Consider the following 230,686-nt stretch of genomic DNA (forward strand, 5'->3'; position numbering starts at 1 on the left):
TGGCCATCATACCGGGTTCACCCGTATGGCTGGCCGCCGCCGCGCGTCACCATCGCGGATCGCGATGGTGGTTTTCCCAAAAACCACGCCAAGGCCTTGATGCAGCATGCATCATTACTCGCCGCGATGCCTGGCATCGACGAGCAAATAAAAACAGAAAGGAGACATCCATGAAGAGCCTCTTGGCAGTGGCGCTGTGCGCCGCCGCGATCGCCTGCGGCACGGCCGCCGCCCAAACGAAGACGCCCCCGGAAAAGAAGGAAATCAAGATAGGCGCGGCATCCACGGGCATCACCTATCTGCCCGTCATCATCGCCAGGCAGCTGGGCTACTTCCGCGATGAAGGACTGGACGTGACCATCGCCGCGTTTTCGGGAGGATCCAAGGCGCTGGAATCCATGCTGGGCGGCAGCACGGACATGACGGCGGGCGCCTACTCCAACACGCTGACCATGGCGGCCAAGGGCCAGAAACTGGTGACCATCGCGGCACAGGTGGTGTGCCCCGGCTGGGTCTTCGGCACATCGAAGAAGAACTTCGGCAAAGTGAAGACGCCTGCCGACCTGAAAGGGATGCGGGTGGGCGTGAGCGCCCCGGGTTCCAGCACGCACATGGTCGTCAACTACATCCTGAACAAGGCCGGCCTGAAGCCCGACGACGTATCCATCATCGGCGTGGGCCAGGCCGCGGGCGCGGTCGCCGCCGTCCGCGCGGGGCAGATCGACGCACTCATCGTCAACGATCCCGTCGCCACGGTGCTGGTGGACGGCGGCGATCTCAAGCCCCTGGCGGAGTTGCGCACCGCCGACGGCAACAAGCAGGTCTTCGGCGCGGACTATCCGGAATCCAGCATCTACGCGACCAGATCCTTCGTCGACAAGAACCCGCGCACCGTACAGGCCGTCGCCAACGCCATCGTGCGCGCCGAGCACTGGATGGCCAAGGCCACGCCGCAACAGGTGGTGGAGACGGTGCCGGCCGAGTACGTCGTCGGCGACAAGGAACTGTATGCCAGATCCTTCCAGAACAGCCGCCGCTGCCTGTCGACGGATGGCGTCATCACGGATGAAGGCGCGCGCACCGTGCGCGACGTACTGGCGGCCTTCGATCCGTCCATCGGCGCCGCGCATATCGACCTGGCGGCCACCTACGACAACCGCTACGTGAAGAAGGCCGGGGAAACACAGCAATGAGAGGAGCCATGCTGCGCAGTATCGACACTCCCACGCATGCGACGTCCAGGCAGGCGGCTCCCGAGCGCCAGGCGCTGCATTTCGATGGCGTGACCTGCACCTTCGCCAGCAACGAGGGCCGCGGCCAGACGTACACCGCGGTACGCGACGTCGACCTGGCGATACGCGACGGCGAATTCGTGTCCGTCGTCGGACCCACCGGCTGCGGCAAATCCACGTTGCTGAACGTGGCCGCGGGGCTGATGCGCCCGTCCTCGGGCACCCTGAGCATCTTCGGCGAGCCCTTGACGCAGGGGCTGAACAAGGACGCATCCTACCTGTTCCAGGTGGATGCCCTGATGCCCTGGAAAACCGCGGAAGACAATATCGCCGCGGGCCTGGTCTTTCACGGCACGCCGAAGGCGCAGGCCCTGCAGTCGGCGCGCGAATGGCTGGAACGCGTCGGGCTCGCGGGCCATGGCAGGAAATATCCCCACCAGATGTCCGGCGGCATGCGCAAGCGCGCCGGCCTGGCGCAGGCCTTGATACTGAACCCGCGCATCCTGCTGATGGACGAACCCTTCAGCGCCCTGGATATCCAGACCCGCCACCTGATGGAAGACGAGCTGCTGCGCCTGTGGTCGGCCGACCGCAAGTCCGTGGTGTTCGTCACGCATGACCTGGAAGAAGCGATTTCGCTGTCCGACCGGGTCGTCGTGCTGTCGGCCGGCCCCGGCACGCGCCCCATCGCGGAATTCGAGATCGACCTGGAGCGTCCGCGCGAAGTCGCCGAAATCCGCATGACGCAGCGCTTCCTGCAGCTGCACACCGAAATATGGGAAGTACTCAGAGGGGAGGTCCTGAAAAGCTATGCCAGCGCTCGCTCTTGATCCGAACAACCGCGTCCTGGTGCTCGCCACGCGCCTGCTGCTGCTGGCGGGCGCGGTATTCCTGTGGTGGCTGGGGACCAGCCGGGAATGGCTCTCGCCCTTCTTCTTCGGCGATCCGGTGGGGGTGGCGCAACGCATCGTGACCTGGTTCGCCAGCGGCTCGATTTTCATCCACCTGTACACCACGCTGATCGAAACGCTGCTGGCCTTCGCCATCGGGACCATACTCGGCCTGGGATGCGGATTGTGGCTGGCGCTGAACCCTTTTCTGGCGGTGGTGACGGACCCGTTCATCAAGGCCTTCAATTCCATGCCCCGGCTGATCTTCGCGCCCATATTCGCGCTGTGGTTCGGCCTGGGCATCTGGTCCAAGATCGCGCTGGGGGTCACGCTGGTGTTCTTCGTGGTGTTCTTCAATGTGTTCCAGGGCGTGCGCGAAGTCAGTCCCGCGGTGCTGTCGAACACCCGCATGCTTGGCGCCAGTTCGCGGCAACTGATGCGGCACGTCTACATGCCGTCGGCGATGAGCTGGGTGTTTTCCAGCCTGCACAACGCCGTGGGTATCGCCTTCGTCGGCAGCGTCGTCGGCGAATACCTGGGATCGGAGAAAGGCGTCGGCTACCTGATCCTGCTGGCCGAAGGTGTCTTCGACATCAACTCCGTGATCGCCGGCATCCTGCTGCTGACCGTGTTCGCGCTGGTGCTGGATACCACGGTCTCGCTGTTCGAAGACCACTTCATGCGCTGGCGCCCCGTCGCCGGCCAGACCGTGGCCGCCAGCGCCTGACAGCCGCGCCAGGACCGCCTGCCTCCGTATTGGACGTCCGTGGCGTGGCCCGCCCGGAATACTGTGAAACACGATAAAGGAAACGTATCTTGCAAACGAACTCGATCGCTTTGACCGGCCGCGTGGCCGTGGTGACCGGCGGCGCGCAGGGCATAGGGTTGACGGTGGTACGCCGCTTCCTGGAGTCCGGCGCGCGCGTCGCCATCTGGGACGTCAACGCCGACGCGCTGGCCAAGGTAAAGCAGGAACTGCGCGGCGCCGGCCACGAGGTGCACACCGAGCACGTGGACATCGCCGACTACGCCAGCGTGGAAGCCGGCGTGGCCGGCACGCTGCGCGCCCTGGGCAAGCTGGAAATCCTGATCAACAACGCCGCCATCGTCGGGCCCAACACGACGCTGGCGGAGTATCCGCTGGACCAGTGGCGCAAGGTCATCGACATCGACGTCAACGGTACCTTCTATTGCTGCCGTGCCGTGACGCCCATCATGATCGCGCAGAAATACGGCCGCATCGTCAACGTGGCGTCGATCGCCGGCAAGGAAGGCAATCCGAACGCGGCGGCCTACAGCTCGGCCAAGGCCGCGGTCATCGCCATGACCAAGTCGCTGGGCAAGGAACTGGCCGCGCACGACATCGCCGTCAACTGCGTGACGCCGGCCGTGGCGCGCACGCCGGGCGCCATGGAGCAGCAGTCGCCCGAGCATATCGCCTACATGCTGAGCCGCATCCCGCGCGGGCGCTTCCTGGAGCTGAACGAAGCCGCGGCGATGATCGCCTGGCTCGCCAGCGAGGAAAACTCCTTCACCACCGGCGCGGTCTTCGACCTGTCCGGAGGCCGGGCCACCTATTGAACGGCCGCGCCGTCGCGTTTTCCGCCGGCGGCACGCGGCCGCCAGGCGTTTTCCATGCACACAGGAGTTGAAGATGAAGTTGCTACGCTACGGCGCCAAGGGACAGGAAAAGCCGGGCCTGCTGGATCGGCAGGGCCGCATACGCGATCTGTCCGGGCACATCGCCGACATCGGCGCCGCCGCGCTGTTGCCCGAATCCCTGGATCGTTTGAAGAAGATCGACGCCGAGTCCCTGCCCCTGGTGCCGGGCAAGCCGCGGCTCGGGCCCTGCGTCAGCGGCACGGGCAAGTTCATCTGCATCGGCCTGAACTACTCCGACCACGCGGCCGAGACCGGCGCCACGGTGCCGCCCGAGCCCATCATTTTCATGAAGGCGACCAGCGCCATCACCGGGCCCGACGATCCCATCGAGATTCCCCGCAACTCGGAAAAGACCGATTGGGAAGTGGAGCTGGGCGTGGTCATCGGCAAGGCGGCCAAATACGTGCCGGAAAGCGAGGCCATGGCGCACGTGGCCGGGTATTGCCTGATCAACGACGTATCGGAACGCGCCTTCCAGGCCGAACGCCAGGGGCAATGGACCAAGGGCAAGTCGGCCGACACCTTCGGCCCCATCGGTCCCTGGCTGGTCACGCCCGACGAAATCGCCGATCCGCAGGCGTTGGCGATGTGGCTCGAAGTGAACGGCCATCGCTACCAGAACGGCAGCACGGCGACCATGGTCTACGGGGTGCGCTATCTGGTGTCCTACCTTTCGCAGTTCATGTCGCTGCAGCCGGGCGACATCATCTCCACCGGTACGCCGCCGGGCGTCGGCCTGGGCCAGAACCCGCAGGTGTACCTGAAGGCCGGGGATGTCGTGACGCTGGGGATCGAAGGGTTGGGCACGCAGCGGCAGGACGTGATTCAAGGATAGGGAGAACGACATGATGATGCGCTACGCCGCGGCCGCGGTTTCGCTTGCCTTGCTGGCCGGTACGTCACTGGCTGCCCAGGCCCAGAACGCGCCGGAGAAAACCAGGCTGCACCTGGCCGCGGCCGGCGTGGGCTTTCCCTATCTGCCTTTCGTCATCGCCAGCAGTCGGGGCTACTTCAAACAGGCGGGGCTCGATGTCGATATCGGCGTGTACAGCGGCGGCGCCAAGGCGCTGCAGGCGCTGATGGGCGGCAGCGCGGACTTCGTCGCGGGGGCGTACTCGAACACCATCACGATGGCCGTCAAGGGCCAGAAGCTGGTGTCCTTCGCCATCCAGGCGAATTGCCCGGGCTTCGTTTTCGGCGTCACCAAGGCCAGCCGCGACAAGATCAAGTCGTATGCCGACCTGAAGGGCAAGCGCATCGGCGTCAGCTCGCCGGGATCCAGCTTTCACATGGGCGTGAACTACCTGCTGAGCCGCGCGGGTGTGAAGCCTGAAGAGGTCTCCATCATCGGCGTCGGCTCGTCTTCCGGCGCGGTGGCCGCGGCCCGCGGCGGACAGGTGGACGCCATGATGTCCAACGACCCGGTCGCCACCATCCTGCAGGACAGCGGCGACCTGTTCCCCCTGGCGGCGATGCGCAGCCCGGAGGCCACGCAAAAGACCCTGGGCGGCAACTATCCGGAAGCCGCGGTCTACGCGACCAAGGACTTCGTCGACAAGTATCCCAACACGGTGCAAGCCATCACCACCGCCATCGTGCGCGCCGAACGATGGCTGGCGCAGGCCACGCCCGAACAGGTGGCCGCCGCCGTGCCGCCGGAATATGCCCTGGCGGACAAGGAGGTCTTCGCGCAGGCTTACACCAATATGCGCGCCTGCCTGTCGCATGACGGAGTCATGACCGACGAAGCCGCGCGCACGGTGCGCAATGTATTGGCCGCCTTCGATCCCGCCATCGCGGCAGCCAAAATCGATCTCGGCGCGACCTACACCAATCGTTTCGTGCAGCAGGTGCCCAAGCAATGAGCCCGGCGACCGACGACTTCACGGTGATGGCGAGCGGGCTGATGTTTCCCGAAGGCCCGGTGGCACGCGACGACGGTTCCGTGGTGCTGGTGGAAATCCAGCGCGAAACGATCAGCCGCGTCACACCCGACGGCAATGTCGAAGTGCTGATCGAGACGGGCGGCGGCCCCAACGGCTTGGCCGCGGGCCCGGACGGAGCCTACTACATCGCCAACAACGGCGGCTTCCTGTTCCAGACCATCGCCGGCTACAACCGCACGCGGGCGGGCGTGCATCCCGGCTATACCAGCGGTCGCATCGAACGCTACGACCCGAATACGGGCGAGTTGCGCACGCTGTACGACCGCTGCGGCGATGCGCCGTTGTGCGGACCGAACGACCTGGTGTTCGACAGCCAGGGCGGCTTCTATTTCACCGACTTCGGCAAGAACCGCAAGCGCGACCGCGACCATGCCGGCCTTTACTACGCACTGGCCGACGGCTCGATGATCGTCGAAGTCGCGTATCCGCTGACCACCGCCAACGGCGTCGGCCTGTCGCCGGACGAACAGGTGGTGTACGTATCGGAGACCGAGACCGGGCGCGTCTGGGCATTCGACCTGGACGGACCGGGCCGGCCGCGCAGGCATTCCTACCCTTCTCCCAACGGCGGGCGCCTGCTGTGCGCCCTGCCCGGCTATCAGCGCCTGGACAGCATGGCCGTGGACGCCCATGGCAACATCTGCGTGGGTACGCTGGTGACCGGCTGCATCACGGTGATCGCGCCGTCCGGCGAGATCCTGCGCCAGGTCATGCTGCCGGATCCCATGGTGACCAATATCTGCTTCGGCGGGCCGGATCACCGGACGGCCTACATTACCTTGTCGGGCACGGGCCAGTTGATCAGCATGGCGTGGCCCGACCCCGGGCTGCGCCTGCCTTACGGCTAGCGCGGCACGGGCATCGCGCGGCGCCCGCGGCTAAGAGCGCGGTCTTTCGCTGTGTTCGCTCAGATGCTTGATCAGCGACTGCACGGGCGCCGGCAGCGTTTCCGCGTCGCGCACGCAGATCTTCCAGTGGCGCATGGCCCAATCCTCGTCCAGCGGCACGGCGACCAGCGGGCCGGACGATACATAGCGGGCGGCATGGTGCTCGGATACCAGGGCGATGCCCAGCCGCGCTTCCACCATGCTGCGGGCAGGCTCGAAACCGTTCACGCGGATGCGGAAGCGCAAGGGGAAATCCAGGTCCGCCGCGGCCCGCAGGACCAGCGAGTTCAGATAGCTGCCGGGTTGCGGCCCGACCAGCTCATGCTCGGCGACCTGACGGAAGGTCAGCTTGCGTGCCTTGGCCAGCACATGGTCGGCCGTCATGATGACGACGAGCCGGTCGCTGTGATACGGGTAGACGCGCAGGCCGGGCACCAGGGCGTTGCCGCCGAAGATACCGATATCGGCAGCGTTCTCCGCCACGGCCCGGACGACTTCCGGACTCAGGCTTTCCTGCAGGTCGATGCGCAGCGCGGGATGCAGCGCCAGGAAGTCGCGGATGTCGTTCGCCAGGTACTGCACGATGGTCGAGAGGCTGGCGTGCAGGCGTATCTGCCCGCGCAGGCCTTCGGCGTGATCGAACAGCTCGCTTTCCATCTGCGACAGATCGCGCAGGATCACGCGCGCATGGTTCAGCAGCGAATGCGCGGCCGGCGTCAGCTCCAACCCTTTGTTGCTGCGGAGAAACAGCGGCGTCTTGAGCATGTCCTCCATCTGCGAGATGCGCTTGCTGACCGCGGACGGCGCAATGTTTTCGGCCTCCGCGGCGCGCGAGATGTTCAGGTGTTCGCAGACCGCCACGAACAGCTTGAGCGACAACAGGTCGAAACGCATCCGCCTCCTCCGACGACATGGTCTCTACGGCCGGATGCCGCCGGGCAGAGCGCGGTCCTGCCGCCGCGCGCGCCCGCTGTCCGACCTGGAGCTTAAAGCGCGCTGACTCGGGGTGTGCCGCCAGGCGCGTCAGCACTATACAACGCGGATTGGCGGCGGCACCGCGACGCGCGCGCCGCGCGTCCGACAGCGGCGGGGATTCTCCTCCTACCGCCAAAAGCGCCATCCCTGCGGACTCCACCCGCGCCGGGCGGCGCTTCCTGGCGTACTGTTTGCGCTGCGCACGCGGATATGTTGCCCACAGGGAGCCGGCCAATGAACGATCCACACGAGCTGTACATCGATTTGCGCAAGACCGATAGGCTTATCGCCGAATGGCGGCATCAGCTGGATTGCCAGTACCGCATGATCGCGACGCTGCGGCGCCAGCGCGCGCTGGCGTGGCGCGAGAAGCTGCGCGCCCGCGAAATGGAAAACCGGATCGCGGCGCTATCCGCGCATCGCGATGCCTTGATCAGGACGGCGGCGGCGCGATCGCTCGCCGCGCCGCATGCGGACGTCGGCGATGCGGCCGCCGTGACGCACGGTGCGGCGCTGGAAACCTCCGCCGAGCCTAAGTCTGCCGGGCCGGCAGGCTCGAAATAGCCGCGGCGCGGCGGCGCTGCAACGTCACGGACCACAGCCACAGCGGCATGGCGCCTATCGCCAGCAGGCTGCCCACCCAGCCGGTGGAGGTCCACCCATACCCCGCCGCGATCGCCAGTCCACCCAGGAAAGGTCCCAGCGCATTGGCTGTGTTGAAGGCGGAATGATTCAGCGCGGCGGCCAGTCCCTGTGCGTGTTCCGCCACGTCCATCAGCCGGGTCTGCAGGACCGTCGCCAGCGCCCCGCCCAGGCCGATCAGGAAGACGCTCAACATCACCAGCCAGAGATTGCCGGCCATCAAGGGAAACAGCGCCAGCACCACGGCGGTCCACACCAGCAGCAGACCCGCGGTGCGCATGATGGCCCGGTCCGCATAGAGCGGCACCACCATATTGCCGACAGTCAGTCCAACGCCGAACACGCTCATCACCAGGGGCGCCATGGCCGGCGACACGTGGGTGACGGCGGTCAGCGTGTCCGCCAAGTAGGTATAAACGGCGAACAGGCCGCCGAAACCGATGGCGCCTATCCCCAGCGTCAGCCACACCTGGCCGCGACGCAGGGCCGTCAGCTCACGCAGCGGACTGGCCGTGGGATCGGCCGGCGTGTGCGGCGCGAACAGGCGCACGCTGGTCATGGTCGCCACCGCCAGCAACGAGACCAGCGCGAAGCTCCAGCGCCAGCCCACCGCCTGCCCCAGCCAATTGGCCAGCGGCACGCCGACGATGGTGGCGAAGGTCAGGCCAAGGAACACCCGCCCCACCGCGACGGTGCGGCGGTTGGCCGGCACCAGCGAGCTGGCCAGCAGCGACGCGATGCCGAAGTAGGCGCCGTGCGGCAGACCGCTCAGGAAACGTGCCGCGAGCATCGCGTGATAGTTGGGCGCCACGGCGCTCAAGCCATTGCCGATGGCGAACAACCCCATCAACAGGATCAGCAGCGTCCGCCTGGGCAACCTCGCGCCCAGCACCGCCAGCACCGGCGCGCCCACCACGACGCCCAACGCGTAGGCACTGATCACATGGCCGGCGGTCGGCGCATCGATACCCAGGCTGGCCGCGAAATACGGCAGCAGGCTCATGGTGGCGAATTCGGTGGTGCCGATGGCGAAACTGCCAACGGCGAGCGCGACGAGAACAAGGCCTAGCCGATGCGGCACGGCGGGCTGAGCGGTCATTTGAAACGGTCCGGGTTGATAGTGCAGGCGACCGCAGGAAGAGACGGGGGCGCCCGTGGCAGCACGGAAGCAAGAATTGCTGCGATGCAACGAGTATTTTACGCGGGCTTTGCGCGATGCGAAGAACCCGATGTTGGCAAGGCGGTGTTGGTTGTATGCAAGCGAGTTTGGCAAAGGATCGCCTCTTGGCTAAACCAAAGGCGTCTGGTGTGGATAAACAGGTTTCTACTCATCCCTCATCGCTATCGCCGCCCATGCACGAGTTTCGGTCTATCCCCACGATCCGCTTGCGACTGGCCTTGCCATTGGTACTGCTGGCACTCGCGGGATGCGCTGCAAACGTGCTGAGTTCGCCCGCCTCGCTCAGTCCGGCGCCAGAGCTGTCGTCGTCGCCGGTGCTGGTGGCCCGTGAGGAGGCCGACATCACCTTGCCGACCCAGTACACGCGACGCATACCAATGCACTCGCGATGGCGGCTGGTCGGTCACCTGCCCGAAGGCGACGTCTACCGACCGGTCGACACAGTCTTCACCATCGAAGGCCGCCAGGTGCATGAAGCCTATCTGGTGGTGTCGGGTGGGAATCTCGTTGGGTTTTACCTACCTGGGGAGAAGCGCTATTCGGCGCTGAATTCCCGCATTCCTCTCAACTTAGGAGAAGCGCAGTGAAGCGCATGTTGAAGCTTACGGCAGTCCTGGGAGCCGTCGCCCTGATGGCCGGTTGTGCCGCCACCGGCGCCAAGTACGCGGAAATGTCATCCGCGATCCCGCGGATCCCTTCCGGCGAAGGCCGTGTGTACTTCCTGCGCTCGTCGTCGTTTGTGGGCGCGGGGGTACAACCTGAGATCCGCTTGAACGGTCAGGTCGTCGGCAAATCCCAGCCGGGTGGATTCTTCTACGTCGACCGCCCGCAGGGCAACTACCAGGCAGCGGCGTCGACCGAGACGGAAAAAACCTTGAGTTTTGCACTTGATGCCGGCGAAACGAAATACGTGCGGGAAGAAGTCTCGATGGGCCTGATGGTCGGCCGCATCGTGCTGACGCTGGACCCGGCTGAAAAGGCGCAGGCGGATTTGCCGTCATTACGCTTTACCGGTGCCGGCACGGGTGTGGCAAAGCAATAACCAGGAAGGCCAGTCCTCGGTCGCGGCGTTTCAGGCCGACGCCGCGTCGAACCGCCCTGCGTGAGAATGGATGTAGGCTTATTCGATCTGCTTTATCGCGCCGTGCGAAGATAACGGCGAAATTTCAGATTGGAGCGACATCATGAAAATCCATCCCCGTTGTTTCAGCAGCCATCTGTACGCCTTGGCATTTGCTGGAATCACGCTGATGACAATGACGACGGCAGCCCAGGCGGAACCGCACGTCTGTCCTGGCGGCGCGGGAAATGGTGAAGTTTTTCTCGGTATGGATCCAGGTGGACCGGGGGTTGCCCCTGCACCTCTTTGTGATTGGGCCAGCCAAGGACCGGCTGCGACACCCAAACCGCGGCGCGATCCCGAATACTGGGGAGACCCCAATCGCAAAACGGATCTGCCAAAAGGTTGGACCGCCTCCGTGGAAGGGATCGATAAACCTGTGCTTGGTGTTGCCAAGGGCAAGGCGAGCCGCGCTGAGGCGATCAAGGCCGCGATGGAAGACTGTCGACGACAAGGAGCCACTCGTTGTGAGCTTCTGGCCGCAACCAACCCCGACGAGTAGGCGCATGAATAGGCACAGGGATTGACCACGCCCATCCGCCCAAAAGAAAAAACCGCCGGCAAGGGCGGTTTTAACTACTGGATTCTCTAACTAGATTTGGCTCCCCGAGCTGGGCTCGAACCAGCGACCTGCGGATTAACAGTCCGTCGCTCTACCGACTGAGCTATCGGGGATCTGTTAGAGAAGCGAGACTATAGCACGATTTTTTTTGGGTGTGCAAATCGCGCTTCACTACTGAAGAAGCGGAGCCATCGGTCGCCGGCTCCACTTCGTTCGCCGTCACGCGCGCGGTGTGTCGCGCTTGACTTTGATGAACAGCAGCACGAGGATCGCGGCGCACAGCTCCATCAACCCGACGCTATACAGGCCGGACGCCAGGCTGCCGGTCCTGTCCTTCAGCCAACCCATCAGGTAAGGCGCGGCAAAGCCCGCCAGGTTGCCGACGGAGTTGATGAGGGCGATGCCGCCCGCCGCGGCGGTGCCGGTCAGGAAGGCCGCGGGCAAGGACCAGAAGACCGGGAAGGCCGCCAGGATGCCGATGGCGGCGAACGACAGCGCATACAGCGCGGTCACCGGGCTGCCCAGGAAGTAGCCGGTCGCGGCCAGGCCCGCCGCCGCCACGACGCTGGCCACCACGCTGTGCATGCGGCGCTCGCCGGTGCGATCGGAATGGATGCCGTTCAGGACCATGGCGATGGTGCCCAGGATGAACGGAATCGCCGACACCAGGCCGATCTGGAAGTTGCCCTGCACGCCCAGTTCCTTGATGATGGACGGCGTCCAGAATGCGATGGTCGCGTTGCCGCTGACGATGCAGAAGTAGATCAGCGCGCACAACCACACGCGGCCATTGAAGGCGTCGCGCAGCGACGAATGCTTGGCGGGATCGCGGCTTTCCTGCTCGAGTTCGCGCGTCACGAGGGTACGCTCCCTGTCGTTCAGCCACTTGGCGTTGACAGGCTTTTCCGGCAACCACGCGAGCACGGCGAAACCGGCCAGCACCGAGGGGATGCCCTCGATCACGAACAGCCATTGCCAGTTCGCCAGGCCTTCGACGCCCGACATCACGCTCATCACGAAGCCGGCGATCGGGCCGCCCACCACGCCGGCGATGGCGAAGGACGTCATGAAGTAGCCATTGATGCGCGCGCGCCGATCGGCGGGAAACCAGTAGGTCAGGTACAGCACGACGCCGGGGAAGAAACCGGCTTCGAATACGCCCAGCAGGAAGCGCAGCACGTAGAACTGCGTCGGGGTCTTGACGAAGATCATCGCCATGGAGGCCAGGCCCCACAGGATGGTGATGCGCGCCAGCGTGCGGCGTGCGCCGATCTTTTCCAGCAGCAGGTTGCTGGGCACTTCGAACAGGAAGTAGCCGATGAAGAAGATGCCCGCGCCCAGTCCGTAGACGGTTTCGCTGAATTGCAGGTCCTGCAGCATCTGCAGCTTGGCGAAGCCGATATTGACGCGATCGATCCACGCCAGCACGAACAGGAATACCAGGAAAGGAATCAGGCGTACGGCGATCTTGCGATAGGCAAGCGCGCGTTCGGCCGGGAATGGCGCGCTGGCTGCTCCACCCGGCGCCGGGGTAACGGTGGACGACATGGGTATGCTCCGTAGATAAAGGAGATAAAAGCCCCGCCCCGCGGCGGGGGGTTTTGAATCAAATCAGATTGGCCGGCCAGGTGTGGCCAACCAGGCGCGGACGGCCGAGCGCGCCCCCAAGGGACGAACTAGGCGGCCAACGCCGGCTCGATCGCGCCCGCCACTTGCAGCACCCGCGCATCCGCGCCGCGCAGGCCGCAGACCGCCAGGCCGATGCCGGGCTGCCCGGTCGGCAGCGACACCCCGCAGCCGTCCAGGAAATTGATCACGCTGGTATTGCGCAACACGAGGCCATTGACGGAAAAGAAAGCCTCGTCGGCCTGCAGATCGTCGACGCGCGGGGGCAGCACCGCGACCGTCGGCATCAGCCACGCATCGGCGTCGCGCAGGCGGTCGGCCGCCGCCGCCATCACCCGCGCGCGCTCGTCGATCAGCGTGATGTAATCCGCCGCCGACTGCTTTTCTCCACGACGGATGCGCATGGCGACGCGCTGGTCATACACCTCGCCCCGGGTGGACAGCAATTCACGATGCCAATGCCAGGCCTCGGCCGCCGTGAAGCCGCCACCGCCGTTGATCGACGGGATATCCTTCAACTCCGGAAAATCGAAGGGCACGATCTGCGCGCCCAGGCCGGCCAACCTGGCCACCGCTGCGTCGAACGCCGAGGCCACGGCGGCATCGACGCCGTCGAAAACGAAATCGCGCGTGACGTACAGGCGCAGCCCCTTGATCGAGGCCGGCCGGGCGTCCAAGGCCTCGCCGCTCAGGATGCGGTCCATGATGGCGCAGCAATCGACCGTGCGCGCCAGCGGCCCCGCCGAATCCAGCGTGCGCGAGAGCGGCACCCCGCCCTGCAACGACACGCGATGCGACGTCGGCTTGAAACCGGTGAGACCGCAGAATGCCGCCGGGATGCGAATGGAGCCGCCGGTGTCCGTACCCAAGGTGGCCACCGCCATGCCCTTGGCGACGCTCACGGCGCCGCCGGACGTGGAGCCGCCAGCCACGCGCGCTTCATCGTGCGGTGCGCGCGGGGTACCGTAGTGCGGATTCAGGCCGAGCCCGGAAAAGGCGAACTCGCTCATATTGGTGCGGCCCAGCAGCACCGCGCCCGCGGCCCGCAGGCGCGCGACGGCGGCGGCATCCTGCGTGGCGGGCGCGGCCCCCGCCAGCGCGCGCGAGCCCGCCGACGTCACCTGGCCCCGCACATCGAACAAGTCCTTGATCGAGACGGGCAGGCCCGCGATGGGCGACGGCACGTTGCCGGCGCGGCGCGCGGCATCGCTGGCGCGCGCCGCCTGCAGCGCTGATTCCGCATCCACGTGCAGATAGGCCGCCCCGCCCGCCTGACGGTATGACTCGATAAGCGCCAGCGACTGCTCGACGAGCTTTTCGCTGGTGATGCGGCCGGCCTGGAGATCGGCCTGCAACTGCCTGATGGGCTTGATGGTCTGCATCATGGAGTCCTTTCCGGCACGGCCGGCTCAGTCGGTGACGGGCAGCACGCGCACGCGATACGCGTGGCGCAGCGTACGGTTCAACACGGGATCGTGCAGTTCCATCTCGAACTGTTCGCCATAGCCCAGCTGGCCTATCACCGTCTGCGTGCCGCAGTACATGGCGGTGCCGACCGGCAGGCCCTGCTCGCCGGCATATTTCTCGGCCAGCTCGCGCGGATCGCGCAGGCTGGTCATCGGGCCTTCCTGGTACAGGGCGCGCTGGCCGTCGCGCACGCGCCAGGTGCGGGAAACCAGCTGGTCCCAATGGCCGGCGACTTCATCGAAGCGCCACAGCTCGCGGCTGACCGGTTTCGCGCACATCTGCTTGGACACCGTGACGTCGTAGGCCTCGACCTTGCGGTCGGTGTGATCCGATCCGATGCCGACCAGCAGGCCGTCCTCGGTGGAGAACAGCACCGCTTCGACTTCGCCCGACGAATCCGCGCGCGGCACTTCGATTTCCTCGTCGGTGGTCAGCAGCGCGGCGGCCAAGGGGTAATAGCAAGGGACGGTGGAAGGCGGCTTGACGCCGATTTCCTGCAGTTCGCGGATATGGTGCTGCACCGCCGCCTCGTCGCGGCCTGCCCAGCCCGCGATCACCAGGCGGTCGATCAGGACGGTGCGGTCGCCCAATCCGGCGACCTGGAAATTCAATTGCGGCATGGCGTTAAACCTCTAGTGATACTGCGGCCATCACGTCATGGCGGCCGGCTCAAATGGAACGGATGATGTTCTTGCGGAATTCGTCGATGTGGTCGCGGATGGCTTCGCGGGCGGCGGGGATGTCGCGACGCTCCAGCGCATCCAGCACGGCCATGTGCTCCTGGTAGACATTGGCCAGGTGCACGGGATCCTGCAAGGAAAGAAACCAGAAGCGCGCCTGCTTTTCGTGCAGCCCGCGAAGCAGTTCGGCCAGCACGCGATTGCGCGAGGCGGCCGAGATGGCGTTGTGGAACTTCAGGTCCAATTGCATCAGGCCATTGATATCGCGGTGCTCCAGCAAGGCTGCCGAGCGTTCGACGATGTCGCGCATGGCCTGGATGTCGCTGCCGTGCGCGCGCTCCGCGGCCAGGGTGACGCACAGCAGTTCATTGGTCAGGCGGACTTCGATCATGTCCAGCACTTCGTTCAAGGACAGCGGCGCCACCAGGACACCCTTGCGCGGCAGGATGGATACCAGCCCGTCGCTCTCCAGGCGATGCAAGGCCTGGTGCACGGGGGTGCGTCCCAGGCCCAGCAGCGCGCCGACCTGGGATTCGTTGATCGCCTCCCCCGGCCGGAATTCGCAGGAAATGATGCGCCGCTTGATCTCGGCATAGGCGAGCTCGCGTAGGGCCGCGCCGGACGATGGGCGGCTCCCATCGGAACCGTGCGTCGCACCGTCCTGGGCTGAGATCGAAGGGGTCGTGCTGGCCATAGTGATATCGAAGTAAAGCGCAAGTGATAATACTCTGATATATCACAGCGACCCTATCAGGGATTACCCGACAACGCCCCATCCCCGCTCACGCCGGCTCATGCCGCTGGCTGGCCCTGATGCTTCCCTTGTATCCAGAATTTCTGATATGATCTTGGTCTTTTCCGGGACAGCCAGCCCCGGGAGCGCAAGACAAAAGGCCGGCATAGCTCAGTTGGTAGAGCAGCGCATTCGTAATGCGAAGGTCGTAGGTTCGACTCCTATTGCCGGCACCAGAATAAAAAAGGCCAACCCCACGGGTTGGCCTTTTTGCTTGGTGCGCCAGGTCGTTCGGCCGATCCTGCCACCGCCCGGATCACGGTTCACGCCCCCTTCTTCCTGATCACGCTGATCGAGCCGTCCGGCTCGAGATAAGCCAGCTTCACCTGCGCCACGTCTTCGACGCCCTTCTGCCGCAGTTCGCTTTCCAGATCCTCGACCGTGATGCTTTCGCGCCGCATGGTGCGCATCTGCACCTGGCCGTCGCGGACCAGGCATAACTTGCCGGGCTGCAGGAAGGGACGCGTGGCAGGCCATGTATATGCGACCCGATCGATAAAGACGCTCCAGAACACGATGGTGGCGACCAGCAGCATCCCGTCCGGCACCGACTTGTATTCGCCCGCCATGGCGTTCTGGGCGGCGTCGGCGATCAGGACGACGACGAGCAGATCCGCGATGCCCAGCGATCCGACGTCGCGGCGGCCGGCGATGCGCAGCAGCGTGAAGATGAACCAGTACGTCATGGTGCCGCGGATGACGATCTCCACCGGCGACATGCTGAACTTGATGATGTTGTCCCACTGTACGTCCATGGGCGGCCTCCTTCCACGATGCGGAAACAGCCCATCCGTAAGCAACCGGCGCGCCCGGGTCGACCCGCTCTTCTTGGGTCCGCCAGTTGCTTTGCCCGCACCGGGAGGACGACATCATGAACGCCATCGAGCGCGTCGCCATCTTCATGCGCGACAACCATCTGACGCTGGTGACGGCGGAATCGTGCACCGCCGGCCTGATTGCCAGCACGCTTGCCGACATCCCCGGCGCGGGAGCCCTGCTGGATTGCGCCTTCGTCGTGTATTCGCCCGACGCCAAGCGGCGCTGTGTGGGGGTCTCGCAGCACACCCTGGATACGCACAATTTGACCAGCGAGGCCGTGGCCCGGGAGATGGCGCTGGGCGCCGCCGCGCGCAGCCCCGCCAATGTGGCGATCGCCAACACCGGCCTGGCCGATGGCAGCGATGGCGACGTACCGGCGGGAACGCAGTGCTACGCCTGGATATTCAAGGCCAGCCCGGCGGACGCCAATCCGGCCGTCATCACGGAGACGCATCGCTTCGAAGGCGGCCGTCACCAGATCCGCAAGGCCGCGGCAGTTTTCGCGCTGGAAAGAATGGCGGCGCTGTACCGGGAATGGCGCCGCGACGGCAGATAGGCACAGCGCGCCCAACGTACTCATCTGTCTCTTTCGAAGCGGCCCGCATCGCCGGCGGCCTCCCGGCGGGCATAACAGTTGCAGCCGCGCAGCCCGTTTCCACGGAGATCGCATGAACCCCAACCCCGTCGATCCGGCGTCGCGCCGGCAGGTCTTGAAGGCGATCACGGTAGGACTGCCGGCCGCCGCGCTGACAGGCCGGATACAGCCAGCCCAGGCCCAGGATCAAGCCCAGGCCGCCAGCACTGCCGCGCATGCCGCCAGCAATCCTACATGGCGCTTCTTCAACACGGACGAGGCTGCCTTGATGGACGCCATCGTGGCGCGCCTGATCCCCGCGGATGAACTCGGGCCCGGCGCGCGTGAAGCGGGCGTGACAGTGTTCATGGACCAGCAACTCGCGGGCGCCTGGGGCGCCGGCGAACAGTTCTACCAGTCCGGCCCCTTCGCCGCCGGCACGCCACAGCAGGGCTACCAACTCTCGTATACGCCCGCCCAGATGTTTCGCACCGGGCTCGCCCGCTTCGCCCAGGCGGTCGCGCAGCGCCAGGGCGGCAAGGCCTTCGCCGACCTGGAACCGGCCGCGCAGGACGAGATGCTCAGGAACATGGAAACCGGCAAGCTCGATTTCTCGCCGCTGCCGTCCGCGGTCTTCTTCGCCGCATTGATGGACGCGACCGTCGAAGGTTTCTTCGGCGATCCCATACACGGCGGCAATCGCGACATGGTGGGATGGAAGCTGGTCCAGTTTCCCGGCGCCTACGCCAGCTATGCGAACGACATCGAGCGGCACGGCGTCGCCTTCGTACGCGAACCGGTGTCCATCGCCAACAGCCCGATGCACGACATGCGGGTGGAAGGCAGGCCTGCCGGGGAGGCCGCATGACACGCACACTACCCGCGGTCGATGTCGCCATCGTCGGCGGCGGCTGGACCGGATCCATCATCGGCAAGGAGCTGGCGGCCAACGGCCAGAAGGTCGTCGTGCTGGAGCGCGGCCAGCCGCGCTGGCCTTCGCCCGATTTCCAGGGCCCCATGGTGCACGACGAAATCAAATACGTGCGGCGCCATGCCCTGCACCAGAACGCCGCCACCGAAACCTACACCTTCCGCAACAACATCAACCAGACCGCGCTGCCCATGCGCCGCTGGGCCTTCGCCTACCCCGGCACGCACCTGGGCGGCGCGGGCAATCACTGGTCCGGCGCCTATTATCGTTTCGACGAGGTCGAATTCAAGCTGCGGTCGCACTACACGCAGAAGTACGGCGCCAGGATCTTCGACGAAGACATTACCGCGCAGGATTGGCCGGTCACGTACGAAGAACTCGAACCCTATTACGATCGTTTCGACCGGCTGATCGGCGCCTCCGGCTTCGCCGGCAACCTGAAGGGGCAGAAGCAGGAAGGGGGCAATCCTTTCGAACCCTGGCGATCCAACCCCTACCCCAACCCGCCGATGAAAGTGCCTTACGCCCCCGCCCTGTTCGGCGAGGCGGCGCGCAAGCTGGGATACCACCCCTACGTGCAGCCATCGGCGCTCTGCACGCGGCCTTACGTGAATACCGAAGGCCTGCACATGAATGCCTGCGTGTACTGCGGCTTCTGCTCGAACTACGGCTGCGAACATTTCGCCAAGGCCTCGCCACAGGTCTGCGTGCTGCCGGTGGCGATGAAGCTGGACACGTTCGAGATACGCACGGGAACGCATGTGCTGCGCGTGGAGCTGGACAAGGACAGGAAACGCGCGACCGGGGTGACCTATGTCGACGAAGCGGGCGAGGAAGTCTTCCAGCCGGCCGAACTGGTGTTCCTGTGCGCGTTCAGCATCAACAACGTGCGCCTGCTGCTGCTGTCCAATATCGGCAAGCCTTATGACCCGCAGGCCAACGAAGGCGTGGTGGGACGCAACTATACGCACCAGACCACCTCGGGCGTGGGCCTGTTCTTCGATGAGCGGACGCCCATCAATCCCTTCATGGGCGCCGGCGCCGTGGCGGTGACCATGGACGACTTCTGTACCGACAACTTCGACCACGGGCCGCAGGGATTCGTGGGCGGGGCCTACATCCAGATCCAGGTGGTCAGCGGCACGCCGATCAGCAACCACCCGGTGCCATCGGGGACGCCGACCTGGGGCAGCGAATGGAAGAAGACGGTCAAGCGCTACTACAACCATGCGATCCCCATCACCATCACGGGATCGGCGCAACCGACGCGCGGCAGCTATCTGGACCTGGACCCCACATACAAGGACGCCTGGGGACAACCGCTGCTGCGCATCACCTACGATTTTCCGGACAACGATATCCGCATGTCGCGCTTCGTGACGGCAAAAGGCGACGAGATCGGCAAGGCCATGCGCGGGGTGATCCATACCGAACCAGCGCCGCGCACGCGCCCGTACTCTTCCGCCAGCTATCAGTCCACCCACCTGACCGGCGGCGCGGCGATAGGCGACGACCCGCGGACCAGCGTGGTGAATCGCTACGGCCAATGCTGGGATGTTCCCAACGTCTTCGTCACGGGGGCCGCCCTGTTCCCGCAGAACTCCTGCTACAACCCGACGGGCACGGTGGGCGCCACGGCGTACTGGATGGTTGACGCCATCAAGCGTGATTACCTCAAATTTCCCGGCCCGCTGGTGAAGATATGAATCGCAACCTGGCGGCTCTCCTGAAAGGCGCCACGACGGTGGGCGGCTCGTTCGTCGGGCTCGTCGCGATCGTATCGGGACTTTTTCATCTTCCCGAGCATCGCGGAAAACCGCCGGCGCCACCCGCGGGCGGGGTGGCTGGGTCATCGGCGCCCGCACCTGTGACGCCGCCGCAAGCCTCGGCGCCCGGCGCGCCCGGACAGCAGGCCGCCGCGCCCGGGACCGCGGGCGGTACGGCGCAGGCGCCGCGTACGCCGCCGCGCACGGCGACCGAGTTCTCGTTTCCGCAGGCCCGCTGGGAACAACTGCTCGCGCAGAATGCCGACACGCCCATCGATGCCTCGCTGGCCAATTCTGGCAAGCCGTCGGCCGGCGTGGCGGCCTGCGCTTCATGCCACGGCGCGCAGGGCGTGCCCGCGGCCGGGACGCCTTTTCCCACCCTGGCCGGCGCCCCGCCCGCCTACGTTGCCAAGCAACTGCTCGACTATAGGGACGGGACCCGCCAGCATCCCATCATGACGGGCATTGCCAAAGGCCTGGACGACAAGGACATCGCGGCCGTGGCGCACTACTACGGCAGCCTGCCGCCGCCGGCGATCAAGGCGCCGGCGGCGAATCCACAGGACCGCGGGCAGCGGCTGCACGGCTTCGGCGACAACGGCCTGGCATTGGCGGCGTGCGCGAACTGCCACGGCGCCAACGGCGAAGGCGAAGCGCCCATGCTGCCGCGCCTGGCCGGGCAGCCCGAAGCCTATGTCACCGGGCAGCTCGACGCTTTCCGCAACGGGCAGCGCGCGAACGATGACTTGGGGACGATGCGCGACATCGCCAAACGCCTGAGCGCGGAGGACTCGGCCGCGCTCGCCAGGTATTACGCGGGCATGCGGGCGCAGTAGGATTTCGGGTCAATGGCCGGGCCGGGTATCGGCGCCGCGATGGCCCGGCCCCTTGTCGCTGTTCGCCGCGCTGCCTTTGGCGCTCTGGCTGTCGCCGACGGCCCCCTTGACCGAGGAGTCCTGCGCACCGCCGCTGCTGTTGCCGCTCCGAGGCTGGGTATCGTTGCCGTGATGCCCCTGCATGTCGTTGGCGTCGCCGCGTGACTGGCCCGTGCCGGCACGCGATTTTGACGTGGAGGCCGAGTCACGGCCTTGGCCCTGGCCGTCGCCCGGCCCCGCCGCGCTCGAGCCCGCGGGATTGGTGGCGCCGGATTCGGGGTGCTTGAACTGCCCGCCCGCCGCCCCCCCCGTCTGCGCGCCGGAGCCCTGCGTGGCTTGTGCGACCCATCGAGGCGTTTCATGCGCCTGCGCGGCGCACAGCGCCACGCCCACCAGCACCAGGCCGGAGACCCAGCCCGCGGCATGGCACCGCCGCTTGCGCGCACCGCCGTGCGCGCCGTCCATCATGATGCGTATCGTCATCTCGCTCTCCTTCATGCGCCCTGCTCGGATTTCACGCCACCGGCGCCAGTTCGACCTTCATCCAGCCCGGCTGCCGCGTATCGAAAGCCTTGTAGGCGTCCAGCACGGACGACAGCGGCTCACGCTTGGTCAGGATCGCCGAGGGATCGATGCGGCCCGAGCGCACCAGCTCGATCAGGATGGGAACGTATTTGCGATGGTTGCAGTTGCCCATCCGGATCGTCAGGTTCTTGTTCATCGCCATACCGATGGGAAAGATGTTGTCGTTCGGCGGATAGACCCCGATGATGGCCAGGGTGCCAGCCTTGGCCAGCGCCTGGACCGCCCAGTTCAGGGCCTGGGCCGGCGCGTCGCCGGGTACCCAGTTGCCGTCGTGCGGATGCGCATGTGGCGCGATCTCGCGCGACTGGGCTTCCATCGCCGCGTTCTGTTCGGGCTGCGACGCCGGTCCTTCGTGCGCATGCACCGCATCCACGCCAACGGCATCGATGGCCCGATCGACGCCGATGCCGCCGGTCAGGCGCTTGATGGTCTCGACCGGATCTTCCGCATTGAAATCGATGGTCTCGGCGCCCTGCGCCCGCGCCATGGCCAGCCGGTCCGGCACGGCATCGATGGCGAATATGCGGCCCGCGTGCATCAGCTTGGCCGACGCGATGGCGAACTGCCCGACCGGACCGCAGCCGAAGACCGCGACGGTGCGCCCGGGCTCGATGTCGGCCAGGTCGGCGCCGAAGTATCCCGTGGGGAAGATGTCGGAGATCATGATCGCCTGGTCGTTATCGATCTCGTCCGGCAGCTTGACCAGGTTCACATGCGCATAGGGAATACGGGCCTTCTCGGCCTGCAGGCCATTGAAGCCGCCGGCCTGGTCGGGACCGCCATAGAACGCCGTGCCCGCCGACTTGCCATGCGGATTCGCGTTGTCGCACTGGGCGTAATAGCCGGCCCGGCAGTATGAACAGTAGCCGCATGCGATGGTGGACGGAATGACGACGCGCTCGCCGACCTGCAGATTGCGCACGCCAGGGCCGAGTTGCTCGACCACGCCCACGCCCTCGTGCCCGAGGATCGTCCCGGGCTTCACGCCTTCCATCGTGCCGCGGATGAAATGCAGGTCGGTGCCGCAGATCGCGCTGGCCACGATACGCACGATGGCGTCGGTCTCTTCGCGCAGTTGGGGATCGGGTACGTCTTCCAGGCGGATGTCGCCTATGGCATGGAACACGACGGCTTTCATGTGAAGCTCCTTCGAAGGGGATGGCCACCGGGCCGAGGATCGGCACCTGGCGTCGGGCACGTGGCATCCGTGCGATGCGCGCACGCCGCGCGCCACCGCGCGTTGCTGAGCAACCGGAAATGGACTTGCAGGGGTGCAGCAAGCGGCATGCGCGGCATACGACGTGCTGAAGCACACCAGCGTCGGCGCCGAGGCCCCGCCGCCCCGCGCCAACCCTTGCACGCTTGGGCATCGAACACCAACCGCCACCGGGATTGCCATGGACACGAATATGCACGACCCCGCGGATGCGGCGCTGCGCATCCTCATGTACTTCATCATGCCGCTATGGATCGCGGCGGGCACCGCCGACTACCTCTGCCATCGGCGGACCCACATCGCGCGCACGGCCGGCCCGAAGGAGTCGCTGCTGCACCTGCTGATGTTCGCCGAAATCGGCATCCCCCTGCTGGCCTGCCTGTTCCTGGAAATCAATGCGCTGGTATTCCTGGTGATGATCGTGGCATTCATCGCGCACGAGGCGACCGCGCTATGGGACGTAAGCTATGCCTCCAGCCGGCGCCGCGTCGGCCCGTTCGAACAGCATGTGCATAGCTTCCTGGAACTGCTGCCCCTGGCCGCGGGTATGCTGGTCGCCGTCCTGCACTGGCCGCAGTTCCTGGCGCTGTTCGGGATGGGGCAGGAACCGGCACGCTGGGACCTGCGCCTGAAAGCGCGCGCGCTGCCCACGGCATACGTGGCCTTCGTCCTGCTGGCCGCCGTCGTGCTGGAATTGCTGCCCTATGCGGAAGAACTGCTGCGCGGGCTGAGAGCGCGCAGGGCCGGCCTGGGTTCGCCTTCCAACGCGTGGCCGCGCGGCAACGGATGACCCGTCCAGGCGACGCGCGGGAATGTATTCATATAAATCATATATATAATATGGCGCAGAGGGCAGGCAGCCCCCTGCGCGGGCGCCTACAATTCCGCGCGATCATCCTGGAAGCACTATGAATCATCAGCCGTCGTCGGCCGTACCGTTGGGCAGTCCGCTTTACGAGCAGATCAAGCAGGCCATCCTTGGCGCCCTGGCCCATGGGGAATGGAAGCAGGGCGAAGCCATACCGCCCGAAAAAGTGCTGGCCGAGCGGTTCGGCGTGTCCATAGGCACGTTGCGCAAGGCGGTCGACGAACTGGCGGCCGAGAACATCCTGATCCGCCATCAGGGCCGCGGCACCTACGTCGCCGTGCACACGCGCAATTCGCACTTCTTCAAGTTCTTCCGCATCGTGCGGCAGGATGGCGACAAATCCTATCCCACGACCGAGCTGATGCGCTTCCGCCGCACGCGGGCGTCCGCCCTGGCCCGCGAAAAGCTGGGCCTGCCGTCGGGCAGCCACGTGTTCGAGTTCAACAACGTGCTGTCGCTGCACGGCGACGTGGTGATGGTGGATGAAGTCAGCCTGCCGGAAAACCTTTTCCCCGGCATGACCGAACGCCACCTGCGCGAACGCCCGAGCACCTTGTATAGTCTGTACCAGGACATGTTCGGCGTGAACGTCATCGCAACCGACGAACGCCTGCGCACCTGCCGCGCCAGCGCCACCCACGCGCCCTGGCTGGGCGTGCCGGAAGGCGAACCCCTGCTGCAGATCCGCCGCGTGGCCTATTCCTATCACCGCCAGCCGGTGGAATGGCGTGTTTCCCATGTGAATACCGAAGCCTACGAATACCTGGGGCAGGAGTACACGGGCGGCGCCTGACCGGCGGCACGCCAGCCTGGGACGTCGTCATGGATATCGGATTTATCGGTTTGGGCAATATGGGCCGCGCGATCGCGGCCAACCTGATCAAGGGCGGCCACGCCCTGACCGTGTGGAACAGATCGCCGCAGGCCGCGGCGCCGCTGCGCGAACTGGGCGCGCGCATTGCCGACGATCCGTCGCAGGCCTGCGATGCCGATGTCGTCTTCAGCATGCTGGCCGACGACCAGGCGGTCGCCCAGGTGTTCCTGGACGGCGGCGCGCTATCGCGCATGCGCAAGGGATCGGTGCACGTCAACATGGCGACCATCTCGATTCCCGCTGCCCGGCGGCTGGCCGATGCCCATGCCGCGCAGGGTGTCGGCTACGTCGCCGCGCCGGTAATGGGCCGCCCCGACGCCGCGGCCGCCGCCAAGCTGACCCTGCTGGTGGCCGGCGCGCCGGATGCGGTACGCATCGCCGAACCCCTGTTCGGCCTGGTCGGGCACAAGACGGTCATGCTGGGCGACGCGCCTGACAAGGCCAACGCCATGAAGCTGACGGTGAACTTCATCCTGACCAGCGCGGTGGAAGCGCTGGCGGAAGGCACCGCGCTCGCCAAGGCATACGGCATCGAGACCGGCACGGTGGTGGATCTGCTGACCAGCACCATCCTGCCCGGGCCGCTGCATACCGGTTATGGCGCGCTGATGACCAAGGGCAGCTATGAACCCGCCAGTTTCCGCGCCCGCCTGGGGCTGAAGGACGTGCTGCTGGCCCAGGAGGCGGCGCGCGAAGCGGGGGCCGCCCTGCCGCTGTCGGAAGTCGTGGCCGCGAGCATGCGCGAGGCCGTCGACCAGGGCCTGGGCGACCATGACCTGGCGGTACTGGGACAAGTGGCGCTGAACCGCATCAAGCGGTGAGCGCGCGCGTTGTCGCGCGCGTCATTGTGGGCGTCGTTGTGGGCGTTCCCGTGGGCCTTGCTGCGTGCCTTGTTGGGCGCCTTACTGCGCGCCCAGCTTCCTGATCAGGACGTCCAGCGCGGCGCTTTCCTCGTCGTTCAGGTCGGTCAGCGGCGCGCGCACGGGACCGGCATCCCGGCCGACCAGGCGGGCGCCCGCCTTGACGATGCTGACCGCATAGCCCGCGCGGCGGTTGCGGATTTCCAGATACGGCAGGAAGAACTCGTCCAGCAGCTTGCCCACGGTGGCCTCGTCGTCGCTGGCGATGGCGCGATAGAACTGCATCGCCGTCTTGGGAATGAAGTTGAAGACGGCCGACGAATACACCGGCACGCCCAGGGCCTTGTAGGCCGCGGCATAGACCTCGGCGGTCGGCAGGCCGCCCAGATAGGCGAAACGGTCGCCCATGGCGCGGCGCACGCGCACCATGTTCTCGATATCGCCTACGCCGTCCTTGAAGCCGATCAGGTTGGGGCAGCGGTCGGCGACGCGGCGCAGGTGGTCCGGCCCCAGCCGTGAGTTCGCGCGGTTGTAGACGATCACGCCTATCTTCAAGGACTTGCAAACCTGCTCCACGTGTGCGGCGATACCGTCGGCGCTGGCTTCGGTCAGGTAATGGGGCATCAGCAGGATGCCCTTGGCCCCCAGGCGTTCGGCTTCCTGTGCATAGGCGATCGCGGTGCGCGTGGGGCCGCCAGCCCCGGCCAGGATGGGCACCTTGCCCGCGCAGGTGTCGACCGCGGTTCGGATGACGTCGGCGTACTCCGCCGGCGCCAGCGAGAAGTATTCGCCCGTGCCACCCGCCGCGAACAGCGCGCTGGCGCCGTAAGGCGCCAGCCATTCCAGGCGTTCGATATAGGTCTTGGGACGGAAATCGCCCTGCTCGTCGAAATCCGTGATGGGAAACGACAGCAGGCCCTGCGAAATGATTTGCTTGAGTTCTAGCGGCGTGGTCATGGATGCGCGTACCGGGACAGTTGGCGGGCAAGGAGTGGTTATACGTTATCGTACAACACCGACACCGTAGCGGTAAACCCGTTTATGTCGCGGCACTTGTTCCCGGCAAACGTGTACTTGGCTGACAAGTTAGGCGGGCTCGTTGTACGATGACAAACATGCGCCATGCATGACCGCCCTCATTCGAACCGCCATGTCCGAGCCTCGCGTTTCCCCAGATCCCCTTGCGCCTCTCTATATCCGTATCCATGACGACGACAACGTCGCCATCGTGGTCAACGACGGCGGCCTGCAGGCGGGCAGCGCCTTCGACGATGGACTCGTCCTGCGCGAGGCGGTGCCGCAGGGCCACAAGGTCGCGCTGCGCGACCTGGCCGAAGGTGACGCCATCGTCCGCTATGGCGTGATCATCGGCTACGCGGCGCGCGCCCTGCCCCGCGGCAGCTGGGTGAACGAACGCGTCACCACCCTGCCCGCCCCGCCCGCGCTGGACGCACTGCCCGTCTCCACGCGCGTGCCGCCCGCGGCCGAGCCGCTGGAAGGCTATACCTTCATGGGATATCGCAATGCGGACGGCTCCGTCGGCACCCGCAATATCCTGGCCATCACCACCACCGTGCAGTGCGTCTCCGGCGTGGTCGAGCATGCCGTCAGGCGCATACGCGCCGAACTGCTGCCGCGCTATCCGAACGTGGATGACGTGGTCGGGCTGGAGCACACCTATGGCTGCGGCGTGGCCATCGACGCGCCCGATGCCATCATTCCGATCCGCACGCTGCGCAATATCGCCCTCAACCCGAATTTCGGCGGCACCGCGATGATGGTCAGCCTGGGTTGTGAAAAGCTGCAGCCCGACCGGCTGATGCCGCCGGGCAGCATTCCGATCGCGGGCGGCGGCAATCGCGTCGATACCGTCACGCTGCAGGATGACGCCCACGTCGGCTTCGAATCCATGGTGGCGTCCATCATGAGCACCGCCGAGCGGCATCTGGCGATACTGGATGCGCGGCGGCGGGTCGAATGCCCGGTGTCGGACCTGGTCGTGGGTGTGCAATGCGGCGGCAGCGATGCGTTTTCCGGCATCACCGCGAATCCGGCCGTGGGCTATGCGAGCGATCTGCTGATACGTGCCGGCGCCACCGTCATGTTCTCGGAAAATACCGAGGTGCGCGACGGCATCGCGCAGTTGACGGCGCGCGCCGCCACGCCGGAAGTCGCGCAGGCCTTGATCCGCGAAATGGCCTGGTACGACGCCTACCTGGCGCGCGGCAATGCGGATCGCAGCGCCAATACCTCCCCCGGCAACAAGAAAGGCGGGCTGTCGAACATCGTGGAGAAAGCCATGGGATCGATCGCCAAGTCCGGACGCTCGGCGATTTCCGGCGTGCTGGCGCCGGGCGAAAAGCTGGCGACCCGCGGCCTGGTTTACACGGCCACGCCCGCCAGCGACTTCATCTGCGGCACGCTGCAACTGGCGGCGGGCATGAACCTGCACGTGTTCACGACGGGACGCGGCACGCCTTACGGCTTGGCCGAGGTTCCGGTCATCAAGGTGGCCACGCGCAACGACCTGGCGCGGCGCTGGCATGACCTGATGGACGTGAACGCCGGCCGCATCGCGACCGGCGAAGCGACGATCGCCGACATCGGCTGGGAACTCTTCAACACGATGCTGGACGTGGCCAGCGGCCGCAGGAAAAGCCGCGCGGAAGCGCTGCGGCTGCACAATGCGCTGGCCTTGTTCAATCCGGCGCCAGTGACCTGACGCGGGCGGGCCGCCCCTGGCGTCCGCGGCCTGCCCGTGGCTTGGTGCCGGCCAGCCTAGGCGGCGTCGGGTTGCGCGTCCGGCGCGGCTTGCGTGAAAGCCGGCAGCGCCAGGCAGGCGGCATCGATGCGCACGATGGTAGGCATGGCGGAAAGGTCGCAATCCAGCCGGCGCGCATTGAAGACCTGCGGCACCAGGCAGGCATCGGCCAGCGTGGGCGTATCGCCGTGGCAGAAGGCGCCGGTGTCGGGCGAGTCCGCCAGCATGCGCTCCAGCGCCAGCAGGCCGCTTTCCACCCAGTGCCGATACCAGGCGTCGCGCGCTTCGTCCGGCAGGTCGAGGTCGCGCTTGAGATAGCGCAGCACGCGCAGATTGTTCAGCGGATGGATGTCGCAGGCGATGCCCTGGGCCAGCGCGCGCACCCGCGCGCGGGCGACGGGCGTGTCCGGCAGCAGCGCCGGCTGGGGATGGGTTTCATCCAGGTATTCGATGATGGCCATCGACTGCGTCAGCACCGCGTCGCCATCGACCAGCGTCGGCACCAGCGCCTGCGGATTCAGCCGCGTGTATTCCGGCTTGAGCTGCTGCCCGCCATCCTTGATCAGATGCACCGGGATGTATTCATACGGCAATCCCTTCAGGTTCAGCGCGATGCGCACGCGATAGGCGGCCGAACTGCGGAAGTAGCTGTATAGCTGCATGCGGTCTCCTGGTGTCGATGTGCTTCAACCCGCCGGCGGCGACGGCGGGGCCGCGTCGGCGGTCTTGCGGGACAAACCCTTGGGCAACGGGAAGGCGACGTTCTCTTCCAGCCCCGGCATGGTCCTGACCGACACCGCGCCCAATTCCCTGACGCGGTCGATCACCTGGCGCACCAGCACTTCCGGCGCCGACGCCCCGGCGGTGATGCCGATGCGCTCGCGCCCGCGCAGCCAGGCCGGATCGATGCCGTCGGCGCCGTCGACCAGATAGGCCGTGACGCCCTTGCGCTCCGCGACTTCACGCAGCCGGTTGGAATTCGAGCTGTTGGGGCTGCCCACCACCAGCACCAGATCGCACTCGGGCGCCAGCACCTTGACGGCATCCTGGCGATTCTGCGTCGCGTAGCAGATATCGCTCTTGCGCGGCTCGACGATGGAGGGAAAGCGCGCCTTGAGCGCGGCGGCCACGGCCGCCGCGTCGTCCACCGACAGGGTGGTCTGCGTGACGAAGGCCAGCTGTTCGGGATCGGTCACGCGCAGGGCCTGCACGTCCTCGACCGTTTCGACCAGGTACATGCCGTCGCCCGACTGGCCCAGCGTGCCTTCGACTTCGGGATGGCCCTTGTGGCCGATCATGATGATCTCGCGTCCCGCGGCCCGCATGCGGGCGACCTCGACGTGCACCTTGGTGACCAGCGGGCACGTCGCATCGAAAACCTGCAGGCCGCGCCGCTCGGCTTCGGCCCGCACGGCCTTGGACACGCCATGCGCGGAAAACACCACGATGGCGCCGGGCGGCGCGTCGTCGAGCTCGTCGATGAAGACGGCGCCCTTGCGCCGCAGGTCTTCGACCACGTAGCGGTTATGGACGATTTCGTGCCGCACATGGATTGGCGCGCCATGCAGTTCCAGCGCCCGTTCGACGATGTCGATGGCGCGATCGACGCCGGCACAGAAGCCGCGCGGCTGCGCCAGCAGGACTTCGGCCCGCGGCGCGGTGACGGGATCGACGGTGCCGCTCATCACAGGACTCCCAGGATCTGGACATCCAGCCGCAGGGCCGTGCCTGCCAACGGATGATTGAAATCGAACAGCGCGCCGTCGTCGTCCAGCGACTTCAGCACGCCTGAGTAGCGGCCGCCATTGGGCGCCTGGAACTCGACCAGGTCGCCCGGCTCGAAGGTGGTGTCGGCGCCGGCGTGTTCGGCCAGCATGGCGCGGCTGACGCGCTGGATCAGTTCGGGGTTGCGATCGCCGTAGGCCTGCGCGGGCGGCAGCGTCACGCTGAACTCGCTGCCTTCGGGCTGGTCCAGCAGCGCGGCTTCCATGCCGGGCGCCCACTGGCCCATGCCCAGCTGCAGCGTGGCCGGGCGGCCGGTGAAGGTATCCGCGAAGACCGAGCCTTCGCCCGGCCCGGAGGCAAGGACGATGCGGTAATGCAGGGTCAGGTAGGAATCCGGGCGGACAAAAACGTTCGTGCTGGGCGTAGCGGTGCTCAAGATATGCCACCGTAATGGGGTGAATCCGCCATTTTAGTCTTAGCGCGCCAGCCCGCCGCGCCAGGAGCCCATCCATGCCTGCTTCCAAGCCTTCCGTTCCCGACGCCGAACGCCCCCGTGAACGCCTGCTGCGCCACGGCGCCGCCGTGCTGACCGACGCCGAACTGCTGGCGATCGTGCTGCGCACCGGCACGCCGGGCCAGCCGGTGGTCGCGCTGGCGCACGAAATCCTCACCCATTTCGACGGGCTGCGCGGCCTGTTCGGGGCCAGCGCCGACGCGCTGGTACGGATCCGCGGACTGGGTCTGGCCAAGACCTGCCAATTGCAGAGCGTGCTGGAGCTGGCGCGCCGGGCCATGCGCGAAGAACTCACGGAAGGCTGCGCGCTGGACCAGCCCGGGCGCGTCAAGCAATACTGCGTGGCGATGCTCGGACACCACGAAGTCGAGCATTGCATCGCCCTCTACCTGGACAACCGCCTGCGCCTGATCGCGACCGGCGAGGTGGCGCGCGGCACCCTGGCGCAGGCTTCGGTGTATCCGCGCGAGGTCGTACGCGACGCGCTGCGGCACCATGCCGCAGCGCTGATCCTGGCGCACAACCATCCTTCCGGACTGGCGGTTCCCAGCGATGCCGACGAACGTCTGACGCGCCATCTCCGGCAGGCGCTGGCGCTGGTCGACGTCCGGCTGCTGGATCACCTGATCGTCGCCGGCGGCGCCGCGCTGTCGATGGCCGAACAGGGACGGATGTAGCCGCCAGGGCGAGGCGGCGCCGGCTTCTTGCGGATTTGCCGGAATCCGGGCTAGAATGCCGAGTTCTCTCTGGATACGTGGTGGATGCTCGGGCTGGATCCCGACAAAGACCGATCGCTGATCCCGGATCTTGGTATGGCCGATCATCCTGGACGACCGATCCGACTACACCCACCGGCGACCCGCACTCTCAGGAAATAGCCATGAAACAGAATACCCATCCCGAATACCGCGAAGTGGTATTCATGGACGTCCAGACCGGCGACAAGTTCGTCATCGGCTCGACCGTCACGACCCGCGAAACCATCGACGTGGACGGCAAGACCTACCCGCTGTTCAAGTGCGACGTGTCGTCCAAGTCGCACCCCTTCTATACCGGCGCGCAGACCCGCATCGTCGAAACCGGCCGCGTTGAAAAATTCCGCGCCCGTTTCGCCCGCACCACCGGCGCCGCCAAGACCGCCGGCTGATCCGTTCGGACCCTTCGGACCGTCCGGCGCGTCCGGCGCATTCGGCGCATTCGGCGCGTACGAAAAAGCAGCCTGCGGGCTGCTTTTTTTTGCCGCCGCTTTTCGACTCGCCATACATCCCGAGACAGAATCACGGCCCTCTATCCGGTACATTACGCTCCGTGTCCCCCTTATCCCGCACCACACCTGCCCGGCTGACCGCGCCGGCGACCGTCAAACTGCCCCGGCTGGTACTGCTGGGGCTGGCGATCGCCTACATCGTATTCGGCCTGTTCATGCGGGATCCGTGGAAGACCGACGACGTGGTGGGCCTGGCGACGATGCTGACGGCGCTGCGCGACGGCGGCATTACCTGGCTGGTGCCGCAGGTCGGCCACCTGGCCCATGCGGAAGAAGGCCCGCTCATCACCTGGGTGGGCGCCGGGTCGATGTGGCTGTTCGGTCCGCTCATCGGCGATATCTCGGCGGGCCGCCTGCCCAACCTGCTGTGGTTTTTCGTCACCACCGCGTCGCTGTGGTACGGCACCTATCTTCTGGGACGGCGTCCCGAAGCGCAACCGCTGGCCCTGCCCTTCGGCGGAGAACCCACCGTCCGCGACTACGGCCGGATGCTGGCGGACGCCGCCCTGCTGCTGCTGCTGGCCACGGTCGGCATCCTGCAACGCGTCCATGAGACCTCGGCCATCCCCGCGATCATGGCGGCGCAGGCGTTCGCCTTCTATTCCCTGGCGCGCATGCTCGATCGGCCGCGCCTGGGCGCGGTCAGCCTGGGCGTGGCGCTGGCCGCCAGTTTCCTGGTGCGTGGCTGGGTGGGCGCGCTGCCCATCATGCTGGGCGCGCTGGTGGCCTTCCATCCCAAAAGCATCCTGTGGGCCCGGCGCCGCTGGCTGCTGCTGAGCGCCGCCGTGTGCGCGGCGATCATGCTGGCGTGGTGGATACCCGCCACCCTGGTCAGCGAATACTGGATCCGCAACTGGAAGCTCTGGAACATCGACAACTACGCGTTGCCGGAACTGGGCGACCTGCTGCGCACGCTGCGCGACCTGCCCTGGTACCTGTGGCCGACCTGGCCGCTGGCGCTGCTGGCCCTGTGGCGCTGGCGCGCATGGCGCTATGCGCCGCACGTCTGGCTGCCGCTGGCCCTGCTGGTGTGCCCGCTGATCATGATCGTCTTCACCGACGAACCCTCCGAAGCCGAGTTCACCTTGCTGGTCATCCCCTGCGCGGTGCTGGCGGCGTTCTCGCTGCCGACGCTGCGCCGCGCCGTGATCAATACCCTGGACTGGTTCGCGGTGATGTGCTTTTCCCTGACCGCGGCCACGGTGTGGCTGGGATGGGTGGCCTTGAACTTCGGCTTTCCGGCCAAGATCGCCCGCAACATCCAGCGCCAGACCACCGGCTACGTGCCCGAAATCTCCTGGATCGCGGTCGCGCTGGCGCTGGCGGTGAGCGTGGGCTGGATCGTGCTGGTGGCGTGGCGCCTGCGCGTGCGGCCGACCGCCTTGTGGCGCGGCACCGTCATGTCGGCTGCCGGCCTGGCCGCCACCTGGATCCTGCTGGTGCTGCTGTGGCAGCCGCCCGTCGACTACGCGCGCAGTTACCGCAAGGTGTCCGGCGAGCTGGCCGAAGCATTGGCGCGCAATATGCGGCCCGGCGAATGCGTACGCGGCCTGGGCCTGGGCAATGGCCAGCGGGCATCCTTCCTGGTCTTCGACGACCTGAATTTCCCCTACGACAACCGCTGCACGCTGGTGCTGCAGCAGACATCGCGCAGCAGCCTGCGCGACGGCACCGCCGCCTACAGCGACGGGGCCGACGTGCTGTGGCAAGGCGGACGCCTGTCCGACCGCACCGAAGTATTCCGCCTGCTGCGCGTCCCGCCCACCCAGCGATGACCGCGACGCTGCCCACCGAAGCGCCTTTCGGCGCCGCCGTGCGCGCCATCGCGCGCCAGGCCTGGCCGGTACTGATCAGCCAATGGGCCGGCATCGCCTTCGGCGTGCTGGATACCGCCATGACGGGCCACGCCAGCCCGGACGACCTGGCGGCCATGTCGCTGTCGGCCTCGGTCTACATCACCGTCTTCGTCGGGCTGATGGGCGTCATCCATGCCTTGATTCCCATTCTGGCGCAGGAATACGGCGCGGGACGCATGCGGGAAGTCGGCGTCATGTGGGGCCAGGGCGTGTGGCTGGCCATCGGCCTGTCCGTGGTAGGCGGCGCGCTGATGCTGTTTCCCGACGTCTGGCTGTCGATGTCGGGCGACGTCGCGCCCGACGTGCGCGCGCGCGTGGCCAGCTATCTGCAGGCGCTGACCCTGGCGCTGCCGGCATCGCTGGTGTTCCGCACCATCTACGCCCTGGGCACCGCGGTGTCGCGGCCCAAATTGGTCATGGGCATCAACCTGGCCGCCATCGTGTTCAAGGCCTTGTTCAACTGGGTGTTCATCTACGGCAAGCTGGGCCTGCCGGCAATGGGCGCCACCGGCGCCGGCCTGGCATCCGCGGTCGTCTCATGGATGAGCCTGGGCGCGGGCCTGTGGACCGTCAGCCGCGACCGCTTCTACAAGCGTTTCAAGCTGCGCATCGGCCGGCCCGCCTGGACGGCGCAAAAGGAATTGCTGCGACTGGGGCTGCCCATGGGCGGTTCGTACCTGGTGGAGGTCTGCGCCTTTACCTTCATGGCCCTGCTGGTGGCGCGCGAAGGCACCTTCGTGATCGGCGGTCACCAGATCATGTCCAACCTGGCGGCGCTGTGCTACATGATGCCCATGGCCATCGGCGTGGCCAGCGCGTCGCTGACGGCCCAGGCCATCGGCGCCGGGCAGCCCCGCCTGGCGCATCGGACCGGCATGGCCGGACTGGCGCTGGGACTGGCGGGCGCCGCCTTGACGGCCGTCATCCTGTGGACCGGCAAGCCGCTGATCCTGCGCGCCTACACCGACAACCTGGAGGTCGCGGCCGTGGCGGCCACGCTGCTGCAGGTGATCCCGCTATTCCATCTCTGCGATGCCATGCAGTGCATCAACTCGTACCTGCTGCGCGCCTACAAGGTCGCGGTGGTGCCGCTGGTGCTGCAGATCGCGGCGCTCGGGCTGTTCGGGCTGGGCGGCGGCTGGCTGTTCGGCTTCGGGCCGGCGCGCGGCCATCTGGACGGACTGCGCAACCTGCTGTTGCCAGGCTCGCCGGTCGGCGCCGGCACCATGTGGCTGATGGCGATTTTCGGGCTGGGCCTGTCCGCCATCCTGCTGCATGTGTGGTACCGGCGCATCGTGCGCGGCACCCTGGGCTGACGAGCTTCCGCTACCTGGGACGCTTGTCGATCACGCGGCGCGCCTTGCCGGTCAAGGTCCGTTCCACTTGTCCGCACTCCAGCACGCGCACCGCGGCGCTGACGCCGATATGCGCTTTCACGGCATGCGCGAGCTGGCGGGCCAGCTCGGCCCTTTCACCGTCCGCCATGCCTTCCAGCTCGGGCCGGGGCTCGGCCAGGATTTCCAGTTCGTCCATGGCGCCGCTGCGCGTCAGCACCAACTGGTAATGCGATGCCAGCCTGCCGGTCTTCAGGACCAGCTCTTCGACCTGCGTGGGGAACAGGTTGACGCCGCGCACGATCAGCATATCGTCGCTGCGGCCGGTGATCTTGCCCATGCGCCGCATGCTGCGCGCCGTCGGCGGCAGCAGGCGCGTCAGGTCGCGCGTGCGGTAGCGGATGACGGGCATGGCCTGCTTGGTCAGCGACGTGAACACAAGTTCGCCCGATTCGCCATCGGCCACGGGCAGGCCGGTATCGGGGTCGACGATTTCGGGATAGAAGTGATCTTCCCAGATCACCGGGCCATCCTTGGTTTCCACGCACTCGTTCGCCACGCCGGGCCCCATGACTTCGGACAGGCCATAGATATCCACGGCGTCGATGCCGGCGCGCGCTTCGATCTCTTCGCGCAGCCGCCCTGTCCATGGCTCGGCGCCGAAAATGCCGATGCGCAGCGAAGACGCCCGCGGATCCAGGCCCTGCCGCTCCATTTCTTCCAGGACGCAGCAGAAATAGGAAGGCGTGACCATGATGATGTCCGGCTTGAAGTCCTGGATCAGCTGCACCTGCTTTTCCGTCTGGCCGCCGGACATGGGGATGACGGTGCAGCCCAGGCGCTCGGCGCCGTAGTGGGCGCCCAGGCCGCCGGTAAACAGGCCATAGCCGTACGCCACGTGCACCACGTCGCCAGGCCGGCCGCCGGACGCGCGGATGGAGCGCGCCACCAGGTTGGCCCAGTTGTCCAGGTCTTCGCGCGTGTATCCCACCACGGTCGGCTTGCCCGTCGTGCCGCTGGACGCATGCACCCGCGCGATCTGGTCGCGCGGCACCGCGAACATGCCGAAAGGATAGTTGTCGCGCAGATGCTGCTTGGTCGTGAAGGGAAACCTGGCCAGGTCGGCCAGCTCTTTCATGTCGTCGGGATGCACTCCCGCCGCGTCGAAGGCCTGGCGGTAATGCGGCACGTTGGCGTAGGCGTGCGCCAGCGTCCACCGCAGGCGCCGCAGCTGCAGGGCCTGGATCTCGTCGCGGCTGGCGTGTTCGATGGGATCGAGTCCCGGCTTGCTGAGCGTGGCCATGATGTTGTCTCCGTTATCTGTTTTATATGCCTGACGGATCGTCGACGATCTGCCCCTTGATGCGGTAGGAGCGGCCGCGAAACAGCGCGACCGCCTGGCCATCCTGGTTGCTGACGGCAACGTCGTAAACGCCCGTGCGGCCCGCCAGCGACCGTTCCTGGGCATGGGCGGTCAGCACGTCGCCTTCGCGCGCGGGCGCCAGGAAATCGATGGTGCAGCCGGACGCCACCGTGCTCACGTTGCGCGAATTGCAGGCGAAGGCGAACGCGCTATCGGCCAGGGAAAAGATGAAGCCGCCATGGCAGGTGCGATGGCCGTTCAGCATGTCGCCGCGCACGGGCATGGTGAGCGTGGCGTGGCCGGCGCCGACCGCATCCAGGCGCATGCCCAACGCCCGCGTCGCCGCATCGGCGGCGTACATGGCGTCGGCGACGGCGCGCGCCAGGGCCTGTGGATCGGTGGCGGCCGCGGGCGGCTCGGGATGCGTGTCCTTCATCATCGTCCCTTGAAGCGCGGCTCGCGCTTGTCGAGAAAGGCCGCGACGCCTTCGGCGTAGTCCTCGCTGCGCCCCAGCTCGCGCATCATCCGCACTTCCAGCGCCAGCTGTTCGTCCAGGGTATTGTCCAGGCTGGCATGCAGCGCCTGCTTGGTAAAGGCCAGCCCCTTGGTCGGCGCGCTGGCGAAATGACGGACCAGGCGCTCCAGGGTCTCATGGAAGGCGTCGTCGGCGACGCATTGCCAGATCAAGCCCCATTGCTCGGCCTGGCGCGCGCTGATGCGGTCACCCAGCAACGCCATGCCCAGGGCGCGCGCGCGTCCCACCAGCCGAGGCAGTACATAGGTACCGCCGGTATCCGGGATCAGCCCCAGCCGGCAGAAGGCTTCGATGAAGCTGGCGGACTCCCTGGCGATGACGATATCGCCGGCGAGCGCCAGATTGGCGCCCGCCCCCGCCGCCACGCCGTTGACGCCGACGACCACCGGCAGCGGCATGGCGTGCAGGCGCCGGACCAGCGGCGCGTAGTAGGTTTCGACGGTCTCGCCCAGGTCGACTGGCGCCGCGTCCGGCGCGGTGCGACGTTCGCTCAGGTCCTGGCCGGCGCAGAAGCCGCGACCCGCGCCGGTGATCAGCAGGACCCGGGCGCCGCCGCGTTCCACCTGGTCCAGCGCGTGCGCGACTTCGCCATGCATGCGGGCGGTGAAGCTGTTGAGCTTGTCCGGACGGTTCAGGGTCAGGCGCGCGATGCCGTCCTGCAACGAGAATTGGATGTCTTCGTACGAGGTCATGGTGTTCCTTGGCGGGTGTGTCCGCGGCTGTGTCCGTCCATTGTCGCGCGACGCGTGACGTGTGATCGCGCGCGGGTTCACACATGCCAGCGCGCCTGCACCACGCGGAAGCGGTTGGCCACATAGGCGCTATCGCACAGCGCCGCATTGGCCGCCGGATTCGCCCCGGTGCCATGGAAATCGCTGAAGCTCGCCGACTGGTTGACGAAAACACCGCCGGTCAGGTTCAGCGACAAGGCCACGCCGCCCTCTTCCGAAGCATCGCGTATCGCCCTGGCCGTCTCCGCGTCCGTCGTGTACGCCGACATGGTCAGCGCGCCGTGCTCGATGGCGCTGTCGCGCGCCAGCGCGATGCTTTGCCGGGTGTCGTCGGTTTCGATCACGAAGGCGACCGGGCCGAACCATTCATGCTGGATGGCCGGCTGATGCACGTCGGCGCGCAGCAGCAAGGGCGTGCGGATGCGCGCCCCGGCAAACTGCGGATGATCGACGGCGCGGCTGGGCGCCAGCACGGGCAGGCCCAGGCCGAGCGCTTCTTCGATGCGCGCCATCGTGGCATCGCTCTGGATACCGCCCAGCAGGTCGGCGGCCTTGGCGTCGTCGGCCGTCAGGGCCTGCAGGGCGGCGGCGATGGCGCCGGCGACCTCGTCGAAGGTGGCGCGGCCCTGCGCCGTGCGGATACCGTCGCGCGGCACGTAGATATTCTGCGGCGCCGTGCACATCTGTCCGCTGTACAGCGTCAAGGAAAACGCCAGGTTGCGCGCCATGGACTTCAGGTCGTCGACCGAGTCCACGATGACGGTATTGATGCCGGACTTCTCGGTGTACACCTGCGCCTGCCGGGCATGCTGTTCGAGCCATTCGCCATTGGCCTTGCTGCCCGTGAAATCGACGATCTTCACGCGCGGATGGGTGGCCAGCACCTGGGCGGTATCGTCGCCGAGCGCATGCGGCGCCAGCAGCACCGTATCCGGGTCGAAACCGGCCTCGGCCAGAACCTCACGCGCGATGCGCACGGTGATCGCCAGCGGCAGGATGGCGGTGGGATGCGGCTTGACGATGACCGTATTGCCGGTCGCCAGGCTGGCGAACAGGCCGGGGTAGCCGTTCCAGGTCGGGAACGTGGAGCATCCGATGACCAGGGCGATGCCGCGCGGCACGATGGTGAAATGCTTTTCCATGCGCAGCGGATCCTGCTTGCCCTGCGGCTTCTCCCAGGTCACCTGTTCCGGAATGCGCGACATCTCCTGCCAGGCATAGGCCACCGCTTCCAGGCCGCGGTCCTGCGCATGCGGCCCGCCGGCCTGGAAAGCCATCATGAACCCCTGGCCGGTGGTGTGCTGGACCGCGTGGGCGATCTCGAAGCTGGCGCGGTTCAGGCGCTGCAGGATCTCCAGCGACACCCCCACCCAGGCGCGCGGGCCGGCGTGGCGCCAGCTTCCCAGCGCACGGCCGGAAGCCGCCACCAGTGGTTCGGGATTCAGGCGTGGGTAGCTGATGTGCAGGTCGAAGCCGAAGGGCGAACGCTCGCCGCCCGCCATGCGGTCGGCGCCGGCGACCTGCAGCGGAAAATCGGCGCCGCGCAGGGATTCGAACGCCTGCTTGCCCGCGTCGCCGGCGGTTTCGCCATAGTTGCGCGGACTGGGCGATTCCGGATACGGCGTCCAGTATTCTCGGGTCGCGGCGGCGCGCACCGCCCGATCGAGCAGTTCGCGGTGGCGTTCGAAAAAGTCCGTGGCGCGGGTGGCGTTCAATTCCGGGGTCACAGCGGGGTTCACAGCGGCGGTCACGGTAGTCTCCTCCATAATTGTCCAGCGGCGCGGCGCCCCATGGCGCATGGCCGATCGGCTTCAGCCGGCGCGTTCAGGTTTCCTGGTCGAAATCCAGTACCAGCGTGTCGCTGACCGGATAACTCTGGCAACTCAGTACAAAGCCCCGGGCGACTTCATAGTCTTCCAGGGCGAAATTCGCATCCATGTCGACTTCGCCTTCCACCACCTTGCAGCGGCAGGTGGAACAGACCCCGCCCTTGCATGAATAAGGCAGCTCTATCCCCTGCGCCAACGCGGCGTCCAGCACGCTGTCGCGGTTCTTGTCGATGGTGAAGCCGCGGCTATGGCCGTCCTGTATCACGGTGACGCGGCACTGCGCCTGCCCGGGCGCCGCCGCGCGCGTCCGCGGTCCCTGCGCCGCGCGCGGCGCGCCGAACAACTCGAACTTGATGCGCTCGCGCGGAAAGCCCAGGCGCTGCAGCGTGGGAACTGCGTCCTCCACCATGGCTTGCGGCCCGCACAGGAACACATAGTCGACGTCGCGCACGCGCAGCCACTGGGTCAGCAGGCTTTCCACCTTGGCGCCATCCAGCCTGCCGTTGAACAGTTCGATGTCCTGGGCTTCGCGGCTCATGATATGGCATAGCGAGAAGCGCGACATATAGGTGTTCTTCAGGTCTTCCAGCGCCTCGCGAAACAGCACGGACGACGACGCGCGGTTGCCGTAGAACAGGGTGAAGCGGCTGTCTGGCTCCGTGGCCAGCGCGGTCCTGACCAGCGAATACACCGGCGTGATCCCGCTGCCCACCGCGAACGCCACGTAATGCCGGGCATGTAACGGCGAGAAGTCGACCGTGAATTCACCGTCCGGCGGCATCACGTCCAGCACGGCGCCCGCTTGCAGCTCGCGGTTCGCCCAGCTGGAAAACGCGCCGTCGTCCACGCGCTTGATGGCCACCCGCAGGGCGCCGTCGCCCGGAGAAGAACAGATCGAATACGAGCGCCGCAGCTCTTCGCCGGCCACCCGCGTGCGCAGGGTCAGGTACTGGCCGGGGCGGAACGCAAAGTCCGCCGCCAGCGGCGCGGGCAGGTCGAAAGTCAGGACCACCGCGTCGCGCGTATCGCGCGCCACGTCGACGACCTTGAGCGGATGGAAGGAACTGGCCATGTCGTCCGGGCCTTCAATGGGACTTGAAATAATCGAATGGTTCGCGGCACGCATTGCAGCGGTACAGCGCGCGGCAGGACGTCGCGCCGAAGCCGCTGAGCATGCGCGTGTCGGCGGACCCGCAATGCGGACACGGTACGGCGGGCGCCGCGCGCCGCGCGATGCCCGAGACATCGATGGCGCGCTCCACCGGCGGCGCGATGCCTTCGGCCAGCAAGGCCAGGCGCCCCCGCTCGGTCAGCCAGTCGGTGGTCCAGGCCGGTGCCAGCCGCGTGCGCACCGCCACGGCGGCGATGCCTTCCCCATGCAGGGCGCGTTCGATATCCTGCGTGATCTCACGCATGGCCGGACAGCCCGAATAGGTGGGGGTGATCGTGACGACGCAGACTGGCGCCGCGTCCGGACCTTCCCAGGCGATGTCGCGCACGATGCCCAGGTCCATGATGGACACGGCGGGCATCTCCGGATCGCGCACGGCGTCCAGGCAACGGGCGATACGGTCCAGCGCCATCCTGTCTGCCGTCGCTACCATGTGGCCCCCGGGTAGGCGCGCTGCAGGAACTGCATTTCCGCCAGCAGCGGCCCCAGGGCCTCGCTGTGCCGGCCCTGGCGTCCACCGCGATAGGCCGGGTGGCCGGCGAGATCCTCGCGCGGCACGGTGAGCGTGGCTTCTTCCAGCACCGCTCGCACCTGGGCCAGCCATGGCGCGCGCAATTCCGCCAGGGTACAGGCGATGCCGCGGCGGGCCGCCTCCGCGTCGATATCGTCGTCGACGAAAAGCTCGCCGGTGTACGGCCAGGCGCGGTCCACCGCGGCCTGCATGCGCGCATGGCTTTCATCGGTGCCGTCGCCCAGGCGCACGACGATATCGGCCGAACGGCGCGCGTGATAGGCCGCTTCCTTCACGGATTTTTCGGCGATCGCGGCCACGCGCGGCTCCGTGGATGCCACCAGCCGCTCCAGCAGAAAGTAATGCCAGGCATCGAAGAAGAACTGGCGCGCCATGGTGTCGGCGTAGTCGCCGTTGGGCCGCTCCACCAGCAGCGCGTTGCGGAAATCGTGCGCGTCGCGCAGATAGGCCAGCTGGTCCTCGTCACGGCCGGCGCCTTCGGCCTCGCCGGCCAGCGTCAGCCACAGGCGCGCCTGGCCCAGCAGGTCCAGCGCCGTGTTGGTCAGGGCCAGGTCCTCTTCCAGGATGGGCCCGTGGCCGCACCAGGCGGACAGCCGCTGCGACAGTACCAGCGTCGTGTCGCCCATGCGCAGTGCGAAATCGAACAGGCAGCGATCCATGGCGTGGCCTACATGTGCTTGATTTCGTCGGGCATCGGAAAGAAGGTCGGATGCCGGTAGACCTTGCCGCGCGCGGGATCGAACAGGGCCTGCTTGTCGTCCGGATCGCTGGCCACGATGTCCGTCGCCCGCACCACCCAGATGCTGGTGCCCTCGTTGCGGCGGGTGTAGACATCGCGCGCGTTCATCAGCGCCATTTCGGCGTCCGGCGCATGCAGGCTGCCGACGTGCTTGTGGGCCAGGCCGTGCTGGCCGCGAATGAAGACTTCCCACAAAGGCCAGTGCTTGTCGTCCATATGCGTGCTCACTATCGGGTTGCAGGGCGGCGCGCCCTCAGGCGGCCTTGCGCTGGCGCTGTTTTTCGGCGTGCGCCACCATGGCGTCGCGCACCCACGCGCCTTCTTCGTGGGCGCGCACGCGCGCCTGCAGGCGTTCGCGGTTGCAGGGCCCGTGGCCGTCCAGCACTTCACGGAACTCGGCCCAATCGATTTCGCCGAAGTCGTAATGGCCGCGTTCCGCATTCCAGCGCAGGGCCGGATCGGGGACGGTCAGGCCCAGGTATTCGGCCTGCGGCACCGTCTGGTCCACCATCTTCTGGCGCAACTCGTCGTTGGAAAACAGCTTGATGCGCCAGCGCATCGAGCGCGCGCTATTGGTCGATTCGGCGTCCGGGGGGCCGAACATCATCAAGGCCGGCCACCACCAGCGGTTCAAGGCGTCCTGGCACATGGCCTTCTGCTCCGGCGTGCCGTGCAGGCACATCTGGATCAGCAGGTCGTAGCCCTGGCGCTGGTGGAAGGATTCTTCCTTGCATATCCGCACCATGGCGCGGGCATAAGGCCCATAGGAACAGCGGCACAGCGGGATCTGGTTGATGATGGCCGAGCCGTCCACCAGCCAGCCGATCATGCCGATGTCGGCCCATGTCAGCGTGGGGTAGTTGAAGATGGTCGAATACTTGGCCTTGCCGCTGTGCAGGTCGGCGATCATTTCGTCGCGCGAGGTGCCCAGGGTTTCGGCCGCGCTGTAGAGATACAGCCCATGCCCGCATTCGTCCTGCACCTTGGCCAGCAGGACGGCCTTGCGCTTGAGCGTCGGGGCACGCGAGATCCAGTTGCCTTCCGGCAGCATGCCGACGATTTCCGAATGGGCATGCTGGGAAATCTGCCGGACCAGGGTGCGCCGGTAGGCGTCCGGCATGGCGTCGCGCGCCTCGATGCGCACGCCGGCGTCGATACGCTGTTCGAAAGCGGCGTCGACCGGGTCGGTGGCGCCGGCGGCGATTGCCGTGGGTTCAGGCGCGTGCGCGTCCATGATGTGTCTCCTGCCTGGGCCGTCCGCCGGAGCGGCGGCCAAACGGTTCTTGATGCCGATAAGCTGCAGGACGATTATTTAATACAGAAATTCGTCTGTCAAACGCATTTCTGTATCACATTGGATTTATGTATCATGTCGCGTCATCCCGATAGCCTCCTCCGCCCTCCATGGCCCCTGCCGCGTCCGCGCTGGAACGCCTTACCGCCAGACTGATCAAGGCGGATCCGCCGCGCGCCAAGTCGCTGTGCGTCAGCCTGCTGGGCGACGCCATCGAGCCGCACGGCGGGGCGATCTGGCTGGGCGACCTCATCGCCCTGCTGCGTCCGCTGGGCATCAATGAACGCCTGCTGCGCACCAGCGTGTTCCGGCTGGTGGCGGAAGGCTGGCTGCATGCGGAAAGGCACGGCCGTCGCAGCCTGTACCGGCTGTCGCCGCAGGGGGCGCGCAATACGGCCCATGCCGCGCTGCGCATCTACCAGTCGGTCGAGCCGGCCTGGGACGGCGAATGGACGCTGGTGCTCATCCCGCGCATGACCAGCAACGGCCTGGCGGAAAGAACCGAGTTGCGGCGCGCGCTGGAATGGGAAGGCTATGGGATGCTGGCGCCGGGCGTGTTCGCCCATCCGCGCGCCCGGCCGGGCGTGGCCGGCAGCATCCTGGAATCGCTGGGCATACCCGACAAGGCGCTGGTGCTGGCCGCGCGCGACCTGCCCGACGTGGGCACCCTGCCCCTGGCCGCCCTGGCCGAGCAATGCTGGAATCTGCAGGAGCTGGCCGGGCAGTACCGCGAATTCGTCCAGCAGTTCGCGCCGCTGGAAAAAACCCTGGCGGACGGCGATGCCGACGGCGCCGGCGCGCCGGCGGCGGCCTTCGCCGCCCGCGTGCTGTTGCTGCATCGCTGGCGCAGGATCGTCTTGCACGACCCCCAATTACCCGCCGGCATGCTGGCGTCCGACTGGCCGGGACACGCCGCCCGCGACCTGTGCGGACGCCTGTACTGGGCCTTGTTCGATGCGTCAGAAGCGCACCTGGCCAGCATTGCCGGCCATGATGGCGAGCCGCATTTCCGGCCGCTGGCCGCGGAAGCGCTGCTGCGCTTCGGCGGCCGCCAGCCCTAGACCTTCAGGAAATGCTCGCGGTAATGCTTGAGCTCGTCGATGGAATCGTGGATATCGGCCAGCGCTTCGTGCCGGCTTTTCTTTTCGAAGCTCTTGTAGACGTCCGGCCGCCAGCGGCGCGCCAGTTCCTTCAGCGTGCTGACGTCCAGGTTGCGGTAATGGAAGAATTGTTCCAGCCGCGGCATGTAGCGGAACATGAAACGCCGGTCCTGGCTGATGGTGTTGCCGCATAGCGGCGACTTGCCGGCCGGCACGTGCTGCGACAGGAAGGCAATCAGGATATCCTCGGCCTGCGCTTCGGTAATCGTGGACGCCTTGACCTTGTCGATCAGGCCGCTTTTGCCGTGGGTGGCCTTGTTCCAGCTGTCCATGGCGTCCAGCAGGCTGTCGGGCTGGTGTATCGCCAGCGCCGGGCCTTCGGCCACGACGGTCAGGTCCGGTTCGGTCACGACCACCGCCACTTCGATAATGCGTTCCTTTTCCGGATCGAGGCCGGTCATTTCCATGTCGAGCCAGACCAGGCGGTTGTCGTTCAGAGCCATATAATTCGCCTTTTGAAAACCCGATTTTCTCATATCGGTTTCCCAGCCCGGATTCCCCATGCTGACACTGTTGTTCGTTGCGCTGCTGCTGGTCGATATCAGCGTCAGGCTTTGGCTGTCCACGCGGCAGATCCGCCACGTCGCCCGCCATCGGGACCACGTACCGCCCGAATTCGCCGACCGGATCGGCCTGGCCAGCCACCAGCGCGCCGCCGACTACACGGTCGCCCGCGTGCGGCTGGGCATCGTCGAACGGGTCTTCGATGCCGCCGTGCTGGTGGGGCTGACCCTGCTGGGCGGCCTGCAGGCCATCGACATGCTTGCCGGGTGGCTGACCGACAACGATTTCCTGCACCAGATGCTGTTGCTGGTGATCACGGGCCTGCTGCTGGGCGCGCTGGAATTGCCCTTCACCCTGTGGCGCCAGTTCAGGCTGGAGGCCCGCTTCGGCTTCAACCGGATGACGCCGGCGCTGTTCGTCTCCGACGCGATCAAGGGGCTGGCGCTGACCGCCGTGATCGGCCTGCCCCTGGTTGCCGCCATCCTCTGGCTGATGGGCAAGGCCGGCGCGCTCTGGTGGATCTGGGCCTGGGGCCTGTGGGTCGGCTTCAGCCTGCTGACGCTGCTGCTGTTTCCCATGGTGATCGCGCCACTGTTCAACAAGTTCACCCCGCTGGCCGACCAGGACCTGTCCAAGCGCATCGGCCAGCTGGTGCAACGCTGCGGCTTCGCGATCAACGGGCTGTTCGTCATGGACGGGTCGCGCCGCTCCGGCCACGGCAATGCCTATTTCACCGGCTTCGGCAAATCGCGGCGCATCGTTTTCTTCGACACGCTGCTGGCGCGCCTGAACGGCGACGAAATCGAAGCCGTGCTGGCGCATGAACTGGGCCACTTCGCGCGCCGCCACATCACCCGCCGCATCGCGATCAGCTTCGCCGTGGCGCTCGGCTTTTTCGCGCTGCTGGGATGGCTGGCGCGCCAGCCCTGGTTCTACGAGCAGCTGGGCGTGCTGCCGCGCCTGGACGGGCGCAACGATGCCATGGCCTTGCTGCTGTTCTTCCTGGTCGTGCCGGTGTTCACCTTCCTGTTCACGCCCATCGCCAGCTGGTATTCGCGGCGTGATGAGTTCCAGGCGGACGACTACGCCGCGCGCCAGAGCTCGGCGAAGCAACTGGTGTCCGCGCTGGTCAAGCTGTATGACGATAACGCCGCCACCCTGACGCCGGATCCCGTCCATTCCGCCTTCTATGACAGTCATCCGCCGGCGGCAGTACGCATCCGGCACCTGGGCATGGCCGCCCGATGAGCCGGCGCGAGCGCCCTGCCCGGCCCGGTCGCCAGGACAGCCTGCCGGCGGCCCGGCCGGACAAGGCACGGCCCAAGGGCGCCGTGGCGGCGGATGACGCCGATGCGGACACGCAGGGCCTGCTCGACGGCCGCATCGTTGCGGCCCACGGCCGCCACTACATCGTCGAAATGGCCGACGGCACCTCGCGGCAATGCTATCCGCGCGGGAAGAAGGCCGGCGCGGCGGTCGGCGATCGCGTGCGGATCGCGCCGCAGGGCCGCGACGAAGGCGCCATCGAGGAAATCCTGCCGCGCAGCAACCTGCTTTACCGCTCCGACGACATGCGGGCCAAGCAGTTCGCCGCCAACGTCGACAAACTGTTCATCGTCGTCGCCGTCGTGCCCACGTTTTCGGACGATCTGGCCGGCCGCGCGCTGGCGGGCGCCTGGAGCGCCGGCATTGCCCCGCGCATCGTGCTGAACAAAGTCGACCTGCAGGCAGGTCTGGCGGAAGCCAGGGCGCGCCTGGCGCCGCTGGCGCGGCTGGGCGTCCCGGTGCTGGAGGTCAGCGCGCTGGACGCCGATGCCACCCGGCGCACGCTCTACCCGGAAATGGCCGGCCACGTCAGCCTGCTGCTGGGGCAGAGCGGCATGGGCAAGTCGACCCTGCTCAATGACCTGATACCGGGCGCCAACGCGGCCACGCGCGAGCATTCCGCCGCGCTGGACATGGGACGGCATACCACCACCAGCACCCGCCTGTATCACCTGCCGGAAGGGGGCGACCTGATCGATTCGCCGGGCTTCCAGGCCTTCGGCCTGCAGCACCTGACGCGCGAGGATATCGAGCGCGGCTTCCCTGAATTCGCGCCGTACGCGGCGCAATGCCGGTTCTACAACTGCAGCCACCAGCATGAGCCAGGCTGCGGGGTCTTGCAGGCCCTGCGGCAGGGCCGGATCGATCCTTCGCGCCACGCGCTGTATCTGCGCATCCTGCACGAGAACGCCGCGGCGCCGCGCTACTGATGACGGATCCCGCCGGCTATTCCGGCGCGGTATCCCGCGCGTTCGGATCGCACAGCACGTGGTACAGGTTACGCAGCATGGCGGCCGTCGCGCCCCAGATGAAGTACTTGCCCCAAGGCATGGAGTAATACCGGCGCACGCGCCCGTCCGGCAGCTCGGCGCTGTGCAGCCGATGATTCGCCGGATCGGTGATGAAAGACAGCGGGACTTCGAAGATCTCCGCGACTTCGAACGGGTCGGGGACCACTTCGAAACCCGGCCGGACCAACGCCACGGCGGGCGTGATGGAGAAACCCGTGGCCGTCAGGTACGGCGGCATGGTGCCCAGCACATCCACCCATTCCGGCGCCAGGCCGGTCTCTTCCTGGGCTTCGCGCAAGGCGGCCGCGATGGGGCTGGCATCGGTTTCTTCGATGCGCCCGCCGGGAAAGCTGATCTGCCCGGCATGGTCGTGCAAATGCGCCGTGCGCTGCGTCAGCATGACGGTCACGCCTTGTTCGCGCATGACCAGCGGGATCAGCACCGCGGCCAGCACGGGCGCGCCTTCCCTGCCCGCATACCGCACGTCGCCGTTCAAGGGCAGTTGCGCGGGCAAGCCGCGCGGATGCTGCAGCACGCGGCGCAACTCGTCCACCGCCAGGGCCTGCGGCGGCACGGCCTTCAGGCCTTCGTTGGCCGCTACCCAGGGCTGCACCGCCGCATCGAAAGCGGGCCGGACGATCGGGCGGCGCGGACGTGGCGAGGCGGGCTGGTCGGGCATGGGAAGGATGGATCAGGGATGGACGAGAATATCCGGAAACGAAGACGTGAAACCAAAGACGTGAAACTAAAGACGCGAAACTGAAGACGTGAAACGAACGACGTGAAACGAACGACGTGAAACGAACGACGTGAAAACAAAAAGGCACCCCGTTTGGGGGTGCCTTTTGCCGGCGGCCGGCGAGGCGCGAGGGTCCGGCTGGCGGACCGGCCGGTGGGTCCCCCGCGATCAGGACGCTGCGGATTCGGCAGCCTGGGCCGATTGCGCGGCAGCCTGACGGCTGACCAGCTTTTCCTTGATACGCGCCGACTTGCCCGAACGATCGCGCAGGTAGTACAGCTTGGCGCGGCGGACGTCGCCACGGCGCTTGACTTCGATCGACGCGATCTGCGGCGAATACAGCTGGAACGTACGTTCCACGGCTTGGCCGGACGAGATCTTGCGAACGATGAAAGCCGAGTTCAGGCCGCGGTTGCGCTTGGCGATCACGACGCCTTCGAAGGCCTGCACACGCTTGCGGGTGCCTTCAACGACGTTGACGTTGACGACCACGGTGTCGCCCGGGGCGAAAGACGGCAGCGTCTTGTCGGCGGTCAGGCGGGTGATCTCTTCCTGTTCCAGGACAGCGATAAGGTTCATGAAAACTCCGAAATCATCGTGCCGTGCGATTGTTATGGGGGTGGCCTACCTATTAGGTGGCCTATGGCAGTGGCTCTATGGGGTTCCCTAAAGTGGGTCCCTAAAGAACGTCCCTTAAATTCGCCACTTGCTGCGCCGCACGCAGAGGATGACACTGGCAAAACCCGGCATTCTACATGAAATCAGTGCTTTAGGTAAGCGGTCGGGTCAGAATCCCACCGCGGCGCCCAACCACATCAGGCCGGGGATCATGGCGCCCCACATGGCCACCAGGAGCACGTCGACCACCATCTGGCGGACGGTCACGCCCTGCTCTGCCGTGGCGCCGGCCGCGGACACGCCGGCGATGGTGGAGACCGTGAGGGTGGCGGGGGCGGCCTGAACGCCACCAATGCCACCGACGCCGCCCAGGGCGGCCAGGCCAGCCACGGCCCCGGCGCGCGCCTGGCCGGGACGGAAACGGGACAGGACACCGCCCAGGCGGCCCAGTCCGCGCCGGCTGGGCGGCACGGGCGGAAACGGCCATTTGGTGGGGAATTGCGGTTCGGCGGCTAGGTTCATGCGAGTGCTCCTTGGAGACAACTTAATCGAATAGACCCAATTGCCTGACCGGCGCAGGTCCACGGACAGCCCCCGGCCCGGAAACGAAGGGGGCCGGAGGAAGGAATTGCTTGGTATCCAGTTGCAGGCGCTGCCGGTTCAACCCGGCCTTGCGCACCGCCATATCGAAACGCTGGCGCAGCAGGTCGGCCCAGATGCCGGTGCCCTTCATGCGTGTGCCGAAGCGGGGATCGTTGCGCTTGCCTTCCCGCATGTCTTCGATGCGGTGCAGGACGCGCTCGGCGCGATCGGGGAAATGCGCCTGCAGCCATTCTTCGAACACGGGCTTGACCTCCCAGGGCAGCCGCACGACGGTGTAGCTGGCGTAATACGCGCCGGCCCGGGCGGCTTCGTGCACGATGCGCTCCAGGAATTCGTCGGTAACGAAGGGGATCACCGGGGCCGCCAGGACCCCCACGGGCACGCCGGCTTCGGCCAGCTTGCGCACGGCTTCGAGCCGCCGCCAGGGCGCCGAGGCGCGCGGTTCCAGCGTGCGGGAGACATCGGCGTCCAGGGAAGTCACGCTGATATACACGGCCACCAGGTTGCGGCGCGCCAGCGCCTGCAGGAGATCCAGGTCGCGTTCGATCAGCGCGTTCTTGGTGACGATGGTCAGCGGATGGCCGGTTTCCAGCAGCAGTTCCAGCACCCCGCGCGTCAGCCGCCACGAGCGTTCGATGGGCTGGTAGACGTCGGTCGCCGACCCGACGTTGACCGGCTCGACCCGATAGCCCGGGCGGGCAAGCTCGGCCCGCAGGGCATCCACCGCGTTGGCCTTGGCCACCAGCCGGGTTTCGAAGTCCAGCCCGGGCGAATACCCCAGGTAGGCGTGGGTGGGACGCGCGTAGCAATAGACGCAGCCGTGCTCGCAGCCCCGGTACGTATTGATCGCCCGGTCGAAGGGCACGTCGGGCGAATCGTTGCGGGAGATCAGCTTGCGGGCCTGCTCGACCGCCACCGTGGTGGCGATGCCGCCGGCGCTTTCGGTCGGGGGGACAGAGCGGATGGGAAAGACGGGAATGGCCGCGTCGGCCATCGCCGGTTCGTCCGCCGGATCGGCGGTGCTGCGGTCGTCGCGCTGGAAGCGGTGCCGAACATTAGTAACCGCACCCCGACCGCGCAAGGCGGCGGGGGCGGCAGCCGGGGACCCAGAACCGGCAAAAACGGAATGATCGGTACGTGCCATGAATAGTACTGTACATCCATACAGTATTTTCTGACAAGCACCTGCCGCCTTTTTTTTCGGCGACGTCCCACTTTACCCCAAGTCCGGTGGCCGTTGGCGGCATTTTCCGGGGCTGCCCGCGGACTGTCGCTTTACCGCAAAACCCGCATGAAATAAGGCTTTGCGGGCGATTGGCGTGGTAAAAGCGGGGCCGCCGCCCTGCTCCGCCGGCCCCCGGTGGCGACCGTTGCCGATTGCCGCGCCATCATCGGCGAACGACCGACCAGTGACCGCGATGAACTCAACGCAACATGCCCGCCGCGGCGGTCTGATGCGTGGACTCGTCGATCAGAATGAAGGCGCCGGTGGCCGCGATGTCGTCATAGCGATCGAGCGTCAGCGGATCGCGCGTCGCGATGCGGACCTTGCCGATATCGTTCATCGCCAACGTCCCGACATCGCCATCGATCTCGCGCAGTTCATGGATATCGCGGCGCGTCGCGACCTCGCGCACCTTCGCCGTGGTCAGGCGCGTACCCTGCTTGAGCAGATAGCGGCGCGCCGTATTCAGCGGCTGCGTATCGAGCCAGCACACTTCCGCGTCGAACTCCTTGCCGGTGCGCGCCGCCGCGCCGGCATGCGACAGCACGTCGCCGCGCGACACGTCGACGTCGCGATCCAGCACGACGATCACCGAATCGCCGGCGCTCGCGCTGGCCAGCTCGCGATCGTGCGCGCGTATCTGTACCACGCGCGCGCTGACGCCGGACGGCTGCACCAGGATCTCGTCGCCCGCGCGGAGGGCGCCGCTGGCAATGCGGCCGGCATAGCCGCGGAAGTCCTGCGCGCTGCTGCCGTCGTGGCGGACCACCCACTGCACCGGAAAGCGCAGAGGCGCGTCGGCCGCTTCGACGGCGGGATCGAGCGACTCCAGCAGGGACAGCAAGGGAGGCCCTTCGTACCACGGCGTATGCGCGGACGGCGTCACGACGTTGTCGCCGTTCAGCGCCGACAAGGGCAGCGCCTGGAAATCCGCGATGCCGATGCGCGCGGCCAGGTCCGCGTAGGCGTCGCGGATGCGGTCGAACACCGCGCGGTCCCAGGCCACCAGATCCATCTTGTTTACCGCCACGACGATGTGGCGGATGCCCAGCAGGCGCGCGATCGTGCTGTGCCGCTTGGTCTGCGGCAGCAGCCTGCCGTCGGCGGCGCGCGTGGCGTCGATCAGGATGATGGCCACGTCGGCCGTCGACGCGCCGGTCACCATATTGCGGGTGTACTGCTCATGGCCCGGCGCGTCGGCGACGATGAACTTGCGCCGCGGCGTGGCGAAATAGCGGTAGGCGACGTCGATGGTGATGCCCTGCTCGCGCTCGGCCTCCAGCCCATCCGTCAGCAGGGCGAAATCGATGCCGTCGCCGGCCACGCGTTTGTACTTGGCCCGCGCGATGGCGTCGAGCTGGTCGGCGAAGACGCTTTTGCTGTCGTACAGCAGGCGCCCGATCAGCGTGGATTTGCCGTCGTCCACGGAACCGGCGGTGATCAGGCGGATGACGGCGGTCTCGCCGACGGGGAGAAAGGAATCGTTGACTGCGTTCATGTGCGTGTGCTCCGGCCAGGCGTCAGGGTCGGTTCAGAAATAGCCTTCCTTCTTGCGGCGCTCCATCGATGCCTCGGAAGTCTGGTCGTCCATGCGGGTGGCGCCGCGCTCGGTGATGTCGCTGATCGCGGTCTCGGCGATGATGGCCTGGTTGTCGGCCGCCTCGGACGCCACCGGGCAGGTGCAGGAAATATCGCCCACGGTGCGGAAGCGTACCGACAGCGTCTCTATCCGTTCGTCCGCCTGCGCCGGAGTCAGCGGCGTGATGGGCACCAGCAGGCCGCGCCGCCGCACCACTTCGCGCTGATGGGCGTAGTAGATGGACGGCAGCGCCAGGTTTTCGCGCGCGATGTACTGCCACACGTCCAGCTCGGTCCAATTGGAAATCGGGAACACGCGCATGTTTTCGCCGCGATGCACGCGGGTGTTGTACAGGCTCCAGACTTCCGGGCGCTGGCTCTTGGGATCCCATTGGCCGAACTCGTCGCGGAAGGAAAAGATACGCTCCTTGGCGCGGGCTTTTTCCTCGTCGCGCCGGGCGCCGCCGACGCAGGCGTCGAAACCGAATTCCGCGATGGCCTCCAGCAGCGTCACCGCCTGGGCGGCATTGCGCGAATCGGTTTCCTTGCGCAGCACCACCGATCCGCGCGCGATCGAATCTTCCACGCTGCGCACGACCAGGGTTTCGCCCAGCTCGGCCGCGCGCGCGTCACGGAACTGGATGACTTCCGGAAAATTGTGTCCCGTATCGATGTGCATGAGCGGGAACGGGAAGCGTGCGGGACGGAAGGCTTTTTCCGCCAATCGCAGCAGCACGCAGGAATCCTTGCCGCCGGAAAACAGCAGGACCGGCTTTTCGCACTCGGCCGCGACCTCGCGCAGGATGAAAATCGCTTCGGACTCCAGCCAATCCAGATGGCTGCGGGTGTGAACGGTGGACATAAGGGATCTCGTGGCTTCGTAAACGATGCTTCGGTGGAGCGGTGTTCGGCCGGGGGCCGGCGTGGGTCGTCAGGCCTTGCCGTCGGCGGCCCCGGCGGGACGGCGGGCGGCGAACTGGACGGCGTGCGCCTCCGACGGACCGCCGCGATTGCCGGCGTGCAACCCGCACTCCTTGCTGTCGGACGACTCCCACCACCAGCGCCCGGCGCGTACGTCTTCGCCAGGACGGATGGCGCGGGTACAGGGTTCGCAGCCGATGGAGGGATAACCCCGGTCATGCAGCGGGTTATAGGGAATGTCCAGCGCGCGGATGGCGTTCCAGACGTCGTCCTCGCTCCATGCGGCGAGCGGATTGAACTTGAAGAGCCCGAAGACCGAATCCTGCTCTTCCCGCGGCAGGCTGCCGCGCGTGGCGGCCTGCGCGCGCCGCTGTCCGGTGATCCAGGCGCCGCGTCCCGCCAGAGCGCGCCGCAGCGGTTCGACCTTGCGGATATGGCAGCAGGCCTGGCGCAGCTCCTTGCTTTCATAGAAAGCGAAGGCGCCGTGCGCCGCGACGTGCGCATCCACGGCTTCGGCTACCGGCCGGTACACGGTCGGCCGGCGGCCATAGCGGCGCTCGATGACGTCCAGCATGGACAGTGTTTCGGCATGCAGGCGGCCGGTGTCCAGCGTGAAAATTTCCAGCGGCGCGCCGCCCATATGGATGGCATGGGTCAGCACCATGTCTTCGGCGGCCAGCGATGACGCCAGCGCCGCGTCCGGATAGCGCACGGCGATATCGGACAGCTGCTGCAGCAGTTCGGACCAGCGCCCCGCGATGCCGGGGTGTGAACGGGAAAGAATCGCGGGATCGGTCATGGCGTCTACTTGCTGGCGGGAAAGATACGGCCACGGCGCGGACGGGCCAGCAGCATCGCGCCTTCGCGCAAATCCAGGCCGTGGTATTCCTCTTCGGACAATTGGGCTTCGAGCAGGGCGCCGTCTTCGCGCTGCAGCTCCAGGAACGCGCTGGGGCCGGCCAGATAGGCGTGGTTGAGCTTGACCGCCATGCCCTCGCCGGTCGCGGCGTAAGGCAGGATGTCCAGCTCGTGCGGGCGGACATAGGCCACGGCGCGCTGTTCGTCCGTGCCGTCGAAGGCCGGCGCGGGCAGCGAAACCCCGTTGGCGCGCCACAGCCCGCCCGCCGCATAGCCGTCTATCTGGTTGACGTCGCCCAGGAATCCATAGACGAAGGGCGTGGCGGGATGGGTCCAGACGTCGCGCGGCGTGCCGACCTGCTCGATGCGGCCCGCGTTCATCACCACCACGCGGTCGGCCACTTCCAGGGCTTCTTCCTGGTCGTGGGTGACGAAGACGCTGGCCACGTGCAGTTCGTCATGCAGCCGGCGCAGCCAGCGTCGCAGCTCCTTGCGCACCTTGGCGTCGAGCGCGCCGAAGGGCTCGTCCAGCAGCAGCACGCGCGGCTCCACCGCCAGGGCGCGGGCCAGCGCGATACGCTGGCGCTGGCCGCCCGACAACTGGCCGGGATAGCGGTCCGCCAGCCAGTCCAGCTGCACCAGATTCAGCAGCGCATGGACTTTTTCCTTGATCGCGGTTTCGCCGGGACGCTGGCCGCGCGGCTTGATGCGCAGGCCGAACGCGACGTTCTCGAATACCGTCATGTGGCGGAACAGCGCGTAATGCTGGAACACGAAGCCGACCTGGCGCTCGCGCACGTGCACGCCGGTACTGTCTTCGCCGAAGAAATAGATGCTGCCGCTGTCAGGCGTTTCGAGCCCGGCGATGATGCGCAGCAAGGTCGTCTTGCCGCAGCCGGAAGGTCCCAGCAAGGCCACCAGCTCGCCGGAGTCGATGTGCAGGTCGACGTCGCGCAAGGCCTGGAAATTGCCGAAGCGCTTGTTGACCGATTTGATTTCGATATCCATGTGATTTCCTAGATTCCGTCCGCCTCAGGCGCCCGTGGCGCGTTGCAAGCGTGCGCCGTGGGGGGACGCGGCCAGCGCCACCAGCCCGGAGGCCGACGCGTCGGCCTCGTCCTGGCGCGCAAGGGCATGCGTGTGCCGCCATTGCACCACGGTTTTGATGGCCAGCGTGACCAGGGCCAGTACGGCCAGCAGCGACGCGACGGCGAATCCAGCCTGGATCTGGTATTCGTTGTACAGGATCTCCACCTGCAAGGGGATGGTGTTGGTCAGGCCACGGATATGCCCCGATATGACGGACACCGCGCCGAATTCGCCCATGGCGCGCGCATTGCACAGGATCACCCCATACAGCAGGCCCCAGCGGACGTTCGGCAGCGTGACGCGCCAGAACGCCTGCCAGCCGCGCGCGCCCAGCACGATGGCGGCTTCTTCTTCCTCGCTGCCCTGGGCTTCCATCAGTGGAATCAGTCCGCGCGCCACCAGCGGCAGCGTGACGAAGGTCGTGACCAGCACGATGCCGGGCACGGCGAAGGCGATCTTGAGGTCGTGCGCCATCAGCCAGGGGCCTATCCAGCCCTGGGCGCCCACCACCAGCATGTAGGACAGGCCCGCCACCACCGGCGACACGGAGAACGGCAGGTCTATCAGCGTGACCAGCATCGACTTGCCGCGAAACTCATGCTTGGCGATCGCCCACGCCGCGACGACACCGAAGGCCATGTTCAGCGGCACGCTGATGGCTGCCGTCAGCAGGGTCAGCAGGATGGCCGATACCGTATCCGGCTCCGCCAGGGCGGCGACATAGGCGCCCAGGCCCTTGCGCAGGGCCTCGGCGAAGACGGCGCACAGCGGCAGCAGCAGGAACAAGGCCAGGAACGCGATGGCCGCGACGATGAGGACGCCCCGGCCGAGACGGCCCGCCCGCTGCGCGGCCGCGGAACCCGCTCGCCGCGCCGTCATGGCCGGCCTCCATGCGCCAGGCGCCGCCAGGCCTGCAGTCCATTGATGGCCAGCAACATGGCGAACGACAGGCCGAGCAGGACCGCGCCGATCGCCGCGGCGCCGGCGTAGTCGAACTGCTCCAGCTTGACGAGTATCAGCAGGGGCGCGATCTCCGACACCATGGGCATGTTGCCGGCGATGAAAATGACCGACCCATACTCGCCTATCGCGCGCGCGAAAGCCATCGCGAAACCGGTCAGCAGCGCTGGCATGACGGTCGGCAGGATCACGCGGACGAAAATCTGCACGGGCGTGGCGCCCAGGCTGGACGCCGCTTCCTCCAGCGAGGACTCGAGATCCTCCAGCACCGGCTGCACCGTGCGGACGACGAAAGGAATGCCGATGAAGATCAGGGCAACGACGATGCCCGCCGGCGTATAGGCGATCTTGATGCCCAATGGCGCCAGCAGGCTGCCGATCCAGCCATGCGGCCCCAACAGCGCGGCCAGCGCGATACCCGCGACCGCGGTGGGCAGCGCGAAAGGCAAGTCGACCAGCGCGTCCAGCACACGCTTGCCCGGGAAGCGATAACGCACCAGCACCCAGGCCACCAGCAGGCCGAACAGCAGATTGACCAGGGCGGCGATCAGCGAGGCGCCGAACGTGACGCGGTATGCCGCGAGCACGCGCGGCGACGTGACCGCGTTGACGAAGGCGTCCCAGCTCAACCCGGCGGCCTTGATGACCAGCGCCGCCAGCGGCAGCAGCACCAGCACGCCCAGGTAAGCCAGCGCCAGTCCCAGCGTCAGCTTCAACCCGGGCAATACGGGCGGCGTGCGCGCGCCCCGCCGCGCCGGCGCGACAGGCCGGCTCCGACTGGCCACGGACAGGGCCATTCCGGTCGAGACCGCACGGCTACTGCTTGACATAGATCTGGTCGAATATCGCGTTGTCCGCGAAATGCAGCTTGTCCACGGCGGGCCAGCCGCCCACGTCACGGATGGTGAACAGATCCAGCTTGGGGAACTGCGACGCGTACCTGGCCTTGGCTTTCTCGCCGATCGGGCGGTAGTAGTTGCGGGCGATCAGGTCCTGCGCTTCGTCGGAATAGAGATATTTCAGATAGGCTTCCGCGACCTCTCGCGTGCCCTTGCGGTCGACGTTCCTGTCGACCACGGCCACCGTGGGCTCGCACAGGACGCTTAGACTGGGAACGACGATTTCCAGTTCGCCGGCGCCGAACTCCTTCTGCGCCAGGAAGGCATCGTTTTCCCAGGAAATCAGCACGTCGCCGACGCCACGCTGGGCGAAGGAGATGGTGGAGCCGCGCGCGCCCGAGTCCAGGACCGGCACGTTGCGATAGAGTTTTTCGACGAAGGCCTTGGCGCCGGCGTCACCGGACTGGCGGCGCGCGTGCTCCCAGGCCGCCAGATAGTTCCAGCGCGCGCCCGCGGAGGTCTTCGGATTCGGCGTGATCACCGACACGCCGGGCTTGACCAGGTCGTCCCAGCCCTTGATGCCCTTGGGGTTGCCCTTGCGCACCAGCAGGATGATCGTCGAGGTATAGGGCGACGCATTGTCGGGCAGCCGGCTTTCCCAGCCCGGCTTGACCAGGCCGCCATGCGTGACCAGCGCCTCGACGTCCGGCGCCAGGCCCAGCGTCACGACGTCCGCGTCCACGCCGTCGATGACGCTGCGGGCCTGCTTGCTGGAGCCGCCGTGCGAATTGCGGACGGACACGTCCTGGCCTGTCTTCGCCTTCCAGTACTTCGCGAACAGCGGGTTGTACTGGGCGTACAGCTCCCGCGTGGGATCGTAGGAAACGTTCAGCAGTTCCACGGCGCGCCCCTGGGCGCGCACCGCCGCGGGCAGCATCTGCGTCGCGGCCAGCGCGGACGCCATGCCGATCGAGCGTTTCAGGAACTGGCGCTTTTGTATATCGTGCTTTTTCATTTTGTCGTTTCCGCGATGTATGCCCGTCGGGTGCACGCAAGGATTCCCAGGGCATGGCACACGATGTAGCCGCATTGTGCGGGTGACCGACGGCGCGGCAAACGACAAAGTGATTGTTTATATATTTCCCGGATCGGGAGATCGGAATCGGCATATGCCGACTCTCGTTATCAGGCTAGTCGGGCAGCAACTGTTCGCCCACCAGTATCCCGACCAGGGACGCCAGCGCCGCCAGCAGCAGCGATATCAGCCACACCAGGATGCCCAGCGCCCAGAATCTGGCCTCGCCCGGGACGTAGGTGTATCGCAGAATCGCCACATAGGCGAAGACGCAGACCGTGCAGGCGACCACGAACAGCACCCATTGCCGCTGCCCGCCCAAGCTGGAAGCCAGCACCGATCGGCCATGCAAGCCGTACGCCGCCGCGAGCAAGGCGGTGCCGATGAAGGTCGCCACCCCCGCGAAGATCTGCAGTCCGGCCTCGTCCTTCAGGCCCAGGGGAATCAGGTAGGACGCGCCGCCCGTGACCAACGCGATCAGGGTGCGAAGCAGCTTTTTCATTTTGGCGTCGACGCCGGACGCGGCGTCGCGAATCGGAATCCGGCGGTCAGCGCGCCGCGCTGCACGACGACGACGGGCAGATCGGCCCATTCCAGGGCTTGCCCGGCGGGTGGGGCCATATCCCAGGCGAGTTCGATTTTCGACGGCTGGACCAGCTTGACCAGATACCTGGCGGCGTCACCGAACAAACGGTTGAAGGTCACGCGGTCCTGCTCGCTCCGCATATCGGCGGCGAGATCCGACCTGGCGCCGATCCGGCCCCCTCGCTCAGCCTGGCCCTGAGCTCGCAACTGATCGGAAAGGCTGGCGAGCACCCGCTCGTCCAAGTCGGGCAGCGCCAGATAGAGGACGCTTTCCGGCGACTGGTTCTCCACGACCTGGGTCACCCTCTTGTTCTTGAAGTAGGTGCTGATGCTGACGTCGCTGCCGTTGGCGCCCGGGCCGGCCGATGCAGGCCGGTCGGATATCGTGCTCCTGAGCCAGCCGAGCAGCGTATCGGCGGGCGTCTGCTTGCGCGTGAACGTGGTGGCGGGAAAGGCGATCCGTTGCGTCGTGAGCAGGACATTCGACCTGTCATCGACGGCCGTCTCCGGTACGCCATCCCGGGTGTACACCTTGCAGAAATCCGGCCGGGCGCCGCCCGCGCCTTGCGTCAGGAATCCGGCCGCCGGCCAATCGAAGACCAGTTCCGGCAGCAGCGTGCTGAAGTTGCACACCGCGTTTTCCAAGGTGTAGCCGGGGCTGCCGTTCGGCGATGGCATGCGGTAGGAGGCCGCGACGGCGTCGGTGTACTGCGACCGCAGATGCTGCGTGACGAACGACTGGGTCGCCTGGGGCCCCGGCAGGCTGGCCGGAGAACGGTCCGCGGTATCGGCCATGGCGGCGCCGCATACCAGCACGCCTATCGTCGTCGCCAGCCGCCTTGCGTTGGACGCACTCATCATTGGATCGCCTCCCGCGGCGATTAATGCATGCGCTCGGACAACCGTCAATAAAGGCATACGCAGCGAAGCAGGCACCCGCCGCGGCGTACGCCATAAGGACACACCCGCGGCGGTGATGCGTACCCGCTCCGGTTTCAATCCACGCAGGATTTCTGGCTCGCCCCGGGCGCCGCGCCCGGACGGTAATCGTCGGTCAGGGTGTTCAGGAAGCAGATCAGGTCATGCACGTCCTGCTCCGACATGGGCGGCTTGGAGCCGGCGGCCCGGCCGTCCAGGGGCATCTGGGTATCGATATTGGCCCAGTACTGCCGCGGCAGGTCGTTGTACTTCTCCACATGGCCCGTTCCCTTGGCGTACTGGACCGTGATCAGGCCATAGCTGGGGTAGGCCGGATCGTAGCCGGGATCGCCGGGCTTCAGGACCTTGCCGCCGACCGTGGGGTACCAGAGCGCCGGGTTGGTGTCGCGGGTGTTGTAGAACCGGATGGCCTGCTCCAGGGAATGGATCACGCCGTTATGGAAGAACGCCTGCCGCAGCGCCACGTTGCGCAGCGTGGGCGCCTTGAACATGCCGCAGAAACGGCTGGGCGCGCCGTCTTCTTCCAGCTTGTGGTCCGGCCGTTGCGGTCCGCACAATCCCATATCGAAGCGGCCCGCGTCCTTGTCGTTGGCGGGGATGTCGTTATGGTTGGCGCCCGGCGCGGTCGCGTGCAGGTCGTTGCGCGGGACACCGATGGCCTCGTACGAAAAATCGGTGAACAGCGCGCTGCTGCCGCGAAAGCCCGCGCCCTGGTAGTGGCAGGACGCGCAATTGCCGGTATTCGGATCGGCGAACACCTTCAATCCGCGCAGCTCGGCGATAGTGAGCTGCCCGCCCTTCTTGTTCGACGTGTACATATCGAACTTGCTGTTGTAGGGCCGGAAGCTGATGTCCTCCAGCTGGAACGCCTGCAGCGCCGCCGTCAGGTCGCGGAACGCCACGGCGGTATCGTCGAGGGCATGGTCGCCGAAAGCCTGCCGGAACAGCGGCGCATAATCGGCGGCCTTTACCTTGGCGACGACGTCCGCCGCCGACGCATTGGCCATTTCGACCGGATCCAGCAGCGGGCCCTGGGCCTGTTCGGCATGGCTGGCCGCGCGCCCGTCCCAGTCGAAGCCGCCACCCGGACCCGGCACGCTGATGGCGTCCGGGTTGTCCAGCAGGTCGGAGTAGGCCGGCGTCTTGTCCTTGTAGCGCAGCGGGGGAACCGCGCGCACGCCGCGCTGGGTCATGGCCTGGCCGCCCAATTGCGCGGCCAGGTTGTTGGGGGGACCATAGGCGAAGTTCGGATCGTGGCAGGTCGCGCAGGAGATCCTGCGCGAGCCCGACATATTGTGATCGAAGAACAGCTTCTGGCCCACCTGTGCCGCCAGGCTGAGCGGCTTCTGCCGGATCACGGGGTTCTGCCAGGGAGCGGCGGCCGCATCCGCCGCCGGTGCGTCGCCTTGCCCCTGCCCGGCGCCCGCCGCCAGGCCAGCGGCGGCGGCCATCGCCAACAGGCCGGTCGCGGCCAGGAAACGCTTGCGCATTACTTCACCGCCCACACACTGACCTGAGTCTTGTCCGGACCGATCTGCGGCGCCGTCGCGGCGTCGGTGGACTGCTTCTGGCGATAGTCGGCCGGGATCACGAACGCGTGGTTCATGGGCCGCACCGCGTCGAAGTGCGTATCGCCGCTGTTGGCGAACTCAGGCAGCATCTGCAGATGTTCGGCGATGAACTTTTCCGTGTACTTGGAACGGTTCATATAGCTGCCGTCGACCGCCGGATCCGCCAGCTGGAACATGTCCTGCATGGTGCGCACGAAGGAAAAATGGCTGTACGCGTCGCTATCGACCACGCCCTTGGGCGCCTTGGGCTGGTTGTTCACGATCAGGAAGATCGAATTGCCATGGCCATGGTTGCCTTCCGTGTAGTTCACCACCGACGCGTCGGGCGCGAAGCTGCCGTCGGGGTTTTCCTTCAGCGGCTGCGATACCGTGCTGTTGCTGACGTTCCAGCCGCAGCAGGAATTGAAGCCGCTGCTGGCCGTGGCTTCGTCGAACATGATGACGATGGCGGAGCGCTGCTGGGTATTCTTCCACACCGCCGACGCCTGGATCTTCTTGATGATGTAGTCGACGTAGTTGTCACCGCGCGTGATGATGGCCGAGCCCGCGCAATCGGTGGTCAGCGCACCGCTGGTGGTTTTCTCGGTCGTGCTGTGCATGTCGTCGCACTGGTCGGGGATCAGGAAGTTCAGCGCGCCGACGTCGCCGCTTTCCATATCCTTGCCGAACTGGTCGGCATCGTAGTTGGCCGGAACCACGTACTTGGTGCCGTTCTTCATGTTCGCGTCGAACTGCCCGCCGCCCAGCGTGCGATTGCTGAAAAAGAAGTCCGGCAACAGGCGCGCGTCCTGGAAAGGCATGGCCGGATGATGCTTGGTGCGGTACATATTGCCCGGCAAGGGCACGGTGCCGCCGGAAGGAATAGGCGTGGGATCGTTGCCGATGCCGTTGGGATAGGCGGTGTCGGTCCCGGTAATGGCCGCATCGGCGACGCTGTCCGTGCGCGGATCCTGGCCAGGGTTCATGGTCTCGCCATACACGCGCCAGTTCATCCCCATGCTTTCCAGCGCGGTGAACAGATTGGGCGCGGTGATATTGTGGTTGGTGCCGTCGCAGTTGGCGGTGGCATTGAAGGGCGAGGACACCAGGCCCGGCTTGTCGTGCGTGGGCAGCGGATCCTTGGGCGCATTCGCGCCGGTGGCGCTGCAGTTCCACTGGGAATCGTCGGTGATGCCGAAGTCGTCGCCACCGCCCACCGCCGTGTAGTTCGGTTCGCTGGGCTGTCCCGTCGAAAAATAGTTGGTCAGCTGGTTGTTGTCCTTCAGGTACTGGGCGATCTTGGGCGCGAACGGCTGGTTCAGGATGGTGTTGGAGCCCTTGTTTTCCAGGAACAGGACGAACAGGTGGTCGTAGCGCGGGATGCCTTCGACATTGAAGGCCGCTTGCTGCGCCTGCAGGAAGGTAATGGGCTTGCGGGTTTCCGGCGTGGTGGCCGTATCCGGCGTGACGTTGATCTTGTTGGTCAGTTCCGGATCGCCGCCGGCGACCGCCAGCGCGTCCGGGTAGAGATCGCCGCGGTCCAGCTTGGTGGTGGCGTAGGTGTAGCGGTTGCCGAGCTGGTTGGTCTCGAACAATAGCGAAGTGCGCGTCGCGCCCTGCGTGCCATGCACGTCGACGATGACGTCGGCCGGCTGCACGTTCAGCCGCGCGGCCAGGTTGGCTTTTTCGGCCGCGTAGTTGCTGCTGTCGTCCTCGACCATGCGCTGGATCTCGCTGGACATGGGGCTGATGACGATCTTGGCGGCGCCCTGGTCCTGGATCTGCTCGGCCGATACGCGCAGCGCCATGCGTCTGGCGACCTTGGCGCCGGTGGCCGTGTTGGTGGCGTCCGTGCCGACGTCCGCCAGCAGCGGCGCCACGGCGGCCGCCTGCAACGAGAACGCGCCGTTGGCGTCGGTCACGACCGGGTTCTCATCCGCGTCGCACTTGCCGTTGCCGTTGGCGTCGACACAGACCTTGGCGTTCTGGAAGTAAGCGGCCTCTATGGTCGGATTGGCCTGGCTGCCCGGCGTGTAGCTGGAACCGGTCACCACGCCCCGCATGGTCATGGCGACGGGAGGATCGTTGCTCGGGGGCGCGGCCGACGAACTGGACGAGTCGTCGTCGCCGCCGCCACAGCCGGCCAGCGCCAGCGAAGCCGCGATCACGGTCAGCGAGGCATAGAAAGGCGCGCGCCGGGTTTGCTTGGATGGGGTCATGAGTCTGTTCCCTGTTGAACGACGTGGAGGGGAATGTGGGAATTCAGGTGGGCACGTTGACCGCGGCGACGCCGGTATCGACCGTCACCGTCACCGTGCTGGCCACGGCGGGCGACGCCGGCAGCTCGCCATTGACCAGCGGCTTCATCTTGCGGAAATCGCAGGTCAGCCTGTCGGCGGTCAGCGTGACCACCGCGTAGCCCTGGGCATCGGTGTCGACGTACTTCAACCAGCTGTTGTAGGTGGACATCGTGCCGTTCAGGCGGTTGGTCACGTTCTGGTAGACCAGCGGCTGCAGGCCGGCCAGGGACGGCACGGTGTGGATCTCGTCCACGTAGAACCGGAACAGCGACGTGCTGGATACGCCGGCGGTCACCAGGTCGACCATGACCGGGACCGGCGTGGTCGCATCGAAGTCGTCCATCACCGGGCCGGAGAAGAACGCGTGGATGTCGCCGGTCAGGGCCACCACGTTGGCGATGGCGTTGTTCTTCAGGAAGGCCATCATGTCCTTGCGCTCGCCGTTGTAGCCGTCCCATTGGTCGGCGTCGAACAGGATGACGTTCAGGAAGGAAACGGGCGGCAGCATCGCATTGATCGCGGCGACCGATGCGTTCACCGTGTCGACGCCGAAGGCATGGTCGAACAAGGCATGGATGGCGGTGAAGGCGCCCGGCAGCGTGCCGGACGTCTTGATCGCCTGGATGTCCTGGCGCACCGCCGGCAGGATGGCGGTATTGCGCAGCGGCGCCAGATCGTCCGGGTCCGTCGCCACGATGGCGTCGGTGACCAGTTGCACCACCGCTTCCTGGCCGTCGACCTGCATGCGCAGCAGGGAAACTTCGTTGCCCCACAGCCGCCATGCGGTCTTGGCCTTGCTGGCCAGCATCTGGTCCTTCCACCACGCCAGCTGCGTGGCGCCCAGCATGGACTGCGTGCCGCCCGCGCTGGTCTTGGCCTGTTCCGCCGCGGCCAGCGTATCGCGGGACACCAGGTAGCGGCTGCCCAGGAAACCGCCGGCGGCCGATTCGGGAATGACGTGGTCGTCGCGGTACAGGCGTTCGTCGGTCATGACCAGCGTGGCCAGCGAGCCGAAGGTGAAGGACCGATAGATCTGGATGTTCTCGAAAGACGGGTTGCTCAGATCCAGCGTGACGTCGGCCGGCATGTATTCGAACCATGCCTGGTTGGCGCTGCGGCGCCGCGCGACGTGCTCGGTCTGGTCGTCGGTCGGCGTGTAGGTTTGATGGTCCTGCCAGGCATCGTCGGAAAACTCGTGATCGTCCCAGATCGCGATGACCGGGAAGCGCGCATGCAGGGCCTGCAGGCGCGGATCGGCGCGATAGCTCTTGTACAGGGTCCGGTAGTCGTCGGTCGTCGTGGCGTAGACCGAGCCGTCGTCCATCTTGGTGCCGTTGGGCAGGGCCAGCGCGGTGTGGGCCTTTTCGGTCTGGCCGGTCAGCACGTGCGCGGGCAGCGTCTCGTAGATGTAGTCGCCCAGATGGACCACGAAATCCAGGTCATCGTTCAGCATCTCGCTGAAGGCGGCCCAATGGTTGGCGTTCCAGTCCTGACAGGAAATGAAGCCGAACTTCAACTGCGCGACGCCGGCGCCTTCCGCCGGCGCGGTCTTGGTCCTGCCGGTCGTGCTGTTGGTATTGCCCATGACGAAGCGGTAGAAATAGCTCGTGGCCGGATCCAGTCCGATCACCTTGTGCCGCACCGTGTAGTCGAACGAGGGATCGGCCTCGATCGTGTCGTTCACCAACAGCTTGGAAAACGTGTCGTCGGCGGCGACCTGCACGGTCAGCTTCACCGGATCGGTGCCGTTGGCGCCATCCACGCGGGTCCACAGGATGATGCTGTCGGGCTTGGGATCGCCGGAAGCCACGCCATGCGCGAACGACGTGGCGGGCGGCGGCGGGTTGCCGTTATCGGGCGGCGGGGTGTTGCCATTGCCGGCCTGATCGCCGCCATCGTCATCGCCGTCACTGCCGCCACCGCATGCGGTAAGCGTGCCCGTCATGGCGACGGAAACGGTCAGAAAGCTGCCCCACTTGATAAATTTGCGACGATCCATGTTCACCAATATCTGGTTGGTTGACCCGCTGCCTGGTCCAGAGGCTTGCGCGATTGCTGGTCCGAATGCTCACCTCGGGCAGGCGCGGGATTGTTTTGGGTGCGGCATTACCCCATACACAAATTGCGCCACCGTTACACAATTGGTACGCGTAGAAGACACTGCCACAATCCATTCAGGCCGCCGACAGCGCACCGTCAAGCACGGTTCACAATGCGTCGCCAAGATCGCGGCCATGCCTATTACCGTGAAGTTCTCGAACCCCGTGCGCGACTGGATCGCGCACAACCTGGACCGCGGCGCCGATGGCCGCGACATCGTCCGCGAACTGATGTCGAATGGCACCCCGCCCGATCTCGCGAACGCCATGGTCAATGCGGTGGCGCATGCCTTGCGGAATGGCGCCCCGCTGCCCGACGGCAAGCTCGTGCTGGAGACGGAGACGCCTTCGGCGCCTGTCCGGCGCCGGCTGCAAAGTTCGACGATGGCAACGGAGGATCGCCAGGTGCGTGTGCTGGCGAGACTGTCGCGGCCCGCCGCGACCTTGCTATCCAACGTGCTTTCGGATGAGGAATGCGAACAGTTGATATCCGCCGCGCGTCCGCGCCTGCGGCCGTCCCTGGTCGTGGATCCGATCACCGGCCTGGACGTGGCGAAGGATCACCGCAGCAGTTGGGGCATGTTTTTCCGGCCCGGCGAAAACCCGGTGATCCAGGCCATCGATCAGCGGATCGCGCGTTTGATCGACAGGCCCGTGGACCATGGCGAAGGCCTGCAGATCCTGCACTACCCCACCGGCGCGGAAAGCACGCCCCATTTCGACTTTCTGATGCCGGTGAACGAGGCCAATCGCGCGTCCATCGCGCGTAGCGGCCAGCGCGTGTGCACCTTCATCATGTACTTGAACGACGTGCCGGCCGGCGGCGAGACCACGTTTCCGGAAGTGGGCTGGTCGGTGGTGCCGCAACGAGGCCATGCGCTGCATTTCGAATACGGCGATGGCGCGGGGCCGGGCGACCCGGCGGCCGGCGATCCGGCGGCCGGCGACCCGGCGGCCGGCGATCCGGCGTCGCTGCATGCCGGCGCGCCGGTGCTGCAAGGCGAAAAGTGGATCGCCACCAAGTGGGTGCGCGACCGGGCCTTCGTGCCGCGCGGCGCCTAGGTGCCCTTCTTTTCCGGGAAACAAAAAGGCCGCGCCTTCGATGAAGGACGCGGCCCTAGGCCGGACGGCCCGGCGCTTATTTGTTCGGCTGAGGCGTGATGCGCAGATACGGCCGCACCGCCTTGTAGCCCTTGGGGAATTTCTGCTTGATGACTTCTTCGTCCTTCAAGGAAGGAACGATGATCACGTCATCGCCATCTTCCCAGTTCACGGGCGTGGCCACGCTGTGGCTGTCCGTCAACTGCAGCGAGTCGATCACGCGCAGGATCTCGTTGAAGTTGCGTCCGGTACTGGCCGGATAGGTGATGATCAGGCGCACCTTCTTGGCCGGGTCGACGATGAACACCGAGCGTACGGTGGCCGTCGCGCTGGCGTTCGGATGGATCATGTCGTAGAGCTCGGCCACCTTGCGATCGTCGTCCGCGATGATGGGAAAGTTGACCTTGGTGCCCTGCGTGTCGTTGATATCGTCGATCCACTTGTTGTGCGAATCCACCGCGTCGACCGACAGCGCCAGCACCTTCACGTTGCGCTTGGCGAACTCGTCGGCGAGCTTGGCGGTGTAGCCCAGCTCGGTCGTGCACACCGGCGTGAAATCGGCGGGGTGCGAGAAAAGCACGCCCCAGCTGTTGCCCAGGTACTCGTGAAAGCGGACGGGGCCGACGGAAGATTTTTGTTCGAAATCGGGGGCTTCATCGCCCAAGCGTAGTTGTCCCATGTTCGATCCTATTCCAGAGGTGAAGAATGCCGGTCGCATGGCACGGTGCATGGAATACCCGGCTACGTGTTGGGACGCGCCGTTCGTCTACGCGACGCTCTCCCGATGCATGATTCTTGCATCAAACCGCAGGAGGTTAAAGCCGAAATCCATATAACGTTATGAAATATCGGAGTAAGCAGCGCACGCGTCGACGACGTCACCGGCCTGCACCGCGGCGGACAACGCGACGGCACGGGGCAGGATGTGCGCGCCAAAGAAGGTCGCCGTCGCCAGTTTATTGCGCAGGAACTCGGGCGACCACTCCGCCAAACCGCCATCGTCCGGGCGTAGATGGCGGTGGCAGGCCAGCGCGGCGCGGGCCATCTGCCATCCGGCCAGCAGCACGCCGGTGAGCATCAGGAAGGGCACGCTGCCGGAAAAAACGGCGCGCACCTGGGTCATGGCCGTGCGCGCCATGTATTCCAGGGCCTGCTGCTGGGCCTGCATCGCCCGGCCCAGGTTGGCGTGCATCAGCGCCAGTGCCTTGGCGTCCTCCGGCGACGCGTCGGCCTGGGCCGCGCGCAGCGCCTCCAGGGTGACGCCTATGGCCCGCAGGATATGGCGCGCCGTGGCGCCGCCGTCGCGCATCAGCTTGCGGCCGATCAGGTCGTTGGCCTGGATGGCCGTGGTGCCTTCGTAGATGGGCAGGATGCGGGCGTCGCGATAATGCTGCGCGGCGCCGGTTTCCTCGATATAGCCCATGCCGCCGTGCACCTGCACGCCCAGCGATGCGACCTCCACCGAGGACTCCGTGCAGAAGCCCTTGACCACGGGCACGAGGAATTCATAGAACGCGCGATTCCTGGCCCGCGTGTCGACATCCGGATGATGATGCGCCAGGTCGCACGCGGCGGCGGTCACGTAGGAAAGCGCCCGGCCGCCTTCGGTCAGCGCGCGCATGGTCAGCAGCATGCGCTGCACGTCCGGATGATGCGCGATGGTCACCGGCCCGCTTGAACCTTCCACGGCGCGGCCCTGGACACGTTCGCGCGCATAGGCCACGGCCTGCTGCGTGGCCCGCTCGGCCAGCGCCACGCCCTGCTGGCCGACCGCGAAACGGGCCGCATTCATCATGATGAACATGTATTCCAGGCCATGGTTCTCCTGGCCCACCAGGAAGCCGATGGCGCCCTCGCCTGTTTCGCCCTTGCCCGCGCCGTACAGCAAGACGGCGGTCGGGCTGCCATGGATGCCCAGCTTGTGCTCCAGCGACGCGCACCAGACGTCGTTGCGCAATCCAGGGGCGCCATCGGCATCCGGCAGGAATTTCGGCACGACGAACAGCGATATTCCCTTGACCCCGGGTGGCGCGTCGGGCGTGCGCGCCAGCACCAGGTGCACGATGTTCTCGGCCATATCGTGCTCGCCGTAGGTGATGTAGATCTTCTGCCCCGTCAGCCGATAGCTGCCATCCGGCTGCGGCACGGCGCGGGTGGCCACCTGCGCCAGATCCGAACCCGCCTGCGGCTCGGTCAGGTTCATCGTGCCGGTCCACTTGCCGGATACCAGGTTGGGCACGTAGACATCGCGCAGCGTGTCGCTGCCGACCGTCAGCAGGGCCTCGATCACGCCGTCGGTCAGCAAGGGGCACAGGGAGAAGGCCAGGCAGGCCGAGTTGATGTTCTCGTTGGCGGTGGCGGCGATCAGCTTGGGCAGGCCCTGCCCGCCGCGCTCGACCGGATGCAGCAGGCCTTGCCAGCCGCCCTGCGCATAGTCTTTGTAGGCCTCGACATAACCGGGCGGCGTCGCCACCGCGCCGTCCTTCCACACGGCGGGCTGCCGGTCACCGACGCGATTCAGGGGCGCCACGGCCTGCTCGACGAAACGCGCGTTTTCACGCAGCACGGCGTCCGCGATATCGGCGCTGACCTCCTCGTAGCCGGGCAAGGCCAGCACCTGGTCCAGGCCGGCCAGCTCCCTGAGCGTGAATCGGATGTCCGCGAGGGGCACGTGGTAGGTCATGTCGTCTCCTTTTCCAGCGAGAAAAACAAAACGGCCGCCCCACGCGAGGACGGCCGTTCTGTCGGGGCTGGTTCCCTATAGTAAAGCTTAAAGCGCCTTGACCAGCTCCGGCACCGCGGTGAACAGATCGCCGACCAGGCCGTAGTCGGCGACGCCGAATATCGGCGCTTCCGCGTCCTTGTTGATGGCCACGATGACCTTGGAGTCCTTCATGCCGGCCAGGTGCTGGATGGCGCCGGAAATGCCGACCGCCACGTACAACTGCGGCGCGACGATCTTGCCGGTCTGGCCCACCTGCCAGTCGTTGGGCGCATAGCCGGCATCGACCGCCGCGCGCGAAGCGCCCAGCGCGGCGCCCAGCTTGTCGGCCAGCGGATCCAGGATCTTGAAGTTTTCGGCGCTGCCCAGGCCACGGCCGCCCGACACCACCGCGCGCGCGCCCGCCAGTTCGGGACGGTCGCTCTTGGCCAGATCGCGGCCGACGAAGGACGACAAGCCGCTGTCCGCCACCGCGGCTACGGTTTCCACCTGGGCGGAACCGCCCTGCGCCGCGGCGGCGTCGAACGCCGTCGTGCGCACGGTGATGACCTTGACCGGATCGGCCGATTGCACGGTGGCTATGGCGTTGCCGGCATAGATGGGCCGCTCGAAGGTATCGGCCGAGTCCACCGCCGAAATATCGGAAATCTGCGCCACGTCCAGCTTGGCGGCCACGCGCGGCGCCACGTTCTTGCCCGACGCGGTGGCCGGGAACAGGATGTGGCTGTAGTCCTTCGCGATCGCCAGCACCTGCGCGGCGACGTTCTCCGCCAGGCCGTCGGCCAGGTGCGGCGCATCGGCCAGCAGAACCTTGGACACGCCGGCGATGCGGGCGGCCTCGTCGGCCACGGCCTGCGCGCCGCCGCCAGCCACCAGTACGTGCACGTCGCCGCCGATCCTGGCCGCGGCGGCCACGGTGTTCAGCGTGGCGCCCTTGAGCTGCGCATTATCGTGTTCGGCAATAACCAGGCTCGTCATCTCAAACCACCTTCGCTTCGTTCTTCAGTTTGTCCACCAGCGTCGCCACGTCCGCCACCTTGATACCGGCCTTGCGCGCGGGCGGCTCGGTCACTTTCAGGGTCTTCAGGCGCGGCGCGGGATCCACGCCGAGGTCCTGCGGCGTGACGGTGTCCAGCGTCTTCTTCTTGGCCTTCATGATGTTGGGCAGCGTGACGTAGCGCGGCTCGTTCAGGCGCAGGTCGGTGGTGACGATGGCCGGCAGCTTCAGCGCCACCGTTTCCAGGCCGCCGTCGACTTCACGCGTGACCGTGACCTTGCCGTCGGCGACCTCGACCTTGTTGGCGAAGGTGGCCTGGGGCCAGTCCAGCAGCGCGGCCAGCATCTGGCCGGTCTGGTTGGCGTCGTCGTCGATGGCCTGCTTGCCCAGGATGACCAGTTGGGGCTGCTCCTTGTCGACCAGGGCCTTCAGCAGCTTGGCCACCGCCAGGGGCTGCAGGTCCGCGTCGGTCTGCACCAGGATGCCGCGATCCGCGCCGATCGCCATCGCCGTGCGCAGGGTTTCCTGGCACTGCTGCACGCCGCACGATACCGCGACCACTTCGGTGGCAGTGCCCTTTTCCTTGAGCCGGGTGGCCTCTTCCACGGCGATTTCGTCGAACGGGTTCATCGACATTTTCACATTGGCGATGTCGACACCCGTTTGATCGGATTTCACGCGCACCTTGACGTTGTAGTCCACCACGCGTTTGACCGGTACCAGGACCTTCATCCAGCAGCCTCCAGAGATAATCGAATAATTGAACGCCGCCCGAAGCGCCGCGACGCCCTGCGGGAACCGCCTGATTCTACAACCTTGCGCAGGACGACGCCCCCCGTGCCGTTCACCAGGCGGAAGGCACGGCCGCTACAGCCGCCCCAGTTCGCGGATATGCGCGACCGCGCTGCGCCCCAGCGCGGACAGGTTGTAGCCGCCTTCCAGCATGCTGATGACCCTGCCCCGCGCATGGCGGTCGGCCACCTGCATGATCTGTCCGGTGATCCAGGCGTAGTCGGCTTCGACCAGGCCCAGCTGTCCCAGGTCGTCCTCGCGATGGGCATCGAAGCCCGCCGACACCAGGATCAGCTGGGGACGGTGGGCCTCCAGCCGCGGCAGCCAGACGCGCGTGACGATGTCGCGCACCTCCGCGCCGCCGGTGTACGCGGGGACGGGAACGTTGACCATATTGTCCGCGCTGGGCGGGTCGCCCGTGTTCGGATAGAACGGGTGCTGGAAAATGCCGCACATCAGCACACGCGCATCGCCGGCGAAGATGTCTTCCGTGCCGTTGCCGTGATGCACGTCGAAGTCGATGATGGCGACGCGTTCCAGCCCATGCGCCGCCATGGCGTGATGGGCCGCGACCGCGATGTTGTTGAACAGGCAGAACCCCATCGCCCGGTCGCGGCAGGCGTGGTGCCCGGGCGGGCGCACCGCGCAGAACGCCGTGGGCGCCTCGCCGGCCATGACGGCGTCCACCGCCGCCAGGCCCGCTCCGGCCGCATGCAGCGCCGCCTGGTAACTGTGGGGGTTCATCTGCGTGTCCGGATCCAGCGCGCGGTAGCCCTCGGCGGGGCTGGCCGCGGCCAGTGCATCCACATAGGCGGCGCTGTGCGCGCGCAGCAGCGCGTCACGGGGCGCGGGGCCGGCCTCGCGCACGTCCAGGTAAGGCATGATGCCGCTGGCCAGCAGCTGATCCGAGATGGCATCCAGTCTCTGCGGACATTCCGGATGCCATTCGCCCATTTCATGCAGGCGGCAGGACGGGTGGGTAAGATACAGGGTCTCCATGGGAAGATTATGTTCACCTGTCGGCACTTACTGCAACTCGGCTTGATCGCGGCCCTCCTGACGGGCTGCTCCTCCGCCCAGAACCGGGCGAATCCGGACACCCAACTGAACGCAGGCGCCCAGCCTGGAACGGCCTCCCGCGGCACGTTGGCGGATGGCTCGGTGGCACGCGTGCGCATCGGGCCGCCGCCCGGGGTGGGCTCGGCGTCGACGATCGGCAGCGAAGGCGGCGCCGTGCCCGACAGTGAACAACGGTCCGCCGTCGCGGCGCCCGACGGGGGCATGCGCGCGGATGTGCAGGCCTTCATCCAGCAGTTGAGCGCGGAGCGCAGCCTGCCCGCGTCCCAGCTGACCGGCGCCCTGGCCGACGCCCGCTACAGCCCCACGGTGGCGCGGCTGATCGCGCCGCCGCCCGGGCGCAAGGTCGTGCGCAGCTGGATCACCTATCGCTCCCGGGTGGTGGAGCCCAAGCGCATCGGCTGGGGGGTGGAGTTCTGGCGCGAGAACGCCGACGCGCTCAACCAGGCGGCGCAGCGTTTCGGCGTGCCGCCGGCCATCATCGTCGGCATCATCGGCGTGGAAACGCTGTACGGCCGCAATATGGGGAATTTCCGCGTGCTGGATGCCCTGTCCACATTGGCCTTCGACTATCCCGACCCGGCCAAGCCGGAACGCGCGCAGATGTTCCGGTCCCAGCTCGCGGATTTCCTGACGCTGGCCCTGCAGGGGCGGTTGGACCTGCAAACCCAGGGCTCCTATGCGGGCGCCATCGGCATGCCGCAGTTCATGCCGGGCAGCATCATGCGCTATGCCGTGGACGGCGACGGCAGCGGCCATATCGACCTGACCAACAATGCGCGCGACGCCATATTGTCCGTGGGCAACTTCCTGATGGAGCACGGCTGGGAGCGCGGCCGGCCGGTGTTCGCGCCGGTGGCGCTGCCGCCCGATGCCGGCAAGCTGGTCGACGGCGGCCTCGCGCCGACCCATACCTGGCCGCAATTGCAGGCCGCCGGCGCCACCGTGCGCGGCACGGGGATGACGACCGGCATGACGAATACCTCGGGCATGGACAACGCCTGGCAGCAGGGCATGCTGGGCGTCATCGACCTGCCGGAAGAATCGGCCGGCACGGCCGAATACCGCACGGGTACGGTGAACTTCTTCGCCCTGACCCAGTACAACCACAGCTATTTCTACGCCACGTCGGTCGCCGATCTGGGCGCGGCCATCCAGGCCAGGATGAATGGTGTCGCGGCGCTGCCCGCGGCGGCGGCACCGGCCGGGATGCTACCGGCCCGGGCGGAGCCTGCTCAGTTGAACACGCCGGTCGACAGATAACGGTCGCCGCGGTCGCACACGATGAAAACGATGGTGGCGTTTTCCACGCGTTCGGCCACACGCAGCGCGGCTATCAGCGCCCCCGCCGAGGAAATGCCGCCGAAGATGCCCTCTTCCGCCGCCAGGCGGCGGGCCATGGCTTCGGCGTCGGCCTGCTTGATGTTCTCGTAGGCGTCCACGCGGCTGCGATCGAAAATGGCCGGCAGATAGGCTTCAGGCCATTTGCGTATGCCGGGAATCTGCGAGCCTTCCTCGGGCTGCGCGCCGATGATCTGGATCGCCGGATTGCGCCCCTTCAGATACTGGGACACGCCCATGATGGTGCCGGTCGTGCCCATGGCGCTGACGAAATGGGTGATGCCGCCTTCCGTCTGGGTCCACAGTTCCGGGCCCGTGCCTTCGACGTGCGCGCGCGGATTGTCCGGATTGGCGAACTGGTCCAGCACCTTGCCCTTGCCTTCGCTCTGCATGGCCATGGCCAGGTCGCGGGCGTATTCCATGCCGCCCTTGTCGGCCGGCGTCAGGATCAGTTCGGCCCCGTAGGCGGTCATGGCGGCACGCCGTTCCACCGACAGGTTGTCCGGCATGATCAGGATCATCCGATAGCCGCGCATGGCCGCCACCATCGCCAGCGCGATGCCGGTGTTGCCGCTGGTGGCTTCGATCAGGGTGTCGCCCGGCTTGATTTCACCGCGCGCCTCGGCGTGGCGGATCATGGACAGGGCGGGACGGTCCTTCACCGAGCCGGCGGGATTGTTGCCTTCCAGCTTGGCCAGGATCAGGTTGCCGCGGGCGGCGTTGCCGTCGCCCGGGATGCGTTGCAGGCGGACCAGCGGCGTGTTGCCGACGGTCTGTTCCACGGTGGGATAGGTGACTTGGTTCATGAGTCAACTATAACGCCGTGGCCGGGAAAGACCCGAAAGCCCCCACGCCCTCGTAGGAAGCAGCCCGGGGACGCGGGGATGGGCCTGGCCCCGGGCAATCAGCCCGGGCGGAAGCGGTCCTGGTCCCCGGGGACGCGGCTTGCGGACGTGGGGGTGGGCCTGTCCCCGGGATCAGCGCGGCCCGCGCTGCGGCGACCGTGCCGCCGGCCCCTCCTTGGCCGTGCGGCCGCCGGAAACCACGCCCGGCGCGGGACGCACGCCCGCGGCGGCGCCCGCGCCCTGGCCCGCCCCCGGGCGCGCGCCAGGGGCTCCCGTGCCTGGCCCCACGCTGAGCCCGGCGGCCTGCAATGCCTGGGCCTTGCGCGGACCGATGCCCCGCACGCGATCGGACAGGTCTTCCATCGACTCGAAACGCCCGCCGCGTTCACGCTCCTTGACGATGGTTTCCGCGGTCTTGGGACCGACGCCGCGGATGGTCCGCAACTGGTCGACGCTGGCGCTGTTCACGTCCATCGCGTGGGCCGGCAGGACCGCCAGGGCAAGGCCGGCCGCCAGGGCCAGCCGGCCCAGCGCGGTCGGCCAGCGTCCGCGCCGCGCAGCAGGCGCGCCGGGCGTACCCGGAGTGCCGGTCCTACCGGGCGTACCCGGCGTGCCTGGAATGCCGGGCACACTGGGCGCACCGGACGCGGTGCCGCACGGGGGCGGCTGGACAGTCGCCACGGGGTTGTACAGGAAAGGATTCATGGTGCCTCCGGACAGCGTAAAGGCGTTGATGGGCGGCGTCTGGAACGCCGGACCCATCATTGCTCGCCGCAATCCGAGGCGGGGCGCGAGTGAACGGAAAGGTCCACCCGCATATTCACGCACGCCCCGCCGCGATGCCGGCGCGGAGCATGCTCGGGTGCGTCAGCCCCGCGCGCGCCAGTAGCGCACGTATTCCGCCACGCCGGTCTGCACGTCCCGCATGGGCTGCTCGAAGCCGGCCCCGCGCAGCCTGCTGGTATCGGCCTGGGTGTAGCTCTGGTATCGCCCCTTCAGGTCTTCCGGAAAGGGGATATAGCGGATCAAGCCCTGGCTGACCAGTTGTTCCAGCGGCAGCGGCGCTTCGCCACGCTCTTCGCGCAGGCTGTTGACCACGGCCATGGCCACGTCGTTGAACGGCTGGGCACGTCCGGTACCGCAGTTGAAGATGCCCGAGGTCTTGGGGTTGTCCAGGAAATGCAGGTTCACCGCCACCACGTCTTCGACCGAGATGAAGTCCCGGCTCTGGCCGCCGTCGGGGTAGCCGTCCCAGCCCGCGAACAGGCGCACGTGCCCTTCCGCCAGGAACTGGTTCATGTTGTGGAAGGCCACGGACGCCATGCGGCCCTTGTGCTGCTCGTGCGGCCCGTAGACATTGAAGTAGCGCAGCCCCACGACCTGCGCCGTCAGGGAAGCCATGCGCGTGCGGACCACCTGGTCGAACAGCAGCTTGGAATAGCCATAGACGTTCAGCGGCCGTTCGTTGACGGGGTCTTCCGCATAGACCGACGACCCGCCATAGGTGGCGGCCGACGATGCATACAGGAAAGGCACGCATTCGGACTGGCAATAGTCGAACAACTCCAGCGTGACGCGGTAGTTGTTGTCCATCATGTACTTGCCGTTGCGCTCGGTCGTATCGGAGCACGCCCCCTGGTGCAGCACCGCGCGGATCTTCGGCAATGCGCGCCGGCCGACCAGTTGCCGGAAGTAGTCCTTGTCCATGTAGTCCGCGATGCGGCAGTCCGCCAGGTTGACGAACTTGTCGCCGTCCGACAGGTCGTCGACCGCGATGATGTCCTGGATGCCGCGTCGGTTCAGTCCGCGGACCAGATTGCTGCCGATGAAGCCGGCCGCGCCGGTAACCACGATCATGACAATTCTCCCAATTCCTTCGCGGTGACGGTCGATGTGCCCAGCTTGCCGACCACCACGCCGCCGGCGCGGTTGGCCCAGCGCATGGCTTGCGGCCAGGGCATGCCGACCGCGCGGGTCACCGCCAGCGTCGCCAGCACGGTATCGCCGGCGCCCGATACGTCGAACACCTCGTGCGCCTGGGCATCGACATGTTCGCGGCCCTCGTCGGTGAACAGGGTCATGCCCTGTTCGGACCGCGTCACGAGCAGGGCTTCCAGTTCCAGGCCCGCGCGCAGGGCCTGGGCGCGGGTGGCCAGGTCGTCTTCCGACGTCCAGCGTCCCACAGCCTGCTGCATTTCCGCCCGGTTCGGCGTCACCAGCGTGGCGCCGCGATAGATATCGTAGTGGTCTCCCTTGGGATCCACCAACACCGGGACGCCCGCCCGGCGCGCGTGCGCGATCAGTTCCTGGACCCGGCCCAGCGCCCCTTTGGCGTAATCCGACAGGACCACGACGTCGTGGTCCTGCAGATGGCGCTGGAACTCCGCATCCAGCGCGTCCAGCGTGGACGGCCGCGGCGCTTCCTCGAAGTCGACGCGCAGCAGCTGCTGCTGGCGGCCCAGGACCCGCATTTTCAAGGTGGTGGGATGGCCCGCGTCGGCCACCAGGCCCGGCGTGATGCCGGCGTCATGCGCCAACGCGTGGATGCGTTCGCCGGCTTCGTCCGCGCCGATGACGCCGATCAGGGTGGCCTGCCCGCCCAGCGCCGCGACGTTGCGCGCGACGTTGGCGGCGCCGCCCAGGCGGTCCTCGCGGCGCGCCACGCGGACGATGGGCACGGGCGCTTCGGGCGACACCCGATCGACCTCGCCGAACCAGTAGCGGTCCAGCATGACGTCACCGACGACGAGGATGCGGCGACGCGAGATGTCGCCAACGGGGAAAGCGGTCATTCCAGTTCTTCCAGACGGCGCGGCGCATAGGTTTCCCATGCGTTGCAACCAGGACATTGCCAATAATAGCGTCGCGCCTGGAAACCGCAGGAACGGCATGCATAGCGGTCCAGGCGCTGCGTGTGTTTATGGATCAGGCTGCGCAACAGGCTGAGGTCGGCGCCGGGGACCGGGCTGACTTCGCCATCGCCGCCGGGCGCGGCCAGTTCGGCTTCCAGCAGGCGATCCAGGCCCAGCAGCGAGGGATGATGGCGCAAGGCGGAACGGGCGAAGGCCCAGGCCGGCGCCGCGCCGCGCTGCGCGCGCAGCTCGCGGAACACGATGTTGAACAGATCCAGCGACGGAAACTGGTCATATTGCTTCTGCAGCAGGTCCAGTGCCGACGCGGCGTCGTGGTTCGCCTGGTAGCTGTTGAGCAGGGCTTCGGCGACCAGCCCCGAGTATTCGGGCTCGTCGGTCAGGATGGATTCCAGGTGCAGGCGCTCGCGCTTGGCGTCGCCTTCCAGAGCCGCCAGCCGGGCGCGCAGCATGGCGATACGGACCAGCGATCCCTTGCTGGGCGAACTGGCTTCGGTGACGACGCTGGCCGCGTGGTCGGCGGCATCGAGCGCGGCCTGCGCCGCGTCGAGGTCGGGCGGCTTCACCGCCATGGCCTGCTGCGCCATTTCGCAGTGGTAATGCACCAGTTGCGGCACCGGTTCGTCCACCAGGCCACGCAGCGTCTTCACCGCGTCGATGGCGCGCGGCCAGTCGTGTTCGGATTCGTAGATGCGGATGAGCGATCGCAAGGCCTGCAGCGAATAGCGGGTATCGCGCAGCTGCTTGAATCCGGCCTCGGCGCGATCCAGCATGCCGGCCTTGAGGAAATCCTGGGCCAGTTCGTGCTGGGCATGTTCGCGCTCTTCCACCGGCAGGTCAGCCCGGTTGAGCAGGCTCTGGTGCACGCGGATCGCGCGCTCCATTTCGCCACGGCGGCGGAAAAGGCTGCCCAGGGCGAAGTGCAATTCGGTGGTTTCGGGATCCAGCTTGGCGACTTCGACGAAGGCGTCGATGGCCCGGTCAGGCTCTTCGTTCAGCAGGAAATTCAGCCCGCGGAAATAGGAATCCGGCAGGACGCGGTTTTCCGACAGCATCTGCCGGATATCGAAGCGCGCGGCCAGCCAGCCGAGCGCGAACAACAGGGGGACGAAAATCAACCACCAGGGTTCAAAATCCACGACGCTCGGCCTCAGGGTTGGGATGCGCGCGGCGGCGCGGCGATCAGGACGGCTACCGGCATCACAGGGGCGACATGGGGGCGATGACCTCCGGCGGCACAGTCATGGGCTGGCCGGGCTGGTTGTTCATGGCCGCCTGCAGGCGATCGAGTTCCTTGCGCAGCCGCACGGCTTCGCGCCGCCGCCGCATGGCCGCGGGCACGGTCAGCAACAGGCCGAAGATGGCGCCCACCACGAACGTGACCAGCATGACGACGATCAGCGGTACATCGTGCATGATGTAGTCGCCGTAGAAGTTGACCTGGACGGGGTTGGTGTTCTTGAGCGCGAACATCAGCACCGCGACAAATACGATGAGTCGCAGCGCCCAGACGAAATAGCGCATGGCGCAAACTCCACAGGGTTCAGTACCGGAATTGTAAGCGCGCTTTGGCCCGCCTGCCGGCGAAAAGCGCGCCCCCTGCCCCGGAACAGCACCCAGGGCAGGAACAGAGCAGCAAATAACGCAAAAAAAACCGCCGTGAACGGCGGTTTTCAGGGTATTTCGAGTGACCAGACTGCGGCACGGTATCAAAGCATGGCGTGAGCACCGACGCTCGATACCGAGGCTTCCACGTTGTCGCCGGAGGCGTTCGACGATGCATCGTCGCTGCCGTCCAGATCGACACGTTCGCGAAGTTCCTTGCCCGCCTTGAAATGCGGCACCTGCTTGCCAGGCACCAGCACCTGTTCGCCCGACTTCGGATTGCGGCCGATGCGAGGCGAACGCCGCGATAACGAAAAACTGCCGAAACCCCGGATCTCGATGCGTTGGCCGGCGGCAAGTGCCTGGGCCATCGCGTCGAGGATCGTTTTTACGGCGAAATCGGTATCGCGGGCGGCCAGCGTGGGATAGCGGGCCGCCAAGGCGGCGATAAGCTCCGACTTGGTCACAACGATTTAACCGTCGTTGCGCTGCTGGTCCAGCTTGGCCTTCAGCAGGGCGCCCAGGTTGGTGGTGCCCGACGAAGCGCTGGCTTCAGACATGCGCTGGATCGTATCCGCGGTTTCGGCGTTGTCACGCGCCTTGATGGACAACTGGATCGAACGCGTCTTGCGATCGACGTTGACGATCATGGCTTCGATGTTGTCGCCGGCGTTCAGCACGGTGGTGGCGTCTTCGACACGGCCCGAGGAGATCTCGGACGCGCGCAGGTAGCCTTCCACGTCCACCGACAGCGTCACCACGGCGCCCTTGGGCTCGACCGACTTGATCGTGCCAGGAACGACCGCGCCCTTGTCATGGGTCGCGACGAAGTTGTTGAACGGATCGCCTTCCAGCTGCTTGATGCCCAGCGAAATGCGTTCCTTGTCGGTGTCGATGCCCAGAACCACGGCTTCGATTTCGTCGCCCTTCTTGAAGTTGCGAACGGCTTCTTCGCCGGTTTCCGTCCAGGACAGGTCGGACAGGTGCACCAGGCCATCGATGCCGCCGGGCAGGCCGACGAACACGCCGAAGTCGGTGATGGACTTGATCGCGCCCTGCACCTTGTCGCCACGCTTGAAGTTCGTGGCGAATTCTTCCCACGGATTCTGGCGGCACTGCTTCATGCCCAGCGAGATACGGCGACGGTCTTCGTCGATTTCCAGGACCATGACTTCGACTTCTTCGCCCAGGGTGACAACCTTGCGCGGATCGACGTTCTTGTTGGTCCAGTCCATTTCGGACACGTGCACCAGGCCTTCGATGCCGGCTTCGACTTCGACGAACGCGCCGTAATCGGTCAGGTTCGTGACCTTGCCGAACAGGCGGGTGCCTTGCGGATAGCGACGGGCCAGGCCGACCCACGGATCTTCGCCCAGCTGCTTGACGCCCAGCGAGACGCGGCTCTTTTCCTGGTCGAACTTGAGGACCTTGGCTTCCACTTCCTGGCCCACCTGCAGGACTTCGGAGGGGTGACGCACGCGGCGCCATGCCATGTCGGTGATGTGCAGCAGGCCGTCGATACCGCCCAGGTCGACGAACGCGCCGTAGTCGGTGATGTTCTTGACCACGCCCTTGACCACCGCGCCTTCGTGCAGCGTTTCCAGCAGCTTCTGGCGCTCTTCGCCCATGCTGGCTTCCAGCACCTGGCGGCGCGACAGCACGACGTTGTTGCGCTTGCGGTCGAGCTTGATGACCTTGAATTCGAGGGTCTTGCCTTCGTACGGCGTGGTGTCCTTGACCGGACGCAGATCCACCAGCGAACCGGGCAGGAACGCGCGGATGCCGTTGGTCATGACGGTCAGGCCGCCCTTCACCTTGCCGGTGATGGTGCCGGTGACCAGTTCGCCGTTGTCCAGGGCCTGTTCGAGCTGCAGCCAGGCCGACAGGCGCTTGGCGCGGTCGCGCGACAGGATGGTGTCGCCATAGCCGTTTTCCAGCGAATCGATGGCAACGGAGACGAAATCGCCAGGGTTGACTTCGACTTCGCCCTGGTCATTCAGGAACTCTTCCAGCGGGATCAGTGCTTCGGACTTGAGGCCAGCATTGACGACGACGAAGTTGTGGTCGATACGCACGACTTCGGCGCTGATGACCTCGCCGGACTTCATGTCCTGGCTCTTGAGGCTCGAAGCGAACAGATCGGCAAAGCTTTCGCCGCCCATGGCGTCGAGGACAGCGGTAGAAGGATTGGAAGACATTGAGTTGAAATCCATAGGCCGGGATGGCCCAGTTAAAGATACACGCCAGCGCGGCTTGCCCGTACCAGCGGAGTGGAACAACACCGACGGGAACAGCGCTATCTGGGAGCGATATTCCCGGCGGCACCGGAAAAAAACTACGTGTAAGACTGTTGTCCTTCTGCTTACCTGGGCGACCGCATGATTGCAGACTGCAACGACATTGCCGCAACCGCTTTATCGCAACCGCCTTGTCGCAACCGCCGCTTTATCGCAACCGTTTTTCCGCGACACTGCGCCGGCCGTTCCAGAGATCGAGTATGGCTTGCACCGTTTCCTGAGCCGTCATTTTCGACGAATCCAATACCGCGGCGTCCGCGGCGGGCGCCAGAGGAGCCACCGCGCGCTGGGTATCGCGGGCGTCGCGCTCGCGCATATCTCGCAAAAGGTCTTCTAGATTAGCAGAAATACCCTTTTCCATCAACTGCTTACGCCGCCTTTCGGCCCGTGCCCGGACATCGGCGATCAGGAAAATCTTCAGGCCGGCGTCGGGGAAAACGACGGTGCCCATATCGCGGCCGTCGGCCACCAGCCCCGGGCCGCGGCGAAAGGCGCGCTGCCGGTCCAGCAGGGCTTGCCGCACGGGACCGTAGGCCGCCACGCGCGAGGCCAGGTTGCCGACCTGCTCCTGCCGGATGTCATAGCCGACGTCGCGGCCGTCCAGGTAGATATGCTGGCCCTCGAAGCGGACGGGCAACGTGCGGGCGGCCTCGGCCAGGCCGCCTTCGTCATCCGCCGCGATGCCCCGCTCCAGCGCCGCCAGCGCCGTCAGGCGATACAGCGCGCCACTGTCGAGCACGGCCCAGCCCAGGCGGCGCGCCACGCCATGCGCGACAGTGCCCTTGCCCGAGGCCGTCGGGCCGTCGATGGTGATCACAGGCGCCAGGTCCGTCGGCGCCCGCCCCGCGGCCGCCTGCCGCCCGGCAGCCGCGGCCGGAGCCGTACCGTCCGTATCCGTCATACCAGCTCCTCGCCGCCGACCAGTTCGGCATAAACGTCGAAGTACGTCGGGAAGGTCTTGCTCACGCAGCCGGGATCCAGGATGCGCACCTTGGCCGGCCCGAACGCCGCCAGGGACATGGACATGGCCATGCGGTGGTCGTCCCAGGTGCCGATTTCGGCGTCGCGCCAGCCGTCCGCCGGGGGCGGCGTGACTTCCAGCCAGTCCGGCCCGGACGCCACGCCGGCGCCCAGCTTGGCCAGTTCGGTCTGCATGGCGTGGATGCGGTCGGTTTCCTTGACGCGCCAGCTGCCGATATTGCGCAGGCGGCAGGGTCCATCGGCGAACAGCGCCAATGCGGCCGCCGTCATGGCGGCGTCCGGGATCAGGTTGAAGTCGGCGTCGAAGGCGCGCAGTTTTTCGCCGCGCGCCACGCAGACGCCACGCGATTCCATCCAATCGCCGCCGAACGCGATGTGCACGCCCATGGCTTCCAGGGTCTGGGTGAACGCCACGTCGCCCTGGATACTGTCGCGCCCCACGCCCTGCACCCTGACGGGGCCCTCGCCCACGGCGCCCAGCGCCAGGAAATAGGAGGCGGACGACGCATCGCCTTCCACGGCGATGCGGCCGGGACTGCGGTAGGCGGAGCTGGCGGGCACGGTGAAACGCGACCAGCCGTCGCGCTCCACGACCACCCCATAGCGCGCCATCAGGTTCAGGGTGATTTCGATATACGGCTTGGATATCAGATCGCCGACGATCTCGATGACCAGCGGCTCGCCCACCGTATTGGTGTAGATGGGCGCGGCCAGCAGCATCGCCGTCAGGAACTGGCTGGAGACCGCCCCCGGCATGCGCACCGGCCCCTGCGCCCGCAGCCTGCCGGTGCCGATACGCAAGGGCGGATAGCCTTCCTGGCCGGCGTAGCCGATTTCGGCGCCCAAGGCGCGCAGGGCGTCCACCAGGTCGCCGATGGGGCGTTCGTGCATGCGCGGCACGCCGGAAACGCCGTAGTCGCCGCCCATGAGCGCGAGCGCGGCCGTCAGCGGCCGCACGGCGGTGCCGGCATTGCCAAGAAACAGTTCGGCCGCCGGCTGCCGGAAGCGTTCCGCGCCGCGTACGGTGACGCGGCCGTCGCCCTGTTCGTCCAGCGTCACGCCCAAGGCGGCCAGCGCCGCCAGCATGACGCGCGTGTCGTCGGAATCCAGCAATCCGGTGATGCTGGTGGTGCCATCGGCCAGCGCCGCCAGCAGCAGCACCCGATTGGATATGCTCTTGGATCCGGGCAGGGTCACCGTGCCCCGGGCCTGGGTCGCGCGCGGCAGATCGAGAAAAGAAGGTCCGCTCATGTAAGCCGTGTCCTGTCGTAAACCGTATTGCGTCGCGCGCGCAGCGACGATCGCGTCAATGTCCCGCTTTCCAGTCACGCCGGCAGCGCGCGGCTTCTTCGAGCAGTTGCTCGAGCGCGGCGCCGTCCTGCGCGGCCAGGGCGCGTTCGGCTTCGTCGAGCACCGCCCTCACCTGCCCCAGTTCCGCCATCATCGCGGACCGGTTGGAAAGGAAAATATCACGCCACATTTCCGCCGAGCCGGCGGCGATGCGGGTGAAATCCCGGAATCCGCTGCCCGCGACCGCCAGGCGCTGCGCGCTGTCCGCGCTGCGCGCCACTTGCGCCACGTACACGGCAGCCAGGAAATGCGGCATATGACTGACCGACGCCAGCACCTGATCGTGCACGTCCGCGTCCATTTCCATCACGCGCGCGCCGCAGGCTTGCCAGGCGGCGCGTACGCGGGCGACATCTTCCGCCCGGTTTTCCGGCAAGGGCGTCAGGATCACGTTGCGCCCAGTATAAAGACCCGCGTCCGCCGCGTCAGGCCCGACTTTTTCGCCGCCCGCGATGGGGTGGCCCGGAACGAAGCAGCCGGCGCGCGGACCCAGCGCCGCGCGCGCGGCCTGCACGACCTGCGCCTTGGTGCTGCCCCCGTCGGTAACGATGGCGCCCGGCTTCAGGTGATCCCGCATATCGGCCAGGATGGCGCCGAAACTGCCCACCGGCGCGGTCAGCATGATCATGTCGGCGCGCGCCGCGGCCTGCGCGGCATCGACCGCTTCGTCGATCAGCCCCAGCTCGCGGGCGCGCTGCAGCGACGGACCGTTGCGGCCCACGCCCAGCACCTGGCCGACGTGCCCCGCGCGCCGCAGCGCGGCGGCGAAGGAGCCGCCGATCAGACCGACGCCCACCACGGCAAGGACCGGTATCGGCGCCGACGCCGTCGCCGCTTGCGCCGCGGTCATGCTGACCGCAGGATGTCGGTGAGCGCTTCGATGAAACGCGCGTTTTCGTGCGGCAGGCCGATCGTGATCCGCAGCCATTCGGGCAGGCCGTCGCCGGCCACCGGACGCACGATCACGCCGCGCTTGAGCAGTTCCAGATTGATGCGCGGCGCGTCGCCGACCCGCACCAGCACGAAATTGCCGTAGCTGGGGACGTATTGCAGCTTCAGGGCGTCGAAGGCCTGGGAGAGCTGCGCCTTGCCTTCCTTATTGAGCTGGTAGGCGCGTGCCAGGAATTCCTTGTCCTGCAGCGCCGCGATGGCGGCCGCCTGGGCCAGGGTATTGACGTTGAAAGGCTGCCGCACCCGGTTCAGTAGATCGGTCAGCGCGGGCTGCGCGGTGCCGAAGCCCACCCGCAGGCCAGCCAGGCCGTAGGCCTTGGACAGCGTGCGCGATACGATCAGGTTGGGGAATTCGCGCACCCAGGCCACGCTGTCGAAGCGGTGCTCGGGATCCAGGTATTCGTTGTAGGCTTCGTCCAGCACCACCACGACACGCTGGCCGTGGCGCGCGCGCACCTGCTCCAGGAAAGCCTGGATGCGCGCCGCCGGCACGAAAGTGCCGGTGGGGTTGTTCGGATTGGCGATGTAGACCACGCGCGTATCGTCGGCGATGGCTTCCAGCATGGCGTCCAGGTCATGCCCGTAATCGCGTGCCGGGACCATGATGTGGCGCGCGCCGCGCGCCTGGGTGGCCAGGCGATACACCACGAAGGCGTGCTGCGAATAGACCGCCGAAGCGCCTTTTTCCAGCAAGGCCAGCGCCACCAGTTCCAGGATATCGTTGGAGCCGTTGCCCAGCGTGATCCACTCCATCGGCACGCCGTACAGCCGGGACAGCGTCGATTTCAGTTCGAAGCCATTGGGATCCGGATACCGGCCCAGCGACGTCGCGGCCGCCAGCATCGCCGCGCGCGCCGATTCCGGCATGCCCAGCGGGTTTTCGTTGGAGGCCAGCTTGATGATATTGGCCGGGTCCAGGCCGAACTCGCGCGCGAGTTCTTCGATGGGCTTGCCGGCCTGGTAAGGCGCGATGGCGCTGACGTGAGCGGGTGCTGCCAGGGTGTCGTGGGTGTTTGTCATAGCGGATCAGGCTGGCGCCGTCCGCGGTGGCCGGCGGGGCCGGACCGCCGCGGCGGCCTGCCCCTTCATTGCGCGGGATAGGAACCGAGAAGTTTGAAGTAAGCCACTTGCGCGCGCAGCGCGTCGAAGGCGCGCGCGACATGCGGGTCCTGCGCGTGGCCAAGAACGTCCACGTAGAAATAGTATTCCCATTGGCCGGTACGGGCCGGACGCGATTCGAAGCGCGTCATGGACACTTTGTTCTCGGCCAGCGGCGCCAGCATTTCGTACACCGCGCCGGCGCGATTGGGAACCGCCATGATCAGGCTGGTCTTGTCATTGCCGGTCGGCTGGGAGGGTATCGAGCCCAGTGCCAGGAAGCGGGTGCGGTTGTGGGGATCGTCCTGGATCCCGGCGCTGACGACGCGCAGTCCCCAGGTGTCCGCCGCCGATTCGCCGGCGATCGCGGCCACCGTGGGATCCTGCGCGGCCACGCGCGCCGCTTCGGCATTGCTGGATGCCGCGGCGCGCGCCAGTTCGGGGCAGTTGCGGCCCAGCCAGACCTGGCACTGCGCCAGCGCCTGCGGATGCGCCATCACGGTCTTCACGCCATCCAGGGTGCCGCTCTGCGACATCAGGCAATGGCGGATCACCAGCGAGCGCTCGCCCATCACCGTCAAGGACGTGTTCAGCAGCAGGTCCAGCGTCCGGTTGACGGCGCCTTCCGTGGAGTTTTCCACGGGGACCATGCCGACGTCGGCCTGGCCGGCTTCGAGCGCGCGGAAGACTTCGTCGAAGGACGGACAGGGCAGGCGGTTCACCGCGTGGCCGAAATGTTCGAGCGCCGCCTGCTCGGAATACGAGCCTTCCGGCCCCAGGTAGGCCAGGGTCAGGCCGCGTTCCAGGCCACGGCAGGCGGAAATGATTTCCGTCCAGACCGCCGCGACGGCTTCGCGCGGAACGGGACCGGCATTCAACTGCTGCAGGCGCCGGATGACTTCCGCTTCGCGGTCCGGGCGCAGCACCGGCCCGTCGGCGTTTTCGGCGTGCTTGACCGCGCCGACTTCCATCGCCGTGCGGGCACGTTGCGTCAGCAGGTCGAGGATCTGCGCGTCCAGGGCATCGATGCGCTCACGCAGGGGCCGCAGCTTGTCAGCAAGGGAATCAGCCATGGCGCTGCTCGAAATCCTTCATGTACGACACCAGCGCCTGCACGGCTTCCAGCGGCACCGCGTTGTAGATGGACGCGCGCATGCCGCCGACGCTCTTGTGCCCTTTCAACTGGGTCAACCCGGCTTCGTCGGCGCCTTTCAGGAAGGCGTCGTTGAGCGATTCGTCGCTGAGGATGAAAGGCACGTTCATGCGCGAACGCACGGGAGCGTGCACCGGATTGCGATAGAAGGCGGTGCTGTCCAGATAGCCGTACAGCAGTTCGGCCTTGGCGATGTTGGCGCGTTCCAGGGCCGGCACGCCGCCCTGGGCCTTGATCCACTTGAACACCAGGCCGGCGATGTAGATGGCGAACGTGGGCGGCGTATTGAACCGCGAGTGTTCCGGCGCGACCTTGGCGTAGTCGAAGGCGACCGGACAGATCGGCAGCGCGTGGCCGATCAGGTCGCGGCGCACCATCACCATGGTCACGCCCGCCGGGCCGGCGTTCTTCTGCGCCCCGGCGTACACCATGCCCGTACCGGCGATATTCAGCGGACGGGACAGGAAGTGCGAGGACGCGTCGACCACCAGGGGCACATCATCCGCGCCCAGCTGGGCGGGGGTGGGCCAATCGGCGAACTCGACGCCGCCTATGGTTTCGTTGCTGCAGAAATGCACGTAGGCGGCGTTCTTGCGGACTTTCCAGCTGTCCACGGGCGGCACCCAGGTCCAGGGCTGCTGCGGCTTGCCGTCCAGGACGGTTTCGACGCCGCTGGTGGCCGCCACGGCCACGTCGCCGTACTTGCTCGCTTCCTTTTGCGACTTGACCGACCACTGCCCGGTCAGCACGTAGTCGGCCGCGCCGGTACCGCGATGGTTGATCAGGTTCATCGGCACGATGGCGTTTTCCGCCGTCGCGCCGCCCTGCATGAACAGCACCGCGTAGTCGTCCGGGACGGCCATCAGCTCGCGCAGGTCCTGCTCGGCTTCGTCGCAGATCTGCACGAAGTGCTTGCCGCGATGGCTCATTTCCATGACCGACATGCCGCTGCCGTGCCAGTCGAGCATTTCTTCGGCCGCCTGCCGCAGCACGGGCTCAGGCAGGGCCGAAGGCCCCGCCGAGAAATTCCAGGGACGCGCCATCATTCCTCCGTCGGCTCAGTCGCTTGCTCGCCGTCGGTCGAGTCGGCCGGCGGTTGGGTTTCGTCGCTTTCGGCCTCGACGTCGAGGTCGGCATCGCTTTCCACCACGCGGCGCACGCCGGACAGGCGGCTGCCGTCGTCCACGCTGATCAGCGTGACGCCCTGCGTGGCCCGGCCCATCTCGCGGATTTCGGAGACGCGGGTACGCACCAGCACCCCGCCCGTGGTGATCAGCATGATTTCGTGATCGGGCTGCACCAGTACCGCGCCGACGACCTTGCCGTTGCGCGAGCTGGTCTGGATGGCGATCATGCCCTTGGTGCCGCGGCCATGGCGGGTGTATTCCGTGATGGACGTACGCTTGCCGAAGCCGTTTTCGGTGGCGGTCAGCACGCTCTGCTCTTCGTCGCCGGCGACCAGCATGGCGATCACGCTCTGCGCGTCTTCCAGCATCATGCCGCGCACGCCGCGCGCATTGCGGCCCATGGGACGCACGTCGTTTTCGTCGAAGCGGACGGCCTTGCCCGCGTCGGAGAACAGCATCACGTCGTGCTTGCCGTCGGTCAGGTCGGCGCCGATCAGGTAGTCGCCATCATCCAGGTCGACGGCGATGATGCCCGCCTTGCGCGGGTTGGAGAAGTCGGACAGCGGCGTCTTCTTGACGGTACCGCGCGAAGTCGCCATGAACACGTAGTGATCGTCGCTGAACTCCTTGACCGGCAGCACCACGTTGACCTTTTCGCCATCGGCCAGCGGGAACATGTTGACGATGGGCTTGCCGCGCGAGGTGCGCGTGCCTTGCGGCACTTCCCAGACCTTCAGCCAGTACACCCGGCCGCGGTTGGAGAAGCACAGCAGGAAATCATGCGTGTTGGCGATGAAGAGCTGGTCTATCCAGTCGTCGTCCTTCATGGCCGTGGCCTGCTTGCCGCGTCCGCCGCGCTTCTGCGCGCGGTACTCGGACAAGGGCTGGCTCTTGATATAGCCGCCGTGCGACAGGGTGACCACCATGTCGGTCGGCGTGATCAGGTCTTCGGTATCGAGCTCGGTGGCGTTGAGCTCGACTTCGGAACGGCGCACGTCCTTCGCGGCGGTGGAGAACTCGGCCTTGATGGCCTGCAGTTCGTCGCTGATGATGACGGTAATGCGCTCCGGTTTGGCGAGGATATCCAGAAGATCGGCGATGGTGGCCATCACGTCCTTGTACTCGCCGACGATCTTGTCCTGCTCCAGGCCGGTCAGGCGCTGCAGGCGCATGTTCAGGATTTCCTGCGCCTGCGTATCGCTGAGCCGGTAGAGTCCATCGCCCTGCATGCCATAGCTGGGCAGCAGGTCGTCGGGACGATAGGCGGCGATGCCGCCAGGGGTGTCGCCATCCGCGCGGGCGAGCATCTCGCGCACCAGGGACGAATCCCAGGAACGCGCCATCAGTTCCTGCCGCGCCACCGGCGGCGTCGGCGCCGCCTTGATGATGGCGATGAATTCGTCGATGTTGGCCAGCGCCACGGCCAGGCCTTCCAGCACGTGGCCGCGTTCGCGCGCCTTGCGCAGCTGGAATACCGTGCGCCGCGTCACCACTTCGCGACGGTGCTGCAGGAAGTACTCCACCATCTGCTTCAGGTTGAGCAGGCGCGGCTGGCCATCGACCAGCGCCACCAGGTTCATCCCGAAGGTGTCCTGCAGCTGGGTATTCTTATAGAGGTTGTTCAGCACGACCTCGGGCACTTCGCCGCGCTTGAGCTCGATGACCAGGCGCATGCCGTCCTTGTCCGACTCGTCCCGGATATCGGAAATGCCCTCGACCTTCTTTTCGTTGACCAGCTCGGCAATACGCTCTTGCAGGGTCTTCTTGTTGACCTGGAACGGAATCGCGTCGACCACGATGGCCTGGCGATTGCCCTTTTCCATGTCCTCGATGTGCGTCTTGGCGCGCATCACGACCCGGCCGCGGCCGGTACGGTAGCCTTCGCGCACGCCGGACAGGCCGTAGATGATGCCGCCCGTGGGGAAGTCCGGCGCGGGAATCAGCTCGATCAGCTCATCGACCGTGCATTCGGGATTGCGCAGGCAATACAGGCAGCCGTCGATGACTTCCTGCAGGTTATGGGGCGGGATATTGGTGGCCATGCCCACCGCGATGCCCGAGCTGCCGTTGACCAGCAGGTTGGGCAGCCGCGACGGCAACAGCAGCGGCTCTTTTTCGCTGCCGTCGTAATTGGGGCCAAAGTCGACCGTTTCCTGGTCGATGTCGGCCAGCAGTTCGTGCGCGATCTTGGCCAGGCGGATTTCGGTGTAACGCATCGCGGCGGCGTTATCGCCGTCGATCGAGCCGAAGTTGCCCTGCCCGTCCACCAGCATGTAACGCAGGGAGAAATCCTGCGCCATCCGGACGATGGAATCGTAGACGGCCTGGTCGCCATGAGGATGGTATTTACCGATCACATCGCCGACGATACGGGCGGACTTCTTGTAAGCCCGGTTCCAATCATTGTTCAGCTCGTGCATCGCGAACAGTACCCGGCGGTGCACCGGTTTGAGCCCATCCCGCACATCCGGCAGGGCGCGCCCCACGATCACGCTCATGGCGTAATCGAGGTAGCTGCGACGCATCTCTTCTTCCAGCGATACCGGAAGCGTCTCCTTGGCGAAGGAATCCATATATATAAGTAAGTGGCGACTCGAGTGAAGCCCTGGCCGTGGCGACCCATGGCGACTTAGTGACCGACCCCATGGCCGAACCCAGCGGCTGGCCTGTGGGCTGGAACCCTTCCGCGGCCGTTACCGGCATGGCGCGCCGCGCGGCATGCCCGCCGGGAAAACAGGAAATTCTATCATTGCGGGCCCGCAAGGCCGGGTTGCGCGGCGACATCGCGCTTGGGAAGAGCAGGCTCGGCGCTTGCTCATCCGACGGCTTCGCAGGGCCATCGCCCCCTGTTGCCAAAAACCAACATAGGGCGATGGCTCTGCGCTGAAATGCTCGAGTCCGGCATGAATGCACGGGTCAGGGCACGACAAATGCCTTAAGATTGTTTCCAGCACGCAGGAAACCCAGTCGCAATCCTTTCTATTCTTGGCGTTGCTATACTGGCCCCGTTTTCCTGATAGCGGCGGGGGTTCGCTGCGAGTCACTTATCCAGCTTCAAGCTCAACGAGGAGAAACATGAACAAACCCTCCAAATTCGCTCTGGCGCTCGCGTTTGCCGCCGTTACGGCCTCCGGTGCTGCCTCGGCCCAGACCGTCGACAACTGGCGCAACCCGTTCGGCAACGTGTGGAAAAACGGCACCAACGAATTGTGCTGGCGTGACGCTTTCTGGACTCCCGCCACGGGCATCCCCGGTTGTGACGGTGTGCCGGTCGCGCAGGCTGCTCCCAAGGCTCCGGCCCCGACGCCGATGGCTGCCAAGGTAGTCTTCAACGCCGACACGTTCTTCGACTTCGACAAGTCGACGCTGAAGCCGGAAGGTCGCCAACTGCTGGATCAAGTGGCTCAGCAAGCCCAGGGCATCAATCTGGAAACGATCATCGCCGTCGGCCACACCGATTCGATCGGTACCGAAAAGTACAACCTGGCCCTGTCGCAGCGCCGTGCTGCTTCGGTCAAGTCGTACCTGGTGAGCAAGGGCATCCCCGCCGACCGTATCTATACGGAAGGCAAGGGCGAATCCCAGCCGATCGCCACGAACAAGACCGCCGAAGGTCGCGCGAAGAACCGTCGCGTGGAAATCGAAATCGTCGGTACCCGTCGCGCCGGTCAGTAATTCCGCCGGACGCTACAATGAAAGGCCTCGCGCAAGCGAGGCCTTTTTTTTATTGGTCCCTCTAATATATACACGTCGCAACCCCGAGACTTCCCCTGCCATGACGCTGACACCCACCGCCGCCCTGCCCGCCAACGCCGACCAGGCCGAGCTGGATAAATTCAGCGCGCTGGCGGCCCGCTGGTGGGACCCGGACAGCGAGTTCAAGCCCCTGCACGCCATCAACCCCTTGCGGCTGGACTGGATCCGGCAGACCGTCGGCAGCCTGGCGGGCAAGCGGATCCTGGACGTCGGCTGCGGCGGCGGTATCCTGTCGGAGAGCATGGCGGCCGAAGGCGCCGACGTCACCGGCATCGATCTGGCGGAAAAGTCGCTCAAGGTCGCCCGGCTGCACGGCCTGGAGTCGGGCGTGAAGGTCGACTACCGCGCCGTGGCGGTAGAGCAGTTGGCGCAGGAACAGCCCGAACGGTACGACATCGTCACATGCATGGAGATGCTGGAGCACGTGCCGGATCCCGCCTCGGTGGTGCGCGCCTGCGCGGCCCTGGTGGCGCCGGGCGGCTGGGTGTTCTTTTCCACGCTGAACCGCAATCCCAAGTCCTTCCTGTTCGCCATCGTCGGCGCGGAATACGTGCTGGGCCTGCTGCCGCGCGGCACGCACAGCTATGAAAACTTCATCAAGCCCAGCGAACTGGCCTCGGCCGCGCGCATGGCGCAGCTGCAGCCGGTCAAGATCTCGGGCATGACCTACAACCCGCTGACCCAGGTCTACGCGCTGGCCCCGGACGCCTCGGTGAACTACCTGATGGCGACCCGCAAATGAGCGCCCTGATCCTGTTCGACTTCGACGGCACGCTGGCCGATACCGCCCCCGACCTGGCCGCCGCCGCCAATAAGCAGCGGGTGCGGCGCGGGCTGGCGCCCCTGCCGTATGAACTGCTGCGCCCGGTCGCCTCCCAGGGCGCGCGCGGACTGCTGCGCGTCGCGCTGGGCATGATGCCGGACCACCCGGAATTCGATGAGACGCGGACACTGTTCCTGGCGGACTACGCCGCCAGCTCTACCGTGCATACCCAGCTGTTTCCGGGCATCCGGGAATTGCTGGCCGACATCCGCCGCCGCGGCCACGCCTGGGGCATCGTCACGAACAAGGTTACGCATTTGACCTTGCCTATCGTGGAATTCCTGGGCTTGATGGACGAGGCCGCGGCGCTGGTGTGCGGCGATACCGCCCCCCGATCCAAGCCCTACCCCGACCCCTTGCTGCACGCGGCGCGCGAAGCCGGCTATGACGCCGACCGTTGCGTCTACGTGGGCGACGACCTGCGGGATGTCCAGGCCGCCCACGCGGCCGGCATGCCCGCCATCGCCGCCGGCTACGGCTACCTGGGCGGCGACCACGACATCACGTTGTGGGAAGCCGATGCGCGGGCCGACACGCCCGATGCCCTCTGGGACGCCATCGAAAGCGTGCTGCCGGCACGCACCCGCCCCGCCGCCCCTTGAAAAACCGGCGATCCGCCTCGATATTCGTTGAAGACCGGGCCCATGCCCACCCGGACTGTGCCAGTACCGGGCGGGCGGCAAGGTCGCATTGAGAGTACAATGAAAGGCAACTGGGGCCGATCCGGATTCGACGTGGGTCGCGAAACAGTGCAGGGCATGCCGAGCACCAGTCAGCTCGTAAATCCACTGGAACACTACAAACGCCAACGACGCGTTCTTCGCTCAAGCAAAAGCTGCTTAATGAGCCGCTGCACTGACTTGTCTTTGGGTCAGGTGGAGGAAGGTAAAACTTCCTAGGGGGCAACCCCGAACCGCTGCAGTGTCATCGAACAAAGAATCGGTGTGGACTGGGGTCTGACGGTTCACACTTAAATCACATGACTCGCTTCGGGCCGGCCTGTCGGTTGGCTAAGTCCGGGGTTAAAACCAAATAGATCGACTACGCATGTAGAACTGCCTGCAGAGGGCTTGCGGACGGGGGTTCAATTCCCCCCGGCTCCACCAGATTCGCAGGAAATGCAGTACCAAAATCAGTATCTTGACTGGCCGGCTTCGAGCTTCGAAGGCCGGCCTTTCTTTTAGTCGCACCTGATCTTTTAGTCGCACCTGATCGCCCGGGACGCCTCCCTGGGCGCCGACAAGGCAGGCTGCCCCGATCCGCGTTCAGCGCGCGGCCTTCCCTGGCGCTTTTTTCGACGCTTTCTTCACGGCTCCCTTCGCCGCTTTCCCAACCGCTTTCCCTGCGGCCTTCTTCCCCGCTTTCTTCGCCGACCGGGTTGCGACGGGCTCGGGTGGCGGTTGGTCGGAGGCGACCTTGCGGTCGGCGGGGGCGGGTTGGCCGCCGACGCCCAGTTGCGGAACCACGCCGTGAGGCCCGGACTGGACCTTTTCGCCGGCCTGCCAGGCCGCGACGTATTCGTTCGCGGCTTCGACCATGGCTTGGCCGATGCTCGCGTAGTCGGCTTCGTTCAGGTTCGCCAGCGACGCGCGTATCGACCACGGCGGGCCGCCGAAGCCGCCGCCATCCATCAGGACCACACCGGATTTCTCCGCCAGCCGGAACAGGAAATCGACCGGCTCGTAGTTCCTGCGCATGTAGTCGCAGAACTCGTCGCCATAGGTGTTGTGGGCCCACACCATGAAGTCCAGCTCCACGTAGTACCACGCGCGCTGCTTGTCTTCGGGCGGCAGCGGAAGGCCCAGGCCGCGCCACAATGCGTCGCGGCGGTCGTGGACGAGCTTCATGGTCAGCTGCTTGTAGCTGTCCTTGCGATCCAGCAGGTGCGACAAGGCGAACAGCGCCATCTGCACCTGCTGCGGCAGCGACAGTCCCGCGGTGTGGTTCAAGGCGACGTCGCGGCTGTCGGCCACCATCCGGTCGATCAGCTTGAGCTTTTCGGGTTCCAGCGTCAGCGCGCCGTAGCGTTCATGCAGGCGCCGGCGTTCCCGATTCGGCAGATTGGCGATGAGCCGGTCCATGCGGTTGTCTTCGTGGATCGCGATGACGCCCAGCCGCCACCCCGTGCACCCGAAATTCTTCGAGAACGAATACACGCATATCGTGTTGGCCGGCACCTCGGCCATCAGGGAGCGGAAGTCGGGCACGAAGGTGCCGTAGACATCGTCGGTCACCAGGATCAGGTCGGGATTCTTCCTGATGATGCCAATGATCTGCCGCATTTCCACCGGGCTGAACGCCACCGAAGGCGGGTTGCTGGGATTGACCGTCACCGCCATCCTGATCTTGGGATCCGCCAGCTTGGCGATTTCGTCGGCGGGGTAATGCCAGTCGTGCGTGCCATCCGCGCGCAGGCTGCTGGCATTGATCGGCACGATCTGGAAGTTGAACCTCTCCAGACGCGAGATCTCGATGTAGGGCGTGAACGTCGGCAGGAAAAGCGCGACCTTGTCGCCCTGCTTCAACAGGCCGTTCTGCTGCAGGCTGTCGAAGATGTAGCACATGGCGGCGGTGCCACCTTCGACGGCGAACAGGTCGAACTTGCCCTTGGGCGGCCGGCCGTCGCACATCTCCTTCATCAGATAGTCGTGCACCACCTGTTCGGTATGGACCAGCATGCGGTCGGGCACGGGATAGTTGTCGCCGACGACGGAGTCGACCAGTTCGTGTATCCACGCATCGGGGTCGAAGCCTTTCTTCTTCCCATAAGCGAGCACGCTGTCCAGGAAGGCCGCGCCCGGCGCATCCCTGTTTTCGCGGATGAACGCGCGCAGCCGCCGCGCGATGCCCGGCTTCGCCGGCAGGCCGGCCATGATGCCGTAGTCGAACACGCGGCGCGCCTCGGACATCGCGAAGTGCCCCAGCAGGAAGAAGGCCTCGCGCGGCTCGGTGGCGATCCAGTTGGGATTGCCGCGACCGGCATTCAGCATGATCGCGGTGGATGTCTTTTCGCGATCCCGCGCCAGGTTGATCAGGAAATCCTTCAACTCGAAGGGCGATAGCTGTTCCAGTTCCTTCTGGCGAGAACGCGTGGTCCTGAGTGTCGAAGCCATGTCGGCACGGGCGGGCGGCAGGACGGATTTCGCTTGGGCGATCATGATGGTTCCCGAAGAACAGGTTGGCGTTGGACAAGCCGACCCGGCGCGGGGCGGTGCGCCGTGAACGGAGGGGTCGACAGGCCGGATGACATCAAGCCATCAGCATGACGATGACGATTCCCCAGATGATCAACAGCGTATTGCCTATGGCGTAGGGGATGGTGTACCCGAGCGCCGGCACCTGGCTCTTGGCGTTTTCCGTGATCTGGCCGATCGCCGCCGTGGTCGTGCGGGCGCCGGCGCATACGCCCAGCGCGATCGCCGGATGGAACTTGAACACGTAGCGCGCGAGAGGAACGCCCAGCAGCATCGGCACGGACGTGGCCACCACGCCGGCCAGGAACAGCTTGAGCCCCAGTTGCCGGAAGCCTTCGACGAAGCCCGGGCCGGACGAAATGCCCACCACGGCAACGAAGGTCGTCAGGCCTACCGATGTCAGGAACCAGTGCACCGCCGCCGGCACCCTGCCGAAGGTGGGATGGACGGAACGCAGATAGCCGAAGACCAGGCCGGCGATCAAGGCGCCGCCGGACGTCGACAAGGTGATGGGGATGCCCGACACCGTCAGCACGAGCGAGCCCAACAGGCCGCCGATGACGATGCCGAAGCCGACGAAGACCATATCCGTCTGCTCGGTCTGGCGATCCGCGTAGCCCAGCTTGTCGACCATCCGCTCCACGTCCCGCTTGGCGCCGACGATGAAAAGATGGTCGCCGCGATCCAGCTTCAGGCCCCAGTTGACCGGCATCTCATGCCCGCCGCGCACGACCTTGCGCAGGAATACGCCACGACCGAACGACGACTGCGGGGATTTGGCGATCTCTCGCAGCGTCTTGCCGGCGACGTTCTTGTTCGTCAGCACGACCTCGATCAACTCGACGGGCAGGTTGATGAGCTCGGGATCCTCGACCTCCTGCCCGACGTTGGCGGCGCCGCGCAGGACCAGTACGTCATGGCGCCCTGTCAGGCCCAGGATGTCTCCGGCCTGCAACGGGGTGGCCGGATCGGCATCGATGATGGTGCCGCCACGGCGGATACGCTCGACGAACACGCGGTCATCACCGAAGCGCGCCTCCAGATCGGCCACGCTCTTGCCTATCAGGTCGGCCTGGTCCAATCGATACACGCGGGCGATGAACCTGCGGTAGCCGGACAGCTCGAGGGTGTCCTGTCCGCCGGCCATCTGCGCCTCGTACTCCTTGCACACCTGCGCCAGATCCACACGCATGAGCTTGGGTCCGATGCTGGCCAGCAGCCACGCGCTGCCTATCGTGCCGAAGATATAGCAGACCGCGTAGGCCACCGGGATGCTGTTGATCCAGCGTGTGCGCGTCGCACTGTCGACGCTGCTCAGGCCGTTGATCGTATCCGTGGCCACGCCCATCACTGCGGAAATGGTCTGCGCGCCCGCCAGCAGGCCCGCGCCGGTGCCGGCATCGAAACCGAAGGCCACCGCGGTGCCCCAGGTGGCGAGCAGGCACAGCACGCACAGCACCACCGCGAACAGGACCTGAGGCAGGCCGTCGCTTCTCATGCCGCGGAAGAATTGCGGTCCCACTCCGTAGCCGAGTCCGAACAGGAACAGCAGGAAAAAGACCTGTTTGACGATGGGCGCGATCTGGATACCGAGCTGGCCGACCAGCACCCCGACCAGCAGGGTGCCCGTCACCGCGCCCAGGCTGAATCCCTTTACCTTCTTGGCGCCTATCCAATAACCCACGCCCAGCGTGAGGAAAATCGCGAGCTCGGGATACTTGCGCAGCGTTTCGAACAGCCATTGCATTGTCTGACTCCCAAGGAGAACAACACTGACAAACGGCTAGAACACCACGACGAACGGTGAGCCATCCCGCAGGTTTTTGCAATGTCGCGACACGTCGGGCACGGCTTTTTTGGTAACTTTCTTTGCCCTCCGGTGCTTTTCCAAAATCGTTGAGCAGGTTCAGGCGCGTCTCGACGCCTCCAGCCAGCGCTTTGTCCGCACTTCAATGCGAAGACACGTACACCGCATGCGCATGGGCGGGTGGCAAGGCGAAGCTGGCTTTCATGCGCCGCGCCTCCGCCGCCGGCGTCAGGCCGAACAGCCTTTTGAACTCGCGATTGAATTGCGAAGCGCTTTCGTAGCCGACCGCGTGGCAGGCCACGGCGGCGGTGTACGCCTCGCGCACCATCAACAGCCTGGCTTGATGCAGACGCGTCGATTTCAGGTATTGCATGGGTGAGGTACTGGTGACCGCCTTGAAGGCGGCGTGGAAAGCCGGCACGCTCATGCCGGATTCCGCCGCGAGCGCATGGATATCCAGGCGGGTTGCATAACCGGCATGGATGCGGCGCAAGGCCTTGCCGACTTTGCCGAACCGGCCCTGCATCGACAACGCGGCGCGTATGGCCTCGCCCTGCGGGCCCGTCAGCACGCGAAAGTAGATTTCGCGTACCAGCGACCTGCCGAGCAGTTCGCCTTCCAGCGGGCGGCTGAGCGCCGCCAACAGGCGCAGCACCGACGCGAAGAAATCCTCATCCATCGGACTGGACGTCATGCTGCGCGGATTGCCTGCGGGCGGCACGCCGCCCAGGCGATCGATCTCCAGGATCAATTCCGCCGCCAGCGCGAAGTCCAGGTGCATGTAGATGGCCAGCAGGGGCCGCCGTGCCGTGGCGTCGGTTTCCATGGTGAAGGGCACGGGGACGGAGACCGCCAGGTAATGCCGCTCGTCATAGACATAGACCTCGTCGCCGAAGTAGCCGCGCTTGGTCCCCTGGCACACGATCACGATGCCGGGGTCGTAGAGGACGGGTGTACTTGCCAGCGGACGATCCGACCGCAGGATGCGGACATCGGGCAAGACGGTCAGGTTATAGCCTTCGGCCGGCGCCAAGGCCTGCAGCAGCGAAATCGCCCTGGCATGCATGGGCGTGGCCGGCCATGTGCGCGGCGGCGCGGGCGTGGCCGAACGCCGTGGCGCGCGTGGCGTTCCCGAACGCGAAGCCGCGCGGCCGCCGGCAGATCCGTCGTCAGTGTCCCGCATATCGTGCGCGCGCCGCCGCCGCGCCCGTATGGGCAAAACGGGAGTACCAATAGAAATAGGCAATAAACATAGAAAATATGGACTCAAACTCCGATACCGGAATAACTATTATGCACTTACTGTTCTTATTTCGGAGGCGAAATGTCCACCAACAACACTATCCTCATCACCGGCGTCAGCAGCGGCTTCGGCCGCGCCCTCGCCAGCGCGGCGCTGCAAGCCGGGCATCGTGTCGTCGGCACCGTGCGCAGCGCGGAAGCGGCCCGCGCGTTCGAAGCGCTGCATCCCGGGCTTGCCATCGCCCGGCAATTGGACGTCACCGACTTCGACGCCATCGATGGCGTGGTGGCGGATATCGAGGCCCAGGTGGGCGCCATCGACGTGCTGGTGAACAACGCCGGCTACGGGCACGAAGGCGTGATGGAAGAGTCGCCCCTGTCCGAAATGCGCCGGCAATTCGACGTCAACGTGTTCGGCGCGGTCGCCATGATGAAGGCCGTCCTGCCGTATATGCGGCAGCGTCGGCGCGGCCGCATCCTGAACATCACGTCGATGGGCGGCATCATCACGATGCCCGGCATCGCCTACTACTGCGGCAGCAAGTTCGCGCTGGAAGGCATCTCCGAAACCGTGGGCCAGGAAGTCCGGGGCTTCGGGATTTTCGTCACGGCGGTGGAGCCCGGGTCCTTCCGCACCGATTGGGCCGGCCGGTCCATGGTCCGCACGCCGCGCGCGATCGCGGACTACGACGCCGTGTTCGATCCCATCCGCAAGGCGCGGGAAGAGAAGAGCGGCAGGCAATTGGGCGACCCCGAAAAGGCGGCCCGCGCCATGCTGGAATTGCTCGCGAGCGAGAATCCGCCTGCGCGCCTGCTGCTGGGCAGCGACGCGCTGGGACTGGTGCGCGGCAAGCTGGCCGCCATGGCGGAGGATATCGATCGGTGGGAAAACCTGACCCGATCCACGGACGGCCCGCCGACAGTGCAATAGACAGTGCAATAATTGCGCTATCGCCTGGAGATAGCCTTGAACCGCCTGGATGACCCTTTACACGACCGTGAAGTCGGCAACGCCGACTCCACCCTGGATACCACTCGCATCGACGATGTGCGCATCGGCGCGGTGCGGCCGCTGATTTCTCCCGCCCTGCTGCTGGATGAGCTGCCGGTCTCGCCCGCCATACAGGACCTGGTGGAGCGCACGCGCGGTTCCATCGCGGACGTGCTGCACGGCCGGGACGACAGGCTGGTCGTGGTGGTGGGCCCCTGCTCCATCCATGACCACGACCAGGCGATGGACTACGCCCGGCTGCTGAAGGCCGCGGCGGACGAGCTGCGCGAAGACCTGCTGATCGTCATGCGAGTGTACTTCGAAAAGCCGCGCACGACCGTGGGCTGGAAAGGGTATATCAACGACCCCCGCCTGGATGGCAGCTACCGCATCAACGAAGGCCTGCGCCGCGCGCGCGAGCTGCTGTTGGACATCGCGGGCCTGGGCCTGCCCACGGGCACCGAATTCCTGGATCTGCTGAGCCCGCAATTCATCGCCGACCTGATCGCCTGGGGCGCCATCGGCGCGCGCACGACGGAAAGCCAGAGCCATCGCCAGCTGTCGTCCGGCCTGAGCTGTCCCCTGGGATTCAAGAACGGGACCGACGGCGGCGTGCAGATCGCCGCGGACGCCATCGTGGCGGCGCGCGCCAGCCACGCCTTCATGGGCATGACCAAGATGGGCATGGCGGCGATCTTCGAAACGCGCGGCAATGACGACACGCACGTGATCCTGCGCGGCGGCAAGCAAGGCAGCAACTACGATGCGGCCAGCATCGACGCCTGCTGCCAGATCCTGAGGAAGGCAGGCCTGCGCGAGCAGGTCATGGTGGACTGCTCCCATGCGAATTCGAACAAGTCGCACAGCAGGCAGGTGGACGTGGCGCGCGACGTCGGTGCACAGCTCGCGGCGGGCGACCGTCGCATCGTCGGCGTCATGATCGAAAGCCATCTGGAGGAAGGCCGCCAAGACCTGAAGCCCGGGGTGCCGCTGCAGCGTGGCGTGTCCATCACGGACGCCTGCCTGGGGTGGGCGCAAACCGAGCCGGTGCTGCGGCAATTGGCCGAGGCGGTGCGCCAGCGCCGCTCGGCGGGCTGACAGTTTCCGTACAGCTATTCCGGCGTATGCTGCCCGGCATCGGAACTTCTGCCAGGAAACCGCCATGCTGAATGCCGCATCCGCCCGCATGCTCGCCGACTACAAGCGGTGGGCCAATCGCGAAACCTTCGCCATCGTGATGGCGCTGCCGTCGGACGAGATCTACAAGGACCGGGTGTCCCTGTTCAAGAGCTTCGCCACGTCGCTGAACCATACCTATGTGGTGGACCTGATCTGGCAGGCCCATATCGAAGGCCGCGAACACGGGATAGCGGCGCTGAACGCCGTCACGCATCCGGAAATAGAGGACCTGTGGCGGGCGCAGCAGGAACTCGACGACTGGTACATCGACTGGTCGGCCGCGCAGACGGACGAATCCCTGGCGCGGGAAAAGGATTTTGCCCTGATTGGCGGAAACACCGGACGCATGTCGAACGGTGAAATGCTGATGCACGTGGTCAATCACAACAGCTATCACCGCGGCTTCGTGGCGGACCTGCTGACGCAGATGTCGGCCCCCCGCCCCAGCGTGGACCTGCCGGTGTACAAGCGCAAGCTGGCCGAAGGCGCGATCCGCGCGTAGGCTTTCGCGACGGCCCGCATGCGCCGGCCGCACGGCGCGCCCGCCTGTCGCCCCCGCCTGTGTCGCCCCGCCGGACCCATCGGGTCCGGTTTTTCATTTCCGTCCCCTGAAAACTGCCGCCGGAACCGGCAACCCGCTTGCTTCGCAGCCATCCAAGTCATATATATGATTTGGTTGACATGGATGAAATTCGAAAATAAGATCATCCCCACGATCAACAGCGAGTGCGACGCAGGATGCATGCGATCGCGCCGCCATCAGGAGGAGACTCATGATTCATGCCGTATTGCATGACGCCAAGGACACGGTGGCCGTCGCCGTGGTGGAAGGAATTACCGCGGGCACGGAACTGAACGCCTGGATCATGGATGAAGACAAGGTCATCCAGGTCAAGGCCAGGCAGGACATCCCCATCGGGCACAAGGTGGCGATGAAAGACATGAAGACGGGCGACACGGTCTTCAAGTACGGCGTCGACATCGGCAAGGTGGTGGCCGACATCCAGGCGGGCCAGCACGCGCACGTCCACAACATCAAGACCAAGCGCTGGTAAGCCGTTCCGCCACCCTATTCACGCCTGCCCAAGGAAACATTCATGGCTGTCATTTCCGCATCCACCACCTTCCGCGGCTATCGCCGCGACAACGGCCGCGTCGGCGTACGCAATCATGTGATCGTGCTGCCCGTGGACGACATCTCCAATGCCGCCGCCGAAGCCGTGGCGAATAACATCAAGGGCACGATGGCCCTGCCCCATCCCTATGGCCGCCTGCAGTTCGGCGAAGACCTGGAACTGCACTTCCGCACGCTGATCGGCACCGGCTGCAATCCCAACGTCGCCGCCGTCATCGTCATCGGCATCGAGGAAGGCTGGACCAAGCGCATCGTCGACGCCATCGCCAAGACCGGCAAGCCCGTCGCCGGGTTCTCCATCGAACTGCATGGCGACCATGACACCATCATGCGCGCGTCCAAGGCCGCCAAGGAATTCGTGCACTATGCGACCGCGCTGCAGCGCACCGAATGCCCGATCAGCGACCTGTGGGTGTCGACCAAGTGCGGGGAGTCCGACACGACTTCCGGCTGTGGCGCGAATCCCACCGTCGGCAATGCCTTCGACAAGCTGTATCCGCTGGGCACCACGCTGGTGTTCGGCGAGACCTCCGAACTGACCGGCGGCGAACATATCGTGGCCGAGCGCTGCGCCAACGACAAGGTGCGCGAACGCTTCATGTTCATGTTCGACCGCTACCAGGCCATGATCGATCGCTGGAAGACCAGCGACCTGTCCGAATCGCAGCCGACCAAGGGCAATATCGCCGGCGGCCTGACGACGATCGAAGAAAAGGCCATGGGCAACATCCAGAAGATAGGCAAGAAATGCCGCGTCGACGGCGTGATCGACAAGGCGGAGATTCCCGATCACAGCGGGCTGTGGTTCATGGATTCGTCGTCGGCCGCCGCGGAGATGGTCACCCTGTGCGCCGCGTCGGGCTATGCCGTGCACTTCTTTCCCACCGGCCAGGGCAATGTGATCGGCAACCCCATCCTGCCGGTCATCAAGATCTGCGCGAATCCGCGCACCGTGCGCACCATGTCCGAGCACGTCGACGTGGATACGTCGGGGCTGCTGCAACGCGAAATGGACCTGGACCAGGCCGGCGACAAGCTGCTGGAATGCATGATGGCCACCATCAACGGCCGCTGGACGGCGGCGGAAGCGCTGGGCCATCGCGAATTCGTCCTGACGCGGCTGTTCGAAAGCGCCTGAAGCCGGGCGCTTCCCGGCGCACCGGTCCATAGATGGCCGGGCGCCACGGCGCCGCCGCCGCGCATGCGGACGGCGGCGCCCCCTATCGGAGGAGACACCATGAAACGCATATCCACGGATCTGCCGCTTTCCGCTGGCCGCCGTTCCGCCCTGGGCATCCTGGGTGCCGCCGGCGTCGCGCTTGCCGTGCCGTCGTTCAGGACGTACGCGCAAGGCGGCGACAAATGGCCTGCCAAGCCCATCAACTATGTCGTGCCCTTCCCCCCAGGCGGGCTGACGGACGTGGCGGCGCGCCAGGTCGCCAAGGCGATATCGTCATCCGATGGCTGGAACGTGGTGGTGGAAAACAAGCCGGGCGGCAGCGCCAATATCGGCGCCGCCTTTGTATCGCGGGCCGAGCCGGACGGGTACACCTGGCTTGCGATGACCATGTCGCACGCCGCCAACGCGACGCTGTTCAAGGGGAAGGCCGGGTATGACCTGATGACCGACCTGGTGCCGCTGGCCGGCTTGGCATCCTCGCCCATGATGATCGTGGTCAACCCCAAGAGCGACATCAAGACGCTGGCCGATCTGACCAAGGCGGCGAAGGCCAGGCCTGGTTCCCTGTCAGCCGGTTCCAGCGGCAACGGCACGCCGCCGCACCTGACGCTGGCCCTGTACCAGCAGTTGACCGGCACCAAGCTGCTGCACGTGCCGTACAAGGGCGGCGCACCGTCGCTGACGGACCTGATCGGCGGCCAGCTGGACGTGATCTTTTCCAACTATCCGGAATCGCTGGCCTACGTCAAAGGCGGCCAGTTGCGCGCCCTGGCGGTCACGACGAAAGAGCGCAGCCCCGACCTGCCCAACGTGCCGACCGTGGCGGAGGCCGGAATGCCGGATCTGATCGTCGAGAACTTCACCGGCGTGATGGTGCCCGCGCATACCGATCCCAAGCTGGTGGAACGCATCGGCAAGGCCATCGAAAAGCAGGTGCGGCAGCCGGAAATGCAGAAGACGCTGACGCAGCTGGGCTTCATTCCGCGTCCGCGCGGACCGGCGGAGTTCAAGCAGTACCTGGCGGGCGAAGTCGCGCGCTGGGCCAGGACAATCCAGGAAGCGAACATCCAGGTCGGCTAGCCGCCCGGATGGACGCCGTCACGCTGGCGCGGGCGCATGGGCGCCGGCGCCGGTTTCTTCGTCATGTCGTGCGAGCGAGGCTATGCACATCGTTATTTCCGAATTCATGGACGCGCCGGCGGTGGACCTGCTGCGGCGCGACTTCGACGTGCGGTTCGAACCGGACCTGGTGGACCGGCGCGCCGACCTGCTCAAGGCCCTGGACGGCGCCGACGCCCTGATCGTGCGCAACCGCACCCGCGTGGATGGCGAGATGCTGGCAGCCGGACGCGGGCTGAAGGCCGTGGGCAGGCTGGGCGTGGGACTGGACAACATCGACGTGGTGGCGTGCCGCGATCGCGGCATACATGTGCTGCCCGCGACCGGCGCCAATGCGCGCGCGGTCGCCGAATACGTGGTGACCAGCGCCCTGGTGCTGATGCGCGGCGTCTACCACGACAGCCTGGCGGTGGCGCAAGGCGCCTGGCCGCGCCCGGCGATGTCCAACGGCCGTGAGGTGCATGGCCGCACGCTGGGCATCGTCGGATTCGGCGGCATCGGCCGCCTGACCGCGCGCCTGGCGCGCGGGCTGGATATGCAGGTCGTCGCGCATGACCCGATGCTGGCGGACGACGATCCCGCCTGGCGCGAAAGCGGCGTCACCCCGGTGCCCCTGATCGAGCTGCTGGCGCGGTCGGATGCGGTCACCCTGCATATTCCCCTGACCGAAGGCACGCGCAATCTGTTCGACGCCTCACGCATTGCCGCGATGAAGGACGGCGCCGTGCTGATCAACACGGCGCGCGGCGGCATCGTCGACGAAGCCGCGCTGGCGCAGGCCCTGCGCGCGGGCAAGCTGGGCGGCGCGGCCGTGGACGTGTTCGCCGACGAACCGCTGCGGGCCGGCAGCCCCCTGGCCGATGCGCCGCGGCTGATATTGACGCCGCACGTGGCGGGGCTGAGCATGGAAGCCAACACGCGGGTGTCCGACATGGTGGCGCAACGCGTGGCGGAAGTCTTGAAATCAGGAAACCAACATGCCCATCCTGCAGCTTGACGCGCTCTACGAACTGGCGGCCGCCGCGCTGCAAGGCGCCGGCGCCCATCCGCGCATGGCCGCGGATACCGCGCGTGCCTTGATCTACGCCGAAAGCCAGGGCATCGCATCCCATGGCGTGTCGCGCGTGCCGTTCTACGCGACGCACCTGCGCAACGGCCGCGCGGATGGCCAGGCCATCGCCCGCATCGCGCGTGAACGCGGCGGCGCGGTCCTGGTGGACGCCGCCGATGGCCTGGCCTTCAGCGCCTGCGCGCTGGCGATCGAGCAGGCCATCCAGCGCGCGGGCGAACATGGCGTGAGCTTCGCCGGCGTCTGCAACAGCCATCATTTCGGCGTGGCGGCCTACCACCTGGACGCGGTGGCCCGGGCCGGCATGGTCGGCCTGGCCATGGGCAACTCGCCTTCGGCGATGCCGGCCTGGGGCGGCAAGCGGGCGCTGTTCGGCACCAATCCCATCGCGGCGGTATTCCCGCGCCGTGACGCGCTGCCGCTGGTGATCGACCTGTCGCTATCGGAAGTCGCGCGCGGCAAGCTGATGGTGGCGGCGCGCGACGGCAAGGACATTCCGCTGGGCTGGGCGCTGGATGCCGACGGGCAGCCCACAACCGATCCCAAGGCGGGCCTGGCCGGCAGCATGCTGCCCATGGGGGGCGCCAAGGGCGCCATGCTGGCGCTCATCGTCGAACTGCTGGCCTGCGCGCTGACCGGCGCGCATTTCGGTTTCGAGGCGGATTCCTTCTTTACGGAGCAAGGCAATCGCGCGCGCATCGGCCAGGCCTTCCTGGTCATCGATCCGGGCGCGCTGGCGGGGCGTGACGTTTACCTGGAACGCGTCGACACGCTGGTATCGGCTATGCTCGCGGACGAAGGCGTGCGCCTGCCCGGGCAACGCCGCGCCGGCCTGGAGCAGCAGGCGCGCGTACAGGGCGTGAACGTGCCCGAGACCTTGCTGGCCGAAATGCAGGAGCTGGCGGGCCGGGCCTGAAACCGGAGACAGACATGGCGGAAGCCGGCAAGACCCGTATCGGCATCATCGGCGTGGGCCAGATGGGCCACGGCATCGCGTTCAATATCGCCAAGGCCGGCTATCCGCTGGTGTTCCTGGACCATCCCGGCAACCAGCCGGTGGACGACCTGCTGGCGCGCGGCGCCACCAAGGCGGCGACCGCGGCCGACGTGGCGCGGCAAGCCGACATGGTCATCCTGTGCGTGACCGGCACCCCGGAAGTCGAAGACGTCCTGTTCAAGCCCGACGGCGTGCTGGCCGGGATGCGCGCGGGCACGGTGGTGGTCGACTGCTCCACCGCCATTCCTTCGTCCACGCTGAAAGTGGCCCAGGCCGTGGAAAAGGCCGGCGGCCTGTTCCTGGATGCGCCCATGACCCGCACGCCCAAGGAAGCCGCCGAAGGCCGGCTGAACCTGATCGTGGGCGGCGACCCCGCCCTGTTCGAACGCTGCAAGCCGGTGCTCCAGGCCTATGCCGAGAACATCGTCCACGCGGGCCCGATCGGCTCGGGCCATCGCCTGAAGCTGCTGCACAACTACGTCTCGCTGGGTTTTTCCGCGGTGCTGGCCGAAGCGGCGGCGTGCGCCAGGATGGCCGACGTGGATTCCGCCGTGCTGCTGGACATCCTGGCCAAGGGCGGCGGCGACGGCGTGGTGCTGGGCCGACTGCGCCCCTATATCGAATCCGGCGATACGGGCAGTTTCCGGTTTTCCATCGCCAACGCGTTGAAGGACATGGGGTACTACACCACCATGGCGCAGGAGACCGGCGCGCCGCATGGCACGGCCCAGGCCATCCGCGATACCTATGCGCGGGCCAGCCAGGCCGGCATCGCGCAGGCGCCCGTGCCGCAGATCATCGAGTATCTGGCTGGGTCGGAGCCGCCGCCAGCCAGGTGAGTTCCGCCTCGTCGAAGCCGGCCGCGCGGCGGGCTTCCAGGTTGAAGGGCCCGCGCTGCCGCGGTGCGGCATGGCGCGCGGCCAGTTCGGCGTGCCAGGCGATACTGTCCTTGCCAAGAAGCGCGCATAGATGGCGCCACCATCGGTTGCCGACCGCGACGTGGCCGATTTCCTCTCGCAGGATGATGTCCAGGATGGCCGCGCCGGCCTCGTCGCCGACGGCCAGCAGCTTGTCGCGTATCTGCGGCGACGCATCCAGGCCGCGCGCTTCCAGGATGCGCGGCACCAGGGTCAGGCGGGCCGCCAGATCGTCGCGCGTCTTTTCCGCCATTTCCCACAGGCCGTTGTGGGCGGGAAAGTCGCCGTAGCCGTGCCCCAGCGTGGCCAGGTGCGCGTTCAGCAACTGGAAATGGCTGGCTTCTTCCTTGGCCACGCGCAGCCAATCGCGGTAGAAATCCGCCGGCATGCCGGCGAAGCGCCACACGATGTCCAGCGCCAGGTTGACGGCGTTGAACTCGATGTGCGCGATCGCATGGATCAGCGCCGCCCTGCCGGCCAGGGTGCCCACGGGGCGCGGCTTGAGCTGTGCGGGGGGCACCAGTGGGGGAAGCGAAGGCCGGCCGGGCAGGTCGGGCGGCTCCTGCAATACGGCCATGCAGTCGACGGGTGCGTCCGGCGCCATGGCGTCCACCTGGCGCAGCTTCTGCTCCCAGGCCGGCAGCGCCAGCGCCCGCAGGGCGGCCGCGCGCAGCTCGGTCTGCCCGGGATTGGGAGGTGCGGCATCATTCATCCCGCCAGGGTAACGGAAAAGCGGGGGCGGGACCGGCCCCCTGCCCCCCTGCCCTATACTGCGGGCTTCCATGCCTACCGCCATGACCGCCGACATCCGCCTGCAAGTCCTCGAATCACTCAGCGACGTGGAGCCTGCCCTGTGGGACGGTCTGGCGGGCGGACAGCCCTTCCTGCGCCATGCCTTCCTGAGCGCCCTGCACGAGACCGGCTGCGCGGCGCCCGACACGGGGTGGACGCCTTTCTACCTGAGCCTGTGGCGCGGCGATACCCTGGCCGGCGCCATGCCGCTATACGTCAAAGCGCATTCGCGCGGCGAGTTCGTGTTCGACCAGCTCTGGGCCGATGCCTTCGCCCGGCACGGCTTGCGCTACTACCCCAAGCTGCTGTGCTCGGTGCCTTTCACGCCGGTGACCGGACCGCGCCTGCTGGCCGCCTCGCATGCGGACCGCGTCGCGCTGGCGCGCGGCGCCATCGAACTGGCGGCCAGGCTCAAGCTCTCGTCCCTGCACGTCCTGTTCCCCAACGACCAGGATGCGGCCGCGCTGCGCGAAGCCGGCTACCTGATCCGCCAGGGCGTGCAATTCCACTGGCGCAACCAGGGCTATCGCGATTTCGACGGCTTCCTCGCGTCGCTGAACCATGACAAGCGCAAGAAACTGCGGCAGGACCGCAAGCGGGTGGCGGCCGCCGGCGTCGGCTTCCGCTGGCGGCGCGGCGGCGACATCGACGATGCCGCGCTACGGTTCTTCCATGGCTGCTACCAGGAGACGTACCGCAACCACTGGTCCAGCCCATACCTGAACCTGGCGTTCTTCCAGCGCATACACCGCGCCCTGCCGGATGCCCTGGTGCTGGTCGAAGCCCATCGCGACGGCGTGCCCATCGCCTGCGCGCTGAACATGACCGACGGCGCCGCCCTGTACGGACGCCACTGGGGCACGCATGATTTCGTCCCCGGACTGCATTTCGAGACCTGCTACGTGCAGGGGATCGAGTACTGCCTGGCCAACGGCATCGACCGTTTCGAAGGCGGCGCCCAGGGCGAACACAAGATGGCGCGCGGCCTGCTGCCCGAGCCCACCTGCTCGGCCCACTGGATTGCCGACAGCCGTTTCGAAGCGGCCATCGCGGACTTCCTGGACCGCGAAGGCGCCGCCATGGGCGACTATCGCGAACAATTGGCGGCCCATACGCCGTTCAAAAACAACGGCGCGGGCTGAAATGACGTGTCCTGAGGCGCCGGGACCGTTGTTTGCTTGATATTGCACATTGCTGCATCGTATTGTGTCGGCTCTGCTCATCAAGACAAAATCCAAAAGTCCTGCCACAAAGGTGTACGGTCCGTATGAAGAACCAATCCTTGAAACGGCGCATTTATGCGAGCTTCGCCGCCATCCTGGCGGTGATGCTTTTGATGGTGATCGTCGACTACACGCGCCTGCTGGCGGTGGACCGCGACGCGCAGGGCATGGATCAGGATTCGCTGCCCGGGCTGCGGTACGCGATGGACATGCGCAATACCTGGCGCGATGCCTACGACGTGCTGCGCGAAGGCGTCAGCGCCCAGGTCGAGCAGACGGCTGGCGCGGCGGTCGCCAAGGTGCGCGCCGACGTGGCCCGCACGCAGGGCCAGCTCGATGCCGACATGCGCGGTTATGAGTCCACGCCGTTCATCGGCGACGACCGGGCGGTCTACGACGACTTCAAGCGGGCGCTGGACAGCTATCGCAAGATCGAAGACCGCATACTCGGCAGCCTGCAGGCCGGCGACGCGGCCGGCGCGCGCGACCTGCTGCGCGGCCAGCTGCAGCAGGTGTTCAAGGAAGGCCTGGCGGTGACGGACAAGATGCTGGCCGAGAATCGCCAGCGCACCGACGACGCCATCGATCACATCCTGGCCGCCCTGCGCCACGCCGAAGCCATCATGCTCGTCGGCCTGGTGCTGGCGGCGATCGTGGCCGTGGCGGCGGGCGCGCTGCTGATGCGGGCGATCAACGGCCCCATGCAGCGCATCGTCTCGGTCCTGGAGGCTTTCGGCAAGGGCGATCTGGCCAGCCGGCTGGACCTGGGCCGGCGCGACGAGTTCGGTGCCGTCGAAACCGGCTTCAACCGCATGGCGGACGAACTGACCGACCTGGTCGGCAAGGCGCAGCGCTCCGCCATCCAGGTGGCGACGTCGGTCACGCAGATCGCTGCCACCTCCAAGGAGCAGCAGGCCACGGCGTCGGAAGTCGCGGCGACCACCACGGAGATCGGCGCGACTTCGCGGGAGATCGCGGCGACTTCGCGCGACCTGGTGCGCACCATGAACGAAGTGTCGGGCGCCGCGGACCAGACCGCCAGCCTGGCCGACGAAGGCCACCATGACCTGGCGCGCATGGAAACCACGATGCGCACGGTGATGGACGCCGCCGGCTCGGTCAACGCGAAACTGGCGGTGCTGAACGAGAAAGCCGGCAATATCAATCAGGTGGTGACCACCATCAACAAGGTCGCCGACCAGACCAACCTGCTGTCGCTGAATGCCGCCATCGAGGCAGAGAAGGCCGGCGAATACGGCCGCGGCTTCGCCGTGGTGGCCACCGAAATCCGCCGGCTGGCGGACCAGACCGCCGTCGCCACTTTCGATATCGAACAGATCGTGCGGGAAATCCAGTCATCCGTGGCGGCCGGTGTCATGGGCATGGACAAGTTTTCCGAAGAAGTGCGGCGGGGCGTGAACGAGATGCAGCAGGTTGGCGAACAGCTGGCCCAGATCATCCAGCACGTGCAGACACTGGCGCCACGCGTGCAGATGGTGAACGAAGGCATGCAGGCCCAGGCGACGGGCGCCGAACAGATCAACCAGGCGCTGAGCCAGCTGGCCGACGCCACGCAGCAGACCGTGGAATCGCTGCGCCAGTCCAGCGTCGCCATCGACGACCTCAACACGGTCGCGGGCGAACTGCGCGGCAGCGTAACGCGGTTCAGGATGTGATGGCTGCCGCCGCGACGCGCGCAAGCACCGATACGGCGCGCGCCGATGGCGGCACGCGGGCCAGGCGGCTGTTCCTGCGCTTCGATATCGGGGGCGATCGCTACGTCCTGCCGGCGTCGCCTATCGTGCGCATGCTGCCCTGGATGCCGCTGAAGGGGCTGCCGGCCGCGCCGGCCTGGGCGGCGGGGGTGCTGCTGTACGGCGATACCCCGGTGCCTGTCATCGATATCAGCGCGCTGGCGACCGGACGCAAGTCAGCGGCGCGGGCCAGCACGCGCATCGCCGTGGTGGAATACCGCGCCGCGCCGCCGGCACGGCTGCTGGGGCTGCTCCTGGAGCACGCGACGCAGACCGTGCATTACGACGAAGGCGAGTTCGTGCCCTGCGGCCTGGACTATCCCGATGCGCGTTATCTCGGTCCCGTGCGGCCGGACGAACAAGGCCTGGTGCAGCGGATCGACGTCGATGACCTGCTGCCGGCGCAGGTACGCGAACACCTGTTCCAGCAAGCCGCCCGCGCCGTCGGGTCCGCGGAACCGGAGTCCGCGCCATGACGACGGACGATTTCAGCGCCCTGCTCAAGCGGCGGATCGGACTCGATGCGGAGTCCATCGGCACGGCCGCCGTCGAACGGGCGGTACGGCAACGCGCGCAGGCCACCACGGGCGGCGATGCGGCGGCCTATTGGCAACTGCTGGTCGGCTCCGCGCGGGAACAGCAGGAGCTGATAGAAACCGTGGTGGTGCCGGAAACGTCTTTCTTCCGGCATGCCGAGTCGATGGACACGCTGGCGCTGCTGGCACGCCAGCGCGCCGCGCATGGCGACGCCCTGCGTATCCTGAGCCTGCCCTGTTCCAGCGGCGAAGAACCCTACACCATCGCCATGGCGCTGTTGGATGCCGGCATCGATCCGCAGCGTTTCGCCGTGCTGGGCATGGATATCAGCGACCGCCTGGTGGCGCGCGCCGAACAGGGCATCTATGGCCGCAATGCGTTCCGGGGCGAGGCGCTGGACTACCGCGCGCGGCACTTCACCGAAACGCCGCAGGGCTATTCCGTGAGCCCGCGCGTGCGGGCGCACGTACGTTTCCAGTCCGGCAATCTGCTGGACCCGGCGCTGGCACTGCCCGCCGACGCCTACGACTTCGTGTTCTGCCGCAATCTGCTGATCTATTTCGACAATCCGACGCAGGAGGCCGCGGTGGGCGTGCTGCGGCGGCTGTGCCGCGCCGATGGCGTGATCTTCGTCGGGCCGGCCGAAGCCAGCCTGCTCACCCGGCTGGGGTTGAAGCAGATCGACGCGGCGCGCGCATTTGCGTTCCGCAATGCCGTGGGGGCGGCGCCGGCGGCGGACCTTCGGCATGCGCCGCTGGCGGCCGGCCGCGGGGCCGCGCCGCGCCGCCCGGCCCGGCCGCCCGCGGCCCCGGAACGGCCCCGGCCATACGCGCTGGCCGGCGCATCGACCCAGGCGCCGGCGCCGCGCGCGGGCAGCAAGGGCGACGGCCAGGCGCCGGCGTCGCGGCCGGGCGCCGGCCCTGACCGTGGCACGGCCGGGCCGGCTTCGACGTCCGCTGCGGCGGCAGCCCACGCGGGCGATGCGGGCGCGCCGGCCTCGCTGGAACACGTGCAGGCGCTGGCCGATGCCGGCAGGCTGGACGACGCCCGCGCGGCGGCCACCGCGCACATCCAGGCCCACGGCGCGTCCGCGCCGGCCTATTATCTGATCGGGCTGCTGGCCGATGCGGCCAACCAGCCGGCGGCGGCCGAGACGGCCTACCGCAAGACGCTGTACCTGGATCCGGGGCATCGGCAGGCCCTGCTGCATCTGGCCTCGCTGCTGGAAACGCGTGGCGAGGTCGCGCCGGCCCGCCAACTGAGAGCGCGCGCCGCGCGTCACGGAAACGGCTATGCATGAACGCGATTCCGCGCCGATAGATGACTGCTGGAACCGCATCGGCGTACGCGGCGACCGGTCCTGCCCGCGGCTGGCGGAATATATCCATTGCCGGGAATGCCCGGTGCAGGAAGAGGCGGCCAAGAACCTGTTGTATCGCGCGCAGGCGGATACCGCGGTCCTGCAGGGGGACGCCGCCGCGATGCGGCCGGGTTCCGTGGCCGGGGTCGCGGCCGCATCGGCGGGCACATCGGCGGGCGCGGCTGGGATCGCGGCGGACGGCCGTGCCGGCGGCGCCGGCACACGGCCCGACAGCGGGGTGACCGCCACCGGCACGGACATGATCTCGCTGCTGATCTTCCGCCTGCACGCGGAATGGCTGGCCCTGCCGGTGTCGGCGCTGGCCGAAGTCACGCCCATGCGCCCTGTCCACAGCCTGCCGCGCCGGTCCGGCGTGGTCCTGGGCGTGTGCAATGTCCGCGGACGACTGGTTCCCTGCGTGTCGCTGGCCGCTTTGCTCGACCTGGCGCCGCGCGAGGACGCCGCCGACAAGGCCACGCCGCGCATGCTCGTCCTGTCCACGCGCGGCGGCACCATCGTCAGCCCGGTCGACGAAGTGGCCGGCATACAGCCCTATCCCCGCACGGCCATCGGGGCGTTGCCCGACACGCTCGCCGGCGGCCACTATGCGGCGGGCGTCGTGCGCTACCGCGACCGCGCCGTCGGCATGCTGGACGCCAACCGGCTGGCGCATGCGATCGAGGGGAAATTGGCATGAGTCCCAACTCCCTGCGCGACGCCTCGCTGCTGGACTTGTACAAGATGGAAGCCGACGTCCAGGTGCAGGTACTGGATGCCGGATTGCTGGCCCTGGAGCGCGACCCGCTGGCGCAGGATCACCTGGCCGCATGCATGCGCGCCGCGCATTCGCTCAAGGGGGCGGCGCGCATCGTCGGCCTGGATGGGCCGGTGCGGGTGGCGCATGCGATGGAAGACCGCCTGGTCGACGCGCAGAAAGGCCGCGCGCCGCTGGATGCCGCCGCCATCGACATGCTGCTGCGCGGGACCGATCTGCTGCGCCATATGCCGGCGGCGGACGCACAGGCCGACGTCGTGGCGGCGCAGGCCTTCATCGATACGCTGGGCGGGCCGCCCGGCGGCGACGCCATCGCCGAGAACGCTATGCCCGCGCCGGCGTCGCAGCTCGGGACGCCGGATCCGCAGCCCGGGACGCCGGATCCGGCGCCGCCTCGCGACGGCGAGATCGCCGAACGCGCATTGCGCGTGACGGCGCGTACGTTGGATGAACTGCTGGGCCTGTCCAGCGAAACCCTGGTCGAGGCCAACCGCCTCTCGCCCTTCGCCGCCTCCCTGCTCCCGCTCAAGCGCATGCAGGACGGCCTGGCCAAGGCCCTGGAATCGCTGCAACACTCGGTGGCCGCCGGCGGCGCCGATGCCGCCGCACTGGCCGCCCTGGAACAGGCAAGCCAGCACGCCGCCGCCTGCCAGGACATGCTGGCCGACCGCATGGCGCAGGCCGACCAATTCGGCTGGCGTATCGGCGACCTGGGCCAGCGCCTGTACGACACGGCGCTGCAATGCCGCATGCGCCCCTTCGGCGACGCGGTCGCGGGCCTGCCCCGCATGGTGCGCGATCTCGCCCGTACGCTGGGCAAGCAGGCGCGGCTGGAAATCGTCGGCACCGACACTCGCGTGGACCGCGATATCCTGGAAGGCCTGGACGCGCCGCTCACGCACCTGCTGCGCAACGCCGTCGACCACGGCATCGAAATGCCCGCCCAGCGCCGCGCCGCCGGCAAGCGCGAAGAAGGCACCGTCACGCTGCAGGCGCGCCACAGCGCCGGCATGCTCGTGGTGGAAGTCGGCGACGACGGGCGCGGCATCGACGTCGCCGCCCTGCGCGAAGAGATCATCCGCCGCGGCCTGGCCACGCGGCAGACCGCCGACACGCTCAGCGAAACGGAAACGCTGGCCTTTCTTTTCCTGCCCGGTTTTACCACCCGCGCGGCGGTCACCGAGATATCCGGCCGCGGCGTGGGCCTGGACGTGGTGCACGACATGGCCCGGCGCCTGCGCGGCACCGCCCGCGTATTGCAGCGCCCCGGCCAGGGGGCCCGCTTCACGCTGGAGCTGCCGCTATCGCTGTCGGTGGTGCGCAGCCTGATCGTCGATATCGCCGGCGAACGCTACGCCTTTCCGCTGGCCTACGTGTCGCGCACGCTGCGCCTGCCGCGCACCGCCATCGCGCAGCTGGAAGGCCGCCAGCACTTCACCCACGACGGTGCGCAGATCGGCCTGGTCGGCGCCAGCCAGGTGTTGCAATACGCGCGGCAGCCGGCGCTGGGCGACCTGGTGGCGGTCGTGCTGCTGACCGATCCGCAGGGCCGCCGCTACGGCGTTGCCGTGGACCGTTTCATCGCCGAGCAGACGCTGGTGGTGCAACCGCTCGATCCGCGCCTGGGCAAGCTGCAGGACATCCAGGCCGGCGCGGTCATGGAAGACGGCGTGCCCGTGCTGATCCTGGACGTCGAGGACATGCTGCGCACCATCGAAAAGCAGGCAGCCGGCGGCACTCTGCGCCGCGTCGACGGACCCGCCGCGGAGCGCGCCGCCGCGCCCCGCAAGCGGATCCTGGTGGTGGACGATTCGCTGACCGTGCGCGAGCTGGAACGTAAACTGCTCAGCCACCGCGGCTACGACGTGGCGGTCGCCGTCGACGGCATGGATGGCTGGAACATGGCGCGTGCCCAGCATTTCGATCTGGTCGTCACCGACGTCGACATGCCGCGCATGGACGGCATAGAACTGGTCACCCTGATCCGCAAGGATCCGCGGATGCAGTCGATGCACGTGATGGTGGTTTCGTACAAGGACCGGCCGGAAGACCGGCAGCGGGGCCTGGATGCCGGCGCCGACTATTACCTGGGGAAGAGCAGCTTCCACGACGACGCGCTGCTGGATGCCGTCGAAGACCTGATAGGACGGGCGGACGCGTGAAGATAGGCATCGTCAACGACAAACCGGCGGCGGTGGAGCTGCTCAGGCAGGTCCTGGCCACCGACCCCGACCTGCAGGTCGCGTGGATCGCCTTCGATGGCGCCGAGGCCGTGCAGCGTTGCGCCGCCGCGCGGCCGGACATCGTGCTGATGGAACTGGCCATGCCGGTGATGGACGGCAGCGAAGCCACCCGCCGCATCATGGCGGACACGCCCTGCGCGATCATCATCGTCGCCACCGACGTCGACCAGAATACGTCGCGCGTGTTCGACGCGATGGGCCACGGCGCGCTGGACGCCATCGAGATCCCCGCGTTCGATGCCGGGGGCGCCCAGTCCGCCGCGGCGCCGCTGCTGCGCAAGATCCGCAATGCCGGCTGGCTGATCGGCGCCTACGACCGCCAGCGCCCCGCGTCGAAGGGCCCCGTCCCGCCGGTATCCACCACGGCGCCACGGCAGCTCGTCGCGATCGGCGCGAGCGCGGGCGGGCCGCCTTCGCTGGCGCTGCTGCTCAAGGCGCTGCCGGCCGACTTCCCGGCCGGGATCATCCTGGTCCAGCACGTCGACGCGACCTTCGCCCAGGACATGGCGCGCTGGCTGGACGAGCAGATCCCGATGCCCGTGCGTCTGGCGTTGCCGGGCGACACGCCCGCGCCCGGGACCGTCCTGCTGGCGGGCACCAATGACCACCTGGTGCTGCTGCGCGACGGCACACTGAACTACACCAGGCACCCGGTGGAAGGCCTGTACCGCCCTTCCATCGACGTTTTTTTCAACAGCGTGGCGCGCCAATGGCGCGGCGACGCGGCAGGGGTACTATTGACGGGCATGGGAAGGGACGGCGCGCTCGGCTTGAAAACGATGCGCGACCATGGCTTCCTGACCATCGCCCAGGACCGCGCCACCAGCGCTGTCTACGGCATGCCCAAGGCCGCCGCCGAACTGGGCGCCGCATCTGAAATCGTACCGTTGCACCGTATCGCGGAAAGCCTGACCAGGCACTTCGCGCGCAAGCCGGCATGACGCACTAAGGAACAAAAAATGGAACCTGTCATCGACTACGTGGCCGGGCTCGACAATAAACCGCAGAACGCCATGGTGTTGCTGGTGGACGACCAGATCATGGTTGGGGAGGCGGTGCGACGCGCGCTGGCCGACGAACCCAATATCGATTTCCACTTCTGCCCGGATGCGCAGGAAGCGCTGAACGTGGCCACCCAGACGCGGCCCACGGTGATCCTGCAGGACCTGGTGCTGCCCGGCGTGGACGGCCTGACGCTGGTGCGCGCGTACCGCGCGAACCCCGCCACCCGCGACATTCCGATCATCGTGCTGTCGTCCAAGGAAGACGCCGAGGTCAAGAGCGCGGCCTTCAGCGCGGGCGCCAACGATTACCTGGTCAAGCTGCCGGACACCATCGAGCTGGTGGCGCGCATCCGCTATCACTCGCGATCGTATCTGGCGATGCAGCAGCGCGACGAGGCCTACCAGGCGCTGCGGCAGAGCCAGCAGCAACTGATGGAAATCAACCTGGAGCTGCGCCGCCTGACCAATTCCGACGGCCTGACGGGACTGTCCAACCGCCGCTACTACGACAGCTACCTGAGCGCGGAATGGAAACGCGCCATGCGCGAGCAGAGCGAGATCAGCATGTTGATGATCGACGTCGACCACTTCAAAAGCTACAACGACGCCTACGGCCATATGGCGGGCGACGAAGTGCTCAAGAAAGTGGCGCACACCATCGCCAGCTGCTGTGACCGCTCCACCGACCTGTGCGCGCGTTTCGGCGGCGAGGAGTTCACGGTGGTGCTGCCCGGCACGCCGCTGTCCGGCGCGCGCCTGGTGGCGGAAAAAATCCGCCGCTCCGTCGAAGGCCTGCACATTCCGCATCGTGATTCGGCGACCTCGGAATGGCTGACGGTCAGCGTGGGCATCGCCACAACCGTGCCGGACCGGGCGGACCGCTATACGCAGATCATCGACGCCGCCGACCGCGGGCTGTACAACGCCAAGCGGCACGGACGCAATCGCGTGATGGCGCGTTCCGACGAATAGCTCAGTCGTCGCCGGCGCCGAACCAGTCCGGGTTGCGCGCGCGTATCGGTTCGAACGAGATGGTCAATTCGCGCAGGTGCGCCGCCATGGCGGCCTGCGCGGCCGGCGCATCGCCGTCGCGCAAGGCCTTGTAGATGGCCTCGTGCTGTTCGATCAGGCGGTCCAGCGGCGACACCTCGGCCAGGCTCAGATAGCGCACCCGGTCCATGTTCGCCTTGATGTTTTCGATCGTCTGCCAGACCGCGGGGCAGTCCGCCGCCGCCGCGATGGCCTGGTGAAACGCATCGTCCAGGTCCAGGAACGACGCGGTGTCGTTCGCCCGCGCGGCGCGGCGCTGGCCGTCCAGCAATCCGGCGATGGCGTGCAGCTGGGGCGGGGTGACGCGTTGCGCCGCGCGCGCGGCCACGGCGACTTCCACGGCTTCGCGGATGAAGCGGCCGTCTTCCACGCGGCGGGGCGAAATCTTCATGACGAAGGTGCCGCGCTGCGGCAGCACCTGCACGAGGCCGGCCTCGCCCAGCTTGATGAAGGCTTCGCGCACCGGCTGGCGCGATACGCCCAGCCGTTCGGAGATGTCTTTTTCCGATAGCGGCGAGCCGGGCGGGAAGGTGCCCTTGACGATGGCCTCGCGCAGGATCCGGTAGATGCGCTGGTTCACCGGGCCGGGCATATCGCCGGGCATCGCCAGCGCGGCCATGCCGCCATCCGGTTTTCTGCGCGCTCCCGCCATGGGCCCGTCCTGTTTCATGAGCAAGGCCCGAGTATAGGTCTAACGATGGCCCCAATCCTGCAGGTCCGCGCCGCCGCGCCTGACCGGCGCGGTTTCCGGCAGCAGCCGCAGCGCCGCCAGCGAGGCGATGCCCAGCACCAGCATGTACACCGCCAGCCCCGCGTAGTGGCCGCCGCTGGCCTGGATGATCTTGACCGCCACCAGGCCCAGGATGCCGCTGCCGATCAGCGACCCGATCTGCCATATCAATGCGATGCCGCTGCAACGCACGCGGGTGGGAAACAGCTCCGGAAACATGGAAGCCTGCGGCGCGTAGCACAGCGCATGGCCCACGGACAGCACCAGGATCATCGCCAGATGGGTCAGCAGCCGGTCGCCGCTATTCAACATCAGGAAGAAGGGAACCACCATGAGCACCTGTACCAGCGCCCCCGCCATGTAGACCGGACGGCGGCCGTAGCGATCCGACAGCCAGCCGGCCAAGGGGATGGTGAACAACTCCACCCCCACCGCCAGCAGGATGCCTTGCAGCAGCCACGCATCGTTCAAGTGGTTGGCCTTGCCGTAGGCCAGCACGATGGTGCTGTACATGGCGAAGGCGCAGGCTTCCACCAGCTTGGCGAAGACGCCCTTGGTGATGATGCCGGGAAAGGTGCGCAGGACCTCCACCACCGGCCGTGACTCCACCGCCTTGGTTTTGCGAATCTCGTCGAATACCGGCGATTCATCGATGCGCAGGCGCACGTAGAGCCCGATCACGACCAGCACCAGGCTGAGCAGGAAGGGAATGCGCCAGCCCCAGTCCAGCAACTGCGCCTCGCTGAGCGTGGACGTGAGCACCGCGAACAGGCCGGCCGGGATCAGGAAGCCCGCCGGCGCGCCCAGCTGCACCCAGCTGGCATAGAAGCCGCGTCGCGCGCGCGGCGCATACTCCGCGGTCATCAGCACCGCGCCCGCCTGCTCCCCGCCCACGCCGAAGCCCTGCAGGATGCGGATCAACACCAGGGCCAGCGGCGCCCAGAAGCCGATGCGTTCGTAGGTCGGCATCAGGCCGATGACGAAGGTCCCCAGGCCGACGATCAGGATCGTGATCACCAGGGCCTTCTTGCGGCCCAGCTTGTCGCCGAAATGGCCGAACACGATGCCGCCGATCGGCCGCGCCAGGAAGCCGACCGCATAGGTCGCGAAGGCGGCCACCGTGCCGACCATGGGATCGGAGCTGGGAAAGAACAGCTTGCCGAAGAACAGGACCGCGGCGGTCGCGTAGACGAAGAAATCGTAGTATTCGGCGGCCGTGCCTATGGTCGAGGCGACCGCGGCGCGCCGCAGCATGCCCGTGGGCGCCTGGCCGGCGTCGACAGGCCGGGCGTGGCTGGTGATGGTGCTCATGTCTGCTCCAGGTTCATTCTGTTTTTGTTGCCGCCGCGGTTTGCTGGCGGGTTGCCATCAAGACTCCGGCCGGGCCTGCAGGCCGCCTACCAGCTCCACAGCGTGCCGTCTTCCAGCCGCGCCACCGGCAGGTACGCCGGGTCGTAGGGATACCTGGCGGCGAGCTTTTCGTCGATGTCCACGCCCAGCCCGGGCGCTTCGCCGGGATGCATGGTCCCCTTGCTGAATTCCCAGGCATGGGGAAAAACTTCCAGCGCCTGCTCGGGATAGCCCATGTATTCCTGCACGCCGAAGTTCGGCACCCACAAATCGAAATGCAGCGCGGCGCCCATGCAGACCGGCGACAGGTCCGACGGGCCGTGGCAACCGGTGCGCACCTGGTACAGCGCGGCGAAATCGGCGATGCGGCGCATATGCGTGATGCCGCCGGCATGCGTCAGCGTGGCGCGGATGTAGTCGATCAATTGCTCCTCGATCAACTGCTTGCAATCCCAGATGCTGTTGAAGACCTCGCCCACCGCGACCGGCGTGACCGTATGCCGGCGGATCAGGCGGAACGCCTCCTGGTTTTCGGCGGGGGTGGGATCTTCCATCCAGAACAGCCGGTAGGGCTCCACCGACTTGCCCAGCCGCGCGGCTTCGATCGGCGTCAACCGGTGGTGCACGTCGTGCAGCAGATGCGTATCGAAGCCGAAGCGCGCGCGCACCGCGTCGAACAGCCGGGGAATGAAGTCCAGGTATTTTTCGCTGGACCAGGATTGCTCCTCGGGCCAGCCCTTGGTCGCCGGCTCGTAGGCGCCGCCATGCTTGGTCACGCCGTAGACCGATTTCATGCCCGGCACCCCGCACTGGATGCGGATGGCCTGGTAGCCCTGGTCGACGTGCTCCGCGTACTTGTCCAGCGCCTCGTCCAGATCGCGGCCGGTGGCATGGCCATAGACCATGACGCGATCGCGCGATGCGCCGCCCAGCAGCTGGTACAGCGGCATACCGGCCATCTTGGCCTTGATGTCCCACAGCGCCATGTCCACCGCGGCGATCGCCGACATGGTGACCGGGCCGCGCCGCCAATAGGCGCCCTTGTACAGGTATTGCCAGGTATCTTCGATATTGCGCGGATCGCGGCCGATCAGCACCGGGCATACGTGGTCCTTCAGATAGGACGCCACGGCCAGTTCGCGGCCGTTCAGCGTCGCGTCGCCCACCCCATGCACGCCCTGGTCCGTGACCAGCTTCAAGGTGACGAAGTTGCGGCCGGGGCAGGTGACGATGACCTCGGCGTGGGTGATTTTCATGTCGGCTCCGGCTTGCTGATCGTAGTCTTGGATACTACCATACCAGTTATGGATACACGCGTAGGCAGACCGATGGGTGAACAGATGGACGAACCGATGGACAAGCAGCTTCCACGCCTGGCGCCCGACCGCCTGCCGGCGCTTTCCGCGCACCTGTCTCCCCTGCCCTGGACCGAGCCGCGCGTCGGCATCGTCCACCTGGGCCTGGGCAATTTCCATCGCGCCCACCAGGCCATGTACACCGAGGACGCCATGCTGGCGGCGGGCGGCGACTGGGGCATCTGCGGCGTCTCGCTGCGGCGGCCGGACACCCGCGACGCGCTGGCGCCCCAGGGCGGGCTGTACAGCGTGCTGATACGCGATGCGGACGGCGAACGCGTGCAGGTGGTGCGCGCGCTGCGGCGAGTACTGGTGGCCACCCAGGAGCAGGACGCCGTCCTGGACGCCCTGCGAGACTCGCGCGTCCGTATCGTGAGCCTGACGGTCACGGAAAAAGGCTATTGCCTGGACCCGCGCACGGGTGGACTGGATATGACGCATCCGCAGGTCGCGCGCGACCTGCGCGACCCCGACCATCCGCAAAGCGTGCCGGGCTATCTGGTGGCCGGCCTGCGCGCGCGCCGCGACAATCCCTATACCGTGCTGTCCTGCGACAACCTGGCCCATAACGGCGCGGCCCTGCGCCGCGTGGTGCTGGACTACGCCCGCGCGCTGGACGCCGGCCTGGCGGACTGGATCGAACGCAGCGTGGCTTTTCCTTCCACCATGGTGGACCGCATCGTGCCGGCCACCACGGACGCCGACCGCGCGGCGGCCGCCGCGGCGCTGGGCTGCGTGGACGCCTGGCCGGTGCCCGCGGAAAGCTTCCGGCAATGGGTCATCGAAGACCGCTTTCCGGCCGGCCGGCCCGCGTGGGAACGCGCGGGCGCGCTGCTGGTCGAGGACGTCACGCCTTATGAGACCGCCAAGCTGCGCATGCTGAACGGCATCCACTCGACGCTGGCCTACCTGGCGCTGCTCGCCGATATCGAAACGGTGGACCGGGCCATCGCGCAGCCGGATCTGCATGCGCTGGCGCATCGCATGATGAGCGAGGACATCGCCCCCACGCTGACGGTGCCCGCCGCCTTCGACCGCGCGCGCTATCGCGACGATCTGCTGGCGCGCTTCGCCAACCCCGCGCTGAAGCATCGCTGCGCGCAGATCGCCATGGACGGCAGCCAGAAACTGCCGCCGCGCCTGCTGGGCACGGCGGCGGACCGCCTGCGGGACGGCCATGCCGTGGACCGCCTGGCGCTCGGCGTGGCGGCATGGATGTGTTTCCTGTCGGGCCGTTCGGAAAGCGGCGCGGCGCTGGAATTGAACGATCCCATGGCGGACCGTTTAAGCGCGCTGGCGGCGCCGGGCGCGGACGGCCTGGCCGACCGGTTGCTGGCGGTGGCGGATATCTTCCCGCCGGAACTCGCGGCGGACGCGCGCTTCACGGCGGCGGTGCGGCGCGCCTGCGATGCGCTGGCGCGCGACGGCGCGCTGGGCACGGCGCGGCGCTACGCAGCCCTGTAGCGGGGGCGCGGGCCCGGCCGCTGCAAAGCTGCAAAGGCTTTAAAGGTCTTGAAGGTTTTTAAAGGAAACGATCGAGCAGCTTGCGGCTGTGCTTGTCGAGCGCGCGCAGGTCGCCGATCAGGTAATGGATGCCGTGGCTGTCGGCCACCAGCAATGCATGGCCGCTCAGGCGGCGGATGTCTTCTTCGCCGCGCAGCACGAAATCCGTGGCGCCGCGGTCGGTCTGCACATTCCAGGTGCATGGCGTCGCATACCCGGATACGCCGACGATCCGCTGGATGCGCGGCATGAACTCGCGCGCGCTCAGCGCTTCCTGCAACAGCGTGCGCATGCCGTGCGGCAGGTCGTCCACGCGATCTATCCATACCACTTCATGGCCGGCGGGATCGACCAGCGAACAGCCGCCTTCGGGCGCGGAAATCGGAAAGGCGCGCACCGGCACCACGCCGACGATGGCGCCGCCGTCGGCGCCCAGGTACACCAGCCTGCCGTGGGCATCGCGGCGCAGCTGGAAATCAGGTCTCGGCGACGAGATCGTCATCGTCATCCTCCTCGCTGGAGCGGGCTTCCGCGTCGGCTTCGGCCTGGCGCGCCTGCGCCTGGTACAGCGCGTGATAGGCGCCGCCCGCGGCCATCAGCTGTTCGTGATTGCCCTGCTCGACGATGCGGCCGCGGTCCAGCACCACCAGCCGATCGGCCTTGCGCAGCGTGCTGAGCCGGTGCGCGATCGCGATGGTCGTGCGGCCGCGCACCAGGTTGTCGAGCGCCTTCTGGATCTCTTTTTCCGTGGTGGTATCCACCGACGACGTGGCTTCGTCCAGGATCAGGATGCGCGGGTCGATCAGCAAGGCCCGCGCGATGGAAATCCGTTGGCGCTCGCCGCCGGACAGGGCCTGGCCGCGCTCGCCCACCAGGGAGTCGTAGCCGTGCGGCAGGCGCAGGATGAACTCGTGCGCATGCGCGGCGCGCGCCGCCGCGACGATTTCCTCGCGCGTGGCCTCCGGCTTGCCGTAGGCGATGTTCTCCGCGATGGTGCCGAAGAACAGGAAAGGCTCCTGCAGCACCAGGCCGATGTTGCGGCGGTACTGCGCGATGCCCATCGTGCGGATATCGACGCCGTCCACCAGCACCGCGCCTTCGGTCACGTCATAGAAACGGCAGATCAGGTTGATCAGCGTGCTCTTGCCCGAGCCGCTATGGCCCACCAGGCCGACCATGATGCCGGGTTCGATGGACAGGTTCAGGCCATGCATCACCGACCGGTTGCCGTAGCGGAACCCGACGTCGCGCAGCTCGATGCGGCCGCGCACGCGGTCCACCTGCACCGGATTGCGCGGTTCCGGCACGCTGGACACGTGGTCCAGGATGTCGAAGATGCGCTTGGCGCCGGCAGCGGCCTTCTGGGTGGCCGACACGATGCGGCTCATGGAATCCAGGCGGGTGTAGAAGCGGCCGATGTAGGCCAGGAACGCCGCCAGCACCCCGACCGTGATCTCGTGCCGCGACACCTGCCAGATGCCGTACATCCACACGATCAACAGGCCTATTTCGGTCAGCAGCGTCACCGTGGGCGAAAACAATGCCCACACGGTGTTGACGCGATCGTTGACGTCCAGGTTGCGCTGGTTGGCATCGCGGAAGCGGCGCACCTCGCGCTTTTCCTGGGCGAAGGCCTTGACCACCCGTATGCCGGGTATGGTGTCGGCCAGCACGTTGGTGATTTCCGACCACACCCGGTCGACTTTCTCGAAGCCGTGGCGCAGATGGTCGCGCACCGCATGGATCATCCAGCCGATGAACGGCAGCGGGATCAGCGTGACCAGGGCCAGCCAGGGGTTGATCGAGATCAGGATGACGGCGGTCATCACGATCATCAGCACGTCGGTGGCGAAATCCAGCAGATGCAGGGATAGGAATACGCAGATGCGATCGGTTTCGCTGCCGATGCGGGCGATCAGGTCGCCGGTGCGCTTGCCGCCGAAATACGCCAGCGACAGGTGCTGCAGATGCTCGTAGGTGGTCGTGCGCAGGTCCGCGCCGATGCGTTCGCTCACCCAGGCCAGGATGTAGGTGCGCCCCCAGCCCAGGCCCCAGGCCAGCAGGGCCGATGCGAACAGGCCGGACAGGTACATCACCACGCGGTCGTCGTCGATGGGCGCGCCGTTCTGGAACGGGATCAGCACCTCGTCCATCAGGGGCATGGTCAGGTAAGGCGGCACCAGCGTGGCCGCGGTGGCCAGCAGCGTCAGCATGAAACCGACGAACAGCGGCACCTGGTACGGCACGGCGAAGCGCCACAGCCGCAGCAGCGCCCAGGTCGACGGCGGTTCCGGCGTGGGCGGATTGCAGACGGGGCAGATGTCCTGCTCTGCGGTAAGCGGCTCCAGGCAGGTGGCGCAGACCCGGTGATTCGCCTCGCCCGCGTCGCGCAGGCCGCGCAGCACGTCGAATTGCCGCGCGTAGGCGTCGCGCAGGCGCAGCGCGGCCGGATTGCGGCCCAGCGTGTAGCGCCAGACGGCCAGGCGGGCTTCCGGGCCCTGCAATTCCAGCATGCCGGCGCCGGCGTGGTCGGAAACCGTCATGGCTTCCGTTTCGTCATAGGACCAGCGCCGCCATTGCGGCTCGCCCGGCTCGCGCGCGACGACGCCCCGGTCGGTCACGAAAACCATGCCGGTGCGGAACTTAAGCGCCCCATCCAGGTCTAGCGCCAACCAGGCGAGCAAAGTCTCGCCCTCACCCAGCTGGGCGAGCATGTCGGCGTGCCAATCGGCTGGCAGGGCGGCTCCGTCCGGGACGAAGTCTAAAACGGGTTTCTTCATGGAAAACGTATTCACAGCCGCGGCGGAACCAGCAGGCCGGGACCCCGATTTCGGCGCGAAGCTGAAAACGTGTTCCTTCCTTGCAACACTATAGACGTCATGGATAGAATCCGCGTCGCCGCCCGCGTACCGATATTTCTATAATCGGCGGCATACACAGAGCATCCTGGCACTGACGAACCGCGCACCGTACACCTACACGGCATAACCCACCAACCGTACGAAGCCCAGGAATTCTTCCGTTCGCCATCGGAATTTTCGGCAAATTAGAACATGAAAAAGAAAGACATTGAATTTCTCGATGTCGTGGCTTTGCGCGGCCCGAACATCTGGACGTACCGCCCCGTCCTGGAAGCCTGGGTCGATATCGGCGAACTGGAGGACTATCCGTCCAACACCATCCCCGGTTTCTACGAGCGGCTGTCCACGTGGCTGCCCACGCTGATCGAGCACCGCTGCAGCCCGGGCGTGCGCGGCGGGTTCCTGCAGCGCCTGCGCGAAGGCACCTGGCCCGCGCACATCCTGGAACACGTCACGCTGGAACTGCAGAACCTGGCCGGCTTGCCCGGCGGCTTCGGCAAGGCCCGCGAAACCGCCACGCGCGGCGTCTACAAGGTGATCGTGCGGGCCTGGCAGGAAGACGTCACCCGCGCCGCGCTGGCCGAAGCGCGCGAGCTGGTCATGGCGGCCATGGAAGACCGCCCCTTCGACGTGGACGCCACCGTCGAACGCCTGCGGGACATGGTGGACCGCCATTGCCTGGGCCCCAGCACCGCCTGCATCGTCGATGCCGCGGACGACCGCGACATTCCCTATATACGCCTGTTCGAAGGCAACCTGGTCCAGATGGGCTATGGCGCGCGCCAGCGCCGCATCTGGACGGCGGAGACCGACCGCACCAGCGCCATCGCCGAAGGCATCTCCCGCGACAAGGACCTGACCAAGCGCCTGCTGGCCGAATGCGGCGTGCCGGTCCCGGAGGGCCGCCTGGTGGAATCGCGGGAACAGGCCTGGGAAGCCGCGCAGGACATCGGCCTGCCGGTGGTGATCAAGCCTTATGACGGCAATCATGGCCGCGGCGTCTTCACCAACCTGAACAGCTATGAAGAGGTCAAGGCGGCCTACGCGGTGGCCGAGGAAGAAGGCAACGGCGTCCTGGTCGAGCGCTTCGTATCCGGCAACGAACACCGCCTGCTGGTGGTGGGCGACCGCATGGTGGCCGCCGCGCGCGGCGAACCGGCCTGGATCGTCGGCGACGGCGTCCATACCGTCGAAGACCTGATCGAGCTGCAGATCAACACCGACCCGCGGCGCGGCAGCGATGAAGACTGCCCGCTGAACAAGGTGCGGCTGGACTCCGCCGCCCGCCTGGAAATCGCCCGCCAGGGCCTGGCCGCCGACAGCGTGCCGCCGGCCGGGCAGGAAGTGCTTATCCAGCGCAACGGCAACGTCGCCTTCGACGTCACCGACCTGGTGCACCCCGAAGTCGCGCACGCGGTCACGCTGGCCGCGCGCATCGTCGGCCTGGACGTGGCGGGCGTGGACCTGGTGGCCGAGGACATCTCGCGCCCGCTCGACGAACAGCGCGGCGCCATCGTCGAAGTCAATGCCGGTCCGGGGCTGCTGATGCACCTGAAGCCGGCCGATGGCCAGCCGCGACCCGTCGGCCGCGCCATCATCGACCATCTGTTCCCCGATGGCGAGGATGGCCGCATCCCGGTCGTCGGCGTCACCGGCACCAATGGCAAGACCGTGGTCGCGCGGCTGACCGCCCGCATGCTGCAGCTGGGCGGCAGCTACGTGGGCCTGGCCTGCAGCGAAGGCCTGTACTTCAACCAGCGCCAGGTCGAAAAAGGCGATCGCGGCGACTGGGCCACCGGACGCCGGGTGCTGATGAACCGCTCGGTCGACGCCGCGGTCATCGAGAACAGCAGCAGCGTGATCCTGCGCCAGGGGCTGGCCTACGATCGCTGCCAGGTGGGGATCGTCACCAACCTCGATGGCGGCGACCATCTGGGCGAGCACGACATCCGCGACCTGGACGGCATGTACAACGTCCTGCGCACGCAAGTCGACGTGGTGCTGCCCACCGGCGCCGCCGTCCTGAACGCGCGCGACGAACGCGTGGTCGAACTCGCCACGCTGTGCGACGGCGACGTGGTGTTCTTCGGCCTGGATCCGCGCCTGCCCGCCATCGCGTCGCACGTGGCGCTGGGCAAGCGCGCGGTCTACGTGCGCGATGGCCACGTGGTGCTGGCCGAAGGCACCAGCGAACAACGGGTCAGCGAACTGGCGTCGATTCCGCTGACGGTGGGCGGACGCATCGACTTCCAGGTGGAAAACGTATTGGCCGCGGTTGGCGCCGCCTGGGCGCTGGGCGTGCCGGCGCACATCATCCGCGTCGCCATCGAAACCTTCGACATCGACCGCGGCGATGCGCCGTGGCAGTTCACGGCCGTCGAACGCAAGGACGCCACCGTGGTGGTGGACGGCGCCCACAACGCGTCCGCGCTGCGCGCCTTGATCGCCGCCGCCGAACGCTTCCCCGCCAAACGGCGCCGTGTCGTCTACGGCGCCGGCAAGGACCGCCGCGACGAAGACCTGCTGGAGCAGGGAACCCTGCTGGGCAAGGCCTTCGATGAAATCGTGCTGTACGACGATGCCACCGTGCCGTCGAGGCGGCCGGCGGGCCAGGCCCGCGCGCTGTTGCGCGAAGGCGCGTCGCAAGGCGGCCGGGCCGCCGCCATCGTCGACCAGCCGGACCACGCCACCGCGATGCGCGCGGTGCTGGACAGCGTGCTTCCGGGCGATCTCGTCATCCTGCAGTGCGATGAAGGCAGCGCCGAGCCTTCCCTGAATTTGTTGCGCCACTGGATACAACAGAACTGAGGACATGGCGGCGCCGCCTTGGCGCGCCGACCGACAGGAACCCGCATGGAAGTCTCCCGCATACGCGCACTGCGCGGCCCCAATCTGTGGAGCCGCAATACCGCCATCGAAGCCATCGTCGCCTGCGACGACCAGGAATGTTCGATCGAGCGCCTGCCGTCCATGGAACCCCGCCTGCGCGCGCGCTTTCCGCAGCTGGGCCCGCTCAGCCCCGAAGGCTATGCGGGGACCGTGTCGATGGCGCACGTGCTGGAACAGGTGGCGCTGCTGCTGCAGGCGCATGCCGGCTGCCCGGTCACCTTCAGCCGAACGTCCGCCACCATAGAGCCGGGCGTGTTCCAGGTGGTCGTCGAATACAGCGAGGAAGAAGTCGGCCGGCTGGCCTTCGAGCTGGCCGAAAAGCTGTGCCTGGCCGCGCGCGAGGACGCGCCCTTCGACCTGGCCGACGCCCTGCACCGCCTGCGCGAACTGGATGAAGACATCCGCCTGGGGCCCAGCACCGGCGCCATCGTCCATGCCGCCGTCGCGCGCGGCATCCCCTATCGCCGGCTGACGCAAGGCAGCATGGTGCAATTCGGCTGGGGCTCGCGGCAACGCCGCATCCAGGCCGCGGAAACCGACCGCACCAATGCGATTTCCGAATCGATCGCGCAGGACAAGGACCTGACCAAGATGCTGCTGGCGGCCGCCGGCGTGCCGGTGCCGCTGGGACGCACCGCGTCCAGCGCCGATGACGCCTGGGCCGCCGCGCAGGAACTGGGCGGGCCGGTCGTCGTCAAGCCGCGCGACGGCAGCCAGGGACGCGGCGTCGCCGTCAATATCGAAACGCGCGAACGCATCACGGCCGCGTACGCCGCGGCCGCGGAGATCAGCCGCGACGTCATCGTCGAGCGCTACATCCCCGGCCATGACTTCCGCCTGCTGGTGGTGGGCGACACCCTGGTGGCCGCCGCGCGCCGCGATCCGCCGCAGGTATCCGGCGACGGCGTGCATACCGTGCGCGAGCTGATCGACCAGGTCAACCTGGACCCCTTGCGCGGCGACGGCCACGCGACGTCACTGACCAAGATACGCATCGACGACATCGCCGTCGCCACGCTGGCCAAGCAGGGCTACACCGTGGATTCCGTGCCGCCCACCGGCGCGCGCGTGGTCCTGCGCAACAACGCCAACCTGAGCACCGGCGGCTCGGCCACCGACGTGACCGACGAAGTGCATCCCGAGCTCGCCGCGCGCGCGGTGACCGCGGCGCGCATGATAGGCCTGGACCTGTGCGGCGTGGACGTGGTCGCGGAAACGATGCACCTGCCGATGGAAGAACAGCGTGGCGCCATCGTCGAAATCAATGCCGCGCCCGGCTTGCGCATGCATCTGACGCCTTCCTTCGGCAAGGGCCGCGCGGTGGGCGAAGCCATCATCTCGAACATGTTCGCCGACGGCGAAGACGGCCGCATCCCCGTGGTCGCGGTCGCCGGCACCAACGGCAAGACGACCACGGTGCGCCTGACCGCGCACCTGATCGGCCAGGACGGCACGCGCGTCGGCATGACGAATTCCGATGGCGTCTATATCGGGCCGCGCCGCATCGACACGGGCGACTGCAGCGGTCCGCGCAGCGCGCGCAGCGTACTGGGACATCCGGACGTCGACGCGGCCGTGCTGGAAACCGCGCGCGGCGGCATCCTGCGCGAAGGCCTGGCCTTCGATCGCTGCAACGTCGCCGTCGTCACCAACATCGGCATGGGCGACCACCTGGGCCTGGGCTACATCAGCACGGTCGAGGACCTGGCGGTGGTCAAGCGCGTCATCGTGCAGTACGTGAAGCCGTCGGGCTATGCGGTGCTGAACGCGGCCGATCCCATCGTCGCGGAAATGGCGGCCAGTTGCCCGGGCGGGATCATCTACTTCGCGCTGGATGGCCATCATCCGCGCATGAACACCCATCGCGCGCAGGGCGGCCGCGTCGTCTATCGCGACGGCGCGCACCTGGTCGCGGCGCAGGACGGCAGGACGGAAAAGATCGCACTGGCCGATATTCCCTTGACGCGCGATGGCGTCATCGCCTTCCAGGTGGAAAACGCGATGGCCGCGATCGCCGCGGCCTGGGCGCTGGAAACGCCCTGGGCGCAAATCCGCCAGGGCCTGCAGACTTTCATCAATGACGCCGCCACGGCCCCTGGCCGCTTCAACGTGTTCAATTACCGGGGCGCGACCATCATTGCCGACTATGGCCACAATCCCGATGCGATCGGGGCGCTGGTCCAGGCCGTCGAAGCCATGCCGGCCACGCGCCGGTCGGTGGTGATCAGCGGCGCCGGCGACCGCCGCGACGAAGACATCCGCCGCCAGACGGAAATCCTGGGCGAAGCCTTCGACGACGTGCTGCTGTACCAGGATCAATGCCAGCGCGGCCGCGCCGATGGCGAGGTCATCGCGCTATTGCGCGAAGGACTGCGCAACGCCAGCCGGACCAGCTACTCGACCGAGATCAATGGCGAGTTCGTCGCCATCGACGCGGCGCTGGAGCGGCTCCAGGCCGGAGACCTGTGCCTGATCCTGGTGGACCAGGTCGAAGAAGCCCTGGCCCATATCGCCATGCGCGTGGCGGAGACCCGCGCCACGGCTTGAAGTCGCTTGCCGAACCCGACTCGGGGCGTCGCCCTGGGCCGGCGCGCGCCCATTCAAGCGGTATCCACCCTGCCTGCGGAGCCGCATCCGGCAGCATGTAACGGGGTCTCGTCAAAACAACGCCAAGGGTTGCGCATTTGTAACAGCGGTGCCCTCTTGCGCCGGATTCGCTGAGCAGCGCAATGCTGCTTACATTTGCCCACATCCCGGTTTGACCCTCCCCAGCGGCGCCACGTAGCGTATGCATAACCCGAACGCCAGGGCACACCGTCCTGGATCGTGGCCACTGCCGGGACCGCCGTGCGATCCCGACGTTTTTCCGACTCGGGAGGCAATCATGCTGTATTACGCCGCTGTTTTCTTCGTTATCGCCATCATCGCCGCCGTGCTGGGCTTCGGTGGGATCGCCGCCGGCGCCGCCGGCATCGCGAAGATCCTGTTCATCGTGTTCCTGGTCCTGGCCCTGCTGTCCGTGCTGGGCGGCGTGTTCCGACGATAGTCGGGACGGGACCCCGCTTTCGCTGGCCACACCCTAGCTGAACCCACAAGGAGAACTCTAATGCGTACTCGTCAAATCATCGTCGCCGCCGTCCTCGGCCTGAGCACCGCCGCCCTGCCGGCCGCCTATGCGGCCGACAATATGAGCAGCGACGGCAAGCCCAAGCAATCCGTGGGTGAATACGCGTCCGATACGGTCGTCACCACCAAGGTGAAGGCCGCCATCGTCGCCGACAAATCGCTCAGCGCCCTGGATATCGCGGTGGAAACCAACAACGGCGTGGTCACGCTCACCGGTACGGTGGCGACCTCCGCGCAGAGCGACCAGGCCACCCACGTGGCGCGGGGCGTGGAAGGCGTCAAGCAGGTCAAGAACAACCTGAAGGTCGACGCCTCGAAGAAGTAAGCCTCAGGGCAGCGTTATCGTCCCGCTGCCCAGTTCCAGCACTCGGCCGGATACGCGCACTTCCCGGCCGGGTGTGACTTCCAGCCCAAGAAAGCAGGGACGGCTGACAGCCTCGCCTTGCTCGACTTTTGCCCGCAGCGGCAGCTCCCGGCGCGTCGCGATGACCCAACCGCCCAGGTTGGCGCAGGCCGAACCGGTGCCCGGATCCTCTACCGCCCCGCCCCCCGGACTGAGAAAGAAGTAACGCGCGACCACACGGTCGGCGCCGTCCTTGTCGCGCCCGTCGAAGGCGAACAGGTACATGACCTTGCGGCCGGACTTGCTGGCTTCCCACTGCGCGAGCCGAGCGCCATCGGGCCGGGCGCGCCGCACGGCGTCGGCGGATTTCAAAGGCACCACCAACTGGTGCGCTCCGGTGTCCACCCAGACAGGCGCGGCCAGCAGGTCGTCTTCATGCAGGCCGACATTGGCCGCGATCGCGGCGGCCGGCTGCGCCGGCGCGTTGGTTTGCGGCGTGCCGCCGCCCGGCGCCGCCAGGGTCCAGGTATCGCCGCGCGCCTGCACCGGCACCACGCCCGCCAGCGTTTCCAGGGTCAGGGTATCGCCCGTTCGCGCCAGGGCGCGCACCACCTGCGACGTTCCCAGGGTGGGATGGCCGGCGAACGGCATCTCGGAACCCGGCGTGAAGATGCGCATGCGCGCGCTGGCCGATGCCGACGGCAGGATGAAGGTGGTCTCGGACAGGTTGAACTGCAGCGCCAGCGCCTGCATTTCATCGTCGCTCAGGCCACGGCCATCTTCGAAGACGCACAAGGGATTGCCGCCGAAAGTGCTTTCGGCGAAGACGTTCAGGATGCGGAAGCGATAGGTTCTCATGCGCGCCATACTACGCCATGGCAGAGCAGGCGCACTACCAGGTGACGAAGAACAGCACCCAGGCATAGCAGAACGGCGCCAGGCCAGCCGCGAACACCAGCCACGCCGCCAGCCTGCGTCCGGGCGACGGCGTACGCCGCGCAATGACGCGCCAGGCCAGCCGCAGCGTCCATGCCACCGCCAGGCTCAGCAGGGCGAACCGCAGGGGATTCGCCCACATCGCCTTGACGCCTTCGTGCTTGAGCAGCGTGATGGTGGTGGCCGACAAGCCCAGGAAGACGCCGATGCCGGCGGCCGGGATCAGCGGCTGGGCCAGCTTGTGCAGCCCCGCGCCGCCCCAGCGCGTGCGGCCCGGCACCGCCGGCAACACGCGGTCGGCCAGCCACAGGGCAGCGTAGATCGCCCCGCCCACGACGGCCGTGGTGGCCGCGATGAAGAACAGGATGCTGGCGCCATCGAGCCAGGAAAAGCTGTCGTTGACGTCCGGGTAATGCGTCAGGATGAACCATGGCGCGTTGTCCAGCAGCGGCCAGGTGATGTCGCGCTCGATCAGCCAGGTCGCGGCGGCCTGCTTGAGCGTCACGAACCAGGGGCTGGCGCTCCACAGGAAGGCGCCCATGGCGATGCCCATCATGCCGAACACCACCAGGACGGTCTGCCAGACGTCGCCGTCGGCCACTTCGACGATTTCCGCTTCGGGCGAGCGCGGCGTCAGGGCGATGGCGCCGCGATAGCCGCTGCAGCGTCCGCACATATGGCAGTCGCCCGCGCCCTTCATGTGGCGCAACGGCACCAGCGGCGCGCAATTGACGGACTGTATGCGTATGACGGGGTGCCGCCAGGCTTCCTCGTTGACCTTGAAATGCCAGGGCGACAGCTTGGCCAGCAGGTTGAATACGCCGTTGACCGGGCACAGGTACTTGCACCACACCCGCTTGCTGCGGCCGTAGCGCCAGCCCACCACCATGGCGGCGGCAGTCGAACCGCCCAGCACCGCCAGCACGGCCAGCGGGTACTGGTACACGCTGACCAGCTGGCCGTAAATGGTGGTCAAGGCAAAGGCCACGAAGGGCCAGCCGCCCCAACGCATCCAGCGAGGGATCGCCAGGCCCTTGCCCCGCTCGCTGGCCCACTCGGTCAGCATGCCTTCCGGGCAGAACAGGCCGCACCAGGCGCGACCCATGATGGGCATGGACACCAGCACGAACGGCCACCATATGCCCCAGAAGGCGAACTGCGCGACCACCGTCAGGTTGTTGAACACGGATGCGGTGTTGTCCGGCAGCGGCATGGCCGCCGGCACGACCAGCAGGAAGACGTACAACGCAACGATGCCCCACTGCAGCTTGCGCAGCAAAGGAGCATGGTCACGAAGGAAATCGGCCACGCGGGCGGTTGTCCGCGCCACTGCTACAGCCATCGGCATTACCTTTACAGATACTTCCTGGATGCCCGGAATGCCGGCGCGGCCCGCGAGCGGGACGTCGCCGTGCGAATAACGGGCGCCATTATCGCGTGTTGGCGGCAGTATTGCCGGACGCCGTGTTGGCGGCGCCTGACGCGGCGACGGCGCGGGGCGCCGCCGGGCGTACCCGGCTCAGCAGTGCCCACACCACGATCCAGTACGCCACCCACACCAGCACCGTCGTCAGCGCGGGATAGGCGCGATAGCCCGCGAAGTCGGCCAGCACCTTGCCTATGCCACTGCTGTCGTCCAGCAGCCAGCTGCTGTCCCAGATGGGATCCACCAGCGGCGGCACGACGCCCAGCGAAATCAGATGATCCAGGCCGCCCACCAGCAGCGAGCCAGCCAGCAACAGCAGCAGGATTTCGGTCACCCGGAAGAAACGCCGCCAGGTGATCAGCTTGCCGCCCAATTGCAGCAGCCAGAACGTCAGCAGGGCCACGGCGAATCCCGCCAGGCCGGCCAGGCTCAGCAGCCAGCCGCTGGCGCCGCCCGCCCCCGCCGACACCGTGCCGTACAGGAACACCACGGTTTCGCTGCCTTCGCGGGCGACGGCGATCATCACCAGGATCAGCAGGCCCCACCAGTTGTCGCTACGGACCGAATCGCGCGCGCCGCTTTCCAGCTCGCCCTTCAGCGTACGGCCGTGCTTTTTCATCCAGAAGACCATCTGCACGACCAGGGCGCAGGCGACCAGCGCCATGCCGGCCTGGAACCACTCCTGCCCGGTGTCGGACAACCACGACGATACGCCCAGCAGCACCAGCGCCAGCGCCACGGCCAATCCCAGGCCGGCCGCCACGCCGCCCCACAGATAGGGCAGCCCGCGCCGGCCTTCCGGCGTGGCGCGCAGCCACGTATACAGGATGCCCACGACCAGCAGGGCTTCCACGGATTCGCGCCAAACGATAAAAGAAACCTGTTCCATGACACCGCCGGGGCGCGCGCGCCCCGTTCAATCCTTGGGTTTAACGACCAGCGTGCCTTTGACGTCCTGGTGGAAATCGTCAAAGAACGGGTATTCGCCGGGTCGCGAAATGGTGATCACGACAAAGGACTTCACGCCGGGCCCCAGCACTTTTTCCTTGCGCAGCGGAATGCTCTCGAATTCCACGGGCTCGTTGCTTTCGTTGCTGAGCTCTATCTTGAAGCGGCCCGCCGGGACTTCCAGCCGCGCCGGCTCGAACGTGCCGTTCGGCTTGAACGTCAGCTGGAAAGTCGGCAACTCGTCGGCGCGCGCGGGTCCCGCCGCGGAAAGCAGGACCAGCGCGATCGCGGGCAGCCATGCGCGGGCAGGCGCCATGATCAATACCCGCCCTTCTTGCCGGTACCGGCGAAGACGAATTCGTAGTCCAGTTCGAAGGGCTGGAACCACGGGCCGACGCCGGTTTCCTTGTCGATGTGGCGGCCGAAGTGGCTGTGCGAATCGGCGGTGGGCGGCGCGATGAGGAACTTCAGCTTGTACTTGCCGGGGCCTTCCAGCTTGACGTTATCGCCGTAGTGCGGACCGTCGTTGGCGACCATGGGCATCAGCATGCCCTTCTGCACGTTATTGCTGCCGACCTTCTGGAGTTCGAAATTGACCACCAGGTAGGGCATCCATTCGCCTTCCGGGAAGCCGGTGGGGTTGTTCGCCGTGGCGTGGATATCGGCTTCCAGGTGGATGTCCGAATCCTTGGCGGGACGCATGACGCCGGGAGGATCCATCTCGATGGGCTGCAGGTACACCGCGCCGATTTCCATGCCGCCCTTTTCCGCGGGCTTGCCGATAGGGTATTCCGCCGCATGGGCGGCGCCGTAGAGCATCAGGCCGGCGGCCAGGACGAGGGCATGTTTGATCATCGAATTTTCCTTCCGGCGTACTCGCGCCGTCACGCAACCGTAAAGATGAAAGGATAGGCAAAAGCAAGCATGAATGCAAACAAGAACCGTTTTCATGCTTACATTCAACGGCTGGCGCGGCGCCGGCGACGGTCGCGGGAGCGACAAGCTGCGGATAGGACCTGGATAAGCCCGCGGGGTTCCCCCGGGCTGGTGGAGCGTGTGCCACGCGGCATCGGAGGGTGCCGGATACCCGTCAGGGCCCGGCGGCATGTCCGAGGATCCTGACCGGTGGATGCCTGGCGGGGTGGATCCCCTGCCCGGCATCCTGGCCGGGCACCCCTGGCCGGGCACCCCTAGCCGGGCGCCCCTGGCCGGGCGCCCCTCGCCAGGCGCCCCCGCCCTGCGCCTACTTGCGGTTGCCCTGCGGGGCGCCCGGGAATGGGAACGTGGAGAACATGGACCGCGTCTGGTCCTGCATCTTGTCCTGCATCTGCACGAACAGGTTCTTGCTCTGTTCGATGTAGCTGTTCATCATGTTCTGCATCATCGGGGCCTGGCCGTTCATGAACTGGGTCCAGGCCTCCGGCCCGAACTGGTTGCCGTACAGCCCCTTGGACTGCTCGGCCATGCGCTCCTGGATTTCCATGAACGCCTGGATGTTCTTCTCCAGATACGAGCCCATGATGCCCTGCATGGCGTGCCCGTAGAAACGGATGATCTGCGCCAGCATGTTCGACGAGAACATGGGCACGCCGCCGCCCTCTTCTTCCAGGATGATCTGCAGCAGGATGCTGCGGGTCAGGTCGTCGCCGCTTTTGGCATCGACGACCTGGAAGGACTCATTGGCAAGCACCAGCTGCTTGACGTCCGCCAGGGTGATGTACGTGCTGGTCTGCGTGTCGTACAAGCGGCGGTTCGGGTATTTCTTGATCAGGCGCGTACTGCCGCCTGCTTGGGCTTGCGTCATGGTTGTCCCCTGCTGGGTCGATCGTGTTGTACTTATGGTGGGATGTCGGTGGTTAGGGAATGCGGCTCAATGCATGTGCAAGCCGCCGTTCAACGAAAAGTCCGCGCCGGTGGCGAAGCCCGATTGGTCGGACGCCAGCCACGAAACCATGGAGGCGATTTCCTCCGGCGTGCCCAGGCGCCGCACGGGTATGGTCGCGACGATTTTTTCCAGCACGTCGGGGCGGATGGCACGCACCATGTCCGTACCGATATAGCCCGGCGACACGGTATTGACGGTCACGCCCTTGCTGGCCACTTCCTGCGCGAGTGCCATGGTAAAGCCATGTATCCCGGCCTTGGCCGTGGAATAGTTGGTTTGTCCGAACTGGCCTTTCTGGCCGTTGACCGAGCTGATGTTGATGATACGGCCCCACTGCTTGTCCACCATCGGATCCAGCACCTGCTTGGTCACGTTGAACAGGCTGTTCAGATTGGTGTCGATCACCGTGCGCCAGTCGTCCAGCGACATCTTGCGGAACAGGCCGTCGCGGGTGATGCCGGCGTTGTTGACCAGCACGTCCACCGTGCCGTAGTCGGCGCGTACTTTTTCAAAAGCCTGGACCGTGGAATCCCAATCCGACACGTTGCCGACGGACGCATGGAAGGTATACCCCTGGGCCGCCTGTTCGTCCAGCCACTGTTGGTAGTTGCGGCTGGGGCCGCAACCCGCGACGACGACGAAGCCGTCCTTGGCAAGCCGCTGGCAGATCGAAGTGCCTATGCCGCCCATCCCGCCCGTCACATATGCGAGTTTTCCGCTCATCGCTGTTCTCCTTTGACTTTCATGTGGCCCTGACCTTCACGTAACGTCCCGGCGCGGGCTCGATAGGCGGGTATGTAGAACTGCCCGCGCGTGACGGCGCCTTGATCTTCCGGCCCGAATGTCCCGCCAGCCATGCCGCCCAGTCGGGCCACCAGCTGCCGGGGTGTTCCTGCGCGCGCGCCAGCCAGGACGAGGGATCGCCCGGCAGCGCGCTGTTTCCATTGCCGTTCTTCCGGCCCCCCGCCTGGGCGTCGGTCGTCCAGTAGCTGCGGCGTTGTTTCGCGGGCGGATTGATCACGCCCGCGATGTGTCCGGAAGCGCCCAGGACGAAGCGCTGCGTGCCGCGCAGCAGCTGCGTGGACGCATAGGCGGACGTCCAGGGCACGATATGGTCTTCGCGCGACCCGAAGATATAGGCTGGCATGTCCAGGGTCGTCAGGTCCAGCGGGACCTCGCCCACGGCGCAACGTCCCGGCACCTTCAGGTTGTTTTCGAGATAGGTATTGCGGAAATACCAGGCGAAGAAAGGCCCCGGCAGGTTGGTGCTGTCCGCGTTCCAGAACAACAGGTCGAAGGCCGGCGGCTTGCGCCCCTTCAGGTAGTTGTCGACGACGTAGTTCCACACCAGTTCATTGGGCCGCAGGAAGGCAAAGGTCGTGGCCAGTTCGCGGCCGGACATCAGGCCGCCCCCGCCCAGCTGGCGTTCGCGCAGCAGGGCATGGGTTTCGTCCACGAACACGTTCAGCACGCCGGTATCGCGAAAGTCCAGCAGGGCCGTCAACAAGGTCAGGGCCGCGACGGGCCGTTCGCCGCGCGCGTGGGCCAGCGCCAGCGCCGACGCCAGCAAGGTCCCGCCGACGCAGAAGCCCAGGGCGTTGACCTGCGGCTGGCCGGTGATCTCGCCAGCCACGCGCAAGGCGGGCAGGACGGCGTTTTCCAGATAGTCGGCCCACTGCGCGCGGTCGACGCCATCATCGTCCGCCGCCACGGGATTGCGCCACGACATCATGAAAACCGTGTATCCCGCGTCCACCGCGTGCCGCACGAAGGAATTGGCCGGCTGCAGGTCGAGGATATAGAACTTGTTGATGTTGGGCGGCACGATGACCAGCGGCCGTTCATGCACGACAGGCGTGGACGGCGTGTATTGGATCAGCTGGAACAGCGCGTTCTCGAACACGACGTGCCCCGGCGTCACCGCCACGTTGACGCCGATCTCGAACTGGCTTTCGTCGGTCTGCGTGATGCGGCCCTTGCGCACGTCGTCCATCAGGTTGGCCAGCCCGGCGTCCAGCGCCTTGCCGGCCGAGGCGACGATGGATTCCTGCGCGTCGGGATTCAAGGCCAGGAAGTTCGACGGCGCGATGGCGTCCAGCCATTGCATGATGGAAAAGCGCAGGCGGTCGCGCAGCGGCTCGCTGACGCCGGCGGCGTCCACCATGCGCTGCATGGCGCGCGCCGACAGCAGGTAGGCGTGCGCCATGGCCAGATGGTGGGGGCTGCGCCGCCAGGCTTCGCTGGCGAAACGCTTATCCGCCGGCGGCTCCAGGCGTCCGGCGCGGGCATCGTCGGCCAGACGCTGCCAGTCACGGGAGAAGTCCGCCTGGATCTGCGCCAGGACGTCTGGCGCGACACCCACCGGGACGGGCCATGCTGCGGATGGATGGGCAGTCACCTCGACACCTTGTTATGTATGCTTTTCAAAAGGATGGTGCATTGCGGTGCAGGCAGTGTCAATGCGGGTATTCGAAGGGGCGTGCGGACAGCCAGGCCAGCAGGGCCATGCGGCCGGTCTGCCCGTCGCGCCGATAGGAAAAGAATCGCCGCGCATCCGACACCGTGCACAGGCCGCTTCGATGCACTTGCGCCACGCCGGCGCGGCGCAGCCGCAGTTCGGCCAGGGCCGGCAGGTCGGCCAGCCATTTGCCGGGCAGGCCCGGGCGTGGCGTGAACAGCGCCGCCGCCTCCCGGTCGGCGCGGTCGAAGGCGTCGAGCACGTCGGCGCCGACTTCGAACGCCGCCGGGCCGATGCCGGGGCCTATCCAGGCCTGCCAGGCCGAGGCGGCCGGACATTTGCGGCGCAGCGCGTCCAGGGTGTTTTCCAGCACGCCGCCCGCCAGGCCGCGCCAGCCGGCATGGGCGGCCCCCAAGGCGCGCCCGCCCGTGTCGGCGATGAGCACCGGCAGGCAATCGGCCACCATGATGGCCAGCGGACGGTCGACCGCGATGGTGACGGCGGCATCGGCCGCGGGTTCGCCTTCCGCCGTGCCGGGGGCCGTCTCGTCGGCCGGACCGTCGGCGTCGACTACCCGCGTGCCATGCACCTGCCGCAGCCAGAGGGGGTCGGCGGGCAGCATGGCCCGCACCCGGCGCCGGTTTTCCTCCACGGCCTCCGGACGGTCGCCGGCGCGCAGGCCCAGGTTCAGGGTGTCGTGCGGCGCGATCCCGACGCCGCCCGCGCGGGTGGTGCAGAAATAGTGCACACCCGTCCATCGCGGTCCGGTGACGACCGGCAGGCTGGCGTCCCGTGACTGGGAGGACGGCTGGGAAGGCGACCGCGGAGACGGCTGGGAAGACGGCTGCGCAGACTGCGCGGGAGATGATGCGCGTGAATCCACTCTATTCCTCGCTATCGTTCCAGGCGATGGCCTGGCAGGTGCTTGCCATGTCCGGCGGCGGCGGGGCCTCGAACGACCGCTCGCCGCCGCCGGCGGGATCGTCGAAGCGCAGGGCGCGCGCATGCAGCATCTGGCGGGTCGCGCCGGCGATGGCCTTGCCGCCGTACAGGGTATCGCCCAGCAGCGGATGCCCCAGGCTGGCCAGATGCACGCGGATCTGGTGCGTCCGGCCGGTTTCCAGCCGGCAGGTCACCCGCGATACCCGGACGCCGTCGGCCAGCCCGTTGGCTTCCGGGCTGTAGTGGGTGACGGCATGCTTGGCGGCGATGGGGCGTTCCACGCTCATCCGGACGGGTACCCGCGGATCGCGGCCCACCGGGCGGTCCACCGTCCCGGGCCCCAAGACCCAACCATGCGCCAGGGCGACGTAGGCGCGGCCCATGGAGCGGGCCTGCAGCTGCCGTACCAGGTGGGTCTGCGCCTGCTCGGTACGCGCCACCACCAGCAGGCCGGAGGTGTCCTTGTCCAGGCGATGCACGATGCCGGCGCGCGCCACGCCGCGCAGCTCGGGGTAGCGGAACAGCAAACCGTTGAGCAGGGTGCCGGTCCAGTTGCCCGCGCCGGGATGGGTGACCAGTCCGGCCGGCTTGTCCACGACGATCCAGGCCGGGCTGTCCGCCACGACGCGGAATTCCACGGGTTCGGGTTCGAAAGCCAGGGCGTCGGGCGCCGGTTGCTCCCAGACGGCGATCAGGTCGCCCGGCCCCACGGCCTGGCGCACCTTGGCCGGCGCCCCGTTCACCTGCACGTAGCCCGCCTCTATCCAGCCCTGCAGGCGGCTGCGGGAATGCCCCGCCAGCAGGCCCGACAACACCTTGTCCAGCCGGTCCGCCTGGACGGTTTCCGGGACGCGCAGGATCTGCGGTTCGTCATCGGAGGGAAGATCCGCGCTGGCGGCTAACTCGGACATGGAGACAAATCATATAATCGATGCAGCCAGCCATGCTAACACCAAGGAATTGACCGTCGTGACATCCCGCGTCCCCGCCCTCCCGTTTTCCGCTTCCCGCCTCGGGTCGGTCGTGCGCCTGTGCATGGCGCTTGTGTTTACCGCCCTGCTGGCGGCGTGCGCCACCAACGGCACCAAGTACGACAAGACCGCCAACTGGAGCGCCGAACAGCTCTATAACGACGCCAAGCAGGAAATGGACGCCGGCAACTGGAAAGATGCCCGCGAACGCCTGACGGCCGTCGAAAGCCGCTACCCCTTCGGCGTCTACGCGCAACAGGCGCTGATGAACCTGGCGTACGTCAACTGGAAGGACGGCGACAACGACCAGGCCCTGGCCGCGATCGACCGCTTCCAGCAGCTGTATCCCAACCATCCCGGCACGGACTACGTGCTGTACCTGAAGGGGCTGATCAACTTCACGCCGGCCAGCGCCTTCATGACGAACATCACCGGCCAGGATCCCAGCGAGCGCGACCCCAAGGGCCTGCGCGCCTCGTATGACGCCTTCAACGAGCTGATCAAGCGCTATCCCGACAGCAAGTACACGCCGGACGCCCGCCTGCGCGTGGTGTGGCTGGTGAACGCCATCGCCATGAACGAAGTCCACGTGGCGCGCTACTACTACGAACGCGGCGCCTACGTCGCGGCCGCCAATCGCGCGCAGATGGTGATCACGGATTTCCAGGGCGCGTCGGGGTCGGAAGAAGCGCTGTACATCCTGTACAAATCCTATGAACAGCTGAAGATGCCTCAGCTGGAAGCCGACGCCCGTCGCGTGCTGAACACCAACTTCCCCAACAGCAAGTATCCGACGCAGGGTTTCAAGCAGGACAAGAACTGGTGGGATCCCTGGGGCTGGTTCTGAACGTTGCCGGCTCGTGATCGTGATCGTCAAGACGCCCGCCACCTTGGCGGGCGTTTTTCTTATGCGGCGTCGACGGGCGCGGCGCCCGCCTTGGGCGATGCGCCTTCCCGCGACTTGCGTTCCAGGAAAGCCACGGCTTCGGTCAGTTCGCGCGTGCGGGAAAATGGCGGCAAGCCGCGCCACAGCCGCTTGCCATAGCCCTTTTCCACCAACCGCACGTCGCCCACCATCAGCACGCCCCAATCCGCCATGGTGCGGATCAGGCGGCCGGCGCCCTGCTTGAGCGCGATCGCCGCTTCGGGCAACTGGTATTCGGCGAAAGGATTGCCGCCGCGCGCGCGGCACTCGCGCAACCGGGCCTCGATGACCGGATCGTCCGGCGGGGCGAACGGCAGCTTGTCGATCGCCACCAGGGTCAGCACGTCGCCGGGCAGGTCGATGCCTTCCCAGAAGCTGGCGCTGCCCACCAGGACGGGGTGCGTCAGCGTACGGAAGCGTTCCAGCAGATCGCGCCGCGTGCCCTCGCCTTGCCGCAGCAGCGGCCATTCCACGCCGTCGTCGTCGAAAGCGTCGGCCAGCAGATTGGCGAAGCGATCCACCGCGCGCAGCGTCGTGCACAGCACCAGCGCGCCGCCGGGACTGGCATGCAGCAAAGGCATCAGCGTGGCGACGAAGCGTTCGGCAAAGCCTGGCGCCTGCGGCTCCGGCAGTTCCTTGGGGACGAACAGCAGGCCTTGCGCGCCGTAGTCGAACGGCGATTCCCAATGGCCGGTGGCCGCGTCGTCCAGCCCCAGCTGGCGCGTGAAATGGCCGAAGTCGCCATGCACCGACAGCGTCGCGGACGTCAGCACCCAGGCCTGGCCGGGTTTGCGGTATTTGGAGAATGCCTGGGCCACGGACAAGGGAGCGGCATGCAGGCGCACGTGATGCGTGCCGTGCTCGACCCAGCGCACGGCGGGTCCGGTCCAGTCGACCAGCGGCGGCGCAAGGCTCGCGGGCGGGGCGCCGGACCGCGCGGCCGCGGCCGACGCCGCGGACGCTGGCTGGATGCCGGCGGCGTTCACGGTATTGGCCCCGGCCCCGGCCTCGGCCGCGTTCGCCTTGGCGTCATGCGCCGAATGCGCGCCGTGGTCCAGGGCGGACACGCCCGCCGCCATCGCCGCCGACCAGGCGGCGATGATGGTTTCATCGCTTTCGGCGCTATCGAGTGCGCTATCGGGTGCGCGGCCCGGTTCACTGCCGGCAGCGCTTTCGAATGCGCGTCCGCCGCTTGCGCCGGCCTCGCCGTTCGCCGACTGCCCGGGCGCGTCCGGCCGCGCCGGGGGCGCCCAGCGCTTGAGCCGCAACAGGATTTCCGCGCCCTGCCGCGCCGCCGCCGCCAGGTCCGGATGCTTTTCCGCCACCTGGGTCAGCCCGCGTGTCACCGCGAGCACGGCCGCGTCGAGATTGCGCAGCGCTTCATGGAAACCATCCGCGTCCGGCACGGCTTCGAAGTTGGCCTTGCGGCCGGGCATGTGTTCGATGGCCCCGCATGACAGGCGCAGTTCGCGCGCCGCATGCTCCAGCTTGCGCGAGGCTTCGCCCCAGTTCATGGCTTCGCGCGCATAGGCCAGGCCGGCGGCTTCCGCGGTGCGCCCGAAATCCAGCAGCTGATGGGTGGACAGGCTGCTGCCCAGGAAGCGCGTCGCGGTGTCCGGCAGTTGATGGGCTTCGTCGAAGATGACCGTATCGGCTTCCGGCAGCAGGTCGGTCACGCCTTCTTCGCGCAGCACCAGGTCGGCCATGAACAGCGCATGGTTGATCACCACCACGTCGGCTTCCTGGGCCTGGCGGCGCGCCTTGACCACGAAGCAATCGCGGATGCGCGGGCATTCCTGCCCCAGGCAGTTTTCACGGGTGGACGTCGCGCGCTGCCAGATGTCGGCATCTTCGGGCACCTGGGCCAGGTCGGCGCGGTCGCCGGTCTTGGTATGCGCGGCGAAACGCTGGATATGCCGCAGCTGGCTGATTTCCGCACGCGATTTCAACGCCCGGTCGTCGCCCGACAGGCGATCCAGGTGGTAGTGGCACAGGTAATTGCCGCGCCCCTTGAGCAGCGCCGCCGTGACGGGCACCGCCAGCGCGGCGCGCACCCGCGGCAGGTCGCGGTTGAACAACTGGTCCTGCAGGGTGCGCGTGCCCGTGGAAATCAGGACCTTGCCACCGTTCAGGAACGCCGGCACCAGATAGGCCCAGGTCTTGCCGATGCCGGTACCGGCTTCCGCGACCAGGGTCGAACGGTGCGTAATGGCCTGGTCGATCGCCTGCGCCAGCTCTACCTGGGACTCGCGCAGGCGATAGCCCGGCGACGCTTTCGCTAGCGGGCCGTCTTCGGCGAAATATTCGGCAAGCTCCGGATGCAGCATGGAAAAACAAAGTGGCGAAACAGCCTGGAATCATACCGTCCGCGGGCCTTCCCCCCATTAAAAGGGGACAAAATCATCCAGGGCGCATTTTTTCGCCGCCGCCCCTTGTGGCAAAATCCGGCGCTTGTTTTTCATTGTCTTTCCCTCTTTGTCGCCCAACAGATGCCCGAGACCTCCGCTACCACGTCCGCCACCGCCCCCGCCGTCGACCAGGCCCGCATCATCGCGCAGCTCGCCACCGAGCTCGGCGCGCGGCCCAACCAGGTCGCCGCCGCGGTCGAATTGCTGGACGATGGCGCCACGGTGCCCTTCATCGCGCGCTATCGCAAGGAAGCCACCGGCGGCCTGGACGACACCGTGCTGCGCAATCTGGAAGTCCGCCTCGGCTACCTGCGCGAACTGGAAGAACGGCGTGCCGCCATCCTGGGATCCATCGGGGAGCAGGGCAAGCTGACGCCGGAGCTGCGGCAGGAAATCGCCACCGCCGACACCAAGCAGCGGCTGGAAGACCTGTACGCGCCCTACAAGCCCAAGCGGCGCACGCGCGCCCAGATCGCTCGCGAAGCCGGCCTGGAGCCGCTGGCGGAAGCCATCCTGGCCGATACGGCATGCGATCCGGCCGTGCTGGCGCAGCAATACCTGAATCCGGAAGCCTCGATCAACGACGCCAAGGCCGCGCTGGACGGCGCGCGCGACATCCTGGCGGAGCGCTACGCGGAAAACGCCGACCTGCTGGCCGACCTGCGCGAATACCTCTGGTCGACCGGCCTGCTCTATTCCAAGATGGCGGAAGGCAAGGAAACCGAAGGCGCCAACTTCCGCGACTGGTTCGACTTCAGTGAGCCGCTGCGCACCCTGCCGTCGCACCGCGTACTGGCGCTGCTGCGCGGCCGCCAGCAGGGCGTGCTGGAGCTGCGCCTGGGCCTGGAAGCGGAACAGGAAGCCCTGACCCCGCATCCCTGCGTGGCGCGCATCGCGCGGCTGCTGGCGCTGGGGCCCAATCTGTTCGACATCGACGCCACCCCGCGCAACCGCTGGCTGGGTGAGGTCTGCCGCTGGACCTGGCGCGTCAAGCTGCTGTCGGCCTTCGAAAGCGAACTGGTGGGCCGCCTGCGCGAAAGCGCCGAAGCCGAGGCCATCCGCGTGTTTTCCGCCAACCTCAAGGACCTGCTGCTGGCCGCGCCGGCCGGACCGCGCGCCGTGCTGGGACTGGATCCGGGCATACGCACCGGCGTCAAGGTGGCGGCCATCGACCAGACCGGCAAGGTCGTGCAGACCGCCACGGTCTATCCCTTCGAGCCGCGCCGCGACCGCGAGGGCTCCATCGCCGCGCTGGCCGCCATCGCGGCCAAGCACAAGATCGAACTCGTCGCCATCGGCAACGGCACGGCCTCGCGCGAAACGGAAAAGCTGGTCGGCGAGCTGATGTCGCGCTTCCCCGAACTGGGACTGACCCGCGTGGTCGTTTCCGAAGCGGGCGCGTCCGTATATTCCGCGTCGGAGCTGGCCGCGCTGGAATTCCCCGACCTGGACGTCAGCCTGCGCGGCGCGGTCTCCATCGCTCGCCGGCTGCAGGATCCGCTGGCCGAACTGGTCAAGATCGAACCCAAGGCCATCGGCGTGGGCCAATACCAGCACGACGTCAACCAGCGCGAGCTGGCGCGTTCGCTGGACGCCGTCATCGAGGACTGCGTGAATGCCGTGGGCGTCGACGTCAACACGGCCTCGGCCGCGCTGCTGTCGCGCGTGTCGGGACTGAATTCCCTGCTGGCCAAGAATATCGTTTCGTGGCGCGACGACAATGGCGCATTCGCCTCGCGCGACGCGTTGCGCAAAGTGCCGCGCTTCGGCGACAAGGCGTTCGAACAGGCCGCCGGGTTCCTGCGTATCCTGAACGGCGAAAACCCGCTGGACGCCTCTTCCGTGCACCCGGAAGCCTATCCCGTCGTGGAACGCATCCTGGCGAAGATCCAATCCGACGTGCGCAAGGTCATGGGCCAGCGCGAAGCGCTGAAAGGCCTGTCGCCCGCCGAATTCACCGATGAGCGCTTCGGCGTGCCGACGGTGCGCGACATCTTCGCCGAACTCGAAAAACCGGGCCGCGACCCGCGTCCGGAATTCAAGACCGCGCAGTTCAAGGAAGGCGTCGAAACCCTGAACGACCTGCACGAAGGCATGATCCTGGAAGGCGTCGTGACCAACGTCGCCAACTTCGGCGCCTTCGTCGACATCGGGGTGCACCAGGACGGCCTGGTGCATATTTCCGCGTTGTCGGAAAAATTCGTCAAGGATCCGCGCGACGTGGTGCGGGTCGGGCAGACCGTGCAGGTCAAGGTGCTGGAAGTGGACGTCGCCCGCAAGCGCGTGGCCCTGACCATGCGCCTGAACGACAGCGCCGCGCCGGAGCGGCGCGGCGGGGCTGCCGACAGCCGCGGGGCCGGTTCGCCCAAGCCGGGTGGCGGCGACCGTTCGCGCCGCAATGGCCAGGACAACCGCGGCGGCGGTGCGGCAGCCGCCGGTGGCGCGATGGCCGACGCCATGGCGCAGGCGCTGGCCAAACTGAAACGCTGACGGTGAAACGCTGGCGGTGAAGCGCTGGCGGTGAAGCGCTGACGGCACGGGCTTGCGGGTGCATCGCCGGCCCGCCTACAGCGGTCGCGACAAGTAGTGCTCCGTCAGCGGACGCATTGCCTCGTAGCGGATACGCCGCATGATGCCGGGGCCCAGGTTGGCGCGCGCATTGTCCAGCAGCGACGCGTCGGCGGGATCCAGCCCGAGCCCGTCGACGGCTTCCCGCAGCAGCCCATCGAACTGCTCGGCCAGGCGCCGTTCGGCGTCCGCCTGTGCCCGCGCATAGCCAGCGGCGTCCTTGCGCTTCAGCAGCGTCTGCCACGGCTCGTAATCCAGCACCAGGAACATATCGAACTCCGCGCGTTCGCGCGCCTGCACGGTTTCGCGCGCCTTGACCAGGTCATGGGCCGTGACCAGCGAAAGCTCGTAGAAGCGCATCATGGGCGCGACCGTGGTCAGGTCCAGCGGCTCGCGCAGCCGCACCAGATAAGCCAGGTACAGCTCCACCGGATCCGGCATCGGGCGTCCGCGCTCCTGCCGGCTGGCGAACTCCGTCAGCACGTCGATGCGGAACATCTCGCGGGCGATGTCGACCGCTTCGTGCACCCGGTCGTCGTACAGGCCCCGCCGGATATCGTCATTGCGGCGCAGCTTCTGCATATCGTTCCAGGCGACGGTGATGCGGTCCTCGCAGGTCTGGGTGGCCCCATTGCAGACCAGCAGCGTATCGTCGAGCAGGGCACGCCGCTCCAGCTTCGAAAGCTCGATCAGCCAGTCTTCCACCTGCGCGCGAAACCCCGGGTCGCGGAAGCTGATCGTCATGCGCAGCTTGTCCAGGAACCCGGCGAATTCGACGACGTCGTCGCGCGGACCCAGCGCCCGGTCGATCGCATCCCAGCGGGTCCCGGCCTCCTGTGACGGATCGCTCCACCAAACCCGGGTGACTTCGGCCAGCGTGCGTCGGCGTGCCATCGGCTGCCCTTCGGCCGGATTGAAGAATATGCGCGGGCCGGCGTTTCCGACGGCAATGATGGGAATGGTGCCGGGGGCAAGCGGATTGCCGTCCAGATGTATGGTGCAGGACGCCAGGTCGACGATATTGCCAGGCAGCAGCTCGATGGCGTTGTACTGCGCGGTGAGCAGGGTCAGGCGTCGCGGCAGTGCGTCCGGCAGGCGCTGGAGCCGGTTGCGTGGAACGATCAGCATCTCCAGGTCGCGCGGCAGGCTGGCGGGCAGGCTTTCCAGCCGGTTGGAGGCGGCCTCCAGGACGCGCAGTTGCGTGGGCAGGTCCGGCAGGGCGTCCAGGCTGTTCCAGCCGACATCGAGTTCGGTCAACCCGTCCGGCAGGACCGGCAGCCGTTCCAGGCGATTGTGCGATACGTGCAGTACGCGCAAGCCCGCCGGCAGGCTGTCCGGCAGACGGACCAGGGCGTTGCTGGACGCGTCCAGCAGCTCCAGCCCCGCGGGGAGCTCCGCCGGCAGCGACGACAGCTCGTTTTGCGCGATCAGCAGTTCCTTCAGACCGGCGGGCAACGCCGGCGCGACCACCAGGCGGTTGCCCGTCAGCCCCAGGCGCGTCAGGCCTGGCGGAAGAACCAGCGGCGCCTGCGCCAGGCGGTTGTTGGTGACGTTCAGTTCCTTCAGGCCCGCCGGCAGGTTGTCCGGCAGTTTATGCATGCCGGTCGCTTCGGCATCGAGGACCGTCAGCCCCACGGGCAGATTGCGCCAATCATTGATGAGGTTGTTGGAAACGTTCAGGACACTGATGTCCCGCGGCAATGGCGGGATGCTGTCCAGGTTCCGATGGGACAGGTTCAGTTTCGTGTCGAGCCGGCCGTGCTGGTTGCGCAGCACCGCCTTCATCGTTGAACGGTCCAGGCCGCCATAGCAGGCCATCTCGCGCAATTGCAGCCGCAGGTGCCGCACGGTCAGCCTGCGCGGCGTGGGCGCCGCCGTATCCAGCTCGCCGTCCAGTATGAGGTCCACTGGCGACATGGGATCCATCGCCAGCCAATTGGCCCACGCCTTTTCCAGCCGCGCGTTGATCGGCGGCCACGCCTCGGCCAGCAGGCCGTCGAAGGGATCCTGGTTCTGCAGCAGGCCGGTCATGTTGTTGTAGACGGCCGCCAGCTCATGCACGACGGATTGGGTGTTGCCGTATCTCAGCGCTTGCAGGTCCAGGTACCAGGTCCTTCCCGTCTCCGGCCGGTCCAGCGCAGGCCGGACGGCGCCCGGGATCGCCGGGTCGGGCAGCAGCACGATCTCTGGCGTCCGTCCCAGCCAGTCATGGCAGGCGCTCAGCGCATTCAGGATCGCCCTGCCCCGGCGGTCGCCCACGATGCGGTCGAACAAGACCGCCACCAGTTCAGCCTGTTGCGGCGTGCCGTTGCGAATGCCCGCGACCATGGCCTGGCGCAGCCGTGCCAACTGCGCGTCATCGGGCAGCAAGGACACGTCGGCCGCGGCGATCCTGCCGCGCCCCCGCGCGCCCGACCGGCTCGACGACGCCCCGCCGCCCGCCAGTCCAGGCGGCGCGGCCTGGTGCCACAGTCTTTCCACGCGGTCATAGACCAGGCGGTGAGCGATCATGTCGGGCGCGACGCCGGCCGGCGCCACGGCGCGCCAGATCGGCCGCGTGGCCGTGGATGCGCCAGGGTCCTGCACGACCCGCACGTAATCGGTGTCCAGGCGGGCATAGGCCAGGCCATCCACCGTGACGACGCCTTCCGGGCCGGCGCGGCGGCTGTCCAGCACATGCCGCAACCGGGGCGACGCGACCCGGTAGCGTGCCAGGCTGGCGAGCGGCAGGGTCTGGTAGAGCCAGCCCTCGCTGTCGGCGACCAGCAGGGCGCCCGTACGCCGGCCGGCGGCGTCCACTTGCGTGTATGAGCCGCGGGTGCCATACGGCAGCAAGCCCAGCGTGCCCCCTTGCAGGTTGCGCGCCGCCACCGATGGCAAAGGCGCGATCGTGTCGGCGGCCTGCGCCGCGGCGGCGGCGCCGCCGGGCGCTCGCGCCGTGGTCAGTTGCCATACGCCGTTGGGGATGGCCGTGCCCCTGGTGCGCACCGCCATCCTTTCCAGGATGTCCGCCAGGCGGGGTGCCGTCGCGCGCATCGCCTGCGCGATGCGCGTGACATCCAGTGGACGCACGCGCCCCAGACCCTGCATCGCCGCGCGGCCGATGTGCGTACGCAGACGTTCGCGCAGCAAGGGAAGCTGTCCCGCCATGCGCTGAACGCCACTCCATCCCTGGCGTACGCCGATGCCGCCGAAGCGGGCGGCCAGCGACAGCCACGGCCTCGCGGAGCGCACCGCCGCGCCCGCGAGACGAAAGCCCATGCCGATCTGCGGCAACAGGGTCAGCACATCCAGGCTGCCCTGCACGATGGCCGTCGGAATGTCGCCCTTGCGCAGCGCCACGACCATCGCGCGGAAAGGGATCTGGTCCAGCAAGGCATCGATGGTCTGCTCGGACACGGTCTGCCCACGCGCACTTTCGCGGCCGAGCTCGATCTCGGCGCGGAACATGGTGGCGGCCCAGTCCCGCATGGCATCCAGCGGTCCGGACGCGGCCTCCCGCACGTGGACACGCGGCAGCCAGCGTCCCGCCCCGCCGGACAGGCGCGCACGAGCGTCGGCGTCGTCGAACGCGAGCTCCCGATGGTCCGCAAGCCAGTCCTCGGAGGACTGGGCCGCCGGCAACACGTGCACGGCGCCGGTGCGTGTGGACACGAAACATCGATGCGACCGGCCGCCGGCCTGCATGGCGACCAGGAAGCCCTGCGAAACGACGCTGCCATAGGCGTCGGAGAACTGCGCCATCCCACCGCCCACGCCGGGCAGGAAATAGCGCTTGGCAGCCCGCGACACCGCCACCGTCGCGCCGGCCAACTCGATGCCATGCTCCCTGGCATGCAGGCGCAGGCGGGTGGAAAGCCACTGTCCCAGCAACGCCCCCGTGCGCTCGCGATGCGCATCGTAGCGTTGCTGGAATTCCGCATCCAGCGACGCCGGCAGCGCGCGCAGCATGCGCGCGGCCTGCTCGTCCGTCGGCCGGCCGCCGCTCCGGGTTCTCATGCCGCGAATATCCTCGGCGCTCAACTTGTCGTAGTTGAAGTAGTAGTCGGCGGCCTTGTATTGGCGCAGCAGGGGCGGCGACGACGCCGACACGCTATGGCGGGCGTGCATGTGAAGCTCGCCCACCGGCGCGCCCGGATCGATGCCCTGCTCGCGCAGCAGGGTCGCGGCCAAGGCCTGGCGGCCGAGCAGCGGCGGCTCCGCCGCGAGCGCATCCAGCACCTGGTAAAGATCGATCTCGTCCTGGAATTCCGATCGCAGGTAAGCCTCGACCTGGGCGGCGATCCTGTCAGGATCTCCCGAGGCCCACGCCGCGCCGTCGATCTTCCCTTCCAGCCCCGCGACGGCGATCAATATGTCGTCCGCCGTGCCTGACAGCATGTGATCGGCCACCGTCTGGCGGCCGAGTTCCATCAGCGTTTCGGCGTCGAACTCGCGCGTGTCCAGGCCGAGCTCGCGCGCCGCCGCCACGCCTGTTCGGTAGGCAATCCGCTGCCGGGCATCCCCCGCGATCTGCGGCGGCACGGCGATATCCGGCCATGTGGGCATCGTCGGCGACGCGACGGGCAGGCAGGCGGCGAGCAGCTTCCATGCATCCGCCAGCGTCAGCGCTGGCGCACCGGCGGGCTCCGCGGCGGCGGCCGCCGCGCGCACCTGGGCGAATGCGTGGGCCGTTTCGCATACCACGGCCCCTTCCGGCTGCGCACCCGACGTCTTTGCCGGCCCCGCCGGCACAGGCACGGCGCCGGCCGCGCACCTGCTCCCAACTTGCGTACTCACCGCCACCCGCCCCACCCCGAACAACGTAAGACCGGCGCCTGAACGCCGTATCGAGGCAGGCTGAGTCAGCGTGGGAAATGACCGGTTCCGGCAAAGACCCGCGCCGGACTACGCGTCTCCCGCCAGGGCGTTCAACGCTTCACGCGTCCGCGCGAGCCTGGCGTCGCGCGCCCCGGGATCGTCGGCTTCCGTCCCGTATGCCACGGGCGTATCGTCGAGCAGCGCCGCATAGGTCTTGCCATCCGCGCGCAGCGAGGCCGCTTCGCCCTGCAGGCGGCGCATCGCGGCGCCGGCCTGCTTGGGGTCGGCATAGGGCACCGAGCACAACAGTTCTTCGCCATCCGCGCCCAGCAGGCGGAAGCGGAAACTGCCGTCGGGGTCGCGGAAGCTGACGAAGCGCGGCGCGCGCCCGGCCGCCTTCTTGCCGCCGGCCGCCGCCGCGGGGGCCTTGCCCCCGCCCAGCCTGCGCAGCCCCACCGCGTCGCGCAACTGCGCCATGAACGGGACGGCCAGCTTGCGCGCCTTTTCCGCGCCGGCCATCAGGATGTCTTCGATGCGTTCCGGCGCCGCCATCAACGCGACATAGCGTTCGCGCATCGCGGCCAGGTCATGTTCCAGCAGATCGCACAATGCCTGCTTGGCATCGCCCCAACCCATGCCGTCCTCGAGCGCCTGGCGGAACTCCGCCGACGCCGGCGCGGACGCGAACGCCCGGTACAGCGTGTACAGGTGCGAGTTCTCGGCGTCCTTGGGCTCGCCCGGCTGGCGCGAATCCGTCACGATGCGCATGACGGCGGAACGCAGCGCCGCGGCGCCGCCTTCGAACAAGGGGATGGTGTTGTTGTAGCTCTTGGACATCTTGCGGCCGTCCAGGCCCGGCAGCGTCGCGACTTCCTCGGCGATCACCACTTCCGGCAGCACGAAATAGTCGCCGCCGTACAAGTGATTGAAACGCTGGGCGATATCGCGCGCCATTTCCAGGTGCTGGATCTGGTCGCGGCCCACCGGCACCTTGTGCGCGTTGAACATCAGGATGTCCGCCGCCATCAGCACCGGATAGGAAAACAGCCCCATGCTGACGCCATCGTCCGGATCGACGCCCTTGGCGGTATTCTGGTCCACCGACGCCTTGTAGGCATGCGCGCGGTTCATCAGCCCCTTGGGCGTCACGCAGGTCAGCAGCCAGCACAGTTCCGGAATTTCCGGGACATCCGATTGCCGATAGAAGGTGACCCGCTCCGGATCCAGTCCCGCCGCCAGCCAGGTCGCGGCGATCTCCAGCCGCGAACGCGCCACCCGCCCCGGATCCTCGGTCGTCTTGATCAGCGCGTGATAATCCGCCAGGAAGAAAAACGCATCGACGCCCGCTTCTCGACTGGCCTGGATGGCGGGGCGGATGGCGCCGGCGTAGTTGCCCAGATGGGGCGTGCCGGAGGTCGTGATGCCGGTAAGGACGCGGGTGTTCATGGCTGCGGACGGAAAAAAAGCAAAGGGCAAGTTTACAGCGCGACCGTATCGCGCCGCACCGAATCCAGGTATTCCTTGGACTGCATTTCCAGTATGCGCGACACGGTGCGGTGGAATTCGTTGGCCAGGGAGCCTTCGGTATAGAGCTCTTCCGGCTCCACGGCGGCGGACATGATCAGCTTGACGCGGTGGTCATAGAACACGTCCACCAGCCAGGTGAAGCGGCGCGCCTCGGATGCGTTGCGGGGCGCCATCTTGGGCACGTCCGACAGGATGACCGCCTGGAAGCGGCTGGCCAGTTCCAGGTAATCGTTCTGCGACCGCGGTCCGCCGCACAGGGTGGCGAAGTCGAACCACACCACGCTGCCCGCCAGCGCCTTGGCCTGCAGTTCGCGGTGCTCGATATGCAGCACCGGCTTTTCGGGCGGACGGTCGGCCAGCTTTTCGAAGGCGGCCTGCAGCGCGGCATCGGCCTCCGGCCCCAGCGGCGTGTGATAGGCCTTGACCTGCTCCAGCGAACGCCGGCGGTAATCGACGCCCGCATCCACGTTCAGCACATCCATGCGGGCCTTGATCAGCGCGATCGCCGGCAGGATGCGTTCGCGGTACAGGGCTTCCGGATACAGCTTGTCCGGCTCGTAGTTGGACGTCATCACGAAGGACGTGCCGTTCTCGAACAGCTTGAGCAGCAGCCGGTGCAGGATCATCGCGTCGGCCACGTCGGAGACGTGGAATTCGTCGAAGCAGATCAACCGGTAGCGCTTGGCGATACGGCGCGCCACTTCGTCCAGCGGGTCCTGCATGCCTTTGACGTCCTGCATTTCACGGTGCACGCTGCGCATGAATTCGTGGAAATGCACGCGCGTCTTGCGCACCACCGGCACCGTGGCGTAGAAGGCGTCCATCAGGAAGCTCTTGCCGCGCCCCACCCCGCCCCACAGGTACACGCCGCGCGGCACGTCGGGGCGGTTCAGCAGCTTCTTCAGGGCGTTCGAACGCAGCGCCTTGAAGCCCACCCAGTCGTCGTAGTATTGCTGCAGCCGATCGACGGCACGTTCCTGGGCCGCATCGGACTGGTAGCCGCGCTCGGCCAGCGCGTGGTCGTAATACTCACGGACATTCATGGGCTAATCCCGGAAACCAAAGAAAAAGGCGGATCGTCGCCAATCCGCCCTGCCTGCCTGGAAGGCGGCGTGATCAGAAATTCAACGTACGCTTGTCCACGGCCAGCGCCGCTTCCTTCACGGCTTCCGACAAGGTCGGGTGCGCGTGGCAGATGCGGGCGATGTCCTCGGCGGCGCCGCGGAATTCCATGATGGTCACGGCTTCGGAAATGAGCTCCGACGCCATCGGGCCGACGATATGCACGCCCAGGACTTCATCGGTCTTGGCGTCGGCGATCACCTTGGCGAAACCGGTGGTGTCGCCCAGCGCGCGGGCGCGGCCGTTCGCCAGGAAGGGGAAGCTGCCGGCCTTGTACTCGCGGCCTTCGGCCTTGAGCTGCTGTTCGGTCTTGCCGACCCAGGCGATTTCCGGCGAGGTGTAGATGACCCACGGCACCGTATCGAAGTTGACATGGCCATGCTGGCCGGCGATGCGCTCGGCGACCGCCACGCCTTCTTCCTCGGCCTTGTGCGCCAGCATGGGGCCGCGCACCACGTCACCGATGGCCCACACGTTGGGCAGGTTGGTCTTGCAATCGGCATCGACCGCGACAAAGCCCCGCTCGTCCAGCTTCAGGCCCACCGTATCGGCCTTCAGGCCGTCGGTATAGGGCACGCGGCCGATCGAGACGATCAGCTTGTCCACCGTCAGGGTCTGCTGCTCGCCCTTGGCGTCCGTGTAAGGCACCGTCACCGACTTGGCGCTGGCCTTCACTTCGCCGATCTTCACGCCCATCTGGATGTTCAGGCCCTGCTTGGTGAATACCTTCAGCGCTTCCTTGGCCACCTGCTGGTCGGCCGCCGCCAGGAACTCGGGCAGCGCTTCCAGGATGGTGACTTCAGCGCCCAGGCGGCGCCACACGCTGCCCATTTCCAGGCCGATCACGCCGGCGCCGATCACGCCCAGCTTCTTGGGCACGGCGCCGATCGCCAGCGCCCCATCGTTGGACAGGACGTTCTTTTCGTCGAAGGGCAGGCCAGGCAGCGCGCGTGCCGCCGAACCCGTGGCGACGATGATGTGCTTGCCCACCAGGTCTTCCTGCGCCGTGCCGGTGACCTTGATGCCCCAGCCGCCTTCCACCTGGCCGGCGAATTCGCCCTTGCCATGGAAGAAGGTGATCTTGTTCTTCTTGAACAGATACAGGATGCCGTCGTTGTTCTGCTTGACCACCGAATTCTTGCGGCCCAGCATGGTGTCGACCTTGACGCTGGCGCCCTTGACTTCGATGCCGTGCTCGGCGAAGTGATGGTTCAGCTGCTCGTAGTGCTCGGACGATTGCAGCAGCGCCTTGGACGGAATGCAGCCGACGTTGGTGCAGGTGCCGCCGGGCGCGGGGCCGCCTTGCGCGTTCTGCCAGGCGTCGATGCAGGCGACCGACATGCCCAGTTGCGCGGCGCGGATGGCGGCGATGTAGCCGCCAGGGCCCGCGCCGATGACGATGACGTCGAATTGTTTAGACATGGATTTCTCGCGAGTTGGTGCGGTGCGGACCGGCGTGGCGCCGGCCGACCGGCGGGGTGTAGCGCAAGGCGATGCACTGTCGTGCCGGGCCGGACGCGGCGCGAGCGGCGCGCGCACCCGGCCCGGGCCGCGGTTCCCGGCGATACCGCCGGAACCGCGGAGCGGCTTACAGCTCCAGCAGCAGGCGTTGCGGATCTTCCAGCGCTTCCTTCATGGCGACCAGGCCCAGCACGGCTTCGCGGCCGTCGATGATGCGGTGGTCATAGGACATGGCCAGGTAGTTGATCGGACGGATCACGATCTGGCCGTTTTCGACCACCGGACGTTCCTTGGTGGCGTGGATGCCCAGGATGGCCGACTGCGGCGGGTTGATGATGGGCGTGGACAGCATGGAGCCGAACACGCCGCCGTTCGAAATGGAGAACGTGCCGCCGGTCATTTCCTCGATGCCCAGCTTGCCTTCGCCGGCGCGCTTGCCGAAGTCGGCGATGGTCTTCTCGATTTCGGCGATGCTGAGCTGGTCGGCATTGCGCAGGATGGGCACCACCAGGCCGCGCGGGCTGCCCACGGCGATACCGATGTCGAAGTAGCCGTGATAGATGATGTCCTTGCCATCCACCGAGGCGTTGATTACCGGATACTTCTTCAGCGCGGCGACGGCGGCCTTCACGAAGAACGACATGAAGCCCAGCTTGACGCCGTGCTCCTTCTCGAACTTCTCCTTGTACTTGTTGCGCAGGTCGATGACGGCCTGCATGTTGACCTCGTTGAACGTGGTCAGGATGGCGTTTTCCTGCTGCGATTGCAGCAGGCGCTCGGCGACGCGGGCGCGCAGGCGGCTCATCGGCACGCGCTGTTCCGGACGGCCGTCCAGCGACAGCTGGGTGGGCGCCGGGGCGGGCGCGGCGGCGGCGGGCTTGGCGGCGGGAGCGGAACCCGCTTCCAGGGCGTCACCCTTGGTGATGCGGCCGCCACGGCCGGTGCCGGCGACGCCGTCGGGGGAAACGCCCTTGTCGGCCAGGATCTTGGCGGCGGCGGGCGAAGCGACCGCGGTCGACGCGGCGGGCGCGGGCGCGGCGGCCGGCGCGGCGGCGGCAGCGGCCTGGGCGGCCTTGGGCGCTTCGGCGGCGGGCGCGGACGTGGGCGCGGCGGCGGCGGCCTTGGCTTCGGTGTCGATCTTGGCGATGACTTCGTCGGACGTCACGGTGCTGCCGTCGCCCTTGACGATTTCGGCCAGGACGCCCGACGCCGGCGCCGGCACTTCGAGCACGACCTTGTCGGTTTCGATTTCGATCAGGATCTCATCCGCCTGAACGGCCGCGCCAGGTTGCTTTTTCCAGGTCAGCAGCGACGCTTCCGACACGGATTCGGACAACTGGGGGACTTTGACTTCGATTTGGGCCATTTTTATTCCGTAAAGTGATGTTCGTGTGATCTACGCGAGCGCGACCGCCACGGCGGTCGCGCGCGGGTCGCGCCAACGCTTACTTGGTCAGCATGAAGCCCTTGTACTTGGGCGCCAAAGCTTGTTCCACCAGCGCCTTCTGCTGTTCCTGGTGCTTGGCCAGGTAGCCGACGGCGGGCGAGGCCGACGCGGGACGGCCGGCATAGGCCAGCTTCTGCCCTTCGGCCATGTTTTCGTACAAGTGATGCTGCACGTAGAACCACGCACCCTGGTTCTGCGGTTCATCCTGGACCCAGATGACTTCCGTGGCCTTCGGATACTTGCGCAGTTCCGTCTCGAACGCCTTGTGGGCGAAGGGATAGAGCTGTTCGACACGGATGATCGCGACGTTGTCCAGACCGCGTTCCTTGCGGGCATTGACCAGGTCGTAGTAGACCTTGCCGCAGCACACCAGCACGCGCTTGACCGATGCATCCTTGATGTTTGCGTCCACTTCGCCGATGACGGGACGGAAACCGCCGCCGGTCAGGTCGGACAGCGGCGAACCGGCGTCCTTGTTACGCAGCAGCGACTTGGGCGTCATGATGATCAGCGGCTTGCGGAAGGGCCGGATCATCTGGCGGCGCAGCAGATGGAAGATCTGCGCGGCGGTGGTGGGCTGCACCACCTGCATGTTGTTGTCGGCGCACAGCTGCAGGAAGCGCTCGATGCGGGCGGACGAGTGTTCCGGACCCTGGCCTTCGTAGCCGTGCGGCAGCATCATGGTCAGGCCCGACTGGCGGCCCCACTTGGCTTCGCCGGCGCTGATGAATTGGTCGATCACGACCTGGGCGCCGTTGACGAAGTCGCCGAACTGCGCTTCCCAGATGGTCAGGGTGTTCGGTTCGGCGCTGGAAAAGCCGTATTCGAAGCCCAGCACTGCTTCTTCGGACAGCACCGAGTCGATCACCACGAAAGGCGCCTGGCCTTCCGACACGTTCTGCAGCGGGATGTAGGTACCGTCGTTCCAGCGTTCGCGGTTCTGGTCGTGCAGCACCGCATGGCGGTGCGTGAACGTGCCGCGGCCCGAATCCTGGCCGGTGATGCGCACGGCATAGCCGGACGACACCAGGGTCGCGAAGGCCAGGTGTTCACCCATGCCCCAGTCCAGGTTCAGTTCGCCGCGCGCCATGGCGCGCCGGTCGTTCAACAGGCGGTTCACCAGCGGGTGCACCGTGAAGCCTTCCGGCACGGTGGTGATGCGCTCGCCGATGCGCTTCAGTTCGGCCAGCGGCACGCCGGTGTCGGCCTGGTCCGTCCACTTGGCGCCCAGGAAGGCCGACCAGTCGATCGCGTACTTGCTCTTGTAGTCCGTCAGCACCGGCTCGATGGTGCGATGGCCGTCTTCCATGAGCTGGCGGTAGTCCTTCACCAGCTGGTCGGCCTCGGCGTCGGTCAGCACGCCCTGGGCCACCAGCTTGTCGGCGTAGGCCTTGCGGGTGCCGGGATGGTGGCTGATGCGCTTGTACATCAGCGGCTGGGTCAGCGACGGGGTGTCCTGTTCGTTGTGGCCCAGCTTGCGGAAGCAGACGATATCGACGACGACGTCATGATGGAACTGGGCGCGGTAGTCCAGCGCCAGGCGCGTCACGAACACGACCGCTTCGGGATCGTCGCCGTTCACGTGGAAGACCGGCGCTTCGATCATCTTGACCACGTCGGTGCAATACAGCGTCGAACGCGAGTCGCGCGGATCGGACGTCGTGAAGCCGATCTGATTGTTGATGACGATGTGCAGCGTGCCGCCCGTGCCGTAGCCGCGGGTCTGCGCCAGGTTCAGCGTTTCCATCACCACGCCCTGGCCGGCGAAGGCCGCGTCGCCGTGCACCAGCACGGGCAGGACCTGCTTGCCTTCGTGGTCGGCGCGGCGTTCCTGGCGGGCGCGGACACTGCCTTCCACCACCGGGTTGACGATTTCCAGGTGCGACGGGTTGAAGGCCAGGGACAGGTGCACCGGGCCGCCGCGCGTCGACAGGTCGCTGGAGAAGCCGTTGTGGTACTTGACGTCGCCGTCGGTCAGGCCTTCGGCGTGCTTGCCTTCGAACTCGGCGAACAGGTCACCGGGCATCTTGCCCATGATGTTCACCAGCATGTTCAGGCGGCCGCGGTGGGCCATGCCCACGACGATCTCCTGCACGCCGTTTTCGCCGGCGTGGTTCACCACTTCGTCCATCGACGCGATGAAGCTTTCGCCGCCTTCCAGCGAAAAGCGCTTCTGGCCCACGTATTTCGTGTGCAAGAAGCGCTCGAGACCTTCGGATTCGGTCAGCTGCTGCAGGATATGTCGCTTATGTTCCGTGGACACCGGCGGCGAGCTGAGCGTGGATTCCAGGCGCTCCTCGATCCATCGCTTGACCGCCGGATCCGAGCAATGCATGAACTCGGCGCCGATGGTGCGACAGTAGGTGTCGCGCAGGCTCTTGAGGATATCGCGCAGCGTCATCGTGCTGGCGCTGGTGAAATACGTGTTGGTCGCGGAATAGACCTGGTCCAGGTCGGCTTCCGTCAGGCCGTAGAAGGCCGGATCCAGCTCGGGGATCGTCGGACGTTCCTGGCGCTTGAGCGGATCCAGGTCGGCGTAGCGCGAACCCAGGGTGCGGTAGGCGCCGATCAGCTGCTGTACCGACACCTGCTTGGAAGCGACCGACAGGTCGGGTTCCTGGGCGCGATGGACGAAGCCATTGGTGCGCGCGCGCTGGGCGAACGACGCCACGATGGGGGCATGGGCCTGGTCGCGGGTGGTTTCCTGTCCATCCGTGGCGGGCAGGTGCTGCAGCGAATCGAAATAGCTGCGCCAGTTATCACCGACCGCGGACGGATTGTCGAGATAAGCTTCGTAGAGCTCTTCGACGTAGGGAGCGTTGCTCCCGAACAGATATGAGGTGGACTTGGATTCGATCTCTGTGGACATATAACGCTTCACCTTACCGGGTGCTTCACCCGTTGCGATGCAGGAAAACCTTCCGCGACACGGCTCAGCCGGTTGGCGGATAGCGGGGCAGAAGGCACGTACAAGCCTTGATAGCCGTATCGAAGCAGTATAGCGCTTTGTATGACCGCTCGTGTGGCGCGGTCCAACCAAAACAATGCGAGGAAGGCGGCCCCGGCATTTTGCGCGCTTTTCGTGGCGCTCCGACGACAATACCGTTCAGGGCCGGGTCAGGGCGGGCCGCCGCGCGCCGGGTTTACGCCGCGCTGCAACAAGCTTCCGGCTACGCTTTCTGATGAAATAACCCGTTTTTACCCATCTTCCTCGAAGGCTGCACCGCAATGGACGAAACCCTTACCAAACTGGCGCTGGACTATCACGCCTATCCCACGCCGGGCAAGATATCCGTCATGCCGACCAAGACGCTGGCGAACCAGGACGACCTGTCGCTGGCCTATTCACCGGGCGTGGCCGCGGCTTGCATGGCCATCCACGCCAATGGCGACGATGCGGCCTCCAAGTACACCTCGCGCGGCAACCTGGTGGGCGTGATCACCAATGGCACGGCGGTGCTGGGCCTGGGCAATATCGGCCCGCTGGCCGCCAAGCCCGTCATGGAGGGCAAGGGTTGCCTGTTCAAGAAATTCGCCGGAATCGACGTTTTCGACATCGAACTGGCGGAAACCGACCCGGACAAGCTGGTGGACATCATCGCCGCGCTGGAGCCCACGCTGGGCGGGGTCAATCTGGAAGACATCAAGGCGCCGGAATGCTTCTACATCGAAAAGAAGCTGCGCGAACGGATGAAAATCCCGGTTTTCCACGATGACCAGCACGGCACGGCCATTATTTCGTCGGCCGCCATCCTGAACGGCCTGAAGGTGGTCGGCAAGCGCATGGGCGAGGTCAAGCTGGTCTGCTCGGGCGCCGGCGCGGCCGCCATCGCCTGCCTGGACATGCTGGTGCAGCTGGGCATCCGCCCGGAAAACATCTTCGTGACCGACTCGCGCGGCGTCATCTGGGAAGGCCGCGAAGCCAATATGGAGCCCAATAAAAAGCGCTACGCGCGTCACACCGACGCCCGCACGCTGGCCGACGTCGTCAAGGGCGCCGATGTGTTCCTGGGCTGCTCCACCGCCGGCGTGCTGACCGCCGACATGGTCGTCACCATGGCCGACCAGCCGCTGATCCTGGCGCTGGCCAACCCGGATCCGGAAATCCGCCCCGAGATCGCCAAGGCGGCGCGTCCGGACTGCATCATCGCCACCGGCCGGTCGGACTATCCGAACCAGGTCAACAACGTCCTGTGCTTCCCGTTCATCTTCCGCGGCGCGATGGATGCCGGCGCCACCCGGATTACCGAAGAAATGAAGCTGGCGGCCGTCAAGGCCATCGCCGAACTGGCCGAAGCCGAGCAGAACGACGAAGTCGCGCGCGCCTATGCCGGCCAGGAGCTCAGCTTCGGGCCCGACTACATCATTCCCAAGCCCTTCGATCCGCGCCTGATCGTCAAGATCGCCCCCGCCGTGGCGCAGGCCGCGGCCGAATCCGGCGTCGCGCTGCGCCCGATCCAGGACATGGAAGCCTATCGCCAGAAGCTGATGGGCTTCGTCTATCACTCGGGCCAGCTGATGCGCCCGCTGTTCCACCAGGCCAAGAAGGCGCCCAAGCGCGTCATCTACGCCGACGGCGAAGACGAACGCGTGCTGCGCGCCGTGCAGACCGTGGTCGACGAGCAGTTGGCGCGTCCCATCCTGGTGGGCCGCCCTGCCGTCATCGAAATGCGGGTGCGCAAGTTCGGCCTGCGCCTGGTCGATGGCGACAACATCGAGATCGTCGATCCCGAGGACGACGCGCGCTTCAATGAAACCTGGAACGCGTACTACCAGATGCGCGGCCGCGAGGGCGTCACGCCGGCGATCGCCAAGGCCATGGTGCGCAAGCACAACACGCTGATCGGCGCCATGCTGCTGCAACGCGGCGACGCCGATGCGCTGCTGTGCGGGGTCGGCAGCCGCTACGACAACCAGCTGCGGTACGTCGACGAAGTAATCGGGCGCAAGGCCGGCACCCAGGCCTATGCGGCGCTGAACGTGCTGATGCTGCCGGACCAGACGCTGTTCATCGCCGACACGCACGTCAACGAGGATCCGACGGCGGAAGAAGTGGCCGACATCACCATCCAGGCGGCCGACGAAATGCTGCGGTTCGGCGTGGTGCCGAAAATCGCCCTGCTGTCGCATTCGAACTTCGGCAGCCGCAACACGGCGTCGTCCAGCAAGATGGCCAAGGCCCGCCGGCTGGTGTCGGAACGCGCGCCCAACCTGGAAGTCGACGGCGAAATGCATGCCGACGCGGCGCTGTCCGAATCCATCCGCATGACGTCCTACCCGGACAGCTCGCTGAAGGGTCCGGCGAACCTGCTCATCATGCCGAATCTGGATACCGGCAACATCACGTACAACATGCTGAAGATGACGGGCAGCCGGGGGATCGCCATGGGGCCCATCCTTCTGGGGGCGGCGCGTCCGGTCCACATCCTGACCAACAGCGCCACGGTGCGCCGCATCGTCAACATGACGGCGCTGGCGGTGGTCGATGCGCAACAGGAAGCGGCCGAGGCGGCCCGGCGCGGCTGAAACCAGTGGCGGCCGGCGCCGAGCCGGCCGCCACTTTGCCTGCCCAGTCAGGAGCACACCATGCTGACCGACGCCCTGCTCGCCTGGCTGCACTTCCTGGCGATCTTCACGCTGATCGTTCCCCTGGCGGCCCAGGCGGTGCTGCTGCGGCCCGACATGCCGGCGTCGACGGTGCGGCGGCTGACCAATCACGACCGCTTCTATCTGGCCTGCGCGCTGGCCGTCATCGCCACCGGCCTGCTGCGCCTGTTCTACGGCGCCAAGGGCGTCGCCTTCTACCTGCCCAATCCCTGGTTCCACGCCAAGATGGGACTGTTCGTCCTGATCGCGCTGCTGTCGCTGCGGCCTACCGTGGCCTTCCTGAAATGGCGCCGCCAGGCCCGCATGCTGCCCGGCTTCGTGCCCACCAATGGCGAAATCAGGCGCGTCCGCCGCTGGGTCATGATCCAGGCGCATCTCCTGGGCTTCCTGCCCCTGTTCGCCGTGCTGATGGCGCGCGGCATCGGCCGCTGACGCGCGAAGACCTCGAAAAGAAAAAGGCCGCGGACTGAACTGCACCCCAAAAGTTGGACATCGGTCCAACCTTTGGGGTGTTTTTCATGGCGAAGTACGATGAAGGATTCAAGCTGTCAGTAGTGCAAAGCTACGAACTGGGCCAACAAGGCTTCAAGGCCTTGGCTCAGCGATACGGCCTTGACCATGCGCAGATCAGGCGCTGGGTCAAGAGGTACGAGCGACATGGCCGTGAAGGCTTGAGCAAGAAGCGCAGCCAATACAGTGCGGCGTTCAAATTGTCGGTATTACAGCGGATGCGTCGGGAGGCGTTGTCGGCCAGCCAGGCGATCGCCATGTTCGATATTCGAGGCGGGGTAGGCGTCATCAGGAGTTGGGAACGCTAGTATGATGAAGGTGGACTACAAGCCCTCGAACCTAGGCCCCGCGGCCGTCCGAAGAAGATGAGCACACCCGAGCCTCGCGCTCCCGAGCCGTCGCAGACCGAAGATACGCGCACGCTGGAGCAGTTGCGCAAAGAGAACGAGTATCTGCGCGCGGAGGTGGCGTACCTAAAAAAATTGAAGGCCTTGCGTCAGGCCAAAGAGCAAGCCGCGCAGAAAAAGCGCGGGTAGTGCTTGAACTGAGGCAAGGCCATGATCTGGCGGTGTTGCTGAGGGTGGCGAGGCTATCGCGCAGCACGTTCTACTACCAAGTGAAGGCGCAGCAGGCTGGTGATCCCCAGGCCGAGCTGAAATCCCGTATCCGGGCGCTCTATGAGCGCCACAAAGGTTGTTACGGCTATCGGCGCATCACGGCGGCCTTGCGCCAGACCGGCGAGGCGATTAACCATAAGACGGTGCAGCGCCTGATGCAGGTGCTGGGGCTGAAGTCGTTGGTGCGCCCCAAGAAATACCGTTCTTACCGGGGTCAGCAAGCCAGTGTGCCAAATGTCCTGGCTCGCCAGTTCCAGGCTGAGCGACCGAACCAGAAATGGGTGACGGACGTGACCGAGTTCAACGTCCGGGGCGAGAAACTTTATCTCTCGCCGGTGATGGACCTCTACAACGGGGAAATCGTGTCCTACTCGATGCAGAAACGCCCGCACTTCTCGCTGGTGGCAACTATGCTCAAAAGAGCATGGACCAAACTGGTCGGCGAGGATGCCCCGGTCTTGCATTCCGATCAAGGCTGGCAGTACCAGATGGCCGCTTACCAGCGCCAACTCACCGAGCGAGGGGTGACTCAGAGCATGTCGCGCAAGGGTAACTGCCTGGACAACGCCGCAATGGAGAGCTTCTTCGGCACACTCAAATCCGAATTCTTCTATCTCAATCGCTTCGACAGCATCGAGCAACTACGCGACGGCATCCGCCGTTATATTCGTTACTACAATCACGACCGCATCAAGATCAAGCTAAAAGGCCTGAGCCCGGTACAGTACCGGGCTCAGGCCTTGACCGACTAGCTTCAACTGTCCAACTTCTTGGGGTCAGTTCAGACAGCGGCCTTTTGCATACCTGCGGACAACACGCGGGCCGGCGCCGGCATCGCGCCGGCGCCCCGCGCTTTACTTCGCGCGCTTGATGTCGCGCGAAGGCGAACCCGTGAACAGCTGGCGCGGACGGCCGATCTTGTAATCGGGATCCGTCAGCATTTCGTTCCACTGGGCGATCCAGCCCACCGTGCGGGCCAGGGCGAAGTTCGCCGTGAACAGCGCGGTCGGCACGCCGATGGCGCGCTGCACGATGCCGGAGTAGAAGTCCACGTTCGGGTACAACTTGCGATCCACGAAGTAGGAGTCTTCCAGCGCGATGCGCTCCAGCTCCATGGCCAGCTTGAACAGCGGATCGTTTTCCAGGTTCAGCGCCTGCAGCACTTCCTTGCAGGTCTGCTGCATCAGCTTGGCGCGCGGATCGTAGTTCTTGTAGACGCGGTGGCCGAAGCCCATCAGGCGCACGCCCGAGTTCTTGTCCTTGACCTTCTCCATGAACTCGCCGACCTTGGCCACGCCGCCATTGGCTTGCAGCTCTTCCAGCATCTGCAGGCAGGCTTCGTTGGCGCCGCCGTGGGCCGGACCCCACAGGCAAGCGACGCCGGCCGCGATGGCGGCGAAGGGATTGGTGCCCGAGGAACCGCACAGGCGCACGGTCGACGTCGACGCGTTCTGCTCGTGATCGGCGTGCAGGATGAAGATGCGGTCCAGCGCGCGCTCGACCACTTCGTTCACCTTGTAGTCCTCGCACGGCGTGGCGAACATCATGCGCAGGAAATTGCCGGTGTACGACAGATCGTTCTGCGGATAGATGTAGGGCTGGCCTTGCGAGTACTTGTACGCCATCGCGACCAGGGTCGGCATCTTGGCGATCAGGCGGATCGCCGAAATATGGCGATGCTGGGGATTCGTGATGTCCAGCGAGTCATGGTAGAACGCCGACAGCGCGCCCACCAGGCCGGTCAGGACCGCCATCGGGTGCGCGTCGCGGCGGAAGCCGCGCAGGAAGAAATGCAGCTGTTCGTTCACCATGGTGTGATGCGTCACCTGGGAATCGAAGTCCTTCTTCTGCTCCGGCGTGGGCAGCTCGCCGTTCAGGATCAGGTAGCAGACATCCAGGAAGTCGCAGTTCACCGCGAGCTGTTCGATCGGGTAGCCGCGATACAGCAGCTCGCCCTTGTCGCCGTCGATATAGGTGATGGCCGAGGAGCACGCCGCCGTCGACATGAAGCCGGGGTCGTAGGTGAACATTCCGGACTGGCCGTAGAGCTTGCGAATGTCGATGACATCCGGACCTACCGTACCCTGGTAGATCGGGAATTCAATCGGGGCGCTGCCGTCCGAAAACGTTAGGGTGGCCTTATTGTCTGACTGTTTCATCGTACATTCCTCTCAAAGTTACAGCTCGCGCATCTTGGCGATGATTCCGCGCAGCCTTGGCGTATCCAGTTCACCTTCTGGCTCACTACGCGCCAGCAGCATATCGAGCAGGTCGTTGTCGCCCAGTTCGAACAGCTGCGTAAGCGCTGCTACATCCGCGTCGGTCAGTTGCGACTCGTACGCGTCCAGGTACCTCGTAATGATGAGATCGTTCTCGAGCAGGCCGCGCCGCGCCCGCCAGCGCAGGCGCGCGCGCTCCAGTTCGGTAAGTCCGACCACGTTACTACCCCTTCCGCCGCGACGCGACGGCTTGGACGACGGAAGGCTCGCCGGCGCTCATCGCTAGACCGTCCGGCGAACCATCAGTTCCCGGATCTTGCCGATCGCCTTCGTCGGATTCAGGCCCTTGGGACAGACGTCCACGCAGTTCATGATCGTATGGCAGCGGAACAGCCGGTACGGGTCTTCCAGATTGTCCAGGCGCTCGCCGGTCGCCTCGTCGCGGCTGTCCGCGATGAAGCGATAGGCCTGCAGCAGGCCGGCCGGGCCGACGAACTTGTCCGGGTTCCACCAGAACGACGGGCAGGACGTCGAGCAGCACGCGCACAGGATGCACTCGTACAGGCCGTCCAGTTCTTCGCGCGCTTCCGGCGACTGCAGGCGTTCGCGTTCCGGCGGCGGCGTGTCGTTGATCAGGTAAGGCTTGATCGAGTGGTACTGGTTGAAGAAGTGCGTCATGTCCACGATCAGGTCGCGGATCACGGGCAGGCCGGGCAGCGGCTTCAGGACGATCGGTTCCTTGAGTTCACGCAGGTTGGTGATACAGGCAAGGCCGTTCTTTCCATTGATGTTCATCGCGTCCGAACCGCACACGCCTTCACGGCAGGAGCGGCGCAGCGCGAGGCTGTCGTCGACGTCGTTCTTGATGCGGACCAGCGCGTCCAGCAGCATCTTGTCCGTCGGCTGGAGTTCGACTTCCAGCTTCTGCATATAGGGCCGCTCATCCTTGTCCGGATCGTAGCGGTAGATCTCGAATTTCACGATACGCTTGGTGCTCATGCCGGCATCCTGCTTAGAAAGTACGCGCCTTGGGCGGGAAGGACTCGACCGTCAGGGGCTTCATTTGTACGGGCTTGTAGTCCAGGCGGCTGCCCTCGGAATACCAGAGGGTGTGCTTCAGCCAGTTTTCGTCGTCGCGGGTGGGGTGGTCGTTCAGCGCATGCGCGCCGCGGCTTTCGGTCCGGTTGGCGGCCGACTTGATGGTGGCGCGCGCCACTTCCGTCATGTTGGCCAGCTCCAGCGCCTCGACGCGCGCGGTGTTGAACACCTTGGACTTGTCCTTGAAGGCGATATGGTCCGCCTGCTTGGCCAGTTCCTCGATCTGCCCCACGCCTTCGTTCAGCAGCTGCAGGGTGCGGAACACGCCGCAATGGCGCTGCATGGACATGCGGATGGCGTTGCCCACGTCCTGGGTCTTTTCGCCCGAGGTGCGCGTTTCCAGCTTGTTGACGCGATCCAGCGAGTAATCCAGCGACGACTTCGACACCGTCTGGTGCGAGTGCTGGCGATCCAGGTGCTGGTCGACGATATGGTTGCCGGTCGCGCGGCCGAAGACGATCAGGTCCAGCAGCGAGTTGGTGCCCAGGCGGTTGGCGCCGTGCACCGACACCGCCGCGCATTCGCCGATGGCGTACAGGCCGTTGACGATCTTGCTTTCACCGTTTTCCCACGACACGACCTGGCCATGGTAGTTGGCCGGAATGCCGCCCATCTGATAGTGGATGGTCGGAACGACGGGGATCGGTTCCTTGATCGGGTCCACGTTGCCGAACTTGATGGCGATCTCGCGGATCGACGGCAGGCGCTTGTTGATGGTATCGGCGCCCAGGTGATCGAGCTTCAGCACCACATAGCTGCCGTCCGGACCGCAACCGCGGCCTTCCTTGATTTCCTGGTCCATCGAGCGCGACACGAAGTCGCGCGGCGCCAGGTCCTTCAGCGTGGGCGCGTAGCGCTCCATGAAGCGCTCGCCATCCTTGTTCAACAGGATGCCGCCTTCGCCACGCACGCCTTCCGTGATCAGCACGCCCGCGCCGGCCACGCCGGTCGGGTGGAATTGCCAGAATTCCATGTCCTGCAAGGCGATGCCGGCGCGCGCCGCCATGCCCAGGCCGTCGCCGGTGTTGATGAAGGCATTGGTGGACGCGGCCCAGATACGGCCGGCGCCGCCGGTGGCCAGCACCGTCGCCTTGCCTTCCAGGATGTAGATGTCGCCGGTTTCCATTTCCAGCGCGGTCACGCCCACCACGTCGCCGTTTTCATTGCGCAGCAGGTCCAGCGCCATCCATTCGACGAAGAACTGCGTGCGCGCGGCGACGTTGCGCTGGTACAGCGTGTGCAAAAGCGCGTGGCCGGTACGGTCGGCCGCGGCACAGGCGCGCTGCACCGGCTTTTCGCCGAAGTTGGCGGTATGGCCGCCGAAGGGACGCTGGTAGATGGTGCCGTCCGGGTTGCGGTCGAACGGCATGCCGAAGTGTTCCATCTCGTACACGGCGCTGGGGGCTTCCCGGCACATGAACTCGATGGCGTCCTGGTCACCCAGCCAGTCCGAACCCTTCACGGTGTCGTACATGTGCCAGTACCAGTTGTCCTCGCTCATATTGCCCAGCGACGCGCTGACCCCGCCTTGCGCGGCGACGGTATGCGAACGGGTCGGGAACACTTTGGACAGCACCGCCACCGACAGGCCCGCCTGGGCCAGTTGCAGGGAACAGCGCATGCCGGCACCGCCGGCGCCGACCACCACCACATCGAATTGGCGGCGCGGCAAGGAATTCATGACAGCGACCACGGCTTAGAGCCTCCAGATGATTTGCGCGAAGTAAGCGAGCGAGCCCACCAGCCACAGGATGGTCAGGACTTGCAGCAGCAGGCGCACGCCCACCGGCTTCACGTAGTCCATCCAGATATCCCGCACCCCGATCCAGGCATGCCAGATCAGCGACACGAAGGCCAGCGTGGCCAGCACCTGACCCAGCGGCAAGGCGAACACGTGGAAGGAAAACAGCGCCTTCCAGCTTTCGTAGGTAAAGCCCGGCATGACCAGGATGCCGACCAGCAGCACGATGGTGTACAGGGCCAGGATGACAGCGGTGATACGCTGCGCGATGAAATCCATGGTGCCGTAGTGCGCGCCTACGACCAGGCGCTTGGCGCCATAATTCTTGGTGACAGCCATTATTACCAGGCTCCGAACAGTTTGAGACCGAACACCACGGTCAGCGCCAGGCTGACCCCGAGGACGACGCCCGCGCTCTTCTGCGCCGGGCTCTTGTCGATGATCTTGTGCAAATCCAGCATCAGGTAGCGGATACCGGCACAGAAGTGATGCAGGTAGCCCCAGATCAGCGCCAGCAGGATCAGCTTGACGATCGGATGGCCGGTGATCGTGGCGATGTTCGCGAAACTTTCCGGCGAGGCCAGGCTGGCCGCGAGCAGCGGCAGCAGGACCAAGGGAAGACAGAGGAACAGCAGGGCGCCGCTGGCCCGATGCAGGATCGATACCTTGCCGGGCAAGGGCAGCCGATAGCTGAGGATCTGGGAGATGTTGATGTTGCGGAACTGCGGACGCGGCTTGGCAGCTGAGTCGGACATGACGGCCTCGGGGTTCGGAACTAGAAAATCGTAGCGGCGGGAGTGCCTGGCCCTTGCGGGAAAAACAGACTATTTTCGCCCATGTAACGGGTTGCTATCAAATCGAGTGAAAAAAGCTCATCAATTCAAACTATTACGGTAATGATATCGATCAGTCAGGTATAAGCCCCGCCGCACTTCCATCGGCCGGTCGCCGTAGGTGTACGAGGTACGGTCCACCTGCAACAGCGGCGTACCGGGGGCAACGTTCAATGCGGCGGCCGCCTCCGGCGTCGCGGCGACGGCGCGCAGTTTTTCATCCGCGCGGATCATGCTGACGCCGAATTCCGACTCCAGGAAACCGTACAGGGGCGCCTTGTTGGCGGTCAACAATTCAAGGGTAAGGCGGCGGAACGTGGATCCGGGCAGGTAGATGTCGTCGAGCACGGTGGGCACACCGCCGAAGCTCAACAGCCGCCGGATTGCCACGACCGTTTCGCCGGCACGCAATTCCAGCGCCCGGGCGACTTCCGCGGTCGCGCGTATGCGGCGGCATTCCTGCACATGGCTTTCCGCGACCTCGCCTTCCGCGACTTCGTCGCTGGCCAGCCGCAGGAAGCGGAACCGCACGCGGGCTTCGTGATGGGTGGCGACGAAAGTACCCTTGCCCTGGCGGCGCAGCAGCACGTGCTCGGCGGCCAGTTCATCCACCGCCTTGCGCACCGTTCCCTGGCTGACCTGGAAACGGGCCGCCAGGTCGATTTCGCTGGGAATGAGTTCGCCGGGCTTCCACTCGCCACGGTCCAGGCTCTGCACCAGCAGATCCTTGATCTGCCGGTACAACGGACTAAAGGCGGCACTGGCACCGCCCTGGCTGGGGGCGCCCTTGCTGCGCGGAGAGATTTCGGGCCTGGGGTCTGCCATGGAATCCGTTGTCGTACCGCTCGCCGATGACACGGTGCGCGCGGGGCGTGTACCCCTGGGCGGATCGCGGGCAAGCCCATTATTGTTGCACAACGGAACGACCGCTGTCCAACGTCTTATGTCTTATATAAGATATAAGAGGAAATTGACGTAAACGTCACATGCCCTTTAGCATACGCCTGTCGTGCGCGTTTCCACCCTTTCCCGTACGGGCATTTAAGGCGCCGCGGCTGGCTTAACGATTACACTGTCCGGCGAGATTTTTTCTCGACGACTCATTACGGAGAATGTTCATGTCCAAGCCCGCTTTGCGCGTCGCCGTGACCGGCGCCGCCGGTCAAATCGGCTACGCCCTGCTGTTTCGCATCGCCTCCGGCGAAATGCTCGGTAAAGACCAGCCCGTTATCCTGCAACTGCTTGAAATCCCGGACGAAAAGGCCCAGAAGGCGCTGAAGGGCGTCATGATGGAGCTGGACGACTGCGCCTTCCCGCTGCTGCAGGAAATGACCGCTCACAGCGATCCGCGCACGGCGTTCAAGGATGCCGACATCGCTCTGCTGGTCGGCGCGCGCCCGCGCGGCCCCGGCATGGAGCGCAAGGACCTGCTGACCGTCAACGCCCAGATCTTCACCGCCCAGGGCAAGGCCCTGAACGAAGTCGCCAAGCGCGACGTCAAGGTGCTGGTCGTCGGCAACCCGGCCAACACCAACGCCTACATCGCCATGAAGTCGGCGCCGGACCTGCCGGCCGCGAACTTCACCGCCATGCTGCGCCTGGACCACAACCGCGCCCTGTCGCAACTGGCCGCCAAGTCGGGCAAGGCCGTCGCCGACATCGAAAAGCTCATCGTCTGGGGCAACCACTCGCCCACGATGTATCCGGACATCCGCTTCGCCACGGTCGGCGGCCAGAGCCTGGCCAAGCTGATCAACGACGACGCCTGGAACCGTGACGTCTTCATCCCCACCGTCGGCAAGCGCGGCGCCGCCATCATCGATGCGCGCGGCCTGTCGTCGGCTGCCTCGGCCGCCAACGCCGCCATCGACCACGTGCGCGACTGGGTGCTGGGCAGCAATGGCAAGTGGGTCACCATGGGCATCCCGTCGGATGGCTCCTACGGCATCCCCGAAGGCATCATCTACGGCGTGCCGGTCACCACCGAAAACGGCAAGTACACGCGCATCACCGGCCTCGAAATCGACGCCTTCTCGCGTGAACGCATGGACCTGACGCTGAAGGAACTGCTCGAAGAGCGCGACGGCGTGAAGGATCTGCTGAAGTAAGCAGCAGGCATACGGCAAAAAAAGGGCCCGCCATGCACGGGCCTTTTTCATCCCTGGGCTCACAAGGCCCAGCCACACCATCCGAGGAAAGGAGCAGACATGAGCACGTCCGACCAGGAGCAGCAAAAACCGGGATTCAAGCCGAAGAAATCGGTCGCCCTGTCCGGCGTCGTCGCCGGCAACACGGCGTTGTGCACGGTGGGCCGCAGCGGCAACGACCTGCACTATCGCGGCTACGACATTCTGGACATCGCCGACACCAGCGAATTCGAGGAAATCGCCCACCTGCTGGTCCACGGCAAGCTGCCGAACAAGGCCGAACTGCAGGCGTACAAACGCAAGCTGCGCGCGTTGCGCGGCCTGCCGGCGCAGTTGCAGGTGGCGCTGGAAGCCCTGCCCGCGTCCAGCCACCCCATGGACGTCATGCGGACCGCCGTGTCGGTCCTGGGTTGCGTGCTGCCTGAAAAGGACGACCACAACCTGCCGGGCGCACGCGACATCGCCGATCGCCTGATGGCCAGCCTGGGATCCGCCCTGCTCTATTGGTATCACTACAGCCACAACGGCCGGGTCATCGACGTCGAGACCGACGACGACAGCATAGGCGGCCATTTCCTGCACCTGCTGCACGGCGAAAAGCCCGGCGACGACTGGGTCAAGGCCATGCACAGTTCGCTGATCCTGTACGCGGAACACGAGTTCAATGCCTCGACCTTCACCTGCCGTGTCGTGGCCGGCACGGGGTCGGACATGTATTCGGCCATCACCGCCGGCATCGGCGCCCTGCGCGGCCCCAAGCACGGCGGCGCCAACGAAGTCGCCTTCGAAGTGCAAAGCCGCTACGACACGCCGGACGACGCGGAAGCCGACATCCGCCGCCGCGTGGAAAACAAGGAAGTCATCATCGGCTTCGGACACCCGGTCTACACCGTATCCGACCCGCGCAACAAGGTGATCAAGGCCATCTCGCAGAAGCTGTCCAAGCAGACCGGCAGCATGCAGCTGTACAACATCGCCGAACGCATCGAAAGCGTGATGTGGGACGCCAAGAAGATGTTCGCCAACCTGGACTGGTATTCCGCCGTCAGCTACAACAAGATGGGCGTGCCCACCGCCATGTTCACGCCGTTGTTCGTCATCGCGCGCACCGCCGGCTGGTCGGCCCACATCATCGAACAGCGCGTCGACAACAAGATCATCCGGCCGACCGCCAACTACGTGGGGCCGGAAGACCGCAAGTTCGTCCCCCTCGAAAAGCGCAAGTAATCCGCCCGCACGCCTACGGAAGCATTCATCATGTCCTCGCACATCTCCAACGTCCGGCCGGATCCGGACCAGGTCCTGGTCGACATCGCCGACTACGTCCTCAACTACGAAATCAAGAGCGCGCTGGCCTACGAGACCGCGCGCAACTGCCTGATCGACACGCTGGGCTGCGGCCTGGAAGCCCTGGAATACCCGGCCTGCCGCAAGCTGATGGGCCCCATCGTGCCCGGCACGGTCGTCCCCAACGGCGCCAAAGTCCCCGGCACGCAATTCCAGCTGGACCCCGTGCAGGCTGCGTTCAACATCGGCGCCATGATCCGCTGGCTCGATTTCAACGACACCTGGCTGGCCGCCGAATGGGGCCACCCTTCGGACAACCTGGGCGGCATCCTGGCGACGGCCGACTGGCTGTCGCGCAATGCCGTGGCCGCCGGCAAGCCGCCGCTGACCATGCGCCAGGTGCTGACCGGCATGATCAAGGCGCATGAAATACAGGGCTGCATCGCGCTGGAAAACTCCTTCAACAAGGTCGGCCTGGACCACGTCGTGCTGGTCAAGGTCGCGTCCACCGCCGTGGTCGCCGAAATGCTCGGCTTGAGCCGCGACGAAATCATCAACGCCGTGTCGCTGGCCTGGGTCGATGGCCAGAGCCTGCGCGCCTATCGCCACGCGCCCAACGCGGGCAGCCGCAAGAGCTGGGCGGCCGGCGACGCCACCAGCCGCGCCGTGCGCCTGGCGCTGATCGCGCGCACCGGCGAAATGGGCTATCCGTCCGTGCTGACCGCCAAGACCTGGGGCTTCTACGACGTGTCCTTCAAGGGCCAGCCCTTCAAGTTCCAGCGTCCCTACGGCACCTACGTCATGGAAAACGTGCTGTTCAAGATCTCCTTTCCGGCCGAATTCCATTCGCAGACCGCGGTCGAATGCGCCATGCAGCTGCACCAGCAGATGGCCGCGCAGGGCAAGCGGGTGGAAGACATCAAGAAGATCACCATCCGCACGCACGAAGCCTGCATCCGCATCATCGACAAGAAGGGTCCGCTGAACAACCCGGCCGACCGCGACCACTGCATCCAGTACATGGTGGCCGTGCCGCTGATCTTCGGCCATCTGACGGCCGCCGACTACGAAGACGATTTCGCCCGCGACCCGCGCATCGACGCACTGCGCGACCGGATCGAATGCGTGGAAGACAGCGCCTTCACGCGCGACTATCACGACCCTGACAAGCGCTCGATCGCCAATGCCCTGACCGTCGAGTTCAAGGACGGCAGCCGCCTGGACGAAGTCGTCTGCGAATATCCGATCGGCCACAAGCGCCGCCGCCAGGAAGGCATCCCGCTGCTGGAAGCGAAGTTCCGCACCAACCTGGCGCGCCAGTTCCCGGTCCGGCAGCAGAACCGCATCCTGGAGGTCTCGCTGGACCAGCAGAAACTCGAAGCGATGCCGGTGCACGAATACGTGGATATGTACGTCATCTGACCATGAGCCAGTCTGTCTACGTCATCGCGCTGACGACCGCGTTCAACATCTTCGCGGCGTGCTTTTTCGTGGCGGTGGTTTCATTGATCGCGATCTGGTTCTTCAAGCTGGATCGCATCAACGACACCTTGCGCCACCCCCTGCTGCAACATCGGCCGTTCAGGCAGTTTCCGCGCGCCATCCAGGCCGGGATCTTCCTGGATTATTTCCTGCGGCTGTTGTTTCCGCATGCCCGCAAGGGCTTGTTCGGCCAGGCCAACCGCAATCTCGCGCACGTCGATCCGGCGCGTGTCCCCATGGACGTCAAATGGCCCATCATGGGCCTGTGGGCCGGTTGCTGGATCGGCCTGCTGGCGATGATCACGGTATGGACGCTGCTGTTGCTGCGTCATTGATCGGCCTGCATCACCACGCCTTATCCCTATTCGTCAACAGGACATCTCGATGATCAAGATCTGGGGCCGTGCGAACTCCGTGAACGTGCAGAAGGTATTGTGGTGCTGCGATGAGATATCGCTGCCCTACGATCGTGTCGACGCGGGCCTGCAGTTCGGCCGCAACGACCAGCCGGACTATCTGGCCATGAATCCCAACGGCAAGGTGCCGACGCTGGAAGATGGCGATTTCACCTTGTGGGAATCGAACTCCATCCTCCGCTACCTGGCCATGCAGTACGCGCCGCAAAGCGACATCTACCCGCGCGAGCCCAGGGTGCGCGCCTCGGTCGACCGGTGGCTGGATTGGGTGCTGTCGACGCTGCAGCCGGTGGAGCGCAATGTGTTCTGGGGCATGGTGCGCACGCCGCCGGAAAAGCGCGACATGGCCGCCATCCAGAAATCCGCCGACGAGGCCGGCAAGTTGTGGCTGATGGTGGATGATCACCTGCGGGGACGGCGCTTCCTGGAAGGCGAAGGCTTCACCCTCGCCGACATCGTGCTGGGCGCCTATTGCCGGCGCTTTATCGAACTGGACGGCATCCGCCGGCCCGCCACCCCAAATGTGCAGGCCTGGTACGACGGCCTGAAGACCCGCCCCGCATTCCAGCGCTATATCGCGCCGGCGCTCACCTGACTCCACCGCAGGACTTCGCAATGACCATAGAGCTGCACACCTGGAACACGCCCAACGGCCGCAAGATCAGCGTCGCGTTGGAAGAAATGGGCCTGCCCTATTCCGTCCATGCGGTCGACATCCGCAACGGCGACCAGCACAAGCCGGACTTCCTGCGCATCAGTCCCAATAACCGCATTCCGGCCATCGTCGATCCGCAAGGTCCGGACGGCAAGCCGATCAGCGTGTTCGAGTCCGGCGCCATCCTGCTGTACCTGGGCGAGAAGACCGGCAAATTCCTGCCCGCCAGGCTTGCCGACCGCGTGCCGGTACTGGAATGGCTGATGTGGCAGATGGGCGGCTTCGGCCCGATGCCGGGCCAGGCCCATCACTTCCTGGGGCTGCAGAACGAAGACGACAAACGCTACGGCGCCAAGCGATATGTGGACGAGACGCGCCGCTTGTACGGCGTGCTGGATCGCCGGCTGGCGCAGGTGGAGTTCGTCGCGGGCGATATTTCGGTGGCTGATTTCGCCATCGTCGGCTGGGCCTGGCGGCACGAGCGGCATCAGGTCGACCTGGCGGATTTCACGCACGTCAAGCGCTGGTACGCAGCCATGATGGCTCGCCCGGGCACGCGCCGCGGTTTCGAGGTCAAGCTGGACAATCTGTAAAAAATGTGCAGGCATGTTGGTGCATCCTTTGTGACCCTGGAACCTTATCTCATTGAGATTCCTCATCATTTTGATTTTGTCCGGGACATGTCCAAATGGTTGTCCACAGTAAATGTGGACAGTTAGAAGAATGCCCCGCGTTACACCCAAGGGTGTGGATAAGCCAGCCGGTTCGCCACATCCGCGCGTTCACTACCTGCCTCTGGTGACACTCGCCATGGGTTTCGTCATGGCCACGCTGGACGTGACGGTGGTCAACGTCGGGTTGTCGAACATCGCCAACCAATTGCAGGTGCCGCTGTCGGGGTTGGTGTGGGTCGTCGATGGCTACACCCTGACCTTCGCCGCCATGCTGCTGGTCGGCGGCGGCCTGGCCGACCGCTACGGCGCGAAGAACGTTTACCAGACCGGCCTGGCCATCTTCGTACTGGCTTCGCTGTTATGCGGTGCGGCGCCGAACGGCACGACGCTGGTGGTCGCGCGTTTCCTGCAAGGCATCGGCGCGGCGCTGTTCATGCCGAGTTCATTGAGCCTGCTCACGCGCGCCTACCCTGACGACAAGGTGCGCGGCCGGATGCTGGGACTCTGGTCCGCCATCGTGTCGATCGCGGGCGTGTCCGGCCCGTTGATCGGCGGCATCCTGATAGACCGCCTGGGATGGCGCAGCATCTTCCTGGTGAACCTGCCCATCGGGCTGGTCGGGCTGGCGATGGCGCACAAGGTCATCCCGATATCCGCGCGGCATTTCCGCGCACTGAACGCCACCAGCCACCTGTTCGGTGTGACCGCGCTGGCCGGTTTGAGTTTCACGCTGATCGAAGGACCGGTCCAGGGGTGGACGTCGCCGTCCATCATCGCGGCTGCCTGCGTCATGCTGTGCGCCGCCTGGGCCTTCGTCGCGCGGGAGCGCCGCAGCGCCACGCCGCTGCTGCCGCGTGATCTCTTCGCCACCGCACGCTTTCCCGCCGCCAACGTGCTGGGCTTTCTCATCAATTTCGGCGGCTACGGCCAGTTGTTCGTGTTGAGCCTGTTCCTGCAGGAGGCGCGTGGCGCCAGTCCTCTGGCCACCGGCAGCCAGCTCCTGCCGACCATGCTGCTGTTCACGCTGGGCAATCTGTCGGCGCCGCGCATCGTGGCGCGCTTCGGCCCGCGCGCAGCCTTGATCGCCAGCATGAGCCTGTGCGCCGTGGGCAGCGCGTTGACGGCCTGGATACTGCGTCCCGAAACGGACTACTGGCTCTTCGCGGTCATCGTCTCGATGATCAATCTGGGGGTGGGCGTGGCCGTGCCCGCCATGACGGCGGTGGTCATGCAGATCGCCGGCCAATCACATGCGAACATCGCCGCCGCCTGCCTGAACGCCAATCGGCAGATCGGCGTTCTGGTGGGCGTGGCCATCATGGGCACCATCCTGCACGCCTATGGCGATTGGCGCGTTTCGCTGCCGCTGGCGTTCGCCACCATGGGAATGCTTTACGCCGCCGCAACCGCGCTCGTATGGCGTTACCTGAAAACGTAAGCGGCGGCTAAGTGGCCGCGGACGTCCCCTCCCGGGATGTCCTCAAGCACGAGCACTTTGCTTGATTTCGCTGACAGATTGAGACGATGGCTACATAGGCCTTCCGCTACCCTGGCTGTCCCGAAGCTTCCCTTTCATTAAGCTGACTCCCTTCTGAATCAAGATGGGTGGCAGCATCCGGCCGCCCCCGCGCGCCGGCCGCGTCCGTCGACGCATGAAAGCGCATGGCAAGGAGTCACACCAGGAATGAATATGCGCCCCTATCGCCCCGTCGTCCTTTCTATCCTGAAAGAACGCGAAGTCCGCAGCGTGCTGGACGCGCCCTGCGGACACGGCTGGCTGGGTCGCGCCCTGCAACGCCAGGGCGGCCCGCAGCGCCCGGAGATCGATGGCGTCTGCCTGTATGAAGAGCCCGTGCCGAACAGCGGTTATCGCACGTTCACGGAGCATGACCTGAATAACCCGCTCGACTTGCCGGCGGATCATTACGACGCGGTCGTGTGCGGCGAGGCCCTGCACCTGCTGACGAATCCCGGCGTGGCCTTGGAGAGTTTTCGCGCGGGCCTGCGCAAGGATGGCACGCTCATCGTCACCACGCCGAATACCTGGCACATGAGCTCGCGGCTGCAGTATCTGTTTCGCGGCTTCCATTCCGGCTTTCGCGCCGCCGTCGGCAAGAAGCCCGGCCAATACATTACCTACATCCCCTGGTCCTTCAATCAGCTGCACGTGTTCCTTTCGCACTATGGATTCGTCGACATCACGCTGCACGAGGTCGACGAACCCAAGCCCCGGCATTTCGCGGAACGCCTGGTGGCCATCCCTGCCGTGCTGTATGGACGAGGCAAGCAACGCCGTGCCGACAGCGAAGAGGAAAGCCAGTATTGGCGGCAGCTGGCATCGCCGCAGTCGCTCTATGGACGCTGGCTGGTGGTGTCGGCCCGGTTGCCCTGAGGCGAGGTCTGCGCGTCGGGGTTTGCCTGCTCGCAGTTGCAAGACGGGGTTTGCGCGCGGCTAAACTGCGTGCTCACCATCGATGGAGCAGCACGTGGCCAACCCTGTAAAGACCTGTCCCTGCGGCACCGGCAAGGCTTATGCGGCCTGCTGCGGTCAGTGGCATCGCGGTCCGCGGCACCTGCAGGCCCCCACGGCGGAAGCGCTGATGCGCTCCCGGTATAGCGCCTATGTATTGGACCTGGTCGATTATGTACGCGACACCTGGCACCCAGACACGCGGCCGGAACACGTCGACCCGAATCCGGCCGGCCTGAAATGGCTGGGCCTGGATGTGCGACGCCACGTCGTCCAGGACGAACGCCACGCGCTGGTCGAATTCGTCGCGCGTAGCCGTATGCAAGGCAAGGGCCAACGCATGCACGAAGTCAGCCGCTTCGTCCGCGAAAACGGCGTCTGGCTATACGTGGACGGCGACGTCGAGGGCTGATCGGGATACTCGCCGGGGCCGGGACGCTAGTCGGGACACCAATCGGGAGCATAAAAAGCAAAACCCCGCTGCAGCGTGCAGCGGGGTTTTGGGGATAAGAGCCTGACGATGACCTACTTTCACAGACGTCCGTCCACTATCATCGGCGCGAAGGCGTTTCACTGTCCTGTTCGGGATGGGAAGGAGTGGGACCACCTTGCTATGGTCGTCAGGCGTAAAGGGTTGCGCGGCGCGTGCGCTCGTGTGGGAGCGTTCGCGTCACGCCAATCTGGGAGAAGCACGCCTGGCGCGCTGTTGGCGCGGGCCAGGTCGAGGGTATTGGGGGGTGCTGCGTGGTACTGCTTGGTGTTGAATTCGGGTTGGGATTGCGGGCACATTCGCAAGCATCATGGCTTTATGCAAGCCGCTTGCTTTGGATGGTGCTGTCAACCATCAGGGTTATAGGATCAAGCCGCACGGGCAATTAGTATCGGTTAGCTTAACGCATTACTGCGCTTCCACACCCGACCTATCAACGTCCTGGTCTTGAACGACCCTTCAGGGGGCTCGAGGCCCCGGGATACCTAATCTTCAGACGAGTTTCCCGCTTAGATGCCTTCAGCGGTTATCTCTTCCGTACATAGCTACCCGGCAATGCCATTGGCATGACAACCGGTACACCAGAGGTACGTCCACTCCGGTCCTCTCGTACTAGGAGCAGGCTCCGTCAAGTATCCAACGCCCACGGCAGATAGGGACCAAACTGTCTCACGACGTTTTAAACCCAGCTCACGTACCTCTTTAAATGGCGAACAGCCATACCCTTGGGACCGGCTACAGCCCCAGGATGAGATGAGCCGACATCGAGGTGCCAAACACCGCCGTCGATATGAACTCTTGGGCGGTATCAGCCTGTTATCCCCAGAGTACCTTTTATCCGTTGAGCGATGGCCCTTCCATTCAGAACCACCGGATCACTATGTCCTGCTTTCGCACCTGTTCGACTTGTCAGTCTCACAGTCAAGCACGCTTATGCCATTGCACTATCAGCACGATTTCCGACCGTACCTAGCGTACCTTCGAACTCCTCCGTTACGCTTTGGGAGGAGACCGCCCCAGTCAAACTGCCCACCATGCACTGTCCCCAACCCGGATAACGGGCCAAGGTTAGAACCGCAAACAGACCAGGGTGGTATTTCAAGGTCGGCTCCACCGAATCTGGCGACTCGGTTTCCGCGCCTCCCACCTATCCTACACAGGCCGGTTCACAGTCCAATGCAAAGCTACAGTAAAGGTTCATGGGGTCTTTCCGTCTAGCCGCGGGTAGATTGCATCATCACAAACACTTCAACTTCGCTGAGTCTCGGGAGGAGACAGTGTGGCCATCGTTACGCCATTCGTGCAGGTCGGAACTTACCCGACAAGGAATTTCGCTACCTTAGGACCGTTATAGTTACGGCCGCCGTTTACCGGGGCTTCGATCAAGAGCTTGCACCCCATCACTTAACCTTCCGGCACCGGGCAGGCGTCACACCCTATACGTCGACTTTCGTCTTTGCAGAGTGCTGTGTTTTTAATAAACAGTCGCAGCCACCGATTCTCTGCGACCCCATCATGCTCAGCGCGCAGGCGCCTCACACTACCGGGGCATACCTTCTCCCGAAGTTACGGTATCAATTTGCCGAGTTCCTTCTCCCGAGTTCTCTCAAGCGCCTTGGAATATTCATCCCGTCCACCTGTGTCGGTTTGCGGTACGGTCTCGTACAGCTGAAGCTTAGAGGCTTTTCTTGGAACCACTTCCAATCACTTCGCGAGACATGCTCGCTCGTGCCACACCCTTGAGTCACGCGCCCGGATTTGCCTAAGCGCCCTCTCTAATGCAGCAACAGGGACATCCAACACCCTGATGATCTTCCGCAATCCGTCCCCCCATCGCACTGTACGATGGTGCTGGAATATTAACCAGCTTCCCATCAGCTACGCATCTCTGCCTCGCCTTAGGGGCCGACTCACCCTGCGCCGATGAACGTTGCGCAGGAAACCTTGGACTTACGGCGAGGGGGCTTTTCACCCCCTTTATCGCTACTCATGTCAGCATTCGCACTTCTGATACCTCCAGCAACCCTTACGAGTCACCTTCACAGGCTTACAGAACGCTCTCCTACCGCGTACACCCTAAAGTGCACACCCGCAGCTTCGGTTTATCGCTTAGCCCCGTTACATCTTCCGCGCAGGACGACTCGATCAGTGAGCTATTACGCTTTCTTTAAAGGATGGCTGCTTCTAAGCCAACCTCCTGACTGTCTAAGCCTTCCCACTTCGTTTCCCACTTAGCGATAATTCGGGACCTTAGCTGGCGGTCTGGGTTGTTTCCCTCTTGAGTCCGGACGTTAGCACCCGGTGCTCTGTCTCCCAAGCTGGACTTGCGGGTATTCGGAGTTTGCCATGGTTTGGTAAGTCGCCATGACCCCCTAGCCATAACAGTGCTCTACCCCCCGCAGTCATACTTGAGGCACTACCTAAATAGTTTTCGGAGAGAACCAGCTATTTCCAGATTTGTTTAGCCTTTCACCCCTATCCACAGCTCATCCCCTAGTTTTTCAACACTAGTGGGTTCGGTCCTCCAGCACGTGTTACCGTGCCTTCAACCTGGCCATGGATAGATCATCTGGTTTCGGGTCTACACCCAGCGACTAAAATCGCCCTATTCGGACTCGCTTTCGCTACGCCTTCCCTATCCGGTTAAGCTCGCCACTGAATGTAAGTCGCTGACCCATTATACAAAAGGTACGCCGTCACCCCACAAGGAGGCTCCGACTGTTTGTATGCATACGGTTTCAGGATCTATTTCACTCCCCTTCCGGGGTTCTTTTCGCCTTTCCCTCACGGTACTGGTTCACTATCGGTCGATCACGAGTATTTAGCCTTGGAGGATGGTCCCCCCATCTTCAAACAGGATTTCACGTGTCCCGCCCTACTTCTCTTACGCCTAGTTCCACGCATTGCATTTCGCCTACAGGGCTATCACCTGCTACGGCCGGGCTTTCCATCCCGTTCGACTATACAACGCGCTAAATCGTAAAGGCTCTTCCGATTTCGCTCGCCACTACTTTCGGAATCTCGGTTGATTTCTGTTCCTCGAGTTACTGAGATGTTTCAGTTCACCCGGTTCGCTTCCTGGAGCCTATGTATTCAGCCCAGGATACCGTCTCGCGACGGTGGGTTTCCCCATTCGGATATCTGCGGATCAATGCTTGTTTGCCAGCTCCCCGCAGCTTTTCGCAGGCTACAACGTCCTTCATCGCCTGTGATCGCCAAGGCATCCACCATATGCACTTAGTCGCTTGATCCTATAACGCTGATGGCTATAGAACTCTTCCAAGCAACCGTCTTGCTCTGACATGATACTTTGCGTTTGTGCCGTTCAAATTCACTTGAGTTTGAACTACTAATGCAATCACAACCCGTATTCAACGACGCATTTATCGCCATATCGATATCGCTATCAATACAGACAATAAACACACCGCCAATACTTCTCGTTGTGCTTCTTCCAGATTGTTAAAGAACGAATAAAACTGTCGAGTCAAAAACTCAACGATCAAGGCTCGTAAGCCATATCGAGGTATTTTTCGATATCGCTTCAAACACTGATCGTTGAACTCTTTCCGCGGACCCTTCGACGCTGCACCCGCCTCGTTTATCAAACAAGGCAATTGGTGGAGGTGAACGGGATCGAACCGATGACATCCTGCTTGCAAAGCAGGCGCTCTCCCAGCTGAGCTACACCCCCAGATAAAACCTTGGTGGGTCTGGTTGGATTCGAACCAACGACCCCCGCCTTATCAAGACGGTGCTCTAACCGACTGAGCTACAGACCCAATTCGCATCGGATCCGCTTTCGATCCAGTCTTAAACAACAACCGATAAGTGTGGCCGCTTGACAAACGCACGCGCTTGCTCTGAAAGGAGGTGATCCAGCCGCACCTTCCGATACGGCTACCTTGTTACGACTTCACCCCAGTCATGAATCCTACCGTGGTAATCGCCCTCCTTGCGGTTAGGCTAACTACTTCTGGTAAAACCCACTCCCATGGTGTGACGGGCGGTGTGTACAAGACCCGGGAACGTATTCACCGCGACATGCTGATCCGCGATTACTAGCGATTCCGACTTCACGCAGTCGAGTTGCAGACTGCGATCCGGACTACGATCGGGTTTCTGGGATTGGCTCCCCCTCGCGGGTTGGCGACCCTCTGTCCCGACCATTGTATGACGTGTGAAGCCCTACCCATAAGGGCCATGAGGACTTGACGTCATCCCCACCTTCCTCCGGTTTGTCACCGGCAGTCTCATTAGAGTGCCCTTTCGTAGCAACTAATGACAAGGGTTGCGCTCGTTGCGGGACTTAACCCAACATCTCACGACACGAGCTGACGACAGCCATGCAGCACCTGTGTTCCGGTTCTCTTGCGAGCACTCCCAAATCTCTTCGGGATTCCAGACATGTCAAGGGTAGGTAAGGTTTTTCGCGTTGCATCGAATTAATCCACATCATCCACCGCTTGTGCGGGTCCCCGTCAATTCCTTTGAGTTTTAATCTTGCGACCGTACTCCCCAGGCGGTCAACTTCACGCGTTAGCTGCGCTACCAAGGCCCGAAGGCCCCAACAGCTAGTTGACATCGTTTAGGGCGTGGACTACCAGGGTATCTAATCCTGTTTGCTCCCCACGCTTTCGTGCATGAGCGTCAGTGTTATCCCAGGGGGCTGCCTTCGCCATCGGTGTTCCTCCACATATCTACGCATTTCACTGCTACACGTGGAATTCCACCCCCCTCTGACACACTCTAGCCCGGTAGTTAAAAATGCAGTTCCAAGGTTAAGCCCTGGGATTTCACATCTTTCTTTCCGAACCGCCTGCGCACGCTTTACGCCCAGTAATTCCGATTAACGCTTGCACCCTACGTATTACCGCGGCTGCTGGCACGTAGTTAGCCGGTGCTTATTCTGCAGGTACCGTCAGTTACGCCAGGTATTAGCCGGCGCCGTTTCTTTCCTGCCAAAAGTGCTTTACAACCCGAAGGCCTTCATCGCACACGCGGGATGGCTGGATCAGGGTTGCCCCCATTGTCCAAAATTCCCCACTGCTGCCTCCCGTAGGAGTCTGGGCCGTGTCTCAGTCCCAGTGTGGCTGGTCGTCCTCTCAAACCAGCTACGGATCGTCGCCTTGGTGAGCCGTTACCCCACCAACTAGCTAATCCGATATCGGCCGCTCCAATAGTGCGAGGTCCGAAGATCCCCCGCTTTCCCCCGTAGGGCGTATGCGGTATTAGCTACGCTTTCGCGTAGTTATCCCCCGCTACTGGGCACGTTCCGATACATTACTCACCCGTTCGCCACTCGCCACCAGACCGAAGTCCGTGCTGCCGTTCGACTTGCATGTGTAAGGCATCCCGCCAGCGTTCAATCTGAGCCAGGATCAAACTCTTCAGTTCAATCTCTGTTTCGTACAACCCAAGGTCCATCGACCCGGGCTGTCTTTCGCTTAGCGCTCTCAAAGGAAGTGATAGAACCCAGACGATCTTGCGACCATCTGATTCCTGACACTTACTTCTGTGAGCACTTGATTTCTTCGGCCCCGGCCGCCGTGCGCTCGAACGTTACCGTCCAAACACCACACCGGCTCGGGCGCGCCTACATCCATCAAGCGCCCACACTTATCGGTTGTTAGTTTTTAAAGAGCAGTTCTGTTTGCTGTCACCGCGGCGCTCGGCTGGTTTGCTTTGCGTCGCTGCTGTGTCAGCAGCAGAGAAACGAGATTATGAAGGCTTTTTTTGGGGCTGTCAAATCAGCGTCGCTTTATTTTGCTTTGCCGCTTTGACCGCGGCGCTCGCGTTACCGCTCGCCCCGCCCTGCCCCTCCCCGATCCAACAGACATGCCGCCAAACCAGGGGTACCGACTTCTTCTCGCCCTTCGCTTCAGCAGCGAAGGGGCGCGACTATAGCACAGGAATTCGCGATGCGTGTGGCCATGCGGATGAAAGCGGCACCGTTTCAGATCGATGTAGGCGGCCTGCCCCCACAATGTCGATCCGATATACCCGCTGCCATTGTGTCTTGACACCGGGATGACCGTCCCGCATGCCGGGAGCGCCATCCGCGGCGCCGAGCAGGCAGCCCTGGAGACCCGCATGAGCACCCCCCGTTTGCCCCGTGTTCCTTTACTGGAACCCGCGCAGATGAGTCCCGAACAGAAGCGCATCCACGATGTGATCACTTCCGGGCCTCGCGGGCAGGTACGCGGCCCGCTCGCGGTGTGGCTGCATCGGCCCGCCATGGCTGAACATGCACAGGCGCTGGGCCAGTATTGCCGATACGAGACCAGCCTGCCCACCCGGCTGTCGGAATGGGCGATCCTGATCATGGCGCGCCATTGGCGTTCCGAGTATGAATGGTGGGTGCACAAGCCTCGCGCCATCAAGGCGGGCCTGGACGAGAGGATGGTGAACGCCCTGCGCGACGGCACGGCCATTCCCTATGCCCATGCCGATGAGGCGCTCGTCCACGAGTTCCTGACGGTGCTGCACGAGACGCGCCGGACGCCGCAGGACCTCTACGACCGGACGGTGCATGTGCTGGGTGAAGCCGGCGTGATCGACCTGGTGAGCATCGCGGGGTACTACACCCTGATCGCCATGACCCTGGGCGCCTTCGATATCCGGCCGCCGGAAGGCGAAAGCATCGAACTGGACGTATAGCGTGGACGTATAGCGTGGACGTATAGCGCTCGATGCCGCAAACCGGCGGACGGGGTGGCGCATCGCGGTTGACGCGCGCCGATCACCCGTGACCGACCACGGGTAACCGGCTGCCGGTATCGGACCACCCGTAATGGACTACCAGTAATAAAGGCTCATGGCATAGGCGCGATGCTGCTCGAATTCGCGCAGGGCCTGGGCTTCGGCGAGTTCTTCCGGGGAAGCCCCGATATCCAGGAGTTCCGCTTCGGTCAACTGGTGCAGCTTGAGCGAGGTGTCCGGGGTCGACCAGCTCTCCCAGAGCGCGATGAACGGGGCGGCGAAGAATGCGCGGACACCGCGCCATACACCGGCGCGCTCGACGGGCGCGGACGTCAGGGCGGCCACAGCGGTAGCGTTGTCGGACATGGGTTGCTCCTCATGAAAACAAGATTGGGGTTTGCACGAGCCATCTCGTCGCCCCACGCCGACAGGCGCGGCGGCCAGCGTATCCACGGACGGCGAGCACGCCGACGCGGTTGACAGGCGTACGGCAACAGGCGCCTGGGAGTCACCGCCTGCAATGGGACGGTTCCTCACGATCGGCGTATCCGCGGACGATGGCGGCGGTCCACCCTCTTTTTCAGATTTCTCCGACACGGGGTCGGGTCGATGTGACATATGAGCGCTCCTGCTCATGGCGGTCGGTCGCCACGTCGGTACCAGACGACCATGTGGCGCAAGGGTGGTTAGAATATTCAACCAACCTGGGGAGTGGAAGCCGTCATTTCTGCTCAGACTGGTTAGCCATACTTACCAGCTATCCTCATCCAGGAGCCCACCACGAGCCCACCACACGCCCGCCATGAGCCGCTTGCCCCTGAATACCCTGCCCGTCTTCCGCGCGGTGGCCGAAAGCCAGAACCTGCGCGCCGCCGCGGAGGCACTGCACTTGACGCATAGCGCCGTCAGCCAACAGATCCGCCTGCTGGAATCCCGCCTGGGACATGCGCTCTTCGATCGACGCGGCAGGCGTGTGGTGCTGAATGCCGCCGGCGCGGCCCTGCTGCGCAGCGTGCAAAGCGCATTGGCGGTGCTGGATGAAGGCGTGCAGGCGGCCGCGGCGGCGGCCGGCACCACGGAACAGCGCCTGCGCATCAGCGTCTTGCCGTCGTTCGCGCAGCGCTGGCTGCTGCCGCGCATGGGCCGCTGGCATCAGCGGCATCCCGGCCTGGCGCTGGAAATCGAGACCTCGCAGCGTGTCGTCGACCTTCAGCGCGACGGCTTCCATGCCGCGCTGCGCCAGGGCCTGGGGAGCTGGCCAGGCGTCGTCGCCGACCGCCTGTTCGACGGGTCGATGGCCATGATCGCGGTCGCCAGCCCGGCCATCGCCCGCCGCCTGGCGGGCGCGACGCCCGAGGACTATCTGCACGAACCGCTGCTGGGCGAAAGCGGCCTATGGGAACACTGGTTCGCCGCGGCCGGCATACGCGGCAAGCGGGGCAAGGTCACCCCGGTCGCGATATTCAACGATGCGGCGCTGCTGCTGTCGGCGGCGGAGCAAGGACTGGGACTGGCCGTGGTGCGCGAGCTGCTGGCGGCCGATGCGCTGCGTGACGGACACCTGGTCAGGCTGTCGCCCATCGCGATCGACCACGAAAGCGCGCGCGCCTATCACCTGGTGTATCCGCCCACGCTGGCCGACTGGCCGCCCCTGGCCGCGCTACGCGACTGGATACATGACGAGCTGTCCGTATCGCTGGCGGAGCTGGAAGCGTCACGCGCGGGCGGAAACGCGCATCAACTGGCGTCGAGCTCGGGATAGTGCCGGAAGATTCCGTCGCCATAAGGCAGGCGGCGTTCGCTGGACAGATAGTCCTTGAGCTCCGGCAAGGCGGCGACGCGTTCGTAAAGGCGCCTGACCTTGGGATACTGGCCCGCCAGCGTCGCCATGCGCTTGGGAAAGGCAAAGCGCAACCCGTCTATCAGCTGGAATAGCGACAGGTCGGCATAAGTCCATTTTTCACCGCCGGCCAGCCACAGGCCTTCGTGCACCAGGACGCGCTCGAACCAGGCCATGAACTTGGGGATGCGCTCCTCGCGGAAGTGCTTCGCGCGGCGCGCCGCCTCTTTCTTCTGGTCCTCGTAGTAGAGACTGTTGGCGATGGGGTGATGCACGTCGTGGGCTTCGGCGACCAGGTCGGCGATGGTCAGCTGTATCTGGTGCACCCAAAGCCGGCCGGCCAGATCCTGCGGCGCCAGTCCGTGCTTTTCTCCCAGGAACAGCAGGATGTTGGCGGTCTGCCCGACCGATACGCCTTCGCCGACCAGATACGGCGGCGCGAAGGGCGGATGATGATCGCGGGCCTTCATATCGCGCACGATGGCGTTGTCGCCGCCCGGTTCCCGCGCTCGATCCCGGTAGGAAATGCCGCCGGCTTCCAATGCAAGCCGGACGAACTCGCCGCGCCCGGGAATACCGTCCCAATACCAGAGATCGTAAGGTGTCATCGCTGCGTCTCCATTGAAGCGCGCAAGTTAGCAAACCGTGTACCCATCAATGATAGGCAGGATATGGCCAAGCTTGTACCGATCTGGTGGCAAATGCAAGGCAACGTGGACGAACCCAGGCGGGAAACGATGTGGTAGCGTGGTCACGCCGACATATCCGGTCGACGGCAATCCTTGCATCAAGGAGAGAACCATGAACGGTGTGATAAGCAATGCCTGGTGGGTACTCGTCGTGCGCGGCGTACTCGGAATCGCGTTCGGTGTGCTGGCGCTGGCCTGGCCGGTACTGACGCTACTGGTCTTGGTGGCGATGTTCGCCGCCTACGCGGTGCTGGGCGGCATCGCCGCGGTCGCCGGCGCATGGCGAGCCCGCGGGACGCCGGCGCGCGCGAGCGACACGTGGATGATCATCCTGTTGGGACTGGTGGCGATCGCCTGCGGCATCATCGCCATCATGTGGCCGGCCATCACGGCGCTGGCACTGGTGCTCATCATGGGTGTCAATGCCCTGGTGGCGGGCGTGCTGGACATCGTCGTCGCCGTGCGCCATCGCGACACGATCAAGCACACCTGGCTGCTGGTGCTGGCGGGCCTGGTGTCCATCGTGTTCGGCTTGGGCGTGGTGATCGTGCCTGGCGCCGGGGCACTCGCACTGGTGTGGATGATCAGCATCTATGCCATCGCAACCGGCATTCTGTTGCTGGCGATGGGCATACAGGCACGACGCGGCCAGGACATGGCGCGGCACGCGCCTGTGTAGGGTACGACGCGCGGCGCATTTCCCCGTGGCGCCGGCATATTTTTGTTGCAGCCATGGTGTTGCCCGCGGGGTATGCTTCGGCGTCCTCAACCTGCACCGCGCCAATGCGTTACCCCGCACTCCTTCCAGCCGACCTGCCCCCCCATCACCGGCCCCGCCACTGCGCCACCCGCGCGCGGGGATCCTGGCTCCGGCTCGCCGCCGCGCGGCCACTGCTGGCGCTTCTGCTGGGCCTGAACCTGTTCCTGGCGGCGGGCTGGACGCCGGCCCAGGCGCAGGCGCCCTCCGGCCAGCAGGAGATAGACAAGGCGCTGGATTCGGCCCGCAAGGACATGGAGGCGCTGCGCAAGAACCTGTCCGAACAGACCGACGACACCGAATTGCTCCGCCGCCGGGCCGCCGCGATCGATATCCAGTCCAAGGCGGACGCCATTGCCGACAAGCTCGCGCCCATCCTGACCTCGGTGCAGGCGCGCCTGACGGAACTGGGCCCCGCGACCGACACCGGCAAGGAGGCGCGCGACATCGCCGCCCAGCGGGCGGAACTGGAGAAAAACCGCTCGACGCTGGACGCGCAGATCAAGCTCGCGCGCCTGCTTTCCGTGGAGGGCGTGCAGACGGCCGAATCGATATCGACCATGCGCCGCTCGCAATTCCAGGCACGCCTGGGGGAGCGCCGGCCGTCCATACTGGGCGGGCAGTTCCGCGACGATTTCAGGAACGACCTGCCGCGCGACATGAGCCGCCTGGCCAGCCTGCGCGACGAGCTGGCGGCCGCGTTGAGCGGCACCCCGGGCTGGGTGTGGAGCATCCTGCTGCTGGCGGCCGCCGTCATCGTGGGCCTGACCGTGCTGGCCGCGCGCCAGATGCGCCGCTTCACCGCCTCGCGGGTCCCCGCGGGGCGGTTGCGCCGTTCCTTCCATGCCCTGATCGTCGTGATGGCGGCCACGCTGGCGCCCGGGCTGATCGGACAATTGCTCTACATCGGTCTCGACTGGCAGGGACAGCTGCCGGACGAGTTGGAATCCCTGATATCCGGGTTCGCCGGCATCCTGTGCCTGGGCGGCTACGTCACCGGGCTGGGGCTGGCGCTGCTGTCGCCTTCGCGGCCGTCGTGGCGGCTGCCGGACATCCCGGATCGCATCGCCAAGAAGATGCGCTGGTTCCCGCATGTGCTGGGGCCCTTGATCGTCCTGGTATGGCTGCTCGATCGCCTGCCGGTTTCGCTGAACGCCAGCCTGTCGACGACCATCGCGTTCAATTGCCTGGTGACGATCCTGCTGGTGGTGGTCATCGTCGTCGGACTGGTGCGATTGGAGCGCACGCGCCGCAAGGTGCTGCACGACCCCGAAAAAGGCCAGGCCCCGCCGCGCCACCTGTGGCTGCTCATCGCGGTCAGCGTCGCATGGCTGATGGTCGCCGGGTCGCTGCTCGCCGTATTCACCGGCTACGTGGCCTTCGGCAACTTCGTCGCGAAGCAGGTGGTCTGGGCGCTCATCGTGCTGAGCTCCGCCTATCTCCTGGCGCTGCTGGTCGACGATTTCTTCATGTCGGTGCTCGGCACGCCCCCGCGCGACGCCGACGGGCACGAACGGGGGCGCGAACCGCGCATCCGCGACCAGGCGGCGGTGGTGCTCTCCGGCCTCGCGCGCCTGTTGATCGGCCTGATCGCGCTGATCATGGTGCTGGGCCAGTTCGCCGAAGGCCCGATGGAGCTGCTCCAGCGCGCCGAACAACTGCTTAACGGACTGTCCATCGGCCAGGTGCAGCTGCGCCCGGCCGCGCTGGTGCAGGGCTTCCTGGTGCTGTTCGCCGGGCTGCTGGGCGTACGGCTCCTGAAGCGGTGGCTGATCAACCGCTACCTGCCGACGACGACGCTGGACCCGGGCATGCAGACCTCGGCCACCACGCTGTTCGGCTATGTAGGCGTGGTCGTCGCGGTCGGGTTGGCGCTGTCCGCGCTGGGCCTGGGGCTGGAACGGATCGCCTGGGTGGCCAGCGCCCTGTCGGTGGGTATCGGTTTCGGCCTGCAGGCGGTGGTGCAGAACTTCGTATCGGGGCTGATCCTGCTGGCCGAACGGCCGGTCAAGGTCGGCGACTGGGTGTCGCTGGGCGGCGTCGAAGGCGACATCCGGCGCATCAATGTCCGCGCGACGGAAATCCAGATGGGCGACCGTTCGACGGTGATCGTGCCGAATTCGGAGTTCATCACCAAGACCGTGCGCAACGTCACCCATGCCAACCCGCTGGGGCTGGTCCAGATCAAGCTGCCCATGCCCTTGAGCACGGATGCGGCAAAGGCGCGCGAGATCATTCTTTCCGCGTTCGTCGATCACGAGGACGTGTTGGAGACGCCCGCGCCCAATGTCTTCCTGGATGGGATCGACGGCGGCAACCTCGTGTTCAACGCCACCGGCTACGTCGGCTCGCCGCGCCAGGCCTACGGCACCCGCAGCGCGTTGTTGTTCGAGGTGCTGCAGCGCCTGGCCGCCGCCAACATCGGCCTGGGCAAGCCGCCGACCATGCTGGTCAGCGCCCCGGCCGCGCCGCTGTTGCCGGGCATTTCGGCGGCGGAGCAGCCTCGGCCGACCCCGGCGCCGGGGCAAGAGGATGCCTAGGCCCTGGAATAGTTCGGCAGGATTTCACCGACAAAAGAGAAATAGCGCGAATTGATCAGCGCCTTGGCGAGCTGGCCGGGGCCGGCGTCCTGGGGTGCGAGCGTCATATCCATCCCATACGGCTGCGCGCCGGACTGCGCGAGCTTATAGACCGCCATCCTGTACATCCAGGCGATCCATTCGGTGCAAAAGAATATCCGCTTGGCGGCGACCGCCGCGTCGACGAAGGAACCGCCCGCGCGTATGACCTCGCGCTCCGTCGCGAGCTTGCTGTCTTCGTCCTGCTCGCCGGGACCGAACACGTGCTTCAGGATCGAACGTTTTTCCAGGGCCAGTGCCGCGAGGTTGTATTTCCACCTTTCGTTCGCGCCACGCACCACGAAAGCGGGCGCCTCCCTGTGCACGAGGTCCGCGACGTCCTTGCGCTTGCAGCGCCAGACGTGGTAACCGACCGTGATCATGTCTTTATCCAGCGTAGACCTGTAGATGTTCGGCGCCAGGCGATTGGAATTGACCATCAGGTCGCGCTTCAGCATGGGCACGGGCCGCCGCCCGTAGACACCTTCATTGCCATCGTGCGGCAAGCCGCCGTTCACGTCATAAATAAAGCTGCTTTGCCCGGCGACGCTGCCCTTGCCGGCGATGCCGCCGTGGACATAATTAGACCCGGTCATCCCGCTGATGACGGCTCCGATCGGATCCCCGACGGCGCTATCGAAATAGAGTTTGAGCATGATGTCGCCGGGTGCGACCTGGCTTCTCAGCATGCCGCATCTTGCTTTCAGTCTGTCCGATGCCATTCCGTTCGATTCCACAGCACGATAATCCAGCGGCGATCGTACGTGGCGTCCCCCGGGCCGCCTATGAGAATGGGCCGCGCGGGCGATAGGAAACCGTACTTAGAATGGCCAGAAGCCGGAGTCGAGGTCGTCCTTGCAACCGGCATATTGCTGGCGGAAGCGGTCGGCGCGCGCCTGCACCTTGCGCGCGACGCCGATCAGCCAGGGCTTGCGGTTGTAGCTTTTGGCGCGATAGCCGCCCCAGCCTTCGTGGTACGCCAGGTATTGGCCATAGGCGTCCCACTTGGACACGCCGTTGAGCTTCTGCGTCTTGTCGATGTACCACCCCATGAAATCCAGGGCGTCGTCGAAATCGTCGCGACTGGCGAACCAGCGGTTGTTCTGCTTCACGTAGTCGCTCCAGGTCTCGTCCTTGGCCTGCGCGTAGCCATAGGCGGAGCTGACGCGGCCCCAGGGGATGAAGCCCAGCAGATAGTCGCGCGGCGGCTTGGCGTCGTAACGGAAGCCGGATTCCTGGAACAGGATCGCGAACGGCACCTGCACCGGCACGCCCCATTTTTTCTGGACGTCCAGCGCGGCGTCGTACCAGTCGTCCTTTTCGCGGAAGATCGCGCAGATGTCTTCCGGATTGCGCGGCGGCGCGCTGGCGCAGCCGGCCAGCCACACGGAACAGGAAACCGCCGCCAGCACGGCGGCGCGGCGCAGGCCGCCCATGGGGCGCACGGGACGTCCGGGACGTACGGGACGTTCGGGGCTCGTGGGGCGCACGGATCCGGCGGCCGTGCGGCGGTCAGGAGACACGAACCAGCAGCTTCCCGAAGTTCGCGCCTTTCAGCATGCCCATGAAGGCCCGTGGCGCGTTTTCCAGGCCATCGACGATGTCCTCGCGATAGCGGACGCGCCCGCTGGCCACGGCTTCGCCGACTTCGCGCAGGAAGTCGGGAAAATGTTCGGCGAACTCGAAATTGATGAAGCCGCGCAGCGTCAGGCTGCGCGACAGGATCTCGCGCATGGTGGCCGGGAGCAGGTTGGGACCGTCGGCGGTGGCGCCGTCATATTGGGCGACCAGGCCGCAGACCGGCACGCGGGCGTATTTGTTCAACAAAGGCAGCACCGCCTGCCACACCGCGCCGCCGACGTTCTCGAAGTACACGTCCACCCCATCGGGACAGGCCTGCGCGAGGCGCTCGGGGAAATCGGGGGCGCGGTGGTCGACCACGGCGTCGAAGCCCAATTCATCCCTGACATGCGCGCACTTGTCCGCGCCGCCGGCGATGCCCACGGCCCGGGCGCCCTGGATCTGGGCCCATTGTCCGACCAGCGAACCCACCGGCCCGCTCGCGGCCGCCACCACCACGGTTTCGCCGGTCCTGGGCTGGCCGATGAAGCGCAGCCCGCTGTAGGCGGTGAAACCGGGCATGCCCAGCACGCCCAGGCCGGTGGTGATCGGCGCCAGGGCCGGATCCAGCTTGCGCAGTCCGCGGGCGGCCACATTGGCATGGCTGCACCAGCCCGTGCGCGCCAGCACGATGTCGCCGACGGCATAGTCCGGGTGCCGGCTGGCGATCACCTGCGCGGCCGTTTCGCCTTCCATCGTGCTCCCCAAGGCAACCGGCGGCGCGTAGGACTTGCGTTCATCCATCCGGCCGCGCATATAGGGATCCAGGGACAGATAGCGCACCTGGAGCTGGACTTCGCCTTCAGCCGGCTCGGCCAGGGGCGCGGTTTCGATGCGGAAGTCGCTGGCGCGCACGGCGCCGTGCGGGCGCGCGGCCAGCACGATCCGGGTGCAGGAGGAAACGGACATGGTGGACACCTCGCTGATCGGCCACGGCGCCGAGCCGCGACCCCGCCCCGCGGAAATACGGGCCGGAACCCCGGTATTAGACACTGCCCGGCGCGGCGTTGCTATGCCGCCTCAACACTCTTATATAAGATATAAGACCGCTTGCCGACCGCCGCCATGGCTACTACAATCGCGACCGATATCCCCCAACCACGACCAGGGCATTCCATGCTAGCTACCTATCGCCAACACGTCGCCGAACGCGCGGCACTGGGCGTCCCCCCGCTCCCCCTGTCGGCCCAGCAGACCGCCGACCTGATTGAATTGCTGAAGGCGCCGCCCGCTGGCGAGGAAGCCTTCCTGCTGGACCTGATCACCCACCGCGTACCCGCGGGCGTGGACGATGCCGCCAAGGTCAAGGCTTCGTACCTGGCCGCCGTGGCCCTGGGCAAGGAATCGTGTCCGCTGATCGATCGCGCCAAGGCGACGGAACTGCTGGGCACCATGCTCGGCGGCTACAACATCAGCGCGCTGATCGAATTGCTGGACGACGCCCAGGTCGGCGCCATCGCCGCCAAGGGCCTGAAGACCACCCTGCTGATGTTCGACGCCTTCCATGACGTCAAGGAAAAGGCCGACAAGGGCAACGCCAACGCCAAGTCCGTGCTGCAAAGCTGGGCCGACGCCGAATGGTTCACCTCGCGTCCGGAAGTGCCGAAGAGCCTGACCGTGACGGTGTTCAAGGTGACCGGCGAAACCAATACCGATGACTTGTCGCCCGCCCCGGACGCCTGGAGCCGCCCCGACATTCCGCTGCACGCGCAAGCGATGCTGAAGAACGCCCGTCCCGGCATCGAGCCGGACGAGCCGGGCAAGGTCGGCCCGATCGACTTCCTGAACCAGCTCAAGAAGAAGGGCAACCTGGTCGCCTACGTGGGCGACGTGGTCGGCACCGGTTCGTCGCGCAAATCCGCGACCAACTCCGTGCTGTGGTTCACCGGCGAGGACATTCCCTTCGTCCCCAACAAGCGCTTCGGCGGCGTTTGCCTGGGCAGCAAGATCGCCCCGATCTTCTACAACACCATGGAAGACGCCGGCGCCCTGCCCATCGAGCTGGACGTGTCGCAGATGAACATGGGCGACGTCGTCGAGCTGCGCCCGTACGAAGGCAAGGCCCTGAAGGACGGCAAGGTCATCGCCGAATTCCAGGTCAAGTCGGACGTACTGTTCGACGAAGTGCGCGCCGGCGGCCGCATTCCGCTGATCATCGGCCGTGGCCTGACCGCCAAGGCCCGCGAAGCCCTGGGCCTGCCGCCCTCCACGCTGTTCCGCCTGCCCGTCAGCCCGGCCGACAGCGGCAAGGGCTACACGCTGGGCCAGAAGATGGTCGGCCGCGCCTGCGGCCTGCCCGAAGGCAAGGGCGTGCGTCCCGGCACTTACTGCGAGCCGCGCATGTCGGCCGTGGGCAGCCAGGACACCACCGGCACCATGACGCGTGACGAGCTGAAGGACCTGGCCTGCCTGGGCTTTTCGGCCGACCTGGTGATGCAGTCCTTCTGCCACACCGCCGCCTATCCCAAGCCCGTGGACGTCAAGACGCACCACACGCTGCCGCAGTTCATGAGCACGCGCGGCGGCATTTCGCTCAAGCCCGGCGACGGCGTGATCCACTCGTGGCTGAACCGCATGCTGCTGCCCGATACCGTAGGCACCGGCGGCGACTCGCACACCCGCTTCCCCATCGGTATCTCCTTCCCGGCCGGTTCGGGCCTGGTGGCTTTCGCCGCCGCCACCGGCGTGATGCCGCTGGACATGCCGGAGTCGGTGCTGGTGCGCTTCAAGGGCAAGATGCAGCCCGGCGTGACGCTGCGCGACCTGGTCAACGCGATCCCGCTGTACGCCATCAAGCAAGGCCTGCTGACGGTCGAAAAGCAGAACAAGAAGAACGTGTTCTCCGGCCGCATTCTGGAAATCGAAGGCCTGCCCGACCTGAAATGCGAGCAGGCGTTCGAACTGTCGGACGCATCGGCCGAGCGTTCCGCCGCGGCCTGCACGGTGCGCCTGAACAAAGAGCCGATCATCGAGTACATCAACAGCAACATCGTCATGTTGAAGTGGCTGATCGCCAACGGCTATGAAGACGAACGCTCGATCCGCCGCCGCATCCAGGCGATGGAAGCCTGGCTGGCCAATCCCCAGCTGCTGGAGCCGGACGCCGACGCCGAATACGCCGCCGTCATCGAGATCGACCTGGCCGACATCAAGGAACCGATCGTCGCCTGCCCCAACGACCCCGACGACGTGAAGACGCTGTCGGACGTGGCTGGCGCCAAGATCGACGAAGTGTTCATCGGCAGCTGCATGACCAATATCGGCCACTTCCGCGCGGCGTCCAAGCTGCTGGAAGGCAAGCGCGATATCCCGGTCAAGCTGTGGGTGGCCCCGCCAACCAAGATGGATGCCCGCCAGTTGACCGAAGAAGGCCACTACGGCACCTTCGGCGCGGCCGGCGCGCGTACCGAAATGCCGGGCTGCTCGCTGTGCATGGGCAACCAGGCACAGGTCCGCGAAGGCGCGACGGTGATGTCCACCAGCACGCGCAACTTCCCCAACCGCCTGGGCAAGAACACCAACGTGTACCTGGGCTCGGCGGAACTGGCCGCCATCTGCTCCAAGCTGGGCCGCATCCCGACCCGCGAGGAATACATGGCCGATATCGGCGTCGTGAACGAAAACGGCGACAAGATCTACCAGTACCTGAACTTCGACAAGATCGAAGATTACAAGGACGTCGCCGACGCCGTGGAAGCGTGATCCTGGCCTGAAGCCAGCGCCGGCGCCAAGCCGGCGCCAAGCCGGCCTCCCGCCGGCATCGAACTGGCAGCAACGCCCGCCCGTGTGGTCCCCGCACGTGGCGGGCGATTTTTTTATGAGGCCCGCCCCAGGCCGTGGCGTCAACGCGACGCCGCGGGTTGCATGCGGCGAACTTATTATTGATAATGCGAATGCTTCGCATTTGTTTAACCAATTAATACTTGCGAAGAAATTATTCGCATGCCTACGCATGTATCCCATCCATGCGGCGGGAGCCTCGCGGGCCCGGCCGCCACAAGTTTTCCAAGGGACACCATGCCTACCCCCAAGCCTTTGACGCTGGCCGTGCGCCTGGCCTGCATCGCCATGGCGGCCAGCGCCACGCTGCCCGCCCGGACCTGGGCGCAGAGCCCCGCGCCGCGATCGCCGGCCGGCGCCGACGGTGCCGCGCCCGTGACGACCATGGCGCCGGTGTCGGTGACCGGCACCGCCGTCACCGAGGGCGACGTCCTGCCCCCCACTTTCGCCGGCGGCCAGGTCGCCAAAGGCGCGCGCCTGGGCATACTGGGCGAGCAGGACGCCGCCAACGTGCCCTTCAGCGTGACCAGCTTCACGTCGCAACTGGTGGAAGACCAGCAGGCGCGCACCTTGGGCGACGTCTTGCGCAACGATCCGTCGGTGCAGGTCACGCGCGGCTATGGCAACGACGCCCAGTCCTACGTCATCCGTGGCTTCCAGCTCTACGGCGACGACATCTCCTATGGCGGCCTGTTCGGCGTGATGCCGCGGCAGATCATTTCGCCGCAGGGCGCGGAACGCATCGAGATATTCAAGGGGCCGAGCGCCTTCCTGAACGGCGTACCCGCGGGCGGTTCGGGCGTGGGCGGCATGGTCAACATAGAACCCAAGCGCGCGGGCGACGATCCCTTGAACCGCATTTCGCTGGACTACGGCACGTCGTCGCAAGCGGGCGCGAGCGCCGATATCGCACGCCGCTGGGGCAGCAGCAACCAGTTCGGCATCCGCGTCAACGCCTTGCAGCGGGAAGGCGACACGGGCATCGACGACGCCAGCACGCGCATGACCTTCGGTTCCGTCGGCCTGGATTACCGCGGCGAGCGTTTCCGTGCGTCCCTGGATGTCGGCTATCAGAAGCAACGCACCGACCAGGGCCGGCCCATGGTCCAGGTGATCGGCGACGGCATCCCCGATCCCCCATCCGCGCGGCGCAATTATGCGCAGCCGTGGACGTATTCCATGACGGAGAACACCTTCGGCATGCTGCGTACGGAATATGACCTGACCGACCGCTGGACGGCATACGCCGCCGTGGGCGGCAACCATGCACGGGAAGACGGCTCCTACTCGTCGCTCCGCGTGAACGAGAGCGGCGCCGGCACGGCCAGCCGCATGGATTCGGTCTATGACCAGGACACCGTCGGCACCATGTTCGGCGTCCGCGGCAAGTTCGACACCGGCCCGCTGAAACACGCCGTCAACCTGGGCTTCTCCAGCGTGTATCTGAAAAAGCGGGCGGCCTACGAAACCTCGGCCGCATTCCCCACCGACCTTTACGACACGCCCTCTATCGCCAAGCCGGCAACCACGGGCGGAGGCGGGGATCTCGGCTCGCCCGGCGTCACAGGACGCACGCGCATGACCGGGGTGTCGGTATCCGACACGGTCTCGTTCCTGGACGACCGCGTGCTCGTCACGCTAGGCGCCCGCCATCAGAAGATCGACGTCAGCGGCTACAACTACAACACCGGCGCGCAGACCAGCCATTACGACGACTCGGCGACATCGCCAGTCTATGGGCTGGTGGTCAAGCCGTGGGAACACCTGTCGCTGTACTACAACCACATCGAAGGACTGCAGCAGGGGCCGTCCGCGCCATCGACCGCCATCAACCGCGGCGACGTCTTCGCGCCGTCGAAGTCCAAGCAGAACGAAATCGGCGCCAAGCTGGACATGGGATCCTACGGCGCGAACCTGGCCTTCTTCGAGATCAAGCAGCCCGTGGGCGTGACGGACCCGGTCAGCAACATCTTTTCGGTCGCCGGCGAACAGCGCAACCGCGGCGTCGAGTTGAACGTCTATGGCGAACCGCTGCGCGGCGTACGGCTGATCAGCGGCGTGACCTATATCGATGCCCGCCAGCGCGATACGGGAAATGCGGCCACCGAAAACAACAAGGCCGTGGGCGTGCCCAACTACACGGCCGTGATCGGCGCCGAATGGGACCTGCCCTGGGTGCCGGGGCTGACCTTGCAGGGACGCGTCACGCGCGCCGGCTCGCAGTACCTGGATACCGCCAACGAGCTCAAGGTCAAGCCCTGGACCACGCTGGACCTGGGCGCGCGCTACGCCATGAAGATCGAGCGGCATGACGTCGTGTGGCGGTTGGGCGTGGACAACGTCACCAACAAGCGCTACTGGACATCCGCCAACGGCGGTTACCTGATCCAGGGCGATCCGCGCACCGTCAAGCTGTCCGTGGCGGTGGATTTCTAGGCGAGGCGAGCCAGGCGGTCCCGGGTACCCTCGGGCGGTACACACGGGCGGTACACTCGGGCCCATGGAAACCTGGACCCGCGGCCTACCCGCGGGCCGCCCCGGCAATGAAGATAGACCTATCCGCCCTGCAGATGCTGGTGGCCGCCGTCGAAGAGCGCAGCCTGGCCAAGGCGGGCGAACGCGAGCATCTCGTCACATCGGCCGCCAGCAAGCGCATCGCGGAACTGGAACGCCAGATCGGCACCGCCCTGCTGGTGCGCCACAATCGAGGCGTGGAGCCGACGCCCGCGGGCGCCGCGCTGTACCACAAGGCCAAGGCCATCCTGACCAGCGTGCGGACGCTGGAAGGACTCTGCGAGGAGTTCTCGCCGGACGGCATCCCGAAGATACGGCTGGCGGCGAACCGCTCCGCCATCATCGAATTCCTGCCCGCGGACATACGCGCCTTCCAGGCCCTGAGCCCGAAGTCGCGCCTGGACCTGGTGGAAGCCTACAGCGGCGACATCCCGCGCATGGTGTCCGACCAGGAAGTGGATATCGGCATCTATCACGCCGTCGGCGCCGCGCCCGGCGTGGTGTCCTTACCCTATCGCAGCGATCGCGTGGTCCTGGTGGTGCCGCGCGGCCACCCGCTGGCCGACGCACCCGCCCTGCACCTGGATCAGGCGCGCGAGTACGACTTCCTGGGCTACTTTCCGCGGCATTCCTTCGAGGCCTTCATGGAGCTGGTGGGCCCGACGCTGACCGGCCCGCTGAACGTCAAGATACAGGTCGCGAACTATGAAGCCCGCTGCCGCATGGTGCGCGAAGGGCTGGGCATCGCCGTCATGCCCGAGCCCATCGCCGACACCTATCTGAGCCTGCTGGGGCTGGTCAAGGTGCCGCTGCTGGACGATTGGGCCAGGCGGCAGTTCTATGTCTGCGCCCGTGACCGCGCGCAGATGCGCATGGCGGCGGGAGATCTGTTCGACTTCCTGGTCAAGGCGGCTTGACGGCGGCGGCGGCTCGACGCCGGCTTCGGGACAGGTTCACGACAGGTTGACGGCGCTTTGACGGCAGTTTGACGGCACGAGCGCCTCAGCCTTATGCTGCAACGCGTCTGCGGCGAGACGGGCCTCTCATGAGCCATATGGATCGTGCAAGGATGTTGCGCCGCACATAACCATCAAGAAGGAAAAGCCATGGTCAATATGAACCGGCGCCAGTTCTTCAAGGTGACGGGTGCGACGCTGGCGGGCTCCAGCCTGGCATTGCTCGGGGCGGCGCCCCGGCAGGCCATGGCGGAAGTGCGCCAGTACAAGCTTGCGCGGACCACCGAAACGCGCAACACCTGTCCCTACTGTTCGGTCGCCTGTGGGATCCTGATGTACGGCCTTGGCGACGGCGCCAAGAACGCCACGCCCAGTATCATCCACATCGAAGGCGATCCCGACCATCCCGTCAATCGCGGCACGCTCTGCCCCAAGGGCGCCGCGCTGATCGATTTCGTCCACAGCCCCAACCGCCTGCAGTATCCGGAATACCGTGCCCCGGGTTCCGACAAATGGCAGCGGATTTCCTGGGAAGATGCGCTGTCGCGCATCACCCGGCTGATGAAGCAGGACCGCGATGCCAATTTCGTCGAGAAAACCGACGACGGCAAGACGGTGAACCGCTGGCTGACCACGGGCATGCTGGCCGCGTCGGCCAGCAGCAACGAAGTCGGCTACATCACGCACAAAACCATCCGCAGCATGGGGATGCTGGCGTTCGACAATCAGGCTCGTGTCTGACATGGCCCGACGGTGGCAGGTCTTGCCCCGACGTTTGGCCGTGGAGCGATGACGAACCATTGGGTCGACATCAAGAACGCGGACATCATCCTTATCATGGGCGGCAATGCCGCCGAGGCGCACCCCTGCGGATTCAAGTGGGTGACCGAAGCCAAGGCCCATAACAAGGCCAAACTGATCGTCGTGGATCCGCGCTTCAATCGCTCGGCTTCCGTGGCGGATTTCTACGCGCCCATACGCACCGGCACGGACATCCTGTTCCTGGGCGGGGTGATCAATTACCTGATCGCCAACGACAAGATCCATCACGACTACGTCGGCAACTACACCGACATGTCGTTCATCGTGCGTTCGGATTTCACCTTCGACGCCGGCCTGTATTCGGGCTACAACGCCGAAAAGCGCGCCTACGACCAGACCACCTGGGACTACGAGCGCGGTGACGACGGCTACGTCAAGACCGACCCGTCGCTGCAGCACCCGCGTTGCGTCTACCAGTTGCTCAAGCAGCACTACTCGCGCTACACGCCGGAGATGGTCGAGCGCGTCTGCGGCACGCCCAAGGACAAGTTCCTGAAGGTGTGCGAGATGCTGGCGTCGACGGCGACCGGCAACCGCGCCGCCACCATCATGTATGCGCTGGGCTGGACGCAGCATTCGGTCGGCTCGCAGATGATACGCACGGGCGCGATGGTGCAACTGCTGCTGGGCAATATCGGTATCGCGGGCGGCGGCATGAACGCGCTTCGCGGGCACTCGAATATCCAGGGCCTGACCGACCTGGGCCTGATGTCGAACCTGCTGCCGGGCTACATGACCCTGCCGGTGGAAAGCGAACAGGATTTCGAGCAGTACATCGCCAAGCGCGCGCTCAAGCCCCTGCGCCCCAACCAGCTGAGCTACTGGCAGAACTACCGGAAGTTCCACGTCAGCCTGATGAAGGCCTGGTGGGGCGCCGCCGCCAAGCCCGAGAACAACTGGGGCTACGACTACCTGCCCAAGCTGGACCGGCTCTACGACATGCTGCAGGTCTACGAGCTGATGCACCAGGGCAAGATGAACGGCTATATCGCGCAAGGGTTCAATCCCCTGGCCGCGGCCCCCAACAAGGGCAAGCTGATCGAAAGCTTCTCCAAGCTGAAGTGGCTGGTCATCATGGACCCGCTGGTGACGGAGACTTCCGAGTTCTGGCGCAATTTCGGCGAACACAATGATGTGGACCCGTCGAAGATCCAGACCGAGGTCTTCCGGCTGCCCACCACCTGTTTCGCCGAGGAAAGCGGCGCGCTGGTGAATTCGGGCCGCTGGTTGCAATGGCATTGGAAAGGCGCCGAGCCCCCGGGTGAAGCCAAGAGCGATATCGAGATCATGTCGCTGCTGTTCACCCGCCTGCGCAAGCTGTACCGGCAGGAGGGCGGCAAATACCCCGATCCCATCGTCAACCTGGCCTGGCCCTACTCCGATCCGGAAAGCCCGACGGCCGAGGAACTGGCCAAGGAGTACTCGGGCAAGGCGGTCACGGACCTGGCCGATCCCAAGGATCCGTCGCGCATCCTGCGGCGCGCCGGCGATCAACTGGCCAGCTTCGCGGAACTGCGCGACGACGGCACCACGTCCAGCGGCTGCTGGATTTTCGCCGGCGCCTGGGGACCGGAAGGCAACCTCATGGCGCGGCGCGACAACAGCGATCCGACCGGCATCGGCCAGACCCTGAACTGGGCCTGGGCCTGGCCGGCGAATCGCCGCGTGCTGTACAACCGCGCGTCCTGCGATCCGGCGGGCAAGCCCTACGACCCGCGCCGCAGCCTGGTGTCGTGGAACGGCAAGGCCTGGGTCGGCGCCGACATCCCGGATTTCAAGGCGGACGAGAACCCGGCAGGCGGCATGGGCCCGTTCATCATGAACCCCGAGGGCGTGGCGCGCTTCTTCTCGCGCAACGGCCTGGCGGAAGGTCCCTTCCCCGAGCACTACGAGCCGTTCGAAAATCCGCTGGGCTACAACCCGCTGTATCCGCAGGCCAAGGGCGTCACCAGCAATCCCGCGGCGCGCCTGTTCGACTCGGACCGGGCGTCCATGGGCACGGTAGACAAGTTCCCGTACGTCGCCACCACCTACCGCCTGACCGAGCATTTCCACTACTGGACCAAGCACTGCCGCATCAACGCGGTGTTGCAGCCGCAGCAGTTCGTGGAAATCGGCGAGGCGCTGGCCAAGGACCTGGGCATCGCCAACGGCCAGCAGGTCAAGGTCTCCTCCAATCGCGGCTACATCAAGGCGGTGGCCCTGGTCACCAAGCGGATACGGCCGCTGACGGTGGAGGGCAAGACGGTGCATCACGTCGGCGTGCCCATCCACTGGGGCTTCGTCGGGCTGGCCAGGCCGGGCTTCCTCGCGAATACGCTGACGCCTTTCGTGGGCGACGGCAATTCGCAGACCCCGGAATTCAAGTCCTTCCTGGTCCAAGTGGAAAAAGCCTAGGAGCCGAGCGATGAGTATGCAATCCCTGGATATCAAGCGCCGCTCGGCCACCACCACGCCGCCTCCGGGCGTGCGCGAGCCGGTGACCGGCAGCGTGGCCAAGCTGATCGACGTCAGCAAGTGCATAGGCTGCAAGGCCTGCCAAAGCGCCTGCATGGAATGGAACGACCTGCGCGACGTGGTCGGTGAAGCCGTGGGGGTGTACGACAACCCCGCCGACCTCACCGAACACTCGTGGACGGTCATGCGGTTCTCCGAATACGAGAACCCCAAGGGCGACCTGGAGTGGCTGATCCGCAAGGACGGCTGCATGCACTGCGAAGATCCCGGCTGCCTGAAGGCCTGCCCGTCGCCGGGCGCGATCGTGCAGTACACCAACGGCATCGTCGACTTCCACGAAGAGAACTGCATCGGCTGCGGCTATTGCATTACCGGCTGCCCCTTCAACGTGCCGCGCATTTCGAAGCAGGACCACAAGGCCTACAAGTGCACGCTCTGCTCCGACCGCGTCGCGGTGGGCCAGGAGCCGGCCTGCGTCAAGACCTGTCCCACCGGCGCCATCGTGTTCGGCACCAAGGAGGACATGAAGCAGCACGCGGCCGACCGCATCGAGGACCTGAAATCGCGCGGCTTCGACCAGGCCGGGCTGTACGACCCGGCGGGCGTGGGCGGCACGCATGTCATGTACGTGCTGCATCACGCCGACCAGCCCAGCCTGTATCACGGGCTGCCGGACAAGCCCACCATCAGTCCCCTGGTGTCGCTGTGGAAAGGCATTTCCAAGCCCCTGGGCCTGGCCGCCGTCGCGTTGACCGCGCTGGCCGGGTTCTTCCACTACGTCCGCGTGGGTCCGAACGAAGTGCACGAGGAAGACGAACGCAACGCCGAAGCCATGCCGCCGGACGAACCGGTGCACAGCGGCCGTCCGACGGCCCAACAGGAGGCGCGCCATGAAGGACCATGAAACCTCACCTGACGGTCACCCGCTGATCGAGCGCTATACGCCGGGGCAGCGCAGCAATCACTGGATCGTCGCCATCAGCTTCGTGCTGCTGGCCTTGTCGGGCCTGGCGCTGTTCCATCCGGCGATGTTCTGGCTGACCAGCCTGTTCGGGGGCGGCCCGTGGACGCGCATCCTGCACCCCTTCGTCGGGGTGTTCATGTTCCTGTGCTTCGCCTGGTTCGCCGCCCGCCTGTGGCGGCACAACAAGATGGAAGCGCGCGACCGGGAGTGGCTCAAGCGCGGGCGCGACGTGATCACCAACCGCGAAGACCGCCTGCCGGAGGTCGGCCGCTACAACGGCGGCCAGAAGCTGCTGTACTACGTGCTGATCGTCTGCATGATCGGCCTGTTGCTCAGCGGCATCGTCATCTGGCGCCAGTATTTCTCGTTCTATTTCCCCATCACCGTCATCCGGGCGGCGTCGGTGGTGCACGCGGCGTGCGGGCTGGTTATGATCTGCGCGATCGTCGTGCACATCTACGCGGGCATCTGGGTCAAGGGCTCGATCGGCGCCATGATGCGCGGCACGGTCACCTGGGGCTGGGCCTGGAAGCATCACCGCGCCTGGTTCCGCGAGGTCCGCAAGCAGCCCCTGGGCAAGTAGACTCCCGCCTAAGCGGCGCCGCGTTGGCCGACGACCGTTCCCCAGGCTTTTTCCGATCGGAGGTTGGTTGTGCAACGCATTCTTCAACGCGGCGAAATCGAGGCACTGGATCACAATGCCCTGCCGCGGCTGCGGCTGCCCGCGCGGGAGAGCGTCTTTCGCGACCGCGCGGCGCGCCTGCGCCAGCTGGCCGCCGATAGCCCGGTGGGCGATTACCTGTTGCTGATGGCGCACCTGGCCGACGCGCAGCACCGCGTGCTTGCCGGCCTGGGCGCGGCTGATGCCGCCGCGGCGGTGGCTTCCGGCGAACGCATCGACCTCGCGCAAGCCCACGGGATGCCGCCCCTGCAGGCGGTGGGATGGCCCCGCGACCCGGCATGGCGGAAGGTCCTGCGGACCCTGCTGGACGAAGTGGCGCGCTCTCCCGAGGCGCCGCCGCAAGCCGTTGAAACCTGCCAGGCGACGCTGGCCACGCTGGAAGAATTTCCCGAAGGCATCGAACAGTGGGCGGACAACCTGCTGAACGAGAGCGAAGAACAGATCGACGCCGCCGCGGCGCCCTTCGTGATGGGCGCGCTGCAGGTGGTCTGGACCGATATGGCGGTCCGCTTCGATGCCGCGCAGTTGCCGGTCGTCAGCCCTTTCGGCGTCTGCCCGCTGTGCGGCAGCCTGCCCGTGGCCAGCGTGGTGCGCGTGGGTGGCCAGTACCAGGGCTACCGCTATCTGTGCTGCTCGCTGTGCGCCACGGAATGGCATATGGTGCGCGTGAAATGCACCCAGTGCGAGTCCACGGAAGGCATCGCCTATCACGCGATAGACGGTGGATCCGAAGCCATCAAGGCCGAATCCTGCGACAAGTGCCGCACGTATCGCAAGATTTTCTATCAGGAGAAAGACATGAACGTCGAGCCGGTGGCGGACGATCTTGCGAGCCTGATGCTGGACGTGCTGATGGGTGAAGCGGACTACGGCCGCGCCAGCGGCAACCCGCTTTTATGGCAAGAAGAAGCATGAACGCGAACGGCGCGGCGAAGGCGGACCAGGGGACGGCCCAGGATACGGGCAACGGCCTGGATGGGACACCACGGGCGGCCGGCGCGGCGCTCATCCCTTCGCTGGACCGCCTGCTGAACGCGGCGTGCATGCAGCCCCTGCTGCAAGGGCATGGCCATACCCAGGTGGTCGCCGCCTTGCGCACGCATCTCGATACGCTGCGGCAGGCCGCGCGGGCGGGGGAGCTGACGGCGGCCTCGGTGACGCCGGAAGCCATCTCCGGCCAGGTGGGCGCCGCGCTGGAGAAAGCCGCGCAACCCCGGCTGCGCGCGGTCTTCAACCTGACCGGAACGGTGCTGCACACCAACCTCGGCCGCGCGCTGCTGCCGGACGAAGCGGTGGCGGCGGTGGTACGCGCATTGACCACGCCCGCCAACCTGGAATACGACCTGGAGACCGGCGGCCGCGGCGACCGTGACGATCTGGTCGAAGGCCTGCTGCGCGAACTGACGGGCGCGGAAGCCGCGACCGTGGTGAACAACAACGCCGCCGCGGTCCTGCTGATGCTGAACTCCCTGGCCGACCGCCGCGAGGTCATCGTGTCGCGCGGCGAACTGGTGGAAATAGGCGGCGCCTTCCGCATTCCGGACGTGATGAAGCGCGCGGGCGCCAGGCTGGTGGAAATCGGCACCACCAATCGCACCCATCCCGTCGACTACCAGAGCGCCATCGGGCCGCGCACGGCCATGCTGATGAAGGTGCATTGCAGCAACTACGCCGTCACCGGATTCACCCGCAGCGTCGACGTCGCCCAGGCCGCCCGGATCGCGCACCAGGCCGGCCTGCCCATGACCGTGGACCTGGGCAGCGGCACGCTGCTGGACCTGTCGCGCTGGGGCCTCCCGCGCGAGGACACCGTGCGCGAGACCCTCGCCGCCGGCGCGGACCTGGTCACGTTCAGCGGCGACAAGTTGCTGGGCGGTCCGCAGGCCGGGCTGATCGTCGGCCGCGCCGAGCTGATACGCAAGATCAAGAAGAATCCGCTCAAGCGCGCGTTGCGCGTGGGCAAGCTGACACTGGCCGCGCTGGAGCCGGTATTGGCGTTGTACCGTGCACCGGAAATCCTGGCCGACAGGCTGACGACGCTGCGCCTGCTGACGCGGCCGCCCGCGCAGATGCGGGAACAGGCCGAACGCATGCTGCCCGCGCTGCAGCGCGCGCTGGGCGAGCGCTATGCCGCCGAAGCGGCGCCCATGACCAGCCAGATCGGCAGCGGCGCCTTGCCGGTGGATCAACTGCCCAGCTACGGATATGCCATCCGCCATGCGGGCAAGGGACGCGCCGGCCGGGCGCTGGACGCGCTCCAGGCGGCACTGCGCGGCCTGCCCCGTCCGGTCATCGGCCGCATCGGCGACAACGCCTTGTGGCTGGACCTGCGCTGCCTGGAAGCGCGCGACGAAGCCGCCTTTCTCGCGCAGCTGGAAGATCCGCTGGCATGATCGTCGGTACCGCCGGCCATATCGACCATGGCAAGACCACCCTGGTGCGCGCGCTGACGGGCGTGGACACGGATCGCCTGAAGGAAGAAAAGGCGCGCGGCATCTCGATCGAACTCGGCTATGCGTACACGCCGCTGCCCGATGGCGACGTGCTGGGCTATATCGACGTGCCCGGCCACGAGAAGCTGGTGCACACCATGGCGGCGGGCGCGGGCGGCATCGACTTCGGATTGCTGGTCATCGCCGCCGACGACGGCATCATGCCGCAGACGCGCGAACACCTGGCCATCCTGCAATTGCTGGGCGTTTCGCAGGGCGCGATCGCCATCACCAAGGTGGACCGGGTGGACGCCGACCGGCTCGACACGGTGCGGCGGGACGTGCTGGGCCTGGCGGCGGGAACGTTCCTGGCGGAGGCCCGCGTGTTCATGGTCAACGCCAGCAGCCTCGCGGACCTGGGCACGCGCGCCTTGCGGGCGCATATCGAGCAGGCCGCGGCAGCCCTGCCCGCGCGGCGGGCCGGCGGCCTGTTCCGCCTGGCGGTGGACCGCGTCTTCACCCTGTCCGGCCAGGGGACGGTCGTGACCGGCACCGTGCACTCGGGGCGCGTACAGGCCGGCGCCGATGACGGCGCCACGTCGATGCTGATGCCGGCGGGCACGCCTGTGCGGATACGGAGCATCCACGCGCAGAACCGGCCGAGCCCCAGCGGACACGCTGGCCAGCGTTGCGCGCTGAATCTGGCCGGCATCGACAAATCCGCCATCGCGCGCGGCGACTGGATCGCCGACGCCAGGTGTTTCGTGCCCTCGCGGCACGTCGACGTCGAGCTGCGCATGCTCGCCTCGGCCGACGCGGCGGCGACGACATGGCTGCCCGTGCATGTCCACCTGGGCGCGGCGCACCATATGGCGCACGTCGTGCCGCTGTCGGCGGACAGCGTCGCGCCGGGGGCCATGGCGCGCGCCCAACTGGTGTTCGACCACCCGGTGTGCGCCATGCCCGGCGATCGCTACATCGTTCGCAACGCGCAGGCCGCGCAGACCCTGGGCGGCGGACGCGTGCTCGATCCCAATGCGCCCGACCGCCGGCGCCGCACGCCTCAGCGCATGGCCTGGCTGGATGCCGTGGCCGCCATGCTGGACGGCGGCGGCATGCATGCCTTGTTGACGCAGGCGGCGGCGGGCCTGGACGAACACCAGCTGATGCGGCTGACCGGTCGCCCGGCCGAGGAGACGTCCATCCCGGACGATGCCCTGTGGGTCGCGGCGAATTCGACCCACGGCGCGCGCACGCTGATCCTGCGCGCGCATTGGGACACGCTGCGCGCGACGGTGAGGACGGCGCTGGAAAGATTGCACATGGATACGCCGGACGAACCCGGCGCGGACGCGGGCAGGCTGCGGCGCATCGCCCTGCCCGCCTTGCCGGATGCGCCGTGGCAGGCCTTGATCGCCGACCTGCTGCAGGACGGCACGATCGTGCGCAACGGACCATGGCTGCACCTGCCCGGCCATGCCGTGCAGTTCGACGACGAGGAGACCCGGCTCGCGCAGGCGCTGCTGCCCTTGCTGCACGCGGGCGCCTATGACCCGCCATGGGTGCGCGACCTGGCGCGCATGCGTAACGAAGCGGAAGACCGGGTCCGCAAGGTGCTGCGCAAGCTGCTGCGGCGCGGCGACGTGGCGCAGGTCGTACCGGACCTGTTCTATCACCGTGACAGGATGCAGGAGCTGGCCGAACTGTTCGCGCGACTGGCGCGGGATGGCGCGCCGGATGACACGCGGACGGCGCCCATGGGCATCAATGCCGCGCATTTCCGCGACGCCACCGGGCTCGGGCGCAAGCGCGCCATACAGATACTGGAATATTTCGATCGCGTCGGCTACACGCGCCGCCTGCGCGATCTGCATCTGCTGCGCACCGACGGCGGCGCGACCGGTCTCGATGGTCGCGCCGCATCTCGTACAATCTAGCGCTTCCGGAAGGCATCCGTACCCGGTGGTGCGGCCGGGCTTCAAACCCGGTTGGGGACGTCAGACGTTCCCACGTAGGTTCGACTCCTGCTGCCTTCCGCCCGGTCTCCCAGGCATCCCGTCAGGCAGGATTGAAACCGTACAGCCGCGCCGGGTTGTCCACCAGCACGCGCTTGCGCGTGGCTTCATCCGGCATCCAGTCCCCCAGCAGGTTCAGCAGGATGCCGTCGTCGGGCACATGGGCCGGCTCGTAGTAGTTGATGTGCGGCCAGTCGGTGCCCCAGACCACGCGTTCGCTGTTTGCCTTCAGCAGGGAGGTCGCGAACGGCGCGATGTCGGGAAATGGCGAACCCACCGCGGTATTGCGGTCGGCGCCCGATATCTTCGTCCACGCCTTGCCTTCGGCGAGCAGCTTGCATAGGAACTGGAAGCCCGGGTCATCGACGCTGCGCGCCGCGTTCATGCGGCCCTGGTGATCGACGACCAGATCCACCCCCGACGCCAGCAGCGTCGGCGCCATTTCCGGCAGGTCCGGCGCATGTATCCATATCTGCGCGTGCATGCCGCGCGCCTTCAGGCGCGGGGCCAACGCGGTGAAGTCGTCGATGCCGACGCCGTTGCGGTACACCGCCTTGCCGTCATGCTTGTACAGGTTGAAGCGCGCGCCGCGCACGCCTTGCCGCGCCAGCGCATCCAGATCCTTTTCCGGGATGTCACCACGCAGCACGCCCACCGCGCGCAGGCGGTCGGGATACTCGCTCAATGCCTGCAGCACGTTGCGGTTGTCGTCGCCCTGCGCGCTGGCCGTCACCAGCACGCCACGGGTCAGGCCCAGCCGATCGAGATGCGCGATGAAACGCTCGGCGCCGTTTTCCGGCGGCGTGTAGCTGCGATCCTCGCTGAGCGGGAATTGCGCGTAGGGACCGAAGACGTGCGCATGCGAATCGCAGGCGCCGGCCGGCACCTTGAAGCGCACCGGCGTGATCTCGGGATGAGGCGGAAGACAGGGCTTGGTCATGATCGCTCCTCCATCAACGCGCGTTCTCGGGCTTCAACACGCCGGAAGTCAGCAGCGGCTGCAGCTTGGCTTCTTCCTTGGCGAAAATCTGCGCGGACTGATCGATGGTGGACGGCACCACTTCCGAGCCGATGTTGGCCAGTTGCTTCTGCACTTCCGGGTCGGCGACGGCCTTGGCCAGCGCGTCGTTCAGTACCTGGCGGACTTCCTTGGGCGTGCCCTTGGGCGTCATCAAGGCCGAATAGGTCACCATCTCGAAATCGGGCTTGCCCAGCTCGGCCACGGTCGGCACGTTCGGCAGCGAAGGCACCCGCTTGGCCGAGGTCACGGCCAAGGCGGTCAGCGAGCCGTTCTGGATCTGCGGCTGCGAACTGGTCAGCTGATCCACCATGCCATCGACCTGGTTGCCCAGCATGTCCGCCAGCGCGGGCGCCGAGCCCTTGTACGGGATGGGATTGATCTTGATGCCGAAGTCCTGCTCCAGCAGCAGTTCGGCGATGTGATTCGTCGTACCCGTACCCGAATGGGCAATGGCGAGCTCGCCCGGATGCGCCTTCGCATACGCGATGAAGCCCTGGAAATCCTTGATGCCCTGCTTGTTCTTGGCGTTCACTTCCAGGACCGAAGGCACCACGGCCAGCATGCCGATGGGATCGAAGTCGCCCAGCTTGACCTTGGTGCCCGGCACCAGCGTCGGGTTGACGACCAGCGGCACGATGGTGGTGGACAGGACCGTATAGCCGTCCGGCGCCGAACGGGCGACGTTGCCGGCGCCGATGGAGCCGCCGGCCCCACCCAGGTTTTCCACCACGATCGATTGCTTCAGGTAGCGCGCCATCGCCGTGGTGATGGCGCGCGTGGTGATGTCCAGATTGCCGCCGGGCGGATACGGAACGATCAGCCGTATCGGCTTGTCGGGATAGCCCTCGGCCGCGGCGAGCCCCGCATGCGCGCCCAGGCTCAAGGCAATAACCATCCCCAGCGCTTTCACAGCGCCTTTGAACTGCTTCATTGAAGTCTCCGTACTTTCTTGATGGAAAAATGCTTATGTGCGGTACGACGGATCCAGGCGGTCCGCCAGGCGCAGCAGCGCGGGCCATTCCATCTGGCCGTAGGGACGCCGCGTACCCGGCTGGTACTGGTTCCAGGTAGCCTGGATCACTTCCTTGGATACCGGGTTCAGCGGTGCGTTGCAGGCCATGGCGGCCAATTGCGCGCGGCAGGACACTTCCAGGCGATGCATCCAGTTGAAGGCTTCGCCGATGCTGCGGCCGACCGTCAGCAGGCCATGGTTGCGCAGGATCAGGGCTTCGTTCTGGCCGAGGTCGCGGCACAGCGATTCCTGCTCGCTCAGGTCCAGCACCACGCCTTCGTAGTCGTGATAGCCGATCTTCATGAAACGCATGGACGTCTGGTTCAGCGGCAGCAGTCCGCAGGCCAGCGACGACACGGCCATGCCGGCCCAGGTATGCGTATGGATCACGCAATCCACTTCGGGGCGCTTTTCATGGATGGCGCTGTGGATGACGAAACCGGCCTTGTTCACGCCATAGGACAGATGCGGGCCGAAGTCCGGCTTGCTGAGGATGTTGCCGTGATGATCGATCTTCAGCAGGCTGGACGCCGTGATTTCTTCATAGAGCAGGCCGTAGGCATTGATCAGGAAGGCGCCGGTCTCGCCCGGCACGCGCAGGGAGATGTGGTTGGCGATCATGTCCGACATGCCGTAGTGCGCGACCAGGCGGTAACAGGCCGCCAGGTCGACGCGGGCTTCCCATTCGGCTTCGGAGCATTGCTCCTTCATCGAAGAAATCTTCAGTTCATGTTTCATCATGGTCATCTCCTGACAGCCAATCCCGTTGGCGCGGCCGGCGCGTGAGCATTGAACGCAAACGCGCGGCGGCATGCCCGTCCACCCGGACGGGCGTGCGCCAGGATGACGATGTTACGAGCCTCGGGGCATTTGGGGTTGCCTATTTGAGAATGCGGCGTTTCCACGCCTTCGATGGTGCAGTGCAATGCCCCCGGGAAAGTCCGTAGGCGCGCCGGGCGGCCATCGCACTAGAATTACCCGATTCCATACAACGACATCCGGTTCCATATTTTGGAACCAAGCGCTTCCCATGAGTGTTCTCGATAACGCGGCCCGGGTGCTGCGGGTGCTGGCCCAACACGGCGGCGAAGTCAGCGTGACCGACGTCGTCGCGCACCTGGGCCTGCCCAAGAGTTCGTCGTCCCGGCTGTTGAAGCAGATGCTGGAAAGCGGCCTGCTGGAACGCGACGCGGCCACGCTGAAATACCGCCCCGCCCTGCTGCTGCTGGAAGTCGCCCATCAGGCGCGTGGCAGCACCCCGCTGATCCGGCGCCTGGAACAGGCGCTGGAAGCGCTGGTGGCCGAAACGGGACACACGGGATATATCTCGGTGCTGGACGAAAGCCGGCGCGACGTCGTGGTGCTGCGCGCATTCCACGGTTCGCATCCCTTGCGCGTGGTGACCCAGCCCGGTTATCGGCTGCCCGCCTATGCCAGCTCCACCGGACGGGCGCTGCTGGCCAGGCTGGACGGCGACACGGCGCGCCGGGCGCATCCCGCCACGTTCGCCCCCCGCGCGCGGGTGCTGCCGCACGCCCCGCCCGACGCGGCGGCGCTGGCCGCCCAGCTGGACGACGTGCGGGTCCGGGGCTGGGCCTGGGCGCTGGATGAAAGCCTGGCCGGCGTCGGCTCGGTCAGCGCCACCGTCAACGATCCGCAGAGCGGCGAAATCCTGGCCTTCTGCCTGAGCTTTCCGGCGTCGCTGAACCAGCCAGGCTTCATCGACGCCCTGGCCCATCGCCTGGTCGGCCATGTCGCGGCCATCGGCCGCGCCGCGGGCGATGCCTTCTGGCAAGCCATGGCGCCCGTCCCCGCCGGCACGGCGCCGGCGGACGCGGTCCACCACTGAAAAAACACAAGGGGAATACACATGCGGCATACGGATTCTCACCCGCGCGCGTTCAGCGGCGGCACCTTCATATTGCTGGCGCTGCTCAGCGTCTTCGGCGCCATCATCGGCATCCAGCTGCTGGTCTCGCTGGGCGTAACGCCCAATACGTCCATCATCGGCGCGCTGGTGGCGATGATCCTGGCGCGCATACCGCTGGCGCTGTTCGCCCGCTTCCGCTCGATACACGAACAGAACCTGGCGCAGAGCGCGATATCGTCGGCGACCTTCGGCGCGGCCAACAGCCTGCTGCTGCCCATCGCCATTCCCTACCTGTTCGGCCGCACGGACCTGGTGCTGCCGATGTTCGTCGGCGTGGCGGCGGCCATGCTGCTGGATGGCTATCTGCTGTACCGGCTGTTCGACAGCCGCATCTTCCCCGCCGCGGGCGCCTGGCCGCCGGGCGTGGCGGCGGCCGAGGCGATCAAGGCCGGCGACACCGGCGGGCGGCAGGCGCGGCTGCTCGGCGTCGGGATCGGGGTCGGTCTGGTCGGCGCCTGGCTGCACATTCCCATGTCGGCTTTCGGCACGGCCTTCCTGGGCAATATCTGGGCGCTGACGATGTTCGGCATCGGGCTGTTGATACGCGGCTATGCGAAGCCCATCATGGGATGGGACATCAATGCGCTGTATATCCCGCACGGCCTGATGATCGGGGCGGGCCTGGTCGCCTTGATACAGGTGATCGCGCAGATCCGCGCCCGCGGCGGCGACGACGCCGGCGCGTCCAAGCGGAGCGGCACGATGCCGACGGCGGCGACCGCCGAAGCGGCGCCCGCGTCCGGGCCTACGCGCACGATCGCGGACATGCGCCGCACCTTGCGGCTGGGCGCGATCGCCTACGTCGTGCTGGCCGCGCTGCTGGCGCTGGGCAGCGGCGTGTACACCGGCATGTCCGTGCCCATGCTGGTCGGCTTCGTCCTTTATGCCGCTTTCGCCGCCTTCGTGCACGAACTGCTGGTCGGCATCGCCGCCATGCACTCCGGCTGGTTCCCCGCGTTCGCGGTCGCGCTCATCACGCTGCTGGTCGGCATGCTGATCGGCTTTCCGCCGGTGGCGCTGGTGATCCTGTGCGGCTTCGCCGCGGCCACCGGCCCGGCGTTCGCCGACATGGGCTACGACCTGAAGGCAGGCTATCTGCTGCGCGGCAACGGCGCGGATCCCGCATTCGAACTGGACGGCCGGCGCCAGCAGCTGGCCGCCGGCATGCTGGCCTTCGTCATCAGCATGCCCATGGTGTATTTCACCTATCACAGCTATTTCGACCAGGGCCTGACGCCGCCCGTCGCGGCGGTCTATGTCGCCACCATCAAGGCGGGAGTCGCGCCCGGCGTGGCGATGCAGCTGCTGATATGGGCGATCCCGGGCGCCTTGATCCAGTGGCTGGGCGGCCCGCGCCGCCAGCTGGGCGTGCTGCTCTCCACCGGTCTGCTCATCGCCAATCCGCTCGCGGGCTGGGCGGTCCTGGCCGGCATCGCGCTGCGCGTGATCGCGCTGCGCCTGTGGGGCGACAAGGTGCGCAACAGCCTGGAAGTCTTCGCCGCGGGATCCATCGCCGGCGATGCGTTGTACAGCTTCTTCAATTCCCTGATCCAGTATCAGGCCAAGGGAAAATAAGGACCCGATATGAGTCTCAGCCATACGCTTCAAGTCTTCGACGCCTTCGACAGCGCCTACGCCAGCGGCCAGACGGTCGTCGACCTGCTGCGGCCCTATGCCGCGCACGCCAAAGTCGCCGTCAAGACCATCAGCGGCCCGAAGGGCAAGACGGACTTCGTGCGCATCGAAATCCCGGGCACGGAGGGCAAGACGAACGGCGGCGCCGCGCCCACGCTGGGCATCGTCGGCCGCCTGGGCGGCATCGGCGCGCGCCCCAGCCGCATCGGCCTGGTATCCGACGGCGACGGCGCCATCGCCGCGGTGGCCACGGCCTTGAAGCTGGCGCACATGGCCACGCAGGGCGACCGTTTGCCGGGCGACGTCGTCATCAGCACGCACGTCTGTCCCGACGCGCCGACGCGTCCGCACGAACCCGTGGATTTCATGGATTCGCCCATGGACACCGAGACCCTGAACGAAAACGAGGTGTCGGAAGAAATGGACGCGGTGCTGTCGATCGACACCACCAAGGGCAACCGCATCCTGAACCACAAGGGCTATGCGATCTCGCCCACCGTCAAGCAGGGTTATATCCTGCGCGTGTCGGAGGACCTGGTGCGCATCATGGAAATGACCAGCGGACGTCCGGCGGTGACGTTTCCCATCACCACGCAGGACATCACGCCCTACGGCAACGGCGTGTACCACCTGAACAGCATCCTGCAGCCATCGGTCGCGACACGGGCGCCCACCGTCGGCGTGGCGATTTCGGCGATCAGCGTCGTGCCGGGCTGCGGCACCGGCGCCAGCGACGAAGCCGATATCGCCGCCACCGTGCGCTTTGCCGTGGAAGTCGCCAAGGAATTCACGCGCGGGACCTGCAGCTTCCATGATGCCGGCGAATACGAGCGGCTGGTGGCGATGTACGGGTCGCTGGCGCATCTGCAGAAGCGCCAGTAAGCCCGCGCACGCAAGGAGCACACATGACGGACGGCAATCCCTTGCTAGGCACCATCACCATCGGACAGGCGCCGCGCGCCGACATCACCCCCATCCTGCAGGCGGCGCTGCCGGCCGGCGTGCGGGCCCGCCATGTCGGCGTGCTGGACGGCGTGTCGGCCAGCGATATCGCATCGCGCTACGCGCCGCGGCCCGGCCAGCCCTTGCTGGTGACGCGCCTGCTGGACGGCAATCCGGTCATCCTGGACAAGGCCGCCATCCAGGGCGCGCTGGCGGGCAAGATCGCCGAACTGGAGGCCAGCGGCTGCACGGTCATCCTGGTGCTGTGCACGGGCGAATTCCATGGCCTGACGACCCGACGCGCCTGGCTGGTCGAGCCCGACCGCATCGTGCCGCCGGCCGCCGCCGCGTTGGCCGGCGAACGCCAGGTCGGTATCATCGTGCCGCTGGCCGAACAGGCCGCCAGCGAGGCCGGCAAGTTTTCCATGCTGGCCCGGGCGCCGCTGTGCGAAGCCGCTTCGCCTTACGATGAAGATCCGCGCCCACTGGAAGCGGCGGCGCGCACGCTGCGCGATCGCGGCGCGCGGATGCTGCTGATGGACTGCATGGGCTTCGTCGAAGCGCATCGCGCGGCGGCGCGGCGCGCCAGCGGCCTGCCCACGGTGCTGTCCAACGCCCTGATCGCCAAACTCGTCGCGGAGCTCGTCATCTGATGTCCATGCAACTTCTTCTCTTGAGCAATTCCCGTTCGCCCGACGGCGGCTACCTGACGCATGCGGTCGCCCCGCTGCGGGCGCTGGCCGGCGAACGGCGCAAGACCTTGTTCGTGCCCTTCGCCGCGGTCACCACCAGCTGGGATGACTACACCGCCAACGTCGCGAACAGCCTGGCCGGACTGGGGTGGGCGTTCACCGGCGCGCATACCGTGGACGCCGATGCGGCCGGGCGCTACGAGCTGATCCTGGTGGGTGGCGGCAATACCTTCCAGCTGGTGGCGGAATGCCGCCGCCGCGGCTGGCTCCCGGCCATCGCGGAACGCGTGCGCGCCGGCACGCCTTATTCGGGCTGGAGCGCGGGCGCGAACCTGGCCTGCCCGACGCTGTGCACCACCAACGACATGCCCATCGTCGATCCGGGCGGGTTCGATGCGCTGGGCTTGATCGGGTTCCAGATCAATCCGCACTACAACAATGCGCTGCCGCCGGGGCACCAGGGCGAAACGCGCAATGAGCGCATCGCGGAATTCCTGGTTGCCAATCCGGCGGCGACGGTGGTGGGCTTGCCGGAAGGCGATTGGCTGGTGGGCGACGGTGCGCGCATGACCTTGCACGGCCCGCATACGGGGTATGTGTTCCGCCCGGGGAAGGCCCCGGAGGAAGTGCGTGACGGGATGGCGATAGGTTAGGGAACCCCTGCCTTGCCCAGGCCCAGATAGCTTTCGACGACGCGCGGATTGTTCGCCAGTTCGGCGGCGGCGCCGGACAGCACGACCTCTCCGGTTTCCAGCACATAGCCCTGATCCGCCACCTGCAGGGCGGCGCGGGCATTCTGTTCGACCAGCAGGATCGACACCCCGGCCTCGCGCAGCCGCGCGATGATGTGGAAGATCTCGCGGACGATGCGCGGCGCCAGCCCGAGGCTGGGTTCATCCAGCATCAGCAGGCGCGGCTTGGCCATCAGTGCGCGTCCCACCGCCAGCATCTGGCGCTCGCCGCCGGACAAGGTGCCAGCCTGTTGCGCGCGCCGCTCCTTCAGGCGCGGGAACAATTCGTAGACGTCCTGCATGCTGGCCCGCCAGCCCGCCTCGCGCATGCGATAGCGCCGGAAGCCGCCCAGGAGCAGGTTGTCTTCCACCGACATGCTGGCGAACAGTTCGCGCTTTTCCGGCACCAGCGACATGCCCGCCGCCACGCGCCGTTCCACGGGCCAGGCGGAAACGTCCTGGCCATCCAGCAGCACGGCCCCGCTGGCGTGTCCCGTCAGGGGCAAGGCGCCCATGATGGCGTTCAACATCGTCGACTTGCCGGCGCCGTTGGCGCCGATCACCGTGACGATGCTGCCGGCCGAGACCGCCAGCGTGACCGGCGACAAGGCGCCGACCTTGCCATAGCGGGCGGCCAGGCCTTCCACGCGCAACAGCGGCGCGGCGCCGGCCATGGACGCGGCCGATGCCGATGCCGGCGACATTGCCGATGAAGTTTCCAATGAAGCGCCGATCGGTGCCGAAGACGGATGCTGCCCGCTCATCGCGCTTCTCCCGCCATGGCGTCGCGCGGGGCTGGCGCGGCCGGTGCGGCCGCTTCGTCGTCGTCCAGTCCGCCCAGATAGGCTTCCAGCACCGCCGGATCCCGCTGGATATCGGACGGCACGCCTTCCGCCAGCTTGGTGCCGAAATCCATGACCACCAGATGATTGGTCAAGCGCATGACGAAATCCATATCGTGTTCAACCAGCAGTATGCTCATGCCCTCTTCGCGCAGTTGCGCCAGCACGTCGGCCAGTGCCTGCTTTTCCTTGTAGCGCAAGCCGGCGGCGGGCTCGTCCAGCAGCAGCAGGACGGGATCCCCCGCCAGCGCCCGGGCGATTTCCAGGATGCGCTGCTGTCCCAGCGCCAGGTTGCCCGCCTGTTCGTACATGCAGTCGCCCAGCCCGACCCGTTGCAGCTGCCGCGCCGCTTCGTGCAGCAGGCGGGCTTCCGCCGCGCGATCCGCCCGCAGGGCGCCGGCCAGCACGCCGACATCGGCACGCAGGTGCGCGCCCAGCGCGACGTTTTCCAGCACCGTCATGCCGGGCAGCAACTGCACGTGCTGGAACGTGCGCCCTACCCCGCGCCGCGCGATCTCACGCGCCGAGAGCCGCTCGATCCGGTCGCCCATGAAGCTGACCGCGCCACGCGTGCAGGGCAGCACGCCGGTGACCAGGTTGAAGGTCGTGCTCTTGCCCGCGCCATTGGGACCGATCAGGCCCATGATTTCGCCGGCGCGCACCTTGAAGGAGATGTCGTTGACCGCCACCAGCCCGCCAAAGGTCTTGCGGATGGCGTGGACGTCCAGCACCACCTGGCCCGGCGCCGGACGCGCCCGGCGCGGCAGATCCGGCGCCACGGGCGGCGCGGCGCGCCCGCGCGCCTTGCCGTTGCCGCCGGCCAGGCGCCGCCAGCCCGATACCACCATCGGCCAGACCCCATCGCGCGCATATTGCAGCATCAGGATCAGCAGCACGCCGAAAACAATCATCTCGAAGTTCGCGGTGGTGTCGAGCAGGCGCGGCAGCACGTTCTGGATCTGGTCCTTCAGCACCAGGATGATCGCCGAACCGAGCAGCGCGCCCCACACTTGGGCCGCGCCCCCCACCACCGCCATGAACAGGTACTCGATACCGTAGTTCAGGCCGAACGGACTGGGGCTGACGGCGCGCTGCATATGGGCGTACAGCCAGCCCGACAGGCTGGCCAGCAGGGCCGCGTACACGAAGACGATCACCTTGTAGCGCCGCGTATCCACCCCCATGGATTCCGCCATCCCGGCGCCGTTGCGCAAGGCCCGGATCGCGCGGCCCGGACGTGAATCGAGCAGGTTGCCGGTGGCCCATACGGCGGCCAGCACCAATATCCAGATCAGGTAATAGATATGACGGCCGCTGGCCAGCGAGACGCCGAACACCGTCAGCGGCGCGATACCGGCGATGCCGTCGTGGCGCCCCAATGCGTCCACCGTGCCGTACAGATAGAACAATGCCAGGCACCACGCGATGGTGCCCAGGGGCAGGTAATGCCCCGACAGCCGCAGCGTGATGGCGCCCAGCATCCAGGCGACCAGTCCGGTCAGCAGCAGCCCGGCCAGCAGCCCCAGCCACGGCGACCATCCCTGCGCGGTGGTCAGCCACGCCGTCGCGTAGGCGCCGATGCCGACGAAGGCGGCCTGTCCGAAGGACGTCAGCCCGCTCACGCCGGTCAGCACCACCAGCCCCAGCACCACCAGGCTGGCCAGCCCGATGTAATTGAGCTGCGTGATCCAGAATTCCGGCGTGGACGCGAACATCGGCAGCAAGGCCAGCAGCACCACGAAGACCAGCAGCGGCAGGCGCCGGGCGAATAGCGTCTTCATGGTTTATTCCTCGGCTTCGGAATGTCCGCCGCCGCGCAGCGACAGCCAGAGCAGCACCGGAATGATCAGGGTGAAGACGATCACTTCCTTGTACGCGCTGGCCCAAAAGGACGAGAACGATTCCAGCAGTCCCACCAGCAGCGCGCCGGCCGCCGCGACCGGATAGCTGGCCAGCGCGCCGATGATCGCGCCGACGAAGCCTTTCAGGCCGATCAGGAAACCCGTGTCGTAGTAGATGGTGGTGACGGGCGCGATCAGGATGCCGGAAATGGCGCCCATCAAGGCCGCCAGCGTGAAGGTGATGCTGCCCGCAATGGTGCTGCTGATGCCCACCAGCCGCGCGCCGCGCCGGTTCACCGCCGTGGCGCGCAAGGCGCGGCCATACAGCGTCCTGCCGAAGAACAGCCACAGCGCCAGGATCAGCACCGCCGAGGTCGCCACCACGAACAGGCTCTGCGCCGCCCACATGGTCACGCCCAGGTCCACCTGCCCATCGACGAAAGGCGGCGTGCGCCAGCCTTCGGCGCCGAAAAATACCAGGCCCATGCCGACCAGCACGAAATGCACCGCCACCGACGTGATCAGCAACACCAGCACACTGGCTTCCGCCAGCGGCTGGTACACGATGCGATACACCATCGGTCCCATCGGCACGATCAGCAGCAGCGTCAGGACCATATTGCGCCACAGCGGCGTGTCCGCCCCGGTCAGGCGGCTGGTCAGCCAGTACAGCACGGCCGGCAACACCACATTCGCCAGGAAGGCCCGGGGCAGCGCGGCGCCGCTGCGCAGGCGCAGGGCGCGGCCCAGTTCCAGCAGGAACACCACGCCGCCCAGCAAGGGGAGCAGGTAGACCGTGCCGGGCAGCTTGCCGTCCACCAGCATGGCCAGCGTCAGGGCCCCGAAAGCGACGAACTCGCCCTGCGGGATGAAGATCACACGCGTCACGGCGAAGACCAGCACCAGCGCCATGCCCAGCAGGGCATAGATCGAGCCGCTGACCACGCCGTCCTGCAACAGGATGAACGCTATCGAGGAATCCATCGTTGGCTTTACCGTGTCAGGCCGCCGCGCGCGACCCAGGCGTCGCGCGCGGAACGGCCGGCATCAAGTTGGCGGGTCAGAGTCCCGGCTGGTAGACCCACTTGCCGTTCTGCACCTTGACCATGACACGGGCGCGTTCGTCGAAGCCGGCGTGATCGGTGGGGCTCATATTGAACACGCCTTGCGAGGCCGCCAGGTTCTTGATGTTTTCCAGGGCATCGCGCATGGCGGCGTGGAACTCCGGCGTGCCGGGCTTGGCCGTGGTCAGCGCGACGGGCACCGCCGCCAGCACCAGTTGGCCGGCGTCCCACAGATGGCCGCCGAAGGTGCTGACCGAACCGGCCCCGTGCGCCTTTTCATAGGCGGCCACGTAGGCCAGCGCCGACTTCTTCACCGGGTTGCTGTCCGGCAATTGGTCGGCCACCAGCAGCGGGCCGGCGGGCAGCAGCATGCCTTCGCAATCCTTACCGCACACGCGCAGGAAGTCGCCATTGGCCACGCCATGCGTCTGGTAGATCAGGCCGCCGTAGTTGCGCGCGCGCAATTCCTTCTGCGGCAGCGCGGCCGGCGTGCCGGAGCCTGCGATCAGGACGGCGTCGGGACGCGCGCCGACCAGCTTCAGCACCTGGCCCGTCACACTGGTGTCGGTGCGGCTGAATTTTTCGACCGCGACCAGTTTGATGCCCTTCTTTTCGGTGGCGTTCTTGATTTCCTGCAGCCAGCTATCGCCATAGGCGTCGGCGAAGCCGATGAAGCCCAGCGTCTTGACCTTGCCCTTGACCATGGCGTCGGCCAGCGCGCCGGCCATCAGGGCGTCGTTCTGCGGCGTCTTGAACGCCCATTTGCGCGGGCCGTCGACGGGGTCGACGATCTTGACGCTGGCCGCCACGCTGATCATGGGCGTGCTGGTTTCGCCGGCCACGTCCACCATCGCCAGCGAGGCGGGCGTGACGGAGCTGCCGATGACCACGTCCACCTTGTCCTCGCTGACCAGCTTGCGCATGTTCTTGACGGCCTGCGTCGTGTCGGTGGCGTCGTCCAGCACGATCCACTCGATCTTCTGCCCGGCCACTTCCTTGGGCAGCAAGGCCACCGTGTTGCGTTCCGGAATGCCCAGCGACGCGGCCGGACCGGTGCTGGACAGGGTGACGCCGACCTTGACCTGCGCCTGCGCCATCAAAGGCAGGGCCAGCGCAAAAGCCGCGGCCGCGATGCGTGTTTTATGTTTGGGATGCATCATTGAAGTCTCCGGAAAGAGCCGGCGGCGTGACGCGCGTCCGGCGGCAACAACATATGGACTGGTCTGCAAGCTATACAGAAAAACGGATTATAGGTTTAAAACCGTATCAAATCGCCTCATCCGAGGCGGGTAAGTAATCACCCTAGGAGAAGGTCCAGACCCGCCGCACGCGCTGCGTCACCACGGCCGCCAGCACCGCCTTGGCGATGTCGCCGGGCAGGAACACGGCCATGGCCAGCGCCGCCTTGTCCAGCGGCATGCCGGCGATGGCCGCCAGCCAGGGGATGCCCACGGCATAGACAACGACCAGGCCGCCGCACAGCGCGGCCGCGAAATACCCCAGCATGGCCGTGACGGTGCCGGCGCCGGTGCGCGCCACGCGCTGCGCCATGGCGCCGCACAGCGCCGCGCCCACCAGCATTCCGATCAGGAATCCTCCGGTCGGCCCGGCGTAGACGCCCAGGCCGCCGCGCCCCCCGGGCAGCACGGGCAAGCCGATCGCGGCCAGAAGCAGATACAGCGCCACCGCCGCGGTGCCGCGCGCCGGCCCCAGCATGCACCCCGCCAGCATGACGCCCAACGCCTGCAAAGTAATGGGGACCGGCAGCGCCGGTACCGGTATCGGCGGGGCCAGGCTTAACACCACGATGAACGCCGCGAACATGGCGACCGTTACGGTATTGCGGGTGCGCATGCGCGCTCTCCTTGAGGCAAGTGGAAAAAACCGGGTCAGCCGCCGCGCGCATCGATCGCGTCCGCGACTTCCTCGGCGCGTTTGAAGGTGCGGACCAGCAGCGGCACGGTCAGCGCCAGCGCGTTGCGCGACAAGCCCCGGGCCGCCTGCGCCTCACGGATTTCCTGATAGTTGCGCCAGATTTCCGGTATGAAGCGCAAGGTCAGGGCCAGCGCGAGCGCCACCCGCTCCGCGTCCACCCAGCCGAGCCTGTCCAGGGGACGGAGCGCCTGCTCGCAGACGCGAATCAGGTCGCTGGTCCGCGTGGTCAGGGTGACCGCCAGGGCCAGGGCGACCAGCGCCGACACGCGCAGCAGGACCTCGGCCGCGCGCACCCAGCCTTCGAACCAGGCCGTGCAGGCGCCCACCACCGCGAGTATCGCCACGAGTCCGCGCACATGACGCCATAGCGCGCCCGCCCCCACGCCCGATGCCGCCACCAGCAGCAGGCCGCAGGCGCAGGCCAGGGCCAGGACGTCCAGGCGATGCACCAGGAACAGCAAGGCCCCGGCGGCCAGCAGCGCCAGGACCTTGCAGGGCGCGGGCATGCGCTGCAGCCAGCGATCGCCTTCTACATATAGGGGCTCCATCATGCGCAATGCTCCCGGTACCAGCGCAGCGCGGCCGCCGGCCGGTCGTCCGCGGCCACCCGCCCATCGACGACCACCAGCACGCGATCGAAATCGTCGAGCAGATCCAGGTCGTGGCTGACCACGACGGCATCGCAGGCCAGTGCGCCGATGGCGGCCCGAACCCGGTTGCGGTTGCGCAGGTCCAGCTGCGTGGTCGGCTCGTCGAACACCACCACCTTGGGTTGCATCACCAGCACCGCGGCCAGCGCCACCAACTGCCGCTCGCCGCCGGACAGCGTGTGGCTGGCCCGGTCGGCCAGATGCCCGATGCCCAGGGCATCGAGCTGGGCGGTCGCGCGGGCCTGCCGCGCCGCCCTGTCCGTCACACGGGCCTTCAGGCCGAATTCCATATCTTCCCGCACAATGGGAAAGACGATCTGGTTTTCGGGATTCTGGAAAACGAAGCCGACTTCACGCCGCACCTCGCGCGTCGCCGCGCGCGTGTCGTGGCCGTTGACGCGCACCGATCCGGACGTGGGCAACACCAAACCGTTGACCAGCCGGGCCAGCGTACTCTTGCCCGCGCCGTTGGGACCGACGATCCCGACGCGGCGTTCGCTCAGCACCGTGCTCACCCCATGCAGAATCTGCGCGCGGGGCGTCGTCACGACGGCATGATCAAACTCGATTAACATGGGGCGCGATTATGCCCGAACCCGCTCGCCGGACCGGAATTCCGGGCAGACATGGCATCCGCCGGTATTGAAATGCGAATTTGCTGAAGAATGAAGAAGTTTTTATTCGACCTGTTTCCGTTGCTGCTGTTTTTCATCGCCTATCGCTACGCCGGGATCTATACGGCCACGGCGGTCGCGATAACGGCGTCCGTCCTGCAGATCCTGTGGCTGCGCCTGACCGGACGGCCCATAGAGGGCATGCACTGGATCAATCTGACGGTCATCGTGGTTTTCGGCGGCGCGACCCTGTGGCTGCATAGCGACGTATTCATCAAGTGGAAACCCACGGTGCTGTACTGGTTATTCGGCGGCGCGCTGCTGATCGGCCGGTGGTTATTCAAGCGCAATCTGGTGCGGCGCCTGCTGGAAAAGCAGATCGCGCTGCCCGACGCGGTATGGGACAAACTGAACGCCACCTGGGCGGTGTTTTTCCTGATCGCCGGCGCGGCGAATCTCTACGTGGCGTTCTCCGGCCATTTTTCCGAATCCGAATGGGTCACCTTCAAGGCCTTCGGACTGATGGGCTTGATGATCGTTTTCGTCCTGGCGCAATCGCTGTGGCTGGGGCGGCATCTGCAACCGCATGCGGGCGAAACGCCCGACGACAGCGGCGGCGATGCCGGTAAACGTTGAATAGATTTGCTTAACTTTCCATGACTGATATTACCGACGTCGCTGCTACCATCCGCGAACGCCTGCAAGCACTCGCGCCGGTGGCGCTCGATATCCAGGACGACTCCTATCTCCATGCGGGACACGCAGGCGCGCATGGCGGCGCTTCGCACTTCACAGTGCGGATTACATCCGCCCAGTTCGCAGGGCTGACACCCGTGGCGCGACATCGCCTGGTGTATGATCGTTTGAATGATTTGATGCCCTATCCCATCCACGCGCTTGCGCTGGAAACCCGTACTCCTTGAAAGGACCTACATGAAACGCTTTATCCTGCTGGTGGCGGCCTGCGTGATTGCCGCCCCCGCTTTTGCCCAGAACGTGGCGACGGTGAACGGCAAACCCATTACTCAAAAAAGCCTCGACCAGTTCGTGAAACTGCTCGTCAGCCAGGGTGCGACGGATTCGCCTCAGCTGCGCGATCAGGTCAAGCAGGAAATGATCAACCGCCAGGTGTTCGTGCAGGCCGCCGAAAAGGCCGGCGTCGCCAAGCAGCCTGACGTGCAGACCGAAGTCGAACTCGCTCGCCAGGGCATCCTGGTTCGCGCCCTGATGGCCGACTACCTGCAAAAGCATCCGGTAACGGACAAACAGGTCGAGGACCAGTACAACGAGGTCAAGCAACAGCAGGCCGGCAAGCTGGAATACAAGGTCCGCCACATCCTGGTTTCGGATGAAAAGACCGCCAACGACCTGCTCGCCCAGATCAAGAGCGGCAAGCTGAAATTCGAAGATGCCGCCAAGAAGGAATCCAAGGATCCCGGCAGCGCCGAAAAGGGTGGCGACCTGGGCTGGGCCCCGGCCACCAACTACGTGCCGCCTTTCGCGCAGGCCGTGACGTCGCTGCAGAAGGGTCAACTGGCCGACAAGCCCGTGCAGACCCAGTATGGCTGGCACATCATCCAGGTGGAAGATACCCGCCCGGTGGAATTCCCGCCGCTGGACCAGGTGCGCCCGCAGCTGGAAGAAATGCTGCGTCAACAACTGCTGGCCAATTACCAGAAGTCGCTGCGCGAGCAGGCCAAGGTGCAGTAAACCGCTTGGCTGTCCCAGCAAAAAGCCCCGCCTGCAGGCGGGGCTTTTTGTTTTGGCGGTGTGTGTGTCGTGTGTCGTGTGTCGTGTGTCGCGTGTCGTGTGTCGTGCCGTGCCGCGCCTTGAGGTCGGCCGGCCGGCTTATTCCCGCACGCCCAGCAACTGCTTGAGCCCGTCCTCGTCCAGCACCGGCACGCCCAGCTTTTCGGCATTGGCCAGCTTGCTGCCGGCTTCCGCGCCGGCGACGACGTAGGCTGTCTTCTTGGACACCGAACCGCTGACCTTGCCGCCCGCAGCCAGGATATGGCTGGTGGCTTCCTCGCGCGTCCAGTTCGGCAGGGTGCCGGTCAGGACGAAAGTCTTGCCCGAGAAGCCACCGGTGCGCGCGGCGGCTTCGGCCACCGGATGCACCCCCTGCTGCCGCAGCGCATGGACGATGTCGCGATTGTGATGCTCGGCAAAGAAGCGATGGATGGACGCCGCCACCGCGGGCCCCACATCGGCCACTTCCAGCAACTGTTCTTCGCTGGCATCCATGATGGCGTCCATATCGCCGAAATGACGGGCGACGTCGCGCGCCGTCGTTTCACCGACGTGGCGGATGCCGAGCGCGAACAGCAGGCGGCCCAGGGTCGGCTTGCGCGCCTTGTCGATGGCGTGCACCAGGTTTTCGGCCGACTTCGCGCCCATGCGGTCATAGTCCGCGAGCTCTTCCACGGTCAGGCTGTAGATGTCCGCCAGGGACTTGACCCGGCCGCGTTCGACCAGTTGATCGACCAGTTTTTCGCCCAGCCCCTCGATATCCAGGGCCTTGCGACCGGCCGCATGCAGCAGCGTCTGCTTGCGCTGCGCGGCGCAGAACAGGCCGCCCGTGCAACGGGCGATCGCCTCGCCTTCCGGCCGCTCGATGGCCGAGCCGCAGACCGGACAGGCGGTCACCATGCGGAATTCACGCGCGTCGGCAGGCCGCTTTTCCAGCACCGGCCCCACGACTTCCGGGATGACGTCGCCGGCCCGCCGCACGATGACGGTATCGCCGATGCGCACATCCTTGCGGCGGATTTCGTCTTCATTGTGCAGGGTCGCGTTGGTGACCGTCACGCCGCCGACGAATACCGGCTGCAGGCGGGCCACCGGCGTGATCGCGCCCGTACGCCCCACCTGCACTTCGATGTCCTGCAGCGTGGTGGTGGCTTCTTCGGCGGGATATTTGTGCGCCAGGGCGAAGCGCGGCGCCCGCGCCACGAAACCCAGCACCTTCTGCGCCGGCAGCGAATCGACCTTGTACACCACCCCGTCGATGTCGTAGGCCAGCGTGGGCCGCAGCTTCGCGACCCGGGCGTAGAAATCCAGCAGGCCGTCGGCGCCGCGCGCCTTGCGGTTGTGCTGGGTATTGATGGGCAGGCCCAGTTCGCCCAGCCAATCCAGCATCGCGCTGTGCGAATCGCGCGGCAGCGTGGACGTTTCGCGGGTGCCCGGCGCCGGCTCGTCGAACTTGCCGGCCTGGCGTCCCGCGGGCCCGTGCACCTCGCCCCAACCGTAGGCGAAGAAGCGCAAGGGCCGCTGCGCCGTGATCTTGGGATCCAGCTGCCGCAGGCTGCCTGCCGCCGCATTGCGCGGATTGACGAATACCTTTTCGCCGCGCGACGCCTGGGCTTCGTTCAGCCGCTCGAACTCGCGGCGGTTCATCAGCACTTCGCCGCGCACTTCCAGCACGCGAGGCGCGCCCGCCTTCAGCTGTAGTGGAATGGAACGGATGGTGCGGATATTGGCGGTGACGTCTTCCCCGGTCTGGCCGTCGCCGCGGGTGGCGGCCTGCGCCAGCTTGCCGTCTTCATAGCGCAGGCTGATGGCCAGCCCGTCCAGCTTGAGTTCGCAGAAATAGTCGGGCTCGGCGGCCGGCCCCAGCTGGCCGGACGACCGCAGCGTGTCCGTGACCCGCTTGTCGAAGGCGCGGACTTCTTCCTCGTCGAAGGCATTGCCCAGGGACAGCATGGGCACGGCATGGGTGACCGCGCCGAACGCCGCCAGCGGCGTCGCGCCCACGCGTTGCGTGGGCGACTCCGGCGTGACGAGCTCGGGATGGTCTTTTTCCAGCGCTTCCAGCCGGCGCATCAGGCCGTCGTATTCGGCGTCGGAAACGCTGGGCGCGTCCTCGACGTAATAGCGGTAATTGTGCTGCTCGATTTCCACGCGCAGCCGCGCGATTTCTTCCTGCGCGGCGCGGGTGTCCTTGCCTGCCTTCACGAAAACACCCGCAGCGCACGCGGGCTGCCGGCGCGCAGGCCGGCCTGCTCCAATTGTCCGAACAGGACCTGCAGGCGCTCATCGATCACGGCGACGGACGCATCGGCCAGCGGCTTGCCCTGGTCATCGACCAGTTCGGCGCGCAGGCGCTGCGCCAGTTGCCGGCCGACGTCGACCATGCGGCCGAACGCGCGGTCGTCGGGCGGGCTGCACGGCACGTCCAGCAGCAGGTTCAAGCGCTCGACGCCACCGACGCCGGCATCGAAGGCGGCGCCGTCGCCACGCGTCAGCGTAAAGCGCGGCAGCCCGATGTCGGACATCCACACCACGCGCGGGCCGTCATGGATGAAACCCAGGTCGCGCGCGATGGAAAGCACTTCGGCGGCCGGCTGCGCGCCGCCCAGCAGCAGCGTCAGGCCGACCTGGGTGTCCAGCGCGGCGCAGGTGTCGTCCAGGCGCGCCGCCTGTTCGAGCACCGCCTGTTGATCCGGACCTTCTATGGCGGCGTCGAAACGCTCGCCCAGGTCCTGCGCGCGGGCCCAGGCCTGCGACCATTCGATCGCCGTCAGCGGGCCCGTGCGATTGGCCAGCAGCACGGCGACCTGCAGGGAGCTGTAGCGTTCTTCGCCACGCAGCCGGGCGCGATGGCGCTGATCGTCGGTCTGGCCGAACACGCGCATGGGCTTGCGGCCGGCCGAGCGCATGCTTTGCGTCACGGGCAGCAGATCGCCGCCGCGCACGGGCTCGGCGAAAGTGATTTCGATCACGACTTCGCAAGCGGGATCGGCTTCGTCGCCGTCATCGCCGTCCGGATGCGCGGGCGTGGCCGTCGCGGCCGCCGGATGGACGCCGGAATGAGCCGACGCGTAGGCCGCCGCGCCCGCGGCGTCGCCCGCCGAACCGCCGCCGCCGCCCAGTCCCGGCTCGCGGCGCTGCGACGGCTGCTTGGCATGGCTGGCGGGATCCGGCTGCCCGGCATAGGCACCGGACGCGGCGCGGGCGGCGCCATGCGGCGTGCCGGCGTCGTGCGCGCCCGCCCCCAGCAGGGGGTCGTGCTCGTTGCTGGGGAAGTGCGCCTGCATCTTGCGCCGCACCCGCCTATCCTGCCACCAGTTGAAACCCAGCACCATCAGGATGAGCAGGACGCCAAGGACGATCAGCCCGATCTGCAAATCACTCATGTATCAATTCCGCGCCTTTGGGGGCCACGCCTCTTCTAACCATGTTATGCGGCTTCGGCCGCGAGCTGCACCGCCGAATCGATATCCACCGCGACGATGCGCGAGACGCCTTGTTCCTGCATCGTAACGCCGACCAACTGCTTCGCCATCTGCATGGCGATCTTGTTGTGCGAAATGAATAGAAACTGGGTCTGTTCGCTCATCGCGCTGACGAGGTTGGCATAGCGTTCGGTATTCGCATCATCCAGCGGCGCATCGACTTCGTCCAGCAGGCAGAATGGCGCCGGGTTCAGCTTGAACAGCGCGAACACCAGCGCGGTCGCCGTCAACGCCTTTTCGCCGCCCGACAGCAGGTGGATGGTGCTGTTGCGCTTGCCGGGTGGCTGGGCCATCACCTGCACGCCGGCGTCCAGGATTTCGTCGCCCGTCATCATCAGCTTGGCCTCGCCGCCGC

The 230,686-nt window shown here is 66.3% G+C and carries 197 protein-coding genes, 5 tRNA genes, 3 rRNA genes, 1 other RNA gene and 1 pseudogene (1 of these 207 running past the window's edge); 91 read left to right on the forward strand and 116 right to left on the reverse strand.

Annotated elements, in window-relative coordinates; translation table 11 throughout:
* Positions 1-170: 170 nt before the first annotated feature.
* The 7 genes from CAL26_RS18095 (at position 171) to CAL26_RS18125 (ending at position 6,578) form a co-directional block, all read left to right on the forward strand.
* Positions 171-1,193: an ABC transporter substrate-binding protein gene (locus tag CAL26_RS18095; RefSeq protein WP_094848191.1), complete on the forward strand. Its 1,023-nt coding sequence runs from the start codon at positions 171-173 to the stop codon at positions 1,191-1,193.
* Between the two features lie 8 nt (positions 1,194-1,201).
* Positions 1,202-2,062 carry an ABC transporter ATP-binding protein gene (locus CAL26_RS18100; protein WP_094848192.1) on the forward strand — a complete coding sequence of 287 codons (861 nt, stop codon included), beginning with the start codon at positions 1,202-1,204 and terminating at the stop codon, positions 2,060-2,062.
* Positions 2,043-2,849 carry an ABC transporter permease gene (locus CAL26_RS18105; protein WP_094848193.1) on the forward strand — a complete coding sequence of 269 codons (807 nt, stop codon included), beginning with the start codon at positions 2,043-2,045 and terminating at the stop codon, positions 2,847-2,849. The genes CAL26_RS18100 and CAL26_RS18105 overlap by 20 nt, the downstream gene beginning before the upstream one ends.
* An 89-nt stretch (positions 2,850-2,938) precedes the next feature.
* On the forward strand, positions 2,939-3,703 hold the full coding sequence (locus tag CAL26_RS18110) for an SDR family NAD(P)-dependent oxidoreductase (protein ID WP_094848194.1): 765 nt from the start codon (positions 2,939-2,941) through the stop codon (positions 3,701-3,703).
* A 73-nt stretch (positions 3,704-3,776) separates the two neighbouring features.
* A complete protein-coding gene (locus CAL26_RS18115) occupies positions 3,777-4,619 on the forward strand; it encodes a fumarylacetoacetate hydrolase family protein (protein ID WP_094848195.1) in 843 nt (280 codons plus the stop codon).
* A 13-nt stretch (positions 4,620-4,632) separates the two neighbouring features.
* Positions 4,633-5,649: an ABC transporter substrate-binding protein gene (locus tag CAL26_RS18120; protein WP_373454521.1), complete on the forward strand. Its 1,017-nt coding sequence runs from the start codon at positions 4,633-4,635 to the stop codon at positions 5,647-5,649.
* Positions 5,646-6,578: an SMP-30/gluconolactonase/LRE family protein gene (locus CAL26_RS18125; protein ID WP_094848197.1), complete on the forward strand. Its 933-nt coding sequence runs from the start codon at positions 5,646-5,648 to the stop codon at positions 6,576-6,578. The genes CAL26_RS18120 and CAL26_RS18125 overlap by 4 nt, the downstream gene beginning before the upstream one ends.
* 30 nt (positions 6,579-6,608) lie before the next feature.
* Here CAL26_RS18125 and CAL26_RS18130 read toward each other — a convergent pair whose 3' ends face one another.
* Positions 6,609-7,511 carry a LysR family transcriptional regulator gene (locus CAL26_RS18130; protein WP_094848198.1) on the reverse strand — a complete coding sequence of 301 codons (903 nt, stop codon included), beginning with the start codon at positions 7,509-7,511 and terminating at the stop codon, positions 6,609-6,611.
* A gap of 315 nt (positions 7,512-7,826) precedes the next feature.
* Here CAL26_RS18130 and CAL26_RS18135 point away from each other — a divergent pair, with 315 nt between their 5' ends.
* Entirely contained in the window at positions 7,827-8,156 is a 330-nt protein-coding gene (locus CAL26_RS18135) for a hypothetical protein (RefSeq protein WP_094848199.1), read from the forward strand.
* Here the strand turns inward: CAL26_RS18135 and CAL26_RS18140 are convergent.
* Positions 8,125-9,333: an MFS transporter gene (locus tag CAL26_RS18140; RefSeq protein ID WP_094848200.1), complete on the reverse strand. Its 1,209-nt coding sequence runs from the start codon at positions 9,331-9,333 to the stop codon at positions 8,125-8,127. The two genes, CAL26_RS18135 and CAL26_RS18140, sit on opposite strands and share 32 nt — an antisense overlap.
* A gap of 185 nt (positions 9,334-9,518) precedes the next feature.
* On the opposite strand from CAL26_RS18140, the gene CAL26_RS18145 reads away from it, so the two are divergent.
* From CAL26_RS18145 to CAL26_RS28145, 3 genes are all read left to right on the forward strand, one after another.
* Positions 9,519-10,001, forward strand: a complete 483-nt coding sequence (locus CAL26_RS18145) for a hypothetical protein (protein WP_256988518.1) — start codon at positions 9,519-9,521, stop codon at positions 9,999-10,001.
* Complete coding sequence (locus CAL26_RS18150) at positions 9,998-10,456, forward strand: DUF2846 domain-containing protein (protein ID WP_094848201.1); 459 nt, start codon at positions 9,998-10,000, stop codon at positions 10,454-10,456. The genes CAL26_RS18145 and CAL26_RS18150 overlap by 4 nt, the downstream gene beginning before the upstream one ends.
* A 142-nt stretch (positions 10,457-10,598) precedes the next feature.
* Positions 10,599-11,036, forward strand: coding sequence for a DUF4189 domain-containing protein (locus CAL26_RS28145; RefSeq protein ID WP_143277452.1), 438 nt, complete (start codon positions 10,599-10,601; stop codon positions 11,034-11,036).
* A gap of 97 nt (positions 11,037-11,133) precedes the next feature.
* On the opposite strand, the gene CAL26_RS18155 is transcribed toward CAL26_RS28145, so the two are convergent.
* From CAL26_RS18155 to CAL26_RS18175, 5 genes are all read right to left on the reverse strand, one after another.
* A tRNA-Asn gene (locus tag CAL26_RS18155) sits at positions 11,134-11,209 on the reverse strand.
* Between the two features lie 106 nt (positions 11,210-11,315).
* Positions 11,316-12,644: an MFS transporter gene (locus CAL26_RS18160; RefSeq protein ID WP_094848202.1), complete on the reverse strand. Its 1,329-nt coding sequence runs from the start codon at positions 12,642-12,644 to the stop codon at positions 11,316-11,318.
* Between the two features lie 128 nt (positions 12,645-12,772).
* The gene (locus tag CAL26_RS18165) at positions 12,773-14,104 is read right to left on the reverse strand and encodes an amidase (protein ID WP_094849952.1); all 1,332 of its coding nucleotides are present in this window, start codon (positions 14,102-14,104) and stop codon (positions 12,773-12,775) included.
* Positions 14,105-14,131: 27 nt separating this feature from the next.
* Positions 14,132-14,809, reverse strand: a complete 678-nt coding sequence (locus CAL26_RS18170; RefSeq protein WP_094848203.1) for a DUF2848 domain-containing protein — start codon at positions 14,807-14,809, stop codon at positions 14,132-14,134.
* Between the two features lie 49 nt (positions 14,810-14,858).
* Positions 14,859-15,563: a GntR family transcriptional regulator gene (locus tag CAL26_RS18175; protein ID WP_094848204.1), complete on the reverse strand. Its 705-nt coding sequence runs from the start codon at positions 15,561-15,563 to the stop codon at positions 14,859-14,861.
* Positions 15,564-15,762: 199 nt separating this feature from the next.
* Between CAL26_RS18175 and CAL26_RS18180 the strand changes: the two genes are divergently transcribed.
* A tRNA-Thr gene (locus tag CAL26_RS18180) sits at positions 15,763-15,838 on the forward strand.
* A gap of 87 nt (positions 15,839-15,925) precedes the next feature.
* On the opposite strand, the gene CAL26_RS18185 is transcribed toward CAL26_RS18180, so the two are convergent.
* Positions 15,926-16,417: a DUF421 domain-containing protein gene (locus CAL26_RS18185; protein ID WP_094848205.1), complete on the reverse strand. Its 492-nt coding sequence runs from the start codon at positions 16,415-16,417 to the stop codon at positions 15,926-15,928.
* A 116-nt stretch (positions 16,418-16,533) separates the two neighbouring features.
* On the opposite strand from CAL26_RS18185, the gene CAL26_RS18190 reads away from it, so the two are divergent.
* The 4 genes from CAL26_RS18190 to CAL26_RS18205 all read left to right on the forward strand — a co-directional run bounded on the left by CAL26_RS18190 (position 16,534) and on the right by CAL26_RS18205 (position 20,588).
* On the forward strand, positions 16,534-17,037 hold the full coding sequence (locus tag CAL26_RS18190; RefSeq protein WP_094848206.1) for a CinA family protein: 504 nt from the start codon (positions 16,534-16,536) through the stop codon (positions 17,035-17,037).
* 112 nt (positions 17,038-17,149) lie between these two features.
* A complete protein-coding gene (locus CAL26_RS18195) occupies positions 17,150-17,923 on the forward strand; it encodes a gluconate 2-dehydrogenase subunit 3 family protein (RefSeq protein ID WP_094848207.1) in 774 nt (257 codons plus the stop codon).
* Positions 17,920-19,692 (forward strand): GMC family oxidoreductase, encoded by a 1,773-nt coding sequence (locus CAL26_RS18200; RefSeq protein ID WP_094848208.1) that lies wholly within the window; start codon positions 17,920-17,922, stop codon positions 19,690-19,692. The genes CAL26_RS18195 and CAL26_RS18200 overlap by 4 nt, the downstream gene beginning before the upstream one ends.
* The gene (locus CAL26_RS18205) at positions 19,689-20,588 is read left to right on the forward strand and encodes a c-type cytochrome (protein ID WP_094848209.1); all 900 of its coding nucleotides are present in this window, start codon (positions 19,689-19,691) and stop codon (positions 20,586-20,588) included. The genes CAL26_RS18200 and CAL26_RS18205 overlap by 4 nt, the downstream gene beginning before the upstream one ends.
* Before the next feature lie 9 nt (positions 20,589-20,597).
* Here CAL26_RS18205 and CAL26_RS18210 read toward each other — a convergent pair whose 3' ends face one another.
* The gene (locus tag CAL26_RS18210; RefSeq protein WP_094848210.1) at positions 20,598-21,110 is read right to left on the reverse strand and encodes a hypothetical protein; all 513 of its coding nucleotides are present in this window, start codon (positions 21,108-21,110) and stop codon (positions 20,598-20,600) included.
* A gap of 31 nt (positions 21,111-21,141) precedes the next feature.
* Positions 21,142-22,350 (reverse strand): zinc-dependent alcohol dehydrogenase, encoded by a 1,209-nt coding sequence (locus CAL26_RS18215; RefSeq protein WP_094848211.1) that lies wholly within the window; start codon positions 22,348-22,350, stop codon positions 21,142-21,144.
* Positions 22,351-22,621: 271 nt separating this feature from the next.
* On the opposite strand from CAL26_RS18215, the gene CAL26_RS18220 reads away from it, so the two are divergent.
* The 3 genes from CAL26_RS18220 (at position 22,622) to CAL26_RS18230 (ending at position 24,991) form a co-directional block, all read left to right on the forward strand.
* The gene (locus CAL26_RS18220) at positions 22,622-23,218 is read left to right on the forward strand and encodes a diguanylate cyclase (protein WP_094849953.1); all 597 of its coding nucleotides are present in this window, start codon (positions 22,622-22,624) and stop codon (positions 23,216-23,218) included.
* Positions 23,219-23,336: 118 nt separating this feature from the next.
* Positions 23,337-24,089 (forward strand): GntR family transcriptional regulator, encoded by a 753-nt coding sequence (locus tag CAL26_RS18225; RefSeq protein ID WP_094848212.1) that lies wholly within the window; start codon positions 23,337-23,339, stop codon positions 24,087-24,089.
* Positions 24,090-24,118: 29 nt separating this feature from the next.
* Positions 24,119-24,991, forward strand: a complete 873-nt coding sequence (locus CAL26_RS18230) for an NAD(P)-dependent oxidoreductase (RefSeq protein WP_094848213.1) — start codon at positions 24,119-24,121, stop codon at positions 24,989-24,991.
* Between the two features lie 81 nt (positions 24,992-25,072).
* On the opposite strand, the gene kdgD is transcribed toward CAL26_RS18230, so the two are convergent.
* Positions 25,073-25,987, reverse strand: coding sequence for a 5-dehydro-4-deoxyglucarate dehydratase (gene kdgD / locus CAL26_RS18235; RefSeq protein ID WP_094848214.1), 915 nt, complete (start codon positions 25,985-25,987; stop codon positions 25,073-25,075).
* A gap of 193 nt (positions 25,988-26,180) precedes the next feature.
* Here kdgD and garD point away from each other — a divergent pair, with 193 nt between their 5' ends.
* The gene (gene garD / locus CAL26_RS18240; RefSeq protein ID WP_094848215.1) at positions 26,181-27,752 is read left to right on the forward strand and encodes a galactarate dehydratase; all 1,572 of its coding nucleotides are present in this window, start codon (positions 26,181-26,183) and stop codon (positions 27,750-27,752) included.
* A 56-nt stretch (positions 27,753-27,808) separates the two neighbouring features.
* Here garD and maiA read toward each other — a convergent pair whose 3' ends face one another.
* From maiA to CAL26_RS18255, 3 genes are read right to left on the reverse strand one after another with little or no spacing between them, the layout of a single operon-like run.
* Positions 27,809-28,453, reverse strand: a complete 645-nt coding sequence (maiA, locus tag CAL26_RS18245; RefSeq protein ID WP_094848216.1) for a maleylacetoacetate isomerase — start codon at positions 28,451-28,453, stop codon at positions 27,809-27,811.
* A gap of 24 nt (positions 28,454-28,477) precedes the next feature.
* The gene (gene ispH, locus CAL26_RS18250; protein WP_094848217.1) at positions 28,478-29,476 is read right to left on the reverse strand and encodes a 4-hydroxy-3-methylbut-2-enyl diphosphate reductase; all 999 of its coding nucleotides are present in this window, start codon (positions 29,474-29,476) and stop codon (positions 28,478-28,480) included.
* Positions 29,476-29,952: an FKBP-type peptidyl-prolyl cis-trans isomerase gene (locus tag CAL26_RS18255; protein WP_094848218.1), complete on the reverse strand. Its 477-nt coding sequence runs from the start codon at positions 29,950-29,952 to the stop codon at positions 29,476-29,478. The genes ispH and CAL26_RS18255 overlap by 1 nt, the downstream gene beginning before the upstream one ends.
* Positions 29,953-30,026: 74 nt before the next feature.
* Between CAL26_RS18255 and radC the strand changes: the two genes are divergently transcribed.
* From radC to CAL26_RS18275, 4 genes are all read left to right on the forward strand, one after another.
* Positions 30,027-30,707: a RadC family protein gene (gene radC, locus CAL26_RS18260; protein ID WP_094848219.1), complete on the forward strand. Its 681-nt coding sequence runs from the start codon at positions 30,027-30,029 to the stop codon at positions 30,705-30,707.
* Positions 30,708-30,910: 203 nt separating this feature from the next.
* Positions 30,911-31,177, forward strand: coding sequence for a type B 50S ribosomal protein L31 (locus tag CAL26_RS18265; RefSeq protein WP_094848220.1), 267 nt, complete (start codon positions 30,911-30,913; stop codon positions 31,175-31,177).
* Between the two features lie 161 nt (positions 31,178-31,338).
* Entirely contained in the window at positions 31,339-33,072 is a 1,734-nt protein-coding gene (locus tag CAL26_RS18270) for an ArnT family glycosyltransferase (RefSeq protein ID WP_094848221.1), read from the forward strand.
* On the forward strand, positions 33,069-34,469 hold the full coding sequence (locus tag CAL26_RS18275) for an MATE family efflux transporter (RefSeq protein ID WP_094848222.1): 1,401 nt from the start codon (positions 33,069-33,071) through the stop codon (positions 34,467-34,469). Before CAL26_RS18270 ends, CAL26_RS18275 begins: the two co-directional genes overlap by 4 nt.
* 10 nt (positions 34,470-34,479) lie before the next feature.
* Here the strand turns inward: CAL26_RS18275 and paaK are convergent, their stop codons facing one another.
* The 9 genes from paaK to paaA form a co-directional block, all read right to left on the reverse strand.
* A complete protein-coding gene (gene paaK / locus CAL26_RS18280) occupies positions 34,480-35,793 on the reverse strand; it encodes a phenylacetate--CoA ligase PaaK (RefSeq protein WP_094849954.1) in 1,314 nt (437 codons plus the stop codon).
* A 19-nt stretch (positions 35,794-35,812) separates the two neighbouring features.
* Entirely contained in the window at positions 35,813-36,289 is a 477-nt protein-coding gene (paaI, locus tag CAL26_RS18285) for a hydroxyphenylacetyl-CoA thioesterase PaaI (RefSeq protein ID WP_094848223.1), read from the reverse strand.
* Positions 36,286-37,077, reverse strand: coding sequence for a 2-(1,2-epoxy-1,2-dihydrophenyl)acetyl-CoA isomerase PaaG (gene paaG / locus CAL26_RS18290; RefSeq protein WP_094848224.1), 792 nt, complete (start codon positions 37,075-37,077; stop codon positions 36,286-36,288). The genes paaI and paaG overlap by 4 nt, the downstream gene beginning before the upstream one ends.
* A 77-nt stretch (positions 37,078-37,154) precedes the next feature.
* A complete protein-coding gene (paaN, locus tag CAL26_RS18295) occupies positions 37,155-38,867 on the reverse strand; it encodes a phenylacetic acid degradation protein PaaN (RefSeq protein ID WP_256988519.1) in 1,713 nt (570 codons plus the stop codon).
* 73 nt (positions 38,868-38,940) lie between these two features.
* Positions 38,941-40,017 carry a 1,2-phenylacetyl-CoA epoxidase subunit PaaE gene (paaE, locus tag CAL26_RS18300; protein WP_094848226.1) on the reverse strand — a complete coding sequence of 359 codons (1,077 nt, stop codon included), beginning with the start codon at positions 40,015-40,017 and terminating at the stop codon, positions 38,941-38,943.
* A 13-nt stretch (positions 40,018-40,030) separates the two neighbouring features.
* Positions 40,031-40,549, reverse strand: a complete 519-nt coding sequence (gene paaD / locus CAL26_RS18305) for a 1,2-phenylacetyl-CoA epoxidase subunit PaaD (RefSeq protein ID WP_094848227.1) — start codon at positions 40,547-40,549, stop codon at positions 40,031-40,033.
* Complete coding sequence (paaC, locus tag CAL26_RS18310; RefSeq protein ID WP_094848228.1) at positions 40,543-41,307, reverse strand: 1,2-phenylacetyl-CoA epoxidase subunit PaaC; 765 nt, start codon at positions 41,305-41,307, stop codon at positions 40,543-40,545. Before paaC ends, paaD begins: the two co-directional genes overlap by 7 nt.
* An 8-nt stretch (positions 41,308-41,315) precedes the next feature.
* Positions 41,316-41,603, reverse strand: a complete 288-nt coding sequence (gene paaB / locus CAL26_RS18315) for a 1,2-phenylacetyl-CoA epoxidase subunit PaaB (protein ID WP_094848229.1) — start codon at positions 41,601-41,603, stop codon at positions 41,316-41,318.
* A gap of 37 nt (positions 41,604-41,640) precedes the next feature.
* A complete protein-coding gene (gene paaA, locus CAL26_RS18320; RefSeq protein ID WP_094848230.1) occupies positions 41,641-42,621 on the reverse strand; it encodes a 1,2-phenylacetyl-CoA epoxidase subunit PaaA in 981 nt (326 codons plus the stop codon).
* Between the two features lie 170 nt (positions 42,622-42,791).
* Here paaA and paaX point away from each other — a divergent pair, with 170 nt between their 5' ends.
* A complete protein-coding gene (gene paaX / locus CAL26_RS18325; RefSeq protein WP_094848231.1) occupies positions 42,792-43,742 on the forward strand; it encodes a phenylacetic acid degradation operon negative regulatory protein PaaX in 951 nt (316 codons plus the stop codon).
* On the opposite strand, the gene orn is transcribed toward paaX, so the two are convergent.
* Positions 43,739-44,284 carry an oligoribonuclease gene (orn, locus tag CAL26_RS18330; protein WP_094848232.1) on the reverse strand — a complete coding sequence of 182 codons (546 nt, stop codon included), beginning with the start codon at positions 44,282-44,284 and terminating at the stop codon, positions 43,739-43,741. The genes paaX and orn overlap by 4 nt on opposite strands.
* 58 nt (positions 44,285-44,342) lie before the next feature.
* Between orn and CAL26_RS18335 the strand changes: the two genes are divergently transcribed.
* Complete coding sequence (locus CAL26_RS18335) at positions 44,343-45,593, forward strand: M48 family metallopeptidase (RefSeq protein ID WP_094848233.1); 1,251 nt, start codon at positions 44,343-44,345, stop codon at positions 45,591-45,593.
* Positions 45,594-45,763: 170 nt separating this feature from the next.
* Positions 45,764-46,600: a ribosome small subunit-dependent GTPase A gene (gene rsgA / locus CAL26_RS18340; RefSeq protein WP_256988648.1), complete on the forward strand. Its 837-nt coding sequence runs from the start codon at positions 45,764-45,766 to the stop codon at positions 46,598-46,600.
* A gap of 16 nt (positions 46,601-46,616) precedes the next feature.
* On the opposite strand, the gene CAL26_RS18345 is transcribed toward rsgA, so the two are convergent.
* From CAL26_RS18345 to CAL26_RS18415, 16 genes are all read right to left on the reverse strand, one after another.
* Entirely contained in the window at positions 46,617-47,360 is a 744-nt protein-coding gene (locus tag CAL26_RS18345; RefSeq protein ID WP_094848235.1) for a CoA pyrophosphatase, read from the reverse strand.
* A gap of 228 nt (positions 47,361-47,588) precedes the next feature.
* Positions 47,589-47,999, reverse strand: coding sequence for a 50S ribosomal protein L19 (gene rplS, locus CAL26_RS18350; RefSeq protein WP_086066004.1), 411 nt, complete (start codon positions 47,997-47,999; stop codon positions 47,589-47,591).
* Between the two features lie 207 nt (positions 48,000-48,206).
* A complete protein-coding gene (locus CAL26_RS18355; RefSeq protein WP_094848236.1) occupies positions 48,207-48,560 on the reverse strand; it encodes a hypothetical protein in 354 nt (117 codons plus the stop codon).
* A 22-nt stretch (positions 48,561-48,582) separates the two neighbouring features.
* Positions 48,583-49,785, reverse strand: coding sequence for a PA0069 family radical SAM protein (locus tag CAL26_RS18360; RefSeq protein ID WP_094848237.1), 1,203 nt, complete (start codon positions 49,783-49,785; stop codon positions 48,583-48,585).
* Positions 49,786-50,065: 280 nt separating this feature from the next.
* Positions 50,066-51,364, reverse strand: a complete 1,299-nt coding sequence (locus tag CAL26_RS18365) for a sulfate adenylyltransferase subunit 1 (RefSeq protein ID WP_094848238.1) — start codon at positions 51,362-51,364, stop codon at positions 50,066-50,068.
* A 33-nt stretch (positions 51,365-51,397) separates the two neighbouring features.
* On the reverse strand, positions 51,398-52,306 hold the full coding sequence (gene cysD, locus CAL26_RS28680) for a sulfate adenylyltransferase subunit CysD (protein WP_256988520.1): 909 nt from the start codon (positions 52,304-52,306) through the stop codon (positions 51,398-51,400).
* Between the two features lie 69 nt (positions 52,307-52,375).
* Entirely contained in the window at positions 52,376-53,164 is a 789-nt protein-coding gene (locus CAL26_RS28685) for a phosphoadenylyl-sulfate reductase (protein ID WP_256988521.1), read from the reverse strand.
* Positions 53,165-53,169: 5 nt separating this feature from the next.
* On the reverse strand, positions 53,170-54,231 hold the full coding sequence (locus CAL26_RS18375) for a sulfate/molybdate ABC transporter ATP-binding protein (protein ID WP_094848239.1): 1,062 nt from the start codon (positions 54,229-54,231) through the stop codon (positions 53,170-53,172).
* A gap of 24 nt (positions 54,232-54,255) precedes the next feature.
* On the reverse strand, positions 54,256-55,191 hold the full coding sequence (cysW, locus tag CAL26_RS18380) for a sulfate ABC transporter permease subunit CysW (RefSeq protein WP_094848240.1): 936 nt from the start codon (positions 55,189-55,191) through the stop codon (positions 54,256-54,258).
* Positions 55,188-56,069 (reverse strand): sulfate ABC transporter permease subunit CysT, encoded by an 882-nt coding sequence (cysT, locus tag CAL26_RS18385; RefSeq protein WP_094848241.1) that lies wholly within the window; start codon positions 56,067-56,069, stop codon positions 55,188-55,190. The genes cysW and cysT overlap by 4 nt, the downstream gene beginning before the upstream one ends.
* Positions 56,070-56,088: 19 nt before the next feature.
* Positions 56,089-57,126: a sulfate ABC transporter substrate-binding protein gene (locus CAL26_RS18390; protein WP_373454492.1), complete on the reverse strand. Its 1,038-nt coding sequence runs from the start codon at positions 57,124-57,126 to the stop codon at positions 56,089-56,091.
* 175 nt (positions 57,127-57,301) lie between these two features.
* Positions 57,302-57,688 carry a hypothetical protein gene (locus tag CAL26_RS18395; RefSeq protein ID WP_094848242.1) on the reverse strand — a complete coding sequence of 129 codons (387 nt, stop codon included), beginning with the start codon at positions 57,686-57,688 and terminating at the stop codon, positions 57,302-57,304.
* Positions 57,685-58,632 (reverse strand): hypothetical protein, encoded by a 948-nt coding sequence (locus tag CAL26_RS18400; protein ID WP_094848243.1) that lies wholly within the window; start codon positions 58,630-58,632, stop codon positions 57,685-57,687. Before CAL26_RS18400 ends, CAL26_RS18395 begins: the two co-directional genes overlap by 4 nt.
* A 134-nt stretch (positions 58,633-58,766) precedes the next feature.
* Positions 58,767-60,200 carry a cytochrome-c peroxidase gene (locus tag CAL26_RS18405; protein WP_094848244.1) on the reverse strand — a complete coding sequence of 478 codons (1,434 nt, stop codon included), beginning with the start codon at positions 60,198-60,200 and terminating at the stop codon, positions 58,767-58,769.
* Positions 60,200-62,479 carry an alkaline phosphatase family protein gene (locus CAL26_RS18410; RefSeq protein ID WP_094848245.1) on the reverse strand — a complete coding sequence of 760 codons (2,280 nt, stop codon included), beginning with the start codon at positions 62,477-62,479 and terminating at the stop codon, positions 60,200-60,202. Before CAL26_RS18410 ends, CAL26_RS18405 begins: the two co-directional genes overlap by 1 nt.
* A 43-nt stretch (positions 62,480-62,522) precedes the next feature.
* Entirely contained in the window at positions 62,523-64,559 is a 2,037-nt protein-coding gene (locus CAL26_RS18415; RefSeq protein ID WP_094848246.1) for an alkaline phosphatase D family protein, read from the reverse strand.
* A 235-nt stretch (positions 64,560-64,794) separates the two neighbouring features.
* Here CAL26_RS18415 and CAL26_RS18420 point away from each other — a divergent pair, with 235 nt between their 5' ends.
* Positions 64,795-65,721 carry a 2OG-Fe(II) oxygenase gene (locus CAL26_RS18420; RefSeq protein WP_094848247.1) on the forward strand — a complete coding sequence of 309 codons (927 nt, stop codon included), beginning with the start codon at positions 64,795-64,797 and terminating at the stop codon, positions 65,719-65,721.
* A gap of 76 nt (positions 65,722-65,797) precedes the next feature.
* Here CAL26_RS18420 and CAL26_RS18425 read toward each other — a convergent pair whose 3' ends face one another.
* The 5 genes from CAL26_RS18425 to CAL26_RS18445 form a co-directional block, all read right to left on the reverse strand.
* On the reverse strand, positions 65,798-66,439 hold the full coding sequence (locus CAL26_RS18425) for a peroxiredoxin (protein ID WP_094848248.1): 642 nt from the start codon (positions 66,437-66,439) through the stop codon (positions 65,798-65,800).
* Between the two features lie 159 nt (positions 66,440-66,598).
* A complete protein-coding gene (locus CAL26_RS18430; RefSeq protein WP_094848249.1) occupies positions 66,599-68,443 on the reverse strand; it encodes an acyl-CoA dehydrogenase in 1,845 nt (614 codons plus the stop codon).
* 87 nt (positions 68,444-68,530) lie between these two features.
* A complete protein-coding gene (locus CAL26_RS18435) occupies positions 68,531-69,460 on the reverse strand; it encodes an electron transfer flavoprotein subunit alpha/FixB family protein (RefSeq protein ID WP_094848250.1) in 930 nt (309 codons plus the stop codon).
* Position 69,461: 1 nt separating this feature from the next.
* Positions 69,462-70,211, reverse strand: a complete 750-nt coding sequence (locus tag CAL26_RS18440) for an electron transfer flavoprotein subunit beta/FixA family protein (protein ID WP_094848251.1) — start codon at positions 70,209-70,211, stop codon at positions 69,462-69,464.
* A gap of 135 nt (positions 70,212-70,346) precedes the next feature.
* The gene (locus tag CAL26_RS18445) at positions 70,347-71,270 is read right to left on the reverse strand and encodes a histone deacetylase family protein (RefSeq protein ID WP_094848252.1); all 924 of its coding nucleotides are present in this window, start codon (positions 71,268-71,270) and stop codon (positions 70,347-70,349) included.
* A 9-nt stretch (positions 71,271-71,279) separates the two neighbouring features.
* On the opposite strand from CAL26_RS18445, the gene mltB reads away from it, so the two are divergent.
* Positions 71,280-72,611, forward strand: a complete 1,332-nt coding sequence (gene mltB, locus CAL26_RS18450) for a lytic murein transglycosylase B (RefSeq protein WP_094848253.1) — start codon at positions 71,280-71,282, stop codon at positions 72,609-72,611.
* On the opposite strand, the gene cysM is transcribed toward mltB, so the two are convergent.
* The 15 genes from cysM to gyrA all read right to left on the reverse strand — a co-directional run bounded on the left by cysM (position 72,584) and on the right by gyrA (position 89,539).
* Positions 72,584-73,495, reverse strand: a complete 912-nt coding sequence (gene cysM, locus CAL26_RS18455; RefSeq protein WP_094848254.1) for a cysteine synthase CysM — start codon at positions 73,493-73,495, stop codon at positions 72,584-72,586. The two genes, mltB and cysM, sit on opposite strands and share 28 nt — an antisense overlap.
* Before the next feature lie 171 nt (positions 73,496-73,666).
* Positions 73,667-74,239 carry a ComEA family DNA-binding protein gene (locus CAL26_RS18460; protein WP_094849956.1) on the reverse strand — a complete coding sequence of 191 codons (573 nt, stop codon included), beginning with the start codon at positions 74,237-74,239 and terminating at the stop codon, positions 73,667-73,669.
* 162 nt (positions 74,240-74,401) lie between these two features.
* A complete protein-coding gene (rfaD, locus tag CAL26_RS18465; protein ID WP_094848255.1) occupies positions 74,402-75,391 on the reverse strand; it encodes an ADP-glyceromanno-heptose 6-epimerase in 990 nt (329 codons plus the stop codon).
* A complete protein-coding gene (rfaE1, locus tag CAL26_RS18470; RefSeq protein ID WP_094848256.1) occupies positions 75,388-76,326 on the reverse strand; it encodes a D-glycero-beta-D-manno-heptose-7-phosphate kinase in 939 nt (312 codons plus the stop codon). Before rfaE1 ends, rfaD begins: the two co-directional genes overlap by 4 nt.
* Positions 76,323-77,543 (reverse strand): lipopolysaccharide assembly protein LapB, encoded by a 1,221-nt coding sequence (gene lapB / locus CAL26_RS18475; RefSeq protein ID WP_094848257.1) that lies wholly within the window; start codon positions 77,541-77,543, stop codon positions 76,323-76,325. Before lapB ends, rfaE1 begins: the two co-directional genes overlap by 4 nt.
* Positions 77,544-77,604: 61 nt before the next feature.
* On the reverse strand, positions 77,605-77,928 hold the full coding sequence (locus CAL26_RS18480; protein WP_094848258.1) for a LapA family protein: 324 nt from the start codon (positions 77,926-77,928) through the stop codon (positions 77,605-77,607).
* Between the two features lie 185 nt (positions 77,929-78,113).
* Positions 78,114-78,476 carry an integration host factor subunit beta gene (locus CAL26_RS18485; protein ID WP_086066042.1) on the reverse strand — a complete coding sequence of 121 codons (363 nt, stop codon included), beginning with the start codon at positions 78,474-78,476 and terminating at the stop codon, positions 78,114-78,116.
* Between the two features lie 6 nt (positions 78,477-78,482).
* Positions 78,483-80,222, reverse strand: a complete 1,740-nt coding sequence (gene rpsA, locus CAL26_RS18490; protein ID WP_086066043.1) for a 30S ribosomal protein S1 — start codon at positions 80,220-80,222, stop codon at positions 78,483-78,485.
* Between the two features lie 232 nt (positions 80,223-80,454).
* A complete protein-coding gene (gene cmk / locus CAL26_RS18495) occupies positions 80,455-81,207 on the reverse strand; it encodes a (d)CMP kinase (RefSeq protein ID WP_094848259.1) in 753 nt (250 codons plus the stop codon).
* Entirely contained in the window at positions 81,204-82,538 is a 1,335-nt protein-coding gene (gene aroA, locus CAL26_RS18500) for a 3-phosphoshikimate 1-carboxyvinyltransferase (protein ID WP_094848260.1), read from the reverse strand. Before aroA ends, cmk begins: the two co-directional genes overlap by 4 nt.
* A gap of 55 nt (positions 82,539-82,593) precedes the next feature.
* Entirely contained in the window at positions 82,594-83,487 is an 894-nt protein-coding gene (locus tag CAL26_RS18505) for a prephenate dehydrogenase (protein WP_094848261.1), read from the reverse strand.
* Entirely contained in the window at positions 83,484-84,608 is a 1,125-nt protein-coding gene (hisC, locus tag CAL26_RS18510; RefSeq protein WP_094848262.1) for a histidinol-phosphate transaminase, read from the reverse strand. Before hisC ends, CAL26_RS18505 begins: the two co-directional genes overlap by 4 nt.
* A 65-nt stretch (positions 84,609-84,673) precedes the next feature.
* Positions 84,674-85,759, reverse strand: coding sequence for a prephenate dehydratase (gene pheA / locus CAL26_RS18515; protein ID WP_094848263.1), 1,086 nt, complete (start codon positions 85,757-85,759; stop codon positions 84,674-84,676).
* On the reverse strand, positions 85,752-86,885 hold the full coding sequence (gene serC, locus CAL26_RS18520) for a 3-phosphoserine/phosphohydroxythreonine transaminase (protein ID WP_094848264.1): 1,134 nt from the start codon (positions 86,883-86,885) through the stop codon (positions 85,752-85,754). Before serC ends, pheA begins: the two co-directional genes overlap by 8 nt.
* Entirely contained in the window at positions 86,882-89,539 is a 2,658-nt protein-coding gene (gene gyrA / locus CAL26_RS18525; RefSeq protein ID WP_094848265.1) for a DNA gyrase subunit A, read from the reverse strand. The genes serC and gyrA overlap by 4 nt, the downstream gene beginning before the upstream one ends.
* A gap of 502 nt (positions 89,540-90,041) precedes the next feature.
* On the opposite strand from gyrA, the gene ompA reads away from it, so the two are divergent.
* From ompA to ssrA, 4 genes are all read left to right on the forward strand, one after another.
* Positions 90,042-90,641, forward strand: a complete 600-nt coding sequence (gene ompA / locus CAL26_RS18530) for an outer membrane protein OmpA (RefSeq protein ID WP_086066051.1) — start codon at positions 90,042-90,044, stop codon at positions 90,639-90,641.
* A 100-nt stretch (positions 90,642-90,741) separates the two neighbouring features.
* On the forward strand, positions 90,742-91,464 hold the full coding sequence (gene ubiG / locus CAL26_RS18535; protein ID WP_094848266.1) for a bifunctional 2-polyprenyl-6-hydroxyphenol methylase/3-demethylubiquinol 3-O-methyltransferase UbiG: 723 nt from the start codon (positions 90,742-90,744) through the stop codon (positions 91,462-91,464).
* Complete coding sequence (locus CAL26_RS18540) at positions 91,461-92,147, forward strand: HAD-IA family hydrolase (protein ID WP_094848267.1); 687 nt, start codon at positions 91,461-91,463, stop codon at positions 92,145-92,147. The genes ubiG and CAL26_RS18540 overlap by 4 nt, the downstream gene beginning before the upstream one ends.
* A 112-nt stretch (positions 92,148-92,259) precedes the next feature.
* Positions 92,260-92,651, forward strand: a transfer-messenger RNA (tmRNA) gene (gene ssrA / locus CAL26_RS18545).
* A gap of 159 nt (positions 92,652-92,810) precedes the next feature.
* Here the strand turns inward: ssrA and CAL26_RS18550 are convergent.
* From CAL26_RS18550 to CAL26_RS18560, 3 genes are all read right to left on the reverse strand, one after another.
* Positions 92,811-94,703 (reverse strand): bifunctional aspartate transaminase/aspartate 4-decarboxylase, encoded by a 1,893-nt coding sequence (locus tag CAL26_RS18550; protein ID WP_256988523.1) that lies wholly within the window; start codon positions 94,701-94,703, stop codon positions 92,811-92,813.
* Positions 94,704-94,794: 91 nt separating this feature from the next.
* Positions 94,795-96,486, reverse strand: coding sequence for an aspartate-alanine antiporter (gene aspT, locus CAL26_RS18555; protein WP_094848268.1), 1,692 nt, complete (start codon positions 96,484-96,486; stop codon positions 94,795-94,797).
* Between the two features lie 202 nt (positions 96,487-96,688).
* Positions 96,689-97,612: an AraC family transcriptional regulator gene (locus CAL26_RS18560; RefSeq protein WP_094848269.1), complete on the reverse strand. Its 924-nt coding sequence runs from the start codon at positions 97,610-97,612 to the stop codon at positions 96,689-96,691.
* Between the two features lie 258 nt (positions 97,613-97,870).
* On the opposite strand from CAL26_RS18560, the gene CAL26_RS18565 reads away from it, so the two are divergent.
* The 9 genes from CAL26_RS18565 (at position 97,871) to CAL26_RS18605 (ending at position 106,297) form a co-directional block, all read left to right on the forward strand.
* Positions 97,871-98,719 carry an oxidoreductase gene (locus CAL26_RS18565; RefSeq protein ID WP_094848270.1) on the forward strand — a complete coding sequence of 283 codons (849 nt, stop codon included), beginning with the start codon at positions 97,871-97,873 and terminating at the stop codon, positions 98,717-98,719.
* A 36-nt stretch (positions 98,720-98,755) separates the two neighbouring features.
* Positions 98,756-99,877, forward strand: coding sequence for a 3-deoxy-7-phosphoheptulonate synthase (locus tag CAL26_RS18570; protein WP_094848271.1), 1,122 nt, complete (start codon positions 98,756-98,758; stop codon positions 99,875-99,877).
* A 64-nt stretch (positions 99,878-99,941) separates the two neighbouring features.
* Positions 99,942-100,460: a DinB family protein gene (locus CAL26_RS18575; RefSeq protein WP_094848272.1), complete on the forward strand. Its 519-nt coding sequence runs from the start codon at positions 99,942-99,944 to the stop codon at positions 100,458-100,460.
* A gap of 271 nt (positions 100,461-100,731) precedes the next feature.
* Positions 100,732-101,013: a UxaA family hydrolase gene (locus tag CAL26_RS18580; RefSeq protein ID WP_086066060.1), complete on the forward strand. Its 282-nt coding sequence runs from the start codon at positions 100,732-100,734 to the stop codon at positions 101,011-101,013.
* A gap of 42 nt (positions 101,014-101,055) precedes the next feature.
* A complete protein-coding gene (locus CAL26_RS18585) occupies positions 101,056-102,231 on the forward strand; it encodes a UxaA family hydrolase (protein WP_094848273.1) in 1,176 nt (391 codons plus the stop codon).
* 99 nt (positions 102,232-102,330) lie between these two features.
* The gene (locus CAL26_RS18590; protein ID WP_094848274.1) at positions 102,331-103,353 is read left to right on the forward strand and encodes a Bug family tripartite tricarboxylate transporter substrate binding protein; all 1,023 of its coding nucleotides are present in this window, start codon (positions 102,331-102,333) and stop codon (positions 103,351-103,353) included.
* 82 nt (positions 103,354-103,435) lie between these two features.
* Entirely contained in the window at positions 103,436-104,389 is a 954-nt protein-coding gene (locus CAL26_RS18595) for a hydroxyacid dehydrogenase (RefSeq protein WP_094848275.1), read from the forward strand.
* Positions 104,370-105,377: an Ldh family oxidoreductase gene (locus CAL26_RS18600; RefSeq protein ID WP_094848276.1), complete on the forward strand. Its 1,008-nt coding sequence runs from the start codon at positions 104,370-104,372 to the stop codon at positions 105,375-105,377. The genes CAL26_RS18595 and CAL26_RS18600 overlap by 20 nt, the downstream gene beginning before the upstream one ends.
* Positions 105,378-105,391: 14 nt before the next feature.
* The gene (locus CAL26_RS18605; protein ID WP_094848277.1) at positions 105,392-106,297 is read left to right on the forward strand and encodes an NAD(P)-dependent oxidoreductase; all 906 of its coding nucleotides are present in this window, start codon (positions 105,392-105,394) and stop codon (positions 106,295-106,297) included.
* Here CAL26_RS18605 and CAL26_RS18610 read toward each other — a convergent pair.
* The gene (locus CAL26_RS18610) at positions 106,254-107,087 is read right to left on the reverse strand and encodes a ferritin-like domain-containing protein (RefSeq protein ID WP_094848278.1); all 834 of its coding nucleotides are present in this window, start codon (positions 107,085-107,087) and stop codon (positions 106,254-106,256) included. The two genes, CAL26_RS18605 and CAL26_RS18610, sit on opposite strands and share 44 nt — an antisense overlap.
* An 82-nt stretch (positions 107,088-107,169) precedes the next feature.
* On the opposite strand from CAL26_RS18610, the gene CAL26_RS18615 reads away from it, so the two are divergent.
* The 8 genes from CAL26_RS18615 (at position 107,170) to CAL26_RS18650 (ending at position 117,035) form a co-directional block, all read left to right on the forward strand.
* Complete coding sequence (locus tag CAL26_RS18615) at positions 107,170-108,309, forward strand: GNAT family N-acetyltransferase (protein ID WP_094848279.1); 1,140 nt, start codon at positions 107,170-107,172, stop codon at positions 108,307-108,309.
* Between the two features lie 125 nt (positions 108,310-108,434).
* Positions 108,435-110,066: a methyl-accepting chemotaxis protein gene (locus CAL26_RS18620; protein ID WP_094848280.1), complete on the forward strand. Its 1,632-nt coding sequence runs from the start codon at positions 108,435-108,437 to the stop codon at positions 110,064-110,066.
* Positions 110,066-110,620 carry a chemotaxis protein CheW gene (locus tag CAL26_RS18625; protein WP_094848281.1) on the forward strand — a complete coding sequence of 185 codons (555 nt, stop codon included), beginning with the start codon at positions 110,066-110,068 and terminating at the stop codon, positions 110,618-110,620. The genes CAL26_RS18620 and CAL26_RS18625 overlap by 1 nt, the downstream gene beginning before the upstream one ends.
* Positions 110,617-111,981, forward strand: a complete 1,365-nt coding sequence (locus CAL26_RS18630; RefSeq protein ID WP_094848282.1) for a CheR family methyltransferase — start codon at positions 110,617-110,619, stop codon at positions 111,979-111,981. Before CAL26_RS18625 ends, CAL26_RS18630 begins: the two co-directional genes overlap by 4 nt.
* Entirely contained in the window at positions 111,974-112,738 is a 765-nt protein-coding gene (locus CAL26_RS18635) for a chemotaxis protein CheW (RefSeq protein WP_094848283.1), read from the forward strand. The genes CAL26_RS18630 and CAL26_RS18635 overlap by 8 nt, the downstream gene beginning before the upstream one ends.
* Positions 112,735-114,978 carry a hybrid sensor histidine kinase/response regulator gene (locus CAL26_RS18640; protein ID WP_094848284.1) on the forward strand — a complete coding sequence of 748 codons (2,244 nt, stop codon included), beginning with the start codon at positions 112,735-112,737 and terminating at the stop codon, positions 114,976-114,978. The genes CAL26_RS18635 and CAL26_RS18640 overlap by 4 nt, the downstream gene beginning before the upstream one ends.
* Entirely contained in the window at positions 114,975-116,000 is a 1,026-nt protein-coding gene (locus tag CAL26_RS18645) for a chemotaxis response regulator protein-glutamate methylesterase (RefSeq protein WP_094848285.1), read from the forward strand. Before CAL26_RS18640 ends, CAL26_RS18645 begins: the two co-directional genes overlap by 4 nt.
* A gap of 18 nt (positions 116,001-116,018) precedes the next feature.
* Positions 116,019-117,035, forward strand: a complete 1,017-nt coding sequence (locus CAL26_RS18650) for a response regulator (protein WP_094848286.1) — start codon at positions 116,019-116,021, stop codon at positions 117,033-117,035.
* A 1-nt stretch (position 117,036) separates the two neighbouring features.
* Here CAL26_RS18650 and CAL26_RS18655 read toward each other — a convergent pair whose 3' ends face one another.
* From CAL26_RS18655 to manD, 3 genes are all read right to left on the reverse strand, one after another.
* A complete protein-coding gene (locus tag CAL26_RS18655) occupies positions 117,037-117,765 on the reverse strand; it encodes a GntR family transcriptional regulator (RefSeq protein WP_256988525.1) in 729 nt (242 codons plus the stop codon).
* A gap of 39 nt (positions 117,766-117,804) precedes the next feature.
* Positions 117,805-119,154 (reverse strand): MFS transporter, encoded by a 1,350-nt coding sequence (locus CAL26_RS18660; protein ID WP_256988526.1) that lies wholly within the window; start codon positions 119,152-119,154, stop codon positions 117,805-117,807.
* An 86-nt stretch (positions 119,155-119,240) separates the two neighbouring features.
* Entirely contained in the window at positions 119,241-120,449 is a 1,209-nt protein-coding gene (gene manD / locus CAL26_RS18665; RefSeq protein ID WP_094848287.1) for a D-mannonate dehydratase ManD, read from the reverse strand.
* Positions 120,450-120,521: 72 nt separating this feature from the next.
* Between manD and CAL26_RS18670 the strand changes: the two genes are divergently transcribed.
* Complete coding sequence (locus tag CAL26_RS18670) at positions 120,522-122,012, forward strand: mannitol dehydrogenase family protein (RefSeq protein WP_256988527.1); 1,491 nt, start codon at positions 120,522-120,524, stop codon at positions 122,010-122,012.
* A 58-nt stretch (positions 122,013-122,070) separates the two neighbouring features.
* Here the strand turns inward: CAL26_RS18670 and CAL26_RS18675 are convergent, their stop codons facing one another.
* Both CAL26_RS18675 and CAL26_RS18680 read right to left on the reverse strand, forming a co-directional pair.
* The gene (locus tag CAL26_RS18675) at positions 122,071-122,553 is read right to left on the reverse strand and encodes a cyanophycin metabolism-associated DUF1854 family protein (protein WP_094848288.1); all 483 of its coding nucleotides are present in this window, start codon (positions 122,551-122,553) and stop codon (positions 122,071-122,073) included.
* Positions 122,528-124,831, reverse strand: a complete 2,304-nt coding sequence (locus CAL26_RS18680; RefSeq protein WP_094849961.1) for a cyanophycin metabolism-associated ABC transporter — start codon at positions 124,829-124,831, stop codon at positions 122,528-122,530. Before CAL26_RS18680 ends, CAL26_RS18675 begins: the two co-directional genes overlap by 26 nt.
* Before the next feature lie 273 nt (positions 124,832-125,104).
* On the opposite strand from CAL26_RS18680, the gene cphA (CAL26_RS18685) reads away from it, so the two are divergent.
* The 4 genes from cphA (CAL26_RS18685) to CAL26_RS18700 all read left to right on the forward strand — a co-directional run bounded on the left by cphA (CAL26_RS18685) (position 125,105) and on the right by CAL26_RS18700 (position 131,252).
* Positions 125,105-127,720 carry a cyanophycin synthetase gene (gene cphA / locus CAL26_RS18685; protein ID WP_094848289.1) on the forward strand — a complete coding sequence of 872 codons (2,616 nt, stop codon included), beginning with the start codon at positions 125,105-125,107 and terminating at the stop codon, positions 127,718-127,720.
* Positions 127,721-127,765: 45 nt separating this feature from the next.
* A complete protein-coding gene (gene cphA, locus CAL26_RS18690; protein ID WP_094848290.1) occupies positions 127,766-130,348 on the forward strand; it encodes a cyanophycin synthetase in 2,583 nt (860 codons plus the stop codon).
* A 337-nt stretch (positions 130,349-130,685) separates the two neighbouring features.
* The gene (locus CAL26_RS18695) at positions 130,686-130,847 is read left to right on the forward strand and encodes a DUF1328 domain-containing protein (RefSeq protein ID WP_066353213.1); all 162 of its coding nucleotides are present in this window, start codon (positions 130,686-130,688) and stop codon (positions 130,845-130,847) included.
* Between the two features lie 60 nt (positions 130,848-130,907).
* A complete protein-coding gene (locus CAL26_RS18700) occupies positions 130,908-131,252 on the forward strand; it encodes a BON domain-containing protein (RefSeq protein WP_094848291.1) in 345 nt (114 codons plus the stop codon).
* A 3-nt stretch (positions 131,253-131,255) separates the two neighbouring features.
* Here CAL26_RS18700 and CAL26_RS18705 read toward each other — a convergent pair whose 3' ends face one another.
* The 10 genes from CAL26_RS18705 to CAL26_RS18750 form a co-directional block, all read right to left on the reverse strand.
* Positions 131,256-132,128: a PhzF family phenazine biosynthesis protein gene (locus CAL26_RS18705; RefSeq protein WP_094849962.1), complete on the reverse strand. Its 873-nt coding sequence runs from the start codon at positions 132,126-132,128 to the stop codon at positions 131,256-131,258.
* A 34-nt stretch (positions 132,129-132,162) separates the two neighbouring features.
* On the reverse strand, positions 132,163-133,548 hold the full coding sequence (locus CAL26_RS18710; protein WP_094849963.1) for a 4Fe-4S binding protein: 1,386 nt from the start codon (positions 133,546-133,548) through the stop codon (positions 132,163-132,165).
* An 88-nt stretch (positions 133,549-133,636) separates the two neighbouring features.
* Positions 133,637-134,521 (reverse strand): FTR1 family iron permease, encoded by an 885-nt coding sequence (locus tag CAL26_RS18715; RefSeq protein ID WP_094848292.1) that lies wholly within the window; start codon positions 134,519-134,521, stop codon positions 133,637-133,639.
* 27 nt (positions 134,522-134,548) lie between these two features.
* A complete protein-coding gene (locus CAL26_RS18720) occupies positions 134,549-134,899 on the reverse strand; it encodes a cupredoxin domain-containing protein (RefSeq protein ID WP_094849964.1) in 351 nt (116 codons plus the stop codon).
* Positions 134,899-135,435 (reverse strand): iron transporter, encoded by a 537-nt coding sequence (locus tag CAL26_RS18725; protein ID WP_094848293.1) that lies wholly within the window; start codon positions 135,433-135,435, stop codon positions 134,899-134,901. Before CAL26_RS18725 ends, CAL26_RS18720 begins: the two co-directional genes overlap by 1 nt.
* 388 nt (positions 135,436-135,823) lie before the next feature.
* Complete coding sequence (gene phaR, locus CAL26_RS18730) at positions 135,824-136,384, reverse strand: polyhydroxyalkanoate synthesis repressor PhaR (protein WP_094848294.1); 561 nt, start codon at positions 136,382-136,384, stop codon at positions 135,824-135,826.
* Positions 136,385-136,450: 66 nt separating this feature from the next.
* Positions 136,451-137,188: an acetoacetyl-CoA reductase gene (gene phbB / locus CAL26_RS18735; protein WP_094848295.1), complete on the reverse strand. Its 738-nt coding sequence runs from the start codon at positions 137,186-137,188 to the stop codon at positions 136,451-136,453.
* 19 nt (positions 137,189-137,207) lie between these two features.
* Complete coding sequence (phaC, locus tag CAL26_RS18740) at positions 137,208-138,863, reverse strand: class I poly(R)-hydroxyalkanoic acid synthase (protein WP_094848296.1); 1,656 nt, start codon at positions 138,861-138,863, stop codon at positions 137,208-137,210.
* Positions 138,864-138,921: 58 nt separating this feature from the next.
* Positions 138,922-139,671, reverse strand: coding sequence for a peptidoglycan editing factor PgeF (pgeF, locus tag CAL26_RS18745; RefSeq protein ID WP_179283338.1), 750 nt, complete (start codon positions 139,669-139,671; stop codon positions 138,922-138,924).
* Between the two features lie 136 nt (positions 139,672-139,807).
* The gene (locus CAL26_RS18750) at positions 139,808-140,776 is read right to left on the reverse strand and encodes an RluA family pseudouridine synthase (protein WP_094848298.1); all 969 of its coding nucleotides are present in this window, start codon (positions 140,774-140,776) and stop codon (positions 139,808-139,810) included.
* A gap of 124 nt (positions 140,777-140,900) precedes the next feature.
* Between CAL26_RS18750 and CAL26_RS18755 the strand changes: the two genes are divergently transcribed.
* Complete coding sequence (locus tag CAL26_RS18755; RefSeq protein ID WP_094848299.1) at positions 140,901-141,683, forward strand: outer membrane protein assembly factor BamD; 783 nt, start codon at positions 140,901-140,903, stop codon at positions 141,681-141,683.
* 59 nt (positions 141,684-141,742) lie between these two features.
* Here CAL26_RS18755 and CAL26_RS28150 read toward each other — a convergent pair whose 3' ends face one another.
* The gene (locus CAL26_RS28150; protein ID WP_143277453.1) at positions 141,743-144,088 is read right to left on the reverse strand and encodes an ATP-dependent DNA helicase; all 2,346 of its coding nucleotides are present in this window, start codon (positions 144,086-144,088) and stop codon (positions 141,743-141,745) included.
* A gap of 162 nt (positions 144,089-144,250) precedes the next feature.
* Here CAL26_RS28150 and tex point away from each other — a divergent pair, with 162 nt between their 5' ends.
* Positions 144,251-146,659 carry an RNA-binding transcriptional accessory protein Tex gene (gene tex / locus CAL26_RS18770; protein WP_094848300.1) on the forward strand — a complete coding sequence of 803 codons (2,409 nt, stop codon included), beginning with the start codon at positions 144,251-144,253 and terminating at the stop codon, positions 146,657-146,659.
* A 75-nt stretch (positions 146,660-146,734) separates the two neighbouring features.
* Here the strand turns inward: tex and CAL26_RS28820 are convergent, their stop codons facing one another.
* The 6 genes from CAL26_RS28820 to CAL26_RS18800 form a co-directional block, all read right to left on the reverse strand.
* The gene (locus tag CAL26_RS28820) at positions 146,735-151,423 is read right to left on the reverse strand and encodes an NEL-type E3 ubiquitin ligase domain-containing protein (protein WP_094848301.1); all 4,689 of its coding nucleotides are present in this window, start codon (positions 151,421-151,423) and stop codon (positions 146,735-146,737) included.
* 201 nt (positions 151,424-151,624) lie between these two features.
* Positions 151,625-152,983, reverse strand: a complete 1,359-nt coding sequence (locus CAL26_RS18780) for a tryptophan--tRNA ligase (protein WP_094849965.1) — start codon at positions 152,981-152,983, stop codon at positions 151,625-151,627.
* Positions 152,984-153,015: 32 nt separating this feature from the next.
* Positions 153,016-154,107, reverse strand: coding sequence for a cell division protein ZapE (zapE, locus tag CAL26_RS18785; protein WP_094848302.1), 1,092 nt, complete (start codon positions 154,105-154,107; stop codon positions 153,016-153,018).
* Between the two features lie 73 nt (positions 154,108-154,180).
* The gene (lpdA, locus tag CAL26_RS18790; RefSeq protein ID WP_094848303.1) at positions 154,181-155,608 is read right to left on the reverse strand and encodes a dihydrolipoyl dehydrogenase; all 1,428 of its coding nucleotides are present in this window, start codon (positions 155,606-155,608) and stop codon (positions 154,181-154,183) included.
* Between the two features lie 166 nt (positions 155,609-155,774).
* Positions 155,775-157,013: a 2-oxoglutarate dehydrogenase complex dihydrolipoyllysine-residue succinyltransferase gene (gene odhB, locus CAL26_RS18795; RefSeq protein WP_094848304.1), complete on the reverse strand. Its 1,239-nt coding sequence runs from the start codon at positions 157,011-157,013 to the stop codon at positions 155,775-155,777.
* 79 nt (positions 157,014-157,092) lie between these two features.
* A complete protein-coding gene (locus CAL26_RS18800) occupies positions 157,093-159,963 on the reverse strand; it encodes a 2-oxoglutarate dehydrogenase E1 component (protein WP_094848305.1) in 2,871 nt (956 codons plus the stop codon).
* A 359-nt stretch (positions 159,964-160,322) separates the two neighbouring features.
* Between CAL26_RS18800 and CAL26_RS18805 the strand changes: the two genes are divergently transcribed.
* From CAL26_RS18805 to CAL26_RS18815, 3 genes and pseudogenes are all read left to right on the forward strand, one after another.
* Complete coding sequence (locus CAL26_RS18805; protein WP_094848306.1) at positions 160,323-162,620, forward strand: NADP-dependent malic enzyme; 2,298 nt, start codon at positions 160,323-160,325, stop codon at positions 162,618-162,620.
* Positions 162,621-162,680: 60 nt separating this feature from the next.
* Positions 162,681-163,133 carry a DUF2214 family protein gene (locus tag CAL26_RS18810; protein ID WP_094848307.1) on the forward strand — a complete coding sequence of 151 codons (453 nt, stop codon included), beginning with the start codon at positions 162,681-162,683 and terminating at the stop codon, positions 163,131-163,133.
* An 86-nt stretch (positions 163,134-163,219) separates the two neighbouring features.
* Positions 163,220-164,580: pseudogene (locus tag CAL26_RS18815) on the forward strand (IS3 family transposase).
* Positions 164,581-164,682: 102 nt separating this feature from the next.
* Here the strand turns inward: CAL26_RS18815 and CAL26_RS18820 are convergent.
* The 7 genes from CAL26_RS18820 to CAL26_RS18850 all read right to left on the reverse strand — a co-directional run bounded on the left by CAL26_RS18820 (position 164,683) and on the right by CAL26_RS18850 (position 170,544).
* Positions 164,683-165,987: a citrate synthase gene (locus CAL26_RS18820; protein ID WP_094848308.1), complete on the reverse strand. Its 1,305-nt coding sequence runs from the start codon at positions 165,985-165,987 to the stop codon at positions 164,683-164,685.
* An 18-nt stretch (positions 165,988-166,005) separates the two neighbouring features.
* Positions 166,006-166,266: an FAD assembly factor SdhE gene (locus CAL26_RS18825; RefSeq protein ID WP_094848309.1), complete on the reverse strand. Its 261-nt coding sequence runs from the start codon at positions 166,264-166,266 to the stop codon at positions 166,006-166,008.
* Positions 166,267-166,329: 63 nt separating this feature from the next.
* The gene (locus CAL26_RS18830; RefSeq protein WP_086066105.1) at positions 166,330-167,046 is read right to left on the reverse strand and encodes a succinate dehydrogenase iron-sulfur subunit; all 717 of its coding nucleotides are present in this window, start codon (positions 167,044-167,046) and stop codon (positions 166,330-166,332) included.
* Positions 167,047-167,059: 13 nt separating this feature from the next.
* Positions 167,060-168,838 (reverse strand): succinate dehydrogenase flavoprotein subunit, encoded by a 1,779-nt coding sequence (gene sdhA / locus CAL26_RS18835; protein ID WP_094848310.1) that lies wholly within the window; start codon positions 168,836-168,838, stop codon positions 167,060-167,062.
* Positions 168,839-168,841: 3 nt separating this feature from the next.
* Entirely contained in the window at positions 168,842-169,225 is a 384-nt protein-coding gene (gene sdhD / locus CAL26_RS18840) for a succinate dehydrogenase, hydrophobic membrane anchor protein (protein ID WP_086066107.1), read from the reverse strand.
* Between the two features lie 2 nt (positions 169,226-169,227).
* Positions 169,228-169,641: a succinate dehydrogenase, cytochrome b556 subunit gene (gene sdhC, locus CAL26_RS18845; RefSeq protein WP_094848311.1), complete on the reverse strand. Its 414-nt coding sequence runs from the start codon at positions 169,639-169,641 to the stop codon at positions 169,228-169,230.
* A 120-nt stretch (positions 169,642-169,761) separates the two neighbouring features.
* Entirely contained in the window at positions 169,762-170,544 is a 783-nt protein-coding gene (locus tag CAL26_RS18850) for a GntR family transcriptional regulator (RefSeq protein WP_094848312.1), read from the reverse strand.
* A gap of 293 nt (positions 170,545-170,837) precedes the next feature.
* Between CAL26_RS18850 and CAL26_RS18855 the strand changes: the two genes are divergently transcribed.
* The 9 genes from CAL26_RS18855 to CAL26_RS18895 all read left to right on the forward strand — a co-directional run bounded on the left by CAL26_RS18855 (position 170,838) and on the right by CAL26_RS18895 (position 179,262).
* Complete coding sequence (locus CAL26_RS18855) at positions 170,838-171,827, forward strand: malate dehydrogenase (protein WP_086067986.1); 990 nt, start codon at positions 170,838-170,840, stop codon at positions 171,825-171,827.
* 99 nt (positions 171,828-171,926) lie between these two features.
* Entirely contained in the window at positions 171,927-173,093 is a 1,167-nt protein-coding gene (gene prpC, locus CAL26_RS18860; RefSeq protein ID WP_094848313.1) for a bifunctional 2-methylcitrate synthase/citrate synthase, read from the forward strand.
* Positions 173,094-173,123: 30 nt separating this feature from the next.
* Entirely contained in the window at positions 173,124-174,575 is a 1,452-nt protein-coding gene (locus CAL26_RS18865) for a bifunctional 2-methylcitrate dehydratase/aconitate hydratase (protein WP_094848314.1), read from the forward strand.
* A gap of 2 nt (positions 174,576-174,577) precedes the next feature.
* A complete protein-coding gene (locus CAL26_RS18870; RefSeq protein ID WP_086066114.1) occupies positions 174,578-174,970 on the forward strand; it encodes a hypothetical protein in 393 nt (130 codons plus the stop codon).
* A gap of 49 nt (positions 174,971-175,019) precedes the next feature.
* Entirely contained in the window at positions 175,020-175,646 is a 627-nt protein-coding gene (locus CAL26_RS18875; RefSeq protein WP_094848315.1) for a glutathione S-transferase family protein, read from the forward strand.
* 20 nt (positions 175,647-175,666) lie between these two features.
* The gene (locus CAL26_RS18880) at positions 175,667-176,299 is read left to right on the forward strand and encodes a glutathione S-transferase family protein (protein ID WP_094848316.1); all 633 of its coding nucleotides are present in this window, start codon (positions 175,667-175,669) and stop codon (positions 176,297-176,299) included.
* Between the two features lie 130 nt (positions 176,300-176,429).
* A complete protein-coding gene (locus CAL26_RS18885) occupies positions 176,430-177,818 on the forward strand; it encodes an MFS transporter (RefSeq protein WP_094848317.1) in 1,389 nt (462 codons plus the stop codon).
* A 246-nt stretch (positions 177,819-178,064) separates the two neighbouring features.
* Positions 178,065-178,772: a class I SAM-dependent methyltransferase gene (locus CAL26_RS18890; protein WP_179283391.1), complete on the forward strand. Its 708-nt coding sequence runs from the start codon at positions 178,065-178,067 to the stop codon at positions 178,770-178,772.
* Positions 178,773-178,854: 82 nt separating this feature from the next.
* Positions 178,855-179,262, forward strand: a complete 408-nt coding sequence (locus CAL26_RS18895) for a YchJ family protein (protein WP_094848318.1) — start codon at positions 178,855-178,857, stop codon at positions 179,260-179,262.
* 100 nt (positions 179,263-179,362) lie between these two features.
* On the opposite strand, the gene rrf is transcribed toward CAL26_RS18895, so the two are convergent.
* From rrf to CAL26_RS18920, 5 genes are all read right to left on the reverse strand, one after another.
* A 5S ribosomal RNA gene (gene rrf, locus CAL26_RS18900) occupies positions 179,363-179,475 on the reverse strand.
* A 229-nt stretch (positions 179,476-179,704) separates the two neighbouring features.
* A 23S ribosomal RNA gene (locus CAL26_RS18905) occupies positions 179,705-182,591 on the reverse strand.
* Positions 182,592-182,958: 367 nt separating this feature from the next.
* Positions 182,959-183,034 (reverse strand) — tRNA-Ala (locus tag CAL26_RS18910).
* Positions 183,035-183,045: 11 nt separating this feature from the next.
* A tRNA-Ile gene (locus CAL26_RS18915) sits at positions 183,046-183,122 on the reverse strand.
* 84 nt (positions 183,123-183,206) lie between these two features.
* Positions 183,207-184,737, reverse strand: a 16S ribosomal RNA gene (locus CAL26_RS18920).
* Together the 16S, 23S and 5S rRNA genes with 2 tRNA genes alongside form the textbook arrangement of a ribosomal RNA operon.
* 696 nt (positions 184,738-185,433) lie before the next feature.
* Here CAL26_RS18920 and CAL26_RS18925 point away from each other — a divergent pair.
* Positions 185,434-186,000, forward strand: a complete 567-nt coding sequence (locus CAL26_RS18925) for a carboxymuconolactone decarboxylase family protein (protein WP_256988528.1) — start codon at positions 185,434-185,436, stop codon at positions 185,998-186,000.
* A gap of 138 nt (positions 186,001-186,138) precedes the next feature.
* Here the strand turns inward: CAL26_RS18925 and CAL26_RS18930 are convergent, their stop codons facing one another.
* Positions 186,139-186,408, reverse strand: a complete 270-nt coding sequence (locus tag CAL26_RS18930; RefSeq protein ID WP_094848319.1) for a hypothetical protein — start codon at positions 186,406-186,408, stop codon at positions 186,139-186,141.
* A gap of 436 nt (positions 186,409-186,844) precedes the next feature.
* Between CAL26_RS18930 and CAL26_RS18935 the strand changes: the two genes are divergently transcribed.
* A complete protein-coding gene (locus tag CAL26_RS18935; protein ID WP_094848320.1) occupies positions 186,845-187,804 on the forward strand; it encodes a LysR substrate-binding domain-containing protein in 960 nt (319 codons plus the stop codon).
* Here the strand turns inward: CAL26_RS18935 and CAL26_RS18940 are convergent.
* Entirely contained in the window at positions 187,780-188,490 is a 711-nt protein-coding gene (locus CAL26_RS18940; RefSeq protein ID WP_094848321.1) for a glutathione S-transferase, read from the reverse strand. The genes CAL26_RS18935 and CAL26_RS18940 overlap by 25 nt on opposite strands.
* Before the next feature lie 193 nt (positions 188,491-188,683).
* Here CAL26_RS18940 and CAL26_RS18945 point away from each other — a divergent pair, with 193 nt between their 5' ends.
* Both CAL26_RS18945 and CAL26_RS18950 read left to right on the forward strand, forming a co-directional pair.
* Positions 188,684-189,250 (forward strand): HdeD family acid-resistance protein, encoded by a 567-nt coding sequence (locus tag CAL26_RS18945; RefSeq protein WP_094848322.1) that lies wholly within the window; start codon positions 188,684-188,686, stop codon positions 189,248-189,250.
* 104 nt (positions 189,251-189,354) lie between these two features.
* Positions 189,355-191,868, forward strand: coding sequence for a DUF3772 domain-containing protein (locus CAL26_RS18950; protein ID WP_094848323.1), 2,514 nt, complete (start codon positions 189,355-189,357; stop codon positions 191,866-191,868).
* Here CAL26_RS18950 and CAL26_RS18955 read toward each other — a convergent pair.
* The 3 genes from CAL26_RS18955 to CAL26_RS18965 form a co-directional block, all read right to left on the reverse strand.
* Positions 191,865-192,602 carry a hypothetical protein gene (locus tag CAL26_RS18955; protein WP_143277454.1) on the reverse strand — a complete coding sequence of 246 codons (738 nt, stop codon included), beginning with the start codon at positions 192,600-192,602 and terminating at the stop codon, positions 191,865-191,867. The genes CAL26_RS18950 and CAL26_RS18955 overlap by 4 nt on opposite strands.
* A 165-nt stretch (positions 192,603-192,767) precedes the next feature.
* Positions 192,768-193,382: a transglycosylase SLT domain-containing protein gene (locus CAL26_RS18960; protein ID WP_094848325.1), complete on the reverse strand. Its 615-nt coding sequence runs from the start codon at positions 193,380-193,382 to the stop codon at positions 192,768-192,770.
* A 76-nt stretch (positions 193,383-193,458) separates the two neighbouring features.
* Complete coding sequence (locus tag CAL26_RS18965; protein ID WP_094848326.1) at positions 193,459-194,475, reverse strand: NADP-dependent oxidoreductase; 1,017 nt, start codon at positions 194,473-194,475, stop codon at positions 193,459-193,461.
* Positions 194,476-194,682: 207 nt separating this feature from the next.
* On the opposite strand from CAL26_RS18965, the gene acnB reads away from it, so the two are divergent.
* The 10 genes from acnB (at position 194,683) to CAL26_RS19020 (ending at position 210,210) form a co-directional block, all read left to right on the forward strand.
* Positions 194,683-197,268: a bifunctional aconitate hydratase 2/2-methylisocitrate dehydratase gene (acnB, locus tag CAL26_RS18970; RefSeq protein ID WP_094848327.1), complete on the forward strand. Its 2,586-nt coding sequence runs from the start codon at positions 194,683-194,685 to the stop codon at positions 197,266-197,268.
* Between the two features lie 315 nt (positions 197,269-197,583).
* Positions 197,584-199,782 (forward strand): TonB-dependent receptor, encoded by a 2,199-nt coding sequence (locus tag CAL26_RS18975; protein WP_094848328.1) that lies wholly within the window; start codon positions 197,584-197,586, stop codon positions 199,780-199,782.
* Between the two features lie 107 nt (positions 199,783-199,889).
* Entirely contained in the window at positions 199,890-200,777 is an 888-nt protein-coding gene (locus tag CAL26_RS18980; RefSeq protein ID WP_306437100.1) for a LysR family transcriptional regulator, read from the forward strand.
* A 189-nt stretch (positions 200,778-200,966) separates the two neighbouring features.
* Positions 200,967-204,035: a formate dehydrogenase-N subunit alpha gene (gene fdnG / locus CAL26_RS18990; protein ID WP_143277455.1), complete on the forward strand. Its 3,069-nt coding sequence runs from the start codon at positions 200,967-200,969 to the stop codon at positions 204,033-204,035.
* 10 nt (positions 204,036-204,045) lie between these two features.
* On the forward strand, positions 204,046-204,999 hold the full coding sequence (fdxH, locus tag CAL26_RS18995) for a formate dehydrogenase subunit beta (RefSeq protein WP_256988529.1): 954 nt from the start codon (positions 204,046-204,048) through the stop codon (positions 204,997-204,999).
* Positions 204,986-205,642 carry a formate dehydrogenase subunit gamma gene (locus CAL26_RS19000; protein WP_094848331.1) on the forward strand — a complete coding sequence of 219 codons (657 nt, stop codon included), beginning with the start codon at positions 204,986-204,988 and terminating at the stop codon, positions 205,640-205,642. The genes fdxH and CAL26_RS19000 overlap by 14 nt, the downstream gene beginning before the upstream one ends.
* A 69-nt stretch (positions 205,643-205,711) precedes the next feature.
* Entirely contained in the window at positions 205,712-206,656 is a 945-nt protein-coding gene (gene fdhE, locus CAL26_RS19005) for a formate dehydrogenase accessory protein FdhE (protein WP_094848332.1), read from the forward strand.
* Positions 206,653-208,134 carry an L-seryl-tRNA(Sec) selenium transferase gene (gene selA / locus CAL26_RS19010; protein WP_094848333.1) on the forward strand — a complete coding sequence of 494 codons (1,482 nt, stop codon included), beginning with the start codon at positions 206,653-206,655 and terminating at the stop codon, positions 208,132-208,134. The genes fdhE and selA overlap by 4 nt, the downstream gene beginning before the upstream one ends.
* Positions 208,131-210,110, forward strand: coding sequence for a selenocysteine-specific translation elongation factor (gene selB / locus CAL26_RS19015; protein WP_094848334.1), 1,980 nt, complete (start codon positions 208,131-208,133; stop codon positions 210,108-210,110). Before selA ends, selB begins: the two co-directional genes overlap by 4 nt.
* A 7-nt stretch (positions 210,111-210,117) precedes the next feature.
* Positions 210,118-210,210, forward strand: a tRNA-Sec gene (locus CAL26_RS19020).
* Positions 210,211-210,231: 21 nt separating this feature from the next.
* On the opposite strand, the gene CAL26_RS19025 is transcribed toward CAL26_RS19020, so the two are convergent.
* Genes CAL26_RS19025 through CAL26_RS19035 form a run of 3 tightly spaced genes read right to left on the reverse strand, consistent with a single transcriptional unit; the run spans position 210,232 to position 212,962 of the window.
* Positions 210,232-211,128, reverse strand: a complete 897-nt coding sequence (locus tag CAL26_RS19025) for an amidohydrolase family protein (protein WP_094848335.1) — start codon at positions 211,126-211,128, stop codon at positions 210,232-210,234.
* 13 nt (positions 211,129-211,141) lie between these two features.
* Entirely contained in the window at positions 211,142-212,140 is a 999-nt protein-coding gene (locus tag CAL26_RS19030; RefSeq protein ID WP_094848336.1) for a tripartite tricarboxylate transporter substrate binding protein, read from the reverse strand.
* Between the two features lie 33 nt (positions 212,141-212,173).
* Entirely contained in the window at positions 212,174-212,962 is a 789-nt protein-coding gene (locus tag CAL26_RS19035) for a class II aldolase/adducin family protein (RefSeq protein WP_094848337.1), read from the reverse strand.
* 289 nt (positions 212,963-213,251) lie between these two features.
* Here CAL26_RS19035 and CAL26_RS19040 point away from each other — a divergent pair, with 289 nt between their 5' ends.
* From CAL26_RS19040 to pepE, 5 genes are read left to right on the forward strand one after another with little or no spacing between them, the layout of a single operon-like run.
* The gene (locus CAL26_RS19040; protein ID WP_179283392.1) at positions 213,252-214,070 is read left to right on the forward strand and encodes an IclR family transcriptional regulator; all 819 of its coding nucleotides are present in this window, start codon (positions 213,252-213,254) and stop codon (positions 214,068-214,070) included.
* Positions 214,071-214,091: 21 nt separating this feature from the next.
* Positions 214,092-215,726, forward strand: a complete 1,635-nt coding sequence (locus tag CAL26_RS19045) for an OPT/YSL family transporter (RefSeq protein ID WP_094848339.1) — start codon at positions 214,092-214,094, stop codon at positions 215,724-215,726.
* A gap of 9 nt (positions 215,727-215,735) precedes the next feature.
* Positions 215,736-216,668, forward strand: a complete 933-nt coding sequence (locus tag CAL26_RS19050; RefSeq protein ID WP_094848340.1) for a DUF1177 domain-containing protein — start codon at positions 215,736-215,738, stop codon at positions 216,666-216,668.
* Between the two features lie 23 nt (positions 216,669-216,691).
* Positions 216,692-217,381 (forward strand): AroM family protein, encoded by a 690-nt coding sequence (locus CAL26_RS19055; RefSeq protein WP_094848341.1) that lies wholly within the window; start codon positions 216,692-216,694, stop codon positions 217,379-217,381.
* A gap of 5 nt (positions 217,382-217,386) precedes the next feature.
* Positions 217,387-218,073 (forward strand): dipeptidase PepE, encoded by a 687-nt coding sequence (gene pepE, locus CAL26_RS19060; RefSeq protein ID WP_094849969.1) that lies wholly within the window; start codon positions 217,387-217,389, stop codon positions 218,071-218,073.
* Here the strand turns inward: pepE and CAL26_RS19065 are convergent.
* From CAL26_RS19065 to CAL26_RS19095, 7 genes are all read right to left on the reverse strand, one after another.
* Positions 218,070-218,855 (reverse strand): ABC transporter ATP-binding protein, encoded by a 786-nt coding sequence (locus CAL26_RS19065; RefSeq protein ID WP_373454493.1) that lies wholly within the window; start codon positions 218,853-218,855, stop codon positions 218,070-218,072. The genes pepE and CAL26_RS19065 overlap by 4 nt on opposite strands.
* A 56-nt stretch (positions 218,856-218,911) precedes the next feature.
* Positions 218,912-220,774, reverse strand: coding sequence for a branched-chain amino acid ABC transporter ATP-binding protein/permease (locus CAL26_RS19070; protein ID WP_094848342.1), 1,863 nt, complete (start codon positions 220,772-220,774; stop codon positions 218,912-218,914).
* A gap of 3 nt (positions 220,775-220,777) precedes the next feature.
* Positions 220,778-221,818 (reverse strand): branched-chain amino acid ABC transporter permease, encoded by a 1,041-nt coding sequence (locus CAL26_RS19075; protein ID WP_094848343.1) that lies wholly within the window; start codon positions 221,816-221,818, stop codon positions 220,778-220,780.
* A gap of 76 nt (positions 221,819-221,894) precedes the next feature.
* Positions 221,895-223,055, reverse strand: a complete 1,161-nt coding sequence (locus CAL26_RS19080) for an ABC transporter substrate-binding protein (protein WP_094849971.1) — start codon at positions 223,053-223,055, stop codon at positions 221,895-221,897.
* Positions 223,056-223,200: 145 nt separating this feature from the next.
* A complete protein-coding gene (locus CAL26_RS19085; RefSeq protein ID WP_094848344.1) occupies positions 223,201-223,752 on the reverse strand; it encodes a biotin transporter BioY in 552 nt (183 codons plus the stop codon).
* A gap of 35 nt (positions 223,753-223,787) precedes the next feature.
* The gene (locus tag CAL26_RS19090; protein WP_094848345.1) at positions 223,788-224,384 is read right to left on the reverse strand and encodes an energy-coupling factor transporter transmembrane component T family protein; all 597 of its coding nucleotides are present in this window, start codon (positions 224,382-224,384) and stop codon (positions 223,788-223,790) included.
* Positions 224,381-225,058: an energy-coupling factor ABC transporter ATP-binding protein gene (locus tag CAL26_RS19095; protein WP_094848346.1), complete on the reverse strand. Its 678-nt coding sequence runs from the start codon at positions 225,056-225,058 to the stop codon at positions 224,381-224,383. Before CAL26_RS19095 ends, CAL26_RS19090 begins: the two co-directional genes overlap by 4 nt.
* Before the next feature lie 90 nt (positions 225,059-225,148).
* Here CAL26_RS19095 and CAL26_RS19100 point away from each other — a divergent pair, with 90 nt between their 5' ends.
* Genes CAL26_RS19100 through CAL26_RS19110 form a run of 3 tightly spaced genes read left to right on the forward strand, consistent with a single transcriptional unit; the run spans position 225,149 to position 226,807 of the window.
* A complete protein-coding gene (locus CAL26_RS19100; protein ID WP_094848347.1) occupies positions 225,149-225,733 on the forward strand; it encodes a septation protein A in 585 nt (194 codons plus the stop codon).
* Between the two features lie 20 nt (positions 225,734-225,753).
* On the forward strand, positions 225,754-226,020 hold the full coding sequence (locus tag CAL26_RS19105) for a BolA family protein (protein ID WP_094848348.1): 267 nt from the start codon (positions 225,754-225,756) through the stop codon (positions 226,018-226,020).
* Between the two features lie 10 nt (positions 226,021-226,030).
* Positions 226,031-226,807, forward strand: a complete 777-nt coding sequence (locus CAL26_RS19110) for a peptidylprolyl isomerase (protein WP_094848349.1) — start codon at positions 226,031-226,033, stop codon at positions 226,805-226,807.
* Positions 226,808-226,945: 138 nt separating this feature from the next.
* Here the strand turns inward: CAL26_RS19110 and ligA are convergent, their stop codons facing one another.
* The 3 genes in view from ligA to smc are tightly spaced (at most 44 nt apart) and all read right to left on the reverse strand, a layout consistent with a single transcriptional unit that may run on beyond the window.
* A complete protein-coding gene (ligA, locus tag CAL26_RS19115) occupies positions 226,946-229,051 on the reverse strand; it encodes an NAD-dependent DNA ligase LigA (protein WP_094848350.1) in 2,106 nt (701 codons plus the stop codon).
* On the reverse strand, positions 229,048-230,232 hold the full coding sequence (locus CAL26_RS19120) for a cell division protein ZipA C-terminal FtsZ-binding domain-containing protein (RefSeq protein WP_094848351.1): 1,185 nt from the start codon (positions 230,230-230,232) through the stop codon (positions 229,048-229,050). Before CAL26_RS19120 ends, ligA begins: the two co-directional genes overlap by 4 nt.
* 44 nt (positions 230,233-230,276) lie before the next feature.
* Positions 230,277-230,686 carry the 3' portion of a chromosome segregation protein SMC gene (gene smc, locus CAL26_RS19125; RefSeq protein WP_179283393.1) on the reverse strand. 3,121 nt of this gene lie beyond the right edge of the window, so only the last 410 of its 3,531 coding nucleotides appear in the window; its start codon lies off the right edge, out of view; it ends in the stop codon at positions 230,277-230,279.

The sequence above is a fragment of the Bordetella genomosp. 9 genome, assembly GCF_002261425.1.
Taxonomy (GTDB): Bacteria; Pseudomonadota; Gammaproteobacteria; order Burkholderiales; family Burkholderiaceae_B; genus Bordetella_C.

Bases quoted from the DNA above. Each gene is read 5' to 3' on its own strand.
- CAL26_RS18095 (WP_094848191.1), top strand. From the start codon at position 171: ATGAAGAGCCTCTTGGCAGTGGCGCTGTGCGCCGCCGCGATCGCCTGC.
- CAL26_RS18100 (WP_094848192.1), top strand. From the start codon at position 1,202: ATGCTGCGCAGTATCGACACTCCCACGCATGCGACGTCCAGGCAGGCG.
- CAL26_RS18105 (WP_094848193.1), top strand. From the start codon at position 2,043: ATGCCAGCGCTCGCTCTTGATCCGAACAACCGCGTCCTGGTGCTCGCC.
- CAL26_RS18115 (WP_094848195.1), top strand. From the start codon at position 3,777: ATGAAGTTGCTACGCTACGGCGCCAAGGGACAGGAAAAGCCGGGCCTG.
- CAL26_RS18120 (WP_373454521.1), top strand. From the start codon at position 4,633: ATGATGCGCTACGCCGCGGCCGCGGTTTCGCTTGCCTTGCTGGCCGGT.
- CAL26_RS18125 (WP_094848197.1), top strand. From the start codon at position 5,646: ATGAGCCCGGCGACCGACGACTTCACGGTGATGGCGAGCGGGCTGATG.
- CAL26_RS18130 (WP_094848198.1), bottom strand. From the start codon at position 7,511: ATGCGTTTCGACCTGTTGTCGCTCAAGCTGTTCGTGGCGGTCTGCGAA.
- CAL26_RS18135 (WP_094848199.1), top strand. From the start codon at position 7,827: ATGAACGATCCACACGAGCTGTACATCGATTTGCGCAAGACCGATAGG.
- CAL26_RS18140 (WP_094848200.1), bottom strand. From the start codon at position 9,333: ATGACCGCTCAGCCCGCCGTGCCGCATCGGCTAGGCCTTGTTCTCGTC.
- CAL26_RS28145 (WP_143277452.1), top strand. From the start codon at position 10,599: ATGAAAATCCATCCCCGTTGTTTCAGCAGCCATCTGTACGCCTTGGCA.
- CAL26_RS18160 (WP_094848202.1), bottom strand. From the start codon at position 12,644: ATGTCGTCCACCGTTACCCCGGCGCCGGGTGGAGCAGCCAGCGCGCCA.
- CAL26_RS18165 (WP_094849952.1), bottom strand. From the start codon at position 14,104: ATGCAGACCATCAAGCCCATCAGGCAGTTGCAGGCCGATCTCCAGGCC.
- CAL26_RS18170 (WP_094848203.1), bottom strand. From the start codon at position 14,809: ATGCCGCAATTGAATTTCCAGGTCGCCGGATTGGGCGACCGCACCGTC.
- CAL26_RS18175 (WP_094848204.1), bottom strand. From the start codon at position 15,563: ATGGCCAGCACGACCCCTTCGATCTCAGCCCAGGACGGTGCGACGCAC.
- CAL26_RS18185 (WP_094848205.1), bottom strand. From the start codon at position 16,417: ATGGACGTACAGTGGGACAACATCATCAAGTTCAGCATGTCGCCGGTG.
- CAL26_RS18190 (WP_094848206.1), top strand. From the start codon at position 16,534: ATGAACGCCATCGAGCGCGTCGCCATCTTCATGCGCGACAACCATCTG.
- CAL26_RS18195 (WP_094848207.1), top strand. From the start codon at position 17,150: ATGAACCCCAACCCCGTCGATCCGGCGTCGCGCCGGCAGGTCTTGAAG.
- CAL26_RS18200 (WP_094848208.1), top strand. From the start codon at position 17,920: ATGACACGCACACTACCCGCGGTCGATGTCGCCATCGTCGGCGGCGGC.
- CAL26_RS18205 (WP_094848209.1), top strand. From the start codon at position 19,689: ATGAATCGCAACCTGGCGGCTCTCCTGAAAGGCGCCACGACGGTGGGC.
- CAL26_RS18210 (WP_094848210.1), bottom strand. From the start codon at position 21,110: ATGACGATACGCATCATGATGGACGGCGCGCACGGCGGTGCGCGCAAG.
- CAL26_RS18215 (WP_094848211.1), bottom strand. From the start codon at position 22,350: ATGAAAGCCGTCGTGTTCCATGCCATAGGCGACATCCGCCTGGAAGAC.
- CAL26_RS18220 (WP_094849953.1), top strand. From the start codon at position 22,622: ATGCACGACCCCGCGGATGCGGCGCTGCGCATCCTCATGTACTTCATC.
- CAL26_RS18225 (WP_094848212.1), top strand. From the start codon at position 23,337: ATGAATCATCAGCCGTCGTCGGCCGTACCGTTGGGCAGTCCGCTTTAC.
- CAL26_RS18230 (WP_094848213.1), top strand. From the start codon at position 24,119: ATGGATATCGGATTTATCGGTTTGGGCAATATGGGCCGCGCGATCGCG.
- kdgD (WP_094848214.1), bottom strand. From the start codon at position 25,987: ATGACCACGCCGCTAGAACTCAAGCAAATCATTTCGCAGGGCCTGCTG.
- garD (WP_094848215.1), top strand. From the start codon at position 26,181: ATGTCCGAGCCTCGCGTTTCCCCAGATCCCCTTGCGCCTCTCTATATC.
- maiA (WP_094848216.1), bottom strand. From the start codon at position 28,453: ATGCAGCTATACAGCTACTTCCGCAGTTCGGCCGCCTATCGCGTGCGC.
- ispH (WP_094848217.1), bottom strand. From the start codon at position 29,476: ATGAGCGGCACCGTCGATCCCGTCACCGCGCCGCGGGCCGAAGTCCTG.
- radC (WP_094848219.1), top strand. From the start codon at position 30,027: ATGCCTGCTTCCAAGCCTTCCGTTCCCGACGCCGAACGCCCCCGTGAA.
- CAL26_RS18265 (WP_094848220.1), top strand. From the start codon at position 30,911: ATGAAACAGAATACCCATCCCGAATACCGCGAAGTGGTATTCATGGAC.
- CAL26_RS18275 (WP_094848222.1), top strand. From the start codon at position 33,069: ATGACCGCGACGCTGCCCACCGAAGCGCCTTTCGGCGCCGCCGTGCGC.
- paaI (WP_094848223.1), bottom strand. From the start codon at position 36,289: ATGATGAAGGACACGCATCCCGAGCCGCCCGCGGCCGCCACCGATCCA.
- paaG (WP_094848224.1), bottom strand. From the start codon at position 37,077: ATGACCTCGTACGAAGACATCCAATTCTCGTTGCAGGACGGCATCGCG.
- paaE (WP_094848226.1), bottom strand. From the start codon at position 40,017: ATGGCCAGTTCCTTCCATCCGCTCAAGGTCGTCGACGTGGCGCGCGAT.
- paaD (WP_094848227.1), bottom strand. From the start codon at position 40,549: ATGGTAGCGACGGCAGACAGGATGGCGCTGGACCGTATCGCCCGTTGC.
- paaC (WP_094848228.1), bottom strand. From the start codon at position 41,307: ATGGATCGCTGCCTGTTCGATTTCGCACTGCGCATGGGCGACACGACG.
- paaB (WP_094848229.1), bottom strand. From the start codon at position 41,603: ATGGACGACAAGCACTGGCCTTTGTGGGAAGTCTTCATTCGCGGCCAG.
- paaA (WP_094848230.1), bottom strand. From the start codon at position 42,621: ATGGACGCGCACGCGCCTGAACCCACGGCAATCGCCGCCGGCGCCACC.
- paaX (WP_094848231.1), top strand. From the start codon at position 42,792: ATGGCCCCTGCCGCGTCCGCGCTGGAACGCCTTACCGCCAGACTGATC.
- orn (WP_094848232.1), bottom strand. From the start codon at position 44,284: ATGGCTCTGAACGACAACCGCCTGGTCTGGCTCGACATGGAAATGACC.
- CAL26_RS18335 (WP_094848233.1), top strand. From the start codon at position 44,343: ATGCTGACACTGTTGTTCGTTGCGCTGCTGCTGGTCGATATCAGCGTC.
- rsgA (WP_256988648.1), top strand. From the start codon at position 45,764: ATGGCCGACGGCACCTCGCGGCAATGCTATCCGCGCGGGAAGAAGGCC.
- CAL26_RS18345 (WP_094848235.1), bottom strand. From the start codon at position 47,360: ATGCCCGACCAGCCCGCCTCGCCACGTCCGCGCCGCCCGATCGTCCGG.
- rplS (WP_086066004.1), bottom strand. From the start codon at position 47,999: ATGAACCTTATCGCTGTCCTGGAACAGGAAGAGATCACCCGCCTGACC.
- CAL26_RS18355 (WP_094848236.1), bottom strand. From the start codon at position 48,560: ATGAACCTAGCCGCCGAACCGCAATTCCCCACCAAATGGCCGTTTCCG.
- CAL26_RS18360 (WP_094848237.1), bottom strand. From the start codon at position 49,785: ATGGCACGTACCGATCATTCCGTTTTTGCCGGTTCTGGGTCCCCGGCT.
- CAL26_RS18365 (WP_094848238.1), bottom strand. From the start codon at position 51,364: ATGAACGCAGTCAACGATTCCTTTCTCCCCGTCGGCGAGACCGCCGTC.
- cysD (WP_256988520.1), bottom strand. From the start codon at position 52,306: ATGTCCACCGTTCACACCCGCAGCCATCTGGATTGGCTGGAGTCCGAA.
- CAL26_RS28685 (WP_256988521.1), bottom strand. From the start codon at position 53,164: ATGACCGATCCCGCGATTCTTTCCCGTTCACACCCCGGCATCGCGGGG.
- CAL26_RS18375 (WP_094848239.1), bottom strand. From the start codon at position 54,231: ATGGATATCGAAATCAAATCGGTCAACAAGCGCTTCGGCAATTTCCAG.
- cysW (WP_094848240.1), bottom strand. From the start codon at position 55,191: ATGACGGCGCGGCGAGCGGGTTCCGCGGCCGCGCAGCGGGCGGGCCGT.
- cysT (WP_094848241.1), bottom strand. From the start codon at position 56,069: ATGGCCCTGTCCGTGGCCAGTCGGAGCCGGCCTGTCGCGCCGGCGCGG.
- CAL26_RS18390 (WP_373454492.1), bottom strand. From the start codon at position 57,126: ATGAAAAAGCACGATATACAAAAGCGCCAGTTCCTGAAACGCTCGATC.
- CAL26_RS18395 (WP_094848242.1), bottom strand. From the start codon at position 57,688: ATGAAAAAGCTGCTTCGCACCCTGATCGCGTTGGTCACGGGCGGCGCG.
- CAL26_RS18400 (WP_094848243.1), bottom strand. From the start codon at position 58,632: ATGATGAGTGCGTCCAACGCAAGGCGGCTGGCGACGACGATAGGCGTG.
- CAL26_RS18405 (WP_094848244.1), bottom strand. From the start codon at position 60,200: ATGCGCAAGCGTTTCCTGGCCGCGACCGGCCTGTTGGCGATGGCCGCC.
- CAL26_RS18410 (WP_094848245.1), bottom strand. From the start codon at position 62,479: ATGACCCCATCCAAGCAAACCCGGCGCGCGCCTTTCTATGCCTCGCTG.
- CAL26_RS18415 (WP_094848246.1), bottom strand. From the start codon at position 64,559: ATGGATCGTCGCAAATTTATCAAGTGGGGCAGCTTTCTGACCGTTTCC.
- CAL26_RS18420 (WP_094848247.1), top strand. From the start codon at position 64,795: ATGCCTATTACCGTGAAGTTCTCGAACCCCGTGCGCGACTGGATCGCG.
- CAL26_RS18425 (WP_094848248.1), bottom strand. From the start codon at position 66,439: ATGGGACAACTACGCTTGGGCGATGAAGCCCCCGATTTCGAACAAAAA.
- CAL26_RS18430 (WP_094848249.1), bottom strand. From the start codon at position 68,443: ATGACCTACCACGTGCCCCTCGCGGACATCCGATTCACGCTCAGGGAG.
- CAL26_RS18435 (WP_094848250.1), bottom strand. From the start codon at position 69,460: ATGACGAGCCTGGTTATTGCCGAACACGATAATGCGCAGCTCAAGGGC.
- CAL26_RS18440 (WP_094848251.1), bottom strand. From the start codon at position 70,211: ATGAAGGTCCTGGTACCGGTCAAACGCGTGGTGGACTACAACGTCAAG.
- CAL26_RS18445 (WP_094848252.1), bottom strand. From the start codon at position 71,270: ATGGAGACCCTGTATCTTACCCACCCGTCCTGCCGCCTGCATGAAATG.
- mltB (WP_094848253.1), top strand. From the start codon at position 71,280: ATGTTCACCTGTCGGCACTTACTGCAACTCGGCTTGATCGCGGCCCTC.
- cysM (WP_094848254.1), bottom strand. From the start codon at position 73,495: ATGAACCAAGTCACCTATCCCACCGTGGAACAGACCGTCGGCAACACG.
- CAL26_RS18460 (WP_094849956.1), bottom strand. From the start codon at position 74,239: ATGAATCCTTTCCTGTACAACCCCGTGGCGACTGTCCAGCCGCCCCCG.
- rfaD (WP_094848255.1), bottom strand. From the start codon at position 75,391: ATGATCGTGGTTACCGGCGCGGCCGGCTTCATCGGCAGCAATCTGGTC.
- rfaE1 (WP_094848256.1), bottom strand. From the start codon at position 76,326: ATGACCGCTTTCCCCGTTGGCGACATCTCGCGTCGCCGCATCCTCGTC.
- CAL26_RS18480 (WP_094848258.1), bottom strand. From the start codon at position 77,928: ATGCGCTATTTCGTCTGGGCGCTGCGACTCATCGTATTTGTCGCGGTG.
- rpsA (WP_086066043.1), bottom strand. From the start codon at position 80,222: ATGGATTTCAACTCAATGTCTTCCAATCCTTCTACCGCTGTCCTCGAC.
- cmk (WP_094848259.1), bottom strand. From the start codon at position 81,207: ATGACGGATACGGACGGTACGGCTCCGGCCGCGGCTGCCGGGCGGCAG.
- aroA (WP_094848260.1), bottom strand. From the start codon at position 82,538: ATGAGCGGACCTTCTTTTCTCGATCTGCCGCGCGCGACCCAGGCCCGG.
- CAL26_RS18505 (WP_094848261.1), bottom strand. From the start codon at position 83,487: ATGACCGCGGCGCAAGCGGCGACGGCGTCGGCGCCGATACCGGTCCTT.
- hisC (WP_094848262.1), bottom strand. From the start codon at position 84,608: ATGACAAACACCCACGACACCCTGGCAGCACCCGCTCACGTCAGCGCC.
- pheA (WP_094848263.1), bottom strand. From the start codon at position 85,759: ATGGCTGATTCCCTTGCTGACAAGCTGCGGCCCCTGCGTGAGCGCATC.
- serC (WP_094848264.1), bottom strand. From the start codon at position 86,885: ATGATGGCGCGTCCCTGGAATTTCTCGGCGGGGCCTTCGGCCCTGCCT.
- gyrA (WP_094848265.1), bottom strand. From the start codon at position 89,539: ATGGATTCCTTCGCCAAGGAGACGCTTCCGGTATCGCTGGAAGAAGAG.
- ompA (WP_086066051.1), top strand. From the start codon at position 90,042: ATGAACAAACCCTCCAAATTCGCTCTGGCGCTCGCGTTTGCCGCCGTT.
- ubiG (WP_094848266.1), top strand. From the start codon at position 90,742: ATGACGCTGACACCCACCGCCGCCCTGCCCGCCAACGCCGACCAGGCC.
- CAL26_RS18540 (WP_094848267.1), top strand. From the start codon at position 91,461: ATGAGCGCCCTGATCCTGTTCGACTTCGACGGCACGCTGGCCGATACC.
- CAL26_RS18550 (WP_256988523.1), bottom strand. From the start codon at position 94,703: ATGATCGCCCAAGCGAAATCCGTCCTGCCGCCCGCCCGTGCCGACATG.
- aspT (WP_094848268.1), bottom strand. From the start codon at position 96,486: ATGCAATGGCTGTTCGAAACGCTGCGCAAGTATCCCGAGCTCGCGATT.
- CAL26_RS18560 (WP_094848269.1), bottom strand. From the start codon at position 97,612: ATGCATGCCAGGGCGATTTCGCTGCTGCAGGCCTTGGCGCCGGCCGAA.
- CAL26_RS18565 (WP_094848270.1), top strand. From the start codon at position 97,871: ATGTCCACCAACAACACTATCCTCATCACCGGCGTCAGCAGCGGCTTC.
- CAL26_RS18575 (WP_094848272.1), top strand. From the start codon at position 99,942: ATGCTGAATGCCGCATCCGCCCGCATGCTCGCCGACTACAAGCGGTGG.
- CAL26_RS18580 (WP_086066060.1), top strand. From the start codon at position 100,732: ATGATTCATGCCGTATTGCATGACGCCAAGGACACGGTGGCCGTCGCC.
- CAL26_RS18585 (WP_094848273.1), top strand. From the start codon at position 101,056: ATGGCTGTCATTTCCGCATCCACCACCTTCCGCGGCTATCGCCGCGAC.
- CAL26_RS18590 (WP_094848274.1), top strand. From the start codon at position 102,331: ATGAAACGCATATCCACGGATCTGCCGCTTTCCGCTGGCCGCCGTTCC.
- CAL26_RS18595 (WP_094848275.1), top strand. From the start codon at position 103,436: ATGCACATCGTTATTTCCGAATTCATGGACGCGCCGGCGGTGGACCTG.
- CAL26_RS18600 (WP_094848276.1), top strand. From the start codon at position 104,370: ATGCCCATCCTGCAGCTTGACGCGCTCTACGAACTGGCGGCCGCCGCG.
- CAL26_RS18605 (WP_094848277.1), top strand. From the start codon at position 105,392: ATGGCGGAAGCCGGCAAGACCCGTATCGGCATCATCGGCGTGGGCCAG.
- CAL26_RS18610 (WP_094848278.1), bottom strand. From the start codon at position 107,087: ATGAATGATGCCGCACCTCCCAATCCCGGGCAGACCGAGCTGCGCGCG.
- CAL26_RS18615 (WP_094848279.1), top strand. From the start codon at position 107,170: ATGACCGCCGACATCCGCCTGCAAGTCCTCGAATCACTCAGCGACGTG.
- CAL26_RS18620 (WP_094848280.1), top strand. From the start codon at position 108,435: ATGAAGAACCAATCCTTGAAACGGCGCATTTATGCGAGCTTCGCCGCC.
- CAL26_RS18625 (WP_094848281.1), top strand. From the start codon at position 110,066: ATGGCTGCCGCCGCGACGCGCGCAAGCACCGATACGGCGCGCGCCGAT.
- CAL26_RS18630 (WP_094848282.1), top strand. From the start codon at position 110,617: ATGACGACGGACGATTTCAGCGCCCTGCTCAAGCGGCGGATCGGACTC.
- CAL26_RS18635 (WP_094848283.1), top strand. From the start codon at position 111,974: ATGCATGAACGCGATTCCGCGCCGATAGATGACTGCTGGAACCGCATC.
- CAL26_RS18640 (WP_094848284.1), top strand. From the start codon at position 112,735: ATGAGTCCCAACTCCCTGCGCGACGCCTCGCTGCTGGACTTGTACAAG.
- CAL26_RS18650 (WP_094848286.1), top strand. From the start codon at position 116,019: ATGGAACCTGTCATCGACTACGTGGCCGGGCTCGACAATAAACCGCAG.
- CAL26_RS18655 (WP_256988525.1), bottom strand. From the start codon at position 117,765: ATGGCGGGAGCGCGCAGAAAACCGGATGGCGGCATGGCCGCGCTGGCG.
- CAL26_RS18660 (WP_256988526.1), bottom strand. From the start codon at position 119,154: ATGAGCACCATCACCAGCCACGCCCGGCCTGTCGACGCCGGCCAGGCG.
- manD (WP_094848287.1), bottom strand. From the start codon at position 120,449: ATGAAAATCACCCACGCCGAGGTCATCGTCACCTGCCCCGGCCGCAAC.
- CAL26_RS18670 (WP_256988527.1), top strand. From the start codon at position 120,522: ATGGGTGAACAGATGGACGAACCGATGGACAAGCAGCTTCCACGCCTG.
- CAL26_RS18675 (WP_094848288.1), bottom strand. From the start codon at position 122,553: ATGACGATCTCGTCGCCGAGACCTGATTTCCAGCTGCGCCGCGATGCC.
- CAL26_RS18680 (WP_094849961.1), bottom strand. From the start codon at position 124,831: ATGAAGAAACCCGTTTTAGACTTCGTCCCGGACGGAGCCGCCCTGCCA.
- cphA (WP_094848289.1), top strand. From the start codon at position 125,105: ATGAAAAAGAAAGACATTGAATTTCTCGATGTCGTGGCTTTGCGCGGC.
- cphA (WP_094848290.1), top strand. From the start codon at position 127,766: ATGGAAGTCTCCCGCATACGCGCACTGCGCGGCCCCAATCTGTGGAGC.
- CAL26_RS18695 (WP_066353213.1), top strand. From the start codon at position 130,686: ATGCTGTATTACGCCGCTGTTTTCTTCGTTATCGCCATCATCGCCGCC.
- CAL26_RS18700 (WP_094848291.1), top strand. From the start codon at position 130,908: ATGCGTACTCGTCAAATCATCGTCGCCGCCGTCCTCGGCCTGAGCACC.
- CAL26_RS18705 (WP_094849962.1), bottom strand. From the start codon at position 132,128: ATGAGAACCTATCGCTTCCGCATCCTGAACGTCTTCGCCGAAAGCACT.
- CAL26_RS18710 (WP_094849963.1), bottom strand. From the start codon at position 133,548: ATGGCTGTAGCAGTGGCGCGGACAACCGCCCGCGTGGCCGATTTCCTT.
- CAL26_RS18715 (WP_094848292.1), bottom strand. From the start codon at position 134,521: ATGGAACAGGTTTCTTTTATCGTTTGGCGCGAATCCGTGGAAGCCCTG.
- CAL26_RS18725 (WP_094848293.1), bottom strand. From the start codon at position 135,435: ATGATCAAACATGCCCTCGTCCTGGCCGCCGGCCTGATGCTCTACGGC.
- phaR (WP_094848294.1), bottom strand. From the start codon at position 136,384: ATGACGCAAGCCCAAGCAGGCGGCAGTACGCGCCTGATCAAGAAATAC.
- phbB (WP_094848295.1), bottom strand. From the start codon at position 137,188: ATGAGCGGAAAACTCGCATATGTGACGGGCGGGATGGGCGGCATAGGC.
- CAL26_RS18750 (WP_094848298.1), bottom strand. From the start codon at position 140,776: ATGTCCGAGTTAGCCGCCAGCGCGGATCTTCCCTCCGATGACGAACCG.
- CAL26_RS18755 (WP_094848299.1), top strand. From the start codon at position 140,901: ATGGCGCTTGTGTTTACCGCCCTGCTGGCGGCGTGCGCCACCAACGGC.
- CAL26_RS28150 (WP_143277453.1), bottom strand. From the start codon at position 144,088: ATGCTGCATCCGGAGCTTGCCGAATATTTCGCCGAAGACGGCCCGCTA.
- tex (WP_094848300.1), top strand. From the start codon at position 144,251: ATGCCCGAGACCTCCGCTACCACGTCCGCCACCGCCCCCGCCGTCGAC.
- CAL26_RS18780 (WP_094849965.1), bottom strand. From the start codon at position 152,983: ATGAACACCCGCGTCCTTACCGGCATCACGACCTCCGGCACGCCCCAT.
- zapE (WP_094848302.1), bottom strand. From the start codon at position 154,107: ATGAATGTCCGTGAGTATTACGACCACGCGCTGGCCGAGCGCGGCTAC.
- lpdA (WP_094848303.1), bottom strand. From the start codon at position 155,608: ATGTCTAAACAATTCGACGTCATCGTCATCGGCGCGGGCCCTGGCGGC.
- odhB (WP_094848304.1), bottom strand. From the start codon at position 157,013: ATGGCCCAAATCGAAGTCAAAGTCCCCCAGTTGTCCGAATCCGTGTCG.
- CAL26_RS18800 (WP_094848305.1), bottom strand. From the start codon at position 159,963: ATGTCCACAGAGATCGAATCCAAGTCCACCTCATATCTGTTCGGGAGC.
- CAL26_RS18805 (WP_094848306.1), top strand. From the start codon at position 160,323: ATGGACGAAACCCTTACCAAACTGGCGCTGGACTATCACGCCTATCCC.
- CAL26_RS18810 (WP_094848307.1), top strand. From the start codon at position 162,681: ATGCTGACCGACGCCCTGCTCGCCTGGCTGCACTTCCTGGCGATCTTC.
- CAL26_RS18820 (WP_094848308.1), bottom strand. From the start codon at position 165,987: ATGAAACAGTCAGACAATAAGGCCACCCTAACGTTTTCGGACGGCAGC.
- CAL26_RS18830 (WP_086066105.1), bottom strand. From the start codon at position 167,046: ATGAGCACCAAGCGTATCGTGAAATTCGAGATCTACCGCTACGATCCG.
- sdhD (WP_086066107.1), bottom strand. From the start codon at position 169,225: ATGGCTGTCACCAAGAATTATGGCGCCAAGCGCCTGGTCGTAGGCGCG.
- sdhC (WP_094848311.1), bottom strand. From the start codon at position 169,641: ATGTCCGACTCAGCTGCCAAGCCGCGTCCGCAGTTCCGCAACATCAAC.
- CAL26_RS18850 (WP_094848312.1), bottom strand. From the start codon at position 170,544: ATGGCAGACCCCAGGCCCGAAATCTCTCCGCGCAGCAAGGGCGCCCCC.
- CAL26_RS18855 (WP_086067986.1), top strand. From the start codon at position 170,838: ATGTCCAAGCCCGCTTTGCGCGTCGCCGTGACCGGCGCCGCCGGTCAA.
- prpC (WP_094848313.1), top strand. From the start codon at position 171,927: ATGAGCACGTCCGACCAGGAGCAGCAAAAACCGGGATTCAAGCCGAAG.
- CAL26_RS18865 (WP_094848314.1), top strand. From the start codon at position 173,124: ATGTCCTCGCACATCTCCAACGTCCGGCCGGATCCGGACCAGGTCCTG.
- CAL26_RS18870 (WP_086066114.1), top strand. From the start codon at position 174,578: ATGAGCCAGTCTGTCTACGTCATCGCGCTGACGACCGCGTTCAACATC.
- CAL26_RS18875 (WP_094848315.1), top strand. From the start codon at position 175,020: ATGATCAAGATCTGGGGCCGTGCGAACTCCGTGAACGTGCAGAAGGTA.
- CAL26_RS18880 (WP_094848316.1), top strand. From the start codon at position 175,667: ATGACCATAGAGCTGCACACCTGGAACACGCCCAACGGCCGCAAGATC.
- CAL26_RS18885 (WP_094848317.1), top strand. From the start codon at position 176,430: ATGCCCCGCGTTACACCCAAGGGTGTGGATAAGCCAGCCGGTTCGCCA.
- CAL26_RS18890 (WP_179283391.1), top strand. From the start codon at position 178,065: ATGAATATGCGCCCCTATCGCCCCGTCGTCCTTTCTATCCTGAAAGAA.
- CAL26_RS18895 (WP_094848318.1), top strand. From the start codon at position 178,855: ATGGAGCAGCACGTGGCCAACCCTGTAAAGACCTGTCCCTGCGGCACC.
- CAL26_RS18925 (WP_256988528.1), top strand. From the start codon at position 185,434: ATGAGCACCCCCCGTTTGCCCCGTGTTCCTTTACTGGAACCCGCGCAG.
- CAL26_RS18930 (WP_094848319.1), bottom strand. From the start codon at position 186,408: ATGTCCGACAACGCTACCGCTGTGGCCGCCCTGACGTCCGCGCCCGTC.
- CAL26_RS18935 (WP_094848320.1), top strand. From the start codon at position 186,845: ATGAGCCGCTTGCCCCTGAATACCCTGCCCGTCTTCCGCGCGGTGGCC.
- CAL26_RS18940 (WP_094848321.1), bottom strand. From the start codon at position 188,490: ATGACACCTTACGATCTCTGGTATTGGGACGGTATTCCCGGGCGCGGC.
- CAL26_RS18945 (WP_094848322.1), top strand. From the start codon at position 188,684: ATGAACGGTGTGATAAGCAATGCCTGGTGGGTACTCGTCGTGCGCGGC.
- CAL26_RS18950 (WP_094848323.1), top strand. From the start codon at position 189,355: ATGCGTTACCCCGCACTCCTTCCAGCCGACCTGCCCCCCCATCACCGG.
- CAL26_RS18955 (WP_143277454.1), bottom strand. From the start codon at position 192,602: ATGCTCAAACTCTATTTCGATAGCGCCGTCGGGGATCCGATCGGAGCC.
- CAL26_RS18960 (WP_094848325.1), bottom strand. From the start codon at position 193,382: ATGGGCGGCCTGCGCCGCGCCGCCGTGCTGGCGGCGGTTTCCTGTTCC.
- CAL26_RS18965 (WP_094848326.1), bottom strand. From the start codon at position 194,475: ATGTCCGTTTCCTCCTGCACCCGGATCGTGCTGGCCGCGCGCCCGCAC.
- acnB (WP_094848327.1), top strand. From the start codon at position 194,683: ATGCTAGCTACCTATCGCCAACACGTCGCCGAACGCGCGGCACTGGGC.
- CAL26_RS18975 (WP_094848328.1), top strand. From the start codon at position 197,584: ATGCCTACCCCCAAGCCTTTGACGCTGGCCGTGCGCCTGGCCTGCATC.
- CAL26_RS18980 (WP_306437100.1), top strand. From the start codon at position 199,890: ATGAAGATAGACCTATCCGCCCTGCAGATGCTGGTGGCCGCCGTCGAA.
- fdxH (WP_256988529.1), top strand. From the start codon at position 204,046: ATGAGTATGCAATCCCTGGATATCAAGCGCCGCTCGGCCACCACCACG.
- CAL26_RS19000 (WP_094848331.1), top strand. From the start codon at position 204,986: ATGAAGGACCATGAAACCTCACCTGACGGTCACCCGCTGATCGAGCGC.
- selA (WP_094848333.1), top strand. From the start codon at position 206,653: ATGAACGCGAACGGCGCGGCGAAGGCGGACCAGGGGACGGCCCAGGAT.
- selB (WP_094848334.1), top strand. From the start codon at position 208,131: ATGATCGTCGGTACCGCCGGCCATATCGACCATGGCAAGACCACCCTG.
- CAL26_RS19025 (WP_094848335.1), bottom strand. From the start codon at position 211,128: ATGACCAAGCCCTGTCTTCCGCCTCATCCCGAGATCACGCCGGTGCGC.
- CAL26_RS19030 (WP_094848336.1), bottom strand. From the start codon at position 212,140: ATGAAGCAGTTCAAAGGCGCTGTGAAAGCGCTGGGGATGGTTATTGCC.
- CAL26_RS19035 (WP_094848337.1), bottom strand. From the start codon at position 212,962: ATGATGAAACATGAACTGAAGATTTCTTCGATGAAGGAGCAATGCTCC.
- CAL26_RS19040 (WP_179283392.1), top strand. From the start codon at position 213,252: ATGAGTGTTCTCGATAACGCGGCCCGGGTGCTGCGGGTGCTGGCCCAA.
- CAL26_RS19045 (WP_094848339.1), top strand. From the start codon at position 214,092: ATGCGGCATACGGATTCTCACCCGCGCGCGTTCAGCGGCGGCACCTTC.
- CAL26_RS19050 (WP_094848340.1), top strand. From the start codon at position 215,736: ATGAGTCTCAGCCATACGCTTCAAGTCTTCGACGCCTTCGACAGCGCC.
- CAL26_RS19055 (WP_094848341.1), top strand. From the start codon at position 216,692: ATGACGGACGGCAATCCCTTGCTAGGCACCATCACCATCGGACAGGCG.
- pepE (WP_094849969.1), top strand. From the start codon at position 217,387: ATGCAACTTCTTCTCTTGAGCAATTCCCGTTCGCCCGACGGCGGCTAC.
- CAL26_RS19065 (WP_373454493.1), bottom strand. From the start codon at position 218,855: ATGTCGCCGGCATCGGCATCGGCCGCGTCCATGGCCGGCGCCGCGCCG.
- CAL26_RS19070 (WP_094848342.1), bottom strand. From the start codon at position 220,774: ATGAAGACGCTATTCGCCCGGCGCCTGCCGCTGCTGGTCTTCGTGGTG.
- CAL26_RS19075 (WP_094848343.1), bottom strand. From the start codon at position 221,818: ATGGATTCCTCGATAGCGTTCATCCTGTTGCAGGACGGCGTGGTCAGC.
- CAL26_RS19080 (WP_094849971.1), bottom strand. From the start codon at position 223,055: ATGCATCCCAAACATAAAACACGCATCGCGGCCGCGGCTTTTGCGCTG.
- CAL26_RS19085 (WP_094848344.1), bottom strand. From the start codon at position 223,752: ATGCGCACCCGCAATACCGTAACGGTCGCCATGTTCGCGGCGTTCATC.
- CAL26_RS19090 (WP_094848345.1), bottom strand. From the start codon at position 224,384: ATGATGGAGCCCCTATATGTAGAAGGCGATCGCTGGCTGCAGCGCATG.
- CAL26_RS19095 (WP_094848346.1), bottom strand. From the start codon at position 225,058: ATGTTAATCGAGTTTGATCATGCCGTCGTGACGACGCCCCGCGCGCAG.
- CAL26_RS19100 (WP_094848347.1), top strand. From the start codon at position 225,149: ATGAAGAAGTTTTTATTCGACCTGTTTCCGTTGCTGCTGTTTTTCATC.
- CAL26_RS19105 (WP_094848348.1), top strand. From the start codon at position 225,754: ATGACTGATATTACCGACGTCGCTGCTACCATCCGCGAACGCCTGCAA.
- CAL26_RS19110 (WP_094848349.1), top strand. From the start codon at position 226,031: ATGAAACGCTTTATCCTGCTGGTGGCGGCCTGCGTGATTGCCGCCCCC.
- CAL26_RS19120 (WP_094848351.1), bottom strand. From the start codon at position 230,232: ATGAGTGATTTGCAGATCGGGCTGATCGTCCTTGGCGTCCTGCTCATC.